Source organism: Pantoea sp. SOD02 (assembly GCF_024707505.1).
Taxonomy (GTDB): Bacteria; Pseudomonadota; Gammaproteobacteria; order Enterobacterales; family Enterobacteriaceae; genus Pantoea; species Pantoea symbiotica.
On the sequence record NZ_CP102604.1, the window covers coordinates 2,471,551 to 2,702,236 of the forward strand.

General features: G+C 53.7%; 192 protein-coding genes, 3 tRNA genes, 1 riboswitch and 1 other annotated feature (1 of these 197 cut by a window edge). Of the genes, 71 read left to right on the forward strand and 124 right to left on the reverse strand.

The window, feature by feature from the left end; all coding sequences use genetic code 11:
- Positions 1 to 585: 585 nt before the first annotated feature.
- Together rcsA and NR302_RS11590 are read left to right on the forward strand one after the other, a co-directional pair.
- Complete coding sequence (gene rcsA, locus NR302_RS11585) at positions 586 to 1,221, forward strand: transcriptional regulator RcsA (RefSeq protein WP_008105413.1); 636 nt, start codon at positions 586 to 588, stop codon at positions 1,219 to 1,221.
- Positions 1,222 to 1,363: 142 nt separating this feature from the next.
- The gene (locus NR302_RS11590) at positions 1,364 to 3,067 is read left to right on the forward strand and encodes a methyl-accepting chemotaxis protein (protein WP_258143514.1); all 1,704 of its coding nucleotides are present in this window, start codon (positions 1,364 to 1,366) and stop codon (positions 3,065 to 3,067) included.
- Between the two features lie 71 nt (positions 3,068 to 3,138).
- Here NR302_RS11590 and dsrB read toward each other — a convergent pair whose 3' ends face one another.
- Both dsrB and NR302_RS11600 read right to left on the reverse strand, forming a co-directional pair.
- Positions 3,139 to 3,333: a protein DsrB gene (gene dsrB / locus NR302_RS11595; protein WP_008105417.1), complete on the reverse strand. Its 195-nt coding sequence runs from the start codon at positions 3,331 to 3,333 to the stop codon at positions 3,139 to 3,141.
- A 68-nt stretch (positions 3,334 to 3,401) separates the two neighbouring features.
- Complete coding sequence (locus NR302_RS11600; RefSeq protein WP_007891469.1) at positions 3,402 to 3,560, reverse strand: YqaE/Pmp3 family membrane protein; 159 nt, start codon at positions 3,558 to 3,560, stop codon at positions 3,402 to 3,404.
- Positions 3,561 to 3,874: 314 nt separating this feature from the next.
- On the opposite strand from NR302_RS11600, the gene NR302_RS11605 reads away from it, so the two are divergent.
- From NR302_RS11605 to NR302_RS11615, 3 genes are all read left to right on the forward strand, one after another.
- Complete coding sequence (locus NR302_RS11605) at positions 3,875 to 4,108, forward strand: DUF2525 domain-containing protein (protein WP_061717614.1); 234 nt, start codon at positions 3,875 to 3,877, stop codon at positions 4,106 to 4,108.
- A gap of 358 nt (positions 4,109 to 4,466) precedes the next feature.
- Positions 4,467 to 5,258, forward strand: coding sequence for a mannosyl-3-phosphoglycerate phosphatase-related protein (locus tag NR302_RS11610; protein WP_258145189.1), 792 nt, complete (start codon positions 4,467 to 4,469; stop codon positions 5,256 to 5,258).
- Positions 5,259 to 5,284: 26 nt separating this feature from the next.
- Positions 5,285 to 6,505, forward strand: coding sequence for a glycosyl transferase (locus NR302_RS11615; protein ID WP_008105424.1), 1,221 nt, complete (start codon positions 5,285 to 5,287; stop codon positions 6,503 to 6,505).
- On the opposite strand, the gene dgcQ is transcribed toward NR302_RS11615, so the two are convergent.
- The 6 genes from dgcQ to NR302_RS11645 all read right to left on the reverse strand — a co-directional run bounded on the left by dgcQ (position 6,502) and on the right by NR302_RS11645 (position 10,564).
- Positions 6,502 to 8,154: a cellulose biosynthesis regulator diguanylate cyclase DgcQ gene (gene dgcQ, locus NR302_RS11620; RefSeq protein WP_258143518.1), complete on the reverse strand. Its 1,653-nt coding sequence runs from the start codon at positions 8,152 to 8,154 to the stop codon at positions 6,502 to 6,504. The two genes, NR302_RS11615 and dgcQ, sit on opposite strands and share 4 nt — an antisense overlap.
- A gap of 133 nt (positions 8,155 to 8,287) precedes the next feature.
- A complete protein-coding gene (locus NR302_RS11625) occupies positions 8,288 to 8,467 on the reverse strand; it encodes a YodC family protein (RefSeq protein WP_008105429.1) in 180 nt (59 codons plus the stop codon).
- Between the two features lie 182 nt (positions 8,468 to 8,649).
- Positions 8,650 to 8,784 (reverse strand): hypothetical protein, encoded by a 135-nt coding sequence (locus NR302_RS11630; RefSeq protein WP_255253243.1) that lies wholly within the window; start codon positions 8,782 to 8,784, stop codon positions 8,650 to 8,652.
- A gap of 44 nt (positions 8,785 to 8,828) precedes the next feature.
- On the reverse strand, positions 8,829 to 9,731 hold the full coding sequence (locus NR302_RS11635) for a DUF808 domain-containing protein (protein ID WP_008105432.1): 903 nt from the start codon (positions 9,729 to 9,731) through the stop codon (positions 8,829 to 8,831).
- 14 nt (positions 9,732 to 9,745) lie between these two features.
- On the reverse strand, positions 9,746 to 10,018 hold the full coding sequence (locus NR302_RS11640) for a hypothetical protein (RefSeq protein ID WP_008105433.1): 273 nt from the start codon (positions 10,016 to 10,018) through the stop codon (positions 9,746 to 9,748).
- A gap of 69 nt (positions 10,019 to 10,087) precedes the next feature.
- A complete protein-coding gene (locus tag NR302_RS11645; protein ID WP_008105435.1) occupies positions 10,088 to 10,564 on the reverse strand; it encodes a very short patch repair endonuclease in 477 nt (158 codons plus the stop codon).
- A 128-nt stretch (positions 10,565 to 10,692) separates the two neighbouring features.
- On the opposite strand from NR302_RS11645, the gene dcm reads away from it, so the two are divergent.
- Both dcm and NR302_RS11655 read left to right on the forward strand, forming a co-directional pair.
- Positions 10,693 to 12,084, forward strand: coding sequence for a DNA (cytosine-5-)-methyltransferase (gene dcm, locus NR302_RS11650; protein ID WP_258143521.1), 1,392 nt, complete (start codon positions 10,693 to 10,695; stop codon positions 12,082 to 12,084).
- Between the two features lie 124 nt (positions 12,085 to 12,208).
- Positions 12,209 to 13,801: a methyl-accepting chemotaxis protein gene (locus tag NR302_RS11655; RefSeq protein ID WP_258143522.1), complete on the forward strand. Its 1,593-nt coding sequence runs from the start codon at positions 12,209 to 12,211 to the stop codon at positions 13,799 to 13,801.
- A 42-nt stretch (positions 13,802 to 13,843) separates the two neighbouring features.
- Here NR302_RS11655 and NR302_RS11660 read toward each other — a convergent pair whose 3' ends face one another.
- Entirely contained in the window at positions 13,844 to 14,092 is a 249-nt protein-coding gene (locus tag NR302_RS11660) for a hypothetical protein (protein WP_008105442.1), read from the reverse strand.
- A 76-nt stretch (positions 14,093 to 14,168) separates the two neighbouring features.
- Positions 14,169 to 14,867 carry a phosphohydrolase gene (locus NR302_RS11665; protein ID WP_008105444.1) on the reverse strand — a complete coding sequence of 233 codons (699 nt, stop codon included), beginning with the start codon at positions 14,865 to 14,867 and terminating at the stop codon, positions 14,169 to 14,171.
- A gap of 570 nt (positions 14,868 to 15,437) precedes the next feature.
- Between NR302_RS11665 and NR302_RS11670 the strand changes: the two genes are divergently transcribed.
- From NR302_RS11670 to NR302_RS11680, 3 genes are all read left to right on the forward strand, one after another.
- Positions 15,438 to 16,112 (forward strand): hypothetical protein, encoded by a 675-nt coding sequence (locus NR302_RS11670; protein WP_008105447.1) that lies wholly within the window; start codon positions 15,438 to 15,440, stop codon positions 16,110 to 16,112.
- Between the two features lie 204 nt (positions 16,113 to 16,316).
- A complete protein-coding gene (gene mtfA, locus NR302_RS11675) occupies positions 16,317 to 17,093 on the forward strand; it encodes a DgsA anti-repressor MtfA (RefSeq protein WP_008105449.1) in 777 nt (258 codons plus the stop codon).
- Positions 17,094 to 17,196: 103 nt separating this feature from the next.
- Positions 17,197 to 17,272 (forward strand) — tRNA-Asn (locus NR302_RS11680).
- Positions 17,273 to 17,421: 149 nt separating this feature from the next.
- Here NR302_RS11680 and NR302_RS11685 read toward each other — a convergent pair.
- From NR302_RS11685 to NR302_RS11715, 7 genes are all read right to left on the reverse strand, one after another.
- Positions 17,422 to 17,589: a hypothetical protein gene (locus NR302_RS11685; protein ID WP_167391193.1), complete on the reverse strand. Its 168-nt coding sequence runs from the start codon at positions 17,587 to 17,589 to the stop codon at positions 17,422 to 17,424.
- Between the two features lie 183 nt (positions 17,590 to 17,772).
- Positions 17,773 to 19,185 carry an EmmdR/YeeO family multidrug/toxin efflux MATE transporter gene (locus NR302_RS11690; RefSeq protein ID WP_154157375.1) on the reverse strand — a complete coding sequence of 471 codons (1,413 nt, stop codon included), beginning with the start codon at positions 19,183 to 19,185 and terminating at the stop codon, positions 17,773 to 17,775.
- Positions 19,186 to 19,305: 120 nt separating this feature from the next.
- Positions 19,306 to 20,055: an ABC transporter ATP-binding protein gene (locus NR302_RS11695; RefSeq protein ID WP_258143525.1), complete on the reverse strand. Its 750-nt coding sequence runs from the start codon at positions 20,053 to 20,055 to the stop codon at positions 19,306 to 19,308.
- Complete coding sequence (locus tag NR302_RS11700; protein ID WP_008105458.1) at positions 20,048 to 20,923, reverse strand: ABC transporter ATP-binding protein; 876 nt, start codon at positions 20,921 to 20,923, stop codon at positions 20,048 to 20,050. The genes NR302_RS11695 and NR302_RS11700 overlap by 8 nt, the downstream gene beginning before the upstream one ends.
- A complete protein-coding gene (livM, locus tag NR302_RS11705) occupies positions 20,916 to 22,196 on the reverse strand; it encodes a high-affinity branched-chain amino acid ABC transporter permease LivM (protein ID WP_008105460.1) in 1,281 nt (426 codons plus the stop codon). Before livM ends, NR302_RS11700 begins: the two co-directional genes overlap by 8 nt.
- Positions 22,197 to 22,206: 10 nt before the next feature.
- The gene (locus NR302_RS11710) at positions 22,207 to 23,121 is read right to left on the reverse strand and encodes a branched-chain amino acid ABC transporter permease (protein ID WP_008105462.1); all 915 of its coding nucleotides are present in this window, start codon (positions 23,119 to 23,121) and stop codon (positions 22,207 to 22,209) included.
- An 82-nt stretch (positions 23,122 to 23,203) separates the two neighbouring features.
- Positions 23,204 to 24,319, reverse strand: a complete 1,116-nt coding sequence (locus NR302_RS11715) for a branched-chain amino acid ABC transporter substrate-binding protein (RefSeq protein ID WP_008105464.1) — start codon at positions 24,317 to 24,319, stop codon at positions 23,204 to 23,206.
- Positions 24,320 to 24,719: 400 nt separating this feature from the next.
- Here NR302_RS11715 and NR302_RS11720 point away from each other — a divergent pair, with 400 nt between their 5' ends.
- Entirely contained in the window at positions 24,720 to 26,168 is a 1,449-nt protein-coding gene (locus NR302_RS11720; protein ID WP_154189992.1) for an AMP nucleosidase, read from the forward strand.
- Between the two features lie 50 nt (positions 26,169 to 26,218).
- On the opposite strand, the gene NR302_RS11725 is transcribed toward NR302_RS11720, so the two are convergent.
- Together NR302_RS11725 and NR302_RS11730 are read right to left on the reverse strand one after the other, a co-directional pair.
- On the reverse strand, positions 26,219 to 26,785 hold the full coding sequence (locus NR302_RS11725) for a hypothetical protein (RefSeq protein ID WP_258143526.1): 567 nt from the start codon (positions 26,783 to 26,785) through the stop codon (positions 26,219 to 26,221).
- Between the two features lie 168 nt (positions 26,786 to 26,953).
- Positions 26,954 to 28,252 carry an NCS2 family permease gene (locus tag NR302_RS11730; RefSeq protein WP_008105472.1) on the reverse strand — a complete coding sequence of 433 codons (1,299 nt, stop codon included), beginning with the start codon at positions 28,250 to 28,252 and terminating at the stop codon, positions 26,954 to 26,956.
- A gap of 510 nt (positions 28,253 to 28,762) precedes the next feature.
- On the opposite strand from NR302_RS11730, the gene NR302_RS11735 reads away from it, so the two are divergent.
- Entirely contained in the window at positions 28,763 to 29,509 is a 747-nt protein-coding gene (locus tag NR302_RS11735; protein ID WP_258143527.1) for a response regulator, read from the forward strand.
- On the opposite strand, the gene NR302_RS11740 is transcribed toward NR302_RS11735, so the two are convergent.
- The 6 genes from NR302_RS11740 to NR302_RS11765 all read right to left on the reverse strand — a co-directional run bounded on the left by NR302_RS11740 (position 29,446) and on the right by NR302_RS11765 (position 35,651).
- Positions 29,446 to 30,495 carry a carbohydrate kinase family protein gene (locus NR302_RS11740; RefSeq protein ID WP_061717631.1) on the reverse strand — a complete coding sequence of 350 codons (1,050 nt, stop codon included), beginning with the start codon at positions 30,493 to 30,495 and terminating at the stop codon, positions 29,446 to 29,448. The genes NR302_RS11735 and NR302_RS11740 overlap by 64 nt on opposite strands.
- Positions 30,496 to 30,499: 4 nt before the next feature.
- Entirely contained in the window at positions 30,500 to 31,360 is an 861-nt protein-coding gene (locus NR302_RS11745) for a ketose 1,6-bisphosphate aldolase (protein ID WP_008105480.1), read from the reverse strand.
- 11 nt (positions 31,361 to 31,371) lie between these two features.
- Positions 31,372 to 32,055: a D-lyxose/D-mannose family sugar isomerase gene (locus NR302_RS11750; protein ID WP_008105484.1), complete on the reverse strand. Its 684-nt coding sequence runs from the start codon at positions 32,053 to 32,055 to the stop codon at positions 31,372 to 31,374.
- 62 nt (positions 32,056 to 32,117) lie between these two features.
- Positions 32,118 to 33,056, reverse strand: coding sequence for an ABC transporter substrate-binding protein (locus tag NR302_RS11755; protein ID WP_008105486.1), 939 nt, complete (start codon positions 33,054 to 33,056; stop codon positions 32,118 to 32,120).
- 95 nt (positions 33,057 to 33,151) lie between these two features.
- Positions 33,152 to 34,135: a ribose ABC transporter permease gene (locus NR302_RS11760; protein WP_008105488.1), complete on the reverse strand. Its 984-nt coding sequence runs from the start codon at positions 34,133 to 34,135 to the stop codon at positions 33,152 to 33,154.
- Between the two features lie 10 nt (positions 34,136 to 34,145).
- On the reverse strand, positions 34,146 to 35,651 hold the full coding sequence (locus NR302_RS11765; RefSeq protein WP_154190002.1) for a sugar ABC transporter ATP-binding protein: 1,506 nt from the start codon (positions 35,649 to 35,651) through the stop codon (positions 34,146 to 34,148).
- Between the two features lie 144 nt (positions 35,652 to 35,795).
- Between NR302_RS11765 and NR302_RS11770 the strand changes: the two genes are divergently transcribed.
- A complete protein-coding gene (locus tag NR302_RS11770) occupies positions 35,796 to 38,384 on the forward strand; it encodes an ATP-binding protein (protein ID WP_258143529.1) in 2,589 nt (862 codons plus the stop codon).
- On the opposite strand, the gene phnE (NR302_RS11775) is transcribed toward NR302_RS11770, so the two are convergent.
- The 13 genes from phnE (NR302_RS11775) to phnF all read right to left on the reverse strand — a co-directional run bounded on the left by phnE (NR302_RS11775) (position 38,338) and on the right by phnF (position 49,055).
- Positions 38,338 to 39,222, reverse strand: coding sequence for a phosphonate ABC transporter, permease protein PhnE (phnE, locus tag NR302_RS11775; protein WP_154181652.1), 885 nt, complete (start codon positions 39,220 to 39,222; stop codon positions 38,338 to 38,340). The genes NR302_RS11770 and phnE (NR302_RS11775) overlap by 47 nt on opposite strands.
- A complete protein-coding gene (gene phnE / locus NR302_RS11780; RefSeq protein ID WP_256696775.1) occupies positions 39,219 to 40,082 on the reverse strand; it encodes a phosphonate ABC transporter, permease protein PhnE in 864 nt (287 codons plus the stop codon). Before phnE (NR302_RS11780) ends, phnE (NR302_RS11775) begins: the two co-directional genes overlap by 4 nt.
- 84 nt (positions 40,083 to 40,166) lie before the next feature.
- Positions 40,167 to 41,093, reverse strand: coding sequence for a phosphonate ABC transporter substrate-binding protein (gene phnD, locus NR302_RS11785; RefSeq protein ID WP_008105497.1), 927 nt, complete (start codon positions 41,091 to 41,093; stop codon positions 40,167 to 40,169).
- A gap of 26 nt (positions 41,094 to 41,119) precedes the next feature.
- Complete coding sequence (gene phnC, locus NR302_RS11790; protein WP_061717640.1) at positions 41,120 to 41,950, reverse strand: phosphonate ABC transporter ATP-binding protein; 831 nt, start codon at positions 41,948 to 41,950, stop codon at positions 41,120 to 41,122.
- A gap of 164 nt (positions 41,951 to 42,114) precedes the next feature.
- On the reverse strand, positions 42,115 to 42,645 hold the full coding sequence (gene phnN / locus NR302_RS11795) for a ribose 1,5-bisphosphokinase (protein ID WP_258143530.1): 531 nt from the start codon (positions 42,643 to 42,645) through the stop codon (positions 42,115 to 42,117).
- Entirely contained in the window at positions 42,645 to 43,781 is a 1,137-nt protein-coding gene (phnM, locus tag NR302_RS11800) for an alpha-D-ribose 1-methylphosphonate 5-triphosphate diphosphatase (protein ID WP_008105502.1), read from the reverse strand. Before phnM ends, phnN begins: the two co-directional genes overlap by 1 nt.
- On the reverse strand, positions 43,778 to 44,482 hold the full coding sequence (gene phnL, locus NR302_RS11805) for a phosphonate C-P lyase system protein PhnL (protein ID WP_008105503.1): 705 nt from the start codon (positions 44,480 to 44,482) through the stop codon (positions 43,778 to 43,780). The genes phnM and phnL overlap by 4 nt, the downstream gene beginning before the upstream one ends.
- Before the next feature lie 170 nt (positions 44,483 to 44,652).
- Positions 44,653 to 45,414 (reverse strand): phosphonate C-P lyase system protein PhnK, encoded by a 762-nt coding sequence (phnK, locus tag NR302_RS11810; RefSeq protein WP_008105506.1) that lies wholly within the window; start codon positions 45,412 to 45,414, stop codon positions 44,653 to 44,655.
- Positions 45,404 to 46,252, reverse strand: a complete 849-nt coding sequence (locus tag NR302_RS11815) for an alpha-D-ribose 1-methylphosphonate 5-phosphate C-P-lyase PhnJ (RefSeq protein ID WP_008105508.1) — start codon at positions 46,250 to 46,252, stop codon at positions 45,404 to 45,406. Before NR302_RS11815 ends, phnK begins: the two co-directional genes overlap by 11 nt.
- Complete coding sequence (locus tag NR302_RS11820) at positions 46,245 to 47,321, reverse strand: carbon-phosphorus lyase complex subunit PhnI (protein ID WP_258143531.1); 1,077 nt, start codon at positions 47,319 to 47,321, stop codon at positions 46,245 to 46,247. Before NR302_RS11820 ends, NR302_RS11815 begins: the two co-directional genes overlap by 8 nt.
- Positions 47,321 to 47,896 carry a phosphonate C-P lyase system protein PhnH gene (gene phnH / locus NR302_RS11825; RefSeq protein WP_061717644.1) on the reverse strand — a complete coding sequence of 192 codons (576 nt, stop codon included), beginning with the start codon at positions 47,894 to 47,896 and terminating at the stop codon, positions 47,321 to 47,323. The genes NR302_RS11820 and phnH overlap by 1 nt, the downstream gene beginning before the upstream one ends.
- A complete protein-coding gene (gene phnG, locus NR302_RS11830; protein WP_008105514.1) occupies positions 47,896 to 48,342 on the reverse strand; it encodes a phosphonate C-P lyase system protein PhnG in 447 nt (148 codons plus the stop codon). The genes phnH and phnG overlap by 1 nt, the downstream gene beginning before the upstream one ends.
- Positions 48,339 to 49,055, reverse strand: coding sequence for a phosphonate metabolism transcriptional regulator PhnF (phnF, locus tag NR302_RS11835; RefSeq protein ID WP_008105516.1), 717 nt, complete (start codon positions 49,053 to 49,055; stop codon positions 48,339 to 48,341). Before phnF ends, phnG begins: the two co-directional genes overlap by 4 nt.
- Positions 49,056 to 49,364: 309 nt before the next feature.
- On the opposite strand from phnF, the gene NR302_RS11840 reads away from it, so the two are divergent.
- Together NR302_RS11840 and NR302_RS11845 are read left to right on the forward strand one after the other, a co-directional pair.
- On the forward strand, positions 49,365 to 51,530 hold the full coding sequence (locus NR302_RS11840) for an EAL domain-containing protein (RefSeq protein WP_258143532.1): 2,166 nt from the start codon (positions 49,365 to 49,367) through the stop codon (positions 51,528 to 51,530).
- Between the two features lie 62 nt (positions 51,531 to 51,592).
- The gene (locus NR302_RS11845; RefSeq protein ID WP_258143533.1) at positions 51,593 to 52,165 is read left to right on the forward strand and encodes a transposase; all 573 of its coding nucleotides are present in this window, start codon (positions 51,593 to 51,595) and stop codon (positions 52,163 to 52,165) included.
- Positions 52,166 to 52,273: 108 nt separating this feature from the next.
- Here NR302_RS11845 and NR302_RS11850 read toward each other — a convergent pair whose 3' ends face one another.
- From NR302_RS11850 to NR302_RS11860, 3 genes are read right to left on the reverse strand one after another with little or no spacing between them, the layout of a single operon-like run.
- Positions 52,274 to 54,220: a hydantoinase B/oxoprolinase family protein gene (locus NR302_RS11850; protein ID WP_258143534.1), complete on the reverse strand. Its 1,947-nt coding sequence runs from the start codon at positions 54,218 to 54,220 to the stop codon at positions 52,274 to 52,276.
- Positions 54,221 to 56,269, reverse strand: a complete 2,049-nt coding sequence (locus NR302_RS11855; protein ID WP_258143536.1) for a hydantoinase/oxoprolinase family protein — start codon at positions 56,267 to 56,269, stop codon at positions 54,221 to 54,223.
- A 15-nt stretch (positions 56,270 to 56,284) separates the two neighbouring features.
- Complete coding sequence (locus tag NR302_RS11860; RefSeq protein ID WP_258143537.1) at positions 56,285 to 56,731, reverse strand: GNAT family N-acetyltransferase; 447 nt, start codon at positions 56,729 to 56,731, stop codon at positions 56,285 to 56,287.
- A gap of 301 nt (positions 56,732 to 57,032) precedes the next feature.
- Between NR302_RS11860 and NR302_RS11865 the strand changes: the two genes are divergently transcribed.
- The 4 genes from NR302_RS11865 (at position 57,033) to NR302_RS11880 (ending at position 71,010) form a co-directional block, all read left to right on the forward strand.
- Entirely contained in the window at positions 57,033 to 60,986 is a 3,954-nt protein-coding gene (locus NR302_RS11865; RefSeq protein ID WP_258143538.1) for an Ig-like domain-containing protein, read from the forward strand.
- 305 nt (positions 60,987 to 61,291) lie between these two features.
- Positions 61,292 to 65,434 carry an Ig-like domain-containing protein gene (locus tag NR302_RS11870; protein WP_258143539.1) on the forward strand — a complete coding sequence of 1,381 codons (4,143 nt, stop codon included), beginning with the start codon at positions 61,292 to 61,294 and terminating at the stop codon, positions 65,432 to 65,434.
- 252 nt (positions 65,435 to 65,686) lie between these two features.
- Entirely contained in the window at positions 65,687 to 68,230 is a 2,544-nt protein-coding gene (locus tag NR302_RS11875) for an Ig-like domain-containing protein (protein WP_258143540.1), read from the forward strand.
- 257 nt (positions 68,231 to 68,487) lie between these two features.
- Positions 68,488 to 71,010: an Ig-like domain-containing protein gene (locus NR302_RS11880; RefSeq protein ID WP_258143541.1), complete on the forward strand. Its 2,523-nt coding sequence runs from the start codon at positions 68,488 to 68,490 to the stop codon at positions 71,008 to 71,010.
- Between the two features lie 316 nt (positions 71,011 to 71,326).
- Here NR302_RS11880 and NR302_RS11885 read toward each other — a convergent pair whose 3' ends face one another.
- The 18 genes from NR302_RS11885 to NR302_RS11970 form a co-directional block, all read right to left on the reverse strand.
- Positions 71,327 to 71,836 carry an Lrp/AsnC family transcriptional regulator gene (locus tag NR302_RS11885; protein ID WP_008109584.1) on the reverse strand — a complete coding sequence of 170 codons (510 nt, stop codon included), beginning with the start codon at positions 71,834 to 71,836 and terminating at the stop codon, positions 71,327 to 71,329.
- Between the two features lie 140 nt (positions 71,837 to 71,976).
- Complete coding sequence (gene gabT / locus NR302_RS11890; RefSeq protein ID WP_258143542.1) at positions 71,977 to 73,293, reverse strand: 4-aminobutyrate--2-oxoglutarate transaminase; 1,317 nt, start codon at positions 73,291 to 73,293, stop codon at positions 71,977 to 71,979.
- A gap of 115 nt (positions 73,294 to 73,408) precedes the next feature.
- Positions 73,409 to 74,542: a M20 aminoacylase family protein gene (locus NR302_RS11895; RefSeq protein ID WP_258145190.1), complete on the reverse strand. Its 1,134-nt coding sequence runs from the start codon at positions 74,540 to 74,542 to the stop codon at positions 73,409 to 73,411.
- A gap of 7 nt (positions 74,543 to 74,549) precedes the next feature.
- Entirely contained in the window at positions 74,550 to 75,476 is a 927-nt protein-coding gene (locus NR302_RS11900; protein ID WP_258143543.1) for a glyoxylate/hydroxypyruvate reductase A, read from the reverse strand.
- Positions 75,476 to 76,321, reverse strand: a complete 846-nt coding sequence (locus tag NR302_RS11905) for a GNAT family N-acetyltransferase (RefSeq protein ID WP_258143544.1) — start codon at positions 76,319 to 76,321, stop codon at positions 75,476 to 75,478. The genes NR302_RS11900 and NR302_RS11905 overlap by 1 nt, the downstream gene beginning before the upstream one ends.
- A 222-nt stretch (positions 76,322 to 76,543) precedes the next feature.
- Positions 76,544 to 78,208 (reverse strand): ABC transporter ATP-binding protein, encoded by a 1,665-nt coding sequence (locus tag NR302_RS11910; protein WP_258143546.1) that lies wholly within the window; start codon positions 78,206 to 78,208, stop codon positions 76,544 to 76,546.
- Positions 78,205 to 79,056, reverse strand: a complete 852-nt coding sequence (locus NR302_RS11915; protein ID WP_008109591.1) for an ABC transporter permease — start codon at positions 79,054 to 79,056, stop codon at positions 78,205 to 78,207. Before NR302_RS11915 ends, NR302_RS11910 begins: the two co-directional genes overlap by 4 nt.
- A complete protein-coding gene (locus tag NR302_RS11920) occupies positions 79,056 to 80,009 on the reverse strand; it encodes an ABC transporter permease (protein ID WP_008109594.1) in 954 nt (317 codons plus the stop codon). Before NR302_RS11920 ends, NR302_RS11915 begins: the two co-directional genes overlap by 1 nt.
- Before the next feature lie 131 nt (positions 80,010 to 80,140).
- Positions 80,141 to 81,745, reverse strand: a complete 1,605-nt coding sequence (locus tag NR302_RS11925) for an ABC transporter substrate-binding protein (RefSeq protein ID WP_008109596.1) — start codon at positions 81,743 to 81,745, stop codon at positions 80,141 to 80,143.
- Positions 81,746 to 81,890: 145 nt separating this feature from the next.
- Positions 81,891 to 83,168, reverse strand: coding sequence for an FAD-binding oxidoreductase (locus tag NR302_RS11930; RefSeq protein WP_258143547.1), 1,278 nt, complete (start codon positions 83,166 to 83,168; stop codon positions 81,891 to 81,893).
- Positions 83,169 to 83,182: 14 nt separating this feature from the next.
- The gene (locus NR302_RS11935; protein WP_061717656.1) at positions 83,183 to 83,851 is read right to left on the reverse strand and encodes a haloacid dehalogenase type II; all 669 of its coding nucleotides are present in this window, start codon (positions 83,849 to 83,851) and stop codon (positions 83,183 to 83,185) included.
- A 29-nt stretch (positions 83,852 to 83,880) separates the two neighbouring features.
- Positions 83,881 to 85,350 (reverse strand): aldehyde dehydrogenase, encoded by a 1,470-nt coding sequence (locus NR302_RS11940; RefSeq protein WP_258143548.1) that lies wholly within the window; start codon positions 85,348 to 85,350, stop codon positions 83,881 to 83,883.
- Between the two features lie 382 nt (positions 85,351 to 85,732).
- Positions 85,733 to 87,190, reverse strand: a complete 1,458-nt coding sequence (locus tag NR302_RS11945; protein ID WP_154190044.1) for an NAD-dependent succinate-semialdehyde dehydrogenase — start codon at positions 87,188 to 87,190, stop codon at positions 85,733 to 85,735.
- A gap of 183 nt (positions 87,191 to 87,373) precedes the next feature.
- Positions 87,374 to 88,333: an HTH-type transcriptional regulator Cbl gene (cbl, locus tag NR302_RS11950; RefSeq protein ID WP_008109354.1), complete on the reverse strand. Its 960-nt coding sequence runs from the start codon at positions 88,331 to 88,333 to the stop codon at positions 87,374 to 87,376.
- 156 nt (positions 88,334 to 88,489) lie between these two features.
- Positions 88,490 to 89,407 (reverse strand): nitrogen assimilation transcriptional regulator NAC, encoded by a 918-nt coding sequence (gene nac, locus NR302_RS11955; protein WP_008109351.1) that lies wholly within the window; start codon positions 89,405 to 89,407, stop codon positions 88,490 to 88,492.
- 457 nt (positions 89,408 to 89,864) lie between these two features.
- Entirely contained in the window at positions 89,865 to 90,896 is a 1,032-nt protein-coding gene (locus NR302_RS11960) for an ABC transporter permease (protein WP_061717659.1), read from the reverse strand.
- A 14-nt stretch (positions 90,897 to 90,910) separates the two neighbouring features.
- Positions 90,911 to 92,395, reverse strand: coding sequence for a sugar ABC transporter ATP-binding protein (locus NR302_RS11965; RefSeq protein WP_008104783.1), 1,485 nt, complete (start codon positions 92,393 to 92,395; stop codon positions 90,911 to 90,913).
- A gap of 33 nt (positions 92,396 to 92,428) precedes the next feature.
- Entirely contained in the window at positions 92,429 to 93,352 is a 924-nt protein-coding gene (locus NR302_RS11970) for a sugar ABC transporter substrate-binding protein (RefSeq protein ID WP_008104782.1), read from the reverse strand.
- A gap of 507 nt (positions 93,353 to 93,859) precedes the next feature.
- Here NR302_RS11970 and NR302_RS11975 point away from each other — a divergent pair.
- Positions 93,860 to 93,935: transfer RNA gene (locus NR302_RS11975), tRNA-Asn, on the forward strand.
- Positions 93,936 to 94,077: 142 nt separating this feature from the next.
- Here NR302_RS11975 and NR302_RS11980 read toward each other — a convergent pair.
- The 5 genes from NR302_RS11980 to NR302_RS12000 all read right to left on the reverse strand — a co-directional run bounded on the left by NR302_RS11980 (position 94,078) and on the right by NR302_RS12000 (position 99,269).
- Positions 94,078 to 95,370 carry an NtaA/DmoA family FMN-dependent monooxygenase gene (locus NR302_RS11980; RefSeq protein ID WP_258143550.1) on the reverse strand — a complete coding sequence of 431 codons (1,293 nt, stop codon included), beginning with the start codon at positions 95,368 to 95,370 and terminating at the stop codon, positions 94,078 to 94,080.
- Between the two features lie 11 nt (positions 95,371 to 95,381).
- Complete coding sequence (locus NR302_RS11985; RefSeq protein WP_258143551.1) at positions 95,382 to 96,581, reverse strand: M20 family metallopeptidase; 1,200 nt, start codon at positions 96,579 to 96,581, stop codon at positions 95,382 to 95,384.
- Between the two features lie 80 nt (positions 96,582 to 96,661).
- Positions 96,662 to 97,318, reverse strand: a complete 657-nt coding sequence (locus NR302_RS11990) for a methionine ABC transporter permease (protein WP_154190051.1) — start codon at positions 97,316 to 97,318, stop codon at positions 96,662 to 96,664.
- Positions 97,299 to 98,429: a methionine ABC transporter ATP-binding protein gene (locus NR302_RS11995; RefSeq protein ID WP_258143552.1), complete on the reverse strand. Its 1,131-nt coding sequence runs from the start codon at positions 98,427 to 98,429 to the stop codon at positions 97,299 to 97,301. Before NR302_RS11995 ends, NR302_RS11990 begins: the two co-directional genes overlap by 20 nt.
- Positions 98,430 to 98,441: 12 nt before the next feature.
- Positions 98,442 to 99,269, reverse strand: a complete 828-nt coding sequence (locus NR302_RS12000) for a MetQ/NlpA family ABC transporter substrate-binding protein (protein WP_179450225.1) — start codon at positions 99,267 to 99,269, stop codon at positions 98,442 to 98,444.
- Positions 99,270 to 99,482: 213 nt separating this feature from the next.
- Here NR302_RS12000 and NR302_RS12005 point away from each other — a divergent pair, with 213 nt between their 5' ends.
- From NR302_RS12005 to NR302_RS12015, 3 genes are all read left to right on the forward strand, one after another.
- The gene (locus NR302_RS12005; RefSeq protein WP_258143553.1) at positions 99,483 to 100,124 is read left to right on the forward strand and encodes a TetR family transcriptional regulator; all 642 of its coding nucleotides are present in this window, start codon (positions 99,483 to 99,485) and stop codon (positions 100,122 to 100,124) included.
- 74 nt (positions 100,125 to 100,198) lie between these two features.
- The gene (locus NR302_RS12010; RefSeq protein WP_258143554.1) at positions 100,199 to 101,581 is read left to right on the forward strand and encodes a D-arabinono-1,4-lactone oxidase; all 1,383 of its coding nucleotides are present in this window, start codon (positions 100,199 to 100,201) and stop codon (positions 101,579 to 101,581) included.
- 18 nt (positions 101,582 to 101,599) lie between these two features.
- A complete protein-coding gene (locus tag NR302_RS12015) occupies positions 101,600 to 102,427 on the forward strand; it encodes a glycosyltransferase family 8 protein (protein ID WP_061717669.1) in 828 nt (275 codons plus the stop codon).
- Positions 102,428 to 102,514: 87 nt separating this feature from the next.
- On the opposite strand, the gene NR302_RS12020 is transcribed toward NR302_RS12015, so the two are convergent.
- The 6 genes from NR302_RS12020 to dacD form a co-directional block, all read right to left on the reverse strand.
- A complete protein-coding gene (locus NR302_RS12020; RefSeq protein WP_258143555.1) occupies positions 102,515 to 102,925 on the reverse strand; it encodes a type II toxin-antitoxin system HicB family antitoxin in 411 nt (136 codons plus the stop codon).
- 17 nt (positions 102,926 to 102,942) lie between these two features.
- A complete protein-coding gene (locus tag NR302_RS12025) occupies positions 102,943 to 103,131 on the reverse strand; it encodes a type II toxin-antitoxin system HicA family toxin (protein WP_258143556.1) in 189 nt (62 codons plus the stop codon).
- Between the two features lie 144 nt (positions 103,132 to 103,275).
- Positions 103,276 to 103,596 carry a PTS system regulator TmaR gene (gene tmaR, locus NR302_RS12030; protein ID WP_008110563.1) on the reverse strand — a complete coding sequence of 107 codons (321 nt, stop codon included), beginning with the start codon at positions 103,594 to 103,596 and terminating at the stop codon, positions 103,276 to 103,278.
- 161 nt (positions 103,597 to 103,757) lie between these two features.
- Positions 103,758 to 104,816 carry an FUSC family protein gene (locus NR302_RS12035; protein ID WP_008110562.1) on the reverse strand — a complete coding sequence of 353 codons (1,059 nt, stop codon included), beginning with the start codon at positions 104,814 to 104,816 and terminating at the stop codon, positions 103,758 to 103,760.
- A gap of 362 nt (positions 104,817 to 105,178) precedes the next feature.
- Positions 105,179 to 105,643 carry a GyrI-like domain-containing protein gene (locus tag NR302_RS12040; RefSeq protein ID WP_258143557.1) on the reverse strand — a complete coding sequence of 155 codons (465 nt, stop codon included), beginning with the start codon at positions 105,641 to 105,643 and terminating at the stop codon, positions 105,179 to 105,181.
- Positions 105,644 to 105,731: 88 nt separating this feature from the next.
- Positions 105,732 to 106,898 carry a serine-type D-Ala-D-Ala carboxypeptidase DacD gene (dacD, locus tag NR302_RS12045; RefSeq protein WP_258143558.1) on the reverse strand — a complete coding sequence of 389 codons (1,167 nt, stop codon included), beginning with the start codon at positions 106,896 to 106,898 and terminating at the stop codon, positions 105,732 to 105,734.
- A 201-nt stretch (positions 106,899 to 107,099) separates the two neighbouring features.
- Between dacD and sbcB the strand changes: the two genes are divergently transcribed.
- On the forward strand, positions 107,100 to 108,521 hold the full coding sequence (gene sbcB, locus NR302_RS12050) for an exodeoxyribonuclease I (protein WP_258143559.1): 1,422 nt from the start codon (positions 107,100 to 107,102) through the stop codon (positions 108,519 to 108,521).
- Positions 108,522 to 108,618: 97 nt separating this feature from the next.
- On the opposite strand, the gene NR302_RS12055 is transcribed toward sbcB, so the two are convergent.
- The 5 genes from NR302_RS12055 to ltnD all read right to left on the reverse strand — a co-directional run bounded on the left by NR302_RS12055 (position 108,619) and on the right by ltnD (position 113,616).
- Entirely contained in the window at positions 108,619 to 109,971 is a 1,353-nt protein-coding gene (locus NR302_RS12055) for a GntP family transporter (protein WP_258143560.1), read from the reverse strand.
- Between the two features lie 117 nt (positions 109,972 to 110,088).
- Positions 110,089 to 110,868: an HPr family phosphocarrier protein gene (locus tag NR302_RS12060; RefSeq protein WP_258143561.1), complete on the reverse strand. Its 780-nt coding sequence runs from the start codon at positions 110,866 to 110,868 to the stop codon at positions 110,089 to 110,091.
- Complete coding sequence (locus tag NR302_RS12065) at positions 110,868 to 111,494, reverse strand: aldolase (protein ID WP_154157688.1); 627 nt, start codon at positions 111,492 to 111,494, stop codon at positions 110,868 to 110,870. Before NR302_RS12065 ends, NR302_RS12060 begins: the two co-directional genes overlap by 1 nt.
- A complete protein-coding gene (gene otnK, locus NR302_RS12070) occupies positions 111,491 to 112,750 on the reverse strand; it encodes a 3-oxo-tetronate kinase (RefSeq protein WP_308713454.1) in 1,260 nt (419 codons plus the stop codon). Before otnK ends, NR302_RS12065 begins: the two co-directional genes overlap by 4 nt.
- A 2-nt stretch (positions 112,751 to 112,752) precedes the next feature.
- The gene (ltnD, locus tag NR302_RS12075) at positions 112,753 to 113,616 is read right to left on the reverse strand and encodes an L-threonate dehydrogenase (RefSeq protein WP_258145192.1); all 864 of its coding nucleotides are present in this window, start codon (positions 113,614 to 113,616) and stop codon (positions 112,753 to 112,755) included.
- A 304-nt stretch (positions 113,617 to 113,920) separates the two neighbouring features.
- On the opposite strand from ltnD, the gene ygbI reads away from it, so the two are divergent.
- Positions 113,921 to 114,682 (forward strand): DNA-binding transcriptional repressor YgbI, encoded by a 762-nt coding sequence (ygbI, locus tag NR302_RS12080; RefSeq protein ID WP_008104813.1) that lies wholly within the window; start codon positions 113,921 to 113,923, stop codon positions 114,680 to 114,682.
- Positions 114,683 to 114,764: 82 nt separating this feature from the next.
- Here ygbI and NR302_RS12085 read toward each other — a convergent pair whose 3' ends face one another.
- Entirely contained in the window at positions 114,765 to 116,123 is a 1,359-nt protein-coding gene (locus NR302_RS12085) for an APC family permease (RefSeq protein WP_008104814.1), read from the reverse strand.
- 372 nt (positions 116,124 to 116,495) lie between these two features.
- A complete protein-coding gene (locus NR302_RS12090; RefSeq protein ID WP_061717698.1) occupies positions 116,496 to 117,911 on the reverse strand; it encodes a glutamine synthetase family protein in 1,416 nt (471 codons plus the stop codon).
- 213 nt (positions 117,912 to 118,124) lie between these two features.
- On the opposite strand from NR302_RS12090, the gene puuD reads away from it, so the two are divergent.
- The 8 genes from puuD to NR302_RS12130 all read left to right on the forward strand — a co-directional run bounded on the left by puuD (position 118,125) and on the right by NR302_RS12130 (position 126,242).
- Positions 118,125 to 118,889, forward strand: a complete 765-nt coding sequence (puuD, locus tag NR302_RS12095; RefSeq protein ID WP_258143564.1) for a gamma-glutamyl-gamma-aminobutyrate hydrolase — start codon at positions 118,125 to 118,127, stop codon at positions 118,887 to 118,889.
- Positions 118,886 to 119,443: an HTH-type transcriptional regulator PuuR gene (gene puuR / locus NR302_RS12100; protein WP_008104818.1), complete on the forward strand. Its 558-nt coding sequence runs from the start codon at positions 118,886 to 118,888 to the stop codon at positions 119,441 to 119,443. Before puuD ends, puuR begins: the two co-directional genes overlap by 4 nt.
- Positions 119,444 to 119,467: 24 nt before the next feature.
- Positions 119,468 to 120,745: an FAD-binding oxidoreductase gene (locus NR302_RS12105; RefSeq protein ID WP_258143565.1), complete on the forward strand. Its 1,278-nt coding sequence runs from the start codon at positions 119,468 to 119,470 to the stop codon at positions 120,743 to 120,745.
- A gap of 96 nt (positions 120,746 to 120,841) precedes the next feature.
- On the forward strand, positions 120,842 to 121,198 hold the full coding sequence (locus NR302_RS12110; RefSeq protein ID WP_258143566.1) for a GtrA family protein: 357 nt from the start codon (positions 120,842 to 120,844) through the stop codon (positions 121,196 to 121,198).
- Positions 121,198 to 122,121 carry a glycosyltransferase family 2 protein gene (locus NR302_RS12115; RefSeq protein ID WP_258143567.1) on the forward strand — a complete coding sequence of 308 codons (924 nt, stop codon included), beginning with the start codon at positions 121,198 to 121,200 and terminating at the stop codon, positions 122,119 to 122,121. The genes NR302_RS12110 and NR302_RS12115 overlap by 1 nt, the downstream gene beginning before the upstream one ends.
- Positions 122,122 to 122,180: 59 nt before the next feature.
- Complete coding sequence (locus NR302_RS12120; RefSeq protein ID WP_258143568.1) at positions 122,181 to 123,431, forward strand: hypothetical protein; 1,251 nt, start codon at positions 122,181 to 122,183, stop codon at positions 123,429 to 123,431.
- A gap of 215 nt (positions 123,432 to 123,646) precedes the next feature.
- Positions 123,647 to 125,134, forward strand: a complete 1,488-nt coding sequence (locus NR302_RS12125; protein ID WP_258143569.1) for an MBOAT family protein — start codon at positions 123,647 to 123,649, stop codon at positions 125,132 to 125,134.
- Positions 125,135 to 125,141: 7 nt separating this feature from the next.
- Entirely contained in the window at positions 125,142 to 126,242 is a 1,101-nt protein-coding gene (locus NR302_RS12130) for a hypothetical protein (protein ID WP_258143570.1), read from the forward strand.
- Between the two features lie 113 nt (positions 126,243 to 126,355).
- Here NR302_RS12130 and NR302_RS12135 read toward each other — a convergent pair whose 3' ends face one another.
- Positions 126,356 to 127,183 carry an SDR family oxidoreductase gene (locus NR302_RS12135; protein WP_258143571.1) on the reverse strand — a complete coding sequence of 276 codons (828 nt, stop codon included), beginning with the start codon at positions 127,181 to 127,183 and terminating at the stop codon, positions 126,356 to 126,358.
- A gap of 176 nt (positions 127,184 to 127,359) precedes the next feature.
- Here NR302_RS12135 and hisL point away from each other — a divergent pair, with 176 nt between their 5' ends.
- The 12 genes from hisL (at position 127,360) to NR302_RS12195 (ending at position 137,252) form a co-directional block, all read left to right on the forward strand.
- Positions 127,360 to 127,407: a his operon leader peptide gene (hisL, locus tag NR302_RS12140; protein WP_100396937.1), complete on the forward strand. Its 48-nt coding sequence runs from the start codon at positions 127,360 to 127,362 to the stop codon at positions 127,405 to 127,407.
- Positions 127,383 to 127,504: a sequence feature (His leader region), on the forward strand. (Overlaps the previous gene by 25 nt.)
- A gap of 53 nt (positions 127,505 to 127,557) precedes the next feature.
- Positions 127,558 to 128,457 (forward strand): ATP phosphoribosyltransferase, encoded by a 900-nt coding sequence (gene hisG / locus NR302_RS12145; RefSeq protein WP_008104821.1) that lies wholly within the window; start codon positions 127,558 to 127,560, stop codon positions 128,455 to 128,457.
- Between the two features lie 4 nt (positions 128,458 to 128,461).
- Positions 128,462 to 129,769 carry a histidinol dehydrogenase gene (gene hisD / locus NR302_RS12150; protein WP_258143572.1) on the forward strand — a complete coding sequence of 436 codons (1,308 nt, stop codon included), beginning with the start codon at positions 128,462 to 128,464 and terminating at the stop codon, positions 129,767 to 129,769.
- Positions 129,766 to 130,842 (forward strand): histidinol-phosphate transaminase, encoded by a 1,077-nt coding sequence (gene hisC, locus NR302_RS12155; protein ID WP_258143573.1) that lies wholly within the window; start codon positions 129,766 to 129,768, stop codon positions 130,840 to 130,842. The genes hisD and hisC overlap by 4 nt, the downstream gene beginning before the upstream one ends.
- Positions 130,839 to 131,906, forward strand: coding sequence for a bifunctional histidinol-phosphatase/imidazoleglycerol-phosphate dehydratase HisB (hisB, locus tag NR302_RS12160; RefSeq protein ID WP_154190124.1), 1,068 nt, complete (start codon positions 130,839 to 130,841; stop codon positions 131,904 to 131,906). The genes hisC and hisB overlap by 4 nt, the downstream gene beginning before the upstream one ends.
- Positions 131,906 to 132,496 carry an imidazole glycerol phosphate synthase subunit HisH gene (gene hisH / locus NR302_RS12165; RefSeq protein WP_008104825.1) on the forward strand — a complete coding sequence of 197 codons (591 nt, stop codon included), beginning with the start codon at positions 131,906 to 131,908 and terminating at the stop codon, positions 132,494 to 132,496. Before hisB ends, hisH begins: the two co-directional genes overlap by 1 nt.
- Complete coding sequence (hisA, locus tag NR302_RS12170; RefSeq protein ID WP_154157706.1) at positions 132,496 to 133,233, forward strand: 1-(5-phosphoribosyl)-5-[(5-phosphoribosylamino)methylideneamino]imidazole-4-carboxamide isomerase; 738 nt, start codon at positions 132,496 to 132,498, stop codon at positions 133,231 to 133,233. Before hisH ends, hisA begins: the two co-directional genes overlap by 1 nt.
- Positions 133,215 to 133,991, forward strand: coding sequence for an imidazole glycerol phosphate synthase subunit HisF (hisF, locus tag NR302_RS12175; protein ID WP_007888882.1), 777 nt, complete (start codon positions 133,215 to 133,217; stop codon positions 133,989 to 133,991). The genes hisA and hisF overlap by 19 nt, the downstream gene beginning before the upstream one ends.
- Positions 133,985 to 134,596 carry a bifunctional phosphoribosyl-AMP cyclohydrolase/phosphoribosyl-ATP diphosphatase HisIE gene (gene hisIE, locus NR302_RS12180; RefSeq protein WP_176972944.1) on the forward strand — a complete coding sequence of 204 codons (612 nt, stop codon included), beginning with the start codon at positions 133,985 to 133,987 and terminating at the stop codon, positions 134,594 to 134,596. Before hisF ends, hisIE begins: the two co-directional genes overlap by 7 nt.
- 88 nt (positions 134,597 to 134,684) lie before the next feature.
- On the forward strand, positions 134,685 to 135,161 hold the full coding sequence (locus NR302_RS12185; protein ID WP_258143576.1) for a YbaK/prolyl-tRNA synthetase associated domain-containing protein: 477 nt from the start codon (positions 134,685 to 134,687) through the stop codon (positions 135,159 to 135,161).
- A gap of 66 nt (positions 135,162 to 135,227) precedes the next feature.
- A complete protein-coding gene (locus NR302_RS12190; RefSeq protein WP_258143578.1) occupies positions 135,228 to 136,025 on the forward strand; it encodes an ABC transporter substrate-binding protein in 798 nt (265 codons plus the stop codon).
- Between the two features lie 111 nt (positions 136,026 to 136,136).
- Positions 136,137 to 137,252, forward strand: coding sequence for a succinylglutamate desuccinylase/aspartoacylase family protein (locus NR302_RS12195; protein ID WP_258143579.1), 1,116 nt, complete (start codon positions 136,137 to 136,139; stop codon positions 137,250 to 137,252).
- Between the two features lie 84 nt (positions 137,253 to 137,336).
- Here the strand turns inward: NR302_RS12195 and NR302_RS12200 are convergent, their stop codons facing one another.
- On the reverse strand, positions 137,337 to 138,434 hold the full coding sequence (locus NR302_RS12200; RefSeq protein ID WP_258143581.1) for a class I SAM-dependent methyltransferase: 1,098 nt from the start codon (positions 138,432 to 138,434) through the stop codon (positions 137,337 to 137,339).
- Positions 138,435 to 138,761: 327 nt separating this feature from the next.
- On the opposite strand from NR302_RS12200, the gene NR302_RS12205 reads away from it, so the two are divergent.
- Both NR302_RS12205 and NR302_RS12210 read left to right on the forward strand, forming a co-directional pair.
- Positions 138,762 to 140,000: a glycosyltransferase gene (locus NR302_RS12205; protein ID WP_258143583.1), complete on the forward strand. Its 1,239-nt coding sequence runs from the start codon at positions 138,762 to 138,764 to the stop codon at positions 139,998 to 140,000.
- Positions 139,997 to 141,106, forward strand: coding sequence for a hypothetical protein (locus tag NR302_RS12210; RefSeq protein ID WP_258143585.1), 1,110 nt, complete (start codon positions 139,997 to 139,999; stop codon positions 141,104 to 141,106). The genes NR302_RS12205 and NR302_RS12210 overlap by 4 nt, the downstream gene beginning before the upstream one ends.
- Positions 141,107 to 141,143: 37 nt before the next feature.
- On the opposite strand, the gene gndA is transcribed toward NR302_RS12210, so the two are convergent.
- The 25 genes from gndA to wbaP all read right to left on the reverse strand — a co-directional run bounded on the left by gndA (position 141,144) and on the right by wbaP (position 170,833).
- Positions 141,144 to 142,553, reverse strand: a complete 1,410-nt coding sequence (gene gndA / locus NR302_RS12215) for an NADP-dependent phosphogluconate dehydrogenase (protein WP_258143586.1) — start codon at positions 142,551 to 142,553, stop codon at positions 141,144 to 141,146.
- Positions 142,554 to 142,683: 130 nt separating this feature from the next.
- Positions 142,684 to 143,457: an ABC transporter ATP-binding protein gene (locus NR302_RS12220; protein ID WP_061717720.1), complete on the reverse strand. Its 774-nt coding sequence runs from the start codon at positions 143,455 to 143,457 to the stop codon at positions 142,684 to 142,686.
- A 4-nt stretch (positions 143,458 to 143,461) separates the two neighbouring features.
- Positions 143,462 to 144,262: an ABC transporter permease gene (locus tag NR302_RS12225; RefSeq protein ID WP_101763379.1), complete on the reverse strand. Its 801-nt coding sequence runs from the start codon at positions 144,260 to 144,262 to the stop codon at positions 143,462 to 143,464.
- A complete protein-coding gene (locus NR302_RS12230) occupies positions 144,262 to 145,557 on the reverse strand; it encodes a rhamnan synthesis F family protein (RefSeq protein WP_258143587.1) in 1,296 nt (431 codons plus the stop codon). Before NR302_RS12230 ends, NR302_RS12225 begins: the two co-directional genes overlap by 1 nt.
- Positions 145,558 to 145,574: 17 nt before the next feature.
- Positions 145,575 to 146,480: a glycosyltransferase family 2 protein gene (locus tag NR302_RS12235; protein WP_258143588.1), complete on the reverse strand. Its 906-nt coding sequence runs from the start codon at positions 146,478 to 146,480 to the stop codon at positions 145,575 to 145,577.
- An 85-nt stretch (positions 146,481 to 146,565) separates the two neighbouring features.
- Positions 146,566 to 147,114: a dTDP-4-dehydrorhamnose 3,5-epimerase gene (rfbC, locus tag NR302_RS12240; protein WP_258143589.1), complete on the reverse strand. Its 549-nt coding sequence runs from the start codon at positions 147,112 to 147,114 to the stop codon at positions 146,566 to 146,568.
- The gene (rfbA, locus tag NR302_RS12245) at positions 147,114 to 147,995 is read right to left on the reverse strand and encodes a glucose-1-phosphate thymidylyltransferase RfbA (protein ID WP_258143590.1); all 882 of its coding nucleotides are present in this window, start codon (positions 147,993 to 147,995) and stop codon (positions 147,114 to 147,116) included. The genes rfbC and rfbA overlap by 1 nt, the downstream gene beginning before the upstream one ends.
- Positions 147,996 to 148,033: 38 nt before the next feature.
- A complete protein-coding gene (rfbD, locus tag NR302_RS12250; protein ID WP_258143591.1) occupies positions 148,034 to 148,921 on the reverse strand; it encodes a dTDP-4-dehydrorhamnose reductase in 888 nt (295 codons plus the stop codon).
- Positions 148,921 to 150,000 carry a dTDP-glucose 4,6-dehydratase gene (rfbB, locus tag NR302_RS12255; protein ID WP_258143592.1) on the reverse strand — a complete coding sequence of 360 codons (1,080 nt, stop codon included), beginning with the start codon at positions 149,998 to 150,000 and terminating at the stop codon, positions 148,921 to 148,923. The genes rfbD and rfbB overlap by 1 nt, the downstream gene beginning before the upstream one ends.
- A 422-nt stretch (positions 150,001 to 150,422) precedes the next feature.
- Complete coding sequence (gene galE, locus NR302_RS12260) at positions 150,423 to 151,436, reverse strand: UDP-glucose 4-epimerase GalE (protein ID WP_258143593.1); 1,014 nt, start codon at positions 151,434 to 151,436, stop codon at positions 150,423 to 150,425.
- Between the two features lie 48 nt (positions 151,437 to 151,484).
- Positions 151,485 to 152,378, reverse strand: a complete 894-nt coding sequence (galF, locus tag NR302_RS12265; RefSeq protein ID WP_008104857.1) for a UTP--glucose-1-phosphate uridylyltransferase GalF — start codon at positions 152,376 to 152,378, stop codon at positions 151,485 to 151,487.
- A gap of 393 nt (positions 152,379 to 152,771) precedes the next feature.
- A complete protein-coding gene (locus NR302_RS12270; protein WP_258143594.1) occupies positions 152,772 to 154,112 on the reverse strand; it encodes an MOP flippase family protein in 1,341 nt (446 codons plus the stop codon).
- Positions 154,109 to 155,332 carry a glycosyltransferase gene (locus NR302_RS12275; RefSeq protein WP_036648512.1) on the reverse strand — a complete coding sequence of 408 codons (1,224 nt, stop codon included), beginning with the start codon at positions 155,330 to 155,332 and terminating at the stop codon, positions 154,109 to 154,111. The genes NR302_RS12270 and NR302_RS12275 overlap by 4 nt, the downstream gene beginning before the upstream one ends.
- A gap of 4 nt (positions 155,333 to 155,336) precedes the next feature.
- Positions 155,337 to 156,599 (reverse strand): colanic acid biosynthesis pyruvyl transferase WcaK, encoded by a 1,263-nt coding sequence (gene wcaK / locus NR302_RS12280; RefSeq protein WP_008104860.1) that lies wholly within the window; start codon positions 156,597 to 156,599, stop codon positions 155,337 to 155,339.
- Positions 156,600 to 156,824: 225 nt separating this feature from the next.
- Positions 156,825 to 159,035 carry a phage tailspike protein gene (locus NR302_RS12285; protein ID WP_008104862.1) on the reverse strand — a complete coding sequence of 737 codons (2,211 nt, stop codon included), beginning with the start codon at positions 159,033 to 159,035 and terminating at the stop codon, positions 156,825 to 156,827.
- 57 nt (positions 159,036 to 159,092) lie between these two features.
- Complete coding sequence (locus NR302_RS12290) at positions 159,093 to 160,127, reverse strand: glycosyltransferase (protein ID WP_258143595.1); 1,035 nt, start codon at positions 160,125 to 160,127, stop codon at positions 159,093 to 159,095.
- 157 nt (positions 160,128 to 160,284) lie between these two features.
- The gene (locus NR302_RS12295) at positions 160,285 to 161,037 is read right to left on the reverse strand and encodes a glycosyltransferase family 2 protein (protein WP_154155945.1); all 753 of its coding nucleotides are present in this window, start codon (positions 161,035 to 161,037) and stop codon (positions 160,285 to 160,287) included.
- Positions 161,038 to 161,110: 73 nt separating this feature from the next.
- Positions 161,111 to 162,028, reverse strand: coding sequence for a glycosyltransferase family 2 protein (locus NR302_RS12300; protein WP_258143596.1), 918 nt, complete (start codon positions 162,026 to 162,028; stop codon positions 161,111 to 161,113).
- 74 nt (positions 162,029 to 162,102) lie between these two features.
- Positions 162,103 to 163,281, reverse strand: a complete 1,179-nt coding sequence (locus tag NR302_RS12305) for an acyltransferase (protein WP_008104869.1) — start codon at positions 163,279 to 163,281, stop codon at positions 162,103 to 162,105.
- Positions 163,282 to 163,305: 24 nt separating this feature from the next.
- Positions 163,306 to 164,028 carry an SGNH/GDSL hydrolase family protein gene (locus NR302_RS12310; protein WP_008104871.1) on the reverse strand — a complete coding sequence of 241 codons (723 nt, stop codon included), beginning with the start codon at positions 164,026 to 164,028 and terminating at the stop codon, positions 163,306 to 163,308.
- A gap of 15 nt (positions 164,029 to 164,043) precedes the next feature.
- Positions 164,044 to 165,180, reverse strand: a complete 1,137-nt coding sequence (locus NR302_RS12315) for an EpsG family protein (protein WP_008104873.1) — start codon at positions 165,178 to 165,180, stop codon at positions 164,044 to 164,046.
- A 181-nt stretch (positions 165,181 to 165,361) separates the two neighbouring features.
- Positions 165,362 to 167,539, reverse strand: coding sequence for a tyrosine-protein kinase Wzc (gene wzc / locus NR302_RS12320; RefSeq protein ID WP_258143597.1), 2,178 nt, complete (start codon positions 167,537 to 167,539; stop codon positions 165,362 to 165,364).
- Positions 167,540 to 167,551: 12 nt separating this feature from the next.
- The gene (locus NR302_RS12325) at positions 167,552 to 167,986 is read right to left on the reverse strand and encodes a protein-tyrosine-phosphatase (RefSeq protein WP_008104877.1); all 435 of its coding nucleotides are present in this window, start codon (positions 167,984 to 167,986) and stop codon (positions 167,552 to 167,554) included.
- 9 nt (positions 167,987 to 167,995) lie between these two features.
- Complete coding sequence (locus NR302_RS12330) at positions 167,996 to 169,126, reverse strand: polysaccharide export protein (RefSeq protein ID WP_179450138.1); 1,131 nt, start codon at positions 169,124 to 169,126, stop codon at positions 167,996 to 167,998.
- 273 nt (positions 169,127 to 169,399) lie between these two features.
- The gene (wbaP, locus tag NR302_RS12335) at positions 169,400 to 170,833 is read right to left on the reverse strand and encodes an undecaprenyl-phosphate galactose phosphotransferase WbaP (RefSeq protein ID WP_176972414.1); all 1,434 of its coding nucleotides are present in this window, start codon (positions 170,831 to 170,833) and stop codon (positions 169,400 to 169,402) included.
- Between the two features lie 790 nt (positions 170,834 to 171,623).
- On the opposite strand from wbaP, the gene NR302_RS12340 reads away from it, so the two are divergent.
- Positions 171,624 to 173,180: a TerC family protein gene (locus NR302_RS12340; RefSeq protein WP_258143599.1), complete on the forward strand. Its 1,557-nt coding sequence runs from the start codon at positions 171,624 to 171,626 to the stop codon at positions 173,178 to 173,180.
- A 36-nt stretch (positions 173,181 to 173,216) separates the two neighbouring features.
- Here the strand turns inward: NR302_RS12340 and asmA are convergent, their stop codons facing one another.
- From asmA to udk, 3 genes are all read right to left on the reverse strand, one after another.
- Positions 173,217 to 175,016, reverse strand: a complete 1,800-nt coding sequence (gene asmA / locus NR302_RS12345; RefSeq protein ID WP_258143600.1) for an outer membrane assembly protein AsmA — start codon at positions 175,014 to 175,016, stop codon at positions 173,217 to 173,219.
- 146 nt (positions 175,017 to 175,162) lie between these two features.
- Positions 175,163 to 175,744, reverse strand: coding sequence for a dCTP deaminase (gene dcd, locus NR302_RS12350; RefSeq protein WP_007888946.1), 582 nt, complete (start codon positions 175,742 to 175,744; stop codon positions 175,163 to 175,165).
- Positions 175,745 to 175,816: 72 nt separating this feature from the next.
- Positions 175,817 to 176,455, reverse strand: a complete 639-nt coding sequence (gene udk, locus NR302_RS12355) for a uridine kinase (protein WP_008104883.1) — start codon at positions 176,453 to 176,455, stop codon at positions 175,817 to 175,819.
- 230 nt (positions 176,456 to 176,685) lie between these two features.
- On the opposite strand from udk, the gene NR302_RS12360 reads away from it, so the two are divergent.
- From NR302_RS12360 to yegD, 3 genes are all read left to right on the forward strand, one after another.
- On the forward strand, positions 176,686 to 177,297 hold the full coding sequence (locus NR302_RS12360) for a phosphatase PAP2 family protein (RefSeq protein WP_008104884.1): 612 nt from the start codon (positions 176,686 to 176,688) through the stop codon (positions 177,295 to 177,297).
- Between the two features lie 161 nt (positions 177,298 to 177,458).
- Positions 177,459 to 180,023: a diguanylate cyclase gene (locus NR302_RS12365; protein WP_258143601.1), complete on the forward strand. Its 2,565-nt coding sequence runs from the start codon at positions 177,459 to 177,461 to the stop codon at positions 180,021 to 180,023.
- Positions 180,024 to 180,100: 77 nt separating this feature from the next.
- Complete coding sequence (gene yegD / locus NR302_RS12370; protein WP_110866643.1) at positions 180,101 to 181,453, forward strand: molecular chaperone; 1,353 nt, start codon at positions 180,101 to 180,103, stop codon at positions 181,451 to 181,453.
- A 72-nt stretch (positions 181,454 to 181,525) separates the two neighbouring features.
- Here the strand turns inward: yegD and NR302_RS12375 are convergent, their stop codons facing one another.
- Entirely contained in the window at positions 181,526 to 182,860 is a 1,335-nt protein-coding gene (locus NR302_RS12375) for a carbohydrate porin (protein ID WP_258143602.1), read from the reverse strand.
- 218 nt (positions 182,861 to 183,078) lie between these two features.
- Positions 183,079 to 184,041: an aldo/keto reductase gene (locus NR302_RS12380; protein ID WP_061717746.1), complete on the reverse strand. Its 963-nt coding sequence runs from the start codon at positions 184,039 to 184,041 to the stop codon at positions 183,079 to 183,081.
- A gap of 238 nt (positions 184,042 to 184,279) precedes the next feature.
- Between NR302_RS12380 and NR302_RS12385 the strand changes: the two genes are divergently transcribed.
- The 8 genes from NR302_RS12385 (at position 184,280) to yegS (ending at position 197,938) form a co-directional block, all read left to right on the forward strand.
- On the forward strand, positions 184,280 to 185,500 hold the full coding sequence (locus NR302_RS12385; RefSeq protein WP_258143603.1) for an MdtA/MuxA family multidrug efflux RND transporter periplasmic adaptor subunit: 1,221 nt from the start codon (positions 184,280 to 184,282) through the stop codon (positions 185,498 to 185,500).
- A complete protein-coding gene (locus NR302_RS12390) occupies positions 185,500 to 188,622 on the forward strand; it encodes an MdtB/MuxB family multidrug efflux RND transporter permease subunit (protein WP_258143604.1) in 3,123 nt (1,040 codons plus the stop codon). The genes NR302_RS12385 and NR302_RS12390 overlap by 1 nt, the downstream gene beginning before the upstream one ends.
- Positions 188,619 to 191,687, forward strand: a complete 3,069-nt coding sequence (mdtC, locus tag NR302_RS12395) for a multidrug efflux RND transporter permease subunit MdtC (RefSeq protein ID WP_258143605.1) — start codon at positions 188,619 to 188,621, stop codon at positions 191,685 to 191,687. Before NR302_RS12390 ends, mdtC begins: the two co-directional genes overlap by 4 nt.
- 144 nt (positions 191,688 to 191,831) lie before the next feature.
- A complete protein-coding gene (mdtD, locus tag NR302_RS12400; RefSeq protein ID WP_374990644.1) occupies positions 191,832 to 193,178 on the forward strand; it encodes a multidrug transporter subunit MdtD in 1,347 nt (448 codons plus the stop codon).
- On the forward strand, positions 193,175 to 194,560 hold the full coding sequence (gene baeS / locus NR302_RS12405) for a two-component system sensor histidine kinase BaeS (protein WP_008104909.1): 1,386 nt from the start codon (positions 193,175 to 193,177) through the stop codon (positions 194,558 to 194,560). The genes mdtD and baeS overlap by 4 nt, the downstream gene beginning before the upstream one ends.
- 9 nt (positions 194,561 to 194,569) lie before the next feature.
- Entirely contained in the window at positions 194,570 to 195,277 is a 708-nt protein-coding gene (gene baeR / locus NR302_RS12410; protein WP_258143607.1) for a two-component system response regulator BaeR, read from the forward strand.
- A gap of 145 nt (positions 195,278 to 195,422) precedes the next feature.
- Positions 195,423 to 196,790: a tRNA 5-hydroxyuridine modification protein YegQ gene (gene yegQ, locus NR302_RS12415; RefSeq protein WP_154190196.1), complete on the forward strand. Its 1,368-nt coding sequence runs from the start codon at positions 195,423 to 195,425 to the stop codon at positions 196,788 to 196,790.
- Positions 196,791 to 197,038: 248 nt separating this feature from the next.
- A complete protein-coding gene (gene yegS / locus NR302_RS12420) occupies positions 197,039 to 197,938 on the forward strand; it encodes a lipid kinase YegS (protein WP_091003741.1) in 900 nt (299 codons plus the stop codon).
- Positions 197,939 to 197,978: 40 nt separating this feature from the next.
- Here yegS and NR302_RS12425 read toward each other — a convergent pair whose 3' ends face one another.
- The gene (locus tag NR302_RS12425) at positions 197,979 to 199,100 is read right to left on the reverse strand and encodes a Gfo/Idh/MocA family protein (protein WP_258143608.1); all 1,122 of its coding nucleotides are present in this window, start codon (positions 199,098 to 199,100) and stop codon (positions 197,979 to 197,981) included.
- A 306-nt stretch (positions 199,101 to 199,406) separates the two neighbouring features.
- Between NR302_RS12425 and NR302_RS12430 the strand changes: the two genes are divergently transcribed.
- From NR302_RS12430 to NR302_RS12450, 5 genes are all read left to right on the forward strand, one after another.
- Positions 199,407 to 199,482 (forward strand) — tRNA-Asn (locus tag NR302_RS12430).
- A gap of 208 nt (positions 199,483 to 199,690) precedes the next feature.
- Positions 199,691 to 200,701, forward strand: a complete 1,011-nt coding sequence (locus NR302_RS12435; protein WP_258145193.1) for a Zn-dependent oxidoreductase — start codon at positions 199,691 to 199,693, stop codon at positions 200,699 to 200,701.
- Positions 200,702 to 200,785: 84 nt separating this feature from the next.
- Positions 200,786 to 202,069, forward strand: coding sequence for an MFS transporter (locus NR302_RS12440; protein WP_258143609.1), 1,284 nt, complete (start codon positions 200,786 to 200,788; stop codon positions 202,067 to 202,069).
- A 44-nt stretch (positions 202,070 to 202,113) separates the two neighbouring features.
- A complete protein-coding gene (locus NR302_RS12445; RefSeq protein WP_258143610.1) occupies positions 202,114 to 203,574 on the forward strand; it encodes a mannitol dehydrogenase family protein in 1,461 nt (486 codons plus the stop codon).
- Between the two features lie 98 nt (positions 203,575 to 203,672).
- Complete coding sequence (locus NR302_RS12450) at positions 203,673 to 204,359, forward strand: GntR family transcriptional regulator (protein WP_061717765.1); 687 nt, start codon at positions 203,673 to 203,675, stop codon at positions 204,357 to 204,359.
- A 65-nt stretch (positions 204,360 to 204,424) separates the two neighbouring features.
- Here the strand turns inward: NR302_RS12450 and fbaB are convergent, their stop codons facing one another.
- From fbaB to thiM, 3 genes are all read right to left on the reverse strand, one after another.
- Entirely contained in the window at positions 204,425 to 205,477 is a 1,053-nt protein-coding gene (fbaB, locus tag NR302_RS12455) for a class I fructose-bisphosphate aldolase (protein ID WP_258143611.1), read from the reverse strand.
- A gap of 147 nt (positions 205,478 to 205,624) precedes the next feature.
- Positions 205,625 to 206,425, reverse strand: coding sequence for a bifunctional hydroxymethylpyrimidine kinase/phosphomethylpyrimidine kinase (gene thiD / locus NR302_RS12460; protein ID WP_258143612.1), 801 nt, complete (start codon positions 206,423 to 206,425; stop codon positions 205,625 to 205,627).
- Positions 206,422 to 207,207, reverse strand: coding sequence for a hydroxyethylthiazole kinase (gene thiM, locus NR302_RS12465; RefSeq protein WP_258143613.1), 786 nt, complete (start codon positions 207,205 to 207,207; stop codon positions 206,422 to 206,424). The genes thiD and thiM overlap by 4 nt, the downstream gene beginning before the upstream one ends.
- A 33-nt stretch (positions 207,208 to 207,240) precedes the next feature.
- Positions 207,241 to 207,336: riboswitch (TPP riboswitch) on the reverse strand.
- 268 nt (positions 207,337 to 207,604) lie between these two features.
- Here thiM and NR302_RS12470 point away from each other — a divergent pair.
- The 6 genes from NR302_RS12470 to NR302_RS12495 all read left to right on the forward strand — a co-directional run bounded on the left by NR302_RS12470 (position 207,605) and on the right by NR302_RS12495 (position 216,234).
- Positions 207,605 to 209,002: an OprD family porin gene (locus tag NR302_RS12470; protein ID WP_258143614.1), complete on the forward strand. Its 1,398-nt coding sequence runs from the start codon at positions 207,605 to 207,607 to the stop codon at positions 209,000 to 209,002.
- 51 nt (positions 209,003 to 209,053) lie between these two features.
- The gene (locus NR302_RS12475) at positions 209,054 to 211,717 is read left to right on the forward strand and encodes a beta-N-acetylhexosaminidase (protein ID WP_258143615.1); all 2,664 of its coding nucleotides are present in this window, start codon (positions 209,054 to 209,056) and stop codon (positions 211,715 to 211,717) included.
- A 53-nt stretch (positions 211,718 to 211,770) separates the two neighbouring features.
- Complete coding sequence (locus NR302_RS12480) at positions 211,771 to 212,895, forward strand: sugar efflux transporter (RefSeq protein ID WP_258143616.1); 1,125 nt, start codon at positions 211,771 to 211,773, stop codon at positions 212,893 to 212,895.
- A 56-nt stretch (positions 212,896 to 212,951) separates the two neighbouring features.
- Entirely contained in the window at positions 212,952 to 213,986 is a 1,035-nt protein-coding gene (gene galE, locus NR302_RS12485) for a UDP-glucose 4-epimerase GalE (protein WP_258143617.1), read from the forward strand.
- Positions 213,983 to 215,848 carry a GNAT family N-acetyltransferase gene (locus tag NR302_RS12490; RefSeq protein ID WP_258143618.1) on the forward strand — a complete coding sequence of 622 codons (1,866 nt, stop codon included), beginning with the start codon at positions 213,983 to 213,985 and terminating at the stop codon, positions 215,846 to 215,848. Before galE (NR302_RS12485) ends, NR302_RS12490 begins: the two co-directional genes overlap by 4 nt.
- 188 nt (positions 215,849 to 216,036) lie before the next feature.
- Entirely contained in the window at positions 216,037 to 216,234 is a 198-nt protein-coding gene (locus tag NR302_RS12495) for a hypothetical protein (RefSeq protein WP_258143619.1), read from the forward strand.
- Between the two features lie 96 nt (positions 216,235 to 216,330).
- Here NR302_RS12495 and NR302_RS12500 read toward each other — a convergent pair whose 3' ends face one another.
- From NR302_RS12500 to NR302_RS12540, 9 genes are all read right to left on the reverse strand, one after another.
- Positions 216,331 to 216,960, reverse strand: coding sequence for a response regulator transcription factor (locus NR302_RS12500; RefSeq protein ID WP_258143620.1), 630 nt, complete (start codon positions 216,958 to 216,960; stop codon positions 216,331 to 216,333).
- Between the two features lie 41 nt (positions 216,961 to 217,001).
- The gene (locus NR302_RS12505) at positions 217,002 to 218,090 is read right to left on the reverse strand and encodes a fimbrial protein (RefSeq protein WP_258143621.1); all 1,089 of its coding nucleotides are present in this window, start codon (positions 218,088 to 218,090) and stop codon (positions 217,002 to 217,004) included.
- 12 nt (positions 218,091 to 218,102) lie between these two features.
- The gene (locus tag NR302_RS12510) at positions 218,103 to 220,613 is read right to left on the reverse strand and encodes a fimbria/pilus outer membrane usher protein (RefSeq protein ID WP_258143622.1); all 2,511 of its coding nucleotides are present in this window, start codon (positions 220,611 to 220,613) and stop codon (positions 218,103 to 218,105) included.
- Between the two features lie 169 nt (positions 220,614 to 220,782).
- Positions 220,783 to 221,502 carry a molecular chaperone gene (locus NR302_RS12515; RefSeq protein ID WP_258143623.1) on the reverse strand — a complete coding sequence of 240 codons (720 nt, stop codon included), beginning with the start codon at positions 221,500 to 221,502 and terminating at the stop codon, positions 220,783 to 220,785.
- 58 nt (positions 221,503 to 221,560) lie between these two features.
- Positions 221,561 to 222,079, reverse strand: a complete 519-nt coding sequence (locus tag NR302_RS12520) for a fimbrial protein (RefSeq protein ID WP_258143624.1) — start codon at positions 222,077 to 222,079, stop codon at positions 221,561 to 221,563.
- A 21-nt stretch (positions 222,080 to 222,100) separates the two neighbouring features.
- Positions 222,101 to 222,631, reverse strand: a complete 531-nt coding sequence (locus NR302_RS12525; RefSeq protein WP_258143625.1) for a fimbrial protein — start codon at positions 222,629 to 222,631, stop codon at positions 222,101 to 222,103.
- 279 nt (positions 222,632 to 222,910) lie between these two features.
- Complete coding sequence (locus tag NR302_RS12530; protein ID WP_258143626.1) at positions 222,911 to 224,296, reverse strand: FKBP-type peptidyl-prolyl cis-trans isomerase; 1,386 nt, start codon at positions 224,294 to 224,296, stop codon at positions 222,911 to 222,913.
- Positions 224,293 to 225,108 carry a tetratricopeptide repeat protein gene (locus NR302_RS12535; RefSeq protein ID WP_258143627.1) on the reverse strand — a complete coding sequence of 272 codons (816 nt, stop codon included), beginning with the start codon at positions 225,106 to 225,108 and terminating at the stop codon, positions 224,293 to 224,295. Before NR302_RS12535 ends, NR302_RS12530 begins: the two co-directional genes overlap by 4 nt.
- A complete protein-coding gene (locus tag NR302_RS12540) occupies positions 225,108 to 225,482 on the reverse strand; it encodes a hypothetical protein (RefSeq protein WP_258143628.1) in 375 nt (124 codons plus the stop codon). Before NR302_RS12540 ends, NR302_RS12535 begins: the two co-directional genes overlap by 1 nt.
- Before the next feature lie 541 nt (positions 225,483 to 226,023).
- On the opposite strand from NR302_RS12540, the gene NR302_RS12545 reads away from it, so the two are divergent.
- Entirely contained in the window at positions 226,024 to 226,728 is a 705-nt protein-coding gene (locus NR302_RS12545) for a response regulator transcription factor (RefSeq protein ID WP_258143629.1), read from the forward strand.
- On the opposite strand, the gene NR302_RS12550 is transcribed toward NR302_RS12545, so the two are convergent.
- Together NR302_RS12550 and NR302_RS12555 are read right to left on the reverse strand one after the other, a co-directional pair.
- Complete coding sequence (locus NR302_RS12550) at positions 226,694 to 228,997, reverse strand: ATP-binding protein (protein ID WP_258143630.1); 2,304 nt, start codon at positions 228,995 to 228,997, stop codon at positions 226,694 to 226,696. The two genes, NR302_RS12545 and NR302_RS12550, sit on opposite strands and share 35 nt — an antisense overlap.
- Positions 228,998 to 229,105: 108 nt before the next feature.
- Positions 229,106 to 230,686, reverse strand: the 3' portion of a protein-coding gene (locus tag NR302_RS12555) for an ATP-binding protein (RefSeq protein WP_258143631.1). 756 nt of this gene lie beyond the right edge of the window; the window shows 1,581 of its 2,337 coding nt (coding positions 757–2,337); its start codon lies beyond the right edge, outside the window — the gene reads right to left on this strand; the stop codon is at positions 229,106 to 229,108.

The following is a 230,686-nucleotide window of genomic DNA, read 5'->3' on the forward strand; positions in this document are numbered from 1 at the left end:
AACAGTCTGTGCATTTTTCGAACCATTTTTTCCAGAAATCAACTGAGGAAATTCTGATAAATGCGCATTTTAGGTGAAAATTATTCTTATTAAACCGCGCTTCGCGTATTTTAGTCAGACGATTCCTAAGGGGCTAAACCTTGAGAATTGGTTGATGAAATGCTCAAAGGGCTGTTTTTAAACAAAAAAAATTTCAAAGCGATTTTTCTTGTCTAAATCCCTTTTTTCCGGCATTGTCAACGCTCGCTGAAGCGTCATACTTTCGCTAAACAAATGTTTTTAAGATTTGTCCTATCAGATTTGTCTGTGATCTGCGCGATAGTGACAGGGCTCTCAAAACAGAGCGAATTAAACACTTAATGCAAATCCTCAGCCATCCCTACTATGGCTGGGCTGAGAGTGACGTGGATGTACTAAAAAAAATAACTTCGCAGCACGGTTCAGGGAAGAGTCATGATGGCGCATGGATTTCTATCGCCAATCTGCCGAGCAGAATAAAAAAGTGTCTTTGGAAATTTCTCTCGTACCGCAAACGCGTATTCATCGTTGATTTAAACGGATAACAAATTGGTGAGGGTCGCTATAATGCCAACGATTATTATGGATTCATGTAATTACACACGCCTGGGTTTGTCTGACTATATGTCTGCGAAAGGAGTTAAAAAGAAAAATATTACTCCTGTCTCTGACATCGACCAATTGCAACAAAGATGTGAGCAAATAAAGCCGGGCGTCGTGTTTATCAACGAAGAGTGCTTTATTCACGAATCTGATTCCAGCGATCGTATTCGTGCTATTATCATGCAGCATCCTGACACCTTATTCTTTATTTTCATGGCGATCTCGAATATCCATTTTGAGGAATACCTCTACGTTCGTAAGAACCTGATTATTACGTCAAAATCGATAAAAACTTCGACGCTGGATTCTTTGTTAGGCACCTACCTGCAAAAGAAACTCAACGCTTCGCCACGTATTTCTGCTGGGCTCGACGTGCATCCACTGACATTAAGTCAGACTGAATCAAATATGCTGAAAATGTGGATGTCAGGTCATGACACCATTCAGATATCTGAGAATATGCAAATTAAAGCCAAAACTGTTTCGTCACATAAAGGTAATATTAAACGTAAAATTAAAACCCATAATAAGCAGGTTATTTATCATGTCGTACGTTTGACTGATAATGTCACCTCAGGGATTTATGTTAACGTGCGATAATTTCCTTCAGTGAATAAAGGGGCCAATCCAGCGATTGGCCCCTTTCTCGTTTTGCGAGTTTGATCTCACTTTCCTGCCTAATCCTTTCCCCTCGCCTGCCGATGCTTATTCTCATAACACCTACCTACATGAGAGCAAGGATATGAAAACAGCATCGATTGATGAGCAATATAAGCTCAGCATCTGGCAGAACCTGCGCCTGATGCCTTTGTTCAGTATGATCTTTGGTGGCATTCTGCTGCTTTTTGCCCTGTGCATTGGACTCGCCAGCTACTTTTTGATTCAGAGTAATAACTCACTCAATGATGCCACGGAAGAAATTCAAATCCGCATGGGCATCTCTAACAGTTCTAACCATCTGCGCACTGCGCGACTGAATGTGCTGCAATCCGGTGCCGCCGCCCGTATTGGCGAAATGGATGGTTATCGTGCCGATTTAGCGCGCACCGAGACGCGCATTAAACAAGCGCGCGAAGGCTTTAAACTCTATATGGATCGCAAGGCGAAAACGCCGGCGGATATTGCCCTCGACGAACCGCTGACCGCCAGCTTCAATGCCTATATTGATAAAGGTCTTAAGCCGATGATTGAATCGGCAAAGCAAGGCAGCTTTGAAGGTATCGTGGCGCAGGAAACTGACGTCACGCGCAAGCTGGATGACGCCTATAACGCCGTGCTGTTGAAGGCGATTAAAATACGTACCGACCGCGCCGAAGCGATTAATGCCGCAGCGGCACATCAATCGCGCGTCGGTTTTATTGCTATGGCTATCGCATTTGTCGCCGCATTAGTGTTAGTGCTGTTGACCTTCGTGTTCCTGCGTCGCGTGGTGATTAACCCGCTGCGCCAATCCGTTGACCGCATCGAACATATTGCGCAAGGGGATTTGACCGCGCCGGAGCAAGCCTATGGCCGCAGCGAGATTGGTAGCTTGCTGCATAACCTGCAACTGATGCAGGCGTCGCTGGTGCGTACTGTAGGCACGGTGCGTGAAGGTGCGGTGGCGATTTATCAGGGTTCCAGCGAGATTTCCGCCGGTAACACCGACCTCTCATCGCGTACTGAAGAGCAGGCTTCAGCGCTGGAGCAAACCGCTGCCAGCATGGAGCAGCTTACCGCAACGGTGAAGCAGAACGCCGAGAACGCGCATCATGCCAGCCAGCTGGCTGCTGATGCCTCTGGCAAAGCACGCAGCGGCGGCGATCTGGTGAGCGGCGTGGTGCAAACCATGAACAACATTTCTGGCAGCTCCAAGAAGATTGCCGAGATCACCAACGTCATCAACAGCATCGCCTTCCAGACCAATATTCTGGCGCTGAATGCCGCCGTCGAAGCGGCGCGTGCCGGTGAGCAAGGCCGTGGTTTTGCCGTGGTAGCCAGCGAAGTGCGTAATCTGGCACAGCGCAGTGCGCAGGCGGCGAAAGAGATTGAAACGCTGATCGCTGAATCGGTAGGTTTGATTACCAACGGCTCACGCCAGGTCGGTGAAGCCGGTAATACCATGGGCGAGATTGTTGAGGCGGTGCGTCGCGTGACGGACATTATGGCGGAGATTGCTGCCGCGTCCGATGAGCAGAGCCGTGGCATCCAGCAGGTGAGCCTGGCGGTGACCGAGATGGATAACGTGACGCAGCAGAACGCCTCGCTGGTTGAGGAAGCCTCTTCGGCAGCGGCTTCGCTGGAAGACCAGGCTGGCCGATTGACGCAGGCGGTAGCGGTGTTCCGTTTGAATGATGCGCCGGTTGCGCAAGTGGCTAAAGCGGCGCAGTCCGGGTTGCGTACGCTAAATCTGGCGCCGCGTCCGGCATTGGCGACGTCGGGAAATGATAATTGGGAGACGTTTTAAGCGTTGAATTTGCAGAGGTCGCCATGATTGGCGACCCTACAACTCAGGTGCGCATTTATGCGCACCTGGCATCAAGCCCCTTCATACGGCTCAACAAACACGCCTTCGGCATGATCGCTTTCATTAAAGAACCAAATCCCCAGCGGGTAATCTTCTAACGCCACCAGATACATGGTGCCCTCATTGAATGCTTCCACTGCTAGCACCGTACCTACACGGCGCGGGCCGCCGTCGGTTTTAACCGTAACGCGATCGTTCACCTTCATTGATTACTCTCCACAAATTGTCCTGCGACACAGTTTAACGGAAGATAATCAACACTGCCTGATCGCGATCAGCGTCGGGCGATAACCCACACCGCATGAACGATACCGGGAATGTAGCCGCACAGCGTCAGCAGAATATTAAGCCAGAACGCCCCGCCGAACCCGACCTGCAAGAACACGCCCAGTGGCGGTACCAAAATGGCGATGACAATACGTAAAAAGTCCATATTCACTCCCTGATATCACTTAACAATCAATCGCTAAGCATAGACGCTGTTACGCACTGTGCACTTAAAGGCAGGTAAAACTCTGTCAAGATGCGCTTTTTCGCTTTCTTAACGTTTCATAGAGAGACTTTTGACGCGGGCTGCTCGTACACTTCTCCTCACTGCACCAACCCCAAAGGCGCAGTCAACCTAAAAGTAACAAGGATTTTTGCCCGCGCAGCGCGGGCTTTTTTTTGCCCGTAATTTGCCCGCGACGCCCTCTTTTCAGCACCGTCTATACTGTTAACTCATCCAATCGCCTCTGGGAGGGCGCTATGACGACGGCAAAAGAGTACAGCGAGAATGTGCAGCGCGAAGTCAATATTGATGTCGATGCGCTGCTGGAGGCGATTCAGAAAAGAACGTCGGGCGAGATACAAGAGTTTATGGAAGCCGAAAACGCCCATCGCGTCAAAGTGAACGGCGAGGCTTATGACTCTTACACCGATTTAGCGGAAGCCTTCGAACTCGACATTCGCGATTTCGCCATCAGTGAAGTGAACCGCTGAAATCGATTTCAAAAAAATACCCGGCGGGATGGCCGGGTAAAATAAATCAATAAATTCGTTACACCAGGGAATTCTTAACACCCGGTCAGATTACGCCTTAGTCCGATTAAGACAAGTCTTATCCCTGCATGTAAATCGAACAATTTTGTATAACCATTCATGCGAATCGCCCCACGCACCGCGTCACAGCTGGTTTCAGCTGTGCACGAAATGTGCATCGCGCATCCCGTCACGTCTGCTGTTTAAGAATTATCCTGGTTGTCGCTGGCCGGGTCGCCGGAAAAAGTGTGATCGTGATTCCGCTATTATACTGATTACTCTTCGCTTTACGGATGCCACTGGCGTAAGGAGTGTGATGATGCTGAGTCTTAACTCTTCCCTGATGATCGTTACCGATCTTGATGGCTCATTACTGGATCATCATGACTACAACTGGGATGCGGCCAGTGAATGGCTGGCGCGTCTGAAACAACATCTGATTCCGCTGGTGATTTGTTCCAGCAAAACGGCGGCAGAGATTATTCCACTGCAAAAGAAGCTGGGCATTGTTGGCGCACCCTTTATTGCTGAAAACGGTGCGCGCGTGGTGCTGGGCGGTGAACAGACGCCGCCAACCGAAACCAGCGCCGGCTATCATGCGCTGTGCCAAACACTACACGCGTTGCAGGCACGGTTCCGCTTCAACGGTTTTCATGAATTTAGCGATGCCGAAGTGGCACGCTTCACCGGTTTAACGCTCACCGAAGCCAGCCAAAGCCGCCTGCGCGAAGCATCGGAAGTGGTGCTGTGGCGCGATGATGAACACCGTTTGCAGGAATTTCGTGAGGCGCTTGCCGAACACCATCTGGCGTTAACTCAGGGCGGACGCTTCTGGCATGTGATGCCCGCCGGCACCGGCAAAGGTATCGCGCTGGCGGAAATTCAGCAGCATCTTGCCGCGCAAGAAGGGGAATCACGCACCACCATCGGCCTGGGCGATGGCCCCAACGATGTGCCGATGCTGGAGCGCGTTGATTATGCCGTGGTGATAAAAGGCTTCAGCAAAACGCCGGTAGAACTGCAACGCACCGATACCGAGAACGTTTACCACACCGCGCACGTCGGTCCGCAAGGCTGGCGTGAAGGTCTGGACTATTTTCTTGCCGAGTAACGGCCTTTAACCAGAAGGATGAGACGATGAGTGATTTTTACCAGAATGGTGTCATTACTAATTTCCATAATCTCACCCACCGCAGCGTCGAATCGCTGGAAAAGGAGATGGTGCGCTTCTCACGCAAACGCAAAATGGGACTGATTTTGCCGTCGCTGTTTTCGGAACTGGAAGGCCCGGCGCTGGATAACATTGTTAACGAACTGGCGAAAGTGCCCTATCTGGATGAGATCGTGATTGGCCTTGACCGCGCCGATCGCGACCAGTTTCTCTTTGCGCGCGAGTTCTTCTCCCGCTTGCCGCAGCGCCATCGCATTTTGTGGAATGACGGCCCGCGCCTGAAAGCGTTGGACGCCGAACTGGATAAAGAGGGTTTGTCGCCGAGCCAACCCGGTAAAGGCCGCAATGTGTGGTTCTGCACCGGCTACACGCTGGCTTCTGATCGCACCCAATGCGTGGCGCTGCACGACTGCGATATCGTCACCTACGAACGCGGCATGCTGGCACGTTTGCTCTATCCGCTGGCCAATCCATCATTTCAGTATGAGTTCTGCAAAGGCTTCTACGCGCGTGTGGCCGATGGCAAATTGAATGGCCGTGTTGGACGTTTGCTGGTGGGTCCGCTGCTGCGCTCCTTGCAGAAAGTCTACGGTCACTCGGAATATCTCGATTACCTCACCAGCTTCCGCTATCCGCTCTCTGGCGAGTTTGCCATGCGCACGCACGTGCTCAACGGCATCAAGATTCCTGGCGATTGGGGATTAGAGATTGGCGTGCTGTCGGAGATTTATCGTAACTACACCACACGCCAGACGTGTCAGGTGGAGATTGCCGATAACTACGACCACAAACATCAGCCGCTGGCGGAAGATGATGGCACCGGCGGTTTGAAGCGCATGAGTAATGACATCGTGCAGTCGCTATTGCGTAAGCTGGCAACCATGGGCGTGCCGCTCACCAGCGATTCGTTCCGCGTATTGAAGGCCACTTACTACCGCAATGCGCTGGATATGATGGAGATCTACAACCACGAAGCCACCATGAACGGCCTGAAGTTTGATCAGCACATTGAAGAAGCGGCGGTGGAAATGTTCACTCAGGCGATTCTCGATGCCGGACAAGCCTTTATTGAGCGTCCGAATGAGAAACCGTTTATTCCCAGCTGGAGCCGGGTGCAATCGGCTTTCCCGGATATTCTGCAGCGTATTTATCAGGCCGTCGAAGAGGATAACGACGGCAAGGTTTAATCCGCTGCACAGACGCGATTACGCCCACCGGTCTTCGCCAGATAGAGCCTGCTGTCCGCGCTGGCCTGCAGGCTCTCAGCCTCATAATCGCCCTGCTCTTCACTGCCGCTGACGCCCGCCGAAAGCGTAATGCCAAAGGTGGTGCTGGCGTTAACCAGAATGGTTTTCGCCTCCAGCCGCACGCGAATCCGCTCCGCCACCGCCTGCGCCTCTGCCAATGTAGTTTCTGGCAGCACAATGCAGAACTCTTCCCCGCCGACGCGTCCAGCGACATCGTATTTGCGTAGCGTGTGGCTGATCACGCTCGCCACGCGGATAATGGCCTGATCGCCGGCCTGATGTCCCCAGGTATCGTTGACCTTTTTGAAATGATCGATATCCAGTTGAATCACCGCCAGCGGCGTTTGCTGCTGCTGGCCGCGCGCCGCCAGCGCATCAAATTGCTCGAAGAAGGCACTGCGATTGAGCAGGCGTGTCAAACCATCATAATTTGCCCGCCACACCAATTTGGCCGACATATCATTCAGGCGCCGCACCAAACGGAATATCACCTGATGCGCCGCCACCAGCAGCAAGACAAACACCAGCCACATGCCCACCATAAACAGCGCCACGCGGCCTAACTCTTGAGAAAAGCCCTGCTTCAGACTTTGAACATTGACGATATAGGCACCAACGTTCCTGAGTTTGCTCCAGGTAATAAACTGCGTCCCGAGCCGCGACACGCCGGCTGGACTCTGCAGAATTTGCTGCTCTAACAACGCCTTTTGTTCTGCGGTTAATGGCTGATCGTTGGGTGCAGTCAAGCGGGTAATTTCATGCAGTGAGCGATCCAGCAATACCATTTTGCCCTGCAATGAGCTGTTGTGCGCGGATGCAAGCAAGGCATGGATACGCGACTGAGTGAAATCCATCGACAGCACGCCGTACCAATAACCTTCGCTGATAATCGGCGTGCTGACCGTCATCATCAGCCCTTCATCAAATAAGCCCTGATAACCTTCGGTCCAGCGCAGACGTGCATGCAGCGGATTGTGCGGATCCTGATCGCGGAAATAGGGGCGCTGGATCATGGTGGCGTAGCTCTCTTCCAGCTCCTGCGCGTTTTGCGGCGGACGCGAACTGATGTAGAAACCGGCTCGCGAGATGTACCAGAAGCGGGAATGGAAATCCTGTTTGGTATCGCCAAACTGCAGGATAAAGCTGAACTCCAGCGCCGCACGCAGCTCATGATCGATATGGGTATCGTCACGGGATAACAGCGGGTCGCGCGTTAGCCAGCTATCGCCGACGCCGTTTATCGGCATACTGCGTGGACTGGAAAGCTGTAGCTGCCAGGGATTCTGCTGACGCAGCTGCTGAAAGCGCGCCACCGTTTCGCGCGCGTGATCGGAATCGAGCGGATGGGTCAGCGCGTAGTTGAGCATTTGCTGGTAATAGAGCAGCTCGTCCAGGCTCTCCTGGAACTGGCTGTCGAGGTTTTTCTGCACGTCGGATAACTGCGCGCGTTGACGCTGTTCGTAATTGTTTTTCAGTTCAAAGGCTTCATGCACGGTGAGAAAAGCGGAGAACAGAAAGACCGCCAGAAAGCAGAGATGAACCGGTATAAATGGACTTTTCCAACGCGATAACTTAGCTGAGTTTGGCATGTGCATCCCTGCTTCGAAAAGAGGCGAATGCGCAAAGTGTAGTCAGTTTGGAAAAAAATTTATAGGCAGGGATCAAAGGTAAATCATTGAGCTACAACTCCATTCGGGACGGCAAAAACCGTCCCGAATGGATTCAACTGGCCAGCTGTTGCGCGCTCGATAAGTGACTGAGTTCGTCACTGTGGAACGCCTCACGTCGAACGCTATAACCATCATACCAACGACACTCTACCATTCCGCTGGCATAGCCGGTGACCACCATGGTGGGTCCGCCCTGTTTGTGCTGAACTTCGTCACTGATTGCAAAGATCATACCGCACCTCCCTCTTTCATCGTTAAATGACCGAGTTTAGGTATAGCAGCTGTGACCGATTTTTTCCTATACGATAAATCTATTACTTCTACTAAATCAGAATAAGCAGTTAAAAACTCTGTAAATAAAAAAAGCCGACAAGATTTATTGTCGGCTTTGATAGCACTTCCCGAACAGGAAAATTAGATTTTGCAGCCTTCGCAGTCCGCTTCGTCGCTGATATCAGCCGGGACTTCGTTGGCTTTCTCTGCCGCTTTGGCTTCAGCCTGTTCCAGCTGTGCATCGATATCAAATTCAAACATATCGTCGTTCATCATCGTTCTCCTGACCGTGATTAGAAATTTACAGCGCTTTATAACTGCTAGCCGCGCAGCTTAGCAATCAGATTTACGCCCAACAGCACGATCGACCCAATGATAAAGCCGATCACCAGATTGGCGCCGTTGCTCAGCAGTGCCGAGACCAAACCGTTGAATCCGGCGCTGTATTCGCTGATGGCGTGATGTAACGGCGTAATGCCGTGCACCACAATGCCGCCACCAACCAAAAACATCGCGAGGGTACCGACCAGCGTTAAGGCTTTCATTAACCAGGGCGCAAAGGCAAGCAATACGCCGCCAATCGCCTGCGCGACGGTAGAGGATTTCTCTTTAAGCCAGAATCCCAAATCATCGATTTTGACAATCATCGCCACGATGCCGTACACGCCGATGGTCACCAGAATTGCGACGCCCGCCAGAATCAACACCTGATTCAGCAGCGGCGCCTCTGAAACGATGCCCAGCGTGATGGCGACAATTTCTGCCGAGAGGATAAAGTCGGTGCGCACCGCGCCTTTGACTTTATCTTTTTCGAACGCACGCGGATCCTGCTGCGCCAGTTTATCGAGACGCTGTTGACGCGCTTCCGGACTCTGCTCTGCCTTATCGTGATTCAGGCTATGCAGCACTTTCTCCACGCCCTCGTAGCAGAGATACGCGCCGCCAATCATCAGCAGCGGCGTAATCAACCAGGGCGCAAATGCCGAGATCAATAACGCCAGCGGCACCAAAATTAATTTATTGAGAAAGGAGCCTTTTGCCACGCTCCATACAACCGGCAATTCACGATTGGCTTTGACACCGCTAACCTGCTGCGCATTCAGCGACAGATCGTCACCCAATACGCCTGCGGTCTTCTTTGCCGCAACTTTGCCCATTACCGAGATATCGTCGAGCAGTGTTGCAATATCATCCAGAAGTGTAAGTAAACTGGTTCCTGCCAAAGTGGTATTCCTTATTATTCCGGTTCGTGATCCTGACAACAGGGGCAACGCTCAATCGCCGTCACTGACATATCGGCGATGCCCGCACAGTCCCATTCAACGCGTAATGGCCCCGTCAGATCTCCGGCGTGCAAATACTTGCTCACCGGACTTTCCGTCATGCCGCTGATCTCTTCGGTGGCGACCAGCCGATCGCCAAGATAAATGCGCGCCGTGGCTTGGGTTGTCACCATCCGCTCATCGCGGAGTTGATACAGGCGCTTAACGGTAAGTTTGATGCTGCTCATGGCTCATTCCGCGTCCCAGAGAAAAGGGAGATCTAAACTGTTATGGCGGCTAAAAGCAACAATCTCGCACTATTCAACGCGATAGTGATGCAAGCCCTGATGGTCGATTTCGCTGCTGTCGGTTGCCGCCAGCAGCCACTCTTCTAAACGTTCAATCAGCGCGCTGTCCTCCAGCTGCAGTTTGCCGCGCAGCGCGCACTCCCAAACAATCAGTACTTTCCAGCCTCCTTCGCGCAGTTGCTCGACGTAACGCCGGTCGCGCTCAACGTTACTGTTAATTTTGCCACTCCAGAATTCAGTGCGCGTGGCGGGCATCTTGAATAAGTAGCAGTGATGACGATGCCAGAAGCAGCCGTGAACAAAAATAATCGCTTTCTCGGCGGGCAGGACAAAATCCGGGCGGCCCGGTAGCGCTTTATCCTGCACGCGATAGGTGAAGCCGCGATCTTTAAGAATCAACGCAATACGCTGTTCAATCGCGGTATCCTGATTGCGAATGGCGCGCATGTTTTTGCTGCGAATGGCTTGCGAGTGAACGTCTGCCATAGCGTCTCCTTGTATTAGCGCTTCTTCAACTTTAGCGGCTTAGGCCAAAAGCGAAAGCACACCGCACGCCAATTTCCTCGTTGCGTGATGAGTGTTAGCATAGCCGCTTCACTGTTAAGGAAAAACGCATGCTCGCTATCGACCCCGTCTCGCCCTCCCCGTTTACCGCCAATCAGGATGACGCGACGTCGCTGTTACTGCAGGTGCTCGATATCTATGCCGCACGCGATGTGGTTATCACCTTAACCGACGCCGGTGGCCGCGACTGGAGCGTGCCGCGTTTGAATCGCATTCGCGCCGGTAAAAGTGCCGCGCCGGCGCTCTCCAGCCGCGAATTCGCCAGCCTGCAGGCCTTGCTGCCGCAGCGTCCGGCGCATTATGACGACGCCAAATTCCAGTTTGTCGATCTGTTTGCCGGTATCGGCGGCATTCGCCGTGGCTTCGAGCAGATTGGCGGTCAGTGCGTGTTCACCAGCGAATGGAATAAAGAAGCGGTGCGCACCTACAAAGCCAACCTGTATAGCGATCCGCAGTTGCACCACTTCAACAGTGATATTCGTCTGGTAACGCAGCCTGCGGGCATTAGCGATGAGCAAGAAATTTATCAGCATATCGATCGCACCATTCCCGATCATCAGGTGCTGCTGGCCGGTTTTCCTTGCCAGCCCTTCTCGCTGGCGGGCGTGAGCAAGAAGAATGCGCTGGGTCGCGCGCACGGTTTTGAGTGTGAAGCGCAAGGCACGCTGTTCTTCGATGTGGCGCGCATTCTCGCCGCTAAAAAGCCGCCGTTCTTCGTGCTGGAGAACGTGAAAAACCTCAAGAGCCACGACAAAGGCCGCACCTTCGCCATCATCATGGCCACGCTGGATGAACTCGGTTATGACGTGGCGGATGCCAACGACAGCGGTTTGCCGGATGCCAAGGTTATCGATGCGCGCCATTTTCTGCCGCAGCATCGCGAGCGCATTGTGCTGGTGGGCATTCGTCGCGACAGCGGGCTTAGTAACGGCTTTTCGTTGCGCGCCCTGCCCGCGCTCTATCCGCAAAACGTGCCGTCACTTCACAGCCTGCTGGAAACCCAGCCGGAAGCGAAATACACGCTGTCGCCAACCTTGTGGAACTATCTCTATCAATACGCGAAAAAGCATAAAGCCAAAGGCAACGGCTTCGGTTTTGGCCTTAACGATCCGCGTAATCTGAACATTTGTGTGCGCACCTTATCGGCGCGCTATTACAAAGATGGTTCGGAAATCCTCATCGATCGCGGCTGGGATCATGCGCAAGGCGAAACCGATTTCCAGCAGGCCGAGAATATGGCGCGCCGTCCGCGTCGTTTAACCCCGCGTGAATGCGCCCGCCTGATGGGTTTTGAAGCGCCGGGAGAAGCCAAACTTCGCATTCCGGTGTCCGATACGCAAGCCTACAAGCAGTTCGGCAACTCGGTGGTGGTGCCGGTATTTGCTGCGGTGGCGCAACTGTTATTACCGCTGATTGAACAGTACGCCGCGCAAAAGGCGTAGCTATTCAGGACCACAATTTTATTTAGGGCCGCGCTTTATGCTGTTTTCCGCCTAATCGCGCCCGCTGTCACCAAACTGTCACGCGTGCTGCCAATACTCCTGTTTTATTTTTTGGAGGCGTGTGATGTCACTCCTGTCTGTTATCTCTCTGCCGCTGCGGCTGCGCGCGCGGTTATCCCTGAAAATCCCGTTGTGGCTCACCAGTTTGCGTAGCCAGTTTTTGCTGTTCATTGTGCTGTTCTGCGCGCTGCAGTTTGCCGGTGTGCTGCTGCTGAATACCCACGTGAATCAGACGCAAACTTCACTGCAGCAGGCCAAACAACTGCGCGAACGTCTGGCCCTGTTGGATAAAGCGCGTATCGAGCTGCTCACCGCCAGCGATAACAGCCATCGCGCCGGCATCTATCTAATGCAGGATCAGCAAAGTGGCTCAGTCGATAGCTGGAAAAGCCTGGCTGCGGCGGCCGATGACTCGTTGAAAAATGCACAGCAACAGTTCGCCGCCTATCACGCCAATGCAGATAGCCCGCTGGCGCAAGGTTTCGCCATGCTGTCGGAAGGATTGCAGGAGCAGCTGAAAGGATTAGCGGCCAACGACATCAACGCCTTTTTTATGGTGCCGATGCAGGCGTTTCAGCAACAGTTTAATGATGCCTGGTTCAGTGAAATCGAGCAGGCTAATCATCAGCTCAGCAGAGTGAATCAGAACACGCTCAGCACCTTGAAGCTGAGCCGCAATATGTCGCTGATTGTCAGCGCGGTGCTGATGGCGCTGTTAGTGCTGGCATCCAGCTTGCTGATGCGCGGCGTGCTGTTGCCGCTGCGTCGCGCTAATGCGCAGCTGGAACAGATCGCCACCGGTGATCTGGTCGATGCGCAAAACCATCCGCGTCGCCAGTCGCTGGAAACACGCCAGCTATTCCAGTCGATTGATACCATGCGGCGCGGCTTGCAACAGATTGTGCGCGACATCAACACGGTGGCGGTCAGCGTGGCCGCCGGTGCCGAGGATATGCAGCAGCACAACGAAAAAGTGATGCAGCAACACCAGAAGCAAAATGCCAGCTTCCATCACTTATCGCAGCGCCTGGATCGCGTTTCGGAAGAGGTGGAGATCGGTGCACAGTTCTCGCAGCAGGCAACGCAGGAAGCACAATCAGCCGATGCGTTGATGCGTAACTGCGCGGTAGAGGTCGATAAGATGGAAACCCAGATGCAGCAGATTGTCACCGCATCCGATGATATCGCCGGGATTGTGGGCATGCTGGATGACTTGTCGATGCAGACGCGGTTGTTATCGCTGAATGCCGCCATTGAGTCAGCACATGCGGGCGCTTACGGCCGCAGCTTCTCGGTGGTCGCCAAAGAGATGGGCTTGCTCTCGCAGCAAAGCGGGGCTTCCACGCGCCAGATCGATGGCTTGATTCAGCATACGCAGCAGCATGTGCATGATGGCTTCGATAAGGTGAAAGCGCTGGAAGTGCTGTTCGCGCAGATCAGTGGTGCGGTGTCTGGCGTGGTAACGCAGCTGAACGAGCTGCAGCAAAACAGTGCCGCGCAGAGCCATCGGGTGAAAAAGATTGCGCTGGAAGTGGTGGAGATGAGCGGACAGCTACAGCAAAACGAAGCGCTGAACGCCCATCAGGTGCAATCGGCGGTGCAATTGCGCGAGTTATCGGACCGCCTGGCGCAGCGCGCGCAGCAGTTCCGTATTTAATCTTCAGGCATAAAAAAACCCGTCAATGACGGGTTTTTTCGCTTATTTCTTCTTCTTACTTTTCTTCAGCAGCGCACGAATCTGCTTCAATTCCGCAGCGGAGAGCTGATCTTCCACCGCTTCCTGGGTATCCAGGCTATCAATGGCCGGTTGCGCACCCGCATCTAAACTGGCCTGCAAGCGATTAACGATCTCCTGACTCATGGAGATTTGGTTATCTGCGGCTAACTGTTTGATGTGCTCTTTCAGTGCCGGGTCAATTTTAATGGTTAAGTTAACGGTCTCGGTCATTTTCATACTCCCTTTTGATTTACAACAACGTAGCGGAAGCAGATGAAAGTTAACAGACTGTCATAAAAATTTAATATTACGAGTGTATAGGGCTGAAATCCCTTAACACCGATTCATCAACTGACGTCAGATTGCCCTGCAACTCGGCGCACAGTTTGCCCATGTAATGCACGAGAAAATCCGCGTTATGCTCCGCTAACAGGCGCCCGGCTTCGGTTTGCATGGTTTGCGGTAAACCCAGCAGTTTTTTCTGGAAGTGATCCAACGTCCACTTCACGTCATCCAGTTCACGCTCTTTTCCTAACGGATCTTCGCTATCGAACAGTGGACGACCTAACGCGCCTGCCGTGTAGAAAACCCGCGCCAGGCCGATAGCACCTAATGATTCGAGACGATCGGCGTCCTGCACAATTTTCGCTTCCAGCGTTTGTGGCGCGATACGCGCGCTAAAGCTGTGAGCCTGCACCGCGTGCGCGACGGCATCCAGCAGTTCAAATGGGAAGTCCGGGAAATCCTGCTGCAGAATGCGGCGCGTCTCTTCCGCCGCATAAGTTGAGGCTAAATGACGTTCAGGATGGTTTTTCGGCAGGTTAACCACATCGTGAAAGTAGCAGGCGGTCATAACGATCATAGGATCGGCGTCGCTGTGCTGCATGATGCGCTTTGCACTCATCCAGACGCGGCGCAGGTGCGCGATATCGTGGGCTTTGTCGTCATGCAGCCAATTGAGCTGCAGCCAGTTCTCGTAGCGTTGTTGCCAGTGAGTAAGTGACATCGTGCTTCTCCTGTTATTGCTGTTATCTAAGTTCCTGCGGACATCATAGCGGCCTGGTCATGACACTTTTTTTACATCCTTCCAGGATGTGCAAAGCGTAAAAATGAGATCCCGATCTTGTTATAGCGCTGTTAACGTCACTTGCACAGCGGCCATTACGATTTCGGCATTTCCTTAGCGGGTTTTAGTTAAATAACTCTGTTCAACAGGCTTAATATATTCGCGTCATCAACAAATTTCGCTTTAGCGCTAAATTCCAGTTATATGTGCTGATATATGCGGCTTCTTAAGGGCAGATCAACACGGCATTATCTGAAAAGGTTCCCATTCTGGGCTTTATAACGTACTGTATCTGGAAAAATTCTGGCTTCGGATCCCTTGCGAAGTCCTTTTCAGCACACATTTTGCTTATGAACCATTTTTAAAATCTAAAATTGCCAGATTAGCCTGATACTAAGGCGACAAATTATTAAGCAAACTGATTCAAACCCATTATGCTAGCTCTCACATCTACGGATGTTGGGGGATTCTTCGCAGTTTCCGGGTTTGTGACACAATAAGAGGTATGCAATGAAAGAACGGCCGATTCTTTTTTCCGAACAGCGGGTGCGCGCCCTGCTGGTTGGCCAGCAAACGCAGACCCGGCGCATTATGAAAACTCAAGCTTTCGGTCCGGGTCAGGATCACCATGAAGGCGTACACGCGTTTGACGTCAGCGCCAATCATCTGCACGGCTATAAATTGATGTCGATGACTGATGTCAGTTCGCACTGCCCATTTGGTCAGGCGGGCGATGGTTTGTGGGTGCGTGAAACCTGGCGTGGCCCGATTGTGCCGGAAAACTTACTGGCAGATTACGAACGCGATCCCCTGCCGTTCCGCAATGCGGCGTATTGCCAATATCGCGCTGACAGCAATGAGTTGGGACAGCTGGATGAGAATTTGCAGAATGCCGAGCAGTTTGGCTGGCAGACCGCCATCCATATGCCGCGCTGGGCCAGCCGCATCGATCTGCAAATTACCTCGGTGCGAGCCGAGAAGATTCAGGACATCAGTGAAGATGACATCATGGCAGAAGGCGTGCAGACCGATTCGCACTTCCTCAATAACTTCTTCACCATGAATATGAATTCTGAATCGCCGAAAGAAGCCTACCGCAAAGCGTGGCAGAAACAGTACGGCGCCACCAGCTGGGAAGTGAACCCATGGGTTTGGGTGATCGCGTTTCAGCGGGTTGAACGCTAAAGATAAACGCTGCGAAGCATGCAAACGTAAGGTCGTCATTCATGACGACCTTTTTTATTTCCTCACCATGACTTTCCCGCTTTGCCACGCCAATCACAGACAAATCCTCGACTAACTGGTTGAATAGCCGGCTTTGATTACGCGCTGGTATTTTCCCCTTTGCCGCGCCAGGATACTGTTTTCGTCTGAAGAGTGAGTGACGCAATGTTCAAATGGCCGTGGCATGCGCAAATAGAGACTTCAGTACTGGCGCTTCCCTGGCAACAGGCGCTGGCGCAGCCCATCTTTTCACTGCTCGACCCTGATGAAAAAACCGCACTGGTTACGCTGGCACAACGCTTCCTCCAGCAGAAAAAAATCTCGCCGCTGCAAGGCCTGCAGCTCGACGAACTGTTGCTGACACGTCTGGCGCTGCTGTTTTGTTTGCCGGTGTTGAAGCTTGGACTCGAATGGCTCGATGGCTTCCATGAAGTGCTGATCTATCCCGAGCCGTTCAACGTCGACGATCGCTGGGAAGATGATAACGGTCTGGTGCACCACGCGCCGGCTGTGCACGCCGGACAAAGCTGGACGCAAGGTCCGGTAGTGTTAAACGCATTGGATATTCAGGATTCACTCGATCTTTCCGGTTTTAACCTGGTGATCCACGAAGTGGCGCATAAACTTGATGCGCGCGGCAGCGGTTATACCAGCGGCATTCCGGTGATGGCGCTACGTGATGTCGCCAGCTGGGAGAAAGATTTGCAGCAGGCGATGGCAGAAATTGAAGCTGAAGTTGAATTAGTCGGTGAACAGGCGGCAACCATCGATCCCTACGCTGCCAGCGATGCGGCAGAGTGTTTCGCGGTGCTGTCAGAGTATTTCTTCAGCGCACCGGATTTACTGGCTAACCGCTTCCCGGTGATGTATCGCCATCTGCAGCAGTTCTACCGTCAGGATCCACTGGCGCGATTGGCGATGCTAACAGCAGAACCTGCTTAAATCGCGATCGCTTTGTACTAATGCTAGCCAGTTGAATACAAATGTGTTTTAAGCTGTTGACACCTGCAAGGGGCGCCATTAATATTCGCCTCGTTCACACGATTCCTCTGTAGTTCAGTCGGTAGAACGGCGGACTGTTAATCCGTATGTCACTGGTTCGAGTCCAGTCAGAGGAGCCATATTTAGAGAAGCCCGCTTAGGAAACTAAGCGGGCTTTTTGCTTTTACGGATTGCAGACATAAAAAAACCCGCTGGCCGGGAGCGGGTTCTTTATTCATCAGCGCACAGCTCATTCCAGTAGCTGTAGCGGATCACATGGTGCAGGCGCCTATCTCTCATAGTAGCGATACACCGAAGGATGGAACTCAACACCGTACAGTTGGCTGATGGGAATCAGCAGGTCGATATGGTTGCTGAGATCGAATTCGCGCTCTTCTGCGGGTCCAGTCTCGCCATTGATCAGTTGGTTAAACCACTGCTGCAAGAGGTGTTTCATTGTCAGCTGCTCCACAAATGATTGAGGCTGACAGTAAACCGCACTCTCCCCTATAACCAAAACGATTAGTTGTGCGCTTCTTTGCCAAATAATGCATATATGTCGGTGCGCATAAATGCGCACCCTACGAAAGCCCTGGCAAACAACTGTAGGGTCGCCATTTATGGCGACCAGGCCAATGCGTTATCCCCGACTCTTCGCCATCATCTTGCGATAATTGTTCAGCCATTTGCCGCTGGTGAGTCGCCACCAGAAGAATACGCCGCGTACCGTCCAGTCGAGGAACATACCGAGCCACACGCCAATCACGCCCATGCCCAGCACAATCCCGAGGAAATAACCGGCCACCACGCGTGCGCCCCACATACTGAACATCGACACATACATGGTGTAACGCGCATCGCGCGCGCCCTTCAGGCTGGCGGGCAGCACCCATGACGCGGTCCAGATCGGCATAAAGGCGGCATTAAGCCAAATCAAATGCTTGGTGACTGAGATGACTTCCGGATCGCGGCTGTAAAACTGCGCGAGTGTTCCGGCGAGCGGCACGGTAATCAACGCCAGCGAACACAATCCAATCATCGCCAGCCAGAATACGTGTTTGATTTGCCGTTCCGCCTGCATCACCTGATTCAGCCCCAGCCTGCGCCCGGTAATAATGGTCGATGCCGATCCCAACGCGTTACCCGGCAGGTTAATCAGCGAAGCAATTGAGAAGGCGATAAAGTTACCGGCGATCTCATTGGTGCCCATGCCAGCGACAAAAATCTGCGTCAGCAATTTGCCGCCGTTAAACAGCACCGATTCAATACTGGCGGGCACGCCAATGCCCAACACTTCCATCAGAATATTGCGATCCCAGCGCCGGAAATAGCTGGCGATGGAGATTTTCAGTGCGGGCGTAATACCGCGATACAGCACGTATATCGCCGCTGCCGCACCGATATAGCGCGAGATGGTTAAACCCAATCCGGCACCGACAAAGCCCAGCCCTTCCCAACCCATGCAGCCGTAAATCAGCACGCTACTGATCACGATGTTGAGAATGTTCATGCCGCCGTTGATCAGCATCGGGATTTTGGTATTACCCGCACCACGCAGCGCGCCGCTACCAATCAGCGCAATCGCCGCCGCAGGATAGCTCCACGCCGAGGTTTGCAGATAGCTCAGCGCCAGCTCTTTCACTTTGGGATCAGCGCTGCCGGCAATCACATCAATGATCAGATGCCCCCAAAACTCGATAGCGATCACCAGTACAAACGCCAGCGCGGTCATCAATCCCAGCGACTGTCGCGTGGCGGCTCGCGCTCGTTTGCCGTTGCGTTTTGCCAGGCTGAACGCCACCACAACCGTGGTACCAAGATCGATAGCGGCAAAGAAGGAGATGATCACCATGTTGAAGCTGTCGGCCAGACCAACGCCCGCCATCGCTTCTTTACCCAGCCAGCTCACCAGGAAGGTACTGAGGACGCCCATCAGCATCACGCAGAGGTTTTCGATAAAGATGGGTACGGCTAATGGGGTGATTTCTCGCCAGAACAACGTACGGTAAGAGCGGCGTTTGGGATACCACGCCGTGTTTCTGACCGCCCGCATCACTGCTACGCCAGGATTTTGCAAGGGATTACCAAATCACTTTGGAGAGGAAGAAGAGTAATAATGATGATAGGCCACTGAGAATTATGCAAAGTGTTTCCCCTCACCATTTAATCATTATTACAAACTTTTTGTCGCCACCACCGCAGGATCGGCTGCGCCCCCCAAATAGGCGCTGCGCACTTCATCATTGTTGAGCAGCTCGGCACCGCTACCGCTCAGGCGAATCTCACCGTTCACCATCACATAACCGCGATCCGCCAGCTGCAATGCATGGCGGGCATTCTGCTCCACCAGAAACAGCGTCATGCCTTGCTGAGTCAACTCGCGCAGGATGCCAAAGATCTGCTTCACCACGATCGGCGCGAGGCCCAGGCTGGGTTCGTCGAGCAGCAACAACCTGGGTCGACTCATCAGCGCGCGGGCAATCGCCAGCATCTGCTGCTCGCCGCCGGAAAGTGTCATGGCGCGCTGCTTGCGCCGCTCCAGCAGGCGCGGAAACAGCTGATACATACGCTCTTTATCCTCTTTGACAAACCGTTCGCCGATGGCAATGGTGCCCATCAGCAGGTTCTCTTCCACCGTCATATCAGGAAAGATGCGCCGCCCTTCCGGTGCCTGCGCAATGCCGCTGGCGGCGATGAAGTGCGTGGAACGCTGACTGATCGCTTCACCGCGCAAACGAATCTCGCCGCTGGCAATGCGCGGCTGACCAAAGATTGACATCAGCAGCGTAGATTTCCCTGCGCCGTTAGCGCCAATCAGCGCCACGGTTTCGCCCTGATTCACCGTCAGCGATACCTGTTTCAGCGCCTGCAAAGGACCGTAAAACACATCAACCTGCTCAAAGGCCAGCATCGGTTCAGCCATGATCGCTCTCCTCTTCTGCGCCGAGATAGGCGGCAATCACTTTAGGATCGTGACGAATCTGCTGCGGCGTGCCTTGAGCAATCACATCGCCATGATCGAGCACCACGATGTGGTCGGAAATGCGCATCACCATCGGCATGTCATGTTCAATCAGCAACACGCTGATGCGATGATCGGCGCGCAGACGATGCAGAATTTCGCTCAGCGCCTCGGTTTCCACCGGATTCAGCCCGGCCGCCGGTTCATCCAGACAAATCAGCTCCGGGCGCGTACACATGGCGCGCGCGATCTCAAGCCGCCGTTGCTGACCGTAAGAGAGCGTACCGGCCAAGCGGTTGGCGCTGGCGACTAAATCGACGTTTTCCAGCCAGTAGAAAGCGCGATCCAGCGCGCGATTCTCCGCCTCACGGTAGCCGCGCGTGTTCAGCACGCCCGCCAGCAGCTGACGATTGACCTGCATATGCTGCGCCACCAGCAGGTTCTCAATCACCGACATCTCGCGGAACAGCCGAATATTTTGGAAAGTACGCGCCAGCCCGGCGCGATTCACCAGATGCGCGCCGCCAAACATCTTGTACCAGAGCCGCGAGCCGAGCCGGGTGGGATTGATCCAGTCGCCCGCATGGATTTTCTGCCCAAGCACCTGAATCACATCGGTGCTGCGCTGGTTGGCGTTGAGCACAATGCGTCCGCCGGTGGCGCGATAGAAGCCGGTCAGACAGTTAAACACCGTGGTTTTACCCGCGCCGTTGGGGCCAATCAGCGAGGTCACCGAACCGCGCTCCACCGCCAGGCTGACATCATTGAGCGCCTTGATACCGCCGAAGCGCATCATCAGATTGTTCACTTGCAGAATGGCATCACTCATGGCGCACTCCTTTTCGCAACGGCACGCCGACGCGCGCAGTGCGCACCAGCCCGCGCGGCCGCCAGATCATCATCAGCACCATCAACATGCCGAACAGCAGCACGCGGTATTCGGCAAAGCTGCGCAGCAGCTCCGGCGCCACCGTCAGCACAAACGCCGCCAGCACCACGCCAAGCGTCGATCCCATGCCGCCGAGCACCACAATGGCAAGAATCAGCGCCGACTCAAAAAAGGTGAACGAGGTAGGATTGACGAAGCCCTGATAGCTGGCGAAAAACACCCCAGCAATCCCCGCCGTTGACGCGCCCAGCATAAAGGCCGAAAGCTTAACCAACACATGATTGAGCCCCATTGCGCGGCAGGCAATCTCATCTTCACGCAGCGCTTCCCAGGCACGCCCAATCGGCATGCGCGTTAGGCGATGCTTGATCCACAGCACCAGCAATACCACCAGAACCAGCACCACATAGATGAAGATAAACTTCATATTTGGGTTGTAAGTGACATGCAGAAACTCGTGATACGGCACGCCGCCATCGCGCGCGCGGCGGGCAAACTCAAGGCCAAAGAAAGTCGGCGACGGCACAGAAACCCCGTTCGGACCGCCAGTAAAGGCCACCCAATTGGTCAGCACCAGACGAATGATTTCACCAAAGCCGAGCGTAACAATAGCCAGATAATCACCGTGCATACGCAGTACCGGGAACCCAAGCAGCGCACCGGCAAAAGCCGCCAGCAGCGCCGCCAGCGGCAGCATGCTCCAGAAACCCAATCCAAGATATTGATAGCCAAGCGCCAGGCCGTACGCACCGATGGCATAAAAGGCGACGTAACCGAGATCGAGTAATCCGGCGAGGCCAACCACAATGTTCAAACCCAGCCCGAGCAGCACATATATCAGGCCGAGAATCGCTACCGTCAGCAGGTATTTGCTGGAGAGGAACGGAAAGGCCAGCGCCACGATCAGCAGCAGCGGCAATATCCAGCGCAGACGCGAACGATAGCCGGGCTCGCGCACGTAAACACCGTCATCGCTGCTGGCAAACTTGCGCATAATGCGCTGACCAAAAGGCGCGTGCAGAAACACGCTAAACAGCAAGCGCCCCGCCATCACCACCGCCACCAGCAGCGCCACGCGCTGTGGCGAGAGCTTGAAGCTGTAACCGTCGAGCACCACGCCAACAATCGGACCAAACACCACCAGCGCCACCAATCCCGCCAGCAGCGTGTCGAGCAGCGCCTGGCGCAGAGGACTTTGCGTCATTGCATTCATCGGGGCTTCCTCACACTTTAGCGACCAGCGGTCGTCCCAGCAGTCCTTGCGGGCGGAAGATCAAAATCACCACCAGCAGCGAAAACGAGAACACATCTTTGTAGTCAGAATTCACCATCCCGGCGAACTGCGCTTCCGCGACGCCCAGCAATAATCCTCCGAGCATCGCGCCCGGTAGCGAACCGATGCCGCCGAGTACCGCCGCAGTAAAGGCTTTGATGCCAATGATAAATCCGGCGTAAAAATCAAAGGTGCCGTAATTCATGGTCACCAGCACGCCAGCCAATCCCGCCATCGCCGCACCAATCACAAACACCAGCGAGATAACGCGATCGGTATTGATACCGAGAATCGAGGCCATACGCCGATCCTGCTGCACCGCACGGCAAATACGCCCGAGTTTGGTGTACTGGATAATCCAGGTCAGCAGCGCCATACCGCAAAATGCGGCGATCAGGATGAAGATTTTGGTCCAGGTGATCTGCACCACGCCGCCATCAAACTCCATGCGCAACACGCCGGTCAGCAGCGTGGGAATGCCCTGTTGATTCGGCCCCTGACTCAGCTGCACGTAGTTCTGCAAAATCAGCGACATGCCGATCGCCGAAATCAGCGGTGCGAGGCGCGTCGAGTTACGCAGCGGCCGATAAGCGATACGCTCAATCGCCCAGCCGTAAGCCGAAGTGACAATGATGGTGAAGATTAAGGTGCCGAAAATCAGTAGCGGGAAGGAGTGAATGCCGAAAAAGCTGAGTAGCGATAAGCCAATGGCACACAGATAGGCGGAGATCATATACACCTCGCCGTGGGCGAAGTTGATCATGCCGATGATGCCGTAAACCATGGTGTAGCCGATGGCGATCAGACCATACACGGCACCGAGCGTTAAACCGTTGATCAGCTGCTGTAAGAAGAAGGCGTCCATAATGTCGTCTCGTACTCAATGGGAGCGCACACCTCGCGCTCAATCGCGAATGGCCCCGCACTGCGCGGGGCCGCGTGGCACATTACAGCTGGTGATACTTGCCTTTGTCGTCCCATTGGTACACGACGTAATCCGACACTTTGAGATCGCCTTTACTGTCCCAGGCTTTTTTGCCCATCACGGTATCAACGCTGTTGGCTTTCAGCCAGTCGCTGGCCTTAGCGTTGTCTTTGCCTGCCGCTTTGTAAGCAGCCGCCAGCGTCTGCACGGAGGCGTAGGCATACAAGGTGTAGCCTTCTGGCTCAAATCCGCTAGCGCGGAATTTCTCGATCACCGCTTTGCCATCGGCAATGGTGCGCGGATCGTTACCGAAGGTCATGTAGACGCCTTTGGTGTATTGCGGGCCGCCTGCTGCCGTCACCATCTCTTCAGTCACAATGCAGTCGCCAGAGAAGAAGGCGGCATTAACGCCCTGCTCACGCATCTGGCGCACCAGCGGACCGGCCTCCGGATGACAGCCACCGAAATAGACCACGTCCGGTTTCAGCGCGCCGATCTTGGTTACCAATGCATTGAAATCTTTCTCACCGCGCGACAGCCCTTCATACAGCACTTCTTTCACACCACGCTTTTCAAGCGAGGCTTTGGTGGCATCCGCTAAACCCTGGCCGTAAGTGTCTTTGTCATGAATGATGACCACGTTCTTGGCTTTGAGCTTGTCGATGATGTAATCCGCAGCGATAGCGCCCTGCTGGTCATCACGGCCACACATGCGGAACATGGTTTTCATGCCGCGTTCGGTAATTTTCGGGTTGGTTGATCCGGGGGTGATCGCCAGCACGCCGGCCTCATCATAGACTTCCGAGGCGGGCATGGTGGATGAGGAGCAGAAGTGGCCGACCACCGCCATCACCTTATCCTGATCAACCAGACGGTTAGCGACGGATACCGCCTGTTTCGGTTCACAAGCATCATCGCCCTGTACCAGCACGATTTTCTCGCCGTTGATGCCGCCCGCCGCATTGATATCCTCCGCAGCCTGGCTCGCGCCTTTCCAGTATTGCGCGCCGTACGTCGCATTAGGCCCAGAGAAAGGACCGGCAACACCAATTTTAATATCTGCCTGAGCGTAAAAGGCCACGCTTAAACAACCTGCAATCGCCACCTTCATTGGGTGTTTTATGAATTTCAAAGACATGCTTTCAATCCTCAACGGGTCAGGAACGGAGCCATACCACGGCATGGGAGAAATCAATTTCTGAAACTTTGGCAAAACAGCATGCGGCCCATCCCCCGTAGGGTCGCCATTCATGGCGACCTCTTTTTAGGAAAGAGATAGATTCATTAAGGCCACGGTTGAAAACTAAGCAATAAGCTCGCCAATACCGCGAAGGTAGACGATTTATTACTCGGGCATCGCTCCAGAACAGGAGACACGCGATGTAACATCCCTGCTGATCATAAACATAGCTGTGGTTACGCCATGCACCAGCACCGTGATGGTGCAGAATGCGGTCGATCACAGATTCTTCATCGTCACGAAGGGTTTATCCGCTATGCTCTGGTGAAAACGGTCCACGTTTCCTGAAGGAGAACCCATGAATACACAACGGAACGGATTGAGCAGCCAGCAAGCGCTGGACGAATTAGAGCGCCTGTACGATGCAGCCGTTGACGCGCTGCGCAACGCCATTCGTGATTTCACCGCCAGCGGGCAGTTGCCGGATGAAGGCGCTCGCCAGCAAGGGCTGTTTGTCTATCCGCAGCTGCGTATCACCTGGCTTGGCGAAGGCCCGCAGAAAAATCGTACCCGCGCATGGGGACGTTTTACCCACACCGGCAGCTACAGCACCACCATCACGCGCCCGGCGCTGCTGCGCCACTATCTCAGCGAGCAGTTGCAGATGCTGGAAAAAGAGTACGACGTGCTGATTGAGGTCGCGCCATCCCAGCAGGAAATTCCTTATCCTTATGTGATTGACGGCTTGTCACTAGACCGCTCAATGAGTGCCAGCATCGCACGCCATTTCCCGACCACCGAACTGTCACAAATCGGTGATGAAACCGCCGACGGCCTGTTCCACGCCAATGCGATTTTCCCGCTGTCGCACTTTGACGCGCTGCGCACCGATTTCTCACTGGCTCGCCTGCGCCACTACACCGGCACCGGCGTAGAGCACTTTCAGCCGTTTGTGCTGTTCACCAACTACACGCGCTACGTTGATGAGTTCGTGCGCTGGGCAATTGAGCAAGTACAGGATCCCAACACGCCTTACGACAGCCTGGCCTGCGCCGGTGAAGTGGTGATCACTGCCGATACTCAAGACCCGACGGCGATGATGTCCGATCTGGCGTGGAAGAAGCACCAAATGCCCGCCTGGCACCTGACATCACCGAATCGTCGCGGCATTACGCTGGTGAACATCGGCGTTGGCCCGTCCAATGCCAAAACCATCTGTGACCATCTGGCGGTGATTCGTCCGCACGCCTGGCTGATGATTGGCCACTGCGGCGGGCTGCGTGAAAGCCAGACCATCGGCGACTATGTACTGGCGCATGCCTACCTGCGCGACGACCACGTACTGGATAGCGTACTGCCGCCAGATATCCCAATCCCCAGCATCGCCGAAGTGCAGCGCGCACTGTATGACGCCACCAAAGCGGTGAGCGGCATGCCCGGTGAAGAAGTTAAACAGCGCCTGCGCACCGGCACCGTGGTCACCACCGATGACCGTAACTGGGAGCTGCGTTACTCCGCTTCTGCGCTGCGCTTCAACCTGAGCCGCGCCGTTGCGGTTGATATGGAGAGCGCCACCATCGCCGCACAGGGCTACCGCTTCCGTGTGCCCTACGGCACATTGCTGTGCGTATCGGATAAGCCGCTGCACGGCGAGATTAAGCTACCGGGCCAGGCAAACCGCTTCTACGAAGGTGCGATTTCAGAGCACCTGCAAATTGGCATCTGCGCGGTGGAACTGCTGCGAGCTGAAGGCGATAAGCTGCATTCGAGGAAGCTGAGAACCTTTAACGAGCCGCCGTTTAGGTAATCATAATGGGTTCCGGCCCATGAAGGGCCGGAACAGTGCAGTAAAGCGCGTCATGACATTTTCAAAACGATATTCTGCATAAACCACGCCAACACCAGAAGGCCGGTTGGTAACATGATTTTCCAGGTTATGCTGTTATTGAAGGCAGCTATTTTATCCTCCAACTGATTGAATCGTTGATCAACTCTTTCGAACTTCTCATCTATCTTTTCGAACTTTTTATCGAATTTGTCTTCCATCCGCTCAAACTTTTTATCGATACGTTGTTCAAGCGCCCCGAGCTCGCCCATAATCTCTACCCGCATGACGCCCTGCTCGGCTCTAACCTTTTCGATATCCGCTTTAGTAGCAAAATGTTCTGAACGCGCCGTTAGCACCGCAACATCTGTCTGAATCTGCTGCGTGTTTTTTTCCAGCTGTTCAACCCGTTTGGTTATTTGTTCCATTAGATGATCTCCTTTGTTTCCAACGTCAAAAATAAGCGGTGGGAACACACGAGTTGTATTGCTAATGGGGTAATCCATCACCGAATCCTCTTCCATCACGTTGCTCAATCTTTCCACCACACCGTTAGTGAAACAGATTTGCGCAGCATTAACATTCCACGATCCCGCCATTCGCAGCACATTTTTTGCGGGCAGGTTTAAACAACACGCACAGCCTGGGCCGTTTTGAGATTGAAGGAAAGTGAGCATCAAAAAGGATTGCGAGGTGACACGCAGAAAATAAACGAAGGGATGCAACAGCAGACACGGAAGCCCGAGCGGGCTTCCGTTAAGCAAGATTTACGCGCTCAGCCAGCCCAGTTTGATGACAAACAGAATCGACAGAATGATCAGCGCCGGGTTGACCTCTTTGGTGCGGCCGCTCAGCAGTTTCACCACTGTCCAGGTGATGAATCCGAAGGCAATACCGTTGGCGATTGAGTAAGTCAGCGGCATCGTCAACGCAGTCACGGTTACCGGCGCGGCGGTGGTGATGTCTTTCCAGTCAATATCTGCCAGACCAGACGCCATCAGCACCGCAACAAACAGCAGCGCTGGCGCGGTGGCATAAACCGGTACACTGCCCGCCAGCGGCGAGAAGAACAGGCTTAGCAGGAACAGAATCGCCACCACAATTGCCGTCAAACCGGTACGGCCACCGGCGCTGACGCCCGCAGCAGATTCCACATAGCTGGTGGTGGTTGACGTACCGAGCAGCGAGCCAAACAGCGCAGCGGCGCTATCTGCGATCAACGCACGGCCCATTTTCGGCACGTTGCCCTGCTCATCCGCCAGTCCAGCACGCTTGGTCACACCCAGCAAGGTGCCGGTGTTATCGAACACGTCCACGAACAGGAAGGCGAAGATCACGCTGACCAGGCCAACGTTAAAAGCTCCCGCAATATCCAACTGCATAAAGGTTGGCGCGATAGAAGGCGGAGCAGAGAACACGCCGCCAAACGGCGTCAGGCCAATGCCCATGGAGATGAAAGTCACCACCAAAATGCCGATCAGCACCGCGCCGGTAACGCGACGCGCTTCCAGCACCACAATGATGAAGAAGCCGAGCAGCGCCAGCAGCGGACCCGGTTTGGTCAGGTCGCCCAGGCCAACCAGCGTAGCTGGGTTATCCACCACGATACCCGCGCCTTCCAGCGCGATTATCGCCAGGAACAGGCCGATACCGGCACCAATACCGGCACGCAGCGGCAGCGGAATGCTGTTAATAATCCACTCACGAATTTTGAAAAGCGACATGGCAAAGAAGATCACCGCCGACAAGAACACCGCGCCCAGTGCGACTTGCCACGTGTAACCCATATGCAGAACCACGGTATAGGTAAAGAAGGCGTTGAGGCCCATGCCCGGTGCGAGTGCAATCGGATAGTTAGCGATCAGGCCCATTAACACACAGCCAATCGCCGCTGCCAGACAGGTCGCCACGAAGACCGCACCTTTATCCATGCCAGTTGCACCGAGAATGCTCGGGTTAACAAACAGGATGTAAGCCATTGCCAGGAAGGTGGTGATCCCCGCAATAATTTCTGTGCGAACCGTTGTGTTGTGCGCTTTTAGTTTGAAGAGTTTTTCTAACATCATCATCTCTCATGAGCGGAGTCGGCACGAATGCGCGCGCTCCTTGCCAATGTGGTTTACAGACTTATTTTTTTATTGGACGCAAGGCGTTTAACCTTCCCCTGTCCACATATCCGTCATCCTTCAAATTGCAGATGCGTTGGCTGCACTTACTTACCCCGGTCACTTACTTAAGTAAGCTCCCGGAGATGCGTAAGCTTGCCGCCTTCCTGCAACTTGAATTATTTAGGGTATAGCAATAGCTATGCCATCACCCTACGCAATCGATTACGTTTCCGAATAATGCTTCGCTTAGGATAATTCCGAACCAGAATGAGGCGCGATTATGGTGCATTGCACCAGCGCTGCGCAATCGTTTTCCCTCGCTACGATTGTTTGGCAAAAAGAGTGCGGCACTGCACGCTTCCGCACTCTGCCAGGCGATGGCGCTCACGTTTCTGTTGCCTGAATCAGCAGGTAAAAAACATCGGGTTACACTGCTTTTAACCCTTTCGTAACAAAAGAGGCGCATCCATGAAGCCCGCGATTTTGGTGGTCGATGATGATCGTGCAGTGTGCGAATTGCTGCACGATGTGTTGAATGAACATGTATTTACCGTTTATTGCTGCCATCAGGGTAAAGATGCGCTGGCCCTGCTGTCGCTGCACCCGGAAATTTCGCTGGTGATGCTGGATATGATGCTGCCAGACACCAACGGCTTGCTGGTGCTGCAACAGATGCAGCGGCAGCGTCCCGATCTGCTGGTGATCATGTTGACCGGCATGGGTTCGGAAGCGGACATGGTGGTGGGACTGGAGATGGGCGCGGATGATTACATCGCCAAGCCGTTCAACCCGCGCGTGGTGGTGGCACGAGCGCGCGCTGCACTGCGTCGCTGCGGACGACTGGCGCAACCGGAAGCGTTGCCGGATGAAGGCTGGCAATTCAACGGCTGGCGGCTGGACGATGCGCGCTGTCAGCTGTTCAATCCGCAGCGCGAAAGCGTGCCGCTGACGCAAGGTGAATATACGCTGCTGCGCGCGCTGGTGGCGCATGCGCGCAAAGTATTAACCCGCGATCAACTGCTCGAACTGACGCACAGCGAAAGCCTTGAAGTGTTTGATCGCACCATTGATGTACTGATTATGCGGCTACGACGCAAGATCGAAAGCAACCCGCATCAACCGAGCCTGATCCGCACCATTCGCGGTCTCGGCTATGTTTTCTCCGCCGACGTGATGCGTCCTGCCTCTTCGGCGCGTGAAACACAAATCGCCTGATCCATCCAGCGCTGCATCTCGGCTAATGGCCGCGTGCCGTCCAGCGCGTTTGCGGCATGCAGATTAAAACAGGCGCAGGTGTGCGCCAGCTTCAGCGTTTCCGTCAGCGACCAGCCTTCGTGGCTGGCATAAAGTACACCGGCGCAAAACGCATCGCCCGCGCCAACGCTACCCACAATCTCTTCCGGCGCTAAACACCACGCCGGTTGCCAGCGCCCTTCGCCGTCCGCTTGCTGGCCCCACGCGCCTTCCGGTGCGTGAATCACCACTCGCTGACGTACGCCTTGCTGCATTAGCCAGGTCGCCGCCTCGGCAAAGGCTGCGGGTGCAGCAAGCCCGTGCGGCGTACGCAGACTTACGCCGGTGAGCGATTGCGCCTCCAGTTCGTTAATCACCAGATAGTCGAGCCAGCGTAGCGCAGGCACCACCAGCGGGCGATATTCGCCCACGCGCGACACCAAATCGAGTGAGGTGAGGTAGCCGCGTTGCTGCATCTGCGCCAGCAATCGTGCGCTGCGCGTGCCGTATTCCTCATCCGGCACATCGAGGCTATCCAGCAGCAGCAAATAACCAAGATGGAAGATGCGATGTGCAGTAGAGACGTCGGCGAAATGCGCCAAATCAAGCTTGCCATTGGCACCGCGAGCATGGAAGAAGGTGCGCTGGCCGTCCGGCGTAGTCATCACCTGCGTCATCGCCGTGTTGATACCTGCGGTGCGCTGCACAAACTGGCGGTCGATGTGATGGTCATCCAGCAGTTGCAGGATGTAGTCGCCGTCGCTGTCCTCGCCCACCATGCCAACGCCCGCCAACGGCAAGTTCAGCTGCATGCGCGCCAGGGTAAACAGCACGTTGAGCGCCGCGCCGCCGCTGCACTTCTCGCTGTGCTGAATTTCCGTCAGCCAGCCCTGTTCCGGCCAGTGGCTGATGCGCTGCACGTGATCCACCAGCATGCTGCCGGCACCGATGATTCCGTTACGCACCATGCTGTCAGGCCCTCCCGGCGCTGCCAAATACCTGCATCTGCTGCGCCACCACGTTAGCGATGTCGCGCTCCACCGCCATCAGCAATTCGGCAAAGGAGTCGTAGCGCGCATCGCGCTGGGTAATCTGCGCTTCAATCGCGCCGAGCGCCGCCTGCGACATGCCGGTGTAGAAGTTAATTTTGTTGATGCCGAGGCTAACGGCGCGGCGGAAGTCCGCATCGCTAATGCCGGAGCCGCCATGCAGCACCAGCGGAATGCCAGCCGTCGAGCGAATCGCCGCCAGCCGGTCGAAGTCGAGTTTGGGTTCGCCCTTGTATTTGCCGTGCGCATTGCCAATCGCCACCGCCAGGCAATCAATGCCGGTGGCGTGCACAAAATCAGCGGCCTGCGCCGGATCGGTGAATTTATCGCTGTCGGCCTCGCCAAACAGCGCGCCGCCTTCATCGCCGCCCACCGCACCGAGTTCGGCTTCCACCGAAACGCCAAGCGCGTGGCACATCTTCACCACTTCGCGCGTCTGGCGTACGTTTTCCTCGTAGCTGAGCGTCGAGCCATCGAACATGACCGAGGTGAAACCAAGACGAATCGCCTGCATCACCGCCTCAAAGTGCAGGCCGTGATCGAGATGCAGCACCACCGGAATATCGTGCAGCGCCGCTTCGGTGCGCACGGCGGCGACCAGATGTTCGAGGCTGACGTACTTAAAATGCACTTCGGCGATGCTGATGATAAATGGTGAGCGCTGCCGCTCAGCGGCCTGATAAAGCGCGCGCAGAAAATGGGTATCGAGGACGTTAAACGCGCCGAGCGCGTAGCCGTTCTGTTGCGCATGGGCCAAACCCTGCGCCAGGGAAATCAGTGCCATATCAGGCTCCTTTAGGCTAGCCAGCGGTGATATTCGTTACACAGCAGCCAGCGCGGTTCTTCATCTTCATCAAGCGGATTGAAGCGTGCCAGCGGGGTGAGAAACACGTTGTCGTGTTCGTCGTCGTTGGGCATTGAGACTTCGCCTACCAGCACGTCGCCATAGCCCTCTTCACCCCAAAAGCTGTGCCAGATGCCCGGCAGCAAAGTGACGCTTTCGCCCGGCGATAAACGCAGCTGCGAACCGGCGGCATGGGTTTGGCGGATGCCATCCAGCGTGACGTTGACCGCCGTATCGGCCAGCTGATTGCCCGCGCGGTTATGCAGCGTAACGATCAGATTGCCGCCGCCGCGATTGATAATGTCTTCCATTTTTTGCGGGTGATAATGCATTGGCGTGACCTGCCCTTCGCGCACATGCATGATCTTTTCGGCGTAAGGTTTGGCCCACGGCTGGCCACCGCGCGAACCGTTGCGCAATGTGAACAGGGTTAAACCGGTTTGATTGAAATCGTCAGCGCCGAAGCTGGTGACATCCCAGCCGAGGTGCAGCGCCAGCAGTTCATCGGCGTCATGTTTATCGAGCGCGCGCCACTGGCTGAGGCCGTAATCGGCCCACGGCGGCAGATGCACATCCTGGCGCATAAAGAATTCGCGGGTGCGTTGTAAGATCGCATTCACTTCTGAGCGTTGCATGAAAGCTCCTCACCTTATGGGGTTCAGGTCGCCATGAATGGCGACCCTACATCTGTGTGGGCTTACTTCACCGTCCAGCCCTTGTAACTGCTAACGCTGTTACGATCGATCATCGTCACCGGAATCAGCACCGGCTTATCTGGCGCGGGTTTGCCCTGCAGGATGTCATAGCCAATCTCCACCGCTTTCGCCGCCATCACCTGCGGGTCTTGCGCTGGCGTTGCCACGAACAGCGAGCCTTTGCGCTTCAGCGCTTCTTCACCGTCTGGCGATCCATCGACGCCGACAATAAAGAACTCATTGCGCTGCGCCTGTTTCGCCGCCAGATCGGCACCAATCGCGGTTGGGTCGTTAATCGCGAACACGGCATCAATCTTCGGATTAGCCGACAGCAGGCCGGTCATCACTTCGAGGCCACCTTCGCGGCTGCCTTTGGCGTTCTGGTTATAGGAGAGCAGCTTGATGTCCGGATGGGTTTTCAGCTCGTTCATGCAGCCTTCCACACGGTTCTGTACCGCAGAAACCGGCGGTCCGTTGATGATCACCACGTTGCCTTTGGCTTTCAGGCGATCGGAGATGTATTTGCACGCCATGGCACCGGCGGCAGTGTTATCGGAGGTGATAGTCGCGTTAGCGCCGTCTGCCGCCACGTCGACCGCCACCACCACAATCCCGGCATCACGCGCACGTTTTACCGCGGGCGCGATGCCTTTGGAATCGGCGGCGTTGAGGATAATCATGTCTACTTTGGCGGCGATGAAGTTATCAATCTGTCCTACCTGCTGACCGAGATCGTAGCCGCTGGAGACCAGCGTTACGTTGACCTTGTCACCCGCCAGCTCACGCGCCTTCAGCTCCGCACCTTTGGTGATCTGCACGAAGAACGGGTTGGCGAGATCGCCGACGGTCACACCAATGGATTTCAGCTCTTTGGCCTGCACCAATGGCGCGCTCAGAAGCGTAGCCGCCAGCAGTCCGGTTAGAATCGGATTAAAACGCATAGTCGATGTTCTCCTGCTTTTTGGTTTTTATGGTCGCCATAACTGACGCCCCTGCTTACTTGTAGGGTCGGCATTCATGCCGACCTGGTAACAACTCAACCCACGTGATGCCGCGTCCGGTACTTATCGATCAACACCGCGATAATGATCACCGCGCCCTTAATCACTAACTGCCAGAAATAGGAGACGCCCATCAGCGTCATGCCGTTATTCAGCGTGGCAATGATCAGCGCACCAATCAGCGTGCCGGTAATGGTGCCGATACCGCCGACAAAGCTGGTGCCGCCAAGGATCACCGCCGCTATCGCGTCCAGCTCATAGCCAACGCCGAGGTTGCCGTTGGCGCTATACAGCCGCGAGGCGCTCATCAATCCGGCCAGCCCAGATAGCAAACCGCTCATGGCGTAGACAAACAGCAGTACCACGCTAACTTTGATGCCGGTCAGGCGCGCCGCCTGCACGTTGCCGCCGACCGCATAAATGTGTACACCCAGCGTGGTGCGACGCAGAATGAACCAGCACAGCGCAATCACCGCAAAGGCGATAATGATCAGCCACGGCACCGGCCCGAGATAGCCGTTGCCTATCCACTCAAAGTTGATGTCGGAGTTGATCACCGTGGTGCCGTTCGCCAGCAGATAAGCCGCGCCGCGCATCGCGGTGTAGGTGCCGAGGGTGACAATAAAGGGCGGCAGCCCTGCCCACGCCACCAGAATGCCGTTGAACAACCCCATAATCAGCCCGGCACCTAACGCCGCCGGAATCGTCAGTGACGCAAACGCCGGATCGAGCGACACCACCATCGCCACCACCGCTGTGGTGCCGAGCATCGATCCCACCGACAAATCGATGCCGCCGGTGAGAATGACAAAGGTCATGCCCGCCGCCAGCACGATGTTGATCGAGGCCTGACGCGTAATGTTGAGCAAATTGCCCTCGGTGAAGAAGTTCGGCGTGACAAAGCCAAATACCGCCACAATCAGGATCAGAATCGGCAGGATGCCGACGGTTTGCAGCAGGTCACTCATTAACGCGCGCTTTAGCGTTGGACTTTTTACGCGTGCGGATTCACTGGTCATTGCGCTCTCCTCAGGCCTGAACCGGCTGCGCGCCGGTGGCCAGTGTCATAATGTTTTCCTGGCTAATCTCTGCCCCACTCAACTCACCGGCGATGGCGCCTTCACGCATCACATAGACGCGGTCGCTCATGCCCACCACTTCCGGTAACTCGCTGGAGATCATTAAAATCGCCACGCCCTGCTGCGCCATCTGCTGCATCATGCGGTAGATTTCGCTCTTGGCGCCGACATCAACGCCGCGCGTTGGCTCATCGAGAATCAGGATGCGCGGCGCTATCGCCACCCAGCGTGAAATCAGCAGCTTCTGCTGATTGCCGCCGGACAAGCCGCCCGCGCGCACCTGCGCATGCGGCACGCGGATGTTGAGCGCATCAATCGCCTCGCTAGCGATCTTCTGCCCTTTGCGCCGGTTCAGCAGGCCGTAGCTGGCGTCGCGCTCCAGCGTCGCCATCACGATGTTGTCCTGCGCCGCCAGTTCGAGGAACAAGCCCTGCTCTTTGCGGTTCTCGGTGAGAAAGCCGATGCCGCGCGCAATGGCGTCGCGCGGCGAGTGAATCTGCACTTTTTCCCCGTCGATCCAGATCTCGCCGCCGCTCGGTTGATGCACGCCAAAAATCAGCTGCGCCAGTTCGCTGCGCCCGGCGCCAACCAGCCCCGCCAGGCCGACGATCTCACCGGCCCGCACCGACAGGCTGCTGGGATGCACTTTGTGTTTGTCGCACAGGTGATTGACGGCGAGACGGATGTCGCCGAGCGGAATGTTGCGGTCTTTGTTGAACAGATCGCTGAGCGGCCGCCCGACCATCATGCGCACCAGCTCGCTGGCGTTAAGCTGCTCGCGCGTCAGGCTGCCGACGTACTGTCCGTCGCGCAGCACACTAACGCGATCCGACAGCTCATACACTTCCGCCATGCGATGGCTGATGTAGATGATCGCCATCCCTTCGCTGCGCAGACGTTTTATCAGCGCAAACAGCTGCTCGGTTTCACGGTTCGAGAGTGCGGCAGTCGGCTCATCCATTACCAGAATGCGGCTGTTGCGATGCAGCGCGCGGGCGATTTCCACCTGCTGCTGCTCGGCAATGCTCAGGCGGCTAACCAGATCGGTGGCGCTGAACTGCGCGCCCAAACGATCAATCACTCGCTGCGCCTCTTCCGCCATCTGGCGACGCTTCACCAGGCCCGCGCGGGTGATTTCACTGCCGAGAAAGATGTTCTCCGCCACCGTCAGATTCGGTGCCAGATTGATCTCCTGATAAATCAGGGTGATGCCCGCCGCCAACGCCTCTTTTGGGCCTTTAATGGTGTACGGCTGGCCGTCGATAAGAATTTCCCCGCTGCTGGCGGTATAGGCACCGGCCAGAATTTTCATCAATGTACTTTTGCCCGCGCCGTTTTCGCCCATCAGCGCATGCACTTCACCGGGCCAGACCGTGAGGTCCACCCCTTTTAACGCATAGAAACTGCCGAAGCGTCGGGTGATCGCGCGCATTTCTAATATCGGTGCTGTCGCCATGACGAGGCTCCTGCTGGCAAAGGTTGCAGCGAGTAAAGCCTCCTTAGATAAATGGAAAATGTCAGCGGCCATTCATATTTGTCATATTTCGCCCCGATCGCGCTTCTATACTCGCCAGCAGTTGAGCGGTAAGGAGTGGCAGCCATGAGTCACAGTCTGCACTGGCACGCGGGCGCGCGCAGTCGCCTGCTGCTGTTTAATCTGCTGGTGATGTCGGTGACGCTGGCGGTGAGCCTGGTAGCGATTTTTGGATTTCGCCACGCAGGTCACATTCAGGAACAGGCGCAGGCACAAACGCTGGCCGATATGAACGGCAGCCTGGCGCTGGCGCGTGATACCGCCAATGTGGCGATCGCCGCGGTGCGCTTATCGCAGGTGGTCGGTGCGCTGGAGTATCAGAGCGAATCGGCGCGCCTGCAGCAAACGCAGCAAGAGCTGCAGCGGTCGCTGAGCTTACTGGCGAATGCGCCGCTGGCGTCGCAACAGCCGCAGCTGCTAACGCGCATCCGCGAGCGCAGCCAGATGCTGGAACAGACCATCAACCAATTGCTGCGCGCCGGGCATCTGCGCCATCTGCAGCGCAACGTCATGCTCAGCGGGCTGTGGCAATCACAGCTATTACTCAATCGCATTGATGTGCTAACCCGCACCGATGCCCCTTCCGCCGCGCTGCGCCAGCAAACCCACAGCTTATTCAGCGTGGCGATTCAATCCAGCGCGCCGCAGGCCGCAGTGCAGCAACTGCAATCGGTGCTGCGTCAGTGGCAAGCGTTAAGGCTCAAGGGCGTGCTGAATACCCAGGTGCAACGGCTGATCGCCACCAGCAATGATTTGCAGCCGGTGGCGCAGCAGCTGGAGCAGAGTGATATCGCCATCGCCTACGCCACCTATCGCATCAAAGCGCTGGTGGCGATGCTCAACGACGACATCACCCACTACGTGCAACTGGTGGCGCAGCAGAGCGACGCTCGCAGCGCGGTAACCCATGAAGAGCTGGATTCGATCATCGGTTTTATCGGCCTGTTTATGCTGCTGGCGCTGCTGATCACCGGTTACGCCGGTTACTACATCTACCGCAATCTCGGTTCGAGTCTCACCGCCATCGCCCACGCCATGACGCGGCTGGCGCAGGGAGAAAAGAGCGTCAACGTGCCCGGTCTGGCGCGGCGCGATGAGTTGGGCGATCTGGCGCGCGCCTTCAACGTGTTTGCGCGCAATACCGCGTCGCTGGCGCACACCTCGCGCTTGCTAAAAGAGAAAAGCAACCAGCTGGAATCGACCTTTCTTGCGATGCGCGACGGCTTTGCGCTGTTTGATAACAGCGGTCAGCTGGTGGTGTGGAATGCACAATATGCCGAACTGCTCGGCATTGCGCCGCGCGAACTGCATCGCGGTTTGCACTATCAGCAGCTTCTGAAACGCGTCGATGTTGAGCTCAACGGCTTAGCCGATGCGCAGGAAGTGCGGCTGGCGGATGGGCGCACGCTGGAGCTGCGCTTCAGCCCGGTGCCACGGCGCGGCATGGTGAATACCGTGCTGGAACGCACCACACGCAAGGCACTGGAAGAGGCGCTGCTGCACAGCCAGAAGATGAAAGCGGTTGGACAGCTGACCGGCGGACTGGCGCACGACTTCAATAATCTGCTGGCGGTGATCATCGGCAGCCTGGCGTTAACCGTCGATCAGCTGCCGCCCGGCACGCTCGCCAGCCGTATCGATCGTGCGCGTCAGGCCGCCGACCGCGCGGCACAGCTGACGCAGCGCTTGCTGGCCTTTTCGCGCAAGCAGGCGCTCTATCCGCGCGCGGTGTCGGTGGTTGAGCTGGTGGATAATTTGCATTCGCTGCTGCAACACGCACTTTTGCCCGGCCAGCAGCTGGTGATCGATGCGCAGCGTCCCGGCTGGCCAGCATGGATCGATGCCGGACAGCTGGAGAATGCGCTGATCAATCTGGTGGTCAACGCGCGCGATGCGATGGCGCAGCAGAGCGGCGAAATCCGCCTGCGTATCTGGAATCAGCGCAAACCGGAAGCCGACGGCAAGCGCGATCGCGTCACCATTGAAGTGATCGATCATGGCTGCGGCATGTCGGCCGAGGTGCGTGAACAGGTGTTCGAGCCGTTCTTCACCACCAAAGCGATTGGCAGCGGCAGCGGTTTGGGCTTATCGATGGTGTATGGCTTTGTGCGCCAATCCGGCGGGCAGATCGAGCTGGAAACCGCGCCGGGACAAGGCACCACCGTGCGGCTGTTATTGCCGCGCGCGCCTGAAGCGGCACAACCGCTTAGCGTTCCGCCGCCGCTGGTGCCACAGGCCAGCAACGATCGGCTGGTGTTGGTGCTGGATGATGAACCGACGGTGCGACAAACGCTGTGCGAACATCTGCATCAGCTGGGTTATCTGACGCTGGAGTGTGGCGACGGCGAAAGCGCGCTGACGCTGCTGCGCCAGACGCCGGATATCGAGTTGCTAATCAGTGATTTGATGCTGCCGGGCGGCATTAACGGCGCGGATGTAATTCGTCAGGCACAGGCGCAGTGGCCCCATCTGGCGACGGTGTTGATTAGCGGTCAGGATTTGCGCCAGACGCAGGTAACGCTGCCGCTGTGTGAGCGGCTGGCGAAACCCTGGCATCAGGCGCAGCTGGTGCAGGCGCTGGAGCGCGCCTGGCAGCGCAGTGAACGGCTTAGTCGCGCGCGGCAGGCTGCCACAACGGCACCCCTTTCCCCGTAATGTAACGTTTACGCAGCTTGCTGGAGACCATGTCCATGATCATCACCACCGCCACCAGAATCAGGGTCAGGAACATCACCACATCCCAGTTCCATAAACGCATGTTCTCGGCATACACCAGACCAACGCCGCCCGCGCCGACAAAGCCGAGCACCGCTGCGGAGCGGGTGTTGGACTCAATCTGATACAGGCTGAGCGCGAGGAAGGTCGGGAACGACTGGGTGAAAATGCCGTAGCGATGTTTCTGCAGGCTGTTCGCGCCGACCGCGCTGAGGCCGCGACTCGGCGAGCGCTCCACCGCTTCATGGCCTTCGGCGTAGAGTTTGCCGAGCAAGCCGACATCCTGCATCACAATCGCCAGCACGCCAGCCAGCGGCCCCATGCCGACGGCGCGCACGAAGATCAGCCCCCAAATCGCCATGTCGATGCCGCGCAGCACATCCAGCACGCGACGCACCACCAGCGAAATCGGGCGTGTAACCGGATCGTGCATCACGTTGCGCGCCGCCAGGAACGAGACCGGCAAGGCAATCAGCGATGCGGTCAGCGTGCCGGAGAACACAATCGCCAGCGTAATCCCGACCTGAGTGAAGTAGTAACCAAACGGCCAGTTGAGGAAATCCTGCCAGACAAACATGCGCAGGAAATAGCGGCTAAGCTGCTGGCAGCCAATGAGAAAACGGCTCCACTCAATGCCAAAGAATTCGAAGAAGAACAGGTAATAGAGCGCGATGGCAAGCGCCACCAGCGCAACGCGGCGCAGATAGCGGTTCTGCGCGGCAAACAGGGCGGCATGCTCTTGTTTGAGTTTGGCGACATCCGGCGCTAAGGCGATCATGCTGTGTCTCCTTCCACTACGCGGCGACGCAGCCAGCCGGACAGCGTATCCAGCAGCGACACCACCACAATGATCAGCAACAGCGTGATGCTGACCTGATCGTAACGATCGAGTTTGATATTGGTCATCAGCTCTTGCCCGATACCGCCCGCACCCACTAAACCAAGGATGGTTGAGGAACGGAAGTTGATTTCCAGACGCATAAAGCTGTAGGAGAGAAACGTCGGTTTGACCTGCGGCCAGAAGGCAAAGCGCATGCGCTGCAGTTTGCTGGCACCGCACGCCGCAAGGCCGCGCACCGGTTTATCTGAGGCGCTTTCAATCGCTTCGTAAAACAGTTTGGTCAGGCTGCCGACGGTGTGCAGCGCCAGCGCGAGGAAGCCGGGAATAGCGCCAATTCCGAACGCCATCACGAACATCACCGCCCACGCCAGTTCCGGCATGGTACGCAGGAAGGCGACAAAGGCGCGGATCGCCACCCGCAGGCTGCGCGGCGTTTGGGTGTTATCGGCGGCGAAAAACGCCAGCACACCAGCAACGGCCACCGCCACGATGGTGGACGACAGCGCCAGCTGCAAGGTTTCCCAGATCAGCGGCAGCTGAAAGTGTAAGCGATAGCCCCAATAGGCCAGCGAGCCTTCCGTTTTGCCGTCGGCGAACAGTAATGACAAATGCAGCACCGGCATAGTTTCGCCGATGTAGTCAAAAAAGTGTGGCAGCGACTGCCAGACGGTAAGCAGGTTAAATTCCGCCATCTTGCCCGCGGCCAGATAGAGCGCCAGCAACAGCAGCGACCACAGCAGCGAGTCGCGTTTTTGCTGGCGGCGGATGCGTTGGTAGTAGTGTTCGAAATCGGTCAAGGGGGGGATTCCTGTATAACCAGGTCGCCATGAATGGCGACCCTACAATGTAGGGTGCGCATTAATGCGCACCGTTGTGAAGGCTTAACCGCGCGTACCCTTCATCAAATCACGCTTCATATCGATGATGTTCTGATAATCCGCCACGGTAGCCGGGCCGATGTGCTGGGTACCGCCAACCGCTTTAACAAAGCAGCCGTGATCTTCTTTATCCAGTTTCTTGATGGTGGCAACCACCTTCGCTTTGAAGTCAGCGGGCAGGTTGTTGCTCACCAGAATCGGACCGTTCGGGATCAACGGCGACTGCCAGATGATGCGGATCTGCTTCATCAGGTCAGGATGATCCATACGAATCAAACGGCCAAAGGCACCCGAGGTATAACCGGTTTCGCGGTCGCCAATCAGTGAGGTCCAGGTCACCGCGCCTTCGAACTGACCGTTCAGCACGCCAAGAATGTCCTGCTCGTGGCCGCCGGAGAAGGTGACGCTGGAGAAGGTGTTGTTGTACTTATCGTCAACCGTGCCGCCGAACTCTTTCTTGAACGCCTGGTTCGGCATCAGGAAGCCAGAAGTGGAATCCGGGTCGGCCATGCCGAACGATTTGCCTTTCAGGTCTTCCAGCTTTTTGTATGGGCTGTCAGCTTTAACGATCACCACCGAGTGATACCCTTGTGAACCATCTTTGTCGTCCACCACGATGCCCACCACATCCACCGCTTTCGGGTTTTGCAGGTAAACCGAGGCAAACGAAGCCGGTGACATGCTCAGCACCAGATCGATTTTGTTGCCCAGCAAGCCCTGAATCACGCCTGAATAGTCAGACGAGTTGCGCAGTTTGGTATCCACCTGCAACTCTTTGTCGAAGAAATCTTTAACACACTGGTTGTCACCAATCTGCTGCGTGGCGTTCTGGCCGCCAAGAATCCCGAGGTTCAACTCTTTTGGTGCATCCGCTGCGTTTGCGCCAAATGCCATCGCAATAGTCAGTAAAGCTAAAGAAGTCAGTTTCATTCTTAGGTTTTCTCTTGCTGTGGGAGTTAGTGGAGCTGGTTAATTTCGTCGCCGTACAGCTCATGCATCAGGCCGTCGGTCAACTGGGAAGGATGTCCATCGAACAGGATTTTTCCGCGCTGAATGCCGATCACGCGGGTACAGTAGCTTTTAACCAGTTCGATGGAGTGCAGGTTCACCATCACGCTGATGCCCTGCTCGCTCACCTGACGCAGCACATCCATGATGCGTTTGGTGTTTTTCGGATCGAGTGACGCCACCGGTTCATCCGCCAGCAAAATGCGCGGGTTTTGCATCAATGCCCGGCAAATCGCCACGCGCTGCATCTGGCCGCCAGAGAGATTTTCCGCACGCTGCAGCGCCTGCGGCAGCATGTTCATCCACTGCAGCAGTTCGATAGCGCGAGCGCGGTCGGTTTCGGAGAACACTTTGAAGAACGATTTCAGCGTTGAGGTCTGGCTCAAACGACCGAGCAGCACGTTGGTCAGCACATCAAGGCGCGGCACCAGACAAAAGTCCTGGAAGATCATGCCGCATTCGGTGCGCCACTCACGCATCTGGCGGCTATTCAGCGTAACCACATCGCGATCCACTTCGCCGTGACGATTGCTGAGGATGGCGCCTTGCGACGCGCTGATGGTGCCGTTCAGCATGTGTAACAGTGTCGATTTGCCTGCGCCTGAGCGGCCAATCACCGCTACCAACTCGCCCGCATGCAGATCGAAGCTGACGTTATCCAGCACCTGGTTGGCGCCGTAGGTTTTGCACAATCCCTGCACCGACAACACCTTGTTGCCCTGCCCTGTCACGTGCGGGTAAGGGTTGTCGACGACGGTTTTCAGTAATGCCTGTGCCATGTTGCACTCCATCTCTTCTGAGGTGTTGATTGCCCGCTATTACGGGCAAAACGGATGAAAGCTTGATGACAGTAAAATGATTAAACGGTGACACCGTAGGGTCGCCATTCATGGCGACCGTCCGTTAATGCATGCAACGCACCAGGTCGCCATGAATGGCGACCCTACGAAACAATAAGCCGCCGCAGATGCTCGAGGGTGTCGCTCAACGCGCCATCGTTATTCAACGCATGGCAATGCGCGGGCAGCGGTTCAGCGGCGCGCGCCAGCCGTTTCTCAATCTCCGCTTGCGTCTCGCGCCCGCGCTGCCGCAAACGCGCTTCCAATACCGCCGGTGAAACTTGCAGCACCAGCGGCAGCAGCTGCGGGCCGTAATGCTGCTGCACAATCGGCAGATGCAAGCGCGAACCGTTAACCAGCACATTTAGCCCGCGTGCCAGCCACAGATCGATCTCCTCGCCCAGCCCGTAATACATGCCGTGCGCCTGCCAGCTCACGGCGAACAAGCCCAGTGCCTCGCGCCGTCGGAACTCGGCTTCGCTCAGCGCCACATGGTTCTCGCCGCCCGCATCGGCGGCGCGCGTGATGTAGCGATGGGCGATCAGCAGATTCTCCGGCGGCGCCTCGCGCAGCGCGTTCAGCAGGCTGTCTTTTCCCGAGCCCGAAGGCCCGGTAAGCCAGATCAGGCGCGCCATCAGAACACCAGCTTGCCTTGCGACCAGACGTGACGAATGTGCGAATGACCATGTTCGGTATGCGCCAGCACCAGATCGGCACGCAGTCCTTCGGCGATGCGGCCGCGATCGTGCAGACCAATCGCCCGCGCCGGATTACTGGTCACCAGCGCAGCAGCCTGCGGTAACGTCAGCGTGTTGCGTTCATCTGCCACCAGGCGGAACACCGCATCGAGCAAGCTGGCCGGATAGTAATCGGAGGAGAGAATATCCAGCAGGCCGTGGCTTGCGAGGTCCGCCGCCGCCACGTTACCGGAGTGCGAACCGCCGCGCACGATGTTGGGCGCGCCCATCAGCACCTGCATGCCGCATTCACGCGACGCGCGTGCTGCCTCCAGCGTGGTAGGGAATTCGGCGATGGCGCTGCCGACGTCATGGGATTCAGCCACGTGCGCCGCCGTAGCATCATCGTGGCTGGCGATCGGAATGCCGCGCGAACGGCACAAACTGGAGATGGCGTTGCGATTCGGCGTGGAGAATTCGGCGGCCAGCGCCAGTTGCTCACGCTCAAACTGATCCATCTGCTCGTCGTTGAGCTGATATTTGCCCTGATAATAGGTGCGATACATCTCCAGCGAGGCGTACTGACGCTGACCCGGCGAGTGATCCATCAGTGAAACCAGCGACAGCTCTGGCGTGTTCATCAACTTCTCAAACAGTGGCAGCGTGGTGTGATGCGGCAGCTCACAGCGCAGATGCAAATGGTGATCGGCGCGGTTAATGCCTTTGCGATTGCTGTCCTGAATCGCCTCGATCATCTTGTTGAGGTTTTCAATGCGATGCCCGCCATCGCGCACGTCACCAACGCCAATCGCGTCCAGCACCGTGGTGATGCCGCTGGCAACCATTAACGCATCGTGGCTGCTCATCGCCGAGTGCGCGGGCCAATCCACTTTGGGGCGTGGCGTGAAGAATTTGTCGAGATTATCGGTGTGCAGCTCTACCAAACCCGGCAGCAGGAAGGCGTTTTCGCCATCCAGCGCGCCCGGCAACTGGCTGACGCTGTCGCTAAAGCTAGCGATGCGCCCGTCACGGATCTCCAGTGAACCCGCCACTACGGCCTGCTCCAGCACCAGCCGGACGTTATTAATGATCATGCTTCTGCTCCTGCTTTCATTGGCTGCATGACGTGCAGGCGATCGGCTACGCGTTCGCGCACCGCTTCGTCATGGAAAATACCGACAATGGCGGCACCACGGGCGCGCGCCTGTTCAATCAATTCCACCACTGCGGCGCTGTTGGCGCTGTCGAGCGAGGCGGTCGGCTCATCCAGCAGCAGCACCGGATAGTCGGCGATAAAGCCGCGTGCGATGTTGACACGCTGCTGCTCGCCGCCCGAGAAGGTCGACGGTGCCAGCGACCACAAACGCTCCGGCACGTTAAGACGCGTCAGCAGCTCTTTGGCGCGCTTTTCGCAGAAGGCGCGCTCGGTGCCACGCTCCAGCAGCGGCTGCATGACGATCTCCAGCGTCGGCACGCGTGGGATAACGCGCAAAAACTGGCTGACCCAGCCGACGGTGTGACAGCGAATCGCCAGAATCTGCCGCGCGGGCGCGTTGGCCATGTCGATCCATTCGCCCTGATGTTGCAGCCAGATGTGGCCGCTGTTGGCCTGATAGTTGCCGTACAGCGCACGCAGCAGCGTAGATTTTCCGCTGCCGGAGCGGCCATGCAGCACCACGCATTCGCCGCCGCTGACTTCAAGATTGGCGTCCTGCAATACCGGCAGCGCGGCGCTGCTTTGGTTGTGCAGCACAAAGGTTTTGCTCAGATGCTCTACGCGCAGTAAAGGTTGCATAGTGATGTCCTGATGGTTTTGATAGTTGTGCTGGTCTTCGAGAAGGTCGCCATAAATGGCGACCCTACGGGCAATACGGTTGCATTGGGCACGTCGTAGGGTCGCCATTTATGGCGACCGGCGAAATTGGGCACGTCGTAGGGTCGCCATTTATGGCGACCTTGTTCATCTCAACTCAGCACCGATGAAACCAGCAGCTGCGTATACGGATGATGCGGATCGTCCAGCACCCGATCGGTCAATCCGCTCTCCACCACGCGGCCCTGCTTCATCACCAGCAGGCGATGCGCCAGCAAACGCGCCACGCCGAGATCGTGCGTCACAATCACCACCGCCAGATTCAGCTCGCGTACCAGCGTGCGCAGCAGATCCAGCAGGCGCGCCTGCACCGACACATCCAGCCCGCCGGTCGGTTCATCCATAAACACCAGCGTCGGCTGCGTCACCAGGTTGCGCGCAATCTGTAAACGCTGCTGCATGCCGCCCGAGAACGTGGTGGGCAGATCGTCGATACGATTAGCGGGGATCTCCACATCCTGCAGCCAGCGCATCGCTTCTTTACGGATATCGCCGTAATGACGCTGGCCCACCGCCATCAAGCGCTCGCCGATATTGCCGCCCGCTGTCACCTGCGGACGCAAACCATCAAGCGGATGCTGATGCACCACGCCCCATTCGGTGCGCAGCAAGCGGCGACGATCGCTCTCGCTCAGCTGATAGAGATCCTGCGCGCGATAGAGAATGTTGCCCTGCTGCGGCGCCAGGCGTGCCGACAGGCTGCGCAGCAAGGTGGTTTTACCGGATCCGGATTCCCCAACGATGCCTAACACTTCGCCGGGATAGAGCTCAAAACTCACCTCTTCAAAGCCTTTGCCGGGCGCATAAAGGTGGGTGAGATTGTTGACCGCAAGCAGCGGCTGTTCACTGTGCATGCTGTTGTTCCTGCTGCTGGTGGCAAAAATCGGTATCGGAGCAGACAAACATGCGCGTACCGGCGTCATCCATCACCACCTCGTCGAGGTAGCTGTGGCGCGAACCGCACAGCGCGCAGGGTTCTTCCCACTGCTGCACGCTGAACGGGTGATCGTCGAAGTCGAGGCTTTCCACTTTGGTGTACGGCGGCAGCGCATATATGCGTTTCTCACGTCCGGCACCAAACAGCTGCAGCGCCGGCATCATGTGCATCTTAGGGTTGTCGAATTTGGGGATTGGCGACGGATCCATCACGTAGCGATCGTTGACCTTCACCGGATAAGCGTAAGTGGTGGCGATGTGGCCGTAGCGGGCGATATCTTCATACAGTTTCACCTGCATGATGCCGTACTCCTCCAGCGCGTGCATGGTGCGCGTTTCGGTCTCGCGCGGCTCGATAAAGCGCAGCGGCTCAGGGATCGGCACCTGGAAAATCAGGATCTGATCTTCTTCGAGCGGCGTTTCCGGAATGCGGTGACGCGTCTGGATCAGCGTGGCGTCACGGGTAGCTTCGGTGGTGGCCGCGCCGCTGACGCGCTGGAAGAAGCGACGAATCGATACCGCGTTGGTGGTGTCATCCGCGCCCTGATCGATCACCTTCAGCACATCAGCATCGCCAATGATGCTGGCGGTGATCTGAATGCCGCCGGTGCCCCAGCCGTAAGGCATCGGCATTTCGCGTCCGGCAAACGGCACCTGATAACCAGGAATTGCCACCGCTTTCAGAATCGCGCGGCGGATGGTGCGTTTGGTCTGCTCATCCAGATAACCGTTGTTGTAGCCGGTTAACTCACTCATGGTTCTGCTCCTGATGCTGTTGGCGCAGCCGTTTCAGCAGCTCAAGCTCCGCCTGGAAATCGACGTAGTGCGGCAGTTTCAGATGCGAGACAAAACCCGCCGCTTCCACGTTGTCGGCATGCGACAGCACAAACTCTTCGTCCTGCGCCGGACCGGCAATGCGTTCGTGGTACTCCGGCGCCTGCAGCGCGCGATCCACCAGCGCCATCGCCATCGCTTTGCGTTCGGAGCGACCAAACACCAGGCCGTAACCGCGCGTAAAGTGCGGCGCGCTATCGGTTTCGGTGGTGAAGCCGTTCACCATCTCGCATTCGGTCAGCAGGATTTCGCCAATCTCAATCTCAAAGCCCAGCTCTTCCGGGCAGATGGAGACACTGAGATAGCCGGTACGAATTTCGCCAGCGAATGGATGGTTGCGGCCGTAGCCGCGCTGCGTCGAGTAGCCCAGCGCCAGCAAGAAACCTTCGTCGCCGCGCACCAGCTGTTGCAGCCGTGCGGCACGCGTGGCCGGATAACCCGGCGGTTCGCGGGTGATGTCGCACGGCTCGCTACCGTCATCCTCTTCGCGTGCCGCTAATCCTTCCGCGGTCATCATGCTGAACACGTGCGGACAGCGTTCGGGCAGCGCCTGATCGTCACGCGGTGCAGCGGGCGTTTCGCCGTTTGCCAGCAGCGTAAAGTCGAGCAGACGATGGCTGTAATCGTAAGTTGGGCCGAGAACCTGGCCGCCCGGCAGATCTTTGTAGACGGCGGAGATACGACGTTCGAGGCGCATCTCTGCGGTTGCCAGCGCCAGGCTGTCGGCGAGGCGCGGCAGCGTGGTGCGATAAGCGCGCAGCAGGAAGATCGCTTCCACCAAATCGCCACTCGCCTGTTTAATCGCTAAGGCCGCCAGCTGTGGATCGTAGATGCCGCCTTCGGTCATCACGCGATCAACGGCTAAACCCAACTGTTGCGCGACCTGATCGCAGCCCAGTTCAGCGACTTCGCGATCGCCACGGCGCAGATCGGCCTGCAGCTCATGGGCGCTGGCAATCGCCTTTTCGCCCCCTTTTACCGCAACGTACATCAGCACACCTCCACGTCGGTGGTGCGTGGCAGCGCCATCATCGCTTCACCGCAGGTGAAAATCAGATCCACGCCCTGTGGGAACGGATGCGGACGCTCGCGCAGATAATGCAGAATCGCTTCCGGCAGCTGCGGTGCAATGGCGCGTGATTCACGTAAGCCGGGACCGGAAAGGCGCAGCGTTAAACCGCCGCTCAGTGACGGTACTTCCACAATCAGCGTGGTGCTTTTTTCCGGGGACATGTTGTCGCCAGAGGCGAACAGCGCAGGATCGGGATTGGCCGCCGCGTGGGTCAGCGCAAAAGGTGCATCACGCTCATCGACAATCGGCACGCCGGTGTGGAAACGCAGGTTGCTGCGCACCACGTCATTATCAATGCGATTATCCAGCCACAATGCGCTCTCCTGATCGACCAGCGTCAGCAGCACCGCTGTAGCCGCCGGCGAAAGATCGCCCCAGCCCTGTTGCAGCGGCAGCGACACCATCACGCCAGGCTCGCTCATCGCTTTGAGAATGCGGCGAAAGGCACGTTGGGCATCAGCAACCGGATGGTTAAAACTTGCCAGTAAAGTCATCAGTTATCTCCGCGAACCAGCGTAAAGAAATCCACTTTGGAGCTGGCGATTTCACGCGCGCGCAGCTGACGCTGCTCTTCACGCAGTGCCGCCAGCGGGGCAATCAATTTTTCCTGCAACAGCGCCTGGGTTTCCGGCTGTTGTAGCAGCGCATCAATCAGCGCGCAGCGTTCGGCGTGCGCTTTGTCGCGCCCCAGCACGTAGCTAAAGCCGAGCGTGCCGTCGTGCAGTTTCACCACCGCACGCGTCACCGTGGCATCGCCCATCACGAAGCGTTTGCCGCTGCCGCCCATGCGCGCCTGCAAACGGGTTAAGCCGGTTTCTGCCGGGCGGATGCGTTCAAAATCCGCGTTAAGGCGTAACGGCTGCCAGTGCGCCTCAAGCTGGTTGGCATCGCTGTGCGCCAGCACCGAGAGCCAATGCTGGCGGGCTGTTTGCTGTGTCATTCGTGCTCCAGAGTCAGTTCAATCATGTCGCCACGCGTCAGGCTGACGGAGTATTCCGCTACCTGACCGTCGCTGTGTTTATTCAGGGTGCGCACGCACAGCAGCGGCGACTGCAGCGCAATCTCCAGCTGCTTGCACTCTTTGGCTTGTGCGCGACGGGTGCTGATACGCGTTTGGCTGCGCGTCAGGCTCAGGCCGAGCTGCTGCTGCATAAAGTCGTGCAGCGAACCGCTGTGAAACTGCTGCAGCGCCGGCCACCAGCTGAGTTCCGCCAGGAAGTGGTTGATGACGCATACCGCCACGCCATTGACGCGGCGCAGCGTGCGCAGATGGATAACGTTGTCACCTTCGTTTACGCCCAGCGCGCTCGCCACATCGCTGCTCGCCGGACGCAGCACCGCTAGCAGACGTTCGCTGGTGGGATGACTGCCCTGCTCCATCAGGTTCTGGCTGAAGCGTGCTTGCGCATGCAGCGGATAATCGTAAGGACGCATCAGCACCAAAATGCCGACGCCGTGACGCCGTTGCAGCAGGCCTTTATTGACCAGCTCGTCAACCGCGCGCCGCAAGGTGTGACGATTCACTTCGTAGTGATCGGCCAGCTGCTGCTCGGAAGGCAGATAGTCGCCGCAGCGATAGCGCTCCTGCAGCGCCTGCTCCAGTTGGGCGGCAACGGCCTGATACACAGTGGTCGGATGTCTGGATATCTCCATCACGCTCAATACCTCATTCGCATTGGTTGAGGAACGCAGCGGGCTTGCTGCGGGATGGCGATTACATTGCGCATGTCAGATGACAGCCCCGTGACGGCTCAATGACGGGCGGATGAATTTGCTTTAGGGCAGCAGAATCGCAGCGAAACGGCAGCGGTTTTAATAAATTATCTTTAACTGTTCTCTTTGTGACAGTGTTCAAAAATTTACCACTTATTTACATCGTGATTTCAACAGCCTTACGGAATACAGCCTGCTGATGTTCTGCTAAGTTAAAAGATGAATCCTTCTTTTCAGGCCAACCTTAAAATGATTAACGCAATAAAACTATCGGATGGTTTTCGCCGCAACTTTGTTCGTGAAGTAATTTTGCCGCTGATGGCAATTTTGCTGCTTACCTTTGTCGGCGCGGGCGTGGGTCTGTTCTGGGGGACATCATTAACCAATAACGAAGCGCGCGATCAGCAACAGCGCATGATCGAGGCTTCCTTTACCCAGAGCCTGACGGAACATCTGCGCCAGCTGCGTAGCCTGACGCGCTGGTCGCCGCTGGCCGATCAGCTGGCGTCGCCGCATCCCGACCAAAGCTGGCTAACGCAAAATGTGGGAGGTTGGCTGTATGACATGTTTGATCATCAGTTGGTTGTGCTGCTGGATCGCGACAATCAGTTGATTAACGTGTGGCGCAACGGCCAGCCGGTGCCGGATAAGCGCATCGGTCCTTATCTGCAGGACATGCTGAATAGCCCGCTGGTGCAAAACAGCGATGTGGCGGCGGGCCCAACCGATCACGCCGATTTCGTGCGTATCGGCCAACGCGCTGCCGCGCTGGCGGTGGGTGATATCAGCAGCACCAAACAGGCCGGGCGCTATCGTCTGGTGAGCATTAAGTTTCTCGATGATGGTTATCTGCGCAACCTTGCCGATCGCAGCCAGCTGCGCCAGCTGCATTTCAGCGACAGCGAACCGGCAGGAGAAACCAAAGCGCGCTTTCTGCTGAATTCACAACAGGGCGATCCGGTCGGCTATCTCAGCTGGAATCCGGATAAACCGGGCGCGCAGATGATGCGCACCATTGGCCCTTCTACTTTGTTGTCGGTGCTGCTGATTACCGTGCTGTGTTTGGTGATGGTGCGGCGCATCTGGACCTCGTCACTTAAGCTGTCGCAGTCGCTCTTAAAGCTCGGTGCCAGTGAAGCGCAGGCGCAGCATCTGGCCTTTCATGATGTGTTAACCGGTTTGCCGAACCGTTCACTGGTGGAAGATCGCTTAACCCAGGCGCTGGCGGTGGCCGGACGCCACGATCAGCGCGTGGCGCTGCTGCTGCTGGATCTCGATCGCTTCAAAAACATCAACGATACCTACGGCCATCACGCTGGCGATGAGCTGATTATTGAGGTGGCGCGCCGCCTCAACGACATCGTGCGCGCCAGCGACACCGTGGGCCGCATCGGCGGCGACGAGTTCATTATTGTAATGCCGGATGTGGAGAATATTGGTCAGGTGCAATCGCTGGCGAAACGCATCATCAGCCGCCTGAGCGAGCCGTATCAACTGGTCGGCAGCGAGCTGTGGGTCGGCGTGAGCGTCGGTCTGGCGCTGGCACCGAAGGATGGCATTGATCGAATGGAGCTGATGCGTAAAGCGGATATCGCGCTTTATGACGCCAAAAATCACGGGCGCGGCCAGTATCGCCAGTTCGAAAAAGTGATGGATGAATCGCTGCGCACCCGCCAGCAGATGGCGGCGGATTTGCGTCAGGCGCTGGTGAAATTTGAGGGATTAGCGGTGTGGTATCAGCCTTTGATGGATATCAGCGGCAAGCATGTGGTGGGATTGGAAGCGCTGTTGCGCTGGCATCACGCTATGCGCGGCGACGTTTCGCCGGGTGATTTCATCGCCATCGCCGAAGAGACCGGCATGATCATCCCGTTGGGCGAATGGGTGCTGCGCGAAGCCTGCAAAACCGCACTGAAGCTGCCGGATATTGTGGTGGCGGTGAATGTATCGCCGGTGCAGTTCCGCGCGGTGAATTTTGTCGAGCGCATCATCCATATCGTGCAGGAAGAAGGTGCCGATCCCAGACGCATGGAGCTGGAGATCACCGAAGGCGTGCTGATTGAAGATGAACACGAGGCACGCAACAGCATCATCGCGCTGCGCGAAGCCGGTTTCCGCATCGCGCTGGATGACTTTGGTACCGGCTATTCGAGCCTTAATTACCTCAGCACCTTCCCGGTGGACAAAATCAAAATCGACCGATCCTTTACCCAGTCGCTGGGTGTGGCGCAGAATTCGACAGCGATTGTTGAATCGGTGGTGCGGCTGGGCCACGCGATGGGTTTAACGGTGACCGCCGAAGGGGTGGAAACCGAAGGCCAGAAAAACGCGCTGGCCGATGCAGGCTGCAATCAGCTGCAAGGGTATTTGTTTAGCCACGCGGTGCCGTTTAGTGAGATTGAGAAGATGATGTGAGTGACATTTGACCAGGTCGCCATAAATGGCGACCCTACGGAGCTTTTGTAAGGTCGCCATTTATGGCGACCTGGCCAATAATCCCGCCGCGCCGTATAAATTATTCTGAATACGCCCCTCAGGTTTCACATCCCGTCATCGCCCTTTCGCCGGACATTTTGCAAAATCATTCCGGCAAGGAGGCCATCATGAAAAACCGCAAATATCCACGATTAAAACATCATAATTACCGCGCTAATGGCGCGTATTTCATCACGCTGGTTTGCTATCGCCGCGCACCTTTATTTGGTCAATTTATCGCGGCGGAATTATGTCTCACGCTGCTTGGGGACTACGTCATCAAAACCTGGCGGGCTTTACCTCAGCGCGATTCCTCTATCACCCTCGATGCCTTTGTCCTGATGCCGAATCACCTGCATGGCATTATTTGGCTGAATGAAAGCGCACAGAGAACCCTGCTAAATATTGTTAATTGGTTTAAAGCCGAGATTACGCGTGAAACAGGAATAAAGGTGTGGCAACGCAGTTTTTATGATCGTGTGATTCGGGATGAGAGGGAGTTATTGGCGTTCAGAAAATATATTGAAAACAATCCGAAACAGTGGGAATGGGATCGGTTGTATGTGAATGGTTGAGGTTGTGCGGTTGTTAGCAAGGTTGTGCGGTTATCAGCAAGGTCGCCATAAATGGCGACCCTACGGAGCTTTTGTAGGGTCGCCATTTATGGCGACCTTGCCGAAACGTCACACCGAATAACGCGCTTTAAGATCCGCGAAAATAACATCCATCGGCACATCACTGTCTGCGGCCACCGCCGTAAACACCTGCTGCTTAAGGAAGTGACGCCAGCTCACCGGCGCGGCGGCCAAAAATGCCGTTAACAAGCGATAGCGCTCCGGCGTCCAGATCGCTTCAAACGCACTACGCGCCGTACCGTGATCAAAATGCTGCGCCGCCGAAGATCGCATCTCAGCCCGCAGCCGCGCGGTTTCTACTTCATCAATCTCACCGTCGCACAGCGCCACGCCATAGCTATCTCGCGCCACTTGCTCAGAGACAAATCCGCAGCGCACATCCTGCACTACCTGCTGCACGTCGCGCTCCACCGGCAAGCCGTAACCGCCCGCACCGGGCCCGCGCACCTCGACGATATCGCCGGGCTGGCAGTGAATCACATCCGTGTTGCCGTGTTCAATCGCGGTGCCGTTACGCAGCGTGCGGAAGTGCGAAAGGCCGCCGGATTCGCCGCCCAGCACGCCCGCCGAGGCGAACACCGACCGGTTGCGGTTGCGCGCCGTCACCGTGGTATTCGGCGCAAAAACTTCAAACGCCATTTCGGTGGCTAAACCGCCGCGATAACGCCCGGCTCCGGCGCTGTCGGCGGCTAAACCGTAGCGATGGAAATGGATTGGCACTTCCGCTTCATTAATCTCAATCGGCGTGTTTTTCAGGAACGCCGATAAGCCGCCCGATCCGTCCGGGCCATCGTGGCGCGGCGTGCCACCTGCCCCGCCGCCGACCGGACCGAGCGAGGCCACCACGCTGCGGTTGGCACTGTCGGTGGTGCGGATGTTCATGATCGAGTTGCCGCCCGGCGAATTGGCCGGTAAGCGATCGGGAATCGCCTGCGAAAATACGCCGAGCGTAGCGATTTGCGACAGCGCGCAAGTCAGCGAACGCATGCCGACCGCCGCCGGGGCTTCGCAGTTCATCACCGTGCCCGGCGGCAGAATGGCGCGCGTCGGACGTAAGGTGCCAGCGTTGAGCAGCAGGTTACGATCCAGCGTCGACAGCACATAAGTCACGCCGACCAGCGCCAGCGGATGACGCTCGCGTCCGCCGGTTGGCATATTCAGCGACGAAGCCAGCTGCGGATCGCTGCCGGTGTAATCGAGTTCCAGCGTGTCGCCGTTAACGCGCAAGGTGATCGCCACGCGGCACGGGAAACCGCCTTCGCCATCTTCATCGGCAAAATCGGCGTAGAAGTATTCGCCATCCGGAATGGTCTTAATGATGCTGCGCGCCTGCGCTTCGGCGTAATCGAGAATCCCTTCGATACCTTGCAGAAAATCGCCTACGCCAAAGCGCGCGATGATGTCGTGGATCTTGCGTTCTCCGACGTTGACCGAAGCGATCTGCGCTTTGAAATCGCCCCAGTTTTGCTCCGGCGCGCGCACGTTGAGGCGCATGATGCGCGCCACCTCTTCATTCAGTTCGCCGTTGCGCACGATTTTCAGCGGCGGAATGCGAATCCCTTCCTGCACGATATCGGTGAGCGAGCGCGATAAAGACGCGGGCACTGCGCCGCCGACGTCGGTGTTGTGAATGTGGCCCACCACAAAGCAGACAATCTCGCCGCCATGAAACACCGGTTTCCAGATATGGATATCCGGCGAGTGCGTGGCGACGTTACCGGCGTAGGAATCGTTGGTGATGCAGATATCGCCCTCTTCGTAGCTGTCGATCAGCGCCAGCACCGGGCCGTAATCAATGCCGCTGTACCAGGGCGCGCCGAAGCTGCGCGGTGAGGCGAACGCCAGACCGTCGCGGCTGACGATCTGGCAGGAAAAATCTTCCGTCTCTTTGACGAAAGTGGAGTGCGCGGTACGCATCAAGGTGAAGGCCATCGCATCGGCGGCGGCCGCGCAGTAGTTGGCCAGAATTTGCAGGTTACGTCCGTCAATCGCCATTTAGTTCGCCTCCACTGGCGTGATCAGCAGGTTGCCAAAGCTATCCACATCCACTTTCATGTTGGGCGGCACGCAGGTGGTGCAGTCATCCTGCGCGACAATCACCGGGCCGATCAGCTGATGTCCGGCGCGCAGCGTGGCGCGCAACACCACATCCACCTGATGCGCCGCGCCATCGATCCACGCGCTAACCTGTTTCGCCACATCAACCGGCGCGTCGGCGGCGGCCAGCTGATTAAGCGTCGGTTTTGGCGTGGGAGACGCGATCACCAAACGCAGATTGATGATTTGCACCTCCGCGTCGGCATCAAAGTGACCAAAAAGCTGCTGATGCTGACGATCAAAGGCATCATGCAACGCCGTGACATTGGCCTGCGCCAACCAGTGCGGCTCGAGCGCCACTTCAATTTCAAATGACTGGCCGCGATAGCGCATGTCGGCGCTGTAGTGCAGCGTGAACGGCATATTTGCGCCGTGCTGGCTGCTGAGCCACTCACGCGCGCGCTGGCTCAGCGCCTCGGCTTCGGTCGCCAGACGATCCGCCAGCGAAGCATCAAGATCGCTATACAGCGTGCGGATAAAGTCGTTGCGGATATCCGCCACTAAACCGCCGAGTGCCGACAACACGCCTGGCGTCGGCGGCACGATCACCCCTTTCATGTTCAGTTCGCGCGCGAGGAAGCAGCCCATCATCGGACCTGCGCCACCAAAGGCGAGGAACCAGAATTCACGCGGATCGAGGCCGAAACGCGACAGCAAACCGCTGGTGTCGCCATACATGCTGGAGATCGCCAGCTCGATGGCGGTTTCGGCGGTCTCTTCAATGCTGATGCCGAGCGAATCCGCCAGCGGCTGCCACGCGGCGCGTGCGGCGGCGACATCCACCTGCACCGCGTTGTAGCCGAGATCGCCGTGCCCAATCATGCCGCAGGCAGCAAAGGCATCGGTGGCGGTTGGCTGCGTGCCGCCGCGCTGGAAGCACACCGGGCCCGGCAGCGATCCGGCGCTGTCCGGCCCCATTTGCAGCACGCCTTGATTATCAATCCACGCCAGCGAACCGCCGCCCTGCCCAACGGACGTCACCGCCACCGACGGAATATAGATTGGGAAATCACCGATGATTTCGCCGTTGCCCTGCGCGACCTGGCCGTCAACGATCACCGCCACGTCGGCGCTGGTCCCGCCAATATCGAGGCTGAGGATTTTGTCGAAACCGCAGGCGCTGGCAAGGAAGCTGGCACCGATCACGCCCGATGCGGTGCCGGACAGCACCATCTGCACGCACTCGCTTTTCGCCTGCTCGACACCCATCACACCGCCGTTGGATTTGGTGATGCGCGGTGGAGGACGCACACCTTTCTCTTTTAACGCGCGCTCAAACGATTCCAGATAATGGATCACCATCGGCTGCACGTAGGCGTTGATGGTGGCGGTGATGGTGCGTTCGTATTCGCGGATGATCGGCCAGATATCGGCGGAACAGGAAGTCAGCAAGTCGGGCGCGTGTTGATTAATGATGGCTTTCACCGCCGCTTCGTTGTGGCGGTTGCGATAGCTGTGCAGCAGCGATACCACAATGCCCTGACAACCGGCGGCGCGCGCGGCGTTAATCGCATCCAGCACGCTTTGCCGATCGACCTCGGTCAATACGTTGCCGTGGCGATCGGTACGCTCTTTAATGGCAAACACCCGGTCGCGCGAAATCAGCGGTGCCGGGCGGCGCGAAAAAAGGTCATGAATGTGCGGGATCTTCAGGCGGGCCAGCTCCAGCACATCGCAAAAACCTTCGGTGGCGAACAGCGCCAGCTTTACGCCGCGCCGTTGGATCACCGCATTGATACCAACGGTGGTGCCGTGCGTGAAGTAGTCAATCTGTTTTGGATCAAGGCCATCGCGCTGCTGCAATTGAGTTAACCCGGTGAGGATTTCGCTGCCGGGCTGATCCGGTCGCGACAGCACTTTCAACGTGTGTATCTGATTGGTGTGTTCATCCAGCACGGCGAAATCGGTAAACGACCCGCCAATATCGACGCCAACGCGGTAACCCATGTGAAAACTCCAGTGTCAGGAGGGAGGAAATTCCATCAATTTGTTTGCATCCTGCACCACGCGCCAGCCGAGGCGCTGATAGAGCGGATGCGCATCATTAGTTGAGAGCATCCAGCGGTGCACCGTTGCCAGCTCTGGATGCGCCCGCACGCAGGTCGCTAACCAGCTGCCTAAACCGTGGCCGCGCCAGTTCTCATCAATCATCACATCGCACAGCCAGCCGAAACGGGTGTAATCCGTTACTAATCTTGCAAAGCCAATCTGCTGATTTTGGTGATACAGACCGAATGGCAATGAACCAGCAAAGGCGCGCTCGGTTTTGGCACGCGACTGGTCTTGCGCCCAATACGATTTTTCCGTCAGCTGTTGGTGGATGTAATCGAAATCCAGCCTGGCGCGCTCGGTTGAGAGCGTGAAGGCATCGCGCTGCCAGATGTGATCGGGAATGCTGAGTGTGCTCATAACAACTCCTTGTAACGGTGGGAATCAGTGTAATGGGATTAGTTTTAACAGGATGGCTGAAGCAAGCCGGCGAATCAGCAAGATGCGGTGAATTTGGCGGCGGAAAAAAATTTTATGCTGTCAGTTCTTTATCCGACCTGTCTGATTAGCGCTCAGGTTGCGGAGCGTTATTTTTGCTTTGAGACGGTTCTCGTCATCTCCCGTTACGTCATCTATTACCTTTCCCGCCAGGCTTTGTCTTTTCGACACCTTTACATGGCTCACTCTCCTGAGCCCTTACCTTTGAACCAGGACGTTAACAATGGATATTCTTAATTACACCGGCACCAAATTCACAGAACGAGCGACCTCGCTTCCCACCATTTCTGGCGAGGCACCTGCCGAGATCGGCAAACCGGGTGCGCTTGCACTGATTTCTGTCGGCGGACTTTACATTCAGGTACCCGTCGACCCGGTCACCGGAAAATACAGCTGGACCGCCACCGAGCCGCTGCCGGACGGTGATTACAGCCTCTCGGTTGCTATTCGCGATAACGCAGGTAACCTCGGCTCGCCCACCCTGCGTACACTGCGCATTGACACCACGCCGCCTGAGGCTCCGCTGCTTATCAACCTGTATGACGATCAGGGTCCAGAGCAACGCAGCTTCGATCCCGGTGCGACCACCGATGACAAGCGCCCGACGCTGACCGGCATCGCGCAGAAAGGCGCCACCGTTTACCTGCTGAATGACAAAGATGAAAGAATCGGCAGCGCTGTGGCGGATAAAGACACCGGCCTGTGGAAAATGGAGCCCTCCCAGGACCTTGACGAAGGCAGCAACAACCTGCGCCTTGTCGCCGAAGAGAAGTTTGCCAATCTGACCCGCACGGGCACGCCGGGTGCGTCCTTCAGCATTATTCTCGAGAGCGGCACGCTGCCGCCAGATACCATCACCATCACTCATGCCATTGATGATGTCGGCAGCGCCACCGGCCCATTGAGCAACGGTGCGCTCACCGATGACACCCAGCCCGAGCTGCGCGGCACCGCCTCAGCAGGCAGCACCGTTGTCGTTTACTACCGCCTCGCCGGAAGCAACACCTGGGCGGGTAGCGCCACCGCCACCGTCACCGGCGAAAGCTGGAGCTGGACGCCGGGCAGTGCGCTGCCAGCCGGCAATTACGAGTTCCAGGCGAGCCTCGGCAATATCTCATCCGCTCTGTTCATGCTGGATATCGCTAGCGCAGCGGACATCATCACCCGCACCCGCATTGACAGCGTCACCGACGACGCGGGTACTGCGACCGGTCCGCTGAGCAGCGGCGCGCTCACCGACGACACTACGCCGACCTTCATCGGCACCGGCGAAGCCAACAGCAAAGTGGTGCTGCGCTTCACCCGCGGCAGCGATACCGCCGCATCCATCGTAGTAGACGTGGACAGCGCCGGTCGCTGGAGCTGGACGCCGTCGCCTGCGCTGGCCACCGGCCAGTGGTCCTTTGAGGTGCAGGCTCAGGGTCAAAGCGGCTGGACCGCGCCGTTTACCCTTGATATCTCTACCGACGCTAACTACCTTCGCCCTTACATTGATTATGCGGTGGATGACGTCGGCCCGGTCACCGATAACCTGCGCCATAACGCCACCACCGACGACAGTACGCCGACCCTGCACGGCGTGGCCCAGGCCAACAGCGTGCTGCAGCTGCGTTACAGCGCGGCGGGACACGCCGCCATCACTATCTCCTTTACCGCCGACAGCAGCGGCAAGTGGAGCTGGGCACCGCCTGCGCTGGCCGACGGCCTGTGGAGTTTTGAGGTTAAAAATCCTGAGCATGACACCTGGGCCACCTTCCGCCTTAACATCGACACCCGTCCCGAAGATGTGCCGGCCATCGACTACGCCGACGACAACGTCGGCTCCTACAAGGGCAAGCTTTATCACCGCGACACCACCGATGACACCACGCCAACTTTGCAGGGCACCGGCGCAGCCAACAGCACCATCGTGCTCTCCTACTTCAGGTCAGGTGCCGGCATCACTCAGGTTAATATCATCGTAGACAGCAGCGGCAAGTGGACCTGGACCTCACCGGAGCTGGCAGACGGAACCTGGCATTTTGGTGTGGCAAACGCGGCTGGCCAGGATTCAAATGCGTTCACCTTGAACATCGACCGCAACTCTGATATCACGCCGCGCATCAGCTACGCGGCCGATAACGTCGGCCCGTCGCAGAGCAATCTCGCCAGCGGCGCCACCACCGACGACACCACTCCAACGTTGCACGGCACCGGCGCTAAAAACAGCGCGATTTCACTGCGCTACAAGCTCGGCAGCGGCGGCTGGACCACCACCAGCGTTAATATCGATAACAACGGCAACTGGACGTGGACGCCAAATTCGCTGGCTAAAGGCAACTGGACCTTTGAGGTGCAGAAGGCAGGTCAGTCGGGCTGGAGCAGCTTCACCCTGAACATCGACCCGCTTTCCGCGCCGTCGGTGCCGGTTATCCTCAATGCCACCGATGATTTTGGTCCCGTCACTGAGGCCATCGTCAATCGCGGCCGCACCGACGACAGTACGCCAACCCTGAATGGTACCGGTGTTGCCGGCAGCACCATCTATTTCCAGAGCACGCTGACGGGCGTTGCCTGGCGCGATGCGGGCAGCGTGGTGGTGAAATCGGACGGTACCTGGTCATGGACGTCGCCGCAGCTGACGCAGGCCGGTACCTGGGACTTCCGCGCCAAAGCGGGCAACGCCGCCGGTGAAAGCGCGTGGTCATCGACCTTTGTGCTGACCTACACCTCAACCGCGCCAGCCATTCCGGTGATTGTCGACGGATGGGATGATTTCGGTGGGGTTAAACACAGTATTAAAAACGGTGAGACCACCGACGACCGCACGCTGACTCTGCGTGGTACCGGCGCTGCAGGTGACCTGATTCGTATCTCCTATCAGCGCTTTGACGATCAATACAACCCTGTCGGGGAGGTCATCGTCAAAGCCGACGGCACCTGGGAATGGACCACGCCAGAACTGAAAGAAAACGGTGCCTGGTACTTCAGGGCGCAGGCGGTGAATGGTCACGGTGAAAGCGGGTTTGCCAAATTCAACTTCACTATTGACCCGAATGTAGATACCAATCCAACCATCGAGTATGCGGCGGATAACGTTGGCCCGGTAACCGATAACCTCACCAGCGGCGACACCACCGATGACAGCACCCCAGAGCTGCATGGTACAGGCCCGGCAAATAGCACTATTTATCTGCGCGCCACCAACGGAGCAAACTCAACTGTATATAGCGTGGTATCCAACGCGGACGGCAAATGGAACTGGACACCGCCTGCTCAGTTGGTAGTGGGAGATTGGAAATTCCAGGCTAGCAATAGCGCAGCTACGGGTTGGGGAGTTGCTTTTGCTTTATCCATTGAAGCACCACAATTTGGGAAATTTAGCTATGATTTCGAAGATGCCTTATCATTACCAGGTATACCACGATTATCAACTTCATGGATAATTGATAAAGAGTATGAATTCCCCCATGGTTTAACAATGAAACTGCTTTCTGGAGATGCGTATCTTCTTAAAGATCCAACAGTAAACGCAGCCTTTGGAAATATATCAGCTGTTATTAGAAATAATTCAACAGCCTCTGTTAACTTTAAAGGTGCAGAGAGTGTGAGCTGGGACTTTGGGGGTGGCAACGGTGGAGTAGTATATATCACTATTTATGATACAGATGGAAATACAATTAAAACAGATTCAATCGGAATGTCAAACGATTCTAAGGTGATAACAAAATACAGTTTTAAAACACCGGCTAAATTGATAGGATGGATAGATATTAGAGCCCAAGATATCTCAGGCGTTGCCTTCGACAATGTGAAATGGGAAAGACCATCACCTTTACCGAGCATGATTCAGACTAATAATTCTGCAGAAACTGAAGATCTCCTCAACCATGTTGATAACTCCATCATTAATAGTAAAAACACCAGTAATAAAATACTGAAGATTTCTATTAAAGATATCTTACAGCATGGCGAGGATGAGTTATTCATTGCCAATGGTACTAAGCAAACCATGATTCAAGGCAACGAAGGTGATGTGGTTCAACTTAAAGATATTCTTCCAGAAGGTAGCGATATCAGTGAATGGAAACATCAGGATGGCACCGTTACCGTTGCGGGCGTTGAATATGAGGTTTACAGCCACGGCGATGACGCAGAATTGCTGGTGCAGCAGGGAGTGAAAACTGAACTGGTATAATCATTAAAAACACATTCGCCATTAACAATAAGGTCACAGCACTCGCTGTGGCCTTTTTTTATTTTTAAAATTCAACTGGAGGATATTAATTGCTGTGTGATATCGATCGAATTAATACCGTTTAAACACCCGAACATTCACCCAAAAATAACCCACCCCCTGATTAAGACAAATCTCGTAACTAAGAATTACGCGTTCCATTACTTTCCCGCCAGGCTGAGTGCGCGCAACTTTACGCCCGTCGCTCCGCCCGACACATCATCAAGCGTTTATTCCTTTCACTCCCAGAAACAGGACGTTTAACCATGACTCATCAGGATATCAACGACATCATTTACGCAGAAAGCGATAGCCCTTTCCCCACATTTACCGGCAGCGCGCCGGAGGAAATCGGCAAGCCGGGGACATTCGCCCGTCTTACCATTGGCACTAACTATTATGAAGTCCCGGTTGACCCGCTCACCGGCCTCTATACATGGACCGCCACCCGACCGCTGCCAGATGGTGACTACAGCGTTGCGGTTTCCATCCGCGACAACGCCGGCAATGTCGGCCAGCCCAGCCTGTATACCCTGCGCATTGACACCACGCCGCCTGAAGCACCGATGCTGATTAAGCTTTACGACGATTTTGGCTCTGAGCAGCATGCATTTGAACCCGGAGATAAAACCGATGATAAACGTCCGACGCTGACCGGCATCGCACAGCGCGGCACCACGGTTTTTCTGCTCGATGACCAGGGCGAAAGAATCGGCAGCGCCGTGGCGGACAGCGTCACCGGGTTATGGCAGATGGACCCGGAGCAGGACCTTGTCGAAGGCAGCAACAGCCTGCGGCTGATAGCCGAAGAAGTATTTGCCGGCAAAACCCGCACCGGCACGCCATCCGCACCCTTCACCATCATTATCGAAAGCAGCACCCTGCCGCCGGATACCGTCACCCTTACCCACGCCATTGACGATGCAGGCAGCGCAACCGGTGAACTGAGCAACGGCGCGCTGACTGACGATACCCGCCCGGAGTTGCGCGGCACCGTCTCACTGGGCTCAACCGTCACGGTTTTCTACCGCCTCGCCGGCAGCAATCTCTGGCTGGGCAGCGCCAAAGCTAGCGTTTCGGGAGAAAACTGGAGCTGGACGCCAGGTCAGGCACTGCCCGCCGGCCATTATGAGTTCCAGGCCAGCATCGGTAACGCGGCATCCGCGCTATTCGCGCTGGATATCGCCAGCCCGGCGGACATCATTGCCCGCACGCGCATTGATTACGTCATTGATGACATGGGAGCGTCACGCGGCCAGCTTGGCAACGGCGCGCTCACCGATGACACCACGCCCACCTTCGTCGGCAGCGGCGAAGCCAACAGTAAGGTGGTAATACGGTTGACGCGCAATGCCGGATTAAGCGCCACCGTGGTAGTGGATGTCGACAGCGCCGGTAACTGGAGCTGGACGCCAGCGCCTCCGCTGACTGCAGGCCACTGGAGCTTCCAGCTTCAGGTTGCAGGCCACAGCGACTGGAGTGCGCCCTTCACTCTCGATGTCTCCACCGATGCCAACTATCTCGGCGCAATCATCGAGTATGCGGTGGATAACGTCGGCCCGGTTACCGATATCCTGCGCAACGGCAGCACCACCGATGACACCACGCCTACTTTGCAAGGCCGGGCAGAAGCTAACAGCACCGTGCTGCTGCGCTACAGCGTTGCAGGGCAAAGCGCCACCGTTTTATCGCTGAAAGCAGATAACAACGGCCACTGGAGCTGGACGCCGCCCGCGCTGGCAAACGGCAGCTGGAATTTTGAAGTCTATAATGCGGCGCTGAACCGCTGGTCATCTTTCAAACTCAACATAGATACAGACGTTGATCGCCTGCCGACCTTTGACTATGCCATTGATAACGTCGGCCCGGTAAAGGAAACGCTGTACAGCGGCGCAACGACCGATGATACAACGCCATTACTGGTTGGTAGCGGCGCCCCAAATACTGATATCACCATCCGAACTAAGCACAATGACGGCCCCTGGAGCTATAGAAACAGCAACACGTCTTACACGGGGCAATGGGGAATTAATCCCGTAAATTTACAAAAAGGAACCTGGACCTTTGAAGTGCAAAAAGTGGGAGGAAACAGCTGGAGTAGCTTCGTTTTAATTATCGATCCAACCGTTGATCGCACTCCACTTATTGAATACGCCGCAGACAACGTTGGGCCGATCACCGACAACCTTTCCAGCGGTGCCACCACCGATGACACAACCCCAACCCTGCACGGCACCGCTGCGGCTAATACAATTATCTCGCTACGCTACAAGTCTGGCAGCGGCAGCTGGAGCACGACAAACATCACTGTTGACGATAACGGCAACTGGACGTGGACGCCTGCAGCGCTGGCCAAAGGCACCTGGACCTTCGAAGTGCAAAAGCAGGGCCAGGGCGGCTGGGCGAGCTTCAGCCTCAACATCGATCCACTGCCTGGCGTCCCAGTGATTGTGGATTTTCTGGATAACGTTGGCAGCTGGATGGGCCCGGTTTTACCCGATGGTTCTAAAGCCTCCACTGACGACAACACCCCGACGTTGCGCGGCACCGGCACGGCCAACAGCATCATCTATATTCAGTCGGCCAAAGAGGGCGACAGCTGGGGCGACCTGGGATCGGTGCGCGCTGACGCCAACGGCAACTGGAGTTACACCCCGGCAGCGCTGGAGATTGCGCTCTGGCAGTTCCGTGTAAAAGCGGGTAATGCCAATGGGGAAAGTGCCTGGGCTACCAAGGTCTACCTGAATATCGTTGACCTCGAAGCGCTGCGTATCCCGGTGATTGATTACGTGCAGGATAACGTCGGCCCGGTCACTGACAACATCAGCAACGGCGGCAAAACTGACGATCGCACCCCAACGCTGCACGGCACCGGTACGGCGGGTTCGCTGGTCACGGTTATTTATTCGCGCAGTGAAAGCGGCCAATTCTTCTTCTTTGGTTCGGCGGTAGTCGGCACCGATGGCAGATGGTCATGGACCACTCCTTCACTGATCGACAATGGCAACTGGTATTTCCGCGCGTTCGCGACTCGCGATAGTGAAGAAAGCGGGCGAAGCGGCAGTTTTGTTATCGATATTGATCCCACAGTTGATCGCACCCCCATCATCGATTATGCCGTGGATAATGTCGGTCCTGTGCGAGACGATCTGCGAAGTGGTGGCTCAACCGACGACCGGACCCCAGAACTGCATGGCACCGGCCCCGCCAGCAGCGAAGTATCCCTGCGCGTCTCTGGTTCTGCGGGATCCACTATCTACGTGGTGAAAACCGATGCTGCAGGAAACTGGAGCTGGACACCGCCAGCAGCCTTAAGTGAAGGTGGATGGAACTTCCAGGTAAGCAGCAAATCGGTGCCGGGATATGGTCAGCCATTCGCGTTAACCATCGTGAGCCCAACTTACAGCGGGATTATTGATTTTGAGGAAGGTACACCAGTTGGAAAACGCTTTAGCTGGGGAGGTTTAATCGCCAAGGCTTACGAATATGATAATTTAACCTTCAATACTTATGGTGCAAATTCTGACCTCAAGTTTGTCTCGACAGATTTTATTGGCGACGCCGATTTTGGACTGAAAGCCCTAACGATGTTATACGCTGACTATATCCAATTAGTCCCTAAGCAAGACGCCCATTTTTCACGTTATTTAAAGGATTTCAGTTTTACCTTTTACAATGATCAACCAATCGATTTCAGAATGAGTTTCAATATAAACCTGAGAACCGACGAAGGTAGAAGCAAAAAAATTGCTTTTACAATAAGTTTTAAACCTGGAATTACTGTGTTTACTGCCAATGATTTGCCAGAAGGGAGTAAGCTCAGCCCGGGTGATGTTATTGAGAACATGGATTTGCACCGCAAATATTCTCCGAGTGGTATCACTCACAACTTGCCTATCTATATTGATAACATTAGCTGGGTCACTAAAGCTGACAGTGGGAAAACCTCACTCTTTGCACTGGAAGACGACAGCATCCACTCGATAGCTGGCATCGATTCTGTGTTTGAAGCCAATATTATCGGTAAAGAAATACAACCAGATACTCTACAACTTACTGATCAAAATCAGTTGCTGGATCTTACTAGCGCAAACCATCACATCCAATCCATTGAAATCTTTGACATCACCGGCAGCGGTAATAATACGCTTAAGTTGGATCTCAACGCCTTGCTGGAACACGGTGAAAAAGATCTGTTTATCGAAGACGGTAAAACCCAGCTAATGGTGAAAGGTAACGAAGGCGACGTGGTTCAGCTCAAGGATATTCTGCCGCAAGGCAGCGATATCAGTGAATGGAAACATCAGGACGGTACTGTGAAGGTGGCTGGCGTTGAATATGAGGTTTACCGCCATGGCGATGACGCAGAATTGCTGGTGCAACAGGGAGTAAAAACCGAACTGATTTAACTTATTAATAATTAGGGTTTTTCATATCATTAACAATAAGCCACCGCACCAATCCCGGTGGCTTTTCCCTTTCGGATTCTTACCCCTTCATCCACGCCTTAAATTCCGCCGTTTAACCATAAATTTGCTTTGAGACGTTTCTCGTCATCTCCCGTTACATCTTCCATTACCTTTCCCGCCGGGCACCGCCTTTCGCCGCCTTTATATGGCTCACCTTTCTGAGCCCTTTACCTTTGAACCAGGACGTAAACAATGGATATTCTTAATTACACCGGCACCAAATTCACCGAGCGAGCGACCTCGCTTCCGACCATTTCCGGCCAGGCACCTGCCGAGATCGGCAAGCCGGGCGCGCTCGCGCTGATTTCTGTCGGCGGGCTTTATATCCAGGTACCCGTCGACCCGGTCACCGGAAAATACAGCTGGACCGCTACCGAACCGCTGCCGGACGGCGATTACAGCCTCTCGGTTGCTATTCGCGATAACGCAGGCAACCTCGGCTCGCCCACGCTGCGTACACTGCGCATTGACACCACGCCGCCTGAGGCTCCGCTGCTGATCAAACTCTACGATGATGTTGGCGCTGAGCAGCGCGGATTTGAACCCGGCGACAAAACCGATGACAAGCGCCCAACGCTGACCGGCATCGCGCAGAAAGGCACCACCGTTTACCTGCTAAATGACAAAGATGAAAAAATCGGCAGCGCCGTAGCGGACAAAGACACCGGCCTTTGGAAGATGGAGCTGTCGCAGGATCTTGAAGAGGGCAGCAACGCTTTGCGTCTGGTCGCTGAAGAAAAATTTGCGGATGTGATCCGTGCGGGTACGCCATCTGCAGCGTTCAACATCATTATCGCCAGCGACGGCTTGCCGCCAAATACCGTCACCATCACCGAAGCGCAGGATAACGCAGGCAGCGCCATCGGTACGCTGGCGAACGGTGCGCTGACCGATGACACCACGCCAACCCTGAGCGGCACCGCTTCGGCTGGCAGCACCGTTATCGTTTACTACCGCCTCGCGGGCAGCAATACCTGGGCCGGCAGCGCCACCGCCACTGTTACCGGCGAAAGCTGGACATGGACACCGGGCAGCGCCCTGCCAGTCGGCAACTATGAGTTCCAGGCCAGCATTGGCGCAAACTCAAGTGCCCTGTTCTCGCTGGAAATTGCCACCGCTGAGCAGATTGGTCTGCGTACCCGTATTGAATCCGCTTACGATGACTTCGGCCAGGATCAAGGTCCGCTGGCCAACGGCGCGATTACTGATGACGGCACGCCAACGCTGCGCGGCCGTGCTGAAGCCAACGGCAACGTGATTATTCGTTACATGCTGGAAGGCGGTTCTGCGGCGAGCGTGGTGGTGAACGCTGACAGCGCGGGTAACTGGCGCTGGACGCCAGCCGCTGAACTGGCAACCGGCGTGTGGAGTTTTGACGTGCAGGCGCAGGGCCGCAGCAGCTGGAGCAACGCCTTCAAGCTGGAAATCACCGGCAGCGGTGAAAACAGCTATGCGCCAACCATTTCATATGCGTTTGATGACTTCGGTACGTCTACCGGTGAACGCAAAAGCGGTGCCAGCACCGATGACACCACGCCAACGTTGCATGGCAAGGCGGTAGCGAACAGCGTGGTTTATTTGCAGGCGATTAATGGTGCAGAAGTGGAAACCTTCAGCGTGATTGCCGATGCTTCAAGCCAATGGCAGTGGACGCCGCCAGCGGAATTAGCTGCGGGTGACTGGAAATTCCAGGTAAGCAAGGGCGCGGGCGAAGGCTTTGGTGATGCGTTTGAGTTGAAGATTGGTAATGCGGGAAGTTATTCAAATATTATTGATTTTGAAACATTGCCTGAAAATCTGCCGTCTACGCCAGCAATCAGGACACCTTACAAATTTAGTGAGAATTTATCAATTATCTTTGATACCGGTCTTGGATCACCAACAAAGTCAAAATTTATATCACCAAAATATGCAAACGAACCATCATTTGGTTCACAATCACTTTTCCTTCCTCCAGGCGAATATTTAAAGTTCATGCCGGATCAAGACTATCCGCTTGCTCATTGGATAAAAGATTTTAGCATGCAAATTTATAACCCTGACACATCTAATGTATTAATAGCAATTACCGTGGGTAGTTATGTACTTGCTTACAACTTAAAACCCGGAACGAACAATATTACATTAGAAAGTTGGAAAGAAGCAGGACCGAAGGGGGCGGTTTATCCTGATCTATTTTGGCAGTTATATATCAGTACTAACTCCTATGCCGGTGTTACTAAAGGAATAATAGTTGATAATTTTAGTTGGACCACAAATTACAATAGCGAAAAGGCTTTATTATTAGCAAATGAAGATGGCAACTCACATAAATTTGCTGGCGTCGAAGAACTCACCGACACCAGCGTAATCGGTCATGAATACCAGATCGATACCCTGCAATTAACCGGTAAAGATCAGCAACTCGATCTCACCACGTTAAGCAGCAAAATCGAGTCCATCGAGATCTTCGATATCACCGGAACCGGCGACAACACGTTGAAACTCGATCTCAACGCCCTGCTCCAGCACGGCGAGAAAGATCTGTTTATTGAAGACGGTAAAACGCAGTTGCTGGTAAAAGGTAACGAAGGTGATGTGGTTCAGCTCAAAGATATTCTACCAGAAAGCGATATCAGTGAATGGCAGTATCAGGATGGCACCGTTACCGTTGCGGGTATTGAATATAATGTCTACAGCCACGGCGATGACGCGGAATTGCTGGTACAGCAAGGCGTAAAAACTGAACTGGTTTAATTCTTAAATAATTAATCATTTCTTTTTAATTCAAGCCACCACATTTATTGCGGTGGCTTTTCACTCTGCATAAATATTTTTTTAATGCTTCGAAACATGAATTTTCGCACTTCATTATTAGCACTTTGTTTGCAGACAGGTCTTAAGCGGCCTAATTTCACGCTGTATTACTATCCTTCCGCATTATTGTAAAGGCTTGCGCGGCCGCATCGACAAGACAACAGCAACACTTTTTAAATCTCTAAGGGAATAATCTTATGATCGAACTATTCGAACGCAAAGAAACCAGCTATATAGAAAAAGCCAACGGCAATTTAGTTTTTGGCAACAAAACCCCTATAACCGAAAAAGGCACCATGGAACTGGTTATTGGCACCGACCGTTTCCTGATTCCTATTGATGAAAATGGCTTCTGGCGCTGGGAAGCAACCACACCTTACGCCGATGGCAACTACAGCCTCTCATTGCGTCAGATTGACATGGCCGGCAATATTTCCCTTCCATCACTGGCTACTATCGTTATTGACTCCACGGCACCTGAAGCCCCTTTATTGCTAAACCTTTATGACGATTACGGTGCTGAGCAGCGCAGCTTCGATCCAGGTTCGACTACCGATGACAAACGCCCAACACTAACGGGCGTTGCGCAGAAAGGCGCTACGGTTTACCTGCTCAATGACAAAAATGAGAAGATCGGCAGCGCCGTGGCGGATAAAACTACCGGCGTGTGGAAGATGGAACCAACGCAGGATCTTGAAGATGGCACCAATGCGCTGCGTCTAGTCGCTGAAGAGACGTTTGCGGATGTGACCCGTGCGGGTGCGCCATCTGCAGCGTTCAATATCATTATCGGTAGCGATGGCTTGCCGCCAAACACCATCACCATCACTGAAGCTTTTGATGATGTAGGTAGCGCAACCGGTCCGCTGGCAAACGGCGCTTTGACCGATGACACCACCCCAACCCTGAGCGGCACCGCCTCGTCTGGCAGCACCGTTATCGTCTATTACCGCCTCGCGGGTAGCAACACCTGGGCCGGCAGCGCGACCGCCACCGTCACCGACGAAAGCTGGAGCTGGACACCGGGCAGCGCGCTGCCAGTCGGCAGCTATGAGTTCCAGGCCAGCATTGGCGCTAACTCAAGCGCGCTGTTCTCGCTGGAAATTGCCACCGCTGAGCAGATTGGTCTGCGCACCCGTATTGAATCCGCTTACGATGACTTCGGCCAGGATCAAGGTCCGCTGGCCAACGGCGCGATTACTGATGACGGCACGCCAACGCTGCGCGGCCATGCCGAAGCCAACGGCAACGTGATTATTCGCTATATGCTGGAAGGCGGTTCGGCGGCAAGCGTGGTGGTGAACGCTGACAGCGCGGGTAACTGGCGCTGGACGCCAGCCGCTGAACTGGCAACCGGCGTGTGGAGTTTTGACGTGCAGGCGCAGGGCCGTAGTAGCTGGAGCAATGCTTTCAAGCTTGAAATCACCGGCAGCGGTGAAAACAGCTATGCGCCGACCATTTCATATGCCTTTGATGACTTCGGTACGTCTACCGGTGAACGCAAAAGCGGTGCCTCAACCGATGACACCACGCCAACCCTGCACGGCAAGGCTGTAGCGAACAGCGTGGTTTATTTGCAGGCAATTAATGGAGCTGAAGTTGAAACCTTTAGTGTTATTGCTGATGCTTCAAGTAATTGGCAATGGACGCCAGCTGCTGAATTAGCATTAGGTGGATGGAAATTCAAGGTAAGTAATTCCTCAGAAAATAACTGGGGAAGTGATTTCGATTTGAAAATAAGTTCGTCAGGGCGTTCAGGCTCTGTAGATTTTGACTATTACTTTACGGATTTAGAAAGCTTTTTAAATAATGGGTTTTATTACCCAGAAGATAGCCTTAGAATAATTTGCACAAGTTATCCTGGATTAAATTTTGTTGACACATCCTCTCTTGGCATTCCGGAACTGGGGGATCGCGCACTTAAAATGAAAAAAAACGATAGCATTGTTTTTTCAGGCTTGGATGAAAAAAAACTAGCCAGTCACATAACAGACTTTAGCATTCAGATTTATAACCCATCCACGGAAGAATTCACCATAGAAATATATATTGACACTATCATTAATAGACCTATACGCCCAATTGACATCACATTGAAACCGGGTTTAAACACGCTAACCCAAAACGATATCGGGGCTGATATTTTAGAAGAAGCACCAGCATATAATATTTGGATTTGGAATAGAGGAAAACAAACTAACGAAGATATTATTATTGATAATTTCACCTGGACAAATTACAGCGACAAAAATAATTCATACTCCTTAGAGCATGAGGATGATAATACACACCAAGTTGCCAGTATCGATGATTCTACTGCGAGCAATTTGGTTGGCAAAGAATGGCAAGTTGACACGCTACTTCTCACAGAGAATGGTCAATTATTAGACCTTTCTACCAATCCTCAGAAGATTAAGTCCATCGAAATCTTCGATATCACCGGAACCGGCGATAACACGCTGAAACTCGATCTCACCGCCCTGCTCCAGCACGGCGAGAAAGATCTGTTTATTGAAGACGGTAAAACGCAATTGCTGGTTAAAGGTAACGAAGGTGATGTGGTGCAGCTCAAAGATATTTTGCCAGAAGGCAGCGATATCAGTGAATGGCAGCACCAGGATGGCACAGTTACCGTTGCGGGCGTTGAATATAATGTCTACAGCCACGGCGATGATGCTGAATTGCTGGTGCAGCAAGGTGTGAAAACTGAACTGGTTTAATGGTTAAATCATTAATCCGTTCTGTGATTTAAATTCAGGCCACCGTGTTATTGCGGTGGCTTTTTTTATTTCAGAATAACAAACCGCACATTCCGTAGCGGCGCGATTAATCGCGCGGTTTTTGAATTCCTGCAAAATTTACATAGCGCTCATCCTGGCATTGCGCAATAAATTGCGCCGTTACGGGATGTGCGGGGGAATAGTTCAGTACTGCTCTTACGCCAGGTCGCCATAAATGGCGACCCTACAAAAACGCGCAAATAACATTCGTAGGGTCGCCATTTATGGCGACCTCTATTCCAGACACACAAACAACTCAACCAAACTCCACCGAATTCTGTTTCGAAATTAACGATCTCAACGGCACGCTGCTTTTCATAATCGGCGATTTGATCACGATATAACTGAAGTATTTATCGATGCCGATCTGCGCATCCAGCATCTTCTCAATCACTTCCTGGTAATGTTCAATGCTGCGGGTAATAAAACGCAGCAAATAGTCGTAACCGCCGGTGATCAGATGGCATTCCATTAACTCATCCACCTCACGCACCGCGTTCTCGAATTTCATAAAATCTTCGCGGCGATGGCCAGAGAGCGTAACTTCGGTAAATACCGTCACGGAATCGGTGATTTTGGTAAGATTGATGTGGGCTTCATAACCGTTGATAAATCCGGCTTGCTCAAGACGCTTGACGCGTTGCAGGCACGGACTGGGCGAAAGCCCAACGGCATCGGCGAGATTGACGTTGCTGATACGGCCATCTTTCTGGAGTTGCACCAGAATATTGATGTCGATGCGGTCGAGTTTCATTAAGCCGTTCATAGCACCCCTCATTGCCAACCGATTAGGTTTAACCTCCCGAAGATATAACACGCTTTAAGGTAAATGTGCTATCTCGTTAACTGGTTATACCAGCGGGAGGTTTTCAAATTACTGCAATAATTTCAATGAGGAAGCGCTTTTTAACCCAGTCGACCGCTGGCGCGCGCCAGTGCGATATCAAAGATATGCAGCGCTTCTTCCAGTTGCGAATCGGTGGTGACCAGCGGTGCGAGGAAGCGCACGGTGTTGCGATGAATACCGCACTTAATCAGCAATAAACCTTCCTGACAGGCGCAGTCGAGGATTTTCTGCGTCATTGCCGCATCCGGCTTTTTGGTCTCGAAATCAACGATCTCAACCGCCTGCATAAAGCCAATGCCGCGCACATCGCCGATGCAAGCGTACTTCTCGGCCAGCTGTTGCAGGCGCGCGTTAAGCTGCTCGCCGAGCTGATTGGAGCGCGCCAGTAGATTGTCGTTCTCCAGCAGATCCAGCACCGCCAGCGCCGCCGCACAAGCCAGCGCGTTGCCGCCGTAAGTGCCACCTAAACCGCCCGGCTGTGGTGCATCCATGATCGCCGCTTTACCGACCACGCCTGAGATCGGCAAACCGCCGCCGATGCTTTTCGCCACCGTCACCAGATCCGGCGTGATGCCGAGATGCTGGAAAGCGAACATCTTGCCGGTGCGACCAAAGCCGGTCTGTACTTCATCGAGAATCAGTACAATGCCGTGCTTCTCGGTGATGCGGCGCAGCGCCTGCATAAAATTAGCGCCAGCCTGCAGGAAGCCGCCATCGCCCTGCACCGGTTCAATGATAATCGCCGCCACACGCTCTGGCGCGATCTGCACCGCGAACAGCTGATCCAGCGCTTTTAAGCAGTCGTCATCACTCACGCCGTGAAACGCATTCGGGAACGGCAAACGATAGATATCGGAGGGGAACGGGCCGAAGTTCTGTTTGTATGGCGCGGACATGCCGGTCAATGTGGTACCGAGCAAAGTGCGGCCATGAAACGCGCCGTCGAAAGCGATAATGCCGCTGCGTTTGGTGTGGGCGCGCGCAATCTTCACAGCATTTTCTACTGCTTCCGCGCCGCTGGTGAAGAACACGCTTTTGAAATCTTCACCGCCACCAACCAGCGCATTGAGGCGTTTCGCCAGCTCGATGTAGCCCGGATACGCCACCACCTGAAAGCAGGCGTGCGACACCAAACCGAGTTGTTTGGTGACCGCGTTGACCACCGCCGGATGGTTATGCCCAACGTTGAGCACGCCAATGCCGCCGACAAAATCGAGATAGCGATTGCCCTCAACGTCCCATACTTCGCTGCCTTTCGCCCGCTCGATCACCAACTGATGCGCAGTAATGACGCCACGTGGCACATGCTGCTCACGCGCGTCGAGTAACAGGCTGTTATCGGAATATGTTTGCTGCTCCGCCATGACATTCTGCATTTTTAAAACCCCTTTCCACGTAACGTTCGGATGGCTCAAGTATCGCAACCTGTTGGTTTCTCACGCTGCCGTAATCCAGCGGGCAGCGGCATTTCCTGTCAAAATCCACCGCCAATCAGCAGGGAAATTCTGCACCCAGCGCATGCCGCGCCAGCGCCGTCAGCGTCTGGATGCCGTGCGGAATCAGCTGATCGTTAAAGTCGTAGGCCGAGTGGTGCAGCGGCTGGCTCGGCGCGGATCCAATCCACAGATACGCACCGGGACGCGCCTGCAACATAAAGGCGAAATCTTCGGAGGTGAGCGCCGGCTGTTTGGCCTGCTGTGCGTGAATACCGGCCTGATCCAGCGCGTCTAACGCCAGCTGCGCCATCGCCGCGTTATTCACCGTGGCCGGGTAATAACGCAGATAGTTCACGTCAGCCTGCAAGCCGTGTGCGGCGGTGACGTGCAGCGCCATTTCACGCAGACGGTTTTCGATGATGTCCTGCGCTGCCGGGCTGAAAGTGCGCACCGTGCCGGTGATGCTGGCTTCTGCCGGAATCATGTTGTGCGAGAAGCCGCCCTGCATGCGCGTCACGCTAAGCAAGCCGGGTTCGCAGGGATCGAGCGCGCGCGCTACTAGCGTGTTGAGCTGCACCACCAGTTCGCTGGTCGCCAGCAACGTGTCGCGCGTTAAATGCGGCTGCGCGGCATGTCCGCCGCCGCCTTTGACGGTGATATCGAAGCGATCCGCCGCCGCCATAATCGCGCCGGGCCGCGTCTGCACTTCGCCGAGCGGCAGTTCCGGCCAGTTGTGCAGCGCAAACACCGCATCGCAGGGAAACTGCTGGAACAGGCCGCTATCGATCATTGCTTTCGCGCCCGCCAATCCCTCTTCGGCAGGCTGGAAGATAAACACCAGCGTGCCGTCGAAATCGCCCTGCTCTGCCAATGCAATCGCCGCGCCCAGCAGCATCACGGTATGACCATCATGGCCGCAGGCGTGGCACACATTATCGTGCACGCTTTTCCACGGCTGGCTGCCGTTATCCTGCATCGGCAGCGCATCCATATCGGCGCGCAAGCCAATCATGCGCGTGCCGTTGCCGCGTTTCAGCACGCCAACCACGCCGGTTTTACCGAGGCCGCGATGCACCTCAATACCGTGCTCATTTAACAACTGCGCCACAATGTCGCTGGTGCGCTGCTCCTGATAACCCAGCTCGGGATGGGCGTGCAGATCCCGTCGCAGCGCGACTAATTGTTCCAGTTGCATCTCAGTATCCCCGGTTGCGATCGATCAGGCCGACCATCGGTTCGCCGCGCTGATAGCGGCGCAGATTGTCGAGCAGCGCGGCGACGGCGCTGTCGGTTTGTGTCTGGCTGGCGATGTGCGGCGTCAGCCAAATAGCCGGATGCTGCCAGAACGGATGTCCGGCAGGCAGTGGCTCGGGATCGGTAACATCAATCACCGCCGCGCTGAGTTTGCCGCTTGCCAGCGCTGCCAGTAGATCCGCTTCGTTGAGCTGCGGACCGCGTCCCACTTGGACCAGCGCTGCGCCGTCAGGTAGCTGCGCGAACAGTTGCGCATTGAGCAAGCCGCGCGTGCTGTCGGTGAGCGGCAGCAGGCACACCAGAATGTCGCTGTGCGCGAGGAAATCACCCAGCTGATCGCTGCCGTGCCAGCAATGCACGCCGCTGATTTCACGCGGGGTGCGGCTCCAGCCAGCGCAATCAAAACCGAGCGACACCAACTGTTTTAACGCCGCCTGGCCGAGTTCGCCGAGGCCCATCACGCCAACACGGCGCTGGCTGGCGGTGCGAATCGGGTGAGTTTGCCACTGCTCAGCGCGTTGCTGCTGAAAGTAGCGCGGCATATCGCGATGTAAGCCAAGCACCGCGAAAGTGACGTATTCGACCATACCTTGCGTTAGTCCCGGTTCGATCATGCGCACCACCGGCAAATCGGGTGGCAGTTGGCTGAGATCGAACTGATCCGCGCCCGCGCCGACCGATAACAGCGCTTTGAGATTGGGAAAGGTGCTCATCAGGTTTTCCGGCGGCTGCCACGCCACCAGCAGTTCAACCTGCTCGGGATCGCCAATATCCGGCCAGATATGCAGCTGAATATCCTGCGCATGTTGCGCCAGCCAGCGCTGCCAGTGCGCACCACGCGTGGCTTCTGATTTGTAGACGATATGCATCAGGCCATCGCCTGGGTCATCAACCCGAATGCCTGCATCTCACCTTCTTGCGGTGACCACGGCGTTCCCCGAATCATGGTGGTGGGCGCATCCACCTGCGCCAAGCCCAAGGTTTCCAGCCAGGCCGCTAGCGGCAGCGCGCCATCGGTGTCAATACGCACGAACTCGCCGCGCAGGCCTTGCATCAAGGCGGAAATCAGCGTTTGCGCGATGTCGACATTCAGCGCGATCACCGGACCAATCGCCCAGCCGTGACCGAAGCGGCGCAGGCTGGCAAAACCATGCACGCGCTGTTTGGCATCCTGCAGCAGCACGGTTTGGAAATCGGTAATCAGGCTGTTGATCAAAGCTGGACGCCACATGCCGTGCGCTTGATGATCGAGTTCGATCAGCAGATCGGCGTCTGCGGCTTGTGCGTTACGCAGCGTTAAACCGGCTGGAATAGTGACGGTTGGCACCGCCGCCAGCTCGCGCGTTTGATGCTGCTGAATGTGGCCAGTGACCTCAAAGCCGAGCTTCTGGTACAGCCCTTTGCCCATTTCGGTGGCGTGCAGGCGAATGTTGTAGTCGGGGAATTTTTCCAGCAGCGCCTGCATTAATTGCTTGCCGGTGCCGCGGCCTTGAAACTGCGGATTCACCACCACCAAACCGATGGTTGCTGCCTGCTCGCCCCAGCGCCAGCCAAAGGCGCTGCCGACGAAATCGCCGTTTTCTTCAGCGACCACGCCTTCACCCAGCGCCAACGCCTGCTGCCAGTCTTCCCGGCGGTGCGGCCATTTGAGCTGTTGGGTGATGGCGTAGCCGTGTTCGATGTCGTTTTGCGTCATTGCGCGTAGTGTGATCATGGTTTTCCTTGCTAGTGAGGTCGCCATAAATGGCGACCCGACGAGTTCTGTGCATGTGCTGACGGTCGCCATAAATGGCGACCCTACGGGTTCTGTGCATGTGCTGATGGTCGCCATAAATGGCGACCCTGCGGGTTCTGTGCATGTGCTGATGGTCGCCATAAATGGCGACCCTGCGGGTTCTGTGCGGTTGTAGGGGCGCCATTTATGTCGACCTGGCATTCACTCCGCCTTTAACACCTCTTCGTGCTCATCAAGCCAACCTTGCCGCAACTCAGGCACGGCGCGTTTCAGGCGTTCGAAATAGAGTTCGCTGGTCGGCTTATCGTAATCGGCGCGCGCAATCTGCGTGACGATTTTGCCGGATTTCATCACCACGATATCGTCGCACACCGCGCGCACCGCATGCATGTCGTGGCTGATAAACAGCACCGACAATCCCAGCTCGCGGCGCAGTTCGCTGATCAAATCCAGCACCGCCGCAGCCACCACGGTATCCAACGCAGATGTCACTTCGTCGCACAGAATCAAATCCGGCTCGGCTGCCAGCGCGCGCGCCAGATTCACACGCTGCTTCTGTCCGCCAGACAGCGCCCACGGACGCCGCCATAGCACGGTGCGCGGCAGCTTCACCAGATCCAGCAGCTGATGCAGCCGTGCCTTCAGCGCCGCGCCTTTCAAGCCATGGAACAACACCAGCGGACGCGTCAGAATCTGCTCGACGCTGTGCGCCGGATTCAGTGCGGTATCGGCCATCTGGAACACGTATTGAATGCGGCGCAGCTCATTGTCCGGGCGCTTATGCATATCGCCGTTAATGTAGTGACCGTTAAACAGAATATGGCCGTGGCTCGGCGCGTTGAGTCCAGCAATGGCGTGCGCCAGCGTGGTTTTACCCGAACCGGACTCGCCAATAATGCCAATCGCCTGGCCTTTCCACAGCTTCAGATTGATGTCTTCGAGAATACGGATTTTCTGCTGACCGTTGCTGTCGCGCGGGCCGTAACCGGCGCTGAGATCGCGCACTTCCATCAGCGGCTGCATATCCGCCACGGCGCAGGTCCAGCTGCTTGGGCGCTCTTTTTGCCGCGCCGCATCCATCAGCAGTTTGGTGTATTCCGCCTGCGGTGCGCCAATCAGTCGTTCGGTGGTGCCGTATTCCGCCATCTGACCGCGCAGCAGCACTAGAATGCGGTCGGCCATCTGCGCCACCACGGCTAAATCGTGGCTGACGTAAATCGCCGTTACGCCGCGCTGCGCCACTACGCGGCGAAACGCTTTCAGTACTTCCACCTGCGTCGTCACATCGAGTGCGGTAGTCGGTTCGTCGAGAATGACCACATCCGGATCGCCAATCAACGCCATCGCCGTCATCAGACGTTGCAGCTGACCGCCGGAAACCTGATGCGGAAAGCGGTCGCCGATGGTGTCGGGATTAGGCAGCGCCAATTCGCGGAACAGCGCAATCGCCTTTTGTTTGGCGTCTTTGCGCTTCATGGTGCCGTGAATCACCACCGGCTCAATCACCTGATCGAGAATGCGCATGCCGGGGTTAAACGACGCCGCCGCACTCTGCGCGATGTACGCCACTTTGTTGCCGCGAAACTCACGCAGCTGGCCCGGCGACAGGCTTCGCACATCGGTGCCGGCCATGTGAATGTTGCCGTCGGCGATGCGACAGCCGTGGCGCGCATAGCCCATCAGCGCCATCGCAATGGTGGTTTTGCCGGAGCCGGATTCACCAATCAGCGCCAGCACTTCGCCCTTCTGCACCGTGAAACGAATATCGGAAACCAGATCAATCTCTTCACCTTTGTCGGTCTGCGCCGTTACGCGCAGATTCTCCACCGAGATCACCGGCATGGCGGTATGTGGCGTCACGTTCATGCTCCCTCCTTCGCCAGCGTCAACGGACGCATCTGCTGCAGGCTATCGATAAACAGGTTCGCGCCAATGGTCAGGCTGGCGATAGCCACCGCCGGCATCAGTACCGCTGGCGAACCGTTGAACAAGCCCTGAATGTTTTCACGCACCAGCGTGCCCCAATCGGCATACGGCGGTTGCACGCCAAGGCCAAGGAAACTCAAGCCGCTCAGTAGCAGCACGATATAAACAAAGCGCAGGCCGAAGTCAGTGAGCATCGGATGCACCATGTTTGGCAGGATGTCGTGGATCGCCACGTACCAGCGGCTTTCCCCGCGCAGACGCGAGGCACGCACGTAATCCATATTGCGCAGGCTGCTGGCCATGGCGAAGGCGATACGGAACGCGCCCGGCCAGTAAGTGAAGATGGCGGTGAGAATCAGCATCGGCAGCGAAGAACCGAACACCGCGACAATCATCAGCGACAACACTTTGCCCGGTAGCACCAGCAGCGCATCGTTCACACGTCCCAGCACCTCTTCCAGCCAGCGACCGGCGACAGCCGCCAGCAGCGCCAGCAAGGTGCCGATGATGCTGGCGCACAGCGCGGCGGTGAGCGCCAGGCCAATGGAGAATTTCGCGCCGTAGAGAATGCGGCTGAGGATGTCGCGCCCCAGATAATCGGTGCCGAGCAAGTTGGCAGACGTCATGCCACCGAGCATCGGCCCGCCGCCAATGTCTTCGACGTTATGCGGCGCCAGCTGGTTACCAAACAGCGCCATCAGCAGCCAAAACAGCGAGATCAGCAGTCCGATGCGGCCCGAAAGCGACAGCGACTGAAACAGACGTACAGGCAGCAGTAACGTATTCATCAGCTTCTCCATTTCGGGTTAAAGGCGATGGTGAGGATATCGGCCGCCAGCAGCAGCACCAGATAGCAGGCGGCGAACAGCATGACGCACAGCTGTACCACCGGCAGATCGCGGTTGCTCACCGCATCCACCAGCGCACTCGCCAGACCAGGATAGCTGAAGATCGATTCGATGATGATCACGCCACCAAACAGATACGACAGGCTGAGCGAGATGGCGTTAGCAATCGGCCCGACTGCATTCGGCAGCGCGTGGCGCAGCACCGCACGCAGCGGCGAAACGCCTTTCAGCAGCGCCATCTCCAGATAGGGGCTGTCGAGCTGGTTGATGATGGCGGAGCGCGTCATGCGCGCCATCTGCGCCACCAGCACGCAGCACAGGGTTAACACCGGCAGCGCGTAGGCTTTGAGGTAGCTGATGACGTCCATGTCCGGGCTGCCGAACGACATCGCCGACACCCAATGCAGTTTCACCGCGAAGATCAGCACTGCCACCGTGGCCACCAGAAACTCCGGCACCGCGACGGTTGCCATGGTGCTGATCACCAGAAAACGGTCCAGCGCCGAGCCGCGATTCATCGCCGCCACGATGCCGATAATCAGCGCCAGCGGCACGCAGATCACCGTGGTGATGCCGGCTAACTCCAGCGTGGCGGGAATGCGCTGTTCCACCAGCTGCAACACCGGCAGATGGCTGGCGAACGAGGTGCCAAAATCACCCTGCAACATGCCGGTGAGCCATGTGAAGTAGCGCACCAGTAGCGGCTGATCGAGTCCCAACTGCTGGCGCAACGCCGCCACCGTTTCCGGCGTGGCGTTTTGCCCGAGAATCATCTGCGCCGCGTCGCCGGGCAGCAGGCTGGTGATAAAGAACACCACCGCCGAGACGATAAGCAAGGTCAGGATGCCTGCGCCTGCGCGCCGGGCAATCAGGAACAACATGTATCGGTTCATCGGCGATCTCCTGTTACAGAAAATTCAATAACCGCACATTCCGTAGCGGCGCGATTTATCGCGCTCTGTTGAAGTTAAAGGTCAACATAGCGCAATAAATTGCGCCGCTACGATAAGTGCACGTTGCGGAATCAGGCATTCAGCCAGGCGAATTCATGGAAGCGATAACCCATCATCATGCCGCTTGGCCAGGCTTCTACGCCGCCCACTTTCTTGCTGTAACCGTCGGTGGAGCTGATAAAGGTTGGGATGATGGTGCCGCAGTGATCGTAAATCAGCTTCTGCATGTCACCGTACATCTGTTTGCGTTTGGTCTGCTCGCGCTCACCGCGCGCCGCCACCACCAGCTGGTCAAACTGCTCATTCTTCCAGCCCGATTCGTTGTTGGACGCGGTGGAGAGATAGAACTGCGAGAACAGCATATCCAGCGTCGGGCGCGGGTTGATTGAGCCGTAGCCGACCGGATCTTTGGTCCAGTGCGTTGACCAGTAACCGTCATACGGCACGCGACGCACTTTGATGTTCAGACCGGTGCTGCGCGATACCTGCTGGATCAGCTGGCCGCCCTCTACCGAGCCTTCAATGTTTGGCGTGGTGATGATCTCCACCGTCGCGCCTTTCATACCGGCTTTCTCGATGTGGAACTTGGCTTTCTCGGCATCCAGCGGACGCGGTTTGAGATCGGCGTTATACAGCGGATGCCACGGCGGTACCGGCGTATCGTTACTGACGTCGCCGTAACCCTGCAGCACGGTTTTCACCAGGATGTCGCGCGGCTGCAGATACTTCATCGCCAGCACGAAATCTTCGTTGCTGCCCGGCTTCACGTCGGTGCGAATAATCAGGTTGGTGTACATGCCGGATTTGCTCTCCAGCACGCCGAAATCCGAGGTGGCTTTGATGCGGTTGCAGTCGGCGGCGCTCAGGGTGGAGACGATGTGCAGATCGCCCGACATCAGCGCATTGACGCGCGCCGCTTGGTCGGTGACGCCCAGCAACTCGACTTCATCCAGATGCGGCAGGCCCGGCTTGAAGTAGTTCGGGTTTTTCACGCCGACCGAACGCACGCCCGGCGTGAACTCTTTCAGTTTGAACGGGCCAGTGCCGATGCCTTTGCTGAAGTCTTTGGTGCCGTCCTGCACGATCAGGAACGGCGCGCTGGCCAGCATAAATGGTACGTCGAAGTTGGCCTGCGCCAGTTCCAGCGTCACTTCGTTGTCGTTCACAGCAGTGAAGGTTTTGAACTGATCGGCCAGCTTGAAGGCGTTGGACGCTACCGCCGGATCTTTGTGGCGGCTCAGCGAGTAGATGACATCTTTGGCGGTCAGCGGTTTGCCGTCGTGGAAGGTGACGCCTTTGCGCAGTTTGATCTGCCAGGTAATGCCGTCGCTGGAGTCGATGGATTCCGCCAGCGCCGGTTGCACCGCGAGGCTTTTATCCAGCTCGGTGAGGCCGCTGTAGACCATGAATTGACGGGTGTAATCGCCGCTGTTGTTGCCTTTGGCCGGATCGAGTGTGTCGGTGGCGGAGGCGTTAGACATGGCGGCGCGCAGTTTGCCACCTTTCACTGGGGTGGTTGCCGCAAAACTCATCTGCGGGAAAGCGATTAAACCGCTGCTCATCACGGCACCGGCAGACAACAACTTCATCAGGCCACGGCGCGACATCGACCCTTCGGTCAACATGCGGGTTAAGGCCGGATTTACAGCGTCAGACTCTTTATCGAATTTACTCATCTGCACACCCTCAATATGAATTGTTGTTGATTTCGTTGTTCGTCTTTTAGGCGGTCGCCATAAATGGCGACCCTACGGCGAGAATGCGGGTGTTGTAGGGTCGCCATTTATGGCGACCGTTTCGATAACCGCACGATCCAGGTTTTCACGACAACCGATCCTTGGCTTTGTAATACAAACCCGCCAGGGGCAAAAACCACGGTTTCCCGTGGTAACCGGGCAGCGCAGGCCAGGTGTCGCGCTGCCAGGGATTTTCGTTGCGTTTCTCCGCCAGCAGATCGGCCATCACGCGGCCCATCCACACCGACATCTGCGTACCGTGGCCGCTGTAGCCCATTGAATAAAACACGCCATCCTGTTCACCAGCGTGCGGCAAGCGGTCGGCGGTCATATCCACCATGCCGCCCCAGCAGTAATCGATACGCGACTTGCCCAGCTGCGGGAACAGCGCGGTCATTGCCGCACGCAGTACGTCGCCGCTGCGTGTGTCCGACGTCGGATTGCTCACCGCAAAGCGCGCGCGGCCACCAAACACCAATCGACGATCCGACGTGGTACGGAAGTAGTTGCCGATATTCAGTGAGGTTACGTAAGTGCGGTCTTGCGGCAGCACCTGATTGATCAGTTCGTCACCAAGCGGTTCCGTCACCACAATAAAGCTGCCGACCGGCACGATGCGGCGCTGGAACCACGGGAAAGGCCCTTCATTGGAGACGCCGGTTGCCATCATCACTTTGTCGGCGATGATCTCGCCCTGCGCGGTGCTGACGCGGTGACGATAGCCGTCGAGGCGCGTTAAGCCGGTCACCGCATGATGCGGGAAGATCTTCGCCCCGCTACGCGCCGCCGCTTCCGCCAGCCCGATACCAAACTTGCCCATATGCATTTGGCCGCCGCGCTTCTGCAGCAGACCACCGTGAAAGGCATCGCTGCCCACTTCACGGCGAATCTCATCTTTACTAATCAGCTCGATTTCAGGATCAACGGTGTCGCGCATCAACTGCCACGCGCTGCGCAGGCCGGGAAAATGCGAGGCTTTGCTGGCGAGTTTCAGCTTGCCGCACAAACGAAAATCGCAATCAATCTGCTCTTCACGCACCAGCTGTTCGACATAGCTCACCGCATCGTCATAGGCGCGATAGAAGCGGCTGGCCTGCTCGATTCCCTGGCTCTCCACCAGCGAGGCAAAGTTCTGCGCCACGCCGGTATTGCAGTGTCCACCGTTACGCGCCGACGCCTGGCTCATTACCTCGCCGCTCTCCAGCAGCACCACGTTGATGCCGCTGCGCGCCAGGTTGAGCGCCGTCGAGACGCCGGTAAAGCCGCCGCCAATCACCACCACCTCAGCGGTACTCGGCAGTGCGCCAGTGGCTGCGCCGCTAAAGGTGGGTGCTGTGGCTTGCCAGAATGATTCGAGTTTCATCGCCGCCTCCGGGCTTAGAGTCCAACCACAGCGGCCAGACCGCCGATATCGTTGATTTCGGTATATTGATACGCCGGATTAGCCGGATCGTGACCGCGATTGACCCATACCTTGTTTTTGATGCCCATGTCGTAACAGGTCATCAGGTCATAACGCAGGCTGGAGGAGACATGCAGAATCTCTTCCGGACCACAGTTCAGTTTGTCGAGCATGTACTCGAAGCCTTTCATCTGCGGCTTGTAGGCACCGACTTCTTCGGCGGTGATGGTCATATGAATCGGCGCGCCCAGACGCGGCACGTGATGCGGGATCAAATCGTTCATCGAGTTAGTGAGCAGCACCAGCGGGAACTCTTTGGCTACTTTGGCTAAACCGGCAGGCACGTCAGGATGCGGACCCCACGTGGCGCAATCGGTGTAGATAAAGTCGCTGTCCGCCTGGCTCCACGCCACGCCCCACTTTTTGCAGGTGCGCTGAATGGCATCGCTGACCACGTCGTAATACGGCTTCCACGCGCCAAGCACTTCGTCAAAACGGTAGCGGGCGAAATCGGTGGTGAACGCCAGCATCTCCTGTGCGGATACACGATCTTTGAAGCAACGTTCGGCTGCGCCTGCCATGTCAAAATTGATCAGGGTGCCGTAGCAATCAAAGGTGATGAATTTCGGTTTAAACAGTGCCATGAAGCGACCTCGCGGTTGAGAACACAAAATTAGAAATCGATTAACACGCTTTTCTGGCGCTGACAGGCCTGGAATGCCTGACGTCCCAGATCCTTGCCAATGCCCGAGCCGAGGAAGCCGCCGGTCGGGATAATGAAATCGCCGGAGCGGCCATAGCGATTGACCCACACGGTGCCGGATTCCAGCGCGCGCACCGCACGCAGCGCACGCGGCAGACTCAGCGTATGCACGCCGGCGCACAGGCCGTAGGTTTCGTGTGCCGCCAGCGCCAGCCCTTCTTCCTCATCATCAAACTGTTGCACGGTGAGCACCGGACCAAAAATTTCCTGCTGCACCGCCGGATTATCGTGGGCAACGCCGCACAGCAGCGTTGGCTGCCAGAACCAGCCTTCTGCGGTGTCGGCAAAGCGTTCGCCGCCCACCAGCACTTCCGCGCCCTGCGCTTTGGCATCGGCGATTACTGACGCCACTTTGTTGCCCTGACGTTCATCGATCAGCGGCGCATAGCGGCTGCTCTCCTGCCAGGTCACGCCCGGACGCGGCTGCTGACAGAGCGCGACCAATCTCTCCAGCAACGGCTGCGCAATGCCGCGCTGCACAATCAAACGGGTTCCGGCGACACACGCCTGGCCGCCGTTGGCGGTGAAGCCGCGCAGAATACGCTGCGCTAATACATCGATATCACCGGCATCGTCGAACACCAGCTGCGGACTTTTACCGCCCAGCTCCAGCGTGACCGGTTTCATGCCGTGCTGCGCGATGTCGCCCATGATGCGAGCGCCGGTAAGCGTGGAACCGGTAAAGGAGACTTTGCGCACCAGCGGATGGGTGACCAGCGCGTTGCCAGTCACCGCGCCGCAGCCCTGCACGATATTCAGTACGCCCGCCGGTAAACCGGCCTGCACCGCCAGTTCGGCCATGCGCACGGTGGAGAACGGCGTCAGCTCAGAGGGTTTCAGCACCACAGCATTTCCTGCCGCCAGCGCCGGACCGCACTTCCACGACGCCATCGACAGCGGGAAATTCCACGGCGTAATTGCACCGATCACGCCGTATGGCTCAGCAATCAGCATGCCGAGGCTGCTTTCCTGGGTGGGGAATAGGTCGCCGCTGTATTTGTCGGCGCACTCGGCGTAGAAGCGAATGGCTTCGGCGGTGAAGGGAATTTCGTGCTGCATTACGTCGCTGATTGGGCGCGTGGAGCCGAGCGATTCGAGTTGCGCCAGTAACGGATCGTTCTCAATCAGATCAGCCCAGCGACGCATGATTTTGCCGCGCTCACGCGGCGCACAGCTGCGCCAGCCGCTGGTTTTCAGCGCCTGGTGCGCGGTGGTGACGGCGCGATCAACATCTTCAATCGTGGCTTCGCTGAGTTCGGCATAGACTTTGCCATCAGACGGACGTTTAACGGCAAAACGCGCGCCCGCCGTTTTAAGATGTTGCCCGCCAATATAATGACCAGCAGGAAGTAAAACTTTTTCAGGGTCGAAACTTAACATGGAAAATTCCTTATTTGTTACACCCATCACAGACGCGCTAATTAACGATTTGCACTGCATTTTTCTGTCACGCTAATAAGCTAATGCAGAAAGTATGCCAGCCCAGTGAAAAATAAAAATGCGTAAAAAACAGCGCAAAAAAATTTTCTGCCGTATTGGTGAGCGAAATTTTGCGGAATTGCCGAAGGAATAAACAGATGATTTACTTCACAAAATATGTGCGTCGCGACGGTGCAATGCGCATGAAACTTGCACTAAAACGGGGATGGGCGACAAAGTATGACGCGACGCACAAAATAAACAGCGCCGCGAACCTGGGGGTTGCGGCGCTGTTTTAGGTGGTCACCATTAATGGCGACCCTACGAATATTGTGATGGTTATTTATAAACTGCCAATGTGAAACGTCTTCTGTTCTAAATACTCTTCGATACCGTAACGCGATCCTTCACGACCTAAGCCGGATAATTTAATTCCACCAAAGGGTGCGGCGTCTAATGAAATTGCACCGGTATTAAATCCGACCATGCCAAATTCTAATGATTCTGCCACGCGCCATGCCCGACGAATATTCTCGGTAAAGAAATAAGCCCCAAGTCCATAAGGCGTGTCATTCGCCATGCGGATTGCCTCTTCTTCCGTGTCGAAGATAAACAGCGGTGCTACCGGGCCGAAGGTTTCTTCATGTGCAATACGCATGCTGCTGGTGACGTTGCCCAATACCGTGGGTTCGACAAAGGTGCCGTTTGGCGCGCTGATGCCGCCGCGCAGCAAGGTCGCGCCCTGGCTGAGCGCATCGTCGATATGGCTGTTAACCTTCTCGACGGCGCGGTCGTTGATCAGTGGCCCGATGGTGCTGTCTGGCGCAAATCCGTCACCGACTTTCAGCGCAGATACCGCTTCCAGCAAGCGCTCGCTGAAGCGCTCATAGATGCCGCGCTGCACCAGAATGCGGTTGGCGCAGACGCAGGTTTGTCCGGCGTTGCGGAATTTACTCGCCATCACGCCGGGAATGGTCACGTCGAGATCGGCATCATCAAAGACAATCAAAGGCGCGTTGCCGCCCAGCTCCAGGCTCAGGCGCTTGATGCTGTCGGCGCTCTGCTGCATCAACAGCTGGCCGACGCGGGTGGAACCGGTGAAAGAAATTTTGCGCACCGTGCGGCTGGCGGTCAGCGTGCTGCCTATTTCGGTTGGCAAGCCGGTTAACACTTGCAACACGCCGCTGGGGAAACCGGCGCGTTCGGCTAACACCGCCAGCGCTAATGCCGACAGCGGCGTTAACTCCGACGGCTTAACGATAATCGGGCAACCTGCGGCCAGCGCGGGCGCGACTTTGCGGGTGATCATCGCAATCGGGAAGTTCCACGGCGTGATTGCTGCCGCCACGCCAACCGGCTGCTTGAGTACCAGAATGCGGCGATCGTCGCTCGGTGCGGGAATGGTGTCACCGTAAATACGACGCGCCTCTTCCGCGAACCATTTCACAAAGCTGGCGCCGTACAGCACTTCGCCTTTTGCTTCCGCCAGCGGCTTGCCCTGCTCGGCGGTCATGATGATCGCCAGATCGTCGGCATTATCGATAATCAGCTGATGCCATTTTTCCAGCAGCGCGGCGCGCGTGGCGTTGGGGGTTTTGCCCCAGCTGACGCGCACCGATTCGGCATAATCTATCGCCTGCTCGGTTTCCGCCGCACCCAATGCCGGAATGGTGGCAATCGGCTGCTGCGTGCCGGGATCGATCACCTCAAGCGTTGCGCCCTGATGCGCATCCTGCCAGCGACCGCCAAACAGCGCCTGCTGGCGCAGTAATTCCGTATCTTTCAGTTGAATTCGCGACATGACAATCCCCTGTATCTTCGTCATTTCACTGTAACGTGACGCGACAGCGCAGGATGTTTTTCTGGCGCAGGGAATTTGTGTCGGTGTCTGTTTTGCGGCGGGAAAAGAAATTTTATGCTGTGTGGGGGAAGGTCGCCATAAATGGCGACCCTACGAAGGATCGGGACGGTTTTTCCCAACGAATCAAATCTGGAAATCGATAGCCGGTTCGTTTTCTGTCTCGTAGGAAAGTGCCTGACGCTTAATTTCCTCCAGCGACAGATTAGCGTTACACAGCTCCAGGAACTGCCAAACGTAATTGCGCTGCAACTGACCGCGTTTCAGGCCGAGCCACACAGTATTGGCATCGAACAGATGGTGCGTGTCGATTTTTACCAGGTCTTCCCCTTCGTAAATATCACACGCCTGATCGGCCAGAATACCCACCCCAAGGCCGAGCTCGACGTAGGTTTTCACCACGTCAGAATCCTGCGCACTGAGCACGATATCCGGTCTGAGTCCTGCCGCCTGGAAAGCACGATCGACCCGCGAACGGCCGGTAATGCCCTGACGATAGGTGATCAAGGGATAGCGGCTGAGGCTGGCAAGCGTGACCGGCTGATGCTGCAACAGTTCATGATCGTGCGGCACTAAAAGTGAGTGATGCCAGCTGAACCACGGGAATGCCGCGAGGCTGCTGTTATTCACTAACTGCTCGGAGGCGATGCCGATGTCGGCTTCACCCGCCAGCAGCATGGCGACGATCTCCTGCGGCGATCCCTGATTCAGCTCGAGACGCACATTAGGATAGAGCTGACGAAACGCTTTAATCACGCGCGGCAGGCTGTAACGCGCCTGAGTGTGCGTGGTGGCGATAGTCAGCACGCCGCTGGTTTCATTGGTAAACACATCCGCTAAGCGGCGAACTTTGCCCGCTTCATCAAGGATGCGCTCAGCAATGGTCAGCAGCGCCTTGCCCGGTTCGGTCATGCCTAAGAGTCGCTTGCCACGACGAATAAAAATTTCCACGCCCAGTTCATCTTCCAGATCGCGAATATGGCGGCTTACTCCTGATTGGGAGGTAAACAATGTATTCGCCACTTCGGTCAGGTTGAACTCGCAACGGGCTGCTTCACGTATAATTTTAAGTTGCTGGAAATTCACGCCCTTTTCTCCTGATTCCTGCCCCTGTTTCGTCCATGTTATGAAGTTGGCGTCATCGCAACAAATAATAAAAAACGGTGTGTTATGCGGAATAGTAATAAGGGAGATTTTGCGAGGAAGATAAAAAAGGTCGCCATGAATGGCGACCCTACGGGATTAACCCACCAACATCAATTCACGATCCTCTACCGCTGGCTTATTCAGCAGCGACAGCAGAATATTCTTCACCGCCTGCGCCGACGGCGACAGCGGCAGACGCGCCGAGATGTTCAGCGACAGCGGCAGGTTCAGCGACGGACTGTTAATCCGCGCCATCCACGCATGGGTTGAGCTCACCAGCGCACGCGCCGCAGATTCTGGCAGCACTGTGACGCCCATGCCGCTGGACACCGCCGCAGTCAGCGTGGAGATCGATTCGATTTCGCCGATGATGCGCGCGCTCAGACGACGCAGCGAGAACGCTTCATCAACACGTTTACGTACCGCGCTGTAATCGCGTGGCAGGAACAGGCTCATCTGCGCCACTTCCGCCAGATCTACAGTCGCACCCGGACACGCCGTTGCGCCCACCAGATAGAGCTCTTCTTTCATTAATGGAATGCTGTTGATGCCCGCCGTTGGCGCACGGTCGTACAGCACCGCCATGTCCAGTTGGCCGTTCATCACTTTTTCGTTCAGCGAGGTGCCGCTGTTTTCATGCAGATACACCAGCACATCCGGGAACTGCTCACGCACCGTCTGCAGCAGCGGCATGGTGAGCGAGGATGCGGCGGTGCCCGGCGCTAAACCGATGGAAACCTGGCCGTTGAGTGCCTGGCCGGCGTTGATCACTGCCGTTTGCGCCTGTTCACACTGACGCAGAATGGTGCGGGCGTGGGCATACAGAATTTTACCGGCTTCAGTTGGCGTCACGCCGCGCTTGGTGCGGATCAGCAATTGCTGATCGAGTTCATTTTCCAGCGTAGCGACCTGCTGGCTAAGCGCAGGCTGCGCGATGTGCAGCACTTCTGCTGCCTGAGTCAGGCTGCCGATATCGACGATTTTTACAAAATACTTGAGTCGTCTTAAATTCATGTTGCCTCCGTCAATCCCCGAATACCCAGGTTGGGCGTCTCAGCCTGCTGGCTTGTGGAAATGAAGTTGCAATATGCAGGCCAGGTTTGTTTGCGAAGCAAAATTGCATCGCCAGATTTTTCCTAAAGGCACGGAAAATAAGCGTTTGTGATTACCTCGAAGGAGTTAATAAGCGCGAGCGATGACGCAAAAAGAGTAAGAATCAAACAAATTGCACTGCAATGGGGCAGGAAATGCGAGTCAGGCGTGCAAAAAAGTGATGACCGGATGAGCTGGTTTGGTGCAGATAACACAGAAAATGAGCAGAAATGGCGGGAATGAAACCAAACGAGCGGAAAAGAACGGTTTTAACCAGTTGGAAAACTTATTCCCGAATCACTGCGGCCAATAAAAAGGTGCGCATAAATGCGCACCCTACGAAGCTTTTGTAGGGTCGCCATTTATGGCGACCACACTATCAACGTTTTTTACGGTTGCGATGCATATCAATCGAAACTGCCGCAACAATGATGATGCCTTTAATAATGTCCTGCACATAAGCATCCACACCGACAAAGGTGAAGCCGCTCTTAATCAGGCCAAGAATCACCGCACCAATCAGCGTACCGGTAATGCGTCCAACGCCGCCCATCAGGCTGCTGCCGCCGATAACGGCTGCGGCGATGGCATCTAGTTCGTATGCCATACCCATGCTTGACTGACCGCTACTGACACGCGCCGCCAGCACCACACCCGCCAGGCCTGAGAGCGCACCGGCGATGGTGTAGACGATGATCAGATACTTATTAACGTTGATACCGGACACTTTGGCGGAGGTCATGTTGCCGCCAATCGCGTAGACATATTTACCGTAACGCGTGTGTTTCAGCGCGATGTGGAACAGGAACGCCACCACCAGGAAGATAATCACCGGCATTGCGCCCTGGCCGATGGAGGTGAAGCCATCTGACAGGAAGCTGATTGGGTTACCCTGCGTGTAGTACTGCGCCAGACCGCGTGCTGATACCATCATGCCGAGCGTGGCGATGAACGGAGGAATACCGGTTTTGGTGATTAACACGCCGTTCATCACGCCGCACAGCAGCCCCACGCCAATCCCGGCAACAATCGGTATCACCGCAGGCAGGTTAACCAGCGACGGATACATCGGCGACAGGCTGTCTGAAGTTTGCGCCAGACTGGCCGCCACAACCGCGGTTAAGGCGATAACCGAACCGGATGACAGGTCGATACCGGTGGTGATAATGACCTGCGTCACGCCCACCGCGATGATACCGATGATCGCGACCTGCAGAATAATCAGTACTAAGCGGTTGGTGTTCATCAGGAAAGATTGATCACGTACGTACCAACCGGCAATTTCAAAAATCAGGGCAATGCCCACCATCACGACAAAAATCCCGGTGTCTTTTGGCAGCTTGTGACGCAAGTTGCTAAAGAAAGAACTCTGTTCTGCGGCCTGCGGGGCCGTAATTTTTACGTTACTCATAGATGTCTCACGCCTCACTCGGATGCCAACGACAAAATGGATTCCTGATTGGCCTCTTCTTTATCGAGGATGCCGGTTATACGTCCGCCGTGCATAACCATCACGCGGTCGCTCATGCCGAGAATTTCTGGCAGCTCGGACGACACCATGATGATGGCCACGCCGCGATTCGCCAGTTCACTGATTAAGCGATAAATCTCTGCTTTTGCACCAACGTCGATACCGCGCGTTGGTTCGTCGAGAATCAGGATCTTCGGTTGCGCCAGCAGCCAGCGGGCAATCAGCACCTTCTGCTGGTTACCGCCGCTGAGGTTATTGATGATCTGATCCATGGTTGGGGTTTTGATGTTCAGCTTGCGAATCTGATCCATACAGTCCTGCGCCATTTTGATGTGGCTGACAAAACCGCTTTTATGGGTGTAATCGGGCATGTTGACGATGCTCATGTTCTCCATCACCGACAACACCAGGAACAGCCCCGACTTTTTACGGTCTTCGGTCAGGAACGCCATGCCCTTCTCAATCGCCGTCGAAGGCGAATCGATCTTGACCGGCACGCCATCAATCAGGATTTCACCGCTGTCGAAACTCTCCATGCCGAACAGGCTTTCCATCACTTCGCTGCGTCCGGCACCCACCAATCCCGCTACGCCGAGGATTTCGCCTTTGCGCACTGAGAAGTTGATGTCGGTGAAGCGATCTTTGCAGGTGAGATTGCGCACCGTCAGCACATCTTCACCAATTTCACCGTTGAATTTCGGGAACAGCTGGGTCAATTCACGGCCTACCATCTGCGTAATCAGTGACTGGCGGGTGTATTCGCTGGTGTTGTTGCTGCCCACCCACGCACCGTCACGGAAAATGCTGATCTCATCGGTTATCGCAAAAATCTCATCCATTTTATGGCTGATATAGATGATGGCTTTGCCCTGCTCGCGCAGGTCGCGGATGATGGTGAACAGATGCGCCACTTCGGTTTCCGTCAGTGCCGAGGTCGGTTCATCCATAATCACGATGTCCGAATTCCAGGAAACCGCTTTGGCGATTTCCACCATCTGCTGCGAGGCGATACTCAGCTCGCCCACCATACGATCGGCTTTCAGACGGATGTTTAGTCTGTTCAGCAGTTCCTGCGTCTGTTTGTTCAGCTTGCCGTGGTCAACAAAGCCGTACTTCATCGGTTCGCGACCGAGCCAAATGTTTTCGGCTACGGTCATGTAAGGCACCAGATTGAGTTCCTGGTGAATCATGGAGATGCCGGAACGCAGCGCATCCATGGTGTCCTGAAACTGCACTGGCTCCCCTTTAATGCGAATGGTGCCCTTATCGGGACGATACATCCCGATAAGGCATTTCATTAAAGTGGATTTGCCCGCGCCATTTTCACCCATCAGGGCATGTACCGACCCCGGTTTGATTCGCAGTGAGACATTGTCGAGTGCCTTCACTCCGGGGAAGAACTTGCTGATGCCTTCGGCTTCAAGCGCAAAAGCGGTCATACATCACCTCCGTACGGCTGAGTCGGTTACGGTTTATTTCTGGTTCTGACTGGCGAATTTTTCGTAGTTATCTTTGGTGATCAGCTGGAACGGGATATCGACCACTTTCTGCACTTTCTCGCCGTTAATCAGTTTGACCGCCGTTTGCACAGCGCCTTCACCCTGACCTTTCGCATCCTGGAACACGGTAGCGACCATTTTGTCGTTCTTGATCATCTGCAGTGCATCCGGTGTACCATCCACACCTGCGACCAGGATGTGATTCGGGTTTTTGCCCAGCGCCTGCAGTGCACCAATCGCCATTTCATCGTTGTTGGAGGCGATTGCCTGAATGTCATCGCCCGCCGTCAGCCAGTTGCTCACCACATCTACCGCATCGTTACGGGTGAATTTGGCCGTCTGTTTCTGCACGACTTTGATATCCGGGTATTTTGCTACCACCGCTTCCACACCTTTGGTGCGTTCACGCGTCGATTCGTTAGCCAGGTCGCCCAGCAGAATCGCCACGTTGCCTTTGCCGTTCATCTTTTTAGCCAGCGCTTCCATCTGCAGACGGCCCGCCAGTTCAGAATCCGAACCCACAAACGCCATTTTGTCTTTCAACTCGCCAGCCGGTTTACGGTTGACGAACACCAGCGGCACGCCGGCTTTCGCGGCAGCATCCACCAGCGGTTTCACGGCGTTGGTATCCACCGGGTTAACGATGATGGCGTCAACGCCCTGACCAATGAAGTTCTGTACCTGCTGCAGCTGCTGAGCCACGTCGCCTTTGGCGTCTTCAACCTGGCCTTTAATGTTGTCTTTTTGCATCTCTTTCTGCATCGCGGTGCGCAGAATGGTAAGGAAGTTGTCATCAAACAGCGCCATAGAAACGCCTACCTGAAGGTCTTTTGCCATCACTGCGGCAGGTAACATGCAAACTAACAGGGAAGTTAATAACGCTTTTTTGAATTTCATAGGGAACCCTTCTTTATCGTTAACATGCTCAGGTTGGCTGATACTGCGAATGAAAAATATCTTTTACATTCACTCAACGTCACTGGCGCTTTTTTTGTGGTTGTAGAGGTAAGGCTTCTGGTCTAACGCTATCGGTTTACAGCATCTGTTTCTTGTAACTCATTCCTTATCAATCAGTTATTTTCAAAATGCCGTTTTAGATGAAGGAACTCGTTTCGCCGGTGATGATTAGCAGTTCATTTATTTCATCTAACTTGCATTTGAAACTTTCATCATAAAAGCACTGAAATGATTGTTTTAAAATCGGCAAATAACAAAACTTTGACATGCCTCTAACATCTCAAAGGAATTGGTTTTAAAGTGAGATCTTGCTGGCAGTTTAGAATCTGATCATTCAAGGCAGAAAAGCAGCATTCCGCTGCTTTTACGCGCACTTAAACCAGAAGTGTGCAGTAGAGCTTTGACAACGGGGATCGGCATCGCTAATATGCGCCTCGTTCACACGATTCCTCTGTAGTTCAGTCGGTAGAACGGCGGACTGTTAATCCGTATGTCACTGGTTCGAGTCCAGTCAGAGGAGCCAAATTTAGAAAGCCCGCTCAGGGAAACCTGAGCGGGCTTTTCTGTTTTTGCGGTTTTGCCAGGTCGCCATAAATGGCGCCCCTACATTGTTCCGGTGCATTTCGTAGGGTTGCCATTTATGGCGACCTGGTTACCACCTGCAACTACGCCAACGGAGCCAGCTCCAAACTGCTGCGGAAATCGTTGCCGACGTAATCCGTATCGATCAGTTGGCGGCGACGCAGTTCTGGCAACAGGCCATTGAGCAGCAAATCCTGTTGATCGGGCTGGCCGAGTCCATGCAGTGAAATCACATCCAGCACGCCAGCGCGATAGCGCTGTTCAATCGCATCGGCCAGGGTTTCTGGCGTTCCGGCAACAAACCAGTGGCCAGTCTCTTCGGCTTTGATGATCAGCTCACGCAAAGTTAATCCTTCCAGCGCATAACCACGGAAAATGGCGGCGCGTCCCTGACGACGATGCACCTGCACCAGCTCGGGAATAAACGCGGCGGGCAGCGGTTGATCCAGCGGTAAGTCGCGCAGATCGACCTCGCCACCCAACATATCGGCCACGCGCAATCTGCCCTGCTCGTAGTTAATGCGTTCATGCTTATCGCGTAGACGGCGCGCCACATCGGCGTCGCTGTCGCCAATGATGGCGTGGAACGAGTTCATGATCAGCGGCGGATTATGTTCGCGGCCAAAACGTCGCGCCCGCTGCTGCACATCAGCCACGAAGGTTTGCGCCGCCTCAAACGTGGGCTGCGAGGTGTAAATCACTTCGGCATAACGTGCGCCGAGCGTTACGCCCGCCTCAGATTGTCCCGCCTGAAACTGCACCGGACGGCGCTGTGGCGGCGGCGGTACGTTGAGCGGACCCGCCACCTGGAAATAGTCACCGCGATAGTTAATCGGATGCAGTTTAGTGTGGTCGAGTTTAATGCCGCAGCTGGCCGTACGCTGCACCGCCGCCCGTTCGTTGGCGTCATACAGCGCGTTCATCACTTCGATAAATTCGGTGGCGCGCGCGTAGCGCTCCTGCGGCGGCGGAAGTTGGCTTTCACCAAAGTTCTCTTCGCCAACCGATGAGGTCACCGCATTCCAGCCCGCGCGGCCGCCGCTGATATGATCGAGCGTGCCGACCTGACGCGCCAGATTATACGGATGCAGCCAGCTGGTGCTGACGGTGGCGATCAAGCCGATGTGCGAGGTCACCTGGCTCAATGCCGCCAGCGCAATCAGCGGATCTTGCGTGCCGGTGGTGCCGGCTAATCCGGCCGGATCGGCCTGCAGCAAATCGGCGGTAAACAGCCCGGTAATCTTTTCGCGCTCGGCAATTTTCGCCAGTTCAATGGCGCGCGTGATGCCCACGCCCGGCTGGCTATCATTGGCGGCGGAAATCACGCTGCTGGCGCCGACCAGCGTTTTGAGTTTTCTGCGATAGGTTTGCGACACATCACTCTCCTTTATAGTTGTCGCGCGAAATCCGCTTTGACATGGTTTAAGGCGTCCGCATCGGTCAGCAGACGTAAGCCGGTGCGCGCCAGCACGCGCGCACCAATAATCAGCGCCTGATAACCGCGCTCAGAGTTGGCCGCTTCACGGAATGGCACGGTATGGAAAATCAGATCGTCGGGGCCGATTTTCAGCCACGGATGCGCCGTCGGCACCGCATGGCTGATGTCGCCGGCATCGGTGGAAACTTTGTTCTTCTGCGGTGACAGATCGACGGTTTCGCCTGCCGCCGTGAACTCCTCCAGCAGCAAGGCATCCAGCGCTGCGTTCAGTTTGAAATCGCGTGGGCCAATTTGATGATCAATCTCGACGCGTGCGCCGGTCGCCAGCGCCACGCCTTCAGCAATGGCACGCAGACGCGGCTCAAGAGATTCCACCACTTCGCGGCTGTCCGCGCGGATGTAGTAATGCGCCGAGGCGTATTCCGGGATCACGTTCGGGGCCTGGCCGCCGTTGGTGATAATGCCGTGCACGCGCACGCCATCCGGCAGTTGCTGACGCAGCACGCTGATGCCGTTGTAGAGCAGCACCAGCGCATCCAGCGCGTTGATGCCTTCATATGGCGCGCTGGCGGCGTGCGACGGCTTGCCATAGAAGTGGAAATAGAGATGATTATTGGCCAGCGTCGATTCGGTCAGCCGGGTTTTGCCCGCTGGATGCACCATCAAGGCCACGTCAACATCCTTGAGGTATCCGGCTTCGACAAAGCGCTTTTTCACGTTGCCTTTCGGGCCGCCCGGTCCGGCTAGTCCGCCCTCTTCCGCTGGCGTGCCTAACACCACCACGCGGCCACCGGTTTGATCCAGCACCTGCGCCAGCGTGATGGCTGCCGCCACGCTGGTGGTGCCGATCAGGTTGTGACCGCAGGCGTGGCCGATGCCGATCAGCGCATCATATTCTGCGAGAAAAGCGATGGTTGGGCCCGGTTTGTCGCTGGACTTGACCGCATAGAACGCCGTTTCATGCCCGGCGACGTTGCGCGTGACGGCAAAACCCTGTGCCGTGAGTAGCTTGGTAAGCTGCTCGCTGGCGAAATATTCGTTGTTGCCGGTTTCGGGGTTTTGAAATATCGCCTGCGATACCTTGAGGTAAGTGGCGCTGTGTTGTTCGAGGCTGTTTTCGAGCGTGAGTTGAAGGGCGTTCAGCGACATGAGTATTTTCCTTGTTGCGTTTAGGTCGCCATAAATGGCGACCCTACAAAGGCCACCACCGTTCACATGGCCACGGCAAATCAATGACGTTTATCGATGTGCTGCACCAACCGGTCGCCGACCCACTGAATGCCGCACACCAGCACAATCAGCACCGCAATCACCGCGATCATCACTGAGGTTTCGAACCGTTGATAACCGTAGCGAATCGCCAGATCGCCCAAACCGCCGGCACCGATCGCTCCGGCCATGGCGGAAGCGCCAATCAGCGCCACCAGCGTGACGACAAAACCGGACAGAATGCCGGGCAGCGCTTCGGGGATCAGCACGTCCCAGACGATACGCAGCTTGCTGGCCCCCATGGCGCGCACCGCATCAATCAATCCGCGATCGACATCGCGCAGCGACACTTCCGCCACGCGCGCGAAGTACGGCGTTGCGGTAATCGACAGCGGCACAATCGCTGCCCAGGTGCCGAGCGAGGTGCCGACCAGAAAACGGGTAAAGGGGATCAGCGCCACCAGCAGAATAATGAACGGCAGCGAGCGGAAGCTGTTGATGATCAAGCCCAGCACGCGATTAACGCCGCGATGTTCGGCGATGCCACCGGGGCTGGTCATCACCAGAATCAGACCGAGCGGCAAGCCCGCCACCAGCGAAAACAGGCCGGAAATCAGCGTCATTAATACCGTTTCGCCTAACGCATTAAGTAAAAGATCAATCATGACTGGCGACATAACCCACCAACTCCACTGGAGCCTGCTGCGCGTGCAGCCAGCTGAGAATCTGTTGCTCGTCGGCCGCGTTCGCCGCCGGGAGCGCGATAAAGAAACGCACCACCGCGTAGTGCTGGATGTGATCGATGCCGCCCTGCAGCAGGCGGAATTTGCCCGGCAGCGCGCCGGCAAAACGGGTTAACAAATCGCCCTGCGCATCGTCACCGGCAAAGTGCACGCTGTAGATGGCGTCGCCCTGCTTCTCATCGCTGAGACGCGCGGCAATATTTTCCGGCAGCTGCGGCAGCAATCCGCGCAGCAGCGTGCGCGTCAATTGCGACCTGGGATGCGCAAACACCTGCCACACCGGACCTTGTTCAATGATTTCACCGGCATCAATCACCGCCACGCGATGGGCGACAGATTTGATCACTTCCATCTCATGGGTGATCAGCAGAATGGTGATACCGAGTTTTTGATTCAAGGATTTGAGCAGCGCCAGAATCGAGCGCGTGGTTTCCGGATCGAGCGCGGAGGTGGCTTCGTCACACAGCAGCAGCGCCGGACTGGCCGCCAGCGCGCGGGCAATGCCGACGCGCTGTTTTTGGCCGCCGGATAACGCCGCCGGATAGCTTTGTGCTTTATCCGCCAGTCCCACCAATTCAAGCAGTTCCGCCACGCGCTGCTGGCGCTGCGCTTTATCCATGCCGGCGATTTTCAGCGGCAGCGCCACGTTCTGCGCCACCGTTTTGGCCGATAACAGATTGAAGTGCTGAAACACCATGCCAACGCGACTGCGCACCGTTTGCAGCTGTTTTTCCGACAGGCCGGTAATGTTGCGGCCTTCGATTTCAATGACGCCTTCATCAGGTTGTTCCAGGCCGTTGAGACAGCGGATCAGCGTGGATTTCCCCGCGCCGCTGCGTCCAATCAGGCCAAGAATTTCGCCTTTCTGCACCGTCAACGAGATGTCGCGCAGCGCCTGGGTTTGTCCAAAACGACGTGACACGCCTTGCAGGCGCACCACGCTGCCGCTGTCGCGAAACTTCACCTGCGCCTCGTCATGAGTGCTTTCCGCCACGCCGCGTTTGACGGCGGTAAAGGGCGTTTCGGCTGCTGAGAATAGCGTCATCTTTTTCGTTCCTTACCAGGCCGTTTCGCCCGTGCCTTTGTAGACTTTGTCAAACACGGTCTTCACGGCATCGTTCTGATAAGAAGCCACCAGCGTTTTCACCCACGGCGCGCTGACATTCTCTTTCTTCACCGCAATAAAGTTGTTGTACGGGTTATCTTTTACCGGCTCCTGCGCAATGCGATCTTCTGTGGTCAGGCCACTTTTCAGCGCCCAATCGGTGTTGACCACGGCGGCATCCAGATCCGGAACGGAACGGCCGATGATGCCGGAATCCAGCTCTTTGATTTTCAGATGATGCGGATTCGAAGTGATATCGGCGGTAGTGGCCGCAATGCCGACGCCCGGCTTCAGTTTGATCAGACCTTGTTGCTCGAGCAGCACCAGACCGCGCGCTTCGTTAGAAGGATCGTTAGGTACGCCAATCACCGCACCCTCTTTCAGTTCTTTGGCGCTTTTCACTTTCTTCGAGTAGAGACCAATCGGCCACACGGCGGTATCGCCGACGCGTACGATGTCGTAGTGATTTACCTTGATTTGGTTATTAAGGAACGGCTGATGCTGGAAGGCGTTGGCATCCACTTCGCCGTTTTGCAGTGCTTCATTCGGCTGGTTGTAATCGTTGAAGATCACGGTTTTCACCGTTAAGCCTTTTGCCGCCGCCTGTTTGATCACTTCGCGCCAGACATCTTCATCTTCGCCGCTGATGATGCCGACTTTTACCGAGGTTTTATCCGCTGCATGCGCGATGGACAACGGCGACAGCGCCGCGCTAGCCAGCAGCAAAGCACCAGCACTTAACAAGAATTTATTTTTTACTGAGACAAAACGTGTGTGCATAAAGTGTTTCCCGATCGTTATAATTGCGCGAGTCAAAATAAGCTGTCGTGACGACAGATGACCGCAGTATACGCAGTTGCTTATTCCCGCATTATGATTTATTCAGGAAAGCTATTCCTGAAAAGCATAAAGCCGCGCGCCGCTCGCATCGCCACAAGCGAGAAAATGGCTGTGTTATCCTTCCCCCTTTTGATGGACTTGTTACTGAGCGCTATGTCGGACACCACAACTAAACGAAAAAATGACCCGGAAGGGCTGAAGAAACGCATCCTTGCAGGTGCGCTGAAAATGTTCGCCGAGTTCGGCATGCAGGGCGCGCGGCTGGAGCAGATTGCTGAACACGCGCAAACCACCAAACGCATGGTGGTGTACCACTTCAGCAATAAAGAGCAGCTGTATATTGAGGTGCTGGAACAGGTGTATCAGGCGATTCGTGAGCACGAAACGGGGCTTAATCTCGCCGAGATGGAGCCGGAACTGGCAATGACCAAACTGGTCGAGGCCAGCTTCGATTACCACGTTTCCCACCCGGACTTTATGCGGCTGGTGTGTACCGAAAACCTGCTGCGCGGGCGCTACATCATGCAATCCGAACGCATCAAAGCACTCAACAAGAGTGCGCTCGATTTGCTGGATGACATTCTGACGCGCGGCCAACAGCAAGGGCTGTTTATTGATGGGCTGGATACCGTCGATGTGCACCGCTTGCTCAGCAGCATTTGTGTGCACCACGTCTCCAATCGTTACACTTTCCACACGCTGTTCACGCCAAACGATAGCGAAGAAGACAGCATCCGCCGTAACCGCCAACTAGCCGTCACCGCCACGCTGCGATATGTGCGCAAAGTCCCGTAGGCTGCGGCTGCGCGGTGATGGTCTACGCTTTAAATCCTGGGACCGTCACAGACCTCAATTTAAGGAACGCCGTAGTGAACAAAGACCCCCACCTTTATCCCTTACGCCATACGCACAATACTGACCAGGACAGCGCACTGTGGAACTGGGCGCAAAACACGGTGGTTGGTCAGCGTAGTCAGTTACAACAGCCGCAAACGGAAGCGGAGTTACAACAATTGCTGCTCAGCGCCAGCGGCAAAGTGCGCGTGCTGGGCAGCCGCTTGTCGCCGGGCCGCATGCTGGGCGTGAATGAGCAGGATTTGCTGCTGGACCTCAGCGCGTTCAACGGCGTGATTGCGCAAGACGCCGACAGCGTCACCTTTGCCGCCGGCACGCCGCTGGAACAGGTTTACAGCACCTTAACCGAGATGGATCGCATGCTGGCCTCGTCGCCGGGCGTGATTGCAGTGCAAACGCTGGCGGGCGCGATGGCCACTGGCACGCACGGCCAGGGTTTAGCACAAAGCTCAATCGCTGATGAAGCGTTGCGCATCCGCATGGTGTTGGCCGACGGCAGCGTGCGTGAATTTGTGCGCGGTGAGCCCGATTTCGCCGCCGCGCAGGTTTCACTCGGCACTTTAGGCATTGTTACCGCCGTGACGCTGCGCACCCGCCCTTTCCGCCTGTTTACCTGCCACAAGTTTGCCGTCTCCGCCGATACGCTGGAAAAGGATCTGGTTGAGTGGAATCAGCAGTATGAGATGAGCAAAGCCTGGTGGTTTGTCGATGACAACCTGATGCACGTGTGGAACGCGCATGAAGCCAGCGATGAAGAGGCTGAAGCCTGGCACGCCAATCAGCGCGAGGTGATTGAGCATGGCGATGACACCGACAGCAGCCTGAATGACACCATCGATCAGACGCTGGCGCAGATGCATCGCGATACGCAGATTCACGGCAAAGGCGGCAAGCAGTTCCGCACCGTAACGCGCTTCCGCGATTTCACCGACATCAGCGGCGATATCTATCAGCTGTTTTGTCGCGGTATTGCCGTGCCGCAGATCAACGTTGAGATCGGCGTGCCGCTGGAGAAAACGCCGCAGATTATCAGCAAGATCAAAGCGTGGTATGCCGAGAATCATCCGCATATGCACTATCCGATTATTCTGCGTTGCACCGGCGCGTCTGAAGCCTGGCTCAGTCCGGCGTATCAGCACGCCACTTGCTTCTTCGGCTTCGTGGTCTATTACGCCGATGACGGTTCGCTATCGCAGGATGGCCTGCATTTTCTCACCGAAGTCGAGAAGCTGCTGGCGGCCGAAGGCGGACGTCCGCACTGGGGCAAATATTACGATCCGCAGCGATATCAGTGGCGCGATATCTATCCGCAGTGGGACGCTTTCCGCGCGGTGCGCAACCAGCTCGATCCACAACGCCGTTTTAGCAATGACTATGTCACTGCTTTGTTTGATTAAGTTTGAGGGGGAGAAACCATGTTTGCATGGGTAACGCTGTTAACGCAGCCGGACTATTTTATTGGCGTGAAGGCGCTGCACCGCTCGCTGAAGCGCAGTGAAACCCGCTGGCCGCTGATTGTGATGGTCACTGACGCCATCGATCTGGAGACGCGTGAAGCCTTGCAGGCGCTGGGCTGCGTAATCCATCCGGTGGATCCGCTGATGCCAAATGCCGAGCTGGAGCAGCATTATGCTTCGGCGCAGTTCGGTGAAGTGTGGAGCAAACTGCGCGCGTGGGAGCTGGTTGACTGCGAGCGCGTGGTGTTTCTCGATGCCGATATGCTGGTGCTGCGCAATATGGATGAGCTGTTTACGCTCGATCTGGGCAAGCATGCACTGGCAGCGTGTCACGCCTGTCGCTGCAATCCCAACAAGATCGCCAGCTATCCCGCCAGCTGGCAGCCGGAGAATTGCCATTATACCTGGCAGGATCGCGGCGAGCCGGCACCCTCCACGCTTGATCGCTATCTGAACGGCGGTTTCCTGGTGTTGAAGCCGGATCTGGCGGTGTTCGAGTGGCTGCAGGAGAAAGTGGCGGGCATTACCGATTTGCGTCGCTATCCGTTCTCCGAGCAGGATTTACTCAATGAAGTGTTCGAAGATCGTTGGTTACCGCTTTCGTATAAATACAACGCGCTGAAAACCTTGCCGTTCCAGCACAGTAAGATGTGGCGCGAAGATGAGGTGAAGAACCTGCACTTCATTCTGGCGAAACCGTGGAAACGCGATTTGAATCAGCCTGAATCGGAACGCGACCGTTATTACGCGCTGGACAAGCTGTGGTGGGAGTTGGCGGCGGAATAAAAAAAACAGCGCGATTATTATCGCGCTGTTTCATATGAATTGCGCATTACTGCGCGCCAGGTCGCCATGAATGGCGACCCTACGAAGCTAGCTGGTTTTTGCAATCCGCTCTAGCGCCACCTGCGCCAGGAAGCCTGAACGGGTTTTGAATTCGGGATGCGTTGCTACGCAGCGGTCGATGCGATCAATCAGCAATTTTGGCAAGGTTACGTTGATTTTCTCCGATCCACCCAGGATGCGAGTGACATCCACATCGATGAGAACCCAAACATAACCTGCATATTGCGGATCTTTCATCAGCGATTTCAGTTCAGAAACCGCCGGAATATCCTGCTCTAACTCGACCAATAATTCCAGGTGGCCGATAATCGCTTCTTTAGCATTCTTAACCGCCGCTTCCAGCGTATCTCCAGCAGAAAAACAGCCCGGCAAATCCGGCACTGTGACGCCAAATGCCGTGCTTTGGTCGCCAGCCTCAATCGCGATGGGATAAAACATACGTCACCTCTTTCGAATTAATGGACAGTCAGTCCGGCTTGTTTCCTGATACTTTTCACCGTTTTGACAGGCAAATCCTTTTTTGGATGCGGTATCGTCACCAGCCCTTTTTTAACCGGATGGACAAAATGGTGGTGGCTACCGTTCACGCGTATCAGTTCCCAGCCATCGGCCTTAATCTCGGCCATTAATGATCTGCTATCCATGCTATTGCCTTACTGCATCCTGAAAGCATAAAAATAACCCCAATAACTCTAAATCGCAAGAAGAAGAGTTATTGGGGTTATCATTATTCCAAATAAAAAGGTCGTCATTAATGACGACCCTACGATTTAAAGTGGATGGGAATTTTATTGCGCTTTTGGCTCGCCCATCGCTTTCAACTTCTTAGACAGCTCGCGACGCTCTTTAGAGAGGTCAGCGTTTTTGATGATGTACTCATCAACGCGGTCTTCATAGTCCACACGCATGCTGGCGATAATTTCCTGCACCGCCTCGATGCTCATGCCTGGTTTGATGTATTCACTCAGGTTGTCCAGCAGCAGCACACGTTTCTGGTTATCACGGACTTTCTTCTCGTTATCCACGATTTCGCGCTGCAGTTTGTTTTTACGACGGAACATACGCACAAACTCCAGTACGTCCTGAAATGATTGCTTGGCATTTTCCATGTTGGCACCTTTCTTGAGGCCTGCGTCGGCAGGCGGAATAGTCATAACGTTTAGCTTAGCGGCTTGGCCGCCAGGGTTGCAATTCTCACCGCTAAATTCGGACTGGCGCTTATCTTAGCGCAAAGAAAGGGTGATTCACATTAAGTCATTGCCTGAGAAAACTATTTACGCAGCGCCAGCCGCACTAAATCGGTCATGCGCTCCAGCTGACGCGCCTGTTCGAGGCTCAGCCAGACGTAACCGTAAATCGCCGTGGTTTCGGAACGTCCGCTGCGATTGGCAATCAGCTGCTCCAGTTCCTGAGTGATCTCCTCCAGCGCGTGGCTGTTGGCGGTGATCTGCTCGGTTTCGCCTTTCACCATCAGCGTTGCCAGCGCATTCAACGTGTCTTCGGTCATCTGCTGGGTGCGGCGCAGCGTGGGCGCGTTGAGCATAATCAAGTGGCTTTCACGCGACGACCACCATGCATCAATCTGCATCTGCATGGTATTCACCATATTGCGATTGATGGTTTGGATCGCCTCAAACACCGATTTCGGAATGCGCGTCTCTTTGCTCGCCGGCTCCAGCAGCGCACGCATTTTGATCACGCCGCTCAGCAGCTTCTGGAAAGGTTTATTCAGCCGCGGTTTCTCCAGCAGATTGGCGGAGAAACCGGTGTGATGCAGCTTGGCCATGGCGATAAATGCATCCGATAGCTGGATGCGCCAATGGGTGTACGCGCGTTGCGCCCAGATGGCGCTAAACAGCAGTGCCATCAATGAACCGAGAATCACGTCGCCGCCTCGCCACATGGCGATGGTGAAATCCCCGGCCGGTGCGCCAACCACTACGCCGAGCGTGATACCGATCAACAGCGCCATGTAGGGATGTTTGCCCAGCGTCAGATAGCCGCAAACCACCATCACAATGGCGCACCACACCAGCATTACCGGCAGCGAAAACAGCTCAAGCTTGAGCGCGATTAGGCCGGATATCAGACCGGCGAAGGTGCCGCTAATGCGCTGCACCACACGCGGCAGCACGTTGCCCCAGGTGGAAATCGGCCCCATCACTACCACCAGCGTAATCAGCGGCCAGGTGCCTTCGGGAATGTCGGTGAGCCGTACAAACAGGAAGCACAGCACAAAAGCGATAGCGATGCGCACGCCGTGCACGGCGCGATAGTGGCGGTAGAACCAGAACTCAATCTGCGAGATGGGCTTGTCAGCGCGTAACATGGTTGTCCGGGAACGCTAAAAATTTGCGCGCTATGTTACCCTGGCGAGGGCTAGGGCATCAGGGTCGAGCGCAACTATTTTTCGTGTTTTGCTGAAATTCAACATGGGCGTTACATCTGATTTTCTCAATGGAAACATTGATGTAACGCATTCAGTTTTATGCGGCCATTAAGAAGGTCGCCATGAATGGCGACCCTAAGTGTATGGTTTTGTAGGGTCGCCATTTATGGTGACCGAACGGGTGCGATTTTGTAGGGTCGCCATTTATGGTGACCGAACGGGTACGGTTTTGTAGGGTCGCCATTTATGGTGACCGAACGGGTGCAATTTTGTAGGGTCGGCATTTATGGTGACCGCGTAATTTATTCAACCGCACGTACCGGAATATACATATCCACCAACCAGTCGCCGCTGTCGGATCCATCAGAAAGGTAATGCTCAAAACACGGACGATTGTCGACTTGCCAGCCGCCCTGCGCGTTCAAGCTATCGAACAAACTGCGCCACGCGCTGAAGAAATCGTTATTAAGCACTTCAACACGCGCATGAAAATAGCAGCCGCCCGGCAATAAGCCTTTTTCGATATCGTCGCCCGCCGCCGGAATCATCTCTTCTGGCGCGGTAATCACCGTTTCCACGCGCAGCTCTTCAGGCGGCAGCTCCTGCGGATTGCCGTAATAGATCGCCAGCCATTCGCCTTCAACCTTGTGCTCGCTCACCCAGCTTTTCAGCTGATTAAAGCCGCGCGGCACGGTTTCCTGCCACGGACCTTGCAGATGGTAACCGAGCCAGCTTTGCGGATTACGTTCAACAATCGATGCTTTCATACCTTGCCTCTCGTCAGCAGCAGAAACAGCGATTGTGCCATCACCGCCGCAGTACGGCGACGATGATGACGCGGAAATACGCGACAGATTACAGTTTCTGTTTCACGTAATCGCTGATGCGCGTAATGATGCCAGCCTGATCAACCGCTTGCAGCGCGTAAAGCGGATAGCTTGCCAGCTGCTTATCTTTGTCCATCACCTGAATTTCACCAATCTGCTCGCCCGCTTTCAGCGGCGCTTCCAGATCTTTGCGATCGATAACGTACTTCGCCATCACGTTGGCCACTTCGGTGCGTGGCAGCGACAGATAAATATCCTGCGTGGTACCGACATCTACTTTATGCGGATTGCCGTACCAGACGTTTTCAGTACCGATTTTTTTGCCCGCGTGGAACAGCTGCACAGTATCAAAGGTGTTTTGGCCCCACACCAGCAGCTTGCGCGCCTGATCTTCACGCCCTTTCGAACTCTTGCCGCCCATGATCACCGCGATCAAGCGATGACGCCCGACGACGTTGGAGGCGATGATGTTGAAGCCAGCGCTTTCGGTGTGGCCGGTTTTCAGGCCATCAACGTGCAGATTTTGGTCCCACAGCAAGCCGTTGCGGTTGTTCTGGGTGATGCCATTCCACGTCAGGGTTTTCTCACCGTACATGGCGTAGAAATCGGGCTCGCCGCTGATGATGGCGCGCGACAGCACCGCCAGATCGCGTGCGGTGGTGTGCTGGCCCGGCGCATCAAGGCCGTGCACGGTTTCGAAATGGGTGTGCGACAGACCGAGCTTCTGCACATAGCTGTTCATCATGGTAACGAAGCTGCTCTCGCTACCAGCCACGTGATCCGCCAGCGCCACGCAGGCATCGTTACCGGAATCGATAATCACGCCGCGCATCAGGTCGCGCACCGTGACCTGATCGCCCGGCTTGAGAAACATCAGCGAAGAACCTTTAAACACCGGATTGCCTGCGCCCCACGCATCTTTGCCGATGGTGACTTTGTCATCGCGGCTGATTTTGTTCTGATCGATCGCGCGATCAACGACATAGCCGGTCATCAGTTTGGTCAGGCTGGCCGGATTACGCTCTTCATCCGGATTGCCGGCAGTGAGAATTTGTCCGGTTGTGGCGTCCATCAACACCCACGAAGCCGCATCAATCGGCGGTGGCGTCAGGGGAAACGGCATGCTGTCGTCAGCCTGTGCCAACGATGCCCAAATAATCATTCCAGATACAGTTACCAGCAGACGCCTTTTCAACACTTCTTCCTCAAGATCAAAAAATGAATTTACCGCCGCACGTTTTACGGCAAATAGCGCTTACAGATCTGAATAAATTGAAAAAAAGTATGAACTGCGCATAAATGCTGCGCGCCCGCTCGCAGCGAGGATGATCAAGGTTGTACTGCTATCCACGGACGACTATCCTGTGCGTTGATTCTCCATTGCCAGGATAACGCCGTGCCCGCCTCTGAGTTCACCTTCTTATTTCACGATTATGAAACCTTCGGTAAAAGCCCGTCGCTGGACCGTCCGGCGCAGTTCGCGGGCCTGCGTACCGATAAAGAATTCAATGCGGTAGGTGAACCGCAGGTGTTTTATTGCCAGCCAGCCGACGATTATCTGCCGCAGCCGGAAGCGGTGATGATCACCGGCATTACGCCGCAAACCGCCAAAGCGCGTGGCGTGACAGAAGCGGCGTTTGCCGAACGCATTCACGGCCTGTTTAGCGAGCCGCAAACCTGTGTGATTGGTTACAACAATGTGCGTTTTGATGATGAAGTGACGCGCAATATCTTCTATCGCAACTTCTTCGATCCGTACGGCTGGAGCTGGCAAAACGGCAATTCACGCTGGGATTTGCTCGATGTGATGCGCGCCTGCTACGCGTTGCGCCCGGAAGGCATTGAGTGGCCGGAAAATGACGATGGCTTCCCAAGCTTCAAGCTGGAGCATCTCACCAGGGCCAATGGCGTGGCGCACGAACAAGCGCACGATGCGATGTCGGACGTTTATGCCACGCTGGCGATGGCGAAACTGGTTAAAGAGAAGCAGCCGAAGCTGTTTGAGTTTCTGTTTACCCATCGCAACAAACAGAAACTGATGACATTGATTGATATCCCGCAGATGAAACCGCTGGTGCACGTCTCCGGCATGTTCGGCGCGGCGCGCGGTAACACCAGCTGGATTGTGCCGCTGGCGTGGCATCCGGATAATCGTAACGCGCTGATTGTCGCTGATTTGGCCGGTGATATGTCGCCGCTGCTAAAGCTAGGATCAGATGAACTGCGTGAGCGTTTGTATACCCGTCACAGCGATTTGGGCGATCTGCCTGCGGTGCCGATCAAGCTGGTGCACATCAATAAGTGTCCGGTGCTGGCGCCCGCGAGCACGCTGCGTCCGGAAAATGCCGCGCGCCTGAATATCGATCGTCAGCAGTGTCTCGCTAACCTCAAGCTGCTGCGTGACCACGCGGAGGTGCGCGAGAAAGTGGTGGCGCTGTTTGCCGACGCCGAGCCGTTTACGCCTTCGGATGATGTGGATGCGCAGTTGTATGACGGTTTCTTCAGCGACGCCGATCGCGCGGGTATGAATATTATCCGCCAGACGCCACCGCAGAACTTACCGGCGCTGGATTTGACCTTTGAGGATAAGCGCATTGCTAAGCTATTGTTCCGCTACCGGGCGCGTAACTTCCCCGGCACGCTGGATGACACCGAGCAGCAGCGCTGGTTGCAGCATCGCCGCGAAGCGCTGAATGCTGAGCGTGTGCAGGCGTTTCTGCTGGAGCTAGAGTCGCTGGCGAGTTTGCATGAAGACAATACTGAGAAGATGGCACAGCTGAAGGCGCTGTATTTGTATGCGCAGGAGTTGGTGTCTTAGTCCTCTGCGGTTGTTGAGAGAGGTCGCCATGAATGGCGACCCTACGGATTGAGAGAGTTGGTTTTTGTAGGGTCGCCATTTATGGCGACCTGGAAAACTAAATCATTCCCCACAGCAGCCACGTCAACGCAAAACCGCTCAGCCCCATCACCGTAGTCAGCACTGTCCACGTCTTCAAACCGTCAGCCACCGACAAGCCCAGATAGCGCGTAACCACCCAGAAACCTGCGTCATTGACGTGCGACAAGCCCAAGCCGCCGAAGCAAGCCGCCAGCGTCACCAGCACGCGCTGCATATCCGTCACATCGCCCACCGCCTGGCTTAGTAAACCACTGGTGGTCAGAATCGCGACCGTTGCCGATCCCTGCGACGCACGTAGCGCCAGTGACAGAATAAACGCCGCCGGCACCAGCGGCAGATGCAAAGTTTCCAGCGTCAACGCCAGCGCTTTGCCCACGCCCGATTCCACCAGCACCTTACCAAACGCACCGCCCGCACCGGCCACCAGAATCACGCTGGCAGAGCTGGGAATCGCACGTCCGGTGAGATCTTCCAACTTCTCTTTGCTCCAGCCGCGACGCACGCCGAGCAGCCACGCCGCCAGTCCCAATGCAATCAGCAGCGCAATCGCTGGGGTTCCGATAACCGTCATCACCGAGCGTAGCGTGCTGCCTTCTGCCAGCGTGGTGTGTGCTACCGTTCCCATGACGATTAACAGAATCGGCACGACAATCAGGCCGGTAATCGTCAGCGCACCCGGCGGTGGCGCGTCGTTTTTCGGCTTGCCTTCCGGCTTCGCCAGCTGCAGCTGCTCCAGCACATCGACGGAAAGATGGTATTGACGCAGGTTCATCGCTTTCGCTACGTAGTAACCGACGATACCGACCGGAATCGAGATCAGGATTCCGAGCATCATCAGCCAGCCCATATCAGTATGCAGAATCCCTGCAGCCGCTGCAGCGCCTGGATGCGTAGGCAGCGCCACGTGCACCGTCAACATCACGCCCGCCATCGGCAAGCCAAACTTCAGCGGTGACACGCGTGCCACTTTGGTGAAGCCATAAATCAGCGGAATCACGATGATGAAGCCAACTTCGAAGAACACTGGAATGCCGAGGATAAACGCTGCCATGGTCAGCGCCGCTACGGTGCGCTTGATGCCCAGCGATTTACTGAAGCGTTGCGCCAGCGACTCCGCACCGCCCGAGGCTTCAATCACTGCGCCAAGCATCGCCCCCAGCACGATGATAATGGTGATATGCCCCAGCAAGTTCCCCATCCCGCTAAAGATGGTTTCCATGATTTTGTCGGCGGGAATGCCGGTAGCAATCGCCACCAGTAGGCTGACAATCAGCAGCGCCACAAAGGGGTGAACTTTGGTTTTAATTACCAGCAGCAGCAAGATCACGATGCTGGCAGTAGCTATAGCTAACAACAATGCGGTAGACATGGTATCCCTCTGATTTATATCTATTTATTAGTATGGTTATTTCTGGCATTGACGAATTGAGGTAAGACTTGCCCAACACAGCGTGCAAAGCCGCTGCGTTGGGCGGTAAAACAGGGGTTATTTAGCGTAAGGCGCGAACCAGCCGAGGCCCGCTTCGGTACGGCCGCGCGGGATGTACTCACATCCCACCCAACCGTCGTAACCCACTTCATCCAGCAGGTTGAACAGATAGGAATAGTTGATCTCGCCTTCATCCGGTTCGTGACGATGCGGCGCAGAAGCAATCTGGATATGGCGATAACGACCGGCGTATTCACGAATCAGATGCGTCAGATTGCCGTCCACCAGCTGCGCATGGAACAGATCGAGCTGGGTAAAGACGTTGGGACGATCGATACGCTCCATCATCGCCAGCGTCTGATACTGGCTGGAGTAGAGATAATTCGGCTTAGTAACCGGATTGAGCGCTTCCAGCAGCAGGCGAATGCCGTGCGGTGCAAAACGCTCACTGGCGTAATGCATATTGCGCACAAAAGTCTCTTCATAGGCTGCACGATCGGCACCGTTTGGCACCGTTGCCGCCATCACATGCACCTGCGGCACATTAAGCGCTATCGCGTATTCCAGCGCGCGATCGATATCGGCGTGCGCTTCCTGTTCACGGCCCGGAATAGCAGAAACGCCCCACTCGCCCGCCTGCACGTTGCCTGCGGCGGTGTTGAACAGCACCAGTTCCAGCTGATGTTTTTCCAGCTCGGCTTTAATCACCTCGGCAGGAAAGTCATACGGGAACAGGAATTCCACCGCGCGAAAACCGGCGTTAGCCGCGGCGGCAAAGCGCTCGATAAACGGCAGTTCACCGAACTGGGTGGATAAATTGGCTGCAAACTTAGGCATTAGAAATTCCTCAATTCCGCGACTTCGCTATCGGTCAGATAACGAATCGAACGGTCGCCGAGCGTAAACATCAGGCGCGCGGTCTCTTCCAGTTCTTCGGTGTTATTGGCGGCTTCGCGCAGGGATTTGCCCACCACCACCGGACCGTGATTGGCCAGCAGGAAGGCGTTATAACGCGAGGCCAGATTGGCCAGATCGTCGGCCAGACGCTGATCGCCCGGCTTGTAGTACGGCACCACCGGCACATCACCCACGCGCATCACCACGTAGGGTGTGAACGGGCGAATGCAATTTTCAGTGTCGAGATCGTTCAGGCAGGAGAGCGCCGTCAAATAGTGGCTGTGCAGATGCACCACCGCTTTGCACTCGGGATTATTCAGGTACAGTGCGCGGTGAAATGCCACCTCTTTCGATGGCTTGTCGCCGGAGATCCATTCGCCCTGAATCGTCACTTTCGACAGGCGATCGGCCTGCAATTCGCCGAGGCAGGATCCGGTTGGCGTCGCCAGCAAGTTGCCATCTTCCAGCAGCAGCGACAGGTTGCCTGCCGAACCGGTGGCGTATCCGCGCTGAAAGAAGGACGCGCCGAGCTGCACCATTTCTTCGCGTGCTTGTTGTTCCGTCATGCTGAAAACTCCTGTTGTGCGCGGGCAAAGAACTGTTCGTCGCCAAAGTTGCCTGATTTCAGCGCCAGCGACAGCGGCTGATGGATATCGCGCACCCACGGCACGCCCGGCGAAATCATTGGGCCAATATGGAATGCGGTGACGCCAAGGCTTTGTGCTACCACGCCCGAGGTTTCACCACCGGCGACGATAAAGCGCTGCCAGCCACGGCTTTTCAGCTCACGCGTTACCGCAGCAAACAGCTGCTCAACCGCTTCACTGCTGCGAGCCGCGCCGTATTGCTGCTGAATGGCTTGCAGCTGCTGCGCATCGGCGGTAGCAAACAGCAAGGGCGCCAGATCGGGCTGATGATTGGCTTCCACCCAATCACAGAGCTCCTGTGCATAGCTTTCGACGTTGTCGAGGCAGCGTTCCACCAACACTTCATGCGATGGCGCTTGCTGGCGATACGCCTGCACCTGACGATTGGTCATTTGCGAGCAGGAGCCGGAGATTACAACCGCACGCTCGCCTTGCGGACGTCCGGCGTGTTCAGCGTCGCTGTTCTGCTGCTGCGTCGCCCAGGCGCGAGCGATACCGATCGCCAGGCCTGAACCGCCCGTCACCAGACGCGTCTCTTTCAGCGCTTCGCCCTGCGTCAGCAAGTGCTGCTCATGCAACGCGTCCAGCACCACATAGTTGATGCCCTGCGCCTTCAAATCCTCCAGTTGCGCACGCACCGCATCAGCACCTTGATCCAGTTGAGCCGCGTTGATCACCGCCGCCTTGCCCTTAGCCTGACGCGTCATTAAACGCACCAGATTGCTGTCAGTCATTGGCGTTACCGGATGGTGGCGCATGCCCGATTCGGACAGTAGCTGATCGGCCACAAACAGATAACCCTGATACACCGTGCGACCGTTGACCGGCAGCGACGGCGAGATCACCGTTTGCGTTTCGCCTAGCGCCGCCAGCAGTGCATCGGTTACCGGGCCAATATTGCCCTGCTCGGTGCTGTCGAAGGTGGAGCAATATTTGAAGTAGAAACGATCGCAGCCCTGCTGTTGCAGCCACTGCAGCGCCGCCAGCGACTGATCGATCGCCTGCTGCGCTGGGCATGAGCGCGACTTCAGGCTGATCACAATCGCCTGCGCACTCAGTTCGTCGTGACTTTCCGGCACGCCGTTGAACTGGATGGTCGGCAGACCGTTCTGCACCAGAAAACTGGCGATGTCGGTCGCACCGGTAAAATCGTCTGCAATGACGCCTAAACGCATGATTACTTCTCCTTCGCCTGCGGCAGCGTGATGCCGCTGAAGATCTTGATCACCGCGCTGTCGTCTTCACGACCGTGACCGGCGTTGCTGGCTTCGGTAAACATGTTGAGCGCAGTGGAGGCCAGCGGCAGCGGGAAGTGCAGCGACTTGGCGGTATCCGCCACCAGATTAAGATCTTTAACGAAGATATCGACCGCTGATTTCGGCGAGTAATCGCCATCCACCACGTGACGCATGCGGTTCTCAAACATCCACGAGTTACCGGCGGCATTGGTGACCACGTCATACATGGTATCGAGTGGAATACCGGCGCGGGCGGCCAGCGCCATCGCTTCAGCGCCCACGGCAATGTGCACGCCCGCCAGCAGCTGGTGAATGATTTTGACGGTTGAGCCAAGACCGATTTCGCTGCCCACGCGATAGACTTTCGCCGCCACCGCATCCAGTACCGGCTTCAGCAATGCAAAAGCTTCGTCGCTGCCGGACGCCATCACGGTCATCTCGCCGACCGCTGCTTTGGCTGCGCCGCCGGAAACCGGTGCATCCAGCATCAGCAACTGATGCTGAGCCAGCTGTTGTTCAATCGCCTGCGCATCCTGTGAAGAGATGGTAGAAGAGACCATCACCACGGTGCCGGGCTTGAGCTGCGCCGCCACGCCGTTTTCACCAAACAGAATCGCTTTAACCTGCGCGGCATTCACCACCAGCAGCAGCACCGCATCGAGTTCGGCGGCAAAGCTGGCAGCGGAGGTCTGCGCATCACGCGCACCGGCCTGACGCAGGGTTTCCAGCGCCTGCGTATTGAGATCAACACCCCAGGTATTTAATCCTGCACGGATGCAAGACTGCGCTGCACCCATGCCCATGGAACCTAAACCAATCACGCCGATGTTATTCACGGTTGCTGACACAGCAAACCTCCATTGTTAATTTAAGTGATAATTTGTTCATTGGTGTTAAGTCTGCCGCAGTCAGTGGCGAATAAACGTGCGTGATATCACAAAAATTAACTTCGCTGCGCAACGCTTAACAGGGATTCACAGGCGGAGGTTAGCGCACCGCCCCGTGTTGATACGGGATTTCTGCTTACATATCGGGAAGATAAATTGTGCTGCGAGCTGTGAATCGATGATCTACAATGTGAAAAAATGATAATTCAGGGAGAGCAATGTGATTCCGGTTGAACGTCATCAACAAATTTTAGCGCTGGTTGGCGAACGCGGCGTTGTGAGTATTGCCGAGCTCACTGAGCGGTTGGGTGTGTCGCATATGACGATACGTCGCGACGTGCAGAAGCTGGAAGAGCAAGGCGCGGTGTTGTCAGTTTCGGGCGGCGTGCGCTCGGCAGATCGCCTGGCGGCTGAGCCGTCGCATCTGGCGAAAACCAATATGTACAGCGGCGAGAAGATGGCGATTGGTCAATATGCCGCGCGCCATATTCCGCGCAATAGCTGCATCTATATCGATGCCGGTACCACCACCCTGGCGCTGGCGCGCGAGCTGGTTGAGCGTGATGACTTGCTGGTGGTGACCAATGATTTCGTGATTGCGCGCCTGCTGATGGAGAGCAGCGGCTGCAAGCTGATTCACACTGGCGGCACGGTGTGTCGTGAAAACCGTTCCAGCGTTGGTGAAGCAGCTGCACGCAGTTTGCGCCAGCTGGCGATCGATATCGCGTTTATCTCCGCGTCCTGCTGGGGCCCGCGCGGGCTGTATACGCCGGATGAGGATAAAGTGCCTGTGAAGCAGGCGGCGAGCGATGTCAGTAGTAAGCGCGTGTTGTTAAGCGACAGTTCGAAGTACAACAAGATTGCGACGCACCTGGCGTTGCCGCTGGAGCGCTTTGATACTTTGATTACGGATGCGGAGTTGAGTAAAGCGGGACGCGAAGCGTTGAGTGCGGGGAGCTGGGAGTTGGTGTTGGCGAGCTAGGTTTTACGGTTTTAAACCATGTCGCCATGAATGGCGACCCTACGATGTAGGGTGCGCATTCATGCGCACCTGGTCATTTAAATCACACTTCTTCGCTGAACTGCGGAACCGGGTTGCGGAAGGTGCGGGTAACAAACGCGAGATAAATAATACCAATCGCTGCCCACACCAGGCCGAGCACCATTGAGGTCTCTTCCAGGTTAATCCACAACGCACCGACTGTCAGCGCGCCCATCACCGGCAGCACCAGATAGTTGAGGTGATCTTTCAGCGTCTTGTTACGCTTCTCACGGATCCAGAACTGCGCAATCACCGACAGATTCACAAAGGTGAATGCGACCAGTGCACCGAAGTTAATCAGCGCAGTTGCGGTTACCAGGTCGAAGTTGATTGCCAGCAGCGCCACACCACCCACCAGCAGCACGTTCAGAGACGGCGTGCGGTAAGTCGGGTGGATGAAGCCAAAGAAACGCTGTGGGAACACGCCATCGCGGCCCATTACGTACATCAGACGCGAAACGCCTGCGTGCGCGGCCATACCGGATGCCAGCACCGTCACCACCGAGAAGATCAGGATGCCAATCTGCAGCGCTTTACCCGCCACGAACAGCATGATTTCTGGCTGTGAAGAGTCCGGATTGGTGAAGCGTGAGATGTCCGGGAAGTACAGCTGCAGGAAGTAAGAGACCCCGATAAAGATCACACCACCAATCAGCGCGGTGAGGAAAATCGCGCGCGGGATAGTGCGTTCAGCATCTTTGGTCTCTTCAGACAGCGAACTGATTCCGTCAAAGCCAAGGAACGAGAAGCAGAGAATGGTCGCACCGGTAATCATCGGCACTACGTGTGCATTCTCAGACCAGAACGGTTTGCTGCTGGTCAAGGTTCCTGCGCCAACACCGTGTGCCACACCGTAAACCACCATGCCGGTGATCACTACCATCACTACCACTTGCAGCACCACGATCACGCTGTTGAAGTTGGCAACGGTTTTGATTCCACGCAGGTTGGAGATGGTCATAAAGGCCACCAGCAGCACTACGAAAATCCACGACGGAATGCCCGGCACCAGCGTCTCAAAGTAGCTTTTCGCCAGCAGGATGTTGATCATCGGCATGAACAAGTAGTCCAGCAATGATGACCAGCCAACCATAAAGCCGACGTGCGGACTGATTGCCTTCTGAGCATAGGTGTAAGCGGAGCCCGCAGATGGGAAGCGGCGTACCAGCTTGCCGTAGCTCACGGCAGTAAACAGAATCGCGATCAGGGCGAAAGCATAAGCGGTGGCGACGTGGCCGTCGGTCAATCCAGACACGATACCGAAGGTATCAAACAGGGTCATTGGCTGCATATACGCCAGGCCCATCATGACAACCGGGATCAAAGTCAGGGATTTTTTCAGATGTGCACGCTGAGGTGCGGCAGAGGTGTTAAGCGACATTGTTCAGGCCCTCGCAGACGACAACCGCGATCGGTTGGGCTACAGGGCTACTGCGCAATTTGCTGCAGTGAGAAGTGATATAAGAGTTTGCGATTGTCGCGGCGCCGTAGTCATCACGGAAGCGAGAACCAGCCTGAGCTGGTGCAATGTTAAACAGTCCCATCTTTGTTTTCCTCAAATCTCACGCACAAGCGTGTTTGTCAGTATCTATCTATCCGGATGCGTGTCCGGCCTCGTTTGAATTTCAGTGAGTACATCATGCAAAAAAATAACCGACGGGATAAGCGTCGGTTATGTTTCTCATTTTGCAGGGCGCGTATTTTGCCCCAACTTATGCCATCGGCACAAGACGTTAGATCAAATCTTCCTGCGTCAGGCGTTCTTCAGCATCCAGTCGATTTCTGTTGAGGTGATTAAGCGCTCAAACTGCATCAGTTCGTATTGTTTGCAGCTGTGCCACACCCCGCTAAAACGCTCGCCCAACAGCTTCTGCAGCGGGTAGCTATTCTCAAATTCATACAGCGCATCGCTCTGCCGAATCGGTAATGCCAGCCCTTCTGCTTCATGTCCATTGCCCTGCACCGGATGCGGTAAGGGTAGCTGATTATCCAGACCGTGCAAAATACCGGCAAGAATAGTTGACACTACCAAATAGGGATTTGCATCCGCACCGGCCACGCGATACTCAATGCGATGGTTATCCGCATCGCCACAAGGCACGCGCAACGCCACAGTACGGTTGTTATGTCCCCACGATGCCTGCAGCGGCACATAGGCTTCCGGCAGGAAGCGACGATAGGCGTTCACGTTCGGCGCCAGCAACGCCATCGAAGCCGGCATCAGATCGATCATGCCCGCCAGCGCGCGTTTCATCAGCGGCGAATCGCTGCCGTCATCCAGCGCAAAAGCGTTGTGATCGGCGGCATCCAGCATGCTGATGTGCACATGCATACCGCTGCCCGCGTACTCTTCGTAAGGTTTGGCCATGAAAGTCGCGGTCATGCCGTGATTTTCCGCTACCTGACGCACCAGCCGTTTCAGCTGAATGGCATGGTCGCAGGCTTTAAGCACGTCGCGCGTGTGATGCAGGTTGATTTCGAACTGGCCAGGTGAAGCTTCCGCCAGCGCGCCATCGGCGGGAATACCTTGCAGCTTGGCTAAATGGTCGATATCGCGTAGCACGTCGGCGAAGTGATCGAGATTATCCACCGAATAGACCTGGCTCTGCATATTGCGTTCATCACTGCCCGGCGAACACGGCGGCTGAATAAAACCTTCGGCATCGCGCTTTTTATCCACCAGATAGAACTCCAGCTCTACCGCTACCACCGGGAACAATCCTCGATTGCGCAACTGTTGCCACAGCCGATTGAGGACATTACGGGGTTCAACGTCAAAGGGAGTGCCATCTTGGTTACACATGGTCAGCAACAGCTGGGCGATGTGCGTGGGATCGGCGGCAGAAGGAATTAAGGTTCCGGGAACCGGCATGCAGAGGTGGTCGGGTTCGCCGAGTGATTGGCCAAGTCCGGCGTCTTCGACGGTGTTACCGAGAATATCCATCGCGAAAACCGAGGCCGGGAAGTAACACCCTTTTTCCAGTTTTGCCAATGCGGAGATGGGAATGCGTTTACCGCGAAATACCCCATTTAAATCATTAAGAAGAATATCGACATACTGCGTTTCAGGATGGCGTTCCAGCCAGGTTTTGACCTCCAGCTGGAACGCGCTTGTTCGTTTCTCTTCACTGTGTCGCGTGAAGTCTTCTACTTCTACGAGGTTCGTCATGATCCCACCCGCCCTTTACCGTTTAATATTGGTGCGCGTAATGCTCAAAATAACAGCCACTCCTCTAACATAGCTCTAACGCAAAAAGTGTGCAAATGTAACAATTCTGTTTGAGGAATGAACGATCGGTTGCTAGATTGACAAAATATTGCACACTTTACAGGCCAGCCGCGCATTTCCGGCGAAAATATTGAACAGCAACGCGGAGACGTTATGGGCATTATTTTTGACAAGCCCTTGATTGGCGTAGTGATGTGCCAGAACTTTATCGGCAACCATCCAGGGCAAACGGTTCACAACAAATATCTCGACGCTATCGTGCTTGCCGGTGGCGTGCCGCTGCCATTGCCGCATCAACTGATGCAGGCACCTCATCTATTAGAAAACAGTATGACAGTGCTGGATGGCATTTTGCTGACCGGCAGCCCTAGCAACATCGAACCCTGGCATTACGGCGAAGACGGTAAAGAGGCGCATGCCGATCCGGCGCGCGATCGCCTCGCCTTCGGGCTTATCACACATGCGGTCGGTAAAAAGATGCCGATGTTCGGCATTTGTCGTGGCTTGCAGGAGCTGGTGGTCGCCAACGGCGGTGCGCTGCATCGCCAGTTGCATATGACACATCTATTCCAGGAACACCGTGAAAATGATGCGCTAGCGCTGGATGAGCAATATGCGCCGGTGCATGACGTACAGCCAGAAGTGGATGGCATGCTGAGCCAGCTGCTCGGCGGCGCCGAACCCTTCTCGGTCAACTCGCTGCACGGACAAGGCATTCGCGAAACCGGTCCGCTGCTGCGCGTGGAAGCGCGCGCGCCCGATGGGCTGATTGAAGCCGTTAGCCTGCCAAAACACCCTTTCGCCCTCGCGGTGCAATGGCATCCGGAATGGCACTCCGATGACGATCCGGTCTCGCGCCGTTTGTTTGAGGCCTTTATCCACGCCGCTGTCTGTTATCACAAGGAAAAACAGCCATGAATGATGCCACTCTGGCACCCGGACGTCGCTTATCGCAGATCCGGCAGGAGTTGGGATTGTCTCAGCGTCGCGTCGCTGAGTTATCAGGTTTAACGCACAGCGCCATTAGCACTATCGAACAGGATAAAGTGAGCCCGGCCGTCAGCACCTTACAGAAGCTGCTGAAAGTTTACGGGTTATCGCTATCGGAGTTTTTCTCCGAACCCAAAATCAATGCCACGCCGCGCGTGATTGTGCGCCCGGAAGAGTGCGTGGAGATCGGCAGCCTTGGCGTATCGCTGATGCTGATCGATAACGGTGCCGCGCGACGTGCGCTGGCGATGCTGCTGGAGCGTTATGAACCCGGCGCCAGCACCGGCGAGAAGTTACGCCATCCCGGCGAGGAAACCGGCACGGTGCTTGAAGGTGAAATCACGCTGGTGGTCAACGGCCAGAGTTACCATCTCTATCGCGGTGAAAGCTATGTGATTGATACCGGCTTACCGCACAGTTTTACCAATACCTCGGATCAGCCGTGTCGCATTGTTAGCGCGCATACGCCCGCCAATTTCTAAGGTTTCGCGCTTAAGGAGGATGTAATGCAACATGTGGGAAGTTATTACGCCGCTACCGCCAACGCGCATGAGCCGTGGCCGGAGCTGCAAGAGTCGGTGCAGTGCGATGTCTGCATCATTGGCGGCGGCTTTACCGGGCTCTCGTCAGCGCTGTTTCTCACCGAAGCCGGTTACGACGTGGTGCTGCTCGAAGCGGCAAAAATCGGCTTTGGCGCCAGCGGCCGCAATGGCGGCCAGGTCGTCAACTCTTACAGCCGCGACGTGGATGTGATTGAGCAGCGCTACGGCAAACAGACCGCACAGATGCTCGGCAGCATGATGTTTGAAGGCGCGGAGATCATTCGCGACCGCATCGACCGTTACGCTATCGCCTGCGACTATCGTCCCGGCGGCATTTTTGCCGCACTGAATCAGCGGCAAATGGGCCATCTGCGCAACCAGAAAGCGCTTTGGGCGCGCTACGGTAATCATGATTTGGAATTGCTCGATGAACGCGGCATTCGGCGTGAAGTAGCAACCGATCGTTACGTTGGTGGCTTGCATGATAAACGCGGCGGACATCTGCATCCGCTTAATCTGGCGCTGGGTGAAGCCGAAGCGATTCGCCGACACGGCGGGCGCATTTATGAGCAGTCTGCGGCGATAGAAGTGAAATATGGCGCGCCGCATCGGATAAAAACCGCCAAAGGCGAAGTCACAGCCACCTTCGTGATATTTGCCGGGAACGCCTATTTGCCATCCCAGCTTGAACCGCGCCTGACGCGCAAAAGCATGCCGTGCGGTTCGCAGATCGTCACCACCGAACCCCTAACGCGCGATCAGGCGCTGGGTTTGCTGCCGAACAATTACTGCGTTGAAGATTGTAACTATCTGCTCGACTACTTCCGCCTCACCGCCGATAACCGCCTGCTCTACGGTGGCGGCGTGGTATACGGCGCGCGCGAGCCGGATGACATCGAAGCGCTGATTCGCCCCAAGCTTCTGCGCACCTTTCCGCAGTTGCGGGATATCAAAATCAGCCATCGCTGGAGCGGCAATTTCCTGCTCACGCTATCGCGCATGCCCCAGTTTGGCCAGGTGGAGAAGAATGCGTTCTTTATGCAGGGTGACAGCGGGCATGGTGTGACTTGTACTCATCTTTCCGGGAAATTGATTGCGGAAGTCTTACGTGGGCATGCGGAGAGATTTGATGCGTTCGCGAAATTGCCGCATCTGCCGTTTCCGGGTGGGAGAAGGTTTAAGGTGCCGCTCACAGCGATGGGGGCGGCCTGGTATGCATTGCGGGATCGGTTTGGGGTGTGAACTACTGATTACCATTACTCGACACTCCTTTACCAAAACTTGCTATAAAACAGCGGTAATGTCAGGATCAGGCTCCTTAAATTTTTGGGTTGTAAAATGTTGAGGTTGTTCGCTAGATACACTTCTGTCGGTGTAATCAATACGCTCATTCATTGGGGCGTGTTTGCCGCACTTTATGCCATCGTAGGTAGCCAATCCCTGTCTAACCTCGTGGCGTTTTGTGTTGCGGTAACTTTTTCCTTCTTTGCCAACGCAAAATGGACGTTTAACGCAGAAGCGACCACTACCCGATATCTTCTCTATATCTGCTTTATGGGCGCAATGGCAACGGCCGTGGGCTGGACAGCTGACTATCTGCATATTAATCCAATCGTTACATTGGTTTTCTTCTCTGCACTCAGCTTGATTTGCGGCTTCGCCTACTCTAAGTTTTTCGTGTTTAGGACGAGTTAATGAAATTTTCTCTGATTGTTCCTGTATTGAATGAAGAGGATGCCATTCCCCTCTTCTATAAAGCGGTACGCGAATTTGAACCCTTTAAAAAATATAATATTGAAATAGTTTTTATAAATGATGGCAGCACAGACAGCACAGAAGCGATTCTGAATGAAATTGAGGCTAAGGACACTTTAGTCAAACATATTTCGTTCACACGTAATTTCGGTAAAGAACCGGCCCTTTTCGCTGGCCTTGAAGCGGCAAGTGGTGATGCCATCATTCCTATCGATGTCGATTTACAAGATCCTATAGATGTCATTCCTTTAATGGTTGATAAGTGGCATTCGGGCGCGGATATTGTTCTGGCGAAACGTGTTGATCGCAGCACCGACTCTCATCTAAAACGTAAGACTGCTGAGTGGTTTTACAAACTGCATAACAAGATCAGTTCGCCTAAGATTGAAGAAAACGTGGGTGATTTCCGCTTAATGTCACGCAACGTAGTGGAAAATATTAAACTGCTGCAGGAACGTAATCTGTTTATGAAAGGTGTTCTCAGCTGGGTCGGCGGCAAAACTGAAGTTGTTGAATATATTCGGGCAGACCGTGTTGCTGGTACGACCAAATTTAATGGCTGGAAGTTGTGGAACCTTGCGCTAGAAGGGATCACTTCTTTTTCAACCTTCCCTCTTCGTATTTGGACTTATCTCGGACTTGTCGTCGCTGCCCTTTCATTCGTCTATGGCGCATGGATGCTGATTGATACTTTATTCTGGGGCAACCCTGTTAAAGGCTATCCTTCAATTATGGTTTCAATGCTGTTTTTAGGTGGCGTACAGCTCATTGGGATTGGCGTGCTTGGGGAGTATATTGGTAGAATTTATATCGAGACTAAAGGCCGACCAAGATATATCGTATCCAGGAAGCAAATAAAATAGCATTCTAAAATTACTAAAATTTCAACAGCTGTTTGCATGTAAAGCTTTAAAGGTGAATCATGATTTCAAAACAAGACAAATTATCACCCTGGTATTTTATTGCCATATTTATAGTAGCGGCAGTTATTATTATTACTAGACGACCTGACATTATAAATCATCCACAATTATGGGCAGAGGATGGTAAGGCTTTTTTTGAACCAGTGTGGAATCAAGGGTTTTTAACTTCCATCTTGACGCCAAGAGATGGGTATTTTCAGTCTCTTCCTAAAATAACAATGGCATTTGCCTCGTCATTTGGACTCAGTTATGTTGCTCTCATATCAACATCTATAGCAATTGCGCTCCGCTGCTTATTTGTTGTTTTCATTATGACCAGTCGATTTAATTACATCGATATACGCTTTAGACTGGCATTTTGCTTATACTTCCTTTTTCAACCCAACATACAAGAAGCATACGTAAACATCACAAATGCCCACACCTATCTTGCAATCTATCTTTTGGCCGTTATTTTAGCTAAAGAATCTAAAAACATTGCATGGAAAACACATGATATACTCATTCTAATTTTATCAGGTATTAGCGGTCCATTCATTGCTTTGCTCGCCCCTTCACTTGCGATAAAAAGATATTATGAAAGAGGTTCAATATTAAATGCCATTAAAGGCATTAATACTTTCGATGTTGTTTTCGCTTGTTGTATGTTGATTCAAGCTGGTTCGGTTATGTTTGGGGACAACACCAGAACACCTTCAAGTCTTGGAGCTACAATACCCCTCTTTTTTGAAATAATATCGTACAAAGTCATTCTAGGTGCATTTTTTGATTTAAACAATGTCCAATGGATAATTGGGAAACCTATTGTTAATGCATTTATATCACTAGTATTTATACTCTCATCATTTTTCTTTCTGGTAAAAATGGACTGGAGATATAAATCTGCATTTTGTTATGTATTCTTCACCCTACTAGTATCACTATATAAGCCTGTTATAAATCATAGCGAGGAACAGTGGCCACTCTTCCTAATTCCTATCGTAGGATGTCGCTATTTCATACTGAGTGGCATGGGCATTTTTTGCTTAAGCTTAATAATACTGAGTCGGATAAAGGTTAGGCCTTATACTGTTATCTTACTGTTCTGCATCACTCTATTTTCATCTTTGACTGTATCTTATCGAATGCCTCCTCTGGACAATGTCGGCTACGATAAAGATGTTGCAGTCTTTAATGAGGCAAAGAATGGTGAGAAAGTATTAATCCATACTAACCCCCCAGGTTGGTCAATGGAACTGATCAAAAAATAAATAATCACCCGAAGTATTTAGCTAGCACTTTTATCTTAGAGGTGCTAGCTAATTTTCAGCTAAACAGAAAAATTATTTTTAGTTGTAAATTATCAGTGTGATACACATCATAACTTCTATTAAACTCTCATCTGACTTCCGTTCGTTATCCTTGTCAATATTAAAACAATTAGATTATAATAACCTTACATTGGCACTTTAGCATTTACAAATTTTTGGGTGATTTGATGCTTTTTAGCTCTTCATACTTTATTTTCGTATTCTTGCCTATATGCGTAATTGTTTATTTTTCACTAAACAAATATGGTTTATATAAAACCAGTAAAGCATGGTTATGCCTGGCTAGTTTGTTCTTCTATGGCTATTGGGAGGTAAAATATATACCTTTACTTCTCTCATCAATAATTTTTAACTTCGTGATCGGCAATATAATCACACCTAAAGATGACATTAGAAGTCAAAAAAGAAAATATATTTTAATATTTGGCATACTGATAAACATTGGCACTTTGGGATATTATAAATACTCTAATTTTTTTCTCGATAACGTAAACTCCTTATTTGATAATAATTTCACACCTCTTCATTTATTACTCCCTCTTGGAATTAGTTTCTTCACATTCACTCAAATTGCTTTTTTGGTGGATAGCTATAAAGGAAAAGTTAAAGAATATAGCTTTATCAATTACATTCTTTTTGTAACGTTCTTTCCTCATTTGATTGCCGGCCCAATCCTCCATCATGGAGAAATGATGCCGCAATTTAAAGATCACAATAATAACAAAGTTAACTTTTCCAATATTCTTTCTGGATTATGCATTTTTTCTATTGGATTGATAAAAAAAGTAATTATTGCTGACACGTTTGCGGTATTTGCGCAAGAAGGATACTCTCCGGGCTATGTACATGATTTTTATAGCGCATGGGCGACGAGTTTATCATATACCTTCCAATTATATTTCGATTTTAGTGGCTATTGTGATATGGCAATTGGTGCTGCCTTGCTGTTTAACATTATGCTTCCTATAAATTTTAACTCTCCTTATAAAGCTGTTGATATACAAGATTTTTGGAGAAGATGGCACATTACGCTAGGCAGATATTTACGCGATTACATCTATATACCTTTAGGCGGAAATAGACTTTCTCCGTTTAGGACTTACTTCAACCTATTCTTCACCTTTACTATTGCTGGTTTATGGCATGGCGCAAGTTGGTTATTCGTACTTTGGGGAGCAATGCACGGCGCAGCCCTTATTATTCATCGCGCCTGGAAAGCTACTGGCATGCGGATGTACAAACCTATTGCCTGGTTTATAACATTCATGTTTGTAAATATCAGCTGGGTTTTTTTCAGGTCTGATAGTTTTGGACAAGCTTCCACCATTCTTTCTAACATGTTTACGCTCTCCAATATGAGAAATATTTCTCTTGAACAACTGCCATTGAATGATCTATCACGATATGGACAAATTGCAGGATGGGTAGCAAAAAACATCTCATATGGAATAGCAGCATATTCCTCAGTCTTTATCATGTCTGCGATAGCGTTACTTTGTTGCTCATTGAAAAACTCACAAGAAATAATAATTGGCCAAAGGATTGGTTATTTTAAAATCGTTATATTGGCCTTAATATCATCCTTGGCTGTTTATCTTAGTCTGCACTCAGAAAGTGCGGTGTTTCTCTATTTTAATTTCTGAGGTAACTATGAAGACTAAATCCATCACCTTCTTATTAATTTTTATTCTTTCGGTTCTTGCGCTCCCAGCATATAGACTTTATGACGGCGTAACATTTTACAAAGCAAAAAGTTTACATGGTGCTTTGAATCAGGCCTACAACATTGATCCCATTTTATCAAGACTCGGCAGCCTTGGTAATAAACTTGGTATATCTATAGATCCCAGCAGTGTTTATCAAGGCAAGGATGGATGGTTATTTTTAGGCAAAGATTTCAACCAAACATTAATGAAAAAAATTAATGGAGAAAAATCATTTGAGGACCAGATTCAAAGTGTAAATAAATCAATCAACAGTTGGTCAGAATATTTAAACAGCCTTGATTGCAAAAGGTTCTATATAATAATTGGCCCCGACAAAGAGAGCATTTATCCTGAATATATGCCTGATTGGTATGAGCCTAACGCTAATCAAATCCCACAAAAGTTGCTTTCCTTAAATCCTTCCGTTTATGTCGATACATTCTCTAAAATTAGGTCTGGAAAGGTTAATAATAGCAACCCATTGTATTTCAAGACGGATACACACTGGAATGAATTAGGTGCATCCCTTGCTTTTAAAGCTCTTGAAGAGAAATCAAAAAACAATAATGATGGATTAATTTGGCCTTCAGAAAAATTAGAGTTTGACCAGTATCCTAGAGCACCTGGTGATTTATCTCATTTTCAAAGGTCTGGTGATTTCCTTAATGACGTCAATGTTACGATTAAAAACAAATCAATTAGCAATTATGATATAACTGAATCTTCATACCCTACCGGCAAAGTAATTTATCATGGTAAAAACACCCCGATTGATTCACCTCAAGAAAACCTCCTGATAAAATCGCCTAATGCCTTAAACAATAAAAAAGTCATTTGGTTAAGAGATTCATTTGGCACGGCAATGTCTAGATTAATGGCCGTAACTTTTTCCGAAACCCTTCAGATACATCATGGAAGAGAAACACCTGAAAAAATAAAAGAAATAATATTAAATTATAAACCAGATTACGTGATAGTTACTGTTGTCGAACGTGACTCAATGAGTAAATTTTTTGAGTATAATGTAAATAAAAACAGCCAATAATAAAATATCCATAAGTTACTTTTTTGAGGCCGCACTTGCGGCCTTATATTCATCAGTAACCGAACATTCATCAAAATAACAATAATTTTTAAAAATGATTAGTTTATATATAATTACTCTAACGGCATTTTCATCGGGTCATCATAGGTGTACTCAAACCCCAGCTCATTAGCGATTTTCGAGCCATCAATCACCTTGCCGTTAGAACGCTCCGGCTCAGCAACAAACGTCGGCGGTTCCAGCCCCAACTGCTTCGACACGCTGGGATAAAAGCTATCGCGCGACGGGTGTTTCGATGCGCACAGATTGTAAATGTGCCCGCCTTTTGGGGTTTGCAGTAGCAGCACAATCGCGTCAACCACATCATCCAAGTGCACCAGATTGACCGCATGACCGCCGTTTTCCAGCCCGGTTTTGCCTGCAAGGAAACGACCTGGATGACGATTCGGCCCCACTAATCCTGCGAGGCGCACAATATCCACGCTGGTGCCGGGCAGATCGTGCAGCCAGTTTTCCAGCTCCACCAGCGTTTTGCCGGCGACGGTTTCCGGCTGCAGCGGACTGCTCTCTTTCATTACGCCCTCACCGCTGCCGTACACTGACGTTGAGCTGGTGAAAATAATACGCGGCACTTTCTTCGCCAGCGCGGTGTCCACCACGTTCTGCACCGCCTGCATGTAATCCTCACCGCCTTTTACCGTGCGGCTGGCAGGTAACGTCACCACCAGCGCATCCACCACCATCAGTGCATCTAACTCTTCGGCTTCACACTCCAGCTCGGGCGTTAGCACCAGTTGGAAGGCTTCGATGCCACAGCGGCGTGCGGCGTCCACGCCATCCGGCGAGGTTTTACTGCCGGTGACCTGCCAGCCGCGTGCCGTTAGCGCCATCGCCAGCGGCATACCCAGCCATCCCAGACCTACAATCGCGACCTTTTTCATATCGACTCCTGCTATGGGCTCACACTTCATCTTAGTGCGGGTAGATGTGCCAAACCAGCGCAAACTGTTTCGGGAGATTCCGGAAATTGACGGTTAAAAAAGGGTTGCCAATTGTCACCATCTTCGTTAGGTTATTCAGCACGCAAATGAATACTCATTCAGCAACGGAATTTACTATGACACGCGTTCAGTTCAACCACCATCATCACCATCATCCTGACTAGTCTTTCAGGCGATGTGTGCTGGGAGACGATTAGGATCTTCCAGTGGTGCGAACGCAAAGAGAGCCCCCGGAAGATCATCTTCCGGGGGTTTTTTTATGGGCGAACGCAAATCAACACGTTCAGACAGGATTGAATAAGAGGACAGGAACCATGTTAGATAACACCCGTATTCGCATAGCTATGCAGAAATCTGGCCGTTTAAGTGATGAATCACGCGAACTGCTGGCACGCTGCGGTATCAAAATCAACCTTCAGCAACAGCGTCTGATTGCGTTTGCGGAGAACATGCCAATCGACATCCTGCGCGTGCGCGATGACGATATTCCTGGCCTGGTAATGGATGGCGTCGTCGATCTCGGTATCGTCGGTGAAAACGTGCTGGAAGAGGAGCTGCTGAACCGTCGTGCTCAGGGCGAAGATCCGCGTTACTTCACGCTGCGTCGTCTGGATTTCGGCGGTTGCCGCCTGTCGCTGGCGATGCCGGTTGATGAAGAGTACACCGGCCCGCAATGCCTGAATAACGCCCGCATCGCCACCTCTTATCCACACCTGCTGAAGAAATACCTCGATAAACAAGGCGTCGCCTTCAAATCCTGCCTGCTGAACGGTTCTGTTGAAGTTGCCCCGCGTGCTGGCCTGGCCGATGCGATTTGTGACCTGGTTTCAACCGGTGCCACGCTGGAAGCTAACGGTCTGCGCGAAGTAGAAGTGATTTATCGTTCTAAAGCGGTGCTGATTCAGCGCGACGGCGAATTGCCAGCCGCCAAGCAAGAGCTGGTCGACAAAATGATGACGCGTATTCAGGGCGTGATTAAAGCGCGTGAATCCAAGTACATCATGCTGCACGCGCCAAGCGAACGTCTGGATGAAGTGATTGCGCTGCTGCCGGGCGCTGAACGTCCAACCGTGCTGCCATTGGCCGGTGATGTCAGCCGCGTGGCGATGCACATGGTGAGCAGCGAAACGCTGTTCTGGGAAACCATGGAGAAGCTGAAGTCGCTGGGTGCCAGCTCGATCCTCGTGCTGCCAATCGAAAAAATGTTGGAGTAACACGATGAGCACTCTGATGACACCCATTGATTGGCAGCAATGCAGCGCACAGCAGCAGCAAGCGCTGCTGATGCGTCCGGCGATTTCGGCTTCAGAAAGTATCAGCCAGATCGTGCGCGACGTGTTGGTACAAGTGAAAGAGAGCGGTGATGCGGCGCTGCGTGAATTTAGCGCCCGCTTCGACAAAGCGCAGGTGGATAACCTGCGCGTCACTGCCGAAGAGATGCAAGCCGCCAGCGATCGTCTGAGCGACACGCTGAAGCAGGCGATGGCCGTGGCCGTAAGTAATATCGAGACCTTCCACAACGCGCAGATTCTGGCGGAAGTGGATGTGGAAACTCAGCCCGGCGTGCGCTGCCAGCAGATTACCCGTCCGGTGAAATCGGTGGGCTTATACATTCCTGGCGGTTCCGCTCCGCTGTTCTCAACCGTATTGATGCTGGCGACACCCGCGCGCATCGCCGGTTGCGGTCGCGTGGTGCTGTGCTCGCCGCCGCCAATTGCTGATGAAATTCTTTACGCCGCGCAGCTGTGCGGCGTGAAAGAGGTGTTCCAGGTTGGCGGTTCGCAAGCCATTGCCGCCCTCGCCTTCGGCACCGAAACCGTGCCGAAAGTGGACAAGATTTTTGGCCCAGGCAACGCGTATGTGACCGAAGCCAAACGTCAGGTGAGTCAACGTTTAGATGGCGCGGCGATTGATATGCCGGCCGGTCCATCCGAAGTATTGGTGATAGCCGATGAAGGCGCTACGCCAGCGTTCGTGGCTTCTGACTTGCTGTCGCAGGCAGAACACGGCCCGGATTCACAAGTGATTCTGCTGACGCCATCGCTGCAACTGGCCGAAGGCGTGGCGCAAGCGGTTGAAGAGCAACTGGCGCAGCTGCCACGCGCCGCTACCGCGCGTCAGGCGTTAGAAAGCAGCCGCCTGATTGTGCTGCGCGATTTGGATCAGTGCATCGAGATCTCCAATCTGTACGGCCCGGAGCACCTGATCATTCAGACGCGTCAGCCGCGCGATCTGGTCGATAGCATCACCAGCGCCGGTTCGGTATTCCTTGGCGACTGGTCACCGGAATCGGCGGGCGATTACGCGTCAGGCACCAACCACGTGCTGCCGACTTACGGTTACACCGCCACCTGTTCCAGCCTCGGCCTGGCCGATTTCCAGAAACGTATGACGGTGCAAGAGCTGACGCCGCAAGGCTTCCTCAATCTTGCCGCAACGATTGAAACGCTGGCCGCCGCCGAGCAGTTGGAAGCCCACAAAAATGCCGTTACCCTGCGTGTTGCCGCGCTGAAGGAGCAAGCATGAGCCTGAATATTGAAGAGTTAGCGCGCGCCAACGTGCGAGCGCTGACGCCGTATCAATCGGCGCGTCGTCTGGGTGGTAACGGTGATGTGTGGCTGAATGCCAACGAATTCCCGCTGCCGGTGCCGTTTGAGCTGTCGCAGCAGACGCTGAACCGCTATCCGGAATGCCAGCCGAAGATTGTTATTGAGCGTTACGCCGCTTACGCCGGTTTGACGCCGGAGCAGGTTCTGGTGAGCCGCGGCGCGGATGAAGGCATCGAACTGCTGATGCGCGCCTTCTGCGAGCCGGGCAAAGATGCGATTCTGTTCTGCCCGCCAACCTACGGCATGTACAGCGTCAGCGCTGAAACCATCGGCATCGAATACCGCACCGTGGCGGCACTCGATGACTGGCAGCTGAATCTGCCGGCGATTGCCGACCAGCTCGACGGCGTGAAAGTCGTCTATATGTGCAGCCCGAACAATCCGACCGGCAACTTGATCAATCCCGATGACATTCGCAAGTTGCTGGATATGACCGCCGGTAAAGCGTTGCTGGTTGCCGATGAAGCCTATATTGAGTTCTGCCCGGAAGCGACGCTGGCGAGCTGGCTGCAGGAGTATCCGCACTTAGTGATTCTGCGCACGCTGTCCAAAGCCTTTGCGCTGGCCGGTTTGCGTTGCGGCTTCACCCTGGCGAACAAGCCGGTGATCGATCTGCTGATGAAGGTGATTGCACCCTATCCGCTCGCCACGCCGGTGGCCGATGTGGCCGGACAAGCGCTGAGTGAGCAAGGTATTGCGCTGATGCGTCAGCATGTTGCCGAGCTGAACGCCAATCGTGCCTGGCTGTTTGAACAGTTGCCGCAAATTAGCGTGGTGCAACAGGTATTCCCAAGCGAAACCAACTACATTCTGGCGCGCTTCACTGATTCGCCAAAAGTGTTTAAAACGCTGTGGGATCAAGGCATTATTCTGCGCGACCAAAACAAAAACCCCGGCCTTGCGGGATGCCTGCGCATCTCCATCGGCACCCGTGAAGAGTGCGAGCGCCTGATCGCCGCGCTGCAAGCCTTATCAGTGGAGCAAGCATGAGTCAGAAGATCCTTTTTATCGACCGCGACGGCACCATCATCTCTGAGCCACCCTCCGATTATCAGGTGGATCGCATGGAGAAGCTGGCGTTTGAGAAGAACGCCATTCCTGCGCTGCTGGCGTTGCAGGAAGCGGGTTATCAACTGGTGATGATCACCAATCAGGATGGCCTCGGCACCGCTAGCTTCCCGCAGGCCGATTTCGACGGCCCGCACAACCTGATGATGCAGATTCTCAGCTCACAAGGCGTGAATTTCAGCGACATCCTGATCTGCCCGCATATGCCGGAAGATAACTGCGATTGCCGCAAGCCGAAGACCAAAATGGTTGAAGCCTGGCTGGCCGCTGGTGCGCTCGATACCGCTAACAGCTACGTGATTGGCGACCGCCTCACCGATATCCAGCTGGCGCAGAACATGGGCATTCAGGGCCTGCGTTACGGCGCGGAAGGCGAAGATTGGGATGCGATTCAGGCACGTCTGACCAAGCGCGATCGCTACGCGCTGGTGCAGCGCAACACCAAAGAGACGCAGATTAAAGTCGAAGTGTGGCTGGATCGCGAAGGCGGCAGCAAAATCAACACCGGCGTTGGTTTCTTTGATCACATGCTGGACCAGATTGCAGTACACGGCGGCTTCCGCATGAACATTGATGTGAAAGGCGATCTCTACATCGACGATCACCACACCGTGGAAGATACCGGTCTGGCGCTCGGCGAAGCGCTGCTGAAAGCGCTGGGCGACAAACGTGGCATCGGCCGTTTCGGCTTTGTGCTGCCAATGGATGAGTGTTTGGCGCGCTGCGCGCTGGATATCTCCGGCCGTCCGCACATCGAATTCAAAGCCGAGTTCAGCTACCAGCGCGTCGGCGATCTCAGCACCGAGATGGTCGAGCACTTCTTCAGCTCGCTATCCTACGCGATGATGAGCACGCTGCATCTGAAAACCAAAGGCCGCAACGATCACCATCGTGTGGAAAGCCTGTTTAAAGCCTTTGGCCGCACGCTGCGCCAGGCGATTCGCGTGGAAGGCAACACCTTGCCGAGCTCGAAAGGAGTGCTGTGATGAACGTGGTGATCCTCGATACCGGCTGCGCCAACCTGTCGTCGGTGAAGTGGGCCATTGAGCGCCTCGGCTACACGCCGCAGGTGAGCCGCGACCCGGATGTGGTGCTGCATGCCGACAAGCTGCTGCTGCCGGGCGTTGGCACCGCGCAGGCGGCGATGAACCAGCTGCAGGAGCGCGATCTCATCGATCTGATCAAAGCCTGTACTCAGCCGGTGCTCGGCATTTGCCTTGGCATGCAGCTGCTCGGTCGCGGGAGCGATGAGAACGGCGGCGTAACCACGCTCGGCCTGGTTGATGAGCCGGTCACGCTGATGGACACGCAGGATTTACCGCTGCCGCACATGGGCTGGAACCAGATCACCGCTAAAGCGGGCCATCATCTGTTCCGCGACATCCCCGATGGCAGCTACTTCTACTTCGTGCACAGCTACGCCATGCCGGTGAATGCCGCCACCATCGCGCAGTGCGATTACGGTCATCCGTTCACTGCCGCCTTGCAGAAAGATAACTTCTTCGGCGTGCAGTTCCACCCGGAGCGTTCGGGCAAAGCAGGCGCGCAGTTGCTGAAAAATTTCCTGGAGATGTGATGATTATCCCCGCATTAGATTTAATCGACGGCAAAGTAGTGCGCCTGCATCAGGGCGATTACGGCCAGCAGCGCGATTACGGTAGCGATCCGCTGCCGCGCTTACAGGATTACCAACGCCAGGGCGCTGAAGTGCTGCATCTGGTGGATTTGACCGGCGCGAAAGATCCGGCCAAACGCCAGATTCCGCTGCTTACCACCTTATTGCGCGGCGTGAACGTGCCGGTGCAGGTTGGCGGCGGCATCCGCAATCGCGATGACGTGGCGGCGCTACTGGCAGCGGGCGCTACGCGCGTGGTAGTGGGTTCCACTGCGGTGAAGCAGCCGGAAGAAGTCAAAAGCTGGTTCAGCGAGTTTGGCGCGGACGCCATCGTGCTGGCTTTGGATGTGCGCATTGATGCCAACAACCGTAAAGAAGTGGCGATCAGCGGCTGGCAGGAAGCGGCGGGCGTGACGCTGGAAGAGGTAATCGGCTGGTATCAGCCTGTTGGCCTCAAACATGTGCTGTGCACCGATATTTCGCGCGACGGTACGCTGAGCGGCTCCAACGTCGAACTGTATAAAGAAGTTTCTGCCGCCTTCCCGGACATCGCTTTCCAGTCTTCTGGCGGCATCGGTTCGCTCGATGACATCGCGGCGTTACGCGGCAGCGGCGCGCAGGGCGTGATCGTCGGTCGCGCTTTACTGGAAGATAAATTCACGGTGGCGGAGGCGATTACATGCTGGCAAAACGGATAATTCCTTGTCTTGATGTGCGTGACGGGCAAGTGGTGAAAGGCGTTCAGTTCCGTAACCACGAAATCATCGGCGACATCGTGCCGCTGGCACAGCGCTATGCGCAGGAAGGCGCGGATGAGCTGGTGTTCTACGATATCACCGCCTCATCAGATGGCCGCGTAGTGGACAAAAGCTGGGTGTCGCGCGTAGCGGAAGTGATTGATATTCCATTCTGCGTGGCGGGCGGCATCAAGAGCGAAGAAGACGCGGCGCGCATTCTGCAGTTCGGTGCCGACAAGATCTCCATCAACTCGCCGGCATTAGCCGATCCTACGCTGATTACACGCCTGGCCGATCGCTTTGGCGTGCAGTGCATCGTGGTGGGTATCGATACCTGGTTTGATGAAGCGAGCGGCAAATATCACGTCAATCAGTACACCGGCGACGAAGCGCGCACCAAAGTGACCACGTGGGAAACTCTGGATTGGGTGCAGGAAGTGCAGAAGCTGGGCGCGGGCGAAATCGTCCTCAACATGATGAACCAGGATGGCGTGCGTAACGGCTACGATCTGGTGCAGCTGAAGAAAGTGCGCGATGTCTGCAAAGTGCCACTGATCGCTTCTGGCGGCGCGGGTACCATGCCGCACTTCCTCGAAGCGTTTGAGCAGGCGAATGTCGATGGCGCGCTGGCGGCTTCGGTGTTTCACAAACAAATTATCAATATCGGCGAGTTGAAAAACTTCCTGATCGACAACGGTGTGGAGATTCGCGCGTGTTAACTGCAGAACAACTGGCCAGGCTGGATTGGGTCAAAACCGCGGGCATGATGCCCGTTATCGTCCAGCACAACGTTTCCGGCGAAGTGCTGATGCACGGTTATATGAATGAAGAAGCGCTGCAAAAAACTCTCAGCGAGGGCAACGTCACCTTCTTCTCACGTACTAAAAACCGTTTATGGACCAAAGGCGAAACCTCGGGCCACTTCCTGCAAGTGGCGAGCATTACGCCGGATTGCGACAACGATACCTTGCTGGTGCTGGCGAATCCGATTGGCCCAACCTGCCATCTCGGCACATCTAGCTGCTTCTCACCGGCCGCACCGGACTGGACGTTCCTCTATCAGCTCGAGCAGTTGTTGGCTTCACGCAAAACTGCCGATCCAGAGAGTTCGTATACCGCGAAGCTGTACGCCAGCGGCACCAAGCGTATCGCGCAGAAAGTGGGTGAAGAAGGCGTGGAAACCGCTTTGGCTGCAACGGTTAACGATCGTCACGAGCTGACCAATGAAGCGTCTGATTTGCTGTATCACCTGATGGTGCTGCTGCAGGACCAGGAGCTGGATTTGAGCACCATTATCAATAATCTGCGGGCGCGTCATAAATAACTTTCCGTAGGGTCGCCATTCATGGCGACCAATGTTCCAGGTGCGCATAAATGCGCACCCTACGCTATTCATCAGCATGGAAGACACCATGACCACTCATGAAAAACTACTCGCTCTGCTCGACCAGCGTCAGGCGCGTTATCGCGTGATGAAGCATGAAGCGACCGGCAAGTGTGAAGCGGTGGCGGCAATTCGCGGAACTGAAGTTGGGCAAGGCGCGAAGGCGCTGGTGTGTCATGTGAAAGGTAACGGCATCAAGCAACATGTGCTGGCGGTGCTGCCTGCCGATCAACAAGCGGATCTCAGCAAGGTTGCTGCAGCGGTTGGTGGTCGACGTGCTTCACTGGCCTCACCTGCAGAAGTGGATGCGCTGACCGGATGCGTGTTTGGTGCTATTCCACCCTTTAGTTTCCATCCTGATTTACAGCTGGTTGTTGATCCGTTGCTGTTCGAACGCTATGACGAAATCGCCTTTAACGCCGGATTGCTGGAGCAATCTGTGGTGCTCAACATTGCGGATTATCAGGCGCTGCATAATGGTAACGTGATGAAAATAATCCTCTAATTGCCTTGCCCGGCCCTGAGCGGTACTCTTCTTGACTCAACATCACATCAAAAGAAGACCGATATTATGGCAATTTCTCGTTTAACCGCCCGCCTGCGTCAGACGCTGGCGCTGGCTGTGCTGGCAGGTTGCGCATTTGGCGCGCAGGCAAAAATTGATCAGGTGCGTTTCGCGGTTGATCCTACCTATCCTCCTTTCGAATCCAAAACGCCACAGGGCAAACTGGTCGGTTTTGATATTGACCTTGGCAATGCGCTGTGCGAGCAGATGCAGGCCAAATGCGTGTGGGTGGAAAGCCAGTTCGATGGCATGATCCCGGCGCTAAAGGCGCGTAAGTTCGACGCCATCCTGTCTGATATGGGCATCACCGAAGAACGTCTGAAGCAGATTGATTTCACCGTGCCGCTGTACGACACCCATACGCAGCTGATTGCGCGTAAAGGTTCTGGCCTGCTGCCAACCGCTGAATCGCTGAAAGGCAAAACCGTGGGCGTTGAGCAAGGCACCGTGCAGGAACGCTATGCGCTGGCAAAATGGCAGCCGCATGGTGTGCAGGTTGTGCCTTATGGCGATCAGGCACAGGTTGAGAGTGATTTGATTTCGGGCCGTCTTGACGTGGTGTTTACCGATGCTGCCCAAGCGGCAAACGGCTTCCTGAAACATCCGCAGGGCAAAGATTTCGAATTAGCGGGCCCGATTGTGCAGGATCCGATTATCGGTCCAGGCACCGCGATTGGTCTGCGTAAAGGCGACACCGAACTGAAAACCGCGTTGGATAACGCTTTTGCCGAGCTTAAGAAGAACGGCACTTTCGACAAAATCCAGAAGCAGTACTTCGCGACTGACATTTCCATTCAGCAGTAATCTTTTGGGCGGCTTTTTGCCGCCCTTTTCGCACTCAGCACTATAATTCCATCAGAAAATGAATCAGGCGTCGCGAAAAGCGTGCCTTGAATAAAGGACATCGATAGCGTTATGCAACAACAACATCATCCTCTATTAAGCGCCTCGCTGGGCACGCAACGCGAAATTGTCAGCTTCCACTTCGGCACCGATTCGCAGCAACGCGTCTACATTCAGGCTGCGCTGCACGGTGATGAGCTGCCGGGAATGGCGGTGGCGTGGTATTTGAAACAGAAGCTATTAGCACTGGAATCTGCGGGTCAGCTCAAAGCCAAAATCACGTTGGTGCCGGTCGCGAATCCTTTAGCGATGGGACAACACTGGCACGGTAGCCATCTCGGGCGTTTCCATACGCTTTCAGGACAAGATTTCAACCGCCGCTTCCCGGCATTGGGTGAAGCCTTGGTTGAAGAGCTTGCAGGTTCACTGACGCAGAGTGAATACGAAAATAAGCGTCTAATTCGGGAAGCGATTGATCGTCATTACCGTGACCGCATTGCCCGTACTGAACTTGATTCCCAGCGGTTTACATTGATGCGTATGGCGAGCCAGGCGGATTTAATGATTGACCTGCATTGTGACTGGGATGCGCTGCCGCATCTGTACACTACGCCGCACGCGTGGCCAAACATCGAACCGCTGGCGCGTTGGTTAGGAAGTGAAGTGCAATTGCTGGCGCAGATTTCTGGCGGCGAGCCGTTTGATGAGGCTTGCTGTGAACCGTGGCTAACGTTGGCTGAGCGCTTTGGCGATGAGTATCCTATGCCGCGGGGTTTGCTGCCGGTGACTCTAGAATTGCGCGGTGTTGCAGATGTTTCGCCTGAAATGGCGGAGAAAGATGCTGACGCGATTATCAACGCGCTAATTGAAGGTGGTTATATTGCCGGTGAAGTCGGTGAATCCCCTGCCCTGATTCATCCGGCGACGGAACTGGCGGGATGTGAGTATATCCATGCGGCGCAATCTGGATTAGTGCTTTATCGGCGTGAACTGGGTGAGTGGATTAAGGCTGGAGAAGTGGTGGCAGAGATTGTCGATCCGATTACGGACCAGGTGATGCCGTTGGTGGCGGAGTATGGTGGCGTGTTGTATGCGCGGAATTTGACCAAGTTTGTCACGGCGGGGATGTTGGTGGTGCGGTTGGCTGGGGAGAATGCTGGGAGACGGGGGGCATTATTGGTGGGATAATTCAAGAACTAAAGAGGAATAAACATTTGGCCCACCAAGATAAGTGGGCCAAGAAATTTAATTCAATTTCAATAAAACTAGTACTCAGTTACGTTTAAACTTTTTCATCAAAGTTCTTAGAGGCTGGGTAATCTTCCAGCTATTAGAGGTTAATATTGCGTGATTTTCAGTAGTAAGATTTTTTAGCTGCACAGAAATACGACCATTTTCTTCTAATAAGCTTTCATAAGATAACTCTTTTTGACTAATCTCATTGAGCAAAGTTTTAATTTTTACATTTAATTCATGTTGAGATAGTTCAATTTGTTGCTGCAGAGAAATACTTATATTATCGTTATCGACTCCATTTGTAACTAATTTTGTCCATTCCATTTCAGGGAATGTATCAAGTTGGCTCCAGATGTTTTTCTCTTGTGGTATACAATTTATATTTAAACCTTGCGAATTTTTATTTCTTGAAAAAACATCCCACTCAGTTCCAGCGATATGACGAGAACCAAGAATGTTACTTTCTGATTTTTTCTTTTTTATTATACATAATGAGTTCACGAAAGTAACTGAGTGAATAGTTGAGTAGTCAACACTATCAAGGGATTCACAATCATAAAAACGATAAAATGGAGATAAATAATCTTTCGCATCACGCTTAACACCCCAATGCTCCTGATTTGGAACATCTGCGAGTTTCTTTAAGAATGACATTGAAGAATAGGGGTAATATAACCCTCCTTCGAAGCTTTCCCAATAGCTTGCATGAAGATCTTCAATGATATATATTCCATCATCAGCAATTAATGGAAAGTAAAGCAAGAAGGATTTTATTATATCCGAAGAAACATGTGAGCCATCATCAATAATCACATCAAATGCAGAGGAAACTGATAAAATCTTTTCTTTAATTTCAACTGTTGAAGAATCCCCAATTACCACTTCGATTGAAGGATTATCATAATTTAATTTGGCACAATCAGGATTTATATCACAGCCAACCAGATGCTCAGCCAAAGAAAAGTATCTGCTCCAAATTTCAAGCGAACCTCCATTTTGCACGCCAATTTCTAAAAAATTTGACACAAACGAGCGCCGTTCAAAGAAAAGTTCATCATATACGTCGAGATAAATATCCCATTTATCCGATGATTTACCTTCATGCTGCTGGTACAGTTGCTTCAAATAATTCATTTTTATCAACTCGCAAAGTAACATTAAAACTATGATTGTTTATTGGCACTAACTCTTTTACTAATTTATCATATACACATTTTAATATCGCGTGTTCAACACATCATAAACCTTGATATGAACGCTCCGAAGAAATATAATTTTACACTTACCAGGACATTAGCATAACATTCGAATTTGAAAAATCCCAAGCGTGATGATAACGGATGGCGACTTTATCCTCTTTTCAACCCAATGATAGATTGAACTCATATGAAATATTCGTCTGTTTTTAAACTACTTCGGAGTGACCCAGCTTCGAACTTACAATCACAGAATAGCACGCATGTGCCCTCACAAGACCAGTTCGCGGATTTTTTATCCAATCTTGCAAGGTTGCGTCCGGACTTATCAGATGCGTATATCAAAAGTCTTTTATTAGATGAAAAACAATATCTTTCATTCTATCAAGATATAAGAAACTCCGGATTGTCGGGAACTTATCATTACTATACATATGGATACAAAGAAGGGCGCGAATTTTTCGAACCTAATTTTCGTGCCATTAAAAAATTAGAGCGCTTTGAATCTGGCCAATCAATAATTTTCTTTGATACTGTTAAGACAAATGCTTCTTTTCTTTATCGCGGGTACTTCCCAGAAGTACGAAAAAATTCTTCGGTAATCATCCATCAGGATACGAGTTTTCTGGACTCCGTTAAAGAGATTTTTATAGCAAAAGAGATGGTATTCATCCGCCCCAGCAATGGTAGCCGAAAAACAAAATACTTTATGCATCTTTGCCGTACTTTAAATGTAAAAATCATAATTGATGTAGATGACCTTTTACTTCCAGATTACTCGGAGTACAAAGGGGCTGTTCGGTCAGGTATTTCTGATTATCATCAAATACTCAAGGATATGACCAGAGACTCATCCATTTTATTAGGCGCCGACCAGATGGTATGTTCAACTAAAACCATCGCTAATTTACATTCTGATTTGATTGAGAATATCTCAATTTCTAAAAACAAATTACCTCGAGAATATTTTCTTCCCAGAGAGAGTTTAGGCAAAAAAATTATTAATAGAAAAGTCCGGGTGTTGTATTTATCTGGATCAAAAACTCATTTAAAGGACTATAGTACAATCAGTGGTCCCTTGATGAAACTGGCGCAAGATTACCCTAATAAGTTTAGTTTGAGTTTCTTAGGTATGGTTAGCGACCAAACATCTATATTTTCACATCTGGGTGTAGAGTGTAATTTTTTACCATTAGTTAATTTTAATGAAATGCTTTCTGAAATTAATAAACATGACATCGTTTTAGTTCCGTTAGAAAAAACCGTTTTTAATGATGCTAAATCTAATATCAAGTTTATAGAAGCCGCATCTCAGGGCGTCGCTATTATTGCATCTTCCGTTGCAGAATACGTTGATTGTATTACAAATAACGAAAATGGTTGGATATGCTCCACTGAGGATGAATGGTATGCAACTCTTTCTTATTTATTTGATAATCCGGAAGCTATTACTAACGCTTCGCTTAAAGCATATGACTCAGCAATTGCAGGTTACAGTTTATGAATAATTTCACTGTCAAAGGTATCTTTACTTCTGCTGGAAATAATAGGACTGATAGTCACATTATCTACTTGCCATTTAATAAGTCTCACTTTGAACTTGCTTTAATTGTTGCAGAGCAAAGTCGTTATGAAAGTTACATATATTCCGAAAACTTTGAATTAATTGCAAGGGAGTATTTAACTTTAAACCCGGAAAGTAAAATAAAATTCATACTCGACAAAGATTCTGTTGCTGGACTTTTACCAAATATGGATAAGGCAGTGGTTTTTTTGGGATATGTAGTTCCATTTATTCCTGTTACAATTAATGAAATTGTCTCTGCTTGTTTGAAGGTGAAATTACCTATATACGAAATTCCACATGGCATGTTCCAGACAGGAATAAACTTAGCTGATGACTCAAAACTAATAAGCACACGCTCACATTACTTTGGTTTTGGTGGTATGTTGCCATCAATTTCTGATAAAAAGCTACAGTGGTTTGGCGATCAAGGATTTGGATATCCAAGAACAGTAAAAAAAGAATCTTACAAAACAAGGCCGTTACCAAAATTCACTTTAATCACATCTAATACTAATTGGTATCTATATTCACCTTCAGATAAAAGGGCTTTTTACGCTGAAATCTTTAATTATGCTAAAAATAACCCTGCGGAAGTTTTTATTTGGTGTGTTCATCCTGCGGAACTATCTGAACATGCATTCAGTTCAAATGCGTTAGATTACAGACCTAAAAATATATATTTATATGGAATGGATAAAGATATTTATTTCGGTGGAATAGAAGGTTCTGATGATTTAATACCATACTGTGAATATGGAATTTCTACAGTCACAACGTGTTTATTAGATTACGAAATACATAATAAAAGGGTTAATCTATTTAGATGCGATGGCGTAAATGAACTAATTAAAGTCATTGCTGAAAAACATACATTCTCAGTATCATCAGAAATAACACCTGACGCTTGTTTTTTCAGAACAGGCTTCCTTAAGGAATTTAACACTGAAATCTATGACCATCTTCTTTCAGAAGAAATTATTATTACAGACAACTCTAAACATAATTATCTGTCATCATTTTTGATACAGCCAATGTCAGTTTAAAAAAAAAGCCTCTTAAAGAGGCTTTTTTTACTATAGCTTAATCCAACCACTCGGTGTGAAACACGCCATCTTTATCAATGCGCTTATAAGTATGCGCACCGAAATAATCACGCTGAGCCTGAATCAGATTTGCCGGCAAAAATTCTGAACGATAGCTATCGTAATATGCAATAGCAGCAGAGAAGGTCGGCGTCGGAATACCGTTCTGAATAGCGTAAGACACTACGTCACGCAGCGCCTGCTGGTACTCATCAGCGATATTCTTGAAGTAAGGATCCAGCAGCAGGTTAGCAATGTTAGCGTCCTGTGCGTATGCATCAGTAATCTTCTGCAGGAATTGCGCACGAATAATGCATCCAGCACGGAAAATCTTCGCAATTTCACCGTATTGCAGATCCCAGTTATTCTCTTCCGACGCAGCGCGCAGCTGTGAGAAGCCCTGAGCATAGGAAACGATCTTACCCAGATAAAGAGCGCGACGAACTTTCTCGACGAACTCAGCCTTATCGCCAGTAAATGCTTTAGCCTGAGGACCGCTCAGCACTTTAGAAGCTGCAACACGTTGGGTCTTCAGGGAGGAAAGATATCGGGCAAATACTGACTCAGTAATGAGTGAGAGCGGCTCGCCGAGATCCAGTGAGCTCTGGCTAGTCCACTTACCGGTGCCTTTGTTAGCGGCTTCATCCAGAATCACATCAACCAGGTATTTACCGTGTTCATCTTTCTTAGTGAAGATATCTTTGGTGATGTCGATCAAGTAGCTGCTTAACTCACCGTTGTTCCAGTCAGTAAAGGTTTTTGCCAGCTCTTCATTGTTGAGGCCTAACGCGCCTTTCAACAGTGCATAAGCTTCAGCAATCAGCTGCATATCACCGTATTCGATGCCGTTATGCACCATTTTTACATAGTGACCAGCACCGTTTGGACCGATGTAAGCAACGCAAGCTTCGCCATCTTCTGCACGAGCAGCAATCTTATCTAAAATTGGTGCAACCAATTCATACGCTTCTTTTTGGCCGCCAGGCATAATTGAAGGCCCTTTCAGTGCGCCCTCTTCACCACCGGAAACACCGGTACCAATGAAATTGAAGCCCTGGTCAGAAAGTTCTTTGTTACGGCGCACAGTATCTTTATAGAAGGTGTTACCACCATCAATCAGGATGTCGCCCTTGTCCAAATGCGGAGTCAAAGAAGCAATCGTTTTATCTGTAGCTTCACCAGCCTGTACCATCAAAAGGATGCGACGTGGTTTTTCCAGCGATTCAACAAACTCTTCAACAGTATAAAAAGGAGCGAGTTTCTTACCTTGGTTCTCAGCGATGACTTCATCAGTCTTTTCGCGCGAACGGTTGAAGATAGAAACAGTGTAACCGCGGCTCTCAATGTTAAGAGCCAAGTTACGGCCCATCACTGCCATACCGACAACACCGATTTGTTGCTTGGACATTATCTACTCCTGTCTGAAGTTACCGTCACAAACACAAGTTTGTGATTGAAGTGGCAAATATGTTAACTCATCTCTCACCAATAAAGGTAGTGAATGGTGCGATGATAAAACACACAAGAAATGTGGATGATTATGTATTGGTTAACAAATCACCTTTTTTGATATTTGACTTGAAATAAAGCGGCAGAACTTCCTCAGGCGTACCGTCCATTTTTACCGTGCCGTGCTCGAGCCAAAGAATTCTTGTACAGGTTTTTCTTAACAATTCGTTACTATGGCTTGCAAGAATCAATATCTTCGTTGCATTAATAATATTGGTTAATCGAGTTTCAGCTTTTTCTTTAAAGCCTTCATCACCTACAGATAGCCATTCATCCATAAGGAGAATTTCGGGAGTAAAAATAGTACTAACACTAAACCCCAGACGCATTTGCATCCCAGAAGAATAAGTACGAACAGGCATGTCAATAAAATCACCAAGATCGGTGAATTCAATGATCTCTTCAATTCGTGCATCGATTTCTTTTTTCCTCAGTCCTAATAAGGCACCGCGAATATAGATATTTTCTCTGCCCGTAAACTCCTGATTGATCCCTAATGAAATAGAAATTAAAGAACCAATGTCGCCTTCAATCGTAGCGCTACCGCTGGTTGGATGATAGACCTTACTAAACATCCTGAGCAGCGTTGTTTTACCCGCACCATTATGGCCAATTAGGCCGACTCGCTCGCCATCTTTGATTTCGAAGTTAAGATTATTGAGGGCCGAAACCACAACTTTACCATCGTGCTGACCAACCTTTCCACCGGTAGCAAAATTGATAAAGTTCTTTTTAATCGATCTTGCCTGGGCGTTGAATATTGGGAAATCAATACCCACATTTTCAAATTTAATAATAGCCATTACATTACACCCAATAAGGAACGCGGTATTTATATTTGCTCGTCATCGCAATCGATAAAGCCAAACCAACTACTGCCATTACGCCAGCAATGATGTAACTGCTCATCATTGGAATCTCACCTAATAATGGACCTCTTACCAAATCAATCAAATGGTAGAGAGGGTTAAAGGTGAGTAAGGCTGCGGCGGCACTATGCGAAAGAAGTTTTGGCATCCAAATTACTGGGGTCAGATAGAAGATAACCTGCATAATACTTAACACAATTTGTGTCATATCACGGAAGCGTGCACAAATCATCGAAAGAATCATTAACGCCCAGGTTAAATTCAAAATCAGCAGGATAAAACCTGGTATCACCAGAAAAACAGTCCAGTCTACGCTTTTCTGCACTGCAATCAGGACCAGAGGAAATATTACGATATTGTGCAGGAAGATGATGAAGTTTTTCCAAATTACACGCATTACGTGAACATGTAATGGAACGGGTAACTGCTTAATAATCCCTTCTGAAGATATCAGGGCATCACAACCTTCTGAGATGGAGCTTTGGATAAAGCTCCATGTTATCAAACCAAGAGTTAGATAGGGCAAAAACTCTTTGACGTTGGTTTTGAAGAGATTACCAAAAACTAATCCCATGGTCGTGATCATAACTGCCATACTGATTGTGATCCAAAACGGCCCCATCTTGGACCGTTTGTATCGCATCTTAATGTCCTGACCACCCATCACTTTTACAACGTGAAAGTTTCTTAACGCAGAGGTGAAGTCATCCCACCCCACTGATTTTTGCTTATTCGACATTACAAAATTCCAAATTGGTATGCCAGACGATTCAATCCGACAAGGAACTTATCACCGCACAGACGAGCTAGGATCAATGTCATAAACTCTTCCCTTTGGGATTCTTCAAGCTGATCTCTCAACTTGATAATATCATTCATGCTACAAACGCAGCGGAACATCAGATCAAGCTTAATTATAGGTAAACCACAATTATGTAATGCGAGGCAGTTGACGTGGATTTGCGATCCCATCGTAAATTCATCCAGATACAAAGATATTAATCTTTGTTTGAACTGGCTATTCAGCAATGCTTCTTTGTGCGAGTAATTTCTGAAAAAATTCACTGCTTCTAAATAGTCAACCTTGCTTGAACTTAATGTTGAATATTCTTTATCAACAGAGTTGTATTCCACAACATTGTCACTAGCAAATGCCAACTTTTCAGCTCTCTTATTAGAGAGAATGTATTTATTATAATAAGATGATAAGACTTCATCATTTGCTATTAAACCGGTAATGGATTTATTTGTCCAGGCACTAACACCTTCACGACGGTAGTAATAGTAATTCTCATAGAAAACTTCATCAGTGCTAAGCTTTCTTTCCATGAACGAGACATTGAAAAGAGACTTAAAGTTTTGCTCAGAACTAACCAGTGACTTAAGAAGCTTACTTAAACCGAACTCACCTCTTTTTATAACCAAAGGTCTTACGTTCGATGACTTATAGTTTAACCAAAAATTTTTGAACTTTTCATTCTTAGTTATTTTACCTGCTACTGAAATACAGAATGAACCAAGATGATGAGAGTGCTGACTATTTTCTGTAGCACCCATTACTTCAACGTTAGTGTCAAATAAATTTTTAACAAATTCAGGCAAGCCATTCTTCGAGAAAAACACACTGTCATTGATGATAAGCAACCTTTCACACTTTTCCTCAAAACCTGCATCGAAGAAATATTTCATCCCTGCTTTATAGCTGCCAAAATCACGCCCGTAATTATCACGCTCTATATATACATCGGTTAACTCAGAGGGATAATTTTGTTCTTCCAACCTTAAGGTATTAACGGCAATAACAAATACATTATTGCGTTTCGCTTCTTTTAACAGCTCAAGCGTATCATTTCTAAGCGATGATTTCTCATAGAGCGCAAGCAGCATAACCTTGCCACCCGTGAAGTCATTCTTGACTTTAACATTCGTATATTTTTTTGTCTTAATATCATCGCGAATTGATAGCACGCCATAATATATATAAATTACAATTTTCAGGAAAAACCTGATAATCATAAAAATAATTCTTTTCATATTAACACCGTCGATGGTTAAACTAATTTCCTAAAGAGATTCATGATAAAGAAAGCACATGTTTCAATGAAGCTTTGTCTATAAAATCCACCCTTAATAAAGTTAGTAATTCGTTTCAAAAGACTTCCATTCAAAGCACTAAATCTTTCATAATCACGTCTATTCTCAGCCGGCATCCTGTCTTTCAAACACTCAAGCGCCATACAATTTTTCTCGCTCCAGCATTTAAATTCACCTGCAAACAAACGATTAAATCTTGTGAGCTTAGACAAAACACCCGTGTTACTGCCCACTAAATTCTGCCCATGCTGGCGGTAGAGAATCTTTGGTTCACGATCGTAGATTACTGTTCCATTCATTGCACTGCATATGATGTACAAAATCCAGTCATGAGAAACAATCTGAAGGTTAGCAGGGAATGTCTCAAACACCGTTTTTAGTCCACGACTAAAAACCATCGTGTTGCCGCCCGCATAGCTTTGCAAAAGTGCATTACTAAAAGTAAATTCTTTCAGAAAACACGGTGAAAAACCGATATTACCTTCATCAGAATCAATCAGCTTTGTGCGTGAACCATATAAAGCATAGTTGTCAGGAGATGAATCATTTGTTGTTAACTGATTAATAGCTTCTTCCAGCTTATTGTCACACCAAATATCATCCTGATCACAGAAGGCATAAAACGGCGAATCAATATCTCTTCTATTAAGCAGGCTATAGAAATTGGCGGCAAATCCTTTACCTGGCCCCTGAAACAGGATAACTCTACCATCAGAAAATTCTTTGGCAAAACGGGTAACGATTGCACAAGTGCTATCCGTTGAACCATCATCAGAAACAATCAGCGTCCAATTAGTATAAGTTTGAGAAGCAATGGAACGCAGCTGCTTTTCTAAGTATTTCTCGCCATTATAAGTACCCATCAGGATACTTATTTTTCCTTTATCGCTCATCATCATCAGCTATATAAAAAAAGGATGAGTTAATCCTCATCCTTAGTTTCGGGAATCAATCAAATGTCACTGCTTGTGCAAATGGAGTTCCGTCTTTATCTTTAGCAGAAAGCGCGGGAAGTTCATTCACATCGATTGGCCAGGTGATATTGAGATCTGAATCGTTCCAAAGTAATGAGTGTTCATTTTTAGGATTATAATAATCAGTACATTTGTAAACAAATTCAGCACTTTCAGATGTTACATAAAAACCATGAGCGAAGCCCTCTGGAACCCACAACTGACGTTTATTATCAGATGACAGGTACACACCTACCCATTTTCCAAAGGTTGGCGATGACTTTCTCATATCAACTGCCACATCATACACTTCACCAGAGACAACCCTGACGAGTTTACCTTGTGTATTTGTGGTTTGATAATGTAAGCCACGCAAAATACCTTTAGAAGATTTCGAATGGTTATCCTGCACAAAGGTACGTGGACAAACCAGTTCTTCAAACTTCTTCTGTTGCCAGGTTTCCATAAAGAAACCTCTTTCATCACCAAAAACGGCTGGCTCAATGATTTTCACATCAGGAATATCAGTATCAATAATCTTCATTAGAGCTTTCCGTTATAGAGCGCCATCAGGTATTTGCCATAATCATTTTTGAGCAATGGCTGTGCCAGCTCTTTCAATTTTTCAGCATCAATAAAGCCCATACGGAACGCAATTTCTTCCGGGCATGCGACTTTAAGCCCCTGACGAGTTTCGATGGTTTGAATAAAATTATTCGCTTCAATCAGGCTCTGATGAGTACCAGTATCGAGCCAGGCATGACCGCGCCCCATAATGGATACAGACAATTCACCTTTTTCAAGATAGAGATTGTTGATGTCAGTAATTTCTAATTCACCGCGTGGAGAAGGCTTAAGATTTTTAGCCAATTCAACAACGCTATTATCATAGAAATACAGACCAGTAACTGCGTAGCTACTTTTAGGTTCAGTTGGCTTTTCTACTAAAGAAACTGCTTTACCTGATTCATCAAATTCCACCACACCATAACGCTCGGGATCGTGAACGTGATAAGCAAACACCGTTGCACCGTGCTTTTTATTTGAGGCTTCTTCGAGTTGCTTGTGTAAATCGTGGCCATAAAAAATGTTATCGCCCAGAATCAACGCGCAGTTGTCGTTGCCGATGAACTCTTCACCCAAAATGAAAGCCTGCGCCAGACCGTCTGGGCTTTCCTGCACTTTGTACTGAATGTTCAAGCCCCATTGAGAACCGTCGCCTAGCAGGCTTTCAAAACGCGGCGTATCTTGCGGCGTGCTGATAATTAAAATGTCACGAATGCCCGCTAACATTAGAGTGCTGAGCGGATAATAAATCATTGGCTTGTCATAGATTGGCAATAGCTGCTTACTGACGGCCATCGTCACTGGATAAAGGCGTGTTCCTGAACCGCCAGCAAGGATGATTCCTTTTTTACTATTCACAACGTTATCCTTTAATTTAGTAATCTGACTCAATACGCTTAATTATAGAGTTCATCCAGCATACGCTTTACACCAACCTTCCATTCCGGAAGCGTTAATTCAAAAGCGGTAGTGAACTTGCTGGTATTGAGCCTTGAATTAGATGGGCGTTTTGCTGGCGTAGGGAAAGCTGCAGTATCAACGGTGTTCACTGCTTTTACTTTCAGCTCTAAACCTTTTTCTCGAACACAATTAATCACAAACTCAGCATAAGCGTGCCAGGTTGTCACGCCTGAAGCGATAAGATTATAAATGCCCGATTTTTTAGGATTCGCCAGAGTCGCTTTGATTGCATGCGCGGTACTGTCCGCAATCAATTCTGCACCAGTTGGCGCACCGAATTGATCGTTGATGACAGATAAGGCTTCGCGTTCTTGCGCCAAACGAATCATCGTTTTAGCAAAGTTATTGCCTTTGGCAGCATAAACCCAGCTGGTGCGCAAAATTAAATAGTGTGGTGCATTGGCGATGATGGCTTCTTCACCTTGGCGTTTAGTCTTGCCATAAGCGTTCAGTGGTGAAGTAGCATCTTCTTCGTTCCAGGGACGCTCGCCGCTGCCATCAAACACATAATCCGTTGAGTAGTGAACCAGCAACGCCTTCACATCACGAGCAGCGCAGGCCAACGCTTTTACGCTGGTCGCGTTGATTAATTCAGCATTGTGCAGGTCGCTTTCGGCTTTATCGACAGCCGTATAAGCTGCGGCATTCACAATCACGTCAGGCTCAATATCCCGTACCGTTTTTTCAATGCCGGCAGGATTGGTTAAATCGCCGCAGTGATCTGCCGAATGGCGATCTAAAGCAATAACCTCACCCAATGGGGCCAGAGCGCGTTGCAGTTCCCAGCCAACCTGACCATTTTTACCTAACAGCAAAATTTTCATTAGCTACGCTTCTCGTAGTTTTGCTCAATCCAGTTCTGATACGCCCCGCTCTTCACATGCTCAACCCATTGTTGGTTGTCGAGATACCACTGCACGGTTTTACGTAAGCCGGTTTCGAAGCTTTCCTGCGGTTTCCATCCCAGATCGCGTTCAATCTTTGAAGCGTCAATCGCATAGCGACGATCGTGACCCGGGCGATCTGCAACATAGGTAATTTGCTGAGCGTATGAAGTCTCTTTTGGACGCAGCTCATCCAGCAATTCACATACCTTGTGCACCACTTCGAGATTTTGCTTCTCGTTATGGCCACCAATGTTGTAAGTGGTGCCAGTTTTCGCCTGCGTCACTACGGTATAGAGCGCACGCGCATGATCTTCCACATACAGCCAATCGCGAATTTGGTCACCTTTACCATAAATTGGCAGCGGCTTTCCTTCCAGCGCATTGCTGATGATCAGCGGGATGAGTTTTTCCGGGAAATGATAAGGACCGTAATTGTTGGAACAGTTGGTCACAACAATTGGCAGGCCGTATGTGCGGCCCCAGGCGCGAACCAGATGGTCACTTGCGGCTTTGGTAGAAGAGTACGGGCTACTTGGTGCGTACGGGGTTTCTTCAGTGAACAATGGGAGTTCACCTGAGGTTTCATCAGGATGAGGTAAGTCACCATACACTTCATCCGTGGAAATATGGTGGAAACGAAAAGCCTGTTTTTTATCAGCGGCTAATGCAGACCAATATTGGCGGCTTGCTTCCAGTAACGCATAAGTTCCAACAACGTTAGTCTGTACGAATTCAGAAGGCCCGGTAATAGAGCGGTCAACGTGGCTTTCTGCCGCCAGATGCATTACCGCATCAGGCTGAAATTCGTTGAATACATTCAGCAAGGCCACGCCATCGCAAATATCAACTTTTCTGAAGTTATAACGCGCATTTTGGCTTTCAGCTTTCAGTGATTCAAGGTTGCCAGCATAGGTCAGTTTATCGACGTTAATCACTTCATCATTGGTATGGTTGATAATATGACGAACAACTGCCGAACCGATAAATCCTGCACCACCTGTAATTAAGATTTTCATAACGTCCCGTTTTTCCTGACTCGCTCAGTGAGGCTTATACCAAATGGAATTAATCTGCTGTGTCGTTCAGCCACGCTACCGCCCTTGGGTTGCAGCTCCCACATAGCTGATGTTTAAGGCAAAATTTAATTAAAAGCACGCCGGCTTTTATGCTGCTATCTTGCTGTTAACTCTATTCTTTATTACCGAAACCAATAAATATGGTTTAACGGTAAGCAGCTAAGAATTCTACCACTCGTAAAGTTCAATGACGAACAAATTACAGATTTTCCGGGGGTGTTAGTTTAAGTATTGACCGCTTTGGGTCGGTGGTGATGTTTGCTGAGTCAATAATTCAACTCGATCAGATTTTGACTAAAGCTCAGAAGTGTTTTTTCAGACGAGGTGCAAGGAAAAAGCGGGCGCTAAGGCCCGCAATAGTGTTATTCAAACCCATTCGGATTCTTCGACTGCCAGTTCCACGTATCACGCATCATGGCATCAATCCCGCGTGTCACGCGCCAGTCCAGTTCGTTGTTCGCCAGCGTCGCATCCGCCCAGAACGCTGGCAGATCGCCGTCACGGCGTGGCTTGAACTCAAACGGAATTGGCTTGCCGGAACCTTTCTCAAACGCCTTGATCATCTCCAGCACGGAGAAGCCCACGCCGCCGCCGAGGTTGTAGGCTTTGTAGCCTTCAACTTTGGCTAAATGATCCAGCGCTTTCAGGTGCCCTTCTGCCAGGTCGACAACGTGAATGTAGTCGCGCTGTGCAGTGCCATCTGGCGTGTCGTAGTCGTCGCCAAACACGCCCAGCTTCTCCAGACGGCCAATCGCCACCTGCGCGATGTACGGCAGCAGGTTGTTTGGAATGCCGGTTGGATCTTCACCGATTTCGCCAGATTCATGCGCGCCAACCGGGTTGAAGTAGCGCAGCGCGATGGCTTTGAAGTTCGGGTCCGCTTTAGCGAAATCGCGCATCACGAATTCGATCATCAGCTTAGAGGTACCATACGGGCTAGTCGTGCCGCCAATTGGCGTGGTTTCCACGTAAGGAACCGGTGCATCCGCGCCATAAACGGTCGCAGATGAGCTGAAGATGAAGTTCCACACGCCAGCAGCGCGCATCTCTTCCAGCAGCACCACGGTGCCAGCCACGTTGTTTTCGTAGTATTCCAGCGGCATACGCGTGGATTCGCCAACGGCTTTCAGTGCAGCGAAGTGAATCACGGCGCTGATATCGTTAGTAGCAAACAGGTCACGCAGGCAGGCGCGATCGCGGATGTCGCCTTCAACGAACACCGCTTTTTTACCCGACAGCTTTTCCACGCGGTTGATGGCTTCGCGGGAAGCATTGCAAAGGTTATCCAGGACCACAACGTCGTCGCCACGCTCTAACAGCGCCAGCACCGTATGGGAGCCGATATAACCCGCTCCGCCCGTTACCAAAATAGCCATGTGTACTCCTTTAAACCGCGCTAATGGCGCGGTAGAGAATGAGGAAGCTTATTTCGCCAGGATTTTCTGAATGGATTCGCGGAAATCGCGGCCCTGATCGTTGTTACGCAAGCCGTAAGAGACGAATGCCTGCATGTAACCGAGTTTACGACCGCAATCATAGCTGGTTCCGGTCAGCAGTTGCACATCAACCGGCTTCTTCTTGCTCAGGGATGCAATAGCATCGGTCAGCTGAATACGGCCCCATGCGCCTGGCTCGGTGCGCTCCAGCTCTTCCCAGATATCGGCAGAAAGCACGTAACGGCCAACTGCCGTCAAGTCAGAGTCGGTTGAGCCGGCTTCTGGCTTCTCGATAAAGCTGGTGATGGTGCTGATATCGCCTGGGTTATCAATCGGCTCTTCGGTGGTCAGCACGCCGTATTCGGTGAGGTCTTCACCCGGCATGTGTTTCGCCAGCACCTGGCTGTGGCCAGTATCTTCGAAGCGAGCAACCATTGAGGCGAGGTTATAACGCAGGTGGTCAGCGGTAGAGTCATCCAGCAGCACGTCTGGCAGCACCACCACAAATGGGTTGTCGCCAATCATTGGACGCGCACACAGCACGGAGTGGCCCAGACCCAACGGGTTAGCCTGACGCACGTTCATAATGGTCACGCCCGGCGGACAGATTGACTGCACTTCGCTGAGCAGCTGACGTTTAACGCGTGCTTCGAGCAGCGCTTCCAGCTCGTAAGTGGTATCGAAGTGGTTTTCCACTGCATTTTTGGAAGCATGGGTGACCAGCACAATCTCCTTGATGCCAGCCGCGACGCATTCGTCAACAATGTATTGAATCATTGGTTTGTCGACGATTGGCAGCATCTCTTTCGGAATGGCTTTGGTCGCAGGAAGCATATGCATACCGAGACCCGCAACTGGGATTACTGCTTTAAGCTTGGTCATATTTATTCCATTTCATGAAGTGAATACGTGGGGTCGATTATGCAGGATCGGCCGGTCGAGCAAGTATAATCTTTATCTGAAAAACCGGCACTAACTCTCTGTCACGCCATCAAAAATCGCTAATTTGGCCGGTAAAAATGCCAGTATTCCAAAGCGGAAACGATGCACTAAGCCGCTGAAAATTAGTAGAAGGATGGGATGATCGTTTAAGAGGGTGAGACCAGTGATTTTCAGAAAAGTTAACGTGTAGGAAATGTAAGGTCACCATAAATGGCGACCCTACAAAGGAGTGGCGCGATTTTCGTAGGGTACGCATTTATGCGCACCTGCATACATACCCAAATTTATGCTTAACTGAGCGGCATTACACCATCAATGGTGACCCTACGAAGGTTACAGCCAGCCCTCAAACCATTCTGGCATCACGAACAGGTTGAAGTGGTTTACCAGCATCATCAGCGCCACAAATACCACCGACACTGAAACCCACTGGCGCGCATACGGCATAAAGCGGATGCCAATAACCGGCTTGATGAAGAACGGATGCGCGAAGGCAGAAATCAGTACCTGCGAGATCGACAGAGTCAGCGCCACATACAGCACGTTCGGCCAGATGTAGGTTGTCGCCAGCACCGCTACCACCACCAGGCTCGCCACAATGTTCCAGTAGAACTCAACATTGGTGCGGCCGTTGGCCTGTGAAATCGCGCCGGTTAAGCCGCCCATCGGACGTAGCATGCCAAACAGCAGCATCAGCGGAATCAGATGGTAAACCTGCTCATGCGAAGCGCCGTACAGCACGCGCACAATCACCGGTGACAGAATGCCAATCGCCAGATACATCGCGCTGCTGAACAGCATGATGACGAAGGTGCCTTTCAGGAACAGCTTTTTCAGCTGCTCCGGATCGTGCTGCTTCTCAGCAAAGCGCGGCAGCGCCAGACGGTTAATCACCGGCGAAACCAGCTTCAGCGGTTGCAGAATCAGCTCTTTTGCCAGCGAGTAAATCCCCAGCGTCTCCGCGCCCATCACTTTACCGACGATCAGCGCATCCGCCTGAGTACGCAGCTGGTTAATGGTCTGCGAACCCAGTTGATACACGCCGTAACGCACCGCACTTACAAAGGTTTTGCCGTCGAATTCCCAGGTCGGACGCCACGATTTCTCGCCGAAGTAGATCATGCAGAGAATTCGCGTGAAGGCGTTGATGAACAGGCCAAGAATCGCCGCCGCCACGGTGAGCGAGGTGTAATACAGCATCGCGACAGTACACAGGAACGCGAACAGCTTGGTTGCCATCTCAATCTTCGCCAGCGTCACCATGCGTTTGGTTTTCACATAGTGCGCCTGATACTGCGACAGATGTCCCAGCACCAGGAAGTTGAGGCTGGTGAGCATGATTAGCCCGACCAGCTCCGGCAGGTGATAGAACCACGCCACCGGATAAGCAATCGCCAGCATAATCAAGCCGGTGCAGAAACTGAGCGAGACGTTCACCCAGTAAATGGTGCTCTGCTCGCGGCGATTAATATCCTGGCGATGCACGATGTAGCTGCTCATGCCCATATCCTGCAGCACGGTCGCCACCGCCAGAATCGCATTGATGATCGCCAATAAACCCAGCTCGTGGGTTTCCAGTTTGCGCGCCAGAACGGCGAGCTGTAACACCTGAAGCAATGCGGCAAAACAGGTACTACCAAACAGCCAAACGGCCTGTTTTTTTAATCCGCTCACACCATGCGCTCCAGAATTTTCGCCAGCTCACCGTAAGCGATGTGCTGATTGAACTCAGTTTCGACTTTCTGCCGCGCGGCCGCGACCACCGGAGCCACATCGACATCGCCGCGCGACAAGCGCAGCAGCGTCGCCGCCAGCTCGTCAGGATCGTTCTCAGCCACCAGCCATCCGCTGACGTCATTCTCAATCAGTTCAGGAATGCCGCTGTGATAGGTGGAAACCACCGGCAAGCCAACCGCCATCGCTTCCATCAGCGCCACCGGAATGCCTTCCATATCGCCATCTGCGGCGGTTTTGGACGGCAGCAGGAAGATGTCCGCTTCGTTCAGCGCCTGACGAATCTCGTCCTGCGGCTTAAAGCCCGGCATGTCGACGCAATCCTGCAATCCAGCGCGCGCAATGTGCTCGCGCATCATGCCGTCCTGTTCGCCGTTACCGATGATGGTGAACTGGAACTGGCCGCCGTTATTGCGCAGGATTTCGCTGGCTTTCACCGCCACATCCAACCCTTTCTTCTCGGTCAGACGCGCAACAGAGACGATGCGCAGCGGTTGATGGAAGGCTTCACGCGGACGGAAGTTAAACTTCTCCGGCTCGATGCCCATACGCGTCACGTGCACCTTAGCGCGCGGACAGCCCATCTCAATCAGCTTGTTCTCCCACAAGTGGCTGATAGGCAGCATCAGTTCACTCTGTTTAAACAGGTTGATGTAGTCGAGCTTGTGCTCTTCGAGGATGTGACGACGCGAAATGTCCGCGCCGTGGAACACCGTCGCCTGCTTGCCTTTCAGCACACCGAGCTCGCGCAGCTTGTTCGCCAGCGCGCCGGCATAGCCGAAGTGCACCAGAAACACATCTGCGGTGTAAGGCTGCTTAGTATTGGCGACAATCGCCGGCAGCAGCAGTTTGCTGGCCTGTGCGCCGTAGCGACGCACATTCAGCGACTTCAGCAGCGCGCCTTTGGTGATTTTCGGCAGTATCAAGCCGATACGCTGCGTCAGCTTATCGAGGTTGGATACTTTCTCTTCCGGCAGTAAATAGTGAGTTTTCGCTGCCAAATTGTAGTCATCGAACGCGGCGTGGCGATTGATCATATCGCCCGGAAACACGGAGATAATCTCCACGTCGTAGCCTGCGTCAATGAAATGCGTCACCTGATTGAGCACAAAGGTCTCAGAGGCAACAGGGAAACGCATGGTGAAAAAGGTCAGCTTCATCACTTCACCCCAGGACGTTGAGAATTTCTGCTGTAATGCGGTTACCAATCTCACGCTCCTGCGCCACCGCGGTATCAACTTTGTGTTTCACGTTGTCGTAGTCGGCCAGCACCGTCTGCACTTTATCGATGAGCGAACCATCCATCAGGCTCTGCACATCGGTTGCCATCTGCGGCAGGCCAAGCTGTTTCATCACGCCGAGCGACTTGTGCTCGTAGTTGATGGCCACGGCTGGCGTACCAAAGTTCATGGAGATGATGGCGGAGTGCAGGCGGGTACCAATTGTCAGATGACAATGGCTGAGGAGGATGCCGAGTTCGAGGTCGTTGAACTCGTCCATGATGACATGGTAATGCTCGGGATGCTCGACATGATCGCGCAACGTCAGCGCCACCATGCGGTCATCTTTGGCGTAGCTATCAATACCGGTACAGGTAGAGAAGGCAACCACCTGATAACCTTCGGCAATCATCGCGTTTATCACGCGGCCAAAGGCAGCTTCATACTCTTTCTGCGTCACGCCGAGACGTTTGTCGAACGGCGCCAGTTCACGCACGGTAATAGCAATGGTTTTGCGTGCGCTGATAATCGCCTGCCAGTGCAGCAGGTTATGGCTTGGATTGGCCACTTCACGCGCTTCAACCAGGAACGCGGTATCGACGCCCTTCTTCACTTTGCTGGTGGTCACGCCATCTTGCTTCAGGCGGTCGTAACTCACCTCTTCGCGCAGCACCAGGCTGTCGACGCGATCAAAGACAAAGTTCGCCAGCGCATTAACGCGCGGGTTTTCGAATGGACCGACCGAGTGACCGACCATATGCAGCGGCTTTTTCGCCATCAGCGCACAGAGCGCGTGGTCGAATTGGGTTACGCCGTAGAGATCGACGAAGAACGAGCCGCCAACCTGAATAATCGCATCATACTGCGCAAGGCTTTTGGTAAACGCCGCCAGATGCGGTGGCACCGAGAAGGATTTGTATACGCCGCCTTTGCCGAGGTGCGCCATCATGATGTCCGGCATCAAACGGTTCGCCACTTTGCGTTTCAGGCTGCCGACTAACCCTTTGCCCGATTTGCTGTTGTGCAGGAACAGGGAATCCTGCTGGATATCCTGCTGCAGTAAATAGCCAGAGCTTGTTGGATAACGGCTGATCACATCGATATCCAAATCCGCGCGCGCGGATTTCAGTGAATCAATCAGCCCACGTAAAATCGCGCCATCCCCACGATTTCCACAGGTATGGTTTCCTACCAATAAAATCTTCATAAAAAAACTCCGGAAAAATTTTTGTAATTTTTACAAGCCGCCAATAGCTGCACTGGCAAAGTGAACTCTGTTTAAAAGGACTGCAATGGGAGTAAACCCCAAAAAGTGGTGCTTAACGTCGGTGCTGCTTTCCGGTGCGCATTAATGCGCACCCTACAAAACCATCATCCAATGCCGATTTAACGTAGGGTCGCCATTAATGGCGACCGATTTACAAACCACTCATTACGACTTCACAGCAAAATACGGCATAGCAACCTGCTCACCATTAATCACCACCGAGATGAAACCTTTGGGTTCGCGGGTATCCACCTGCTCCGGTTTGAGCGCGCGCGAGGCCATAAGCAAATCGCCCTGCTCGTTTCCGCCGATACCGGCTTTACCGTTGTGCAGGCTGAAACGCTGCGGTGCCTGCTGCGCGCCACTGCCCGGTGCGCCTTTGTCCATAACCGCATCCACACGCGCACATTGGCCGGTCAGGAAGCGATCCTTGGCGGTGCTTTTGATCAGTACGGCGGTGGTCGGCGTCCAGCCCGCCAGCTTGACGTAGACTTTGGTGTCGGTATCGCTACGCGCTTCGAAACGCACATCAACCACTGGCGAGCTACCTTCCGCTGACCAGCTGGCTTCGGCTTTGTTTTTCTTGCGCTGCAGATGAATCACCGCGCGGCCGCCGGTGCCTTTGCCGTTGATAACATCCATCAGCGGCTGGTTAGCGGTACCGTTATTGAACTGCGACTGACCAAACACCTCGATCTCCCAACTATCGCCCACCGTTGGTGAGTAGAAGTTACCGAGTTCAAACCAGGTTTGCTGATCGCTGTTGTTGGTCAGGCGGAAGCGCGAGGTGATGTAGTTGTATTTCAGACTGCCATCAATAGCGACGCCGTAAGATTCAACGCGCGTCGAGCCCATTTCCCAGATGTTCAGCCAGCGTTCGCCTTCCAGCGAGTTATCAATCCAACTGCCCGACTGCAGATTGGTCTGGCGCATATTCAGGCGCGAGTTGCGCGCGTTAAGCGGGTTCTTACAATCCTCAATGCTCAGCGCATCGACAATCCATTGGCCGTTCGAGATGTCGCCAGGGAAATCGCTGTGCTCAATCCAGCCGTTATGGATGATGGATTGGCTGCAGCGCGGCAGATTCAACACCATGCCGCCTTTACAGTGCTGGGCGTTGAAGTTGGAGAGCTCAATCGCGGTGCTGTGATCCCATGCGCCAGCCTTTTGCCCCGACCAGCTGGCTTTAATCACATCGCCGGTACAGGCGTTGGCGTACCATTGGTCGATTTTGCAATCCAGCGTATCCAGCAGGCTAAGCGAAACGCCGCCGACTTGATTGAAGCGCAGGCAAGCGCCACGGAAGAACTGGCCGCCCGGACAGGTGTTGCGGAACAAACCCTGCTTGTTCGGACGCTTGTCGGTGTTGCCGTTGAAATTCAGGTTGGAGATTTCCGTCCAGCGCGCATTTACCTGGAACAGGAATTCGGAGCGACCGTCAGAAACCAGCGTGGTCGCCGGGAAATAACCGAAGTTGACCATCGCGCCCGAGATGCGGAAGAAGCGACGTCCTTCGTCACCGAAATCACATTCGGAGACAAAGAAGGTGCCGGCCGGGAACTGCACGCAGATCTGCTGGCTGGCATCAATCGACCATTGATACATGGCTTTGATCGCCGGTGCGGTATCGGTTTTGCCGTCGGCGATGGCGCCGAAATCAAACAGCGTCAGGCGGTTAAAATCTTCCACCACACGACGCCAGGTGAAACCGTTGCCGCTAAAGTTCACGCCGCCATCATCTTTGCCATCACCGAAGGTGCCGACGAACTCGCCGCCGCCCACTTCCAGCCCTTCGTGCCAGCTTTTCAGCTTGATTTTGGCACCGGCAAACAGCGGACGGGTTTTGCGCAGTTCTTCAACCGATGGGATTTCGCCAATCAGCTGGTAGCCGTTCGGCTGCGCCAGACGCTGGCTAAAGTTGCTCTGATTAGGACGCGAGACATCGCTGATGGAGAACAGCGTGTGACCCTGATCGTCCTCCACCACCATTGAGTGTGATGGATTGGCGATCAACGCCGCATTATCGTGAATGAACTGGGCGAAGTTGCCCTTGTTCAGCGCGATCGGCTGGCTGATTTGTGACACTTTGCCATTAGCATCGCGCAGAAACACCGGGATCTGATTACCAGACTGGCTGGCATCGCTGCCTGCCTTACCGATCCACAGTTTGCCCTCAAAGTTCTGCCAAAACTGCGGCGGCATGGTATAGACGTTTTCTGGCGTCAGAATCGGTACATCGCCTGCGGGTACGCTGGACGGATCGACAGATTTTAACGTTGGCTGACCACTTTTTGCGGCGTAGCTGGAAAACGCACTCACTGAGAGCGCAGTAACAATCGAGGAGGCTGCGGCCTGCAAGACTTCTCTTCTTTTCATGCTTCAATTCCCGTGGTTGTGCGGCCAAAAAGGATTCCCGAGGCACGATAATTGTCGCTAAACAAGCGCGAGCCAGCTTTGCTTGATCTGGTTACCGTCAAACTTGAGCGCGGTTTCTTTGGTTTTTTCACTCATCGCATAGAACAGGCCATCATCGCTGGCGAGCTGCTCGATACGCTTAATAAACGTGGCTTTGTCGTTCATCGGCACCAGGAAGCCATCTTCACCGTGATTGATGATCTCCTGCGGCCCGGTTGGGCAATCGTACGCCACCACCGGCAGCGACCAGGATTTGGCTTCCAGCAGCACCAGCGGCAAGCCTTCATAGCGCGAGGTCATCAGCGCCATGTCACTTTCGCGGTAGTAATCGTTGATGTTGCTGACTTTGCCGACGAAATTGACGCTGTTAGTGATACCTAACGCGGCAGCCTGATCGTGCAGCTGCTGGCGCAGTTCGCCGTCACCGGCAATCACCAATTTCCATTCAGGATGTTTCTTACTGAAGTCGGCCCAGATATCCAGCAGCAGGTCGAAGCCTTTCTGGTTATCCAGGCGCCCCACCGCCAGCGCCTGACGGCTGCGCGTTTGACGTTGAAACGCTTTGTACACCACCGGATTGGGGATTTGCTGGCTGGCAATGTTCCAGCGGTTAAATACCTGATGATCTTTGTCAGTCAGCACGATCACCTGATCGTAATAGCGCAGCATCAGCCACTTCAGCAGCTTAATTGGCTTGCTGAACGAGTTAATCGCGATGTGTTCGCAGGCATAAGCTTTGAAGCGCTTCTTCTTCAGCGCCATCAGGTTCCAGAAGGCGAACATCACGCTCAGGCGGCCCATGCTGATCAGGAATACGCTGTCGAAGCCTTCCTGGTGAATGCTGGCAACGGCGCTTTTAATCGGGTTGCTGTGGCCTTCAAAGCTGACAATTTTTTTCACCCGCTCGAACGGATAAAAGGTTTTGCCGTTGCCTTCCAGCGAGTAAATGGTGACTTCATGCTGTTCGCCGAGGCACTCAGACATAAAGTTGCAGATGTTTTCAGTGCCCGCATACGAGTAGGCATCCTTAATCACCAAAACGATCTTTTTCATATAATCCTTTCCACCTCAAACGACTGTTTAATTGAGACCCAAATCATTCGCGCTGCAACAAGGCGGCAAGTACGACCATCCCCCGGAGCTTACTTCAGTAAGTGACTGGGGTGGACGTGCGCAGCCAACGCAGTTGCAGCGTGAAGGATGCCGGGTATCAACGGTGTTTCAAGGCGAAAAGAACGCCGTTCACCATATACCAGACGTAATAGTAATATACTTTTAACGGATTGTTTTTATAGATAATTCTTAATAATTCGAGGTGCCACTTCGCCGCTTTATTTTTGTTGCGCGACAGTGAATCGCCCAACTCGTAATAGTTGACCAGGGTTTTCTGGATCACGCGGGCTTGTTTGTAGCGGAGGAACAATTCATAGAGGAACAGGAAGTCTTCGTGGCCTTTACGCTGGAAGAAGATGCCCTGTGGAGGACGGCGGAAACACACCGAGGAGAAGCAAACGCGATACTGCTTCTTCACGAAGTTTTCCTGTTGCAGGTAGGGTTTGCTGTAGTTGATATCGTGGTCAGCGGTTTTGGTTTTGTAGTGATAATGCGTGATCACGAAATCGTCGCCGGCGGCAATTGCAGCCGTTTGTTCGGCCAGTTTTTCGCGGTGCCACTCGTCGTCGCTGTCGAGAAACGCGATGATCTCTTCTTTCGCTGCACGCAGCCCAACGTTACGGGTCTCGGCTGCGCCCTGATTCACTTCATTGTCGAGAATGGTGATGCGTGCGTCCTGACAATGTTCACGCACAAAGGCCAGTGAATCATCGGTGGATTTGTCGTTGATCAGGTAAAGATGCCAGTCGCTGTAGGTCTGGTTGATGATCGATTCAACCGCGCGCAGAACGGTATTTCGCGCGTTATACATCGGCATCACAATACCGACGGTGCCAACATGATTTGTCATTTGTCTACCCGGAGTTTCAGGAACCAAAAAATTGCCCCCATGTAGGGAGCAAGTGAAAGTGTTTAAAAGTGAATCAGGAGACTGCTCTTCTGCCCGAGAAGCGCGACTTCACCTTATCGAGCAGGCGATTCATGAAGTAGGCGCGATTGTCACGGTTGGTGAGGAAGAAGTAGCGTGCAAAGCTGAGGCTGGCCTGCAGCGATTTACCATCCATCTTGTAGCGCAACGGCAGCTTGAACGCCTTATAAGTATGGATGTCTCGCGAGGTCAGATGCGGCTTCATGGTATCGAGCCAGAAGAAGGAGTATTTGACCGATTCGCCTTTATGCTTCGAACCAAATTTGGTCACCAGATGGTACGTTGCCAGCGGCTTGTCGATCATCACGAACGCGTAACCCATGCGGTCGGCGCGGATGCAGAAATCATAATCCTGATGGCGAATATAGCGCGCATCAAACTGAATCTTCGCCGCATCTTCGCGCTTCAGCACAATGGTGCTGGTTTGAATGAAGCCGTAACAGCCAAACAGATACTCGGCCACGGTTTCGTTCTTGCCGGGCGGCTGCATCGGCATCACCTTGAGGAAGCTGCCATCCTGATGGATGTTCACCTGACTAAAGATGACGTAGCGCGATTTGCCCTGCGCTTCCAGTTTGGCGATGGTTTCACTCGCCACCAGCAACTTGTCCGGATGCCACTCATCGTCGGCATCGAGAAAGCTGATAAAGTCGCCGCTTGCCAGCTCAATACCTTTATTACGGGCGCCGGCGCCGTTGAGTTTGACCTCAGACATCTCCAGTTTGATATCCAAATCCTGATAACGCTCGCTGCGCACCACCTGCGCCAGTTCGGCCGCATCAGCCGATTTGTCATCAACAATAATGACTTCAAAATTGCGATAGGTTTGCGCTTTGACGCAATCTAGCGTCGTGACAATCGATTTCGACGCGTTATACGCGGGAATAACAATTGAGAAGCGAATCTCCTGCATTGCCAGCACCTCATTAAAAAAGTTACAAAATCAATGATATAACTTGTGGGCTCAAAAGAATAATGGGTGATGTCCTAATTTGTCGGCGAGGTCTTCATCGCCACTTTCTTCTTGTTGCTACTGCCGATAAACGGTTTCTCGACAAACAGGTAAGTCAGTTTCGCCACATAGAAAGAGGCGACAAAGAACAGCGTTGAAAGCAAGGTGTAGAACAGGAACGAATGCGGATAGAGCGTTTCCGGGATCTGCTTGATGAAATAGAGCACCACACCGTGAATCAGATACAGGCTGTAACTCACCTCACCAATCGACATCAGGGTTTTGTTTTCCAGAATGCCAAACACGGCGTTGCCGCTGCTGACAATAAAGAAGATCACCGTCAGGCAGCAGAGGAAAATCAGATACCAGAAGGTGTTGCTGGTGAACGACAGCGAGAACAGCGACAGCACAATCACCGCAAAGCCGGCCAGACTGGAGGTTTTGTAGTGCGCAAACATGTCGCGATATTTATACGCCAGATAACCCATGGCGAAGCCCAGCACCGGACGCGGATCGGTATAGGTTTTACCCCACAGACGCAGGCCAACCGCCACACAGAAAATCACGCCGATCGAGCCGAGAATCAGCAGCGTTTTGTATTTTCCTTTGGTGGCGCGGTTGAGAACGTAAATCAGCGGAATCGACAGATACAGCAGCCATTCGAGGCGCAATGTCCACTCAACACCAGCGTTCACATCCGCCGTCAGGAAATCACCAATGCGATAGCTGCCAATAAACAGCAACCACAACACGGCATCTTTCACCGCCGTCAGGCTATAAGTGAGATCGCCCTGCACCACGCCCACCGCGATGATGACAAAACCGGAGAACCAGAACATCGGGACAATACGGCGGATACGCGATTTGAGCAGCTTGTGCGTCAGCTGCCCTGGCGTCAGGGTTTCATTATCCAGCCAGCGATAGAACAGGAAGGCGGAGATCATGAAGAACAGCAGTACACCAAATTTGCCGGAGTTAACGAAGAAATTACCTTCAGAGAACCAGGCAAAATAGTCTTTATCGAACACCCACTGACCATCCAGCGAATAGATATAGTGGGCGAAGTGGGAGAACGCGACGATGCTGGCCAGCAGCGCGCGCATACCAGAGATACTTTTAATACCGCTCTCGTTGTAAACGCCTTTGTGGAAGGAGAATACTCGCAGAATGATTAGCGCCAGACAAAATGACAGCACCATGATTAATACATACATGTCAGCTCCTGAATCTGAGTTGGGTTAGCTGCTGTGCCGTGACAAAACGCTATCGAAAGTGCTGCTTAAGACGTTGAAGGTTCTTTCTGCTTTCTGTTTATAAAGCATCTCATTGGGGTGAATGCAATCGGGCGACATCTCAGATTGCCAGTCACGGTTTTCTTTGATGACGCTGAACTGCTTCACAATCGGAACTTGCTGCTCTTTAGCCACTTCATTTAACTGGTAAACATACGGCCAGACGTTCCAGCGCTCGGCTTTGCCACAAATTGGATTCGGTTCCTGAAGAACCACCAGTTTGTTATTCGCCTTCGCGCCTTTCACCAGCTCGGTGATGATGCGCTTGTACTCTTCCGGCGTTTCAATGCGCTCGCCTTTGTCTTTGAAGAAGTTGATGCGCGCATCATTGATCGCATAGTTAATCAGGATCATGTTGGCATCGGATTTCGCCATGCGTTCTGACCAATCCATCGGCGTATTGTCTTTGTTGTAAACCAGCACCGAAACCTGTGCGCCCGGCATGCCGTGGTTCTTCACCTCAATGTTGTTGCCGTACTTCTCGCGCAACATCTGCTGCAAAAAACTCACTTCGTTGTTTTGACTGATGATGTTACGACCGCCCGAAGCGGTAACGCCTGCGGTGGTCGAGTCGCCGTAGGCTGCGATGATAAAGGTGCCGGGATGATCGTCTGCCTGCGCCAGCAAAGGCGCAGAAGTGATCAGAAATGCCAGTAAGGTCTTCCGCATATTTCCTCTCATCGGTTAATGAAACAATTTGAATTCACGAGCAACTTCATAGCCGACAACGGCTTGCTTCAGTGAGATCGTGTTGTAATAGAGGTAATAAACAAGGAAGAAAGCAAACATCGCAAACATCGCCGGCTTCAGTACCCGTTTCGACTGATAAATAAGCGACGTCAAAATAATCGGTTCGACCTGCAGCAGGTAGTTCGACAGGCGCGCACCCGATGAGTAGTTATAGAAGAAGATCCTGATGCCGCCGCCGATCGCAAAGGTCAGAATCAGCAGGTAGTTCAGCTTCCACACGTCGTACTGTTCGCGCTTGAGCTGGTTGCTCAGCATGAAGTAGACAAAGATGAACACCAGCATGATGTTTTTCAGGTTCGACACCGACACCACGCTGCCGTCACCGGCATTCGAGGCTTCGTTACTGTAGCCTGCGGCCCTCTCACCCATCGATCCCAGATGTCCGGCGATCAAGGCAATAAAGCCGGTCCCGCCCACCACCGAAAGTGGCACACTGAACATGATGATGGCCACTGGCCACCAGCGTGATTCCCGAATAAACAGGAACGGAATGATGGTCACCACCATTACTGCGGTGTTGTGACTGAGGAAGGACAGAATAAAGAAGGCAAACGCCCACCAGTATTGCTTGAGGTAAATCGTCCAGATCACGCCAAGAAACAGCGCCGAACTCAGGCCAAAACGAATCTGGTTCACGTCTTTGTTAATAAAGATGTGCGCCGAGTAGAGCGCCAATGCCAATACCGGATACGGCGACATCTTTTTAAAGAAGATAGCGTTAGTCGATACCGCCAGAATACTGAACACAAACAGGAACACGCTGGCATTGTGTGAAAACAGGCTGGTAATCCACGCGATAGCAAAAATCAGCGGTTCGTAACGGAAGAAGGCGACGGTGTTAGCAAAACCGTTGACCTCAATACGGCGGATGAAGTCAGCAAAGAAGCTGCGATATTGATAGTCGTCCATCCCGGTGCCGAGACCGCGAATACCGGCGAAGATAATCAGCGTGACGGTGGCGATGCACAGCAGGTAAGTCAGAATATGGGTGGTTCGTTCGTCTTTCTTCAACAGGATTTCGACCAGCGCAAGCAACAGTACAAACCCTGATAAATACCAATATGGAGCCATGGTGTGATTCCTTAATTCCACAAGTTCTCATGCCAACAGTGGCTTTTTTTGGCGTTATAAAGAGAATCACCTGTGTCAATCGTTGCGTGTCGTCATTCAAACGGTGCAATCAAAAGGGGCGGTCAACCCGCCCCTCTCTTCACCGGATTACCCTCATCATTAACAGTGAATGACGGGCAAATTAACTTTTAGTCGGTTTGCCATACTCGTAATCGTAATAGTCGTAACCGTAACCATACGAGTTGGCGGCTTTACGCACCACGGCGTTGAGGATCACACCTTTAATCTCAATACCGTTCTGAGCAAAGCGTTTGAAGCTGACATCCAGTTCTTTCGGCGTGTTGGTTTCAAAACGCGCTACCATCAGCGAAGTACCGGCCAGTTTGCCGATGATCGATGCATCGGTTACCGCCAGAATCGGTGGCGTATCAATCAACACCAGATCGTAGTTCTTGCTCGCCCAATCCAGCAGCTCACCCATGCGACGATGCATCAGCAGTTCAGACGGGTTTGGTGGCACCTGGCCGCGTGGCAGGAAATCAAAACCGTACGGACCTTTCTGAATCAGCGCGGTGCTGAATTCGGTTTTGCCCGACAACACGTTGGACAGACCGGATTTGTTATCCGCTGACAGCAGTTCGTGGGTGTAACCACGACGCATATCACCATCGATGAACAGTACGCGTTGGCCCGCTTTTGCTACCAGCGTTGCCAGGTTGGCACAGATAAAGGTTTTACCAATGCCTGGGCTGGCGCCGGTGATCATCAGGATGTTGTTTTTCGCTTCCATCATCGCGAAGTGCAGGCTGGTACGCAGGCTACGAATCGCTTCGATTGACAGGTCAGTAGGATTACCCAGCGCCAGCAGCGTTTCGTGTGGATCGGTTTTCACCTTGTTGCCACGACGCGCCAGTGCTTCGGTGTCTTTCTTACGTTGCCATTCTGACAGCGGCACGCTCGCATACACGTTCATGCCCAGCTCTTCCAGCTGTTCTGGATTCTCGATGCCGTGATGCAGCAGCGCTTTCATCAGAACCAGACCAACAGAAACCATCAGACCCAGAATCAGGCTCGCCGCGATAATCAACAGTTTCTTCGGTGCTACCGGGCTGTTGCCGGTTGCTGCGCCATCGATGATGCGCACATCACCCACGGTGCTGGCTTTACTGATACCCAGCTCTTGCTGACGGTTCAGCAACTGCATGTAGATTTCCTGACCAGACTGCACATCACGCGTCAGACGCAAGATCTCTTGCTGCGTTTGTGGCATCTGAGAAATCTTTTTATTCAGCGTTGCCTGTTCATTTTCCAGCGTTTTGCGTTTTTCCAGCAAGGCGCGATAGGTTGGGTGATCTTTGGTAAACAGCTGAGAAACTTCGGCTTCACGGAAGGTCAGTTCGTTCAACTGGCTCTGCACGCTGACAGAAGAATCCAGCGCAGATTTTGCTTCCAGCGACAGGTCAACCGACTCGTTCTGGCGACGGAAGGTATTCAGCTTGTCTTCCGCATCATCCAGTTTGCCACGCACTTGCGGCAGCTGATTGCGCAGGAATTCCAGGCTCTTTTCCGCTTGCTCAGATTTACGTTCAACGTTCTGCAGCAGGTAGTTATTGACGATTTGGTTCAGCACTTTGCTGATCTGCTCTGGATCTTCACCCAGATATTCCAGACCCAGCACGCCAGTGTCTTTGCCTTTGTCCGCAACGGTCAGGTTCGCCAGCACGGAGTTAATCGCCTGCAACTCGTTCAGCTTGGTAACGCTGAAGCTGGTGCCTTCATCAGCATTGATGCCGCTCACCAGCATGGTCACTTCACCGTGCGTTTCCAGCTGACCGACTTTACCTTTGAACAGCTCATCACCATCCGCTGACACGGTGTACGAGTCAGGACCGGTCACTTCCAGTTCAACGGTACGCTTATCGATAGTGCGTGGAATTTCCAGGCGGGAGATCGCGACGGTTGATGGCTTGTTACCCATCAGGCGCGACAGACCTTTACCAATCACCGGGAAATAGTTCTGAGTTACAACGGTATCCAGACCCAGATCGTCAACGGTTTTACCGATAACCATACGTGATTCAAGAATCTGAATCTCGGTATCGGATGCCGGCGTTGGCGGCAGAATGCTGTCTAACTCATTCAGTACTGAGCTGGCATTCTTCTGCTCAACCTGCACTAACGCATCTGCGCTGTAGATTGGTGTAGCAAACAGTGTGTAGAGCGTCGCCACCAGCATGAAGAAGGCGGTAACGGCAACAATGATCCAGCGATGATCAATCAGCTGTCCCACAAGATGCGCCAGATCCCATCCATTCGAATCTTCCTTTGGCGCGGTCATAACCTTGTTTTTGATATTCATGGATAATCCCAACTATCGGCTTAATACGTTGACCCATTTCTGGGTAGCGTTTTCCAGTAACCCGTAGACCTCTTCAAAGGCCTCGCGACTTTTTTTGTACGGATCCGCAATTTCCTGCTGATTGAGCCAGTGGCCAAGCAGCATGGTTTTTCCGCGTGCGGCTGGATCGATGCGATTCACCTGCTCAACGTGGCGCTTTTCCATTACCAGAATCAGGTCATAGTCACGGCACATGCTGGCCGTTAACTGCTGTGCCTGATGACCATCGAGCGACACACCGTGATCGGCGGCCACATCGAGGGCTTTCTGGTCCGCCGGATAACCTTTCAGGGCACTGAGCCCTGCTGAGGCGATCCGGGTGTTTGGTAGCGCGCGCTTGAACAGACGCTCCCCGGTTGGGGAGCGGCAAATGTTGCCGACGCAGACGACTAACACGGACTTAATCATGGCGAACCCTTAGTTCGACCAGTTGCGGAAACGAAGCGCCGCGGAGCTGGCATCGTCAACACCTACGATGGTCGGCAGCAGGCTTGAAATCACACGGTTCCAACGGGTAAGTGGTGTAGCGGTGACATAGACGATGTCGTATGGCTCCAGTTGGAATTCGGTGCCCATCACCATCGATGCCGCATCTTTGGTATTCAACTGATAGATGTTGGCGATCTTGGTGCGGTTGGCGCCGCGAATCGGACGAATCACGAACACGCCGGTAGCATCAGAGGTGGTCTGATCCATACCCTGCGAGTTGCCCAGTGCTTCGGCCAGCGTCATGCCGCTGCGGTCCATCTTCAGCGTTGACTGCTGCTTCACTTCGCCCATCACGAAGACTTTAAGATCGTCGTTACGTGGCACGTAAAGGATGTCGCCCGGATAGAGCAGATGGTTTTGGCTCAGGTCGCCGTTTTGCATCAGCGCCTGCAACGAAAGACGTTGTTCTTTGCCGTTGTGCGTCAGCACCACGTTGCGCCAGTCAGCGTCGGCGGCTAAACCGCCTGCGGCGTTGACGGCATCCAGCACGGTCAGCGGCACGTTAGTGATCGCCTGTTGTCCGGAGGTGGTGACTGAACCGGTCACATAGGCTTTCTGTGAACGGAATGAGGCGACGTTAACGTCAACCTGCGGGCTTTCAATGAACTGTGCCAGACGACGCGCCACTTCGGTGCGGATCTCGGTGACAGTTCGGCCTGCTACGCGCACTTTACCAATGTACGGATAGAAAATAGTGCCATCAGCCTGCACCCAGTTACCGGTGTCGCTGGCGCTACGGTACTGACCGGCTGGTGTGGTCAACTCTGGGTGATCCCAGACGGTGACGTTCAACACGTCGCCAACACCGATGCGGTATTCGTAGCTCTGAATTTCATTTTGCAGCATTGGGTTAGCCTGAGCGACTAACGGCTTCGGACGCATCTGTTCAACCAGACGCGGCGTCAGCGGGAAGACGTTGACATATTTGTCGATGTCATAGTTGCTATCCTGTTGCTCTATGACATCTTTTCCACTGGTGGAAAGGTGAGAACCCGGCTCAATGGTACATCCGGAGAGAAAAGTCGCGGATACCAGTAAAGGTATCAATTTAATTTTCATTATCATCTGATTCTTCGCTATCAGTTATTGATTGATAGAGGCGAAATCGCCCGCTGTGTAGCGTCTTACAAAAATGGAATATGACAGGTTAAACACTGAAACTGTGGGTCATTATTATGCGCTCCCTTGGTTTTATGTTGTCACCGAGTCTAAAGACGACATCAATTAAAATGGTTTATACAGACTCAATCAGTGCAGCTGTCTAATAACGACACACTCAGCACCCGCAGTTTTCAATCGGGGAAGTCATGCCCTCCCCGACCTCGCTGTCTATCAATAGGCGCCATCGCGTTTCAGCACTACGCCAACCGTCTTAAACAGAATCGCAATGTCGTTCCACAGCGACCAGTTTTTGACATACCACGAGTCAAAATAGACGCGTGTTTCATAATCAACGTCGTTACGACCGCTAACCTGCCACAATCCCGTCATGCCTGGTTTCGCCATCAGGTAATAATCGACATCACCGGCATAACGGCAGAGTTCATCTTCAATAACCGGGCGCGGACCCACCAGGCTCATATCACCACGTACTACGTTCCACAGCTGCGGCAGCTCATCCAGACTGGTTTTACGGATGAAATGACCGACTTTGGTAATGCGTGGGTCGTTCTTCAGTTTGAAATCTTTATCCCACTCGGCGCGGGCAACAGGATCGGTACGCAGTACCTCTTCAAGCACCTCTTTCGAGTTGATCACCATGGAGCGGAATTTCAGGCATTTGAACTTACGTCCGCCCAAACCCACACGCTCATGACCGTAAATCGGTGGTCCGCCATCGCGGCCAACCATAAAGCCGAGTACCAGTAATGCCGGTGACAGCGCCAGGATAATGCTCAGTGCGCCGACGATATCGAATGCACGCTTAAGGAAACGCGAAGTGCGCTTCGCCAGGTTGTTATTCACGCGCAGAATCATCACTTCATGGCTGAAGATATAAGCCATGTCGGTGCCATACAGCGGTACACCACGCAGCGTTGGGATCACGGAAACGGAACGGCAATTGTGCATCGCCAGCGTTTTAAGCCAGTGATCGCGGTGCTGGCTCTGTTCGAACTCCACCGCCACGATGAACTGGGTTTCGCTGTTGGTCAGTTGCCACAGCTCTTGTTCGTTGTGCAGCACAGGCACGCCAGAGATGCTGGCCTGCGGGCTGCTTTTATCGACATCGAAGAAGGCGATAACATCAAAGCCCATCACTTCTTCGCTCTGCAGCGCCTGCCAGGCTTCCTGCGCGTTGCGGCTGCTGCCGATGATGATGGTTTGCTTCTTCCACATACCGTAATGATTCAACACACGTTTAGAGATGGCGCGTGCTAATGGAATCAGAATCAACGCCAGAACCCAGGTCGCTACCCAGACAAAGCGCGACATTTGCCATTGTGAAAGTGCTGAAATTGACAAATCAATGACAGAGAAAATAAGAATGGTACGAAAGATCTCTTTGAGCTCGAACCAGAATGGTTTGCGGTAGGTATAATGACGCAGGCGAACCCAGAACCAGCCTACGCAAATAACCGATAACGCAATGTGCGTAGCGATTTTCAAATGCAGGTATTTTTCAGATATATCTGCCAGTGGAGAATGGGTGAACGAATTAATCATCGCCATCGCAATAAATAATGCTGCGTTGAAACAAATTAAATCCGAGCACGCCAGTAAAATTTTGGTCAGAAGACTTTTATATGTAATTTCGTTATCGCGCATATTTAACTCTTTTATATTATTTCTTTAATCCCTAATGCCTCAACGCTGTTTAATAAACGAGCGAAACATTCACTGCATTTTTTGAGGCAATCTGCGGTAAATTCTCTGAGGCCAAATCAATTCTCACAATAGTAAGCAAGAGAATTGTGATTAATACCAACAGATTAGTCCGACTTCCCTTACCACAGTGGCAGACCGTTAAACCAAGAGGAAGGCGCTTCAGGCACGCTACCGCCCTTGGCTGTCGCTGCCAATACCGCTTTCTTCATCCTATTTACAACTCGTTTTATGCGGCATTTTTGCGCTAATTACTGGCTGCGTTCCGCGTGCGATCACAAATCGCAACATTAAGAGGCTCAAAAGCACGCTTTAAACAACTTTGGCGCAGACATTAACCAACACGTTGCTATACTAGTTATTACTGGCTTGTTTACAAGTAGGCCCTGTCTTGCTCACACTATTTTAGGAAAAAGACTACCAGCCATAAGTATTGATGCCACCCCTTCCATGCCATTCCTCTGCAAAATTCAGATTAATTTGATACTCAACGCGAAATTAATTCACATTAAAAAGTACAGGCGTTTCCTTACAGGTGAGAATAAATAGCCCCAGATTCGCTGGTTGCTTTTTATCCATACTTTAATGTTATCTATATGCATCAGCAATCAAGAATATTCTCCACTTTTAGCCAAAGGCGCGTATTTACTGTATCAGTCCCTATTTGTACCTGTTTAGACGATTCACTATCATCAGATTAAGCTCATAACACAGTCATAAAGGTGATTAACACATGTTGGAGTGGATCATTGATCCGTCGCTCTGGGCCGGATTAGTAACGCTAATCGTTCTCGAGCTGGTGTTGGGCATTGATAACCTGGTTTTCATTGCCATCCTCGTAGAAAAGTTGCCGCCGAAAGAACGCGACCGCGCGCGCGTGATCGGCTTGCTACTCGCGCTGGTATCGCGTTTAGCACTTCTCGCCTCACTTTCCTGGCTGGTTACGCTCACAAAACCGCTGTTTACCCTGTTGCATCATGACTTCAGCGCCCGCGATCTGCTGCTGCTGTGCGGCGGCTTCTTTCTGCTTTATAAAGCCACCACCGAGTTAAACAGCCGTCTGGAAGGGGCTGACGAGGAAACTGGTCAAAATAAGAACGGTGCTAAATTCTGGCCAGTGGTGGCGCAAATAGTGGTGCTGGACGCCATCTTCTCGCTGGACTCGGTCATTACCGCCGTTGGCATGGTCAATGAGTTGCCGGTGATGATGGCGGCAGTAACGGTGGCAATACTGCTGATGCTATTGGCGAGTAAGCCGCTGACGCGTTTCGTCAACGGCCATCCGACCATTGTGATTCTCTGCCTGAGCTTCCTGCTGATGATCGGCTTCAGTCTGGTGGCCGAAGGGTTAGGCTTTATTATCCCGAAAGGTTATCTCTACGCGGCGATTGGATTCTCAATCGTCATCGAGATACTCAATCAGCTGGCGATGTTTAATCGCCGGCGCTTCCTCACCGCCGGACGTCCGCTGCGCCAGCGCACCTCGGAAGCAGTGTTACGTATTCTGCGCGGCGAAGCGCAACGTGCGGAGCTTGACGCCGATACCGCATCACTGGTAGCCGACGGCGAAGAAGGTGCACTCTTCAATCGCCAGGAGCGCCGCATGATTGCGCGTGTGCTGGGGCTTGGTCAGCGCCAGATCAATAGCATCATGACCTCGCGCCACGACGTTGAGCATATCGATTTGACTGAAGATCCGGCGGAGATTATGGCGAAGCTCGATCGTAATCAGCACACGCGCATTCTGGTTACCGAACAGGGCCGCGACCCACTTGGCGTGGTGCACGTGATTGATTTGCTGCATCAATCGTTGCACAGCAAATCACTGGATTTACGCTCGCTGATTCGCCAGCCGCTGATATTTCCTGAGCGCGTCACTTTATTGCAGGCGCTGGAGCAGTTTCGCAACGCGCGCACCCACTTCGCCTTTGTGGTGGATGAGTTTGGTTCGGTGGAAGGCGTGGTCACGCTAAGCGATCTGATGGAAACCATCGCCGGCAATCTGCCGATTGAAGGGGAAAAAGTCGATGCGCGCTATGATATTCAAGTGCTGCCTGATGGCGGCTGGGTGGCAAACGGTCATATGCCATTGGAGGATTTAGCCGTCTATGTGCAGCTGCCACTCGATGAAAAACGCAATTACCACACGCTGGCGGGATTGCTGATGGATAGCCTGCAACATGTGCCGCAGGAAGGCGAAGAGTTGCAGATCGGCGATTATCTGTTGCGTACGTTGCAGGTAGAAAACCATCGCGTGCAGAAGGTGGAGATTGTGCCGATCGCATTGTAATCAACCAGGTCGCCATAAATGGCGACCCTACAACGATTATGGCTGCTTCTCCGGTTGCTGGCGATCCAGCCACTGATTCAAGCGCGACTTCGCTTCACTTTGCAGCTGCTGACGCACCACGTCATCCACTGGCAATGAGTACTGCAAATTATTCCAGCCGCCGTACATGCGTAGCGGAATAGTTTGCTGGTTTAGCAGAGCAGCTAATTTGTCGTCGCCCTGCCAGCCGCGCAGCATCATATTAATGGTGACGTCGAGTTGCTGTTTAACCATATCGACATTGCCTTTAGTCTGCACCGCCAGACGACTGTTGCCGCCCTGAAGATCCGGTAAGCTGAAAATGCCCTGTTTAAGCGTAACGCGTCCACTCAACTGCTGAATGCCCTGATCGTCGGGCTGATCGTTGGTGACACGATTACTGACGCGCGCCACCGCACGTCGCACCATCTGTTGCAGATTCAGCTGTGAAAGTTGCAAATTAGTCGCTTCCAGATCCGCACTGCCCTGCCAGTTACGTTTTGCCTCTTCAATGCTTAATCCCGCTCCGCTGATATCGCCTTTTAGCGAAACGGTACCTTGCAGCGTCTCTGGCAGTTCTAAAGCTTTCAGCAATGGCGCAATGGCGATGTTATCCAGCTCAGGCTGGAACGCCACTTGCGTTACCGGTTTACGAATATCTACCGAGCCGGGGACCGAGAAATGTCCTTCGCCGAATTTGCCTTGCAGCTTACTTAAGGTCATCAAACCTTGCTGATTGCTGCCGTCGAGCTGCAAATTGGTCAGCGTTAGGCCGCGCCACACGCTGTTATCTGCGGTGAGGTTGAGCGTCAAATCCAGCTGATTCAGCGGTGAGTCGCTGTTGTCACGCATACGCGGCTCAGCAATCACCGGCGTGCTGGTCACGTTAGCCTGCTGCGGCGCGCTGCTATCAGTCGATGGTGCATTCGCCATCAATGCGTCAATATTCAAACTGGTAGCGTGCAGCGCCAGATTAAGCTGCTGTGGAAGCGCCAAACATCCATCGGCGCTGCCTTCCAGTGCGCTGTCATTGGCGGTGATCTGCATCTTCTGTAAGGAGAAATGCTGATTGTCACCGTTCCATTCGCCCTGACCGCTCAAGGTGCCTTTGATCCCTTGCGTCGGCAGATTGGCACCGTCGATGGCGTAATTCATCTCATCCAGCTGTCCGACTAAACGATGCGGATACTGCGCCACATTCATTTGCCCTTTGAGATTGACGCTGACATTGCGCTGATTACGCGAAATTCGAGTAGCCAGATTGATGCTGGCCTGTTTGCTGGCATCCTGATCGAGGTTGAGATTGAGGTCGCGGAAATTGTATTCATCGCCGCCTGGCTGCTGCCAAATCAGCAAACTATCGGCAAGACGCAACTTGCCAATGTTGAATGACCAGCCGTTATTGCTGCTGCTCACCGGCTCGGCATCACCCGGACCCACCGGCGCACCGGTCGGCTTTTGCGCTGCACTGTCTGGCGTTACGCGGATGATGGCGTTTTTTAGCATCACCTGGCTGACGCTCAGTTGATGTGACAACAGCGGCCAGAGATTGACATCCAGCCGCATATTGTCGGCGGTGACCATTGGCTGCGTGGCACCAGGCGCGGTCAGACTCATGCGCCCGGCGAGAATGCTGAGCTGCGGCCAGACATGCCAGCGCAAATCGCCGCCAACCTGAAGCTGATAACCACTGCGCTGCTCTACCTGCTGTACCATATAGGTACGAAAGTCGTTGGGATTGACCAGCAACACCAATGCTGTCATGCCCGCTACGACCACCACTAACAGGATGGCCAGCGTAGTTATCACTCTTCTCATCAATTCCTCATTGCCGTCATACTTCAAGTTGCCGCAGCGTTGGCTGCGCTCGCTCACCCCAGTCACTTACTGATGTAAGCTTACGGGGATTTACTCGCTTGCCGCCTTGCTGCAACTCGAATTATTTTGGCAAGCATTAGTTTTAGTCAGTCTTTATCTATACGACTGGCATCCGCGCCCTGCTGACCACGATATTTGGCATCTTCGCGACGGTTATACGGTCGCGCAGCCGGGCCTGACAGCGGCTCAAAGCTCAAAGCACCAATTAACATGCCTGGACGCAGCGCCAGTGGCAGTTTGCCTGAGTTATAAAACTCCAGCACGATACGGCCTTGCCAGCCCGGATCGATACGGTGCGCCGTGACGTGCACCATCAAACCCAGGCGCGCCAGCGAAGAGCGGCCATCCAGCCAGCCGACCAGATCGTCGGGAATGGTGACCGATTCCAGCGTTACCGCCAGTGCCAGCTCACCGGGATGCAGGAAAAAGGCTTCGCCTTCCGGCAGCACAATCTCATCGCTCATGACGCGGTCCAGCGCAGCACTGACTTCGTGCTTAGGACCACTCAAATCAATAAACGCCGCAGTGTGGCCGCTAAAAGTGCGGAACTGGTTGCCGAGGCGCACATCAACCGTGGCGCCATTAATGCGTTCCACCGGCGGGCGCGGCTCAATCGCCAACTTTCCGTTGTCCAGCCAGGCTTCAATATCGCGATCGCATAATCTCATCGCAGGTACTCCATGAATTAAGTGTAGCGAATGGCTACGACAGCGCGTCACGCCGGGGCGGACGCTATGTCGTTAAAGATACTGATTGATCTTGGCCTTGAGGATATCAATCGCGATACGGTTTTTTCCGCCGCGCGGCACAATGATGTCAGCGTACTGCTTGGAAGGTTCAATAAATTGCAGGAACATCGGACGCACGGTCTTCTGATACTGGCTCATCACCGAATCCATTGAGCGGCCGCGCTCATTCACATCGCGCTTCATGCGGCGCATCAGGCAGATATCCAGCGGCGTATCGACGAAGATGGAGAAATTCATCTCCTGGCGCAGGCGCGCGTCGGTTAACAGCAAGATGCCTTCAAGGATGATGACTTTCTTCGATTTCAGATGAATACAATCGCTGGTGCGGGTGTGCTCAACGTAGCTGTAAACCGGCAGCTCAATTTCCTGACCGGCTTTCAACGCGCGCAGGTGCTGCAACAACAGATCATGATCCATCGCACTCGGATGGTCATAGTTGGTTTTCACCCTCTCTTCCATGGTGAGGTGGCTCTGATCTTTATAGTAGGCATCTTCGGGGATCACACCGATATGCTCGTCACCGACCTGGTCACGGATTTCACGATAGAGCGTGCTGGCGATAAGACTTTTTCCGGATGCGGATGCACCTGCGATGCCAACGATCACGCACTGATGAGACTTGTCAGTCATACTTTTTTAAGACCTGATAACTGGAGCCTGCCTAAGCCGAAGCTGCAACGGGCCGAATGAGAGGGTTAGTTGGCGGCAATTATAGGTATTTCACCGGTTTGATGCCAGAGAAATGGGCCAACGGCTTTTCAGAATATCCCCTTTTGCAGCCAGACGCTTAATCGATACACTGTTCATCTGCCAACACTGTAGCTGGCGTTGGCACTCCGAATGTAGCCGCAAGGAAAAGTATGAGCTGGAAAACCCTGACCTATTTTGGCGACAGCATGTTGCTGATCCCGACTGCGGTAATCATCGCGCTGGTATTGCCATGGAAAAGCGACAACCGCCAAACCGTGTGGTATTGGGTGCTGGCGTTTGGTCTGGCTGGCCTGGTGGTGAGCGTCTCGAAAATACTGTTTCTCGGCTTTGGTATTGGTAGCGCCAGATTTAACTTCACCGGCTTCAGCGGACACAGCGCGATGTCCGCCACGCTCTGGCCGGTGATGATGTGGTTGATCTCAGGTCGCTGGTCGCCGCGCTGGCGTCTGTTTACCATCGGTATCGGCTATCTGATCCCGCTGATGGTCGGTCTTTCACGTTTGGTGATTCACGCGCATTCAAAAAGCGAAGTGCTGGCGGGCCTGATGCTCGGTTTCACGCTCAGCACCGCATTCCTGCTGACACAGCGCCGCACTTCGCTGAAGGGCTTTAGTCTGCCGCAAATTGGCGTTGCGCTGCTGGTGCCGCTGCTGCTACTGGGCCACGGTCGCGTCGCCACCACACAACAATTTCTTGAGCGCTTCTCTGCCAATCTTGCCGGCTTAGAAAAGCCCTATACCCGCGCCGATCTTTTTCGCTAACACCGATTGGCCCTTTGCGCGCAAAGGGCCAATCAATTCAGTGAATAACGACTTAAATGCAATTCCCGACAGAAATCTTAAATAGATGTGCTAGCATGCGAAATAGTGATTGATTGGCGCATTTTCCATCGTGAATCAGGTGCGCGCAGCTGGATTCTTGCATGACCCTCGAAATATTGACTTCACGAGAAAGACCACACCGAATATGGCTCAATGCCTTGCTCATTGGCGGGCTCACTTTTCTACTGACGCTATTTTGTCTGGAACTGATTGTTGTCAGCGGACGTATTTCACCGCTTTGGTACTCCACAGCGCTAATGACGGTGATCGTGTTTCGTGCGCATTCCAGACACGTTCCCTTGCTGCTGTTTGCTTGCGTGATGGGAACCGCGCTGGCCAATCTGATCATTATTGGTCCCGCGCTCAGCAACATTAAGTTCGCCATCCTGAATATGGTGCAGGCGATTCTGGGCGGCGTGATGCTGCGCGCCCTGCTCGATCGCCGCGCCCCGCTCAATTCGTTACTCGACTGGGTGCGCTTTGCGCTGTGCGCCGGTCTGATTGCGCCGCTGCTCGGCGGCGTGGTGGCGTTATGGATGCTGCATGTCGGTAGCAGCGCGTCACTGCCCTTCTTCTCGACGTGGGTGATTTCTGAAGTGATCGGCGTGCTGGCATTTGGTCCGGTGTTACTACTGTGGCCGAATAAACCGCTGCGCCAGATTTTTACGCCAGGCCGTCAGCTGGAAACCTGCCTGACGCTAATTGGCACGCTACTCGCCAGCTATTTATCGCTGCGTTTTCTGCCGTGGCCCTTTACCTTTATTGTGGTGATACTGTTCTGGTGTGCGGTGCGGCTGCCAAAATTTGAAGCCTTTCTGCTGTTCTTCCTGAACGCCAGTTTCATCTCGATTCTGCTCGCCTTTAATTTGGTCAACCTGGCGCAAAACGGCATGCTGCTCGGCCAGGTCAGCACCTGGCTGCCGTTCCTGTTGGTGCTGCTGCCGAGCCACGTGATGGCGCTGGTGATGGACGCCTTCCAGCGCGAAAAGCATCACATTAGCGAGAGTGAAACCCGCTTCCGTAACGCCATGGAATACTCCGCAATTGGTATGGCGCTGGTTGCGCCGAATGGTGGCTGGCAGCAGGTCAATCAGTCGCTGTGCCAGACGCTGGGCTTCCCGGCAGATGAGCTAAAAAAACTCACTTTCCAGCAAATCACCCATCCCGACGATCTCAACAGCGATTTGCAGCAGCTGGAACGGTTGGTGGCGGGTGAAATCATGACCTACACCATGGAGAAGCGCTATTTCCGCAAGGATGGCGAGATCGTCTGGGCGCGCCTGACGGTTTCGATGGTGCGCGACGCCGCGCAACAGCCGCACTACTTCATCGCCCAGATTATCGATATTTCCGAGCTAAAACAGAGCGAGCAGGTTAATCGCCGCCTGATGGAACGCATCACGCTGGCCAACGAAGCCGGCGGCATCGGCGTGTGGGAGTGGAATCTGCTTACGGGTGAAATGCTGTGGGACAAGCGCATGTATGAGCTGTTTGGCTTAGGTCCGCACCAAACGCCCACCTACGATCTGTGGGTGCATCTGCTTGATCCGGCTGAACGGGAAACCGCCGCGCTGGTGGTGCAGCAGGCCATCGAACGTCGCAGCGCCTTCCAGCTGGAATACCGCATCAATTTGCCGGAAGGCCCGCGCTATGTGCGTTCTGAGGCCAACCGTATCCTGAGTCAGGATGGGCAGATTGAACGTATGCTTGGCATTTGTCAGGACATCACGCCGCTGCGCGCGTTAAATGAAGCGCTGTTTCAGGAAAAAGAGCGTATGGCGATTACGCTCGACTCCATCGGCGAAGCGGTGATCAGTACCGATGATGAAATGCGCGTTACCTTTATGAATCCGGTGGCCGAAACGCTGAGCGGCTGGCCGCAGGAAAAAGCGGCAGGCGTGCCGATTACCGAGCTACTCAACATCACGCGAGGCGCGAGCGGGCCGCGTGTGGACAACCTGTTGCTGTGCCAGCTGCCGGGCGAAAAAATCTCCCCCGATCTCGATGAAGAGCTGGTGCTGCACACGCCAGACGGCACGCGCGTCGAGATTCATTACAGCATTACGCCGCTGAAAACCCTGACCGGTGCCAGCATCGGCGCGGTAATGGTTATTCAGGATGTCAGTGAATCGCGCAAGGTGATGAAGCGTCTGAGCTACAGCGCCTCACATGACATGCTGACGCGCCTGCCAAATCGTCACAGCTTCGAGCAGCGTTTAAAGCAGTTGGTGAACGATGCGGCGGCCAATAATAGCCATCACGTATTGGTGTTTATCGATCTGGATAAATTCAAAGCGGTGAACGATACCGCCGGCCACGCCGCCGGTGATGCGCTGCTGCGCGAACTGGCAGAGCTGATGCCGCATCATCTGCGCAGCAGCGATATGCTGGCGCGTTTGGGCGGCGACGAGTTTGGCGTGTTGCTGCCAAATTGCGAAGTGGATCAGGTGCGCGACGTGGTGCAGCGCATCGTCACCGCCGTGAGCGAATACCGTTTTGTGTGGCAGGACCAGCCTTATCACGTTGGCGCGAGTGCCGGCATCACGCAAATCGATCAACGCAACTGCATCAGCAATGTGGTGATGTCACAAGCCGATGTCGCCTGTTACAGCGCAAAACATGCGGGCCGTGGTCAGTATCACGTTTATCAGGAAGTGCAGATGTAATCTGCCACGTATGCCCATTGCCAGCCCGCGCTGGCTGCGCTAAAGTCGCCCCCTTTTTTCCGGCATGGGGGATAAATATGTTTATCGGATTCGATTACGGCACAGCAAACTGCTCAATTGCGGTCAGCGATAATGGCACGCCGCGCCTGCTGACACTGGAGAATGGTCAGCGCCTGCTTCCCTCCATGATTTGTGCGCCAACGCGTGAAGCGATCAGCGAATGGCTGCATCGCCATCATCAGGTTCCAACGCCAGACAGCGAAGGCACCGCCTTATTGCAGCGTGCGCTGCGTTATAACCGCGAAGAAGATATCGACGTCACGCCAGGCAGCGTTCAGTTCGGTTTGACTGCGCTGCAGCAATATATGGTCGATCCCGAAGAAGTGTGGTTTGTGAAGTCACCGAAATCCTTCCTCGGCGCTAACGGCCTGAAGCCGCAGCAGATCGCTTTCTTTGAAGATCTGGTGTGCGCCATGATGCTGCACATTCGTCAGCAAGGTGAAACCCAGCTCGATCGCCCGATTGAGCAAGCGGTGATTGGTCGCCCGATTAACTTCCAGGGCTTAGGCGGCGAAGAGGCCAACCAGCAAGCGCAAGGCATTCTGCTGCGTGCGGCACAGCGCGCCGGTTTCCGTGATGTCGAGTTCCAGTTTGAGCCGGTGGCGGCGGGCCTGGATTTTGAAGCTACGCTGCAGAAAGAGACGCGCGTATTGGTAGTCGATATCGGCGGCGGTACCACCGACTGCTCGATGCTGCTGATGGGCCCGGAATGGCGTCACAAAACCGATCGCCGTGAAAGTTTGCTCGGCCACAGCGGATGCCGCGTGGGCGGAAACGATCTCGACATTATGCTGGCGTTCAAAACCCTGATGCCGCTGCTGGGCCTCGGTGGCAATACGCAAAAAGGCACCGCGCTGCCTGCGCTGCCGTGGTGGAATGCGGTCGCAATCAACGATGTTCCGGCGCAAAGCGACTTCTATTCTGCGGCCAGCGGCAAACTGCTGCGCGATTTGATTCGTGATGCCGAACACAGTGACAAAGTGGCGCACCTGCTGAAAGTGTGGCAGCAGAAGCTGAGCTATCGTCTGGTGCGTGCGGCGGAGGAGAGCAAGATTGCGCTGTCGGAGGTGAAAGAAACCGACGCCTCGCTGGCGTTCATCGCCGCCCAATTGCAGGCGCAAATCAGCGCAGCGCAGCTGGAAGAAGCGATTAACCAACCGCTGGAACGGATTCTGGAGCAAGTGCATCTGGCGCTCGCCACCTGCGAAACCAAGCCAGAAGTAATTTATCTCACCGGCGGTAGCGCACGTTCACCGGTGCTGCGCGCCGCACTACAGCAGGCGCTGCCCGATACGCCTATCGCCAGCGGCGATGACTTCGCCTCGGTGACCGCCGGCCTCGCCCGCTGGGCCGAAGTGATGTTCAGATAAAAGTCAGGGCGGCATCATTGCCGCCCTGCTTAACGTTGTAGGGTCGCCATTCATGACGACCCGTCTCACACATCAGAAATTCACGTTCGCACTGATCCCGCCAACAAACGCATCTTTCACTTCACTCACCGCACCCGGCGCAACCACATATTGCAGGTTCGGACGCAGCTGCAGCCATTTGGTCAGCTGAGCGTTGTAGTAAATCTCATAGTTATATTCCGAACCATCCTGAATCGGCAGATAGGTTGGGCTGTTGAAGTCCGTCTCGCCGTTAGCGTTGTTTTGCTCACGCAGAGAACGCGTGTAAGCGCTGTTAACGTGAATACGCGCTGCACCGACACCAATCTCATCCTGCGGACGCGCATCAAACGGCCCTTTCCAGGTGAAGCTCACCGACTGATAGTTATCGGTTTTCGAGGTTTTGTGGTCGTTCATTACCGCTTGTACGGTAACGCCCAAGCCACGGCTAGCATCACCGCCTTGCGCCGTCAACTGCTGTTGCAGCAGCACGTAGCCGCCATAAGCATGATCCTGGCTTTGATACGCGCCATCGCGCCAGCTGCCGTAGTTATCGCCATTCGCCGAAGAGTAGTAATAACCGATGCGGTAATTACCCGGCAGCTTGTCTGCGCCTAACGTCGGCTTCCAGCCCAACTCTACCGGCACCATATTGCCTTCGGAGTTGCTGGTATCCAGGCGGAAACCGTCTCCACGATCGTAGTTGGCACTGTTCTGGTTATAGAAGCCGACCTGGAAGAATACCTCAGGCGTGATATTCACCTTCACGCGACCGCCCCATTGGGAAACCGGCCAGTTGAACCAGCGATCGCCTCGCCAGTTACCTGCCTGGCCGCTACCAAACGCCAGGTTCTGGAACTTACTGTCAAAGTTATCGAAATCTTCACCAACGGTCACACGACCCGCTTTCAGGTTCACTGTGTTATCGAACAGACCCTGGCTCAACCAGAATTGGGTTAAGCGCCAGGTTTGGCCGCGCCCGTACACTTCCTGGGGTGATGACAACATGCCAGTACGAGAATCGCCGACCTGATCGGCGATGTTCTGACCATTACGATCGGTAATCGTCACCTGGAATTTGGCATCCTGCCAGTTGAGCAGTTTTTCCAGGTCGAAGTTAGCGCCAAATGCCCACTGGTCGCTGTAGCGCATGGTAGTGTTGGTATCGGCACCGCCTGCCAGGTTGGAGCCGGTTTCCATGGTGTAGTTAACGTCGAATTTAATGCCGTCATTTTCCAGCTGCGTTCGGTAACCGCCCCAATCACCAAACATATATGGAGAGTCGTAACTGAAAGCATCAGCGGCCAGCGCAGATGCACTCAACATCGCAAACATCAGGGTTCCCGCTGCCAGGCGGGGTAAATGCTGCACTGCTTCTTTTCTGTTCATGATGGTTATTCTTATATGAAGTTACTGGAATGGATCGAACAGAGGATAGTGCTGAAGATTTGGCAATTTTTGCAAATATGTGCGCAGTTTACCGCAGGTTGATAGTGCGCTAGCGCAATTGTGACGCCAGTCGATGATTGAAAATCTTTTGGCTAAAATGGCATTTTTTGTGAGGCAGAGCAGGAAAAAGGCGGGACGCCGCAGCGTCCCTGAAAACATTACAGTTTGCTGGCGCTCGCCAGCTCTTCGATCTCTTGCTTGCTGAGTTCCAGCTGAGTAGCTTTCACCAGCTCATCCAGCTGCTCTAGCGAAGTGGCACTGACAATGGGCGCGGTAATGCTTGGACGCGCAATCTGCCACGCCAGCGCAACCTGCGTTGCTGAAACATCGTGCGAGGCGGCGACATCTTCTAACGCTTCAACAATGCGCTTGCCGCGTTCATTCAGGTACTTATCCACGATGCCCTGCCCGCGCTTACTTTTGCTGGCATCTTCCGGCTTTTTGTACTTACCGCTGAGGAAGCCGCTGGCCAGCGAATAGTAGTTAATCACGCCGAGGCCATTTTTCACCGCGACCTGCTCCAGACCGCTTTCGTACTCCTGACGGTCGTAGAGATTGTATTCAGGCTGCAGCGTTTCATAGCGTGCCAGGCCGTGCTGCTTGCTCACATCCAGCGCTTCCTGCAGACGTTTAGCGTTGTAGTTAGACGCGCCAATCGCACGCACTTTGCCCTCTTTGATCAGCGAATCGAAGGCTTTGAGAGTATCCAGCAGCGGCGTGGTTTCATCATCACGGTGCGCCTGATAGAGATCGATAACGTCGGTTTGCAGGCGACGCAGTGAATCTTCCACCGCCTGACGAATGTAAGCCGGTTTAAGGCCGGTTTTCTCTGGCGACAACTCCATGCCGACTTTGGTGGCAAGCACGATGCTATCGCGCTTGCCGCTTTTCTTCAGCCATTTACCGATGATGGTTTCCGATTCGCCACCTTCGTTACCCGGCGCCCAGCGCGAATAAACGTCGGCGGTATCGATGAAGAACAAGCCCTTCTCCACCAGCGCATCAAGCAGTGAGAACGAGGTTTTCTCATCCACCGTCCAGCCAAACACGTTGCCGCCAAAGGTGAGACGGGGAACTTCGATACCGCTGTCGCCAAGCTGGCGGAGTTTCTGTTGACTCATTTTGTTCTCCTTATTCAAACGAGACAGGTCTGCTATTGAGCTTAGCAAAGGAAATGGTCGCGCTTATGCCTATTGCTGGCAGAATATTTACAGAATATGAATACTTACCTTCGCCAGGGCGATATTCTTATTTCCTTCAATTTTTGCCCGATCCGGGCGACTACAATCATTCGTTTGCGTAGTGGCATTTTTATTACGCACCTTGGGAATACGAAACCGCTGGAGAGCACACACCTTGATGAACCGTCGACTAAAAACAAGCTTGCTGGCTGTAGCCGTGATTGCCGTATTGGCTGGCGGATATTACTGGTGGCAACATCCAGCGGAACCGAATAAACAGACGCAGGCTGAAGGTCCGCAGCAGCGTGGACGCGGCGCAGGCGGCAAACGCCCCTTAGCGCCGGTGCAAGCCGCAGCTGCCAGAACTGAAAGCGTGCCGTATTTCCTCAGCGGCCTCGGCACCGTCACCGCCGCCAACACCGTCACCGTGCGCAGCCGCGTTGATGGGCAATTGATGGCGCTGCACTTCCAGGAAGGACAACAAGTGGCCGCCGGCGCTTTGCTGGCGGAAATCGATCCGCGTCCTTATCAGGTGGCGTTAACCCAGGCGCAGGGCCAAATGGCAAAAGATCAGGCCACACTTGCCAATGCGCGCCGCGATCTCAGCCGCTATGAAAAACTGGCAAAAACTTCGCTGGTGTCACAGCAGGAACTCGATACGCAACGTTCGCTGGTGAGCGAAACACTTGGCACCATCAAAGCCGATGAAGGTAACGTCGCCAGCGCCCAGCTCAATCTGACTTACAGTCGCATTACCGCGCCAATTGGTGGACGCGTCGGCTTGAAGCAGGTTGATGTCGGCAACTACATCACGTCCGGCGATACCACCGGATTAGTAGTGATCACCGAAACCCACCCGATTGACGTGGTGTTCAGCGTCGCCGAGAACAACATCAGCCAAATCCTCAAGGCGCAGAAAAGCGGACAGCCGCTGATCGTCGAAGCCTGGGATCGCAGCAACAAAACGCTGCTGACCAGCGGCACGCTGTTGAGTCTCGATAACCAGATTGATGCCACCACCGGCACCATCAAGCTCAAGGCGCGCTTTAGCAACGAAGATGACACGCTGTTCCCGAACCAGTTTGTGAACGCGCGCCTGAAAGTCGATACCTTGCAGGATGCGGTGGTGATCCCGACTGCCGCGCTGCAGATGAGCAACGACGGTCACTTTGTCTGGGTGGTCAACAGCGACAACAAAGTGAGTAAGAAACGCGTTACCGCTGGGTTGCAGGACAGCCAGAAAGTGGTGATCAGCGCGGGCCTTGAAGCGGGCGATCGCGTGGTGACCGACGGGCTGGATCGTCTGACGGAAGGCGCCACCGTTGAAGTGGTGGCACCGCAAAGCGCCGCGACACACAGCACGCGTGCTGCGCAGCCCGCACGCGGAGAGCGTCAATAATGCAGGTGATGCCTCCTGACAGCAGCGGTGGACCTTCGCGCCTGTTTATTCTGCGCCCGGTCGCCACCACGCTGCTGATGATCGCCATTTTGCTAGCCGGCGTGCTCGGCTACCGTTTTCTGCCGGTTTCCGCTCTGCCTGAAGTCGATTATCCGACCATTCAGGTAGTTACGCTTTATCCCGGCGCCAGTCCTGATGTCGTCACCTCCTCGATTACCGCGCCGCTGGAACGCCAGTTCGGCCAGATGTCCGGCCTGAAGCAGATGTCGTCGCAGAGTTCGGGCGGCGCTTCCGTGGTGACATTGCAGTTTCAGCTGACGCTGTCACTGGATGTTGCCGAGCAGGAAGTGCAGGCGGCGATCAACTCCGCCACCAACCTGCTGCCTAACGATCTGCCGAATCCGCCGGTTTACAGCAAAGTGAATCCGGCCGATCCGCCGATCATGACGCTCGCCGTTACCACCACCAGCATGCCGCTCACGCAGGTGCAGGACATGGTGGAAACGCGCGTGGCGCAGAAAATTTCCCAGGTTTCGGGCGTGGGTTTGGTGACGCTTTCGGGCGGGCAACGTCCTGCGGTGCGCGTGAAGATGAACACCCAGGCGCTGGCCGCGCTCGGCCTGACCAGTGAGTCAGTACGTACCGCCATTACCAACGCTAACGTCAACTCGGCGAAAGGCAGCCTCGACGGCCCAACGCGCTCGATTACGCTGTCGGCCAACGACCAGATGACCTCGGCGGAAGATTATCGCAAGCTGATCATCAGCTATAACAACGGCGCTCCGGTGCGACTGGGCGATGTCGCCACCATTGAACAAGGTGCCGAGAACAGTTGGCTGGGTGCCTGGGCGAACCGTCAGCAGGCGATTGTGCTCAACGTGCAGCGCCAGCCCGGCGCCAACATCATCGCCACCGCCGATAATATCCGCGCTATGTTGCCCGGTTTAACCGCCACGCTGCCGAAATCGGTGGATGTGAAACTGCTAACTGACCGCACCACCAATATCCGCGCTTCGGTCAGCGATACCCAGCACGAACTGATGCTGGCGATGGCTTTGGTGGTGATGATCATCTACCTGTTCCTGCGTAACGTCCCGGCAACCATCATCCCCGCCGTCGCCGTACCGCTATCGCTAATCGGCACCTTTGCCGCGATGTATTTCCTCGGCTTCTCGATCAACAACCTGACGCTGATGGCACTAACCATCGCTACCGGCTTTGTGGTTGATGACGCCATCGTGGTGATCGAGAACATCTCACGCTATATCGAAAAAGGCGAAAAACCGCTGACGGCGGCGCTGAAAGGCGCGGGCGAGATTGGCTTCACCATTATCTCTCTCACCTTCTCGCTGATTGCGGTGCTGATTCCGCTGCTGTTTATGGGCGATGTAATTGGCCGCCTGTTCCGCGAATTCGCCGTGACGCTGGCGGTGGCGATTTTGATTTCCGCCGTAGTATCGCTGACGCTGACGCCGATGATGTGCGCCCGCATGTTAAGCGCCGAATCGCTGCGCAAGCAGAACCGCTTCTCGCGCGCCAGCGAAGCGATGTTTGACCGCATTATTGCCAGCTACGGACGCGGCTTAACGCGCGTGCTGCTGCATCCGTGGATCACCTTGTCGGTGGCGCTCAGTACCTTGCTGATCACCGTGTTGCTGTGGATCGTCATCCCCAAAGGCTTCTTCCCGCAGCAGGATAACAGCATCATTCAGGGCACCTTGCAGGCGCCGCAGTCGGTTTCTTACGCCAACATGGCGGAGCGCACGCGTGATGTCGCGTCGATCATCATGAAAGATCCGGCAGTGCAGAGCATGACTTCGTTTGTCGGCGTCGATGGTACCAACGCCGCGCTCAACAGCGCGCGCCTGCAAATCAACCTCAAGCCGCTGAATGAGCGTGACGATCGTATTCCGGCGGTGCAGCAGCGCCTGCAACAGGCGTTAGCTAAAGTGCCGGGCATTTCGCTGTGGCTGCAACCGGTGCAGGATTTGACCATTGATACCCAAGCCAGCCGCACGCCGTACCAGTTCACGCTGCAATCTGGCTCGCTCGAGTCGCTGAGTTTGTGGGTGCCGAAACTGCTGGAGCAGCTGAATACGCTGCCGCAACTGCGTGACGTCAGCAGTGACTGGCAGGATCAAGGTTTGGAAGCTTTTGTCCGTGTCGATCGTGACAGCGCCAGCCGCCTGGGCATTAGCATGGCCGATGTCGATAACGCGCTGTATAACGCCTTTGGTCAGCGGCTGATCTCCACCATTTACACCCAGGCCAACCAATATCGCGTGGTGCTGGAACAGAACAGCGATGCCACGCCGGGACTGGCGAGCCTCGACGGCATTCGCCTGACCAGCAGCGACGGCGGCAGCGTGCCGCTCAGCGCCATCGCGCAAATTGAGGAGCGCCACGCCGCGCTCAGCATCAACCATCTCGATCAGTTCCCGTCAGCAACCTTCTCGTTTGATGTCGCCGACGGTTATTCGCTGGGCGATGCGGTGAAAGCGGTGAGCGCGGCGGAAGATCAGGTGGGCATGCCCGCCGAGATGATGACGCAGTTCCAGGGCAGCACGCTGGCCTTCGAAGCCGCGTTGTCCAGTACCGTGTGGCTGATTGTGGCGGCGGTGGTGGCGATGTATATCGTGCTTGGCGTGCTGTATGAGAGCTTTATCCATCCGATCACCATTCTCTCGACGCTGCCCACCGCCGGTGTGGGTGCGCTGCTGGCGCTGATGCTAAGCGGCAACGAGCTGGATATCATCGGCATCATCGGCATTATCTTGCTGATCGGTATCGTGAAGAAAAACGCCATCATGATGATCGACTTCGCACTGGCGGCAGAGCGTGAACAAGGCATGCCGCCGCGCGAGGCGATTTATCAGGCGTGCTTGCTGCGTTTCCGTCCGATTCTGATGACGACATTGGCGGCACTGCTCGGTGCGTTGCCGCTGATGCTGAGCACCGGCGTCGGCGCGGAGTTGCGCCATCCGCTGGGAATCGCCATGGTCGGCGGTTTGGTGGTAAGTCAGGTGCTGACGCTGTTCACCACGCCGGTGATCTATCTGCTGTTTGATCGTCTGTCACACGCTACACGCCGTCGCTTTAAACGCTCGGAGGCGCAGTCGTGAAGTTCTTCGCGCTGTTTATCCATCGCCCGGTCGCCACCACTTTGCTGACGCTGGCGATTGCGCTGGCCGGTATTCTCGGCTTCCGCCTGCTGCCGGTAGCGCCGCTGCCGCAGCTGGATTTCCCGGTGATTTTGATCTCGGCTTCGCTGCCCGGCGCATCGCCGGAAACCATGGCGGCCTCGGTGGCGACGCCGCTCGAGCGCTCGCTGGGGCGCATTGCCGGCGTCAGTGAAATGACCTCCACCAGCTCGCTGGGCAGCACGCGCATTATTCTGGTGTTCGATTTTGATCGCGACATCAACGGCGCGGCGCGCGATGTGCAGGCGGCGATCAACGCCGCGCAAAGCCTGCTGCCAACCGGCATGCCGAGCCGTCCAAGCTATCGCAAAGCCAACCCTTCTGATGCGCCGATCATGATTTTGACGCTGACCTCGGACATTTATAATCCCGGTCAGCTGTATGATTACGCCTCAACGCAGTTGGCGCAGAAGCTGTCGCAAATTGAAGGCGTAGGCGATGTGACGGTTGGCGGCAGTTCGTTGCCAGCGGTACGCGTCGAACTCAATCCGCAGGCTTTATTCAATCAAGGCGTGTCGCTGGATGCGGTGCGCACCGCCATCAGCAACGCCAACCAGCGCCGTCCGCAGGGCGCGATTGATGATGTGCAGCAGCGCTGGCAGTTACGCACCAACGGAGAATTACAAACTGCCAGCGAGTATCAGCCGCTGGTGGTGCATTACAACAACGGTGCGGCGGTGCGCCTCAGCGATGTCGCTAACGTGCAGGATTCAGTGCAGGACGTACGCAACGCCGGGATGACCAACGGCAAAGCGGCGGTGCTGCTGGTGGTGCGTAAATCGCCGGAAGCCAACATCATCGATACCGTTGATCGCATTCGTGGCGAATTGCCGGAACTGCATGATGTGATCCCCGCCGCCATCGATCTGCAAATTGCGCAGGACCGCTCGCCGACCATTCGCGCCTCGCTGCATGAAGTGGAGCAGTCGCTGATCATCGCCGTGGCGCTGGTGATTCTGGTGGTGTTTGCCTTCCTGCGCGACTGGCGCGCGACGTTGATCCCCGCCGCTGCGGTGCCGGTTTCGCTGATTGGCACCTTCGCCGCCATGTATTTGTGCGGCTTTAGCCTGAATAACCTGTCGCTGATGGCGTTGACCATCGCTACCGGTTTTGTCGTCGATGACGCGATTGTGGTGCTGGAGAACATTGCGCGCCACGTCGAAGCAGGCATGAAACCGTTGCAGGCGGCGCTGACCGGCGTGCGCGAGGTCGGTTTTACCGTGCTGTCGATGAGCCTGTCGCTGATTGCGGTGTTCCTGCCGCTGCTGATGATTGGCGGCATCATTGGCCGCTTCTTCTCGGAGTTTGCCATCACGCTGTCGGTGGCGATTCTGATCTCGCTGTTTATCTCGGTCACGCTGACGCCAATGATGTGCGCTTATCTGCTCAAGCCGCAGGTCAAGCGCAGCCAGCCACGCACGCGCGGTTTCGGCAAGCTGCTGATGAAGGTGCAGAACGGCTACGCGCGTTCATTGGGTTGGGTGCTGAATCACGCTATTTGGGTGCTGATGCTGCTGCTCGGCACCGTGGCGCTTACCGTTTGGCTGTTCATCTCGATCCCGAAAACCTTTATGCCAGAGCAGGATACTGGCCGCTTACAAGGGTTTATCTCGGCGGACCAGAGCATTTCGTTCCAGGCGATGCGCGGCAAGCTGCAGGATTTCATGAACATCATCAAAGCCGATCCGGCGGTAGATAACGTTACCGGCTTTACCGGTGGTTCGCGCACCAACAGCGGCTCGATGTTCGTCTCGCTCAAACCGCTCTCCGAGCGCAGCGAAAGCGCGCAGCAAGTGATCGCCCGGCTGCGTATCAAGCTGGCGAAAGAGCCCGGCGCGAATCTCTATCTCAACGCGGTGCAGGACATTCGCATTGGCGGACGTGAATCCAACGCCAGCTATCAATACAGCTTGTTGTCAGACAACCTGAATGATTTGCGCGAATGGGAGCCGAAAATCCGTCAGGCGTTTGCCGCCCTGCCCGAGCTGGCGGACGTCAACTCGGATCAGCAGGACAACGGCAGCGAAATGAATCTGACCTACGATCGTGAAAGCATGGCGCGGCTCGGCATCGATGTGTCTGCCGCCAACGCGCTGCTGAATAACGCCTTTGGTCAGCGCCAGATCTCCACCATTTATCAGCCTCTTAACCAGTACAAAGTGGTGATGGAAGTCGATCCGCGTTACACCCAGGACATCAGTTCACTCGATCAGATGTTTGTGATTAACAGCGACGGCAAAGCGATTCCGCTGAGCTGGTTTGCCAAGTGGCAACCGGCCAACGCGCCGCTGTCGGTGAACCATGAAGGCTTGTCGGCGGCGTCCACCATTTCGTTCAACCTGCCGGAAGGCGTGTCGCTATCGCAGGCGTCTGAAGCCATCGATCGCACCATCACCGCGCTTGGCGTGCCCTCCAGCGTGCGCGGCAGTTTTGCCGGCACCGCGCAGGTGTTCCAGCAGTCGCAATCCAACCAGCTTTACCTGATGCTGGCGGCGATTGCGGCGGTGTATATCGTGCTGGGCATTCTGTATGAGAGCTACGTGCATCCGCTGACCATTCTCTCCACGCTGCCGTCGGCGGGCGTCGGCGCGCTGCTGGCGCTGGAGCTGTTCAACACGCCGTTCAGCCTGATTGCGTTGATCGGCATTCTGCTGCTGATCGGTATCGTGAAGAAAAACGCCATCATGATGGTCGACTTTGCGCTGGATGCCGAGCGCAACGGCAATCTGTCGCCGCGCGACGCGATCTTCCAGGCGTGCCAGCTGCGCTTCCGCCCGATTCTGATGACCACGCTCGCCGCGCTGTTTGGCGCGCTGCCGCTGGTGCTGACCAGCGGTGACGGCGCGGAGCTGCGTCAGCCGCTCGGCATCACCATCGCCGGGGGTTTGGTAATGAGTCAGCTGCTGACGCTCTACACCACGCCGGTGGTTTATTTGATGATGGATAAGCTGCGGCGGCGTAAGAAAAAGGTATTGGTGGCGGGTTAAGGGAGGTCGCCATGAATGGCGCCCCTACCCACCCAGCATTTGTAGGGTCACCATTTATGGTGACCGCACAGTAGAGGAGATTCAGTGAACACGCAAAACGCCACCGTGCGCTGGCAGCTATGGATCGTCGCATTCGGCTTCTTTATGCAGGCGCTGGATACCACCATCGTCAACACTGCGATCCCGTCGATGGCACGCGATCTCAACGTCAGCCCGCTGAATATGCACTCGGTGATCGTCTCCTACGTGCTGACCGTGGCGATTACGCTGCCGATCAGCGGCTGGCTGGCGGACCGCTTTGGCGTGCGCAATATCTTCTTCTGCGCCATTGTGCTGTTCAGTATCGGATCGCTGCTGTGCGCCTTCTCCACCACGCTGGATGAGCTGATTATGGCGCGCGTGGTACAAGGCATTGGCGGCGCGATGATGGTGCCGGTTGGCCGTTTGACGGTGATGAAAATCGTGCCACGCGAGCAATATATGTCGGCGATGACCTTCGTCACCACGCCGGGACAAATTGGTCCGCTGCTTGGCCCGGCGCTGGGCGGGATTCTGGTGCAGTACGCCAGCTGGCACTGGATTTTCCTGATCAACATTCCGGTTGGCATCATTGGCGCGATTGCCACGCTAACGCTGATGCCCAACTACACCATGCAGACGCGGCGCTTCGATTTCCTCGGCTTTGTGCTGCTGGCTGTCGGCATGGCGACCTTAACGCTGGCGCTGGATGGTCAGCGCAGCTCCGGCGGATCGCCGCTGTTGCTCGGTTTACTGATTCTGGTCGGGGTGTTTTCGCTGCTGTTCTACCTGATGCACGGCCGCAACAACGATAACGCGCTGTTCAGCCTGAAACTGTTTGATAACCGCATCTATTCGATTGGCCTGCTCGGCAGTTTTACCGGCCGCATCGGTAGCGGCATGCTGCCGTTTATGACGCCGATCTTTCTGCAGGTCGGCCTTGGCTACAGCCCGTTCCACGCCGGTTTGATGATGATTCCGATGGTGCTCGGCAACATGGGTACCAAACGCGTGGTGGTGCGCATCGTTAACCTGTTTGGTTATCGCAATGCGCTGGTCGGCGCGACCCTTGCGCTGGCGTTAGTGGTGCTGCTGTTCCCGCTGGTGGCGCTGCTTGGCTGGATCTGGCTGCTGCCGGTGGTGCTATTAATGCAAGGCATGGTCAACGCGATTCGCTTCTCCTCGATGAACACCTTGACGCTAAAGGAATTGCCGGACGATCTGGCTTCCAGCGGCAACTCGTTGTTATCGATGATCATGCAGCTGTCGATGAGTATTGGCGTCACCGTAGCCGGTTTGCTGCTGGGCGCCTTCGGCCACGGCGTGGTGACCGACAGCGCGGCGGCGCATCAAACCTTCATTTACACCTATCTGTGCATGGCGCTGGTGATTGCGCTGCCAGCGTTTGTATTTTGGCGCGTACCGAAGGATGTCAGTAAAAACGTTGACCTTAGAGGCAGGAGCAAAGGATGAAGCGGCCGGTAAAATGGGGCATAGGCGCCAAACTGTTTGCGGCGATTTTTTCCACCTGCATGCTGGTGATCATCACCATGCATTGGGGCGTGCGGCTCAGCTTTGAGCACGGCTTTGTGGACTACATCAAAAAAGGCAACGAACAGCGCTTAACCCTGCTTAGCGATGCGTTGGCCGATCAGTATGAGCAGCACGGTAGCTGGGATTTTCTGCGTACTAATGACAAGCTGATTTTTTCTATTTTGCGCTCGCTGGAGCAGAATCCTGGCAGCGTTAACCAGCTGCCGCCGCACGGCTGGCGCACACAGTTCTGGATTATCGATCAGCAATATAAAGTGCTGTCAGGGCCGCGTCAGCCGGTGCCGCCGGAAGGCACCCGACGCAATATCACCACCAGCAACGGCAAGATTGTCGGCTGGGTGATTGCCTCTCCGGCTGAACGTCTGACGCGCAGCACCGACATCAACTTTGATCAGCAGCAGCGACGCACCAGCTGGATGATCGTGGCGCTAACCGGTTTACTCGCTGCGTTGGTCACCTGGCTGTTGGCGCGCGGTTTACTGGCACCGGTGAAACGACTGGTGGATGGTACACACCATCTGGCGGCGGGCAATTTCGCCACCCGCGTGGAAGTCGGCAGCAGCGATGAACTCGGTCAACTGGGCCGCGACTTCAACCTGCTTGCCAGCTCGCTGGAAAAGAATGAAAGCAACCGCCGCGCCTTTATGGCCGACATCTCGCATGAACTGCGCACGCCGCTGGCGATTCTGCGCGGTGAGCTGGAAGCGATGCAGGATGGCGTGCGCAAGCTGACGCCGGAAGCCATCAGCTCGTTGCAGAGCGAAGTGGTAGTTCTCACCAAACTGGTCGACGATCTGCATCAACTGTCGCTGTCCGATGCGGGCGCCCTTGCCTATCGCAAACAGCCGGTTGATCTGGTTAATCTGCTGGAAGTGGTGGCTGGCAGCTTTGGCGAACGTTATCGCAGCCGCGGCTTAACGCTCAATCTGGCATTGCCCGCGCAGGCGGAGAGCTTTGGCGATCCCGATCGTCTGATGCAGCTGTTCACCAACTTGCTGGAAAACAGCCTGCGTTATACCGACAGCGGCGGCGCGGTGCAGCTCTCGATGCAGCTGGCGGGTGAAAACTGGCAGCTGAGGTTTGCGGATAGCGCGCCGGGCGTCGATCCGGCCCATCAGGCACAATTATTTGAACGATTTTTCCGCGCGGAAAGTTCGCGTAATCGCGCCAGCGGCGGCTCGGGGCTTGGCCTGGCGATCTGTAAGAACATCGCTGAAGCGCATGACGGCAGCATCAGTGCGGATCACTCTGATTTAGGTGGACTGCAAATCACGCTAAACTTGCCGTATGTTCCTCACTAGATGTCACTTATGAGCCCGGAAAATAGCGATCCTCTGATCCTTGTTGTTGAAGATGAACCCAAACTGGCGCAGCTGATGATTGATTATCTGCAGGCGTCCAACTATCGCACGCACCACATTGCCGACGGTAACGAGGTGCTGAACTACGTACAGCAAACGCCGCCGGACCTGATGCTGCTGGATTTGATGCTGCCCGGCCGCGATGGCTTAACGCTGTGCCGCGAAATTCGTCGTTTCTCCGAGCTGCCGATCATCATGGTGACCGCGCGTACCGAAGAGATTGATCGCCTGCTGGGGCTGGAAATCGGTGCGGATGACTATATCTGCAAGCCGTTCAGCCCGCGTGAAGTGGTGGCGCGCGTCAAAACCATTTTGCGCCGCGTTAAACGTTCGCCGGAAGAGGCGCAGCAGGAATCGCATCTGCATATCGATGAAAGCCGCTTTCAGGCCAGCTGGCGTGAACAGCAGCTGGAGCTGACGCCTGCGGAGTTTCGTCTGCTGAAAACGCTGGCGCTGGAGCCGGGGAAAGTGTTCTCGCGCGAGCAGCTGCTCAATCATCTCTACGACGATTACCGCGTAGTCACCGATCGCACCATCGACAGCCACATCAAAAATCTGCGCCGCAAGCTGGAAAGCCTCGATGCGGAACAGCCGTTTATCCGCGCGGTGTACGGCATGGGCTATCGCTGGGAAGCGGACGTCTGCCGCTTGCTGTAGCCTGCAACGGCTTACATTGATCCAGGTCAATTTACATCGGGTGCGGGTCTGCCTACAATTCCCCACCTTTTGCAGGGCCGTATAATACGGCCGCTGCACCTGCCATCCACGATGGCATGCTGACCTGACATCAGTGAGAAAATCCATGTTAAAACCTGAACTGCTTTCTCCAGCGGGATCGCTGAAGAATATGCGCTACGCCTTTGCCTACGGCGCTGACGCCGTCTATGCCGGCCAACCTCGCTACAGCCTGCGCGTACGCAACAACGAATTCACCCACGAAATTCTGGCCAAGGGCATTAATGAAGCCCATGAACTGGGTAAGAAATTCTACGTAGTGGTCAACATCGCCCCGCATAACGCCAAACTAAAAACCTTTATCCGCGATCTCACTCCTGTGGTGGCGATGCAGCCGGACGCGCTGATCATGTCCGATCCCGGTCTGATTATGCTGGTGCGTGAAGCCTTCCCGCAGATGCCGATTCATCTGTCGGTGCAGGCCAACGCGGTTAACTGGGCGACGGTGAAATTCTGGCAGCAAATGGGACTGACGCGGGTGATTCTGTCGCGTGAGCTGTCGCTGGATGAGATCGCCGAAATCCGCCAGCAGGTGCCGGAAATGGAGATTGAGATCTTCGTACACGGCGCGCTGTGCATGGCTTATTCCGGCCGCTGCCTGCTCTCCGGCTACCTCAACAAACGTGATCCCAACCAGGGAACCTGCACCAACGCCTGCCGCTGGGAATATAAAGTGGAAGAAGGCAAGCAGGACGAGGTTGGCAATATTGTCGGATTCCATGAACCGGTTAAGGTGCAAGAGCCCACGCTCGGCGTTGGTGCGACCACTGACCGCGTGTTCCTGCTGGAAGAGAAGATGAAACCGGGTGAAGTGATGAGCGCCTTCGAGGATGAACACGGCACCTACATCATGAACTCAAAAGATCTGCGCGCGGTGGCGCACGTTGAACGTCTCAGTCAAATGGGCGTGCATTCGCTGAAAATTGAAGGCCGCACCAAATCCTTCTATTACTGTGCGCGCACCGCGCAGGTTTATCGTCGCGCTATCGACGATGCCGCTGCGGGTAAACCGTTCGACCCGGCGCTGCTGGAGACGCTGGAAGGTCTGGCACATCGCGGTTACACCGAAGGTTTCCTGCGTCGTCACACCCATGACAGCTATCAGAACTACGAGCAAGGTTTCTCCATTTCCGAGCGCCAGCAGTTTGTCGGCGAATTTACTGGCGAGCGTCGCGGTGACTGGGCGCAGATTGCGGTGAAGAACAAGTTTATGCTCGGGGATTCTGTCGAGATCATGACGCCAGAAGGCAACCTCAACTGCACGCTTGAAACCATGCAGAACGATAAAGGATCGGCGGTAGACGTGGCGCCAGGCGATGGGCATCGCGTGTGGATCCCGGTACCGGAATCGGTCAACCTCGCCTTTGCCCTGCTGTTGCGTAACTTCACCGATGGCAACAGCACCTACGATCCACATGGGAAAAATCGCACTTAATGAAAAGATTTCGGCGAAGTTAGATTAGGATCACAGACCACCTCTTCGCCTCGCTTTAGAATCCCGCCTGCTGCTAACGAGTAAGAATAAAAGCAGGTAGTACCAGGAACCACCTCATTCACCCGCCCGGCTCCCCCGTGCGGGTTTTCTTTTTTCTACGCCACCCAATTTTTCGTCGCCCGCCGATAAAGTTCTCTCCCCGGCTATGCTATAACCTGTGCTCTGTAACTCGCATCAAGGAACTGATAATGCAAAACAAACCGCTGACGCTGCTGATCCTCAATGGGAAAGGCGCAGGTAATGAAGATTTGCGCGCTGCGGTGAATACGCTGCGTGATGAAGGCTTTAATCTGGCGGTGCGCGTCACCTGGGAAAAGGGGGATGGCGATCGTTATGTTCAGGAAGCGGTTGATTTGCAGGCAGAAACCGTGGTGGCCGGCGGCGGCGATGGCACCATCAATGAAATCGCGACCGCGCTGGCGCGCTTGCCCGAGCAGCAACGTCCGGCGCTGGGCATTTTACCGCTCGGCACCGCCAACGATTTCGCCACCAGCGTCGGTATTCCGGAAGGGATGGAACCGGCTTTACGCTTAGCGTTGGTGGGAAAAGCGACAACCATCGATTTGGCGCGGGTGAACGGCGATCGCTACTTTATCAATATGGCGACCGGCGGATTTGGCACGCGCATCACCACCGAAACCCCCGAAAAGCTGAAATCGGCGCTCGGCGGCGTATCGTACTTTATTCATGGATTGATGCGCGTTGATGCGCTGAAACCGGATCGCTGTGAAATCAGCGGACCCGGCTTCAACTGGCAAGGCGATGCGCTGGTGATAGGCATTGGCAATGGACGTCAGGCCGGCGGCGGGCAAAAGCTCTGCCCGGATGCGCTGATTAATGATGGCCAGCTCAATCTCAGCATCGTTACCGCGCAAGAGCTGCTGCCCACGTTGCTACATTCCCTGACGCGTGATGATGAAAATCCGAATATCGTCAGCGCGCAGTTGCAGTCGCTTACCATCCGTTCACCGCATGAGATGACGTTTAATCTGGATGGTGAACCACTGACCGGAAGTGAGTTTGAGATTGAAGTGATGGCGGGCGCACTGAGCTGCCGCTTGCCGCCGCAATGCCCGTTATTAGCGTGATTTTTCGCGGGTCGCCAATCATGGCGACCCGGTTTCTGATTTACACCTTCATCCAGCGGCGTTCCAGCGCGGAAACCGCTACCGCTTCCAGCACCTTCTGCACCTGCAATCCTTCGGCGAAATCTGGCCACATGCGATCGCCAGCGGCAATGCCATTGATCAAATCGCGGATTTCAACGGTTTTCTGATCGTTGAAACCGATGCCGTGTCCGGCAGAAACGCAGAAATTGGCGTAATCCGGATGTGCCGGACCGGTCAAAATGGTTTTGAAACCCTGACGTCCTGCCGGTTCATCGTGAATGTACAACTCCAGCTCGGCCATACGTTCCTGGGTATAACGCAGCGTGCCTTTAGTACCGGTGACCACATAGGTCAGGCCCATTTTGCTGCCGCAGGCGATACGCGAGGTTTCAAACACGCCGTGCGCACCGTTTTTAAAGCGCAGCAAGGCGCTGGCCTGATCTTCGTTTTCCACCGGCAGCAGGCGCGACGTGTCTTTCGGGTCCGGACGCTCTTTTATCACCGTCATCATATCGCCGCTGACTTCTTCAATATCACCGACCAGATAGTGCGCCATATTCACAATGTGCGCAGCGAGGTCGCCTAACGCGCCTAATCCCGCTAGCGCTTTCTGGCAGTGCCAGTCGAGTGGGGTTTCTGGACGCGCCAGATAATCTTCGTTGTGCGTGCCGTAGAAATGCACCACGTCGCCGATTTCACCGCGAGCGATAATCTCGCGTGCCAGCTGGCTGGTCGGGTTTTTCATGTAGTTGAAACCGACCAGCGTTTTCACGCCCGCCTGCTGCGCCGCTTGCACCATCTCTTCCGCATCGGCCACTGACAGCGATAACGGTTTCTCGGAGTAAACGTGCTTGCCGTTACGAATCGCTTCCAGCGCCATCTCTTTGTGCAGGAAGTTTGGCGCACAGATATCAACTACATCGATGTTCGGATCGCGTACCAGCTCACGCCAGTCGCCAGTAGAACGTGCAAAGCCAAAGGTTGCCGCTTGTTTCGCCGCCAGCTCTGGACTAACTTCCGCCAGCATCTCACGCACGATCTCGCCTTTCAGGGCAAAAACTGTGGGTGCCTGAGCGTAGGCAATTGCATGACAACGACCGATGTAACCACTGCCAATCATACCGATTCTGACTTTGTTCATGACTAATCCTGCATTCGGGTAAGAGTTGATGTGGAATATATGTTTCGCTTTTTGCCCCGACAACGGTGAAATGAAATATCTGTGATCATGCATGCGAGGTATCTGACAAAATCGACAAATCAGAATGTAATTTTGCATAGAGTTAGTGATCATCATCACAAAACCGATTCTGTCAGCCGTAATTTTGCCGCGCTGAGTTCGCTTATAGCGTGCAATTGACGCTTTATTCAGCAGTCAGAAAGAATTGTGAAAAAGAGTTTTGACAAGGTGAGGTCTGCTCGATAATATGCGCCCCGTTCAAACGATTCCTCTGTAGTTCAGTCGGTAGAACGGCGGACTGTTAATCCGTATGTCACTGGTTCGAGTCCAGTCAGAGGAGCCAAATTTAAAAAACCCGCTCAGGGAAACCTGAGCGGGTTTTTGTCTTTTTGGGGTCGCCATTTAGGGTGACCGCAATTCCCTGGTCGCCATGAATGGCGACCCTACGTAACTTTTCCTCTGTGATTCTGTTCACAACTCTGCAACGCCGACTTGTATGGTAGTATTAGTGCGCGTATTTTTTCATCATTGCATTCCCGTTGGAGTAGATGATGAAAAGTGTAGTGATAGAGCAACCGGGTGAATTGGTATTGGCTGAGCGTCCGCTGCCGCAACCCGCTGCAGGTGAAGTACGCGTGAAGGTGCAGTTTGCCAGCATCTGCGGTTCCGACGTGCATATCTGGCACGGTCACAATCCTTTCGCCAAATATCCGCGCGTGATTGGTCACGAATTTTTTGGCCTGATCGATGCGGTCGGCGCTGACGTTGCCGCCAGCCGCATTGGCGAGCGCGTAGCGGTCGATCCGGTTGTCAGCTGCGGTCACTGCTATCCCTGCTCCATTGGTCGCCCAAACGTCTGCAAAGAGTTACAGGTCATTGGTGTGCACCGCGACGGCGGCTTTAGCGAATATGCCGTCGCACCGGCTAAAAACGCCTTCCGCCTGCCGGATAGCATTCCCGACAAACTTGCCAGCATGGTCGAACCTTTCACCATCGCGGCCAATATCACCGCCTTCCTCAAACCACAGCCAAACGATGTAGCGCTGATTTACGGTGCCGGTCCAATGGGCCTCACCGCCATTCAGGTGCTGAAAGGCGTGTATGGCGTTGAACAGGTATTGGTGGTTGATCGCCTGCCAGAACGTCTGGCGCTGGCGCAGGAAAACGGTGCCGATCAGGTGTTCAACAATAGCGAGATTCCGTTAGCCGCGCAGCTGGAAGGCGTGCAGCCGACGCTGATTATTGATGCCGCCTGCCATCCAACGATTCTGGCCGAAGCCGCCGCCCTCGCCTCACCGGCGGCGCGTATTGGCCTGCTGGGCTTTTCTGGCGAGACGTGCAGCATTACGCAGCAAAGTCTCACCAGTAAAGAGCTGTCGCTGTTCACCTCGCGTCTCAACAGCAATCGCTTCCCGCAGGTGATTGAGTGGATTGAGCAAGGCCAGATCCAGCCGGAGAAACTGGTAACGCACTATTTCCCGCTGGCCGAGGTTGAGCAAGCCATGACGCTGTTCGAAAAAGATCCCCGCACCTGCTGCAAAGTGATCCTACAAATGGGTTAAGTTAACCCGCACACCAGGTGTCCCCATGCCGGTCCCTTACCCGCCGGCATTATTACTATAAAAAATGACGATGACGGAGTTTCTATGTTTAAGAACCTGCGCTGGACCCTCGTACTGCTGTTGTTCCTGGTGTTTATGATCAACTACCTTGATCGTATCGCCCTCTCTCTGACCGTACCGCTGGTGGAAAAAGACCTGATGATCAACGCCGAACAGTTCGGCATGATTTTCGGTAGCTTCTTCTTCGGTTATGCCCTGTTCAACTTCATCGGTGGCTTAGCGACCGATAAATTCGGCCCGACTATCGTTCTCGGCACCGCCGTTGGCATGTGGTCGCTGTTCTGCGGCCTGACCGCTATGGCGACCGGCTTCTGGTCGATGATGATCCTGCGCGTGCTGTTTGGCATGGCAGAAGGCCCAATCTCCGCCTCAGCGAACAAAGCGATTAACGGCTGGTTCCCGAAAAAACAGGCCGCCACCGCGATGGGTTTACTCAGCTCGGGTTCACCGCTGGGTGGCGCCGTTGCCGGTCCGATTGTGGGTTATCTGGCGCTGTCGTTCGGCTGGCGTCCAGCGTTTGTGGTGATCGCCTCGATTGGTTTTGTCTGGCTGGCGCTGTGGTTCTTCTTCGCGTCCGATAACCCGGCGAAAAGTAAGCGCGTATCAGAGGAAGAGCGTGCCCTGGTGGAAAAACTGAAAGCCGAAGAACCGGCTGACGTGATCGACCCAAGCGGCAACGCGCACGGTTTGGGCTTCTATCTGCGCCAGCCAATCATCCTGGTCACCGCCTTTGCTTTCTTCTGCTACAACTACATTCTGTTCTTCTTCCTGAGCTGGTTCCCGGCGTATCTGGTGCAGGCACACGGCCTCGACATCAAAGCGATGAGCATCACCACCATGATCCCGTGGATTGTTGGCTTCGTGGGCCTAGCACTGGGTGGCTGGATCTCCGATAAGATTTTCAACATCACCGGCAAGCTGCTGCTTTCACGAAAAATTGTGCTGGTGGTTTCACTTACCGCCGCCGCGATTTGCGTGGCGCTGGCAGGTACGATAAAAGAGGTCAACTCGGCGGTGATCATGATGTCGATCTCCATCTTCTTCCTCTACATCACCGGCGCGATTTACTGGGCGATCGTGCAGGATGTGGTGCATAAAAGCCGTGTCGGCAGCATCAGTGGCTTTATCCATCTGATTGGTAGCCTGTCAGGCGTAATCGGCCCGGTGGTGACTGGCTTCATCGTGCAGCACTCTGGTAAGTTTGACAGCGCCTTCATCCTCGCGGGTGCGGTTGCTGGCGTCGGTGCGCTGCTGGTGCTGCTGGTAATTCGCGAACCCAAGGCCAACAATAAACCGGTTTCAGTGTAAATCTCATGGGGCGCTGAGCGCCCCATTTGCCAAAAGGAATGATTATGTTAGAGCTTGAACGCCTCCCCGCTGATGTCCAACGTCCCGCTTACGATCGCAGCCAACTGAAAACCCGCATGGTGCACATCGGCTTTGGTGCCTTCCATCGTGCGCATCAGGCGCTGGCAACCGATAAGCTGGCTGCACAAGGCAGCGATTGGGGTTACTGCGAAGTGAATCTCAACAGCGGCACGCTGATTCAGGCGCTACGTCAGCAGGATCTGCTCTATACGCTGACCGAAATGGCCGATGAGAGTTTACACACGCGCGTGATTGGCGTGGTGACGCAAGCGCTGCATGGCAAAGGCGACGGCATTGATTCAGTGATTGAGGCGATGAGCCAGCCGGATGTGGCGATTGTCTCGATGACCGTGACCGAGAAAGGCTATTGCTACATGCCCTCGAGCGGCAAGCTCAATCCCGATCATCCCGATATTGTGCACGACCTCGCGAATCCTACTGAGCCACGCTCACTGCCCGGCCTGATTCTGGCGGCCATTATCCGTCGCCGCGAACGCCATCTGCCGCCGTTTAGCGTGATGTCCTGCGACAACATGCCGGAAAACGGCCATGTCACACGCAACGTGATTACTCAGTTGGCCGAGCGCCACAGCGCTGAACTGGCGGATTATATCCAGACGCACATCACCTTCCCTTCAACTATGGTTGATCGCATCGTCCCGGCAATGACCGATCCGGCATTCGACGCGCTGGCCGAACGTTTAGGCAGCCGCGATCCGGTGGCGGTAGAAGCTGAGCCATTTTTCCAGTGGGTCATTGAAGACAACTTTGTTAACGGACGTCCGGCGTGGGAAAACGCCGGTGCGGAGCTGGTCAGCGATGTGCTGCCGTTCGAAGAGATGAAGTTGCGTATGCTTAACGGCAGCCACTCGTTCCTCGCCTATCTCGGTTTTCTCGCCGGTTATGAGCACATCAGCGATTGCATGGCCGATGCCAGCTATCGTGCGGCGGCGCGTGCATTGATGTTGCAGGATCAGGCACCCACGCTGCGTACGCAGGGCGTCGATCTCGAAGCCTATGCCGATTCCCTGATTGCACGTTACGAGAATCGCGCCATCAAACATCGTACCTATCAAATCGCCACCGATGGCACGCAAAAGCTGCCGCAGCGTCTGCTGGATAGCGCACGCTGGCATCTGCGCAACGGCACTTCATGCGACTTTGTGTTGCTGGGTGTGGCGGGCTGGATGCGCTACGTCAGCGGCGTGGATGAGCAAGGCCAGGCGATTGAGATTCGCGATCCGCTGAAAGATCAGTTGGCAAATATCGTGGCCAACAGTGAGGACGGTGCAGCGCGCGTTAAAGCATTGCTCGGCCTAAACGCGGTGTTCGGCGACGATCTGCAGCAGCAGCCGGCCTTTGTCTCACGCGTGACCGAACTCTATCAGCAGCTGGTGCATCAGGGCGCGCGCGCCACGGTGCAAAGCCTCGTCACACAAGGCTAAGCGCCTGCACAAATGTGTAGCGCAGACGCAGCGTGCTGATTAGACTGAACCTTTCTTAACGGGCTGGCAGATGCCAGCCGTAATACGGATATTGCTGCATGTCGACTGCCTATACCATAACCACCAGCGAACCGGTAAATCAGCAGATCTATCGTTATCTGCGCAAAGATATTGTGACCTGCGTAATTCATCCGGGCTCGCTGCTGTCGGAGAAGGAAGTGTCGGCGCGTTTTAACGTATCGCGTCAGCCGGTACGTGAAGCTTTCATCAAGCTGGCGGAAGCCGGATTGGTGCAGGTGTTACCGCAGCGCGGAACTTTCGTACGCAAAATCTCCGCTCAGCGCGTGGCCGACGGCCGCTTTATCCGTGAAGCAGTAGAGATTGCCGTGGTACGCCGCGCCGCGCAGGAGATTGGTGCCAGCGGATTGATGGCGCTGGAGCATAACCTGCAGCTGCAGCGTCTCGCCGCTGAACGTCATGACAGCCAGGCCTTCTTAGGGCTGGATGATGAGTTTCACCGCCTGATTGCGGAAGGGATTAACTGCCTGCTGGCGTGGGAAACGGTGGAGAACATTAAAGCCACCATGGACCGCGTGCGTTTTCTGACCTTAAGCGAAGTGTCGCCGCCGGAGCGTTTGATTCAGCAGCATGAAGATATTTATAACGCGTTGAAAGCGCATGATGTTGAAGCCGCTGAGAGCGCGATGCGCCGTCATCTGCAGGAGATGATTTTGACCATTACGCCGATTGCCGAGCGTAATAGTGAGTGGTTTGAAGCGCCGTGATTTGAAGAGGTCGCCATAAATGGCGACCCTACGTAGGGTCAGCATTTATGCTGACCTTTTTACATTTAGGCTATGGTCACATCTTTTGACAGATAAACATCCTGCACCGCATTAATCAGCTGCACGCCCTCTTTCAACGTCTTCTTAAACGCCTTGCGCCCCAGAATCAGCCCCATACCGCCAGCACGCTTGTTGATCACCGCCGTACGCACTGACTCCGCGATATCCGTTTCCCCGGCAGATGCGCCACCGGAATTGATCAATCCCGCGCGCCCCATATAGCAGTTCGCTAACTGGTAACGCACCAAATCAATCAGGTTCTCGCTGGTCAGCTTGCTGTAGACGCGCTCATCGGTGTGACCAAACTTCACCGCGTTATAACCGCCGTTATTCTCGGCCATCTTCTGCTTCACGATATCCGCACCAATGGTCGCCGCCAGATGGTTGGCCTGACCGGTTAAATCGGCGCTGGCATGATAATCGACGCCGTCTTTTTTAAACGCATCATTACGCAGATAGGCCCACAGCACCGTCACCATTCCCAGCTCGTGCGCGCGTTCAAAAGCCGCCGAAATCTCTTCAATCTGACGACGCGATTGCTCAGAGCCAAAGTAGATGGTGGCGCCAACCGCCACCGCGCCCAGATTAAAGGCCTGCTCAACGCTGGCGTACAGCGTCTGGTCATATTGCGTCGGATAGCTCAGGGTTTCGTTATGGTTTAGCTTCACCATAAACGGAATGCGGTGCGCATAGCGACGTGAAACTGAGGCCAACACGCCGTAGGTGGATGCCACGCAGTTACAGCCGGCTTCAATCGCCAGCTCAACGATGTTTTTCGGATCGAAATAAGCCGGGTTCGCCGCAAAGGAGGCACCCGCCGAGTGCTCAACGCCCTGATCGACCGGCAGAATCGACAAATAGCCGGTGCCAGCCAAACGTCCGGTGTTGTACAGCGTTTGCATGTTGCGCAGTACGGTGGGAGAACGATTGTTGTCAATCATCACGCGATCAACATAATCCGCGCCTGGTAAATAGAGGCTATCCGCTGGAATGGTCATGCAGCGATGTTGAAGAAGGCTGTCCGCCTCTTTGCCCAATAACTGTACGATGTCCGTCATGTTCGCTCCTGATAAATGGCTGGATTGGAACCGGCCGATGCCGATTCGCCCCCAACAGCCTGGACCGGAAAGCGCCAGGCTGGCAAATTGCTGACTCCATTTTTCAGACGGATGCGCAGTGAAAAAGCGGCAATCTGGCGTTACGCCCTACCACCATTTATGGAAATGGTGCACCGGCCCAATGCCTTTACCGACCTCCAGCGAATCGGCGTGCAGCAGCGCCTGTTGTAGCCAAGCTTTGGCTTCGGCCACCGTTGCCGCCCAATCATCATGACGCGGACGCAACGCTGCCAGCGCCGCAGAGAGCGAGCAACCGGTGCCGTGTGTGTGGCGCGTATTAACACGCGGCGCGGTAAAGCGCTGGCGTCCGTCGCGCGTAATCAGCCAATCCGGACTTTCGGCATCGCTGAGATGTCCGCCCTTCATCAGCACCGCTTCACAGCCGAGATCGAGCAGCGCATCGCCCTGCTGCAACATGGTTTTCTCATCCTGCGCCATCGCGCGTCCCAGCAGCGCAGCGGCTTCCGGCAGGTTTGGCGTGATCAGCGATACCTGCGGCAGCAGCAATTCGCGCACGCTGGCTACGGCATCTGGCGACAGCAGCGCATCGCCGCTTTTGGCTATCATCACCGTATCCAGCACCACAAACGGCAGGCTGGCCCGTTTCAGCCGCTCGGCGACCACCTCGACAATCGCGGTTTCGGACAGCATGCCGATCTTCGCGGCATCGATGCGCACATCATCCAGCACCGAATCGAGCTGTGCGCCGACAAAATCTGGTTCGATGCGATAGACCGATTGCACACCACAGGTGTTTTGCGCCACCAGCGCGGTAATAACGCTGGTGCCATAAGCGCCTAATGCGGAGAAGGCTTTGAGATCGGCCTGAATACCCGCGCCGCCGCTCGGATCGGTACCGGCAATGGTCAATGCGTTGATGCGTTTCATGCTTTCACCTCCAGCGTCCACAACATATCGAGGAAGGCAGCGACAAAGCTGCCCGGCCCTGCGACCTGGCGTGCTGCCAGCTCACCGGCCAACGACATCACGCGGCAAGCCGCAGCCACATGTTGCAGGCGATCGCCTGGCAAGCTGGTGAAGGCCGCCACCACCGCCGACAACGCGCAACCTGTACCAACCACGCGCGTCATTAGCGGGCTGCCGCCGGGAATTGCCAGGGTTTGCGCGCCGTCGGTGACGTAATCGACTTCACCGGTCACTGCCACAATTGTTTTGAAATCACGTGCCAGCTGCTGAGCTGCGCTCAGCGCGGCATCGGCCTGATGCAGGCTGTCCACGCCGCGTCCGCCGGTTGCCTGATGCGCCAGGGCGAGAATTTCTGAAGCGTTACCGCGAATCGCCGACGGTTGCAGGCTCAGCAACTGCTGGCAAAATTCAGTGCGCAGGCTTAATGCGCCGACCGCCACCGGATCCAGCGTCCACGGCGTGCCTGCCGCTTGCGCTGCTTGCACCGCCGCCAGCATCGCATCACGACGATCGCAGGTTAAGGTGCCTACGTTGATCAACACCGCATCGGCAAAACCGGCAAACTGCGCCGCTTCCTCGGGATCGATCACCATCGCGGGTGAGGCTTGCAGTGCCAGCAGCACGTTGGCGGTAAAGGTTTGCACCACGTCATTGGTCATGCAGTGCACCAGCGGCGCTTGCTGACGCAGCAGTTGCAGAGAGTGCGCGAGTTGCGCGGGGGAAAGAAGGTCAGGCTGTTTCATAAGGCTCCCAACCGGCGATCAAGAAGGCGAATGCGGTCAGGCATCTGACTTCCCTACGCTGGCATTATCCAGATCAGGTCAGCGGGTGTATCTCAGCCCTGTATTAGAGGGGCACCCCGAGTCAAAACTACGTTGGCGAGCATAGGGAACAAGCCAGATGAAAGCAAGCTATCGACACTTTACCTGTGGATCTTGCTCGCAAAGTTACATTTTACAGGTTCATCTAACTGATTGAATAAAGTCCTTAAAAACCCTTCTTTTTGCGTGCCATGTCATACTTTGTAATAAATTCCATTGATAATTCGCGTCGCGAAAAAAAGCATCCCCCACAACTTGTTTCATGACGAAACAATACGGATTTATTAATTGTTCATGGAAGCATCACGGAGGATTTGCTATGCGTCGGATTCCACGCGCGCCGCTCTCTGCGGCCATTATCTCTGCCCTGTTTGCCGGTACTTTTGTCCCTGTTCCCTCCGCCCACGCCACGGGTTTTGTCGAAGATTCCACACTCTCTGGCAACCTGTTTTACTGGCAACGCCAGCGCGATCGTAAAGAGATGGATCCGCAAAAAGGCGCGTACGGTCAGTACGATGCCAATCTGCATCACGCCTCTGCTAACGCCAATCTCGACTTCTCATCCGGTTATGCCGGTGATGTGATTGGCCTCGATCTGGCGGCATTTGGCGCAGTGGAGTTAAGCAATGGCGGCCCGGCAGCACCGAATGAAATTGGTTTCAGCAATGCCCGTACACGCTGGGACGAGGACTGGAGCGGAGATAAGAGCGGCTTAAGTCTTTATAAAGCGGCGATCAAGGCAAAATGGCAGGATAACTGGCTGCGCGCAGGCTATCTGCAACCCAGCGGACAGACGCTGCTGGCACCGCACTGGAGTTTCCTGCCCGGCACCTATCGCGGCGTTGAAGCAGGCACCGTCTTCGATTTCAGCGATGCGGGCGCCCTTTCCGTCTCCTGGATGTGGACGGACGAATACAAAGCGCCGTGGTATCGCGACATGTACAACTTCCGCAAAGCCGATGGCGTGACGGAGATTCCGTGGCTGCAATCCTTTGGTGCCAAATACGATTTCAAAAACTCGCTGGTGCTGGAAGGCGCATACGGCCAGGCGGCAAATTACATGGATCAGTATTTTGCCAAAGCCTCTTATCAGTTGCCGCTGGCCGATGCGCCATTGCGCACCAGCTATCAGTTTTACGGCGCGAAAGATCGTGACAACAGCGGCGTGGGCCAGGTCAACGATGTTTACGATGGCCTCGCCTGGCTGCAGGCGCTGACCTTCGGCTACACGATGGGCGCGTTCGATTTCCGTCTCGAAGGCACATGGGTAAAAGCCGAAGGTAATCAGGGCTTCTTCCTGCAGCGTATGACGCCGTCCTATGCCAGCTCGAATGGCCGCATGGATGTGTGGTGGGATTCCCGCTCTGACTGGAACGCCAACGGTGAGAAAGCGTTATTCGCCGGTGTGATGGTCGATCTTGGGCACTGGCAATTACCCGGCTGGCAAGTCGGTACGTCGTACGCTTACGGCTGGGACGCTAAGCCTTCCACTAATCCGATTTACGACCAAAACCAGCGCCTGAAAGAGTCGGCGTGGAGCATGGACCTGGTTTACACCATCCAGCAAGGCCGCGCCAAAGACACGCAATTCAAACTGCACTACACCCGCTACGACAATCACAGCGATCTTCCCAGCTACAGCGGCGGTTACGGCAACATCTTCCAGGACGAGAAAGACATCAAATTTATGGTCGTCGCGCCATTCACCCTGTTTTGACCCCGATCTGGCAGGAGCCAGAGACTTACCTCCGTGGAGAAGGATAACAACATGAAAAAATTAAAAATCAGTTTACTGGCGCTGAGCGTGATGGGCCTTGCCGCCTGCAGTTCATCCCCGCGCAGTAATCAGCAGGTCGTCGACCAAATCAGCCAGTTCGGCGTGCAGTATCAGGTCACTGACAATCAGGCTGCCGATCACGGCGTGAATTGCGCGAAACTCGGTGCCGATTGGGCATCCTGCAATACCGCCACCATTACGCTGACCAACAACGGCCCGGCGCTCACCAGCAAAAACTGGGCGATCTACATGAGCAACGTGCACGAAACGCTGCGGGTCGATAACGATCAGTTCAAAATGACGCACATCGTCGGCGATCTCACCCGCCTGGAACCGACGGAAAAATTCAAAGGTATCGCGGCTGGCGAGTCGATTGAGATCCCGATCGTCAATGAATACTGGCAGCTGTTTATCACTGACGTGATGCCGCGCTGGTACGTCACCGCCGCCAATGCCTCGCCAAAAATCATCACCAGCACCGATACCGAAAACCTCAGCGACTTCGTTAAGCCGTTTGGTGACCAATGGAAGCGCATTGCCGACGATAAAAACGTGCTGATGCTGCCGCAAAGTCGCTTCACCAGGAATGCCGATGTGGCGCAGCTGCCGGCTAGTGCACTACGCGGACAAATCACCCCAACGCCGCGCACGGTGAAAGTTCATGCTGCCGATGTCGATCTGAGCCGTGGCGTCACTTTGCATCTGGATGTATTGGCGAACAATCAAGCCGATGCGGTTAAGCAGCGCTTCGATTTGATGGGGCTCAAACAGCAGTCAGCGGGTTATGCCGTGCATACTCGTATCGCTGTTAATCATTTCCGTGGCGCAGATGCGGTTTCTGGTGCTTATGAACTGCGCATCACGCCACGCGGCACCGATATCATTGGTTACGACCAGGCGGGCGTCTATTACGGCTTGATGTCGTTACTCTCGCTGGTGCCCGCTGAGGGCAAACCGATTATCGCCACGCTTGAAGCCAAAGATGCCCCGCGCTTTGCCTATCGCGGCGCCTTCCTCGATGTGGCGCGTAACTTCCACAGCAAGCAAGCGGTGCTGCGCATGCTCGATCAGATGGCGGCGTGGAAGATGAATAAATTCCACTTCCACCTGACCGATGATGAAGCCTGGCGCATTGAAATTCCCGGTCTGCCAGAGTTGACCGATGTGGGCAGCAAGCGCTGTCACGATCTCACCGAGCAGCAATGTCTGCTGCCGCAATTGGGTTCTGGTCCGTTCACGGATAACAACGGAACCGGGCATTTCAGCCGCGCCGATTATATTGAGATCGTCAAATACGCGCAGGCGCGCAATATCGAAGTGATCCCAGAGATCGATATGCCTGCGCACGCGCGTGCTGCGGTGATTTCGATGGAAGCGCGTTATCAGCAATACATGAAGGCGGGTAAACCGCAGCAGGCCAGTGAATATCGTCTGGTGGATCCAACCGATACCTCGAATACCCGTTCCGTACAGTTATACGACCGCACCAGCTATCTCAATCCTTGCCTTGATTCCTCAAAGCGCTTTGTCGATAAAGTGATTGGTGAAGTGCAGGCGATGCACCGTGAAGCGGGCCAACCGTTGACCACCTGGCACTTTGGCGGTGATGAAGCGAAAAATATCCGCCTCGGAACCGGCTACAGCGATGTTAAGAACCCGAAAGCGGGAACGGGCATTTTAGACCAAAGCAAAGAAGACAAACCTTGGGCAAAATCTCAGGTCTGCCAGGCGGTAGTGAAGTCCGGCAAGGTTGAAGATCTGGAGCATTTACCAAGCCACTTCGCGCTGGAAGTGAGCAAAATGGTGAAAGCGCACGGCATTCCGGTAATGCAGGCCTGGCAAGATGGGCTGAAAGATGCAGCCGACGCGCACGCCTTCGCCACCTCGCGCGTACGCGTTAACTTCTGGGACACGCTCTATTGGGGCGGCTTTGACACCGCTAACGACTGGACGATGAAAGATTATGAAGTGGTGATCTCGAATCCGGATTACGTCTATATGGACTTCCCGTACGAAGTGAACCCTAACGAGCGCGGCTATTACTGGGGAACGCGTTTTAGCGATGAGCGCAAGATGTTTGGCTTCGCACCGGACAACCTGCCGCAGAACGCGGAAACCTCGGTAGATCGCGATGGCAAAACCTTTGATGCCACCTCGAATAAGCCGTGGTCGGGCGCATACGGTATTTCGGTACAGTTGTGGAGTGAAACCACGCGTACCGATCAGCAGATGGATTACATGGTGTTCCCACGCCTGCTGTCGGTGGCTGAACGTGGCTGGCACCGCGCGGAGTGGGAGCTGGATTATCAACAGGGCCGCACTTTCAAAGGCGGCGAAACCCACTTCGTTAACCAGCAACAGCGCAATCAGGACTGGCAGCGTTTCGCCAACCTGTTAGGCCAGCGTGAATTGGGCAAGATGGATAAAGCCGGTATTCACTATCGTCTGCCGGTGCCGGGCGCGCGCGTGGAGAATGGCACGCTGACCATGAACATTGCGCTGCCAGGACTGCCGCTGGAGTACAGCGTGGATAACGGGAAAAACTGGCAACGTTATCTGCCGCATGCCAAACCGACCATCATCGCCGCCGATAAAGTCTGGGTGCGTAGCGTGAGTCCGGATGGCAAACGTTTCAGCCGCGCAGAAGCACTTTAAACCTGATTCGCCCCTCGCTGGAGTGCAAGGGGCGGAAACTGACAAGGATGTCGATGAAACACTCAACTTTCTCTTTTTATGTTGTTGCGCTGGGCGCCGGTTTAAGCGGCGCCCTGTTCATTCCGACACTCAGTTTGTTTCTGGCGAATGAACTTAATGTGGCAGCCTGGAAGATCGGTGCCTTTTACAGCGTTAATGCGCTCAGCAGTATTGCTATTAGTCTGTTCATTGCTCGTTATTCCGATCGTATAAAGCAGCGCCGGCCTCTGTTACTGTTTTGTTTATTCTCGCTCGCGCTTAATTCACTGCTGTTTATCTTCTGCCGTCATTATCTGTTGCTGATAACACTCGGCTCATTACTTAGCGCCTGTGGCAGCGCGGCGGTGCCCCAGTTGTTCGCGCTTGCACGGCAAACCCGGAGCGACAATACGTTCAGCGCTATCTTACGCGCCCAATTTTCGCTGGCGTGGGTATTTGGCCCGCCTCTGGCATTCTGGATCATTCATTTGGCCGGCTTCGCCTGGCTTTATTCCATCATGTCCGGCTTATTACTCAGCGTTACGCTTCTGGCGCTTACCTTGCCGCCGGGCAATCAAACAGTTGTCGCTAAGCCTGCACAGCCAGATGATCAGCAACCGCTGGGACAAAACCTGACGTTGCTGATGCTCGCCACCTTGCTGGTGTGGAGCTGCAGCTCACTCTATCTGATTGGCTTTCCTCTGCATCTGGCGCAGCAGCCCACGCTTTCCGCTGAATGGACCGGCGTTATGTTTGGACTCGCCGCAGCGCTGGAAATCCCGATCATGCTGCTCAGCGCCAGAATGCTCAAGCGCTGGGGCAAGCAATCACAAATGCAGGCTGCCATGCTGTGCGGCATCATTTTCTATGCCGGTATTTTCTTCAGCAATGGGTTTATTCCATTGATGATACTGCAATTTTTCAATGCCATTTTTATCGCCATCATCGCTACCGTTGGGCTGTTCTGGTTCCAGGACTTACTGCAACATCGTCAAGGTATGGCGGCAACGCTGTATACCAATTCGATGTCCATCGGCGTGCTGATTGCTGGCGTATTACAGGGAATTCTCACCACAGTCTCACCGCTAGCCATCTGGCCAGCGGCCTGTGTGCTGTTGGTGATGTCATTACTACTGATAACAAAGGTCGACAATGTTTAAAAAACCTCATTCGTCGCGCATCGCTGCGCGCATCAAAACACATGGAGTGTACGCAAATGAATGTCTTAATTACGGGTGGCGCGGGCTATATTGGTTCGCACATTGCCCTTAGCCTGCTGCAGCAAAATCATCATGTGATTGTGCTGGATAATTTGTGCAATAGCTCGCCAATAGCCTTAACGCGCGTTGAAGCATTGAGCGGAAAGAAAATCACTTTTCATCAGGGCGATATTCGCCGCCGTGCCGATTTAAATCAGGTTTTTAATCAGCAGCCGATCGATGCCGTGATTCATATGGCGGGTTTGAAATCGGTGAATGAATCGCTGCAAAAGCCGGTGAAATATTATCAGAATAATATTGCGGGAACGCTGATGTTGCTGGAAATCATGAAACAGCATCAGGTTAATAAACTTATATTTAGTTCATCTGCCACGGTTTATGGCATCCCGGAAAAAATTCCACTGTGCGAAAACTGCGATACCGGTAATACCACCAATCCTTATGGCGCTTCCAAATATATGGTTGAGAAAATAATGGGTGAAGTGGTTGATGCACAACCTGACTTAGCCATTACCGCACTGCGTTATTTTAATCCCGCCGGGGCGCATCCCTCCGGCCAGATTGGTGAGCACCCTGAAGGTATTCCCAACAATTTGCTGCCCTATCTGTTTCAGGTTGCCAATGGACAAAGAGGCAATCTGCCGGTATTTGGAGATGACTATGCAACACCGGATGGCACCGGCGTGCGCGATTACATTCATGTGATGGATCTCGCCGAGGGCCATATTCAGGCGCTGAATCATCTCAAGCCAGGCTATCGTCATTACAATCTGGGCACCGGACAAGGCTACTCGGTGCTGGAAATCGTGCAGATGTTTGAACAGGTGAGCGGTAAACAGGTTCCTGTCGATATGCGCGCACGCCGTCCTGGCGATGTCGCTATCTGCTTATCCGATCCCGGGCAGGCGAAAAAAGAACTTGGCTGGCAGGCAACGCGCGGCCTCGAAGCCATGCTGCGCGATGCGTGGCGCTGGCATACGCAGAATCCGCAGGGTTATGTTGCACAACCGGCTGGGAACGAAACCTTATGATGACGCGCGAAACGTTTTTACAGCTCTATGAACGCCAGCTCGCCGCGCTGAAAAAAGGCTTCACCGCGCCTGCTACAGCAGACTGGCAGCAAGCGTTCAGCCAGTTTAAGCAGTGGCGGCAACAGCATCAGCCACAGGATGTCGCAGTAGCCGATTTCTCTTCGATGTTTGCGGTGCCCACCAGTCGGCTGACGGGAAGCGAGTGTATGTTGCATCGCGTCTGGCTCGGCGGATCAACGCCACTCAACGTCAACCGCACCCTCGCCCAGTGGCAGCGTGCGATTGAAGCCAGCCACAGTGATTTTCAGCAAACGCTATGGGTGTGGGATGCGCAACAGCTGGCGGCTGATAACCGTTTTGTCGCTCAGCAGGCAGATAGTGCATTACAGCTGGGCACGCTGTTTCTGCCTGATGCGCTGGTACAGGTGAACAGCCTGAGCGCACTGATGAACGCCTTTGACTGCGCGCTGGCCGACGTATTACAGCAGCTGCACGACAAACGCTATTACGCCACGCTTTCTGACTTCTTCCGATTGGCCATTCTCACCGAATGCGGCGGCGTTTACCTGGATGCCGATACGATCCCCGCTCAACCCGCCACGCTGTTTCTTTGTCAGCCCGAGCTGCCTGATTTTCCTGGCGAGCAGCAGCAGATTAGCTGGCTAAATTTATTCACTGATGAAACCGGCATGATCATCAGCCATCAAAACAATCCAGTATTGCAGGATTTACAGCGGCGGCTCAGTGAGGTTTATCGTGGCTGGCCTCAGCCGATTGCAGCTAAAACGCCTGATAGTGAACGCGCCATCTTCGAACCGTTTTATCAATTATGGTGCGAACAATTACAGGTCACGCAGCTTAGCCATCAGGACTTTAGCTGTTTTGCCGTATGCGGCTTTGATGCGCCAACGCCACGTGTTTGCGGCATTAAAGGGATGCGCTTACAGGAAGATATTTTAAGTGGTGAACGTCGGCCGTTAAGTGTTGATGAACAGCATTATTATCAACAAACCGTGAATCAACTTTCGCAACGAGACTGGCAGCTTAGCGATCCATTGCAATTGGGTGAACTGGTGCCTTTATTTGCCGAGCAGGAAATTTTACAGATTGCCTATGCCCCGCAGCTGCGCGCTGAAATCCCCTATTACCACTATTACGGCGTGCTTTGTCAGGATCCGCAACTCGATAAAGTGAACGAGTTATTTTGCGATTACCTGATTGCATCAATCGATAAGAAGATATTAGACGGTGGTTTCTGGCAGCCAGTTTATCGGCCTAAATCTTCAGCGCTTATCTTTAAACCGGGCGTTATTTCTGACCAATATGAACAACGCCGCATGGCGCAGTTAATCTTCAGCACCAGCTATCTGGAATACTGCTCAGTCGATAATATTTATGCCGCCGACTTAACCACTTTACAGCTGCGACAAAATATCCAACCGTTCCTGCAGCAGATCTCGGTGATGTATAACCCGCAGGGAAAAATGATTGGATTCCTCAATGCGGCATCGATTAAGGAATATGATCAGATCAAAGTTGAATACGGCTATCGCAAAGAGGTACGTGCTCTTGATGAGGCTTACGACGACTTTGTTAATCAATACAGCCAGCCAGATGACTACTTCATCTGCAGCGTAGCCTTCTTGCCCGAGGAACAGGGGAAAGGCTGCTTCAATCAAGTTCTGTCACGCATGATTGAGCAGGCTAAACAGCAAAAATTGCGCCGCATCACGTTGTGTGTCTGGCAATCTAACCCGGCTTATACGATCTATCGCAAGAAAGGGTTTACCGTGATAGACAGGATGAAACAGGAGGTTGCGCGGTTTAATGACGAAATCGTATTTATGGCATTGACGCTTTAATCTTACTGAGATCAAATTATCCGGTGCGAACGGTTATTCAATTCGCACCGGAAGCGTTGGAAATTGAGATAAACAAGCAAAGTCTTAAAGAGTTGGTTGCACCTTGATGCTTATCAACTTTATCACACCAGAAAAAAGGCCTAATTGCGCTCCGGAATTGAAAAAAATCACCATCTCCGGAAGCGATAATGAAATTATTCAGCTTTATTCCACACGCACATCGTTGGCATAACATCTCTATCACGCGCAAAGGCGCAATATCACCTTCTGGCCGCATCTGTCTTGCCACTTACGTTCAGGCGCAATGTAAAGGCTGTGAAGAGCAACTGCATAAAATCTATTATCGTGATATTACTGATGCGGAAGCGCTACGCTGGCTGGCTTAGCCTTAAACTCCATCAAAAAAACAACAATAATGTATTTTTTATTGTGGAGCGACTAAATAAAAATGTTTTTACTAAATCGAAACTGTAGGTCATGCGTTATAGTTTATTCAGATCTAATCTAAAAATGTCGTGTTCCTGCTGCAAGCCTAGCTTACGCATTGCAGCACGCTTCTGAGTGCTAATAGTCTTAACACTTCGGTTTAACCTTAGTGCGATTTGAGAAACGTTTAAACCCGCATGTAGATACTCAAGCACCGTTATTTCTTTAGCCGTCAAACGCTGACACATTAATGATTCAGGATTACTCAGTGTGAGCATTGATGCACTTTCACTTTCTTTTCTCAGCAAAGCAACTCGATTAACATGCTGTAATCCAGCCAGAATATGATCTGATTCCTGAGTCTTGCAAAAATAACCCTGAACCTTTGGCGCCAATGAATTACTTAATATTTTATGAGAAGGACAATCCCCTAAAGTAACAAGCGACATATGCTTATGCTCTGCATTCAAACGATTAATGACAGATACCAGGTTAGCGTCATTTTCCGGTCTGGAGCAATCAATGATTGCCATATCTGCTGAAACCAGGCTCAGTGAAAAGAAAAGCTCACGACTATTTAGGCAGCAGTCAGATACAACAAAGCTTGTCTCACTTTCAATAATTCGTTTCAGCCCAAATAAGAAAAGAGGATGATCATCCAAAATAATAATTCGGGTGTGCGTCATATTTAACCTTCAGTTTAATTTAAATCACTATCACAGCTAAGTTACTGAATGCTGATGGTGTAAGTAGCAACTGCATTGAAAGCCCCATTATCTGTATGCTTACCTGCCGGCATATACCGTAACCACCAATAGAAAGTTTCCACAAAATGGCTTTTATCACTACCATGATCGGCGTCATAGTTCATGGGGACTTTTTCACCGAATTTAAGCCAGTTTAATTCTTCACGTTGAGTTGAATAGCGAATAGCCAAATCATCGATTGAGGTAGCCAGTGCCGTCGTATCACCACTATGCAGTTCACCCGCAGTGAAAGTAATTGCTACGTTATAGTTATTGCTTGCACTATCGCGCAATGGTGAGCAGGCTACTTCGATCCGTGTTGCCGCCATCGATCCCAGTGTTATCTCTTTTGTTCCGGCTGGTGGTCGATGAACATTGCCAAACATCACCTGGCGATCACCGCCACCTACCAGCGTACAGCTGGCTTCTGTCGCAATTACTGGTGCTAGCAAGCCACTATTCATGATATCGATGGATTGCTGATTGATGCCCTCCCCGCCCAACATGACTGCTCCACCGTTCTCCAGCCGCAGCGATCTGTGTGACTCGATAGGCGTGTTATGGCTGATCTTAATCAGCTGCGCTTTCAGTGAAAACGTAAACTGTCGTTTCTCTTCACCTTCCCGGCTGATTCGACAGCCAGCAGCATTTCCGGCACGTATGGTACCCATGCCCTGGCACTGTGAACCCGCGCTTTGCGCTTCTGTCATTAATCGCACGCCTATGCCTGGAACATTGGTGGCCAGAATATCCTGCCCCGGTCCCTTCCAGGCGAGCGTGCCGCTATCCTTTACGCCGAAAGAGACTTGCTGGGCAATTGGGCCCTCACACTGTACACCCACGGTTATCAGTGAAAGCGAGGTTTCGCCGACCTCACTGTATAGCGGAGTTGCTGCAGGAATTTTAACTACGCTGTTCATCGGTTGCTGACGGTTTTCGGTGTAGCTGCAACCTGCTGGCAAATCGGGTAACGTTAAAGTTTGTGCTAACAGTGGCGAGCTCCATAAAACGATGTTTATTATGGCCACGCTGGTCAGAAGCACAGGACACGAAGCAAATTTTCTGGTCATACGATGTTCCTGTTAATTGCGCTGGCAGAGGTTTTGCACCTGCAGCGGAACGCCCTCAATTTGGCTGTCGCTGGCAGATTTAAGGTCAAATGGCGCCAGACACTGCTTGTCACTGCCTCTGCCCCACTGCACGCTCAACTTGCCTTTATCTGGCATACCGGAGATGTAGAGCTGGCCTTCATCCCCCACAATGCCAGTGATCGGATCTGCGTTTTTTTCATCCATCAACGTGGCGGTGGCACCGAATGGCACATATCCACCGCTTGCCTGACGCAATGTCATCATCACCTGATGACCACGCTGCGTTGGGAAATCAGCAAGCACCACGGCCCCGCGGGTTGGCGTCACTGAGGTGGAGGTCTGATTCAATGCAACGTTGTGTTTGAGGCCCTTTGGATCAAGTGAGACGCTGGTACGACGATAAGGCGTGGTCCATGGCACCACGGCATAGCCGCGTCCGTCGGTTTTCAGGTTGGTTTGGCTGTTGACAGCAATGTTGGCAGCACCCGGCGCACGCACCAGTGTCACTGTATCGCCAAGATCCTGTGCTAGCGTCACGCCATAAGGATGCGCAACGATACCGCCACTCACGCCGTAGTTAATCTGCTGTTGAGTGTTACTGCGGTTATAGCCGGCAGACACGATGCCTTTGCTGCCACGATAGCTAGCGGCAAGGTTGCTGCTGTCGTTGTCTTTACCGATTGTCTGGCTCAGGTTGTAATTCAGCGCATTGCCTTCAAAGGCACTACCGCTCAGTCCCGCCTGTTGCGTGGTGCCTTGCCCTTTGCTTTGCACCATGCCGTAGTTGAGTCGCATGCTACTCAGCGCAGAATATCTGTCACCACCCGCCAGCCAGTTACTGATCGGCACCGAGGCGGTTAATGCCATCCGGCGATCCTCGCGACCGCTGTCGGTATCTTGCGACTGGCTGAGGTTAATGCCGTAATTAACACCCCATAGATTGCTGTTATAACCCAGCGTATAGGTGCGCAGTTCACCGGGCTTATTCCAGTAATCGCGTTGTGAACCGGAGATGTACATCGAACCAAAGTCGCCCAATGACTGGTTAAGCGTGAGCTGAAACTCACCGCGTGGACGATAGTTGCTGTTCATAACTCCGCTGGTGGTATCGGTGAACGCATCCTGTAAGTTGTAGTAGCCTTCTGTCGAGTAGCGATAGGCGGCCAGCGCCACTGAGGTGCCGGTTTCAATCACGCTGCGCGAGTAACGCACGCGATAAGATTGACCCTCGCTCTTCTCGCCGTTCGGCAAGGTGGCATTCGACTGCGTAACATCCGCCGATACCGCACCAAAGCGCCCTAATCCCACACCGACGCCAGCGCTGCCCGACAGATACTGTTTCGCTAACTGAATGCCGCCATATACCGTGATGCTATTCGGCAGACCATAAATCAACGTACCCTGAACGAAACGTGCAGTGCCCTCTTTGATCGCGCCGCTGCTGCTGCGTAGTTTACCCATGACCATTGCGTACTTTAACTGCCCTTCGCGCTGCATTATGGCAATTGAGGAGTACGGTTGAGTGAAGGAGCGCTCACTGCCGTCGTTCTCTTTGACCGTCACCACCAGATCGCCGCTGAGCGATGCCGGATAGAGATCGGTTATTTCAAACGGTCCCGGCGGCACATAAGACTGATAAATTACTCCGCCATTCTGGCGAATAGTAATTTCCGCGCCGGATTCAGAGATGCCACGGATCACCGGAGCAAAGCCGCGCAGGCTGTCCGGCAACATGCTGTCATCCGACAACAGCTGGCCGCCTTGAAATTGCACGCTATCAAATACATCGCCGGGCGTAGTGCTGTCACCAACGATCAGCTGCCCTTTAATCGCATGAATATCACGCTGCAAATAGGTGCTGATAACATTGAAATCAGAGGTTTTATTCCGTGAATCGTTGCGCTGCTGCCAGGTGGCGTAGCTACGTAAGCGCCAGCTCCCCAGATTGAGGCCGCCGCGTAAATTCGCATAAAGCGCATCGCTGTTACTTTGGTAGCCATTTCCGGTGGTGCGAGTCTGGTTACCAGTCAGGTTGTAGCTTAACAGCGCGGCGGGTAATCCCTGATCCCAGCTGGCAGGATCAACTTCACCTTGCGCCCGACGCTGCATCAGCATTTGCGGCATACTAATATTGAGTTTCAGCGTGGCAAATTCGAAATCAATTTGCGCCGAAGGAATAACATTACGGATGTCATTAATTACTTTATCGGCCGGTAAATCAGCCAACTCTTTTACCGCGTTAACGCGCAGACCAAAACTCTCATACTGCTGACGGGTGAATTGTGGCACCAGTTGATTATTTTCATTGCTGATAAACTCAACCGTTTTTTCATCAATGTAAGCATTATTGATGTAAATTCTGACCAGATAGCTTCCCGGCGCCTGCCCACCCGCTTCGAAATGCGATAGATCGGCAATTTCGCCCATTGTAGGATTATCGGTGCCAATCGAAAGCAGTGCTGGGTTAAAATATTCACTGGCAGAAGCGTTCTTGATTCCCACACTAAACAAGCCGCTAATTAACAGCGTATGATAAATGACTGTACTGAGCGTTTTCTTACGAAAAAAAGAGCATGTCAGACCATTTGCAGGCGGGCTGCAATTATCATTATTTAATTTCATATTATTTTCTGTTAATTACAGCCAATGGGAATAACATTATCAGTAGTATCTATTTCGCCAACGATTTACTCTCTGCAGGTGTTAGCCCACCCATATCATTAATCGTTCTATATTCTACTTTACTACCAGTTGTACCTGCAGGCAGTGAATAATTTTGCTGCCCTTTAGGTGGCACCATCATTGAGACATCATTGACGTCACGACCATCAACGCTGACTTTATTAAAGGTTACGTAGTAAGCAGTTGGGTTTGTCACCACCAGATTATTACCTGACTTTGCAAAAGTGAGTTGTTTATAGGCACTTTGCGCATCGCCAGAAATGCCATCTGGCCGATAAAACATTTTAATGCGCAGCACGTAAGCAAAAGAGAGTTTATTACTGTCTTCAGCATCTTTAGCTTGTGCCGGTACTGCTTTAACGTTAAACCAATAGGCTGACTCACGGTCTGTTGGTAATTCACCCGCTGTTTTCATAATGCGCAGGGTATTTTGTCCGGCATCCTGTCGATATAGCGGTGGCGTAATCACAAACGGTGGTTTAGCTGGTAATTGACTGCTTTCGTAATTAGTGAGCCATGATTGCGCTAAAAAGGGGGAGTTTTTGGCTGTGTTTAAGACGGTTAAAGTAGCTGCTTTATCTTTCTCCTGAAAAATAAGACGTGTGCTGCCGAGACTGAATCCACCTTTACTGTTCTCTGCAAAAGCACTGTTTGCAGACAAAACTAAAAATGGAATTAATGTGGTCATTACTAATGATGCGAATTTCATGTAATCAATATCCTGAGTGGGAAATAAAGGAAGCAACCTGAATTGCTTCCTTTATTTTTTAGTTTGTCACAACGGTTACGGTTGCGGTTGACGAAATAGATCCTCCTACCGGCGCAGCAGTGCCAACACGATAAGCCCATACTTTGGCATTCACGCTACCAGTACCTGCAGCAGCGTCATAGTCTGTAGAAGGAATGGTGTCACCGGTATCAATCTTAGTATCACTTGTATCGGTAATTGCCAATTTAACACCTTCGGCATCACCGGTATTCGTTAAGTAATCACCATCTTTGGTGAAGTCAAATTTGACACCAACACCTGTTAATCCAGTTTCACAACCGGTGAATGTAAAAGCCATATTCTGATTGACAATTTTTTCGCCATCAGCTTTACCTGCCAGAGATGCAGATGTCATTGCTGGAAGCGTAATAGTACGGGTTAACTGATTCGCTGGAACTACACAGGTCGTTGGAGTAACTGCAGCTGAAAGAGAAATTGTTCCAGTAGCGGCTTTAGCAGCAGGCAGTACTGCAGTCAAAAATAGACCAGAGACAATAGATACACTAATGATTTTCATAATTTATTTCCAGATTAAATGTTATTCGTAAGACATTGAAAGATTAACTGAGGCAGTGCGAACACCTGGCTTAAATGTAACAGCACCATGATCTCCGCTTCTCACACGAATTAATTGAAGAGTGAGATCATCAATTTCAGCTTCTCCAGAAATAATTGGGGCGTCTATTACACCATCATTACTTATATAAGAAACGCCTCTGCGAACCACCATTGTAGCGCCATCCATAGTAGACCCGGAATCAGGCTCGATACGAACACCACTTGAATCCGCATTGAAGTTCACTTTTAATTTAGCAGTATTAACTCCGGCAGGACATGCAGTTACTTTAATATTAATCGGTTTCCTGTCGATCGCCGCTCCATTAAGCAGAGGCTCAACTTCACCTAATGATGCGGTTCTGAATGTAATGGAATCTGTAAGCCCACTGACAGTGCAGGTAGGCGTAGTAAGTGTGCCTGCAAAGCTAATTGTCCCAGTAGCAGCCACCACACTACCTACTCCTAAAGACAGCAAAAGCGCAGCTGCCATCGGCGCTAATTTCTTTTTCATCAAGTTCACCCTTAGTTAAGTAAGAAAAAACGTTTAATTTCCCCGACGTAAAATTTACGCAAAAGACATTATTAAATAAAAAAAACAAACCAGAAGAATAATAGCCATTGGTTTATGCTGAAATGTTATCAATCCTTATGATTTAAATATACGAGAGCACTCTCAATTTTCCTGCCACTTAATTTAGGCAAAAAAAAGCCATGCACGCCAGCATGGCTTTGAAGGCAATTTAATTAACACCTTCGCAACATAATGACAGCCCCCGCTGCCAATAAACCTTTATTTAATAATCAAATTAAAAATTAACGTTGCGCCGCCCGGAATTAAGTTTTCTACGCCGCTGTCACCAAACGCTTTCTCCGGCGGTAAAATCACCTCCAGTTCACTACCAGCATTTACCTGGCTGATTACGTCAGTCAGCGCCGGTAACAGTGAATCCAGTTTCACGCGTTGCACTTTATTCTCTTTGCCGCTGTTATCGAAAATAGTGCCATCTGCTAAACGCCCGGTAATTAAAATATCTACCGTGCTGTCCGCCGCCAGTTTCTTACCTTTGCCGGCTTTGGTAACGATATACAGCGCGTCATCGAGCTGTTTCACACCTTTGCGCTTTTTAGTTGCGGTAATCAGCGTTTGACCGGCTTTCAGCTGCTGTGCGCGAACGTCAGCATCTTGCTGCTGTTTAACCTGCAGCTTGCTATTGAGATTGCTATCCAACTCGGTGACCAGCTTCGCCACCTCTTCCTGATTTAGCGCGATACGTCGATCAAACGCATCTTTAATGCCGGCCAATACCATCGAACGATCGGGATCAAGTCCCAGATTTTGTTGGGCGCGCAGGCTTTGCACAATATTATCGGCAAACGCTACGCCATTGGCATATGCAAGTTTCTGATCGTGGCTTTCTGGCTTCTGTGTTTGCTGAGTGCGCTGCAACCGATCAAGTTGACTTTGCAGAGTGGATTGCTTTTGCTCCGCCGCCGCTAGCGTAGCTTCCAACTGAGCGATTTTTTCCTGATGCTGAGTGAGCTCATGCTGTTTATCAGTATCCGCCTGTTGATTTTGCAACAGTGTTTTCTCTTTATTCAGCGTACTGAGTTGCTCAAGCAAACCAGCAATTCTCTGTTCACTGTGGTGCAATGTCTCTGATAAAGAGCGCTTCTGCAGCGCATGACTATCAACCAAAATTTGATTGGCCGTTAACTGGGTGCGCATCTCAGCCAGACTAAGCTGTGAACGGCTGTGTTCTTCATTACTGAGCGTCAACTGGCGTTGTAGCTGATCGAGTTGCTGCTGTTGCTCCGCATAGCGGTTCTGACTCGCCTGCAAAGTTTTGAGCTGGTTTTCCAGTGCCAGCTTCTCGCTTTGATATCCAACCTCAGCTTCACTACTTAGACGTTTGTGTTCTGTCAGCGATTTTTGCAGCTGCTGCAACTGCTGACTCTGCCGCACGTTATCGGTTGTGGCTGGGCGCAGGGATTTCTTCACTGCTGGAGGTGCTTTTACCCACGGCTTGGCCGTTTCGGTCTCGTCAAACAGCGTATCTGGTATGGTGTGATCCGAGCCATATCCTGTCAGAGAAGTCGCATGCGCCAAAGAGAGCGGTGACATCATGGCGCTCAATACGCTTAAACCGATCAAAGTTCGTGAATAAACAGATTTCATAAAGCACTCTCCGCGCGCATGTTGTTGAATTGCTCATTTAACTTTTGCGCTTGCTGACGCGCCAGTGCTGCTTTGCCGGTGCGGGATGCCTCAGCGTACATGCGTAATTTCATCTTTTCTGCCATCCGGGCAATGGGTTCGTCACGGCGATTTTTACTGGCTATTTCATACCAGGCGTAGGCCAGCGCCGGTTGGACTGGAACGCCTTCACCCGCCTGATAAGCACCCGCGAGGTTAAACTGGGCCAGAGCAAAATCCTGATCGGCAGCTTTGCGATACCACGTCAGAGCCAACGCAGGATTTTTGTTCACTCCCACACCACGACTGTAAGCTGCACCCACATCATTTTGCGCGGCGGCATCGCCCTGCTGCGCAGCAAACAGTGCCCAGTTGAAAGCCTGTAACAGATCATGTTGCTGGCGAGATTCACGTGACAGTTGCTGCTGGGCGGCGATGTGTCCTCGCTCAGCTGCCGCGACCAGCCAGTGTTTGCTCTCTTGCGGGTTTGATTGTTGCAATAACATACCCAACTGATATTGCGCCTCATGCTGGCCATTATCTGAGGCTGCACGTAGTAGCGGTTCCGCCTGCGTTGTTTTCCCTGCAGATACCAACCAACGTCCGTAACGCTGCTGTGCCTCAAGTTGCCCGGCTTCTGCATGCTGTTGCGTTTCGTGCAATTGACGATCAAATTGGATAAGCAGTAGCGGATGCGGAGTTGCCGTTTGTTTTGTTATTGGGGAATAACACCCACTCAGCAAGGTCAATGCAAAGGCGGTAATCAACAGGTTAATACGGATGTTTTTCATCATCACGCCTCATCAGCCTGGACAATCATTGCCTGGAATAAATCGACGTGAATTTGCTGACAAAGTCGGGCTAACTGCGCCTGATAAATGCTATCGAGCACTGGCAGCATGTCTGCCGACAAATCTGACCGGAGTAACAGATATTGCGCGCTGCTAGAAAGTAGATTGGACATTGCCGCATTCTGTCGCTGAAAACGCTGATGGTGATAGGACTCCAGCGTCTTAAGCTCTGATTGACATTGCTGAAGTCCGCCTGATGCCGCGACCGTGTTGATTTCAGTGGCTTCAGGCACAGCAACGTGGGCAGGCGCACAGCCGGTAAGTAAAGTGAACCCGACCAGAATGAGCGTCATTCTGATTGGTGGCGTGAAATACATATTATTCGATTTCCAGTATAGTGGGGGTGGAATATCAGTTTTCCGATGATGACAGACTACTTATTTAGTATTTTCATCCTGATAATTTATTATTCTCATCAACTAACACTTTCTTTATATTATTTAAATAAGCGTGATGGGCAGCAAATAAATTGAGCCCCTGCACCACCACGCCAGAAAATGAAGCAAATTAATTTCATGGCGAAAGCACGATAAGTCCGCGCTGTTTATTTTTAAGGTGGATATGATAAACATCTAAAAAAATCGAATAAACAAGAGCACTCTCAAAAACAGGAAAAGTCTCAGACTTACAGTAAAAGTTAAGCTACTCTCTTTGCGGCTTAATTCGCCCATCAATTAATAAACTAAATAACAACGCTACCATAGCAACACAAACATTGATTCCTTTGCCTATTTCACATTAGAGGGCTTACAGATTTACCACGATATGACTAATAAAAAACCACAGCATGCGACCTTACTGTTCGCTAGAATGCAGTACACTATTTCAATCCTTAAAGCTGAACATGAGTGACAGGCGATGAGTACATTCACCCAGAAAAACATCTCTATTGCGCTGTTAGACGACCATTTTTTGGTACTGCGCGGTTTGAGTGGCGTATTAAGCGAGCATCCTCGCTTTACAATTTCCGGCACCTTTAGCAACAGTCGACAACTGCTGGATAGCCTAAAAGCATCACCGGTTGATGTGGTAATTATCGATTATGAACTTGCACCGTCAGATATCGACGGTTTGAACTTGATTAAAACACTAAATCGCCACTATCCACAGACGGCAATTTTGGTGCTGTCTGCGCATTATAATCCGGCTACCGTGGCGCTGGCGCTGCGTGGCGGAGCACGCGGATTTATTGGTAAAAACCGGCCATCTGAAGAACTACAGCGAGCGGTGCTCGCCGTGGTGGCAGACCATATCTACATCGAACCGGAGATGACTCAACTTTTGGCGGAACAACAATTTCACGGTGAAATGCTCATTAATGGCGATCTGAGCCCTGATAATGTCAAAAACGCCACCTCCTTGTCGGCATTGACGGCAAAAGAACAAGAAGTGATTCGCTGCTTTCTTACCGGGATGACAGTGACTGAAATTGCTGAAAAATTTAACCGCAGCCTGAAAACTATCAGTGGTCAGAAGCAGAGCGCAATGCGTAAATTGGGTGTAAAAGCCGATCACGAGCTGTTCATTATCAAGGATGAGCTGTTAAAGCCGCACATCTCCTGAGTTCTGCTGTCCACTGTTCCTGCATCAGTACGCTTTGCACCGCGCCAGAACGCAATTCCTGCTCAATCTCAGCAGACAGATGCGCCAAACTCTGGCGCTGATACATTAAGGCTGCGCCGTGTAAGCGATGAATGTAATGGATCATCACCTGGCGATCGTGCTGGTGGCAAGCAGCCGAAAATTGTGCAATATCATCCAAAAATGCAGCGTGTAGCGCTTCATCACTCATTCCTGCAGCTTCCCGTGACTCGGCTGCTTGCAACAATTGAACCGGGCACCAACGTGCGAGCAATTCCGCCAAAGCAGCAAGTGAGAGGGGTTTAGTGAGTAACGCATTCATTCCGTGATCCAGACATAAATGCTGATGCTCCGCACCGCTCATCGCTGAAATGGCCACAATTGGCGTTTCCGCACTCCCCTGTATACGCTCCAACTGGCGGATTCTGGCAGCAACGGTGTAACCGTCGATATCGGGTAGATGGCAGTCAAGCAAGATAACATCGTAATAATTTTCCTGCTGTAACAAAGAAAGCGCCGTCGCACCGTCGCCAGCAATTTCGCTATGGCAACCTAACACATTGAGTTGTGCTGCCAGCATTTTTTGGTTAGCGGGATGATCTTCCACCACCAATACGCTGGTCCCTTCAATAAAACGCGGTAATTCATGTTCGGTAGAAACTGTGTAGCGAGGCGGCTCGCAACGGGAAATCGGCATAATGACAGTAAAGGTCGCGCCTTGCCCGGGTTGGCTGCAGCAAGAGAGATGACCGTTTGCTAGTTTCACCAATTGGTGACTGATATAGAGCCCCAATCCGCTTCCATCATAGCGCCGCGTCTCACTATGCTCTCCTTGCGTCCAGGCTTCAAACAACGTGCTTTGCGCGGCAAGTGGGATACCGATGCCGGTATCAATCACATCAATACGTAATTGATCATCACAACAATCTTGCGGCTGCATGCTCAATTTCAGTTTAACGCTGCCATGTTCAGTAAATTTGATGGCATTAGAGAGCAAGTTATTGATCACCTGACGCAGTCGATACTCATCAGTAACGATCCACGCTGTTTGCGCAGATTCACACGCTGAGACCAACAGAGAAACCCCTTTGGCCTTCGCCACTGGGCGATGAATATCCACCAGCGTGGCAATCATTTCTGAAAGAGAGAAACAGTTTTTATCCAGCTTCATTTGCTGATGAGAAAGCTTGCTGTGGTCAAGAATATCATTAAGCAGTCCCAGGAGATTTTTCGACGAGTTATTGGCCAGCTCAAGGTACTCTTTGCGCTGTTGCGGTGCACAAGGTAGCCGCAAAAGTTCAAGAGCAGCAATCATCGCACTCATTGGAGTACGGATTTCATGACTCATCATCGCTAAGAACTGGCTCTTCCGAGCTTCACTGTTTTCTGCGCGTCGTCGATGCATCAAGGCACGGCGTAGTGCCCAGATCAATCCCAACAGTAAAGTCAGAATCAAGCTTAACTCGATGGGATAGAGTGCGATGACCACTTTTGCACTGGGGTAGCCTAGCTGGAGATCGCCAATCCAACGCTTGAAAATTTTATCCGTCTGGCTTGCCGGTATAGCGGCCAGCGTCTTGGTAAGAATAGAACCCAGTACCATCTGTTCTGACTTCACCCCGAGATACATGCCCGCAATCATTTCTGGAATTTGCGTTGCCACCACCAGTTTATGTGAGTAATTGCGATGCAGCAGTGGGCGCATAACCAAATCAGAACCTAATCCGGCTTCCACTTCACCTGCCAGTATTTGGTTAAATACGGCACGGACATCAACCTGCGGCATGACAATAATGTCGGGATGATATTCACGCAGCCAGCTTTCGTGCCAGGTATTCGCACGCACAGCGACACGTTTACCGTAAAGCTGCTCCAGTGAACCCACGTGGCTGGCTTCATGGGTAGTAATAACTAAAGTATTTGAGGTTAACCAACGTGGCGATAACCGCCATTCGAAACCCTCTGCTACAGGTATTAATGCCGATGCCAGCGCGACGTTCATCTCAGCCTGACCTGGCGCCTGTGTCATAACAAATCGCAAGCCGGACTCTTTTTCCAGTTGGTCGAGATAACTGCGACTCAGCCCAATATGCTTATCATGATCAATAAAGTCGAGTGGCCAGCTGGGCGAGAAATGGTAATTAACCACCGGATTCTTTGCTATCCAGTCGCGTTCCTGTTCACTGAACTGTGGGGTAGCCTGAACGCAAAAAGCAAAGAGCATCAGGGTTATGAGAAGCAGGGTATGCATGTAATGCCTTTATCACGACTACGTTCAATTCAGGGTGCCGCTCTGCTGTAAGTATCAGGTACAGCGCAACAATAGCGTTTAATTGAACATAAAATCGACGGCATCTGGCTACGGGAGCACTCTCAAATCGACATCGCCAGCAAGCGCAGCGGTTCCTTTACGTGGCTGGGATAACTGGTTAAGTTGTTGAATCCAAAACTGCTGCTGCCACTGTTCAGGGGGAAGTTCGGCACGCAAATTACTTTCAAGCTCGCCAGCAAAAGCAGCCAGCTCCAGCAACTCGTACATTAATGCGACGCCATTAATACGATGGATATGGTGTAACATCTCGCGCCGCATTTGATGCGTTATTGCGACGTCAAAGGCCGCAATATCCTCTTGCAAAGCAAGCCAGACATCCGAAGTTAATGCAGGTGTAGAGGATGACGCGGGCGCAATCTTCTCTAGTCCTCCCCAACGCTCAATAATCTCCGCTAGATCGCTCAGACGAATCGGTTTGGTTAGCACGTCGTTCATACTGCTTTGCAGGCAGCGCTCACGATGCTGCGGTGAATGCTGGGCAGAAATGGCAATGATAGGGATGGCATCACGCTGCTGCCGGTTCTCTTCCTCACGAATGTGCATAGCGACCTCGTAACCGTCCATGCCGGGTAATCCACAGTCGAGCAAAATCAAATCGTAATAATTTTCGTCCTGAATGCGTTGCAATGCCGTTTCGCCATCTTCAGCTAATTCATACTGGCAGCCCAGGATGTCCAGCTGCTCGGCCAGCAATTGACGATTCGCCGGATGATCTTCAACGACTAGCAGTGAAAAATGCGATGCCACGGCAGGTAAGGACTGAGACAACGCACCTTCGACTCCAACATTTGGCGAACATGTTTTCGCGGGTAGCGTTACCGTAATAGTCGTTCCCTTGTCTGGCTGGCTTTGCAGATGAATTTCGCCATGCATCAACGTCACCAGCGAACGACAAATAAAAAGTCCTAAACCACTGCCACCCGCCTGATGCTTGCCCTGCTCCCACGCATTGAATAAGCGGTGCTGCAGCTCTGGGCGGATGCCAACACCACTATCCGCCACGGTAATTTGTAAATCATCAGCCTGGCGCTCTACATGTAACTCGATCGCCCCGTGGTGGGTAAACTTGATCGCGTTGGATAACAGATTATTGATGATTTGACGCAAACGGTTTGCATCAATCATCATCCAGCGATTCTCTTCTGTCAGCGAATCGCTCAGTAACAACGCCAGCTCTTTCTTTCTGACTGCGGGACGATGGCTGTCTGAGATTGCTTCTAGCAGGCTGCTAATGTTGGTCGGCACCGGTTGTAATGCCAGTTGACGCTGAGCGATCTTTTCATGCTCAAGCACATCATTAAGCAATTCGAGTAAATTTTGCGATGATGAGTAGGCCAGCTCAACATACTCCTGCCGCTGGGTGCTTTTTCCGGCAAAACGCAATAACTCCAATGCCGCGATGATGGCGTTCATTGGCGTGCGAATTTCATGACTCATCATCGCCAGAAAATCACTCTTATCCTGCTCACTGCGCTGTGCTCGCCGTTTGGCTCGCCATGCACTGCGTAAGGAGAACAACAGCAGTAGCAATAAAATACCAATAACAATCAATGGATAACGATAATGCCAAAGAAAGAGTGACAGCCTTGGCGTACCAATATCAAACAT

Coding starts and splice junctions, on each gene's coding strand:
- NR302_RS12035 (WP_008110562.1), bottom strand. CDS start 104,816: ATGTTACGCGCTGACAAGCCCATCTCGCAGATTGAGTTCTGGTTCTAC.
- NR302_RS12060 (WP_258143561.1), bottom strand. CDS start 110,868: ATGCCTAAGTTTGCAGCCAATTTATCCACCCAGTTCGGTGAACTGCCG.
- NR302_RS12365 (WP_258143601.1), top strand. CDS start 177,459: ATGACCCTCGAAATATTGACTTCACGAGAAAGACCACACCGAATATGG.
- NR302_RS12490 (WP_258143618.1), top strand. CDS start 213,983: ATGATGACGCGCGAAACGTTTTTACAGCTCTATGAACGCCAGCTCGCC.
- NR302_RS12315 (WP_008104873.1), bottom strand. CDS start 165,180: ATGGCTCCATATTGGTATTTATCAGGGTTTGTACTGTTGCTTGCGCTG.
- NR302_RS11905 (WP_258143544.1), bottom strand. CDS start 76,321: ATGATCACACTACGCGCAATGACGCAAAACGACATCGAACACGGCTAC.
- yegQ (WP_154190196.1), top strand. CDS start 195,423: ATGTTAAAACCTGAACTGCTTTCTCCAGCGGGATCGCTGAAGAATATG.
- NR302_RS11685 (WP_167391193.1), bottom strand. CDS start 17,589: ATGAAACACCTCTTGCAGCAGTGGTTTAACCAACTGATCAATGGCGAG.
- NR302_RS11880 (WP_258143541.1), top strand. CDS start 68,488: ATGATCGAACTATTCGAACGCAAAGAAACCAGCTATATAGAAAAAGCC.
- NR302_RS11750 (WP_008105484.1), bottom strand. CDS start 32,055: ATGCAACGCTCAGAAGTGAATGCGATCTTACAACGCACCCGCGAATTC.
- NR302_RS11860 (WP_258143537.1), bottom strand. CDS start 56,731: ATGAGCACACTCAGCATTCCCGATCACATCTGGCAGCGCGATGCCTTC.
- NR302_RS11845 (WP_258143533.1), top strand. CDS start 51,593: ATGGCGACCTGGCCAATAATCCCGCCGCGCCGTATAAATTATTCTGAA.
- NR302_RS11990 (WP_154190051.1), bottom strand. CDS start 97,318: ATGTCGCCAGTCATGATTGATCTTTTACTTAATGCGTTAGGCGAAACG.
- NR302_RS12285 (WP_008104862.1), bottom strand. CDS start 159,035: ATGAAAAGAAGAGAAGTCTTGCAGGCCGCAGCCTCCTCGATTGTTACT.
- NR302_RS11600 (WP_007891469.1), bottom strand. CDS start 3,560: ATGGACTTTTTACGTATTGTCATCGCCATTTTGGTACCGCCACTGGGC.
- NR302_RS12210 (WP_258143585.1), top strand. CDS start 139,997: ATGAATAATTTCACTGTCAAAGGTATCTTTACTTCTGCTGGAAATAAT.
- NR302_RS12200 (WP_258143581.1), bottom strand. CDS start 138,434: ATGAATTATTTGAAGCAACTGTACCAGCAGCATGAAGGTAAATCATCG.
- NR302_RS12360 (WP_008104884.1), top strand. CDS start 176,686: ATGAGCTGGAAAACCCTGACCTATTTTGGCGACAGCATGTTGCTGATC.
- dcd (WP_007888946.1), bottom strand. CDS start 175,744: ATGAGATTATGCGATCGCGATATTGAAGCCTGGCTGGACAACGGAAAG.
- NR302_RS12385 (WP_258143603.1), top strand. CDS start 184,280: ATGAACCGTCGACTAAAAACAAGCTTGCTGGCTGTAGCCGTGATTGCC.
- NR302_RS12500 (WP_258143620.1), bottom strand. CDS start 216,960: ATGACGCACACCCGAATTATTATTTTGGATGATCATCCTCTTTTCTTA.
- NR302_RS11630 (WP_255253243.1), bottom strand. CDS start 8,784: ATGATGAACGACGATATGTTTGAATTTGATATCGATGCACAGCTGGAA.
- NR302_RS12540 (WP_258143628.1), bottom strand. CDS start 225,482: ATGTATTTCACGCCACCAATCAGAATGACGCTCATTCTGGTCGGGTTC.
- NR302_RS12475 (WP_258143615.1), top strand. CDS start 209,054: ATGAAAAAATTAAAAATCAGTTTACTGGCGCTGAGCGTGATGGGCCTT.
- NR302_RS11745 (WP_008105480.1), bottom strand. CDS start 31,360: ATGGCACTGATTTCCCTGGCGCAGGGTTTGGCCCATGCGCAACAGAAC.
- hisF (WP_007888882.1), top strand. CDS start 133,215: ATGCTGGCAAAACGGATAATTCCTTGTCTTGATGTGCGTGACGGGCAA.
- wcaK (WP_008104860.1), bottom strand. CDS start 156,599: ATGAAGATTTTATTGGTAGGAAACCATACCTGTGGAAATCGTGGGGAT.
- phnG (WP_008105514.1), bottom strand. CDS start 48,342: ATGACACAGCAAACAGCCCGCCAGCATTGGCTCTCGGTGCTGGCGCAC.
- dcm (WP_258143521.1), top strand. CDS start 10,693: ATGCTCGCTATCGACCCCGTCTCGCCCTCCCCGTTTACCGCCAATCAG.
- NR302_RS11725 (WP_258143526.1), bottom strand. CDS start 26,785: ATGGCGGGATCGTGGAATGTTAATGCTGCGCAAATCTGTTTCACTAAC.
- NR302_RS11985 (WP_258143551.1), bottom strand. CDS start 96,581: ATGTCGCTGAACGCCCTTCAACTCACGCTCGAAAACAGCCTCGAACAA.
- NR302_RS11690 (WP_154157375.1), bottom strand. CDS start 19,185: ATGCGGGCGGTCAGAAACACGGCGTGGTATCCCAAACGCCGCTCTTAC.
- NR302_RS11755 (WP_008105486.1), bottom strand. CDS start 33,056: ATGCGTTTTAATCCGATTCTAACCGGACTGCTGGCGGCTACGCTTCTG.
- rfbB (WP_258143592.1), bottom strand. CDS start 150,000: ATGAAAATCTTAATTACAGGTGGTGCAGGATTTATCGGTTCGGCAGTT.
- NR302_RS11770 (WP_258143529.1), top strand. CDS start 35,796: ATGAGTCACAGTCTGCACTGGCACGCGGGCGCGCGCAGTCGCCTGCTG.
- NR302_RS12090 (WP_061717698.1), bottom strand. CDS start 117,911: ATGACGAACCTCGTAGAAGTAGAAGACTTCACGCGACACAGTGAAGAG.
- tmaR (WP_008110563.1), bottom strand. CDS start 103,596: ATGGAAAATGCCAAGCAATCATTTCAGGACGTACTGGAGTTTGTGCGT.
- NR302_RS11930 (WP_258143547.1), bottom strand. CDS start 83,168: ATGAAACTCGAATCATTCTGGCAAGCCACAGCACCCACCTTTAGCGGC.
- rfbD (WP_258143591.1), bottom strand. CDS start 148,921: ATGAAAATTTTGCTGTTAGGTAAAAATGGTCAGGTTGGCTGGGAACTG.
- NR302_RS12295 (WP_154155945.1), bottom strand. CDS start 161,037: ATGACAAATCATGTTGGCACCGTCGGTATTGTGATGCCGATGTATAAC.
- NR302_RS11660 (WP_008105442.1), bottom strand. CDS start 14,092: ATGACCGAGACCGTTAACTTAACCATTAAAATTGACCCGGCACTGAAA.
- gndA (WP_258143586.1), bottom strand. CDS start 142,553: ATGTCCAAGCAACAAATCGGTGTTGTCGGTATGGCAGTGATGGGCCGT.
- NR302_RS12005 (WP_258143553.1), top strand. CDS start 99,483: ATGTCGGACACCACAACTAAACGAAAAAATGACCCGGAAGGGCTGAAG.
- NR302_RS11820 (WP_258143531.1), bottom strand. CDS start 47,321: ATGTACGTTGCGGTAAAAGGGGGCGAAAAGGCGATTGCCAGCGCCCAT.
- NR302_RS12275 (WP_036648512.1), bottom strand. CDS start 155,332: ATGAAGCTGACCTTTTTCACCATGCGTTTCCCTGTTGCCTCTGAGACC.
- NR302_RS12375 (WP_258143602.1), bottom strand. CDS start 182,860: ATGAACAGAAAAGAAGCAGTGCAGCATTTACCCCGCCTGGCAGCGGGA.
- NR302_RS11590 (WP_258143514.1), top strand. CDS start 1,364: ATGAAAACAGCATCGATTGATGAGCAATATAAGCTCAGCATCTGGCAG.
- NR302_RS12525 (WP_258143625.1), bottom strand. CDS start 222,631: ATGAAAAAGAAATTAGCGCCGATGGCAGCTGCGCTTTTGCTGTCTTTA.
- NR302_RS12535 (WP_258143627.1), bottom strand. CDS start 225,108: ATGATGAAAAACATCCGTATTAACCTGTTGATTACCGCCTTTGCATTG.
- puuD (WP_258143564.1), top strand. CDS start 118,125: ATGGGCATTATTTTTGACAAGCCCTTGATTGGCGTAGTGATGTGCCAG.
- phnE (WP_154181652.1), bottom strand. CDS start 39,222: ATGATCGCCTTAGCGCCGGATGTCGCCAAACTCAAACAAGAGCATGCC.
- NR302_RS11965 (WP_008104783.1), bottom strand. CDS start 92,395: ATGACCGCTTTTGCGCTTGAAGCCGAAGGCATCAGCAAGTTCTTCCCC.
- NR302_RS11875 (WP_258143540.1), top strand. CDS start 65,687: ATGGATATTCTTAATTACACCGGCACCAAATTCACCGAGCGAGCGACC.
- hisH (WP_008104825.1), top strand. CDS start 131,906: ATGAACGTGGTGATCCTCGATACCGGCTGCGCCAACCTGTCGTCGGTG.
- phnL (WP_008105503.1), bottom strand. CDS start 44,482: ATGCAACCTTTACTGCGCGTAGAGCATCTGAGCAAAACCTTTGTGCTG.
- NR302_RS12230 (WP_258143587.1), bottom strand. CDS start 145,557: ATGAAAAGAATTATTTTTATGATTATCAGGTTTTTCCTGAAAATTGTA.
- fbaB (WP_258143611.1), bottom strand. CDS start 205,477: ATGACGGACATCGTACAGTTATTGGGCAAAGAGGCGGACAGCCTTCTT.
- galE (WP_258143617.1), top strand. CDS start 212,952: ATGAATGTCTTAATTACGGGTGGCGCGGGCTATATTGGTTCGCACATT.
- NR302_RS11960 (WP_061717659.1), bottom strand. CDS start 90,896: ATGAGTAACGTAAAAATTACGGCCCCGCAGGCCGCAGAACAGAGTTCT.
- NR302_RS11700 (WP_008105458.1), bottom strand. CDS start 20,923: ATGAGTGATGCCATTCTGCAAGTGAACAATCTGATGATGCGCTTCGGC.
- phnC (WP_061717640.1), bottom strand. CDS start 41,950: ATGGCACAGGCATTACTGAAAACCGTCGTCGACAACCCTTACCCGCAC.
- rfbC (WP_258143589.1), bottom strand. CDS start 147,114: ATGAAGATTATTGATACTGATATTCCTGATGTGAAAATCATTGAGCCA.
- NR302_RS12235 (WP_258143588.1), bottom strand. CDS start 146,480: ATGGGTACTTATAATGGCGAGAAATACTTAGAAAAGCAGCTGCGTTCC.
- NR302_RS11910 (WP_258143546.1), bottom strand. CDS start 78,208: ATGAACGTGACGCCACATACCGCCATGCCGGTGATCTCGGTGGAGAAT.
- NR302_RS11970 (WP_008104782.1), bottom strand. CDS start 93,352: ATGAAATTCAAAAAAGCGTTATTAACTTCCCTGTTAGTTTGCATGTTA.
- NR302_RS12390 (WP_258143604.1), top strand. CDS start 185,500: ATGCAGGTGATGCCTCCTGACAGCAGCGGTGGACCTTCGCGCCTGTTT.
- NR302_RS11720 (WP_154189992.1), top strand. CDS start 24,720: ATGAATACACAACGGAACGGATTGAGCAGCCAGCAAGCGCTGGACGAA.
- phnH (WP_061717644.1), bottom strand. CDS start 47,896: ATGACTTTACTGGCAAGTTTTAACCATCCGGTTGCTGATGCCCAACGT.
- NR302_RS11665 (WP_008105444.1), bottom strand. CDS start 14,867: ATGTCACTTACTCACTGGCAACAACGCTACGAGAACTGGCTGCAGCTC.
- NR302_RS12120 (WP_258143568.1), top strand. CDS start 122,181: ATGATTTCAAAACAAGACAAATTATCACCCTGGTATTTTATTGCCATA.
- NR302_RS12020 (WP_258143555.1), bottom strand. CDS start 102,925: ATGTTTTATCCCATCGCGATTGAGGCTGGCGACCAAAGCACGGCATTT.
- NR302_RS12515 (WP_258143623.1), bottom strand. CDS start 221,502: ATGAAATTCGCATCATTAGTAATGACCACATTAATTCCATTTTTAGTT.
- NR302_RS11995 (WP_258143552.1), bottom strand. CDS start 98,429: ATGACGCTATTCTCAGCAGCCGAAACGCCCTTTACCGCCGTCAAACGC.
- dgcQ (WP_258143518.1), bottom strand. CDS start 8,154: ATGCCAAACTCAGCTAAGTTATCGCGTTGGAAAAGTCCATTTATACCG.
- NR302_RS12530 (WP_258143626.1), bottom strand. CDS start 224,296: ATGAAATCTGTTTATTCACGAACTTTGATCGGTTTAAGCGTATTGAGC.
- hisA (WP_154157706.1), top strand. CDS start 132,496: ATGATTATCCCCGCATTAGATTTAATCGACGGCAAAGTAGTGCGCCTG.
- NR302_RS11625 (WP_008105429.1), bottom strand. CDS start 8,467: ATGATCTTTGCAATCAGTGACGAAGTTCAGCACAAACAGGGCGGACCC.
- hisB (WP_154190124.1), top strand. CDS start 130,839: ATGAGTCAGAAGATCCTTTTTATCGACCGCGACGGCACCATCATCTCT.
- NR302_RS11850 (WP_258143534.1), bottom strand. CDS start 54,220: ATGGCGATTGACGGACGTAACCTGCAAATTCTGGCCAACTACTGCGCG.
- NR302_RS11715 (WP_008105464.1), bottom strand. CDS start 24,319: ATGTCTTTGAAATTCATAAAACACCCAATGAAGGTGGCGATTGCAGGT.
- galF (WP_008104857.1), bottom strand. CDS start 152,378: ATGACCAAGCTTAAAGCAGTAATCCCAGTTGCGGGTCTCGGTATGCAT.
- NR302_RS12220 (WP_061717720.1), bottom strand. CDS start 143,457: ATGGCTATTATTAAATTTGAAAATGTGGGTATTGATTTCCCAATATTC.
- NR302_RS12015 (WP_061717669.1), top strand. CDS start 101,600: ATGTTTGCATGGGTAACGCTGTTAACGCAGCCGGACTATTTTATTGGC.
- NR302_RS11610 (WP_258145189.1), top strand. CDS start 4,467: ATGCTGAGTCTTAACTCTTCCCTGATGATCGTTACCGATCTTGATGGC.
- livM (WP_008105460.1), bottom strand. CDS start 22,196: ATGAATGCAATGACGCAAAGTCCTCTGCGCCAGGCGCTGCTCGACACG.
- gabT (WP_258143542.1), bottom strand. CDS start 73,293: ATGCAGAATGTCATGGCGGAGCAGCAAACATATTCCGATAACAGCCTG.
- NR302_RS11855 (WP_258143536.1), bottom strand. CDS start 56,269: ATGGGTTACCGCGTTGGCGTCGATATTGGCGGGTCGTTTACCGATTTC.
- NR302_RS12435 (WP_258145193.1), top strand. CDS start 199,691: ATGAAAAGTGTAGTGATAGAGCAACCGGGTGAATTGGTATTGGCTGAG.
- NR302_RS12040 (WP_258143557.1), bottom strand. CDS start 105,643: ATGAAAGCATCGATTGTTGAACGTAATCCGCAAAGCTGGCTCGGTTAC.
- NR302_RS12055 (WP_258143560.1), bottom strand. CDS start 109,971: ATGTCTACCGCATTGTTGTTAGCTATAGCTACTGCCAGCATCGTGATC.
- dsrB (WP_008105417.1), bottom strand. CDS start 3,333: ATGAAGGTGAACGATCGCGTTACGGTTAAAACCGACGGCGGCCCGCGC.
- NR302_RS12115 (WP_258143567.1), top strand. CDS start 121,198: ATGAAATTTTCTCTGATTGTTCCTGTATTGAATGAAGAGGATGCCATT.
- NR302_RS11640 (WP_008105433.1), bottom strand. CDS start 10,018: ATGAGCAGCATCAAACTTACCGTTAAGCGCCTGTATCAACTCCGCGAT.
- phnN (WP_258143530.1), bottom strand. CDS start 42,645: ATGGCGCGCCTGATCTGGCTTACCGGGCCTTCGGGCTCGGGAAAAGAC.
- NR302_RS12325 (WP_008104877.1), bottom strand. CDS start 167,986: ATGATTAAGTCCGTGTTAGTCGTCTGCGTCGGCAACATTTGCCGCTCC.
- NR302_RS11815 (WP_008105508.1), bottom strand. CDS start 46,252: ATGAGTGAGTTAACCGGCTACAACAACGGTTATCTGGATGAGCAGACC.
- baeS (WP_008104909.1), top strand. CDS start 193,175: ATGAAGCGGCCGGTAAAATGGGGCATAGGCGCCAAACTGTTTGCGGCG.
- NR302_RS12380 (WP_061717746.1), bottom strand. CDS start 184,041: ATGAGTCAACAGAAACTCCGCCAGCTTGGCGACAGCGGTATCGAAGTT.
- NR302_RS11645 (WP_008105435.1), bottom strand. CDS start 10,564: ATGGCAGACGTTCACTCGCAAGCCATTCGCAGCAAAAACATGCGCGCC.
- NR302_RS12305 (WP_008104869.1), bottom strand. CDS start 163,281: ATGTATGTATTAATCATGGTGCTGTCATTTTGTCTGGCGCTAATCATT.
- NR302_RS11765 (WP_154190002.1), bottom strand. CDS start 35,651: ATGGCGACAGCACCGATATTAGAAATGCGCGCGATCACCCGACGCTTC.
- NR302_RS12550 (WP_258143630.1), bottom strand. CDS start 228,997: ATGCATACCCTGCTTCTCATAACCCTGATGCTCTTTGCTTTTTGCGTT.
- NR302_RS11840 (WP_258143532.1), top strand. CDS start 49,365: ATGATTAACGCAATAAAACTATCGGATGGTTTTCGCCGCAACTTTGTT.
- NR302_RS12520 (WP_258143624.1), bottom strand. CDS start 222,079: ATGAAAATCATTAGTGTATCTATTGTCTCTGGTCTATTTTTGACTGCA.
- phnF (WP_008105516.1), bottom strand. CDS start 49,055: ATGGAGATATCCAGACATCCGACCACTGTGTATCAGGCCGTTGCCGCC.
- udk (WP_008104883.1), bottom strand. CDS start 176,455: ATGACTGACAAGTCTCATCAGTGCGTGATCGTTGGCATCGCAGGTGCA.
- NR302_RS12310 (WP_008104871.1), bottom strand. CDS start 164,028: ATGCGGAAGACCTTACTGGCATTTCTGATCACTTCTGCGCCTTTGCTG.
- NR302_RS11655 (WP_258143522.1), top strand. CDS start 12,209: ATGTCACTCCTGTCTGTTATCTCTCTGCCGCTGCGGCTGCGCGCGCGG.
- NR302_RS12110 (WP_258143566.1), top strand. CDS start 120,842: ATGTTGAGGTTGTTCGCTAGATACACTTCTGTCGGTGTAATCAATACG.
- thiM (WP_258143613.1), bottom strand. CDS start 207,207: ATGAAACAGCCTGACCTTCTTTCCCCCGCGCAACTCGCGCACTCTCTG.
- mtfA (WP_008105449.1), top strand. CDS start 16,317: ATGTTCAAATGGCCGTGGCATGCGCAAATAGAGACTTCAGTACTGGCG.
- wzc (WP_258143597.1), bottom strand. CDS start 167,539: ATGAATATCAAAAACAAGGTTATGACCGCGCCAAAGGAAGATTCGAAT.
- NR302_RS12290 (WP_258143595.1), bottom strand. CDS start 160,127: ATGAAAAAGATCGTTTTGGTGATTAAGGATGCCTACTCGTATGCGGGC.
- NR302_RS12495 (WP_258143619.1), top strand. CDS start 216,037: ATGAAATTATTCAGCTTTATTCCACACGCACATCGTTGGCATAACATC.
- NR302_RS12135 (WP_258143571.1), bottom strand. CDS start 127,183: ATGAAAAAGGTCGCGATTGTAGGTCTGGGATGGCTGGGTATGCCGCTG.
- galE (WP_258143593.1), bottom strand. CDS start 151,436: ATGGCTATTTTGGTAACGGGCGGAGCGGGTTATATCGGCTCCCATACG.
- NR302_RS11740 (WP_061717631.1), bottom strand. CDS start 30,495: ATGGTGCGTAACGGAATCATCGGTGCCGGCAGCATGCTGGTGGATCAC.
- NR302_RS12085 (WP_008104814.1), bottom strand. CDS start 116,123: ATGTCGCTTAACACCTCTGCCGCACCTCAGCGTGCACATCTGAAAAAA.
- NR302_RS12000 (WP_179450225.1), bottom strand. CDS start 99,269: ATGCACACACGTTTTGTCTCAGTAAAAAATAAATTCTTGTTAAGTGCT.
- NR302_RS11695 (WP_258143525.1), bottom strand. CDS start 20,055: ATGGCTGAACCGATGCTGGCCTTTGAGCAGGTTGATGTGTTTTACGGT.
- NR302_RS12505 (WP_258143621.1), bottom strand. CDS start 218,090: ATGACCAGAAAATTTGCTTCGTGTCCTGTGCTTCTGACCAGCGTGGCC.
- NR302_RS11920 (WP_008109594.1), bottom strand. CDS start 80,009: ATGAACCGATACATGTTGTTCCTGATTGCCCGGCGCGCAGGCGCAGGC.
- rcsA (WP_008105413.1), top strand. CDS start 586: ATGCCAACGATTATTATGGATTCATGTAATTACACACGCCTGGGTTTG.
- NR302_RS12425 (WP_258143608.1), bottom strand. CDS start 199,100: ATGAACAAAGTCAGAATCGGTATGATTGGCAGTGGTTACATCGGTCGT.
- NR302_RS12190 (WP_258143578.1), top strand. CDS start 135,228: ATGGCAATTTCTCGTTTAACCGCCCGCCTGCGTCAGACGCTGGCGCTG.
- asmA (WP_258143600.1), bottom strand. CDS start 175,016: ATGAGAAGAGTGATAACTACGCTGGCCATCCTGTTAGTGGTGGTCGTA.
- NR302_RS11900 (WP_258143543.1), bottom strand. CDS start 75,476: ATGCATATCGTCTACAAATCAGAAGCCACGCGTGGTGCGCACTGGCAG.
- NR302_RS11945 (WP_154190044.1), bottom strand. CDS start 87,190: ATGTCGCGAATTCAACTGAAAGATACGGAATTACTGCGCCAGCAGGCG.
- puuR (WP_008104818.1), top strand. CDS start 118,886: ATGAATGATGCCACTCTGGCACCCGGACGTCGCTTATCGCAGATCCGG.
- yegD (WP_110866643.1), top strand. CDS start 180,101: ATGTTTATCGGATTCGATTACGGCACAGCAAACTGCTCAATTGCGGTC.
- NR302_RS12225 (WP_101763379.1), bottom strand. CDS start 144,262: ATGTCGAATAAGCAAAAATCAGTGGGGTGGGATGACTTCACCTCTGCG.
- wbaP (WP_176972414.1), bottom strand. CDS start 170,833: ATGCGCGATAACGAAATTACATATAAAAGTCTTCTGACCAAAATTTTA.
- NR302_RS12065 (WP_154157688.1), bottom strand. CDS start 111,494: ATGACGGAACAACAAGCACGCGAAGAAATGGTGCAGCTCGGCGCGTCC.
- NR302_RS12340 (WP_258143599.1), top strand. CDS start 171,624: ATGTTGGAGTGGATCATTGATCCGTCGCTCTGGGCCGGATTAGTAACG.
- ltnD (WP_258145192.1), bottom strand. CDS start 113,616: ATGGGCATGGGTGCAGCGCAGTCTTGCATCCGTGCAGGATTAAATACC.
- NR302_RS12330 (WP_179450138.1), bottom strand. CDS start 169,126: ATGAAAATTAAATTGATACCTTTACTGGTATCCGCGACTTTTCTCTCC.
- NR302_RS11615 (WP_008105424.1), top strand. CDS start 5,285: ATGAGTGATTTTTACCAGAATGGTGTCATTACTAATTTCCATAATCTC.
- NR302_RS12185 (WP_258143576.1), top strand. CDS start 134,685: ATGACCACTCATGAAAAACTACTCGCTCTGCTCGACCAGCGTCAGGCG.
- NR302_RS12130 (WP_258143570.1), top strand. CDS start 125,142: ATGAAGACTAAATCCATCACCTTCTTATTAATTTTTATTCTTTCGGTT.
- NR302_RS11760 (WP_008105488.1), bottom strand. CDS start 34,135: ATGACCAGTGAATCCGCACGCGTAAAAAGTCCAACGCTAAAGCGCGCG.
- NR302_RS11935 (WP_061717656.1), bottom strand. CDS start 83,851: ATGGCACTGTTTAAACCGAAATTCATCACCTTTGATTGCTACGGCACC.
- hisD (WP_258143572.1), top strand. CDS start 128,462: ATGAGCACTCTGATGACACCCATTGATTGGCAGCAATGCAGCGCACAG.
- NR302_RS11710 (WP_008105462.1), bottom strand. CDS start 23,121: ATGGACGCCTTCTTCTTACAGCAGCTGATCAACGGTTTAACGCTCGGT.
- NR302_RS11670 (WP_008105447.1), top strand. CDS start 15,438: ATGAAAGAACGGCCGATTCTTTTTTCCGAACAGCGGGTGCGCGCCCTG.
- hisC (WP_258143573.1), top strand. CDS start 129,766: ATGAGCCTGAATATTGAAGAGTTAGCGCGCGCCAACGTGCGAGCGCTG.
- NR302_RS11885 (WP_008109584.1), bottom strand. CDS start 71,836: ATGAACGGCTTAATGAAACTCGACCGCATCGACATCAATATTCTGGTG.
- NR302_RS12440 (WP_258143609.1), top strand. CDS start 200,786: ATGTTTAAGAACCTGCGCTGGACCCTCGTACTGCTGTTGTTCCTGGTG.
- mdtD (WP_374990644.1), top strand. CDS start 191,832: ATGCAGGCGCTGGATACCACCATCGTCAACACTGCGATCCCGTCGATG.
- otnK (WP_308713454.1), bottom strand. CDS start 112,750: ATGCGTTTAGGCGTCATTGCAGACGATTTTACCGGTGCGACCGACATC.
- NR302_RS12195 (WP_258143579.1), top strand. CDS start 136,137: ATGCAACAACAACATCATCCTCTATTAAGCGCCTCGCTGGGCACGCAA.
- NR302_RS11865 (WP_258143538.1), top strand. CDS start 57,033: ATGGATATTCTTAATTACACCGGCACCAAATTCACAGAACGAGCGACC.
- phnK (WP_008105506.1), bottom strand. CDS start 45,414: ATGCACAGTGAACAGCCGCTGCTTGCGGTCAACAATCTCACCCACCTT.
- NR302_RS12025 (WP_258143556.1), bottom strand. CDS start 103,131: ATGGATAGCAGATCATTAATGGCCGAGATTAAGGCCGATGGCTGGGAA.
- NR302_RS11870 (WP_258143539.1), top strand. CDS start 61,292: ATGACTCATCAGGATATCAACGACATCATTTACGCAGAAAGCGATAGC.
- NR302_RS12480 (WP_258143616.1), top strand. CDS start 211,771: ATGAAACACTCAACTTTCTCTTTTTATGTTGTTGCGCTGGGCGCCGGT.
- phnD (WP_008105497.1), bottom strand. CDS start 41,093: ATGAAACTGACTTCTTTAGCTTTACTGACTATTGCGATGGCATTTGGC.
- baeR (WP_258143607.1), top strand. CDS start 194,570: ATGAGCCCGGAAAATAGCGATCCTCTGATCCTTGTTGTTGAAGATGAA.
- NR302_RS12300 (WP_258143596.1), bottom strand. CDS start 162,028: ATGCAGGAGATTCGCTTCTCAATTGTTATTCCCGCGTATAACGCGTCG.
- NR302_RS12470 (WP_258143614.1), top strand. CDS start 207,605: ATGCGTCGGATTCCACGCGCGCCGCTCTCTGCGGCCATTATCTCTGCC.
- hisG (WP_008104821.1), top strand. CDS start 127,558: ATGTTAGATAACACCCGTATTCGCATAGCTATGCAGAAATCTGGCCGT.
- nac (WP_008109351.1), bottom strand. CDS start 89,407: ATGAATTTAAGACGACTCAAGTATTTTGTAAAAATCGTCGATATCGGC.
- NR302_RS12445 (WP_258143610.1), top strand. CDS start 202,114: ATGTTAGAGCTTGAACGCCTCCCCGCTGATGTCCAACGTCCCGCTTAC.
- NR302_RS11915 (WP_008109591.1), bottom strand. CDS start 79,056: ATGAATACGTTACTGCTGCCTGTACGTCTGTTTCAGTCGCTGTCGCTT.
- NR302_RS11940 (WP_258143548.1), bottom strand. CDS start 85,350: ATGTTAAGTTTCGACCCTGAAAAAGTTTTACTTCCTGCTGGTCATTAT.
- NR302_RS11730 (WP_008105472.1), bottom strand. CDS start 28,252: ATGATGTTAGAAAAACTCTTCAAACTAAAAGCGCACAACACAACGGTT.
- thiD (WP_258143612.1), bottom strand. CDS start 206,425: ATGAAACGCATCAACGCATTGACCATTGCCGGTACCGATCCGAGCGGC.
- NR302_RS12450 (WP_061717765.1), top strand. CDS start 203,673: ATGTCGACTGCCTATACCATAACCACCAGCGAACCGGTAAATCAGCAG.
- NR302_RS11735 (WP_258143527.1), top strand. CDS start 28,763: ATGAAGCCCGCGATTTTGGTGGTCGATGATGATCGTGCAGTGTGCGAA.
- yegS (WP_091003741.1), top strand. CDS start 197,039: ATGCAAAACAAACCGCTGACGCTGCTGATCCTCAATGGGAAAGGCGCA.
- NR302_RS11605 (WP_061717614.1), top strand. CDS start 3,875: ATGACGACGGCAAAAGAGTACAGCGAGAATGTGCAGCGCGAAGTCAAT.
- NR302_RS12545 (WP_258143629.1), top strand. CDS start 226,024: ATGAGTACATTCACCCAGAAAAACATCTCTATTGCGCTGTTAGACGAC.
- NR302_RS11925 (WP_008109596.1), bottom strand. CDS start 81,745: ATGAGTAAATTCGATAAAGAGTCTGACGCTGTAAATCCGGCCTTAACC.
- phnM (WP_008105502.1), bottom strand. CDS start 43,781: ATGATCATTAATAACGTCCGGCTGGTGCTGGAGCAGGCCGTAGTGGCG.
- NR302_RS12105 (WP_258143565.1), top strand. CDS start 119,468: ATGCAACATGTGGGAAGTTATTACGCCGCTACCGCCAACGCGCATGAG.